Annotated in this window: 207 protein-coding genes, 3 rRNA genes, 2 other RNA genes, 1 riboswitch and 3 other annotated features (2 of these 216 cut by a window edge); of the genes, 188 read left to right on the top strand and 24 right to left on the bottom strand. The window is 30.4% G+C overall.

The window, feature by feature from the left end:
* The 9 genes from DQN46_RS05875 to DQN46_RS05840 form a co-directional block, all read left to right on the top strand.
* On the top strand, positions 1–921 hold the end of the coding sequence (locus DQN46_RS05875) for a UvrD-helicase domain-containing protein (protein WP_111743332.1). Its footprint begins 2,724 nt before the window's first position; the window shows 921 of its 3,645 coding nt (coding positions 2,725–3,645); its start codon lies off the left edge, out of view; the stop codon is at positions 919–921.
* 161 nt (positions 922–1,082) lie between these two features.
* Positions 1,083–1,916 (top strand): 6-phosphogluconolactonase, encoded by an 834-nt coding sequence (locus tag DQN46_RS05870; RefSeq protein ID WP_224207408.1) that lies wholly within the window; start codon positions 1,083–1,085, stop codon positions 1,914–1,916.
* Between the two features lie 5 nt (positions 1,917–1,921).
* Positions 1,922–3,250, top strand: coding sequence for a hypothetical protein (locus DQN46_RS05865; protein ID WP_111743331.1), 1,329 nt, complete (start codon positions 1,922–1,924; stop codon positions 3,248–3,250).
* A gap of 8 nt (positions 3,251–3,258) precedes the next feature.
* Positions 3,259–3,840, top strand: a complete 582-nt coding sequence (locus DQN46_RS05860) for a DMT family transporter (RefSeq protein ID WP_224207407.1) — start codon at positions 3,259–3,261, stop codon at positions 3,838–3,840.
* A gap of 30 nt (positions 3,841–3,870) precedes the next feature.
* Positions 3,871–4,146, top strand: coding sequence for an EamA family transporter (locus DQN46_RS08765; protein WP_224207406.1), 276 nt, complete (start codon positions 3,871–3,873; stop codon positions 4,144–4,146).
* Between the two features lie 75 nt (positions 4,147–4,221).
* Positions 4,222–5,490, top strand: coding sequence for a transcription termination factor Rho (gene rho / locus DQN46_RS05855; protein ID WP_111743330.1), 1,269 nt, complete (start codon positions 4,222–4,224; stop codon positions 5,488–5,490).
* A gap of 109 nt (positions 5,491–5,599) precedes the next feature.
* On the top strand, positions 5,600–6,244 hold the full coding sequence (locus tag DQN46_RS05850) for a VTT domain-containing protein (RefSeq protein ID WP_004632615.1): 645 nt from the start codon (positions 5,600–5,602) through the stop codon (positions 6,242–6,244).
* A gap of 104 nt (positions 6,245–6,348) precedes the next feature.
* Positions 6,349–7,302: a Gfo/Idh/MocA family protein gene (locus DQN46_RS05845; protein WP_111743329.1), complete on the top strand. Its 954-nt coding sequence runs from the start codon at positions 6,349–6,351 to the stop codon at positions 7,300–7,302.
* Complete coding sequence (locus tag DQN46_RS05840) at positions 7,299–7,946, top strand: MmcQ/YjbR family DNA-binding protein (RefSeq protein ID WP_111743328.1); 648 nt, start codon at positions 7,299–7,301, stop codon at positions 7,944–7,946. The genes DQN46_RS05845 and DQN46_RS05840 overlap by 4 nt, the downstream gene beginning before the upstream one ends.
* A gap of 15 nt (positions 7,947–7,961) precedes the next feature.
* Here DQN46_RS05840 and DQN46_RS05835 read toward each other — a convergent pair whose 3' ends face one another.
* From DQN46_RS05835 to DQN46_RS05810, 6 genes are all read right to left on the bottom strand, one after another.
* Positions 7,962–8,330: a hypothetical protein gene (locus DQN46_RS05835; RefSeq protein WP_111743327.1), complete on the bottom strand. Its 369-nt coding sequence runs from the start codon at positions 8,328–8,330 to the stop codon at positions 7,962–7,964.
* 1 nt (position 8,331) lies between these two features.
* Positions 8,332–8,931, bottom strand: coding sequence for a response regulator transcription factor (locus tag DQN46_RS05830; RefSeq protein WP_111743326.1), 600 nt, complete (start codon positions 8,929–8,931; stop codon positions 8,332–8,334).
* Positions 8,932–8,946: 15 nt separating this feature from the next.
* Positions 8,947–10,035, bottom strand: coding sequence for a sensor histidine kinase (locus DQN46_RS05825; protein WP_111743325.1), 1,089 nt, complete (start codon positions 10,033–10,035; stop codon positions 8,947–8,949).
* 81 nt (positions 10,036–10,116) lie between these two features.
* On the bottom strand, positions 10,117–10,857 hold the full coding sequence (locus tag DQN46_RS05820; protein ID WP_111743324.1) for an ABC transporter permease: 741 nt from the start codon (positions 10,855–10,857) through the stop codon (positions 10,117–10,119).
* 13 nt (positions 10,858–10,870) lie between these two features.
* Complete coding sequence (locus DQN46_RS05815; RefSeq protein WP_111743323.1) at positions 10,871–11,758, bottom strand: ABC transporter ATP-binding protein; 888 nt, start codon at positions 11,756–11,758, stop codon at positions 10,871–10,873.
* A gap of 134 nt (positions 11,759–11,892) precedes the next feature.
* Positions 11,893–12,492 (bottom strand): NAD(P)H-binding protein, encoded by a 600-nt coding sequence (locus DQN46_RS05810; RefSeq protein ID WP_111743322.1) that lies wholly within the window; start codon positions 12,490–12,492, stop codon positions 11,893–11,895.
* Between the two features lie 137 nt (positions 12,493–12,629).
* Here DQN46_RS05810 and DQN46_RS05805 point away from each other — a divergent pair, with 137 nt between their 5' ends.
* The 4 genes from DQN46_RS05805 (at position 12,630) to pflA (ending at position 17,570) form a co-directional block, all read left to right on the top strand.
* Positions 12,630–13,472, top strand: coding sequence for a patatin-like phospholipase family protein (locus DQN46_RS05805; protein ID WP_111743321.1), 843 nt, complete (start codon positions 12,630–12,632; stop codon positions 13,470–13,472).
* 14 nt (positions 13,473–13,486) lie between these two features.
* Positions 13,487–13,957, top strand: coding sequence for a peptide-methionine (R)-S-oxide reductase MsrB (msrB, locus tag DQN46_RS05800; RefSeq protein ID WP_111743320.1), 471 nt, complete (start codon positions 13,487–13,489; stop codon positions 13,955–13,957).
* 444 nt (positions 13,958–14,401) lie between these two features.
* Positions 14,402–16,642, top strand: a complete 2,241-nt coding sequence (gene pflB / locus DQN46_RS05795; RefSeq protein WP_111743319.1) for a formate C-acetyltransferase — start codon at positions 14,402–14,404, stop codon at positions 16,640–16,642.
* Positions 16,643–16,778: 136 nt separating this feature from the next.
* The gene (gene pflA, locus DQN46_RS05790) at positions 16,779–17,570 is read left to right on the top strand and encodes a pyruvate formate-lyase-activating protein (RefSeq protein WP_111743318.1); all 792 of its coding nucleotides are present in this window, start codon (positions 16,779–16,781) and stop codon (positions 17,568–17,570) included.
* A gap of 122 nt (positions 17,571–17,692) precedes the next feature.
* Here pflA and DQN46_RS05785 read toward each other — a convergent pair whose 3' ends face one another.
* On the bottom strand, positions 17,693–18,619 hold the full coding sequence (locus DQN46_RS05785; RefSeq protein ID WP_111743317.1) for a foldase protein PrsA: 927 nt from the start codon (positions 18,617–18,619) through the stop codon (positions 17,693–17,695).
* A gap of 62 nt (positions 18,620–18,681) precedes the next feature.
* Positions 18,682–20,205 (bottom strand): cardiolipin synthase, encoded by a 1,524-nt coding sequence (gene cls, locus DQN46_RS05780; protein WP_111743316.1) that lies wholly within the window; start codon positions 20,203–20,205, stop codon positions 18,682–18,684.
* A 231-nt stretch (positions 20,206–20,436) separates the two neighbouring features.
* On the opposite strand from cls, the gene DQN46_RS08565 reads away from it, so the two are divergent.
* The 4 genes from DQN46_RS08565 to DQN46_RS05765 all read left to right on the top strand — a co-directional run bounded on the left by DQN46_RS08565 (position 20,437) and on the right by DQN46_RS05765 (position 23,138).
* Positions 20,437–20,592 (top strand): SE1561 family protein, encoded by a 156-nt coding sequence (locus tag DQN46_RS08565; RefSeq protein ID WP_003144715.1) that lies wholly within the window; start codon positions 20,437–20,439, stop codon positions 20,590–20,592.
* Between the two features lie 63 nt (positions 20,593–20,655).
* The gene (gene rlmD / locus DQN46_RS05775) at positions 20,656–22,014 is read left to right on the top strand and encodes a 23S rRNA (uracil(1939)-C(5))-methyltransferase RlmD (protein WP_111743315.1); all 1,359 of its coding nucleotides are present in this window, start codon (positions 20,656–20,658) and stop codon (positions 22,012–22,014) included.
* 29 nt (positions 22,015–22,043) lie between these two features.
* The gene (locus DQN46_RS05770) at positions 22,044–22,529 is read left to right on the top strand and encodes a methyltransferase family protein (RefSeq protein WP_111743314.1); all 486 of its coding nucleotides are present in this window, start codon (positions 22,044–22,046) and stop codon (positions 22,527–22,529) included.
* 24 nt (positions 22,530–22,553) lie between these two features.
* Positions 22,554–23,138, top strand: a complete 585-nt coding sequence (locus DQN46_RS05765; protein ID WP_197712497.1) for a uracil-DNA glycosylase family protein — start codon at positions 22,554–22,556, stop codon at positions 23,136–23,138.
* Positions 23,139–23,181: 43 nt separating this feature from the next.
* On the opposite strand, the gene DQN46_RS05760 is transcribed toward DQN46_RS05765, so the two are convergent.
* Complete coding sequence (locus DQN46_RS05760; protein WP_111743313.1) at positions 23,182–23,463, bottom strand: amidohydrolase; 282 nt, start codon at positions 23,461–23,463, stop codon at positions 23,182–23,184.
* Position 23,464: 1 nt separating this feature from the next.
* Positions 23,465–24,622: a M20 metallopeptidase family protein gene (locus DQN46_RS05755; protein WP_111743312.1), complete on the bottom strand. Its 1,158-nt coding sequence runs from the start codon at positions 24,620–24,622 to the stop codon at positions 23,465–23,467.
* Positions 24,623–24,871: 249 nt separating this feature from the next.
* On the opposite strand from DQN46_RS05755, the gene pyrR reads away from it, so the two are divergent.
* From pyrR to DQN46_RS05695, 12 genes are all read left to right on the top strand, one after another.
* Positions 24,872–25,396 carry a bifunctional pyr operon transcriptional regulator/uracil phosphoribosyltransferase PyrR gene (gene pyrR / locus DQN46_RS05750; protein WP_004634158.1) on the top strand — a complete coding sequence of 175 codons (525 nt, stop codon included), beginning with the start codon at positions 24,872–24,874 and terminating at the stop codon, positions 25,394–25,396.
* 200 nt (positions 25,397–25,596) lie between these two features.
* A complete protein-coding gene (locus DQN46_RS05745) occupies positions 25,597–26,478 on the top strand; it encodes an aspartate carbamoyltransferase catalytic subunit (protein ID WP_111743311.1) in 882 nt (293 codons plus the stop codon).
* A 14-nt stretch (positions 26,479–26,492) separates the two neighbouring features.
* Positions 26,493–27,773, top strand: a complete 1,281-nt coding sequence (locus DQN46_RS05740; RefSeq protein ID WP_111743310.1) for a dihydroorotase — start codon at positions 26,493–26,495, stop codon at positions 27,771–27,773.
* A gap of 46 nt (positions 27,774–27,819) precedes the next feature.
* Positions 27,820–28,911 carry a glutamine-hydrolyzing carbamoyl-phosphate synthase small subunit gene (gene carA, locus DQN46_RS05735; RefSeq protein WP_111743309.1) on the top strand — a complete coding sequence of 364 codons (1,092 nt, stop codon included), beginning with the start codon at positions 27,820–27,822 and terminating at the stop codon, positions 28,909–28,911.
* A 56-nt stretch (positions 28,912–28,967) separates the two neighbouring features.
* A complete protein-coding gene (gene carB / locus DQN46_RS05730) occupies positions 28,968–32,144 on the top strand; it encodes a carbamoyl-phosphate synthase large subunit (protein WP_111743308.1) in 3,177 nt (1,058 codons plus the stop codon).
* A gap of 10 nt (positions 32,145–32,154) precedes the next feature.
* Entirely contained in the window at positions 32,155–32,511 is a 357-nt protein-coding gene (locus tag DQN46_RS05725) for an Imm51 family immunity protein (protein ID WP_111743307.1), read from the top strand.
* Between the two features lie 109 nt (positions 32,512–32,620).
* The gene (locus DQN46_RS05720; RefSeq protein WP_111743306.1) at positions 32,621–33,385 is read left to right on the top strand and encodes a dihydroorotate dehydrogenase electron transfer subunit; all 765 of its coding nucleotides are present in this window, start codon (positions 32,621–32,623) and stop codon (positions 33,383–33,385) included.
* An 8-nt stretch (positions 33,386–33,393) separates the two neighbouring features.
* Positions 33,394–34,308: a dihydroorotate dehydrogenase gene (locus DQN46_RS05715; protein WP_111743305.1), complete on the top strand. Its 915-nt coding sequence runs from the start codon at positions 33,394–33,396 to the stop codon at positions 34,306–34,308.
* A gap of 18 nt (positions 34,309–34,326) precedes the next feature.
* Positions 34,327–35,031 carry an orotidine-5'-phosphate decarboxylase gene (gene pyrF, locus DQN46_RS05710; RefSeq protein WP_111743304.1) on the top strand — a complete coding sequence of 235 codons (705 nt, stop codon included), beginning with the start codon at positions 34,327–34,329 and terminating at the stop codon, positions 35,029–35,031.
* A gap of 13 nt (positions 35,032–35,044) precedes the next feature.
* Positions 35,045–35,659, top strand: coding sequence for an orotate phosphoribosyltransferase (gene pyrE / locus DQN46_RS05705; protein WP_111743303.1), 615 nt, complete (start codon positions 35,045–35,047; stop codon positions 35,657–35,659).
* Positions 35,660–35,845: 186 nt separating this feature from the next.
* Entirely contained in the window at positions 35,846–36,079 is a 234-nt protein-coding gene (locus DQN46_RS05700; protein ID WP_040461945.1) for a DUF1858 domain-containing protein, read from the top strand.
* Positions 36,079–37,404 carry a DUF438 domain-containing protein gene (locus DQN46_RS05695; protein WP_111743302.1) on the top strand — a complete coding sequence of 442 codons (1,326 nt, stop codon included), beginning with the start codon at positions 36,079–36,081 and terminating at the stop codon, positions 37,402–37,404. Before DQN46_RS05700 ends, DQN46_RS05695 begins: the two co-directional genes overlap by 1 nt.
* Positions 37,405–37,447: 43 nt before the next feature.
* On the opposite strand, the gene DQN46_RS05690 is transcribed toward DQN46_RS05695, so the two are convergent.
* A complete protein-coding gene (locus tag DQN46_RS05690; protein WP_111743301.1) occupies positions 37,448–39,046 on the bottom strand; it encodes a hypothetical protein in 1,599 nt (532 codons plus the stop codon).
* Between the two features lies 1 nt (position 39,047).
* On the bottom strand, positions 39,048–39,791 hold the full coding sequence (locus tag DQN46_RS05685; protein WP_111743300.1) for an ABC transporter ATP-binding protein: 744 nt from the start codon (positions 39,789–39,791) through the stop codon (positions 39,048–39,050).
* A gap of 413 nt (positions 39,792–40,204) precedes the next feature.
* Here DQN46_RS05685 and rpsL point away from each other — a divergent pair, with 413 nt between their 5' ends.
* The 21 genes from rpsL (at position 40,205) to DQN46_RS08760 (ending at position 67,887) form a co-directional block, all read left to right on the top strand.
* Entirely contained in the window at positions 40,205–40,624 is a 420-nt protein-coding gene (gene rpsL / locus DQN46_RS05680) for a 30S ribosomal protein S12 (protein ID WP_003146927.1), read from the top strand.
* 45 nt (positions 40,625–40,669) lie between these two features.
* Positions 40,670–41,140 carry a 30S ribosomal protein S7 gene (gene rpsG, locus DQN46_RS05675; RefSeq protein WP_111743299.1) on the top strand — a complete coding sequence of 157 codons (471 nt, stop codon included), beginning with the start codon at positions 40,670–40,672 and terminating at the stop codon, positions 41,138–41,140.
* A gap of 100 nt (positions 41,141–41,240) precedes the next feature.
* Positions 41,241–43,316, top strand: a complete 2,076-nt coding sequence (gene fusA, locus DQN46_RS05670) for an elongation factor G (protein WP_111743298.1) — start codon at positions 41,241–41,243, stop codon at positions 43,314–43,316.
* A gap of 114 nt (positions 43,317–43,430) precedes the next feature.
* Positions 43,431–44,618 (top strand): elongation factor Tu, encoded by a 1,188-nt coding sequence (gene tuf / locus DQN46_RS05665; RefSeq protein WP_003144664.1) that lies wholly within the window; start codon positions 43,431–43,433, stop codon positions 44,616–44,618.
* Between the two features lie 567 nt (positions 44,619–45,185).
* The gene (locus DQN46_RS05660) at positions 45,186–45,716 is read left to right on the top strand and encodes a hypothetical protein (protein WP_111743297.1); all 531 of its coding nucleotides are present in this window, start codon (positions 45,186–45,188) and stop codon (positions 45,714–45,716) included.
* A gap of 84 nt (positions 45,717–45,800) precedes the next feature.
* A complete protein-coding gene (locus DQN46_RS05655; protein WP_224207405.1) occupies positions 45,801–46,046 on the top strand; it encodes a hypothetical protein in 246 nt (81 codons plus the stop codon).
* Between the two features lie 548 nt (positions 46,047–46,594).
* Complete coding sequence (gene fabZ / locus DQN46_RS05650; RefSeq protein WP_004634179.1) at positions 46,595–47,062, top strand: 3-hydroxyacyl-ACP dehydratase FabZ; 468 nt, start codon at positions 46,595–46,597, stop codon at positions 47,060–47,062.
* A 567-nt stretch (positions 47,063–47,629) separates the two neighbouring features.
* Positions 47,630–49,378 carry an ABC transporter ATP-binding protein gene (locus DQN46_RS05645; protein WP_111743296.1) on the top strand — a complete coding sequence of 583 codons (1,749 nt, stop codon included), beginning with the start codon at positions 47,630–47,632 and terminating at the stop codon, positions 49,376–49,378.
* A complete protein-coding gene (locus DQN46_RS05640) occupies positions 49,368–51,086 on the top strand; it encodes an ABC transporter ATP-binding protein (protein ID WP_111743295.1) in 1,719 nt (572 codons plus the stop codon). The genes DQN46_RS05645 and DQN46_RS05640 overlap by 11 nt, the downstream gene beginning before the upstream one ends.
* Positions 51,087–51,268: 182 nt before the next feature.
* Positions 51,269–51,370: riboswitch (purine riboswitch) on the top strand.
* Positions 51,371–51,503: 133 nt separating this feature from the next.
* Positions 51,504–52,763 carry a nucleobase:cation symporter-2 family protein gene (locus DQN46_RS05635; RefSeq protein ID WP_111743294.1) on the top strand — a complete coding sequence of 420 codons (1,260 nt, stop codon included), beginning with the start codon at positions 51,504–51,506 and terminating at the stop codon, positions 52,761–52,763.
* Between the two features lie 190 nt (positions 52,764–52,953).
* A complete protein-coding gene (locus DQN46_RS05630) occupies positions 52,954–53,481 on the top strand; it encodes a CtsR family transcriptional regulator (protein WP_111743293.1) in 528 nt (175 codons plus the stop codon).
* A 4-nt stretch (positions 53,482–53,485) separates the two neighbouring features.
* Positions 53,486–55,960, top strand: coding sequence for an ATP-dependent Clp protease ATP-binding subunit (locus DQN46_RS05625; protein ID WP_004634189.1), 2,475 nt, complete (start codon positions 53,486–53,488; stop codon positions 55,958–55,960).
* Positions 55,961–55,962: 2 nt separating this feature from the next.
* The gene (gene radA / locus DQN46_RS05620) at positions 55,963–57,348 is read left to right on the top strand and encodes a DNA repair protein RadA (RefSeq protein WP_111743292.1); all 1,386 of its coding nucleotides are present in this window, start codon (positions 55,963–55,965) and stop codon (positions 57,346–57,348) included.
* A gap of 279 nt (positions 57,349–57,627) precedes the next feature.
* Positions 57,628–58,716, top strand: coding sequence for a PIN/TRAM domain-containing protein (locus DQN46_RS05615; RefSeq protein ID WP_111743291.1), 1,089 nt, complete (start codon positions 57,628–57,630; stop codon positions 58,714–58,716).
* A 79-nt stretch (positions 58,717–58,795) separates the two neighbouring features.
* Positions 58,796–59,026: a preprotein translocase subunit SecG gene (secG, locus tag DQN46_RS05610; protein ID WP_004634195.1), complete on the top strand. Its 231-nt coding sequence runs from the start codon at positions 58,796–58,798 to the stop codon at positions 59,024–59,026.
* 80 nt (positions 59,027–59,106) lie between these two features.
* Positions 59,107–61,233 carry a ribonuclease R gene (gene rnr / locus DQN46_RS05605; RefSeq protein WP_111743290.1) on the top strand — a complete coding sequence of 709 codons (2,127 nt, stop codon included), beginning with the start codon at positions 59,107–59,109 and terminating at the stop codon, positions 61,231–61,233.
* A 12-nt stretch (positions 61,234–61,245) separates the two neighbouring features.
* A complete protein-coding gene (gene smpB, locus DQN46_RS05600) occupies positions 61,246–61,710 on the top strand; it encodes an SsrA-binding protein SmpB (protein ID WP_111743289.1) in 465 nt (154 codons plus the stop codon).
* Positions 61,711–62,255: 545 nt separating this feature from the next.
* Positions 62,256–63,911, top strand: a complete 1,656-nt coding sequence (locus DQN46_RS05595; protein ID WP_111743288.1) for an L-lactate permease — start codon at positions 62,256–62,258, stop codon at positions 63,909–63,911.
* Positions 63,912–64,152: 241 nt separating this feature from the next.
* Positions 64,153–65,997: a translational GTPase TypA gene (typA, locus tag DQN46_RS05590; protein WP_004634202.1), complete on the top strand. Its 1,845-nt coding sequence runs from the start codon at positions 64,153–64,155 to the stop codon at positions 65,995–65,997.
* A 254-nt stretch (positions 65,998–66,251) separates the two neighbouring features.
* Entirely contained in the window at positions 66,252–66,593 is a 342-nt protein-coding gene (gene yedF / locus DQN46_RS05585; RefSeq protein ID WP_004634204.1) for a sulfurtransferase-like selenium metabolism protein YedF, read from the top strand.
* Positions 66,594–66,696: 103 nt separating this feature from the next.
* Positions 66,697–67,887, top strand: a complete 1,191-nt coding sequence (locus DQN46_RS08760) for a cobalamin-independent methionine synthase II family protein (RefSeq protein ID WP_263433185.1) — start codon at positions 66,697–66,699, stop codon at positions 67,885–67,887.
* Between the two features lie 22 nt (positions 67,888–67,909).
* On the opposite strand, the gene DQN46_RS05570 is transcribed toward DQN46_RS08760, so the two are convergent.
* Genes DQN46_RS05570 through DQN46_RS05560 form a run of 3 tightly spaced genes read right to left on the bottom strand, consistent with a single transcriptional unit; the run spans position 67,910 to position 68,923 of the window.
* Positions 67,910–68,494 (bottom strand): hypothetical protein, encoded by a 585-nt coding sequence (locus DQN46_RS05570; protein WP_111743285.1) that lies wholly within the window; start codon positions 68,492–68,494, stop codon positions 67,910–67,912.
* A 20-nt stretch (positions 68,495–68,514) separates the two neighbouring features.
* Positions 68,515–68,718: a hypothetical protein gene (locus DQN46_RS05565; protein WP_111743284.1), complete on the bottom strand. Its 204-nt coding sequence runs from the start codon at positions 68,716–68,718 to the stop codon at positions 68,515–68,517.
* Position 68,719: 1 nt separating this feature from the next.
* Entirely contained in the window at positions 68,720–68,923 is a 204-nt protein-coding gene (locus tag DQN46_RS05560) for a hypothetical protein (protein ID WP_004634215.1), read from the bottom strand.
* A 170-nt stretch (positions 68,924–69,093) separates the two neighbouring features.
* On the opposite strand from DQN46_RS05560, the gene DQN46_RS05555 reads away from it, so the two are divergent.
* The 4 genes from DQN46_RS05555 (at position 69,094) to mtrB (ending at position 71,433) form a co-directional block, all read left to right on the top strand.
* Positions 69,094–70,104 (top strand): NAD(P)H-dependent glycerol-3-phosphate dehydrogenase, encoded by a 1,011-nt coding sequence (locus DQN46_RS05555; protein ID WP_004634217.1) that lies wholly within the window; start codon positions 69,094–69,096, stop codon positions 70,102–70,104.
* Positions 70,105–70,291: 187 nt separating this feature from the next.
* On the top strand, positions 70,292–70,564 hold the full coding sequence (locus tag DQN46_RS05550) for an HU family DNA-binding protein (protein ID WP_003144688.1): 273 nt from the start codon (positions 70,292–70,294) through the stop codon (positions 70,562–70,564).
* A 68-nt stretch (positions 70,565–70,632) separates the two neighbouring features.
* The gene (folE, locus tag DQN46_RS05545; protein ID WP_111743283.1) at positions 70,633–71,193 is read left to right on the top strand and encodes a GTP cyclohydrolase I FolE; all 561 of its coding nucleotides are present in this window, start codon (positions 70,633–70,635) and stop codon (positions 71,191–71,193) included.
* Between the two features lie 33 nt (positions 71,194–71,226).
* Complete coding sequence (gene mtrB, locus DQN46_RS05540; protein WP_004634222.1) at positions 71,227–71,433, top strand: trp RNA-binding attenuation protein MtrB; 207 nt, start codon at positions 71,227–71,229, stop codon at positions 71,431–71,433.
* A 42-nt stretch (positions 71,434–71,475) separates the two neighbouring features.
* Here mtrB and DQN46_RS05535 read toward each other — a convergent pair whose 3' ends face one another.
* Positions 71,476–72,840, bottom strand: coding sequence for an NAD(P)/FAD-dependent oxidoreductase (locus tag DQN46_RS05535; RefSeq protein ID WP_197712495.1), 1,365 nt, complete (start codon positions 72,838–72,840; stop codon positions 71,476–71,478).
* 375 nt (positions 72,841–73,215) lie between these two features.
* On the opposite strand from DQN46_RS05535, the gene DQN46_RS05525 reads away from it, so the two are divergent.
* The 3 genes from DQN46_RS05525 (at position 73,216) to trxA (ending at position 75,492) form a co-directional block, all read left to right on the top strand.
* Positions 73,216–73,491, top strand: coding sequence for a GroES family chaperonin (locus DQN46_RS05525; RefSeq protein WP_004634227.1), 276 nt, complete (start codon positions 73,216–73,218; stop codon positions 73,489–73,491).
* Between the two features lie 8 nt (positions 73,492–73,499).
* A complete protein-coding gene (groL, locus tag DQN46_RS05520; RefSeq protein WP_111743281.1) occupies positions 73,500–75,104 on the top strand; it encodes a chaperonin GroEL in 1,605 nt (534 codons plus the stop codon).
* Between the two features lie 82 nt (positions 75,105–75,186).
* On the top strand, positions 75,187–75,492 hold the full coding sequence (trxA, locus tag DQN46_RS05515) for a thioredoxin (protein WP_111743280.1): 306 nt from the start codon (positions 75,187–75,189) through the stop codon (positions 75,490–75,492).
* A 91-nt stretch (positions 75,493–75,583) separates the two neighbouring features.
* On the opposite strand, the gene glnA is transcribed toward trxA, so the two are convergent.
* Positions 75,584–76,921: a type I glutamate--ammonia ligase gene (gene glnA, locus DQN46_RS05510; protein WP_111743279.1), complete on the bottom strand. Its 1,338-nt coding sequence runs from the start codon at positions 76,919–76,921 to the stop codon at positions 75,584–75,586.
* A gap of 32 nt (positions 76,922–76,953) precedes the next feature.
* Positions 76,954–77,337, bottom strand: coding sequence for a MerR family transcriptional regulator (locus tag DQN46_RS05505; RefSeq protein ID WP_004634235.1), 384 nt, complete (start codon positions 77,335–77,337; stop codon positions 76,954–76,956).
* A gap of 297 nt (positions 77,338–77,634) precedes the next feature.
* Here DQN46_RS05505 and DQN46_RS05500 point away from each other — a divergent pair, with 297 nt between their 5' ends.
* The 18 genes from DQN46_RS05500 (at position 77,635) to DQN46_RS05415 (ending at position 95,434) form a co-directional block, all read left to right on the top strand.
* Positions 77,635–77,817, top strand: coding sequence for a hypothetical protein (locus DQN46_RS05500; protein WP_004634236.1), 183 nt, complete (start codon positions 77,635–77,637; stop codon positions 77,815–77,817).
* Positions 77,818–77,835: 18 nt separating this feature from the next.
* Positions 77,836–79,467 (top strand): putative polysaccharide biosynthesis protein, encoded by a 1,632-nt coding sequence (locus DQN46_RS05495; protein ID WP_111743278.1) that lies wholly within the window; start codon positions 77,836–77,838, stop codon positions 79,465–79,467.
* Positions 79,467–80,174, top strand: a complete 708-nt coding sequence (locus DQN46_RS05490; protein ID WP_111743277.1) for a pseudouridine synthase — start codon at positions 79,467–79,469, stop codon at positions 80,172–80,174. The genes DQN46_RS05495 and DQN46_RS05490 overlap by 1 nt, the downstream gene beginning before the upstream one ends.
* A gap of 14 nt (positions 80,175–80,188) precedes the next feature.
* Positions 80,189–81,586, top strand: coding sequence for a dipeptidase PepV (pepV, locus tag DQN46_RS05485; RefSeq protein ID WP_111743276.1), 1,398 nt, complete (start codon positions 80,189–80,191; stop codon positions 81,584–81,586).
* 227 nt (positions 81,587–81,813) lie between these two features.
* The gene (locus DQN46_RS05480) at positions 81,814–82,590 is read left to right on the top strand and encodes a phosphotransferase family protein (protein ID WP_111743275.1); all 777 of its coding nucleotides are present in this window, start codon (positions 81,814–81,816) and stop codon (positions 82,588–82,590) included.
* A gap of 107 nt (positions 82,591–82,697) precedes the next feature.
* Entirely contained in the window at positions 82,698–83,465 is a 768-nt protein-coding gene (locus DQN46_RS05475; protein WP_111743274.1) for a TIGR01457 family HAD-type hydrolase, read from the top strand.
* A gap of 15 nt (positions 83,466–83,480) precedes the next feature.
* Positions 83,481–84,242, top strand: a complete 762-nt coding sequence (gene map / locus DQN46_RS05470; RefSeq protein WP_111743273.1) for a type I methionyl aminopeptidase — start codon at positions 83,481–83,483, stop codon at positions 84,240–84,242.
* A gap of 77 nt (positions 84,243–84,319) precedes the next feature.
* The gene (gene topA, locus DQN46_RS05465; RefSeq protein WP_111743272.1) at positions 84,320–86,371 is read left to right on the top strand and encodes a type I DNA topoisomerase; all 2,052 of its coding nucleotides are present in this window, start codon (positions 84,320–84,322) and stop codon (positions 86,369–86,371) included.
* 219 nt (positions 86,372–86,590) lie between these two features.
* A complete protein-coding gene (gene brnQ, locus DQN46_RS05460; RefSeq protein ID WP_111743271.1) occupies positions 86,591–87,916 on the top strand; it encodes a branched-chain amino acid transport system II carrier protein in 1,326 nt (441 codons plus the stop codon).
* Positions 87,917–88,106: 190 nt separating this feature from the next.
* Positions 88,107–88,949 (top strand): ABC transporter ATP-binding protein, encoded by an 843-nt coding sequence (locus DQN46_RS05455; RefSeq protein ID WP_224207404.1) that lies wholly within the window; start codon positions 88,107–88,109, stop codon positions 88,947–88,949.
* Positions 88,949–89,710, top strand: coding sequence for a hypothetical protein (locus DQN46_RS05450; RefSeq protein WP_004634255.1), 762 nt, complete (start codon positions 88,949–88,951; stop codon positions 89,708–89,710). Before DQN46_RS05455 ends, DQN46_RS05450 begins: the two co-directional genes overlap by 1 nt.
* 13 nt (positions 89,711–89,723) lie before the next feature.
* Positions 89,724–90,488, top strand: a complete 765-nt coding sequence (locus DQN46_RS05445) for a TerC family protein (protein ID WP_004634257.1) — start codon at positions 89,724–89,726, stop codon at positions 90,486–90,488.
* A 113-nt stretch (positions 90,489–90,601) separates the two neighbouring features.
* Positions 90,602–92,272: an Rqc2 family fibronectin-binding protein gene (locus DQN46_RS05440; protein WP_004634258.1), complete on the top strand. Its 1,671-nt coding sequence runs from the start codon at positions 90,602–90,604 to the stop codon at positions 92,270–92,272.
* 135 nt (positions 92,273–92,407) lie between these two features.
* Positions 92,408–93,028, top strand: coding sequence for a guanylate kinase (gmk, locus tag DQN46_RS05435; protein ID WP_004634260.1), 621 nt, complete (start codon positions 92,408–92,410; stop codon positions 93,026–93,028).
* Positions 93,029–93,037: 9 nt separating this feature from the next.
* Positions 93,038–93,235: a DNA-directed RNA polymerase subunit omega gene (gene rpoZ, locus DQN46_RS05430; RefSeq protein ID WP_004634263.1), complete on the top strand. Its 198-nt coding sequence runs from the start codon at positions 93,038–93,040 to the stop codon at positions 93,233–93,235.
* A 45-nt stretch (positions 93,236–93,280) separates the two neighbouring features.
* An RNA gene (gene rnpB / locus DQN46_RS05425) (RNase P RNA component class B) lies at positions 93,281–93,658 on the top strand.
* A 55-nt stretch (positions 93,659–93,713) separates the two neighbouring features.
* On the top strand, positions 93,714–94,841 hold the full coding sequence (locus DQN46_RS05420) for a THUMP domain-containing class I SAM-dependent RNA methyltransferase (RefSeq protein ID WP_111743270.1): 1,128 nt from the start codon (positions 93,714–93,716) through the stop codon (positions 94,839–94,841).
* An 89-nt stretch (positions 94,842–94,930) separates the two neighbouring features.
* Positions 94,931–95,434 (top strand): RrF2 family transcriptional regulator, encoded by a 504-nt coding sequence (locus tag DQN46_RS05415; RefSeq protein ID WP_111743269.1) that lies wholly within the window; start codon positions 94,931–94,933, stop codon positions 95,432–95,434.
* A gap of 41 nt (positions 95,435–95,475) precedes the next feature.
* Here the strand turns inward: DQN46_RS05415 and DQN46_RS05410 are convergent, their stop codons facing one another.
* Positions 95,476–95,922 carry a flavodoxin gene (locus DQN46_RS05410; RefSeq protein WP_111743268.1) on the bottom strand — a complete coding sequence of 149 codons (447 nt, stop codon included), beginning with the start codon at positions 95,920–95,922 and terminating at the stop codon, positions 95,476–95,478.
* A gap of 297 nt (positions 95,923–96,219) precedes the next feature.
* Here DQN46_RS05410 and DQN46_RS05405 point away from each other — a divergent pair, with 297 nt between their 5' ends.
* The 38 genes from DQN46_RS05405 (at position 96,220) to brnQ (DQN46_RS05220) (ending at position 142,622) form a co-directional block, all read left to right on the top strand.
* A complete protein-coding gene (locus tag DQN46_RS05405; RefSeq protein ID WP_004634271.1) occupies positions 96,220–97,617 on the top strand; it encodes a cation:dicarboxylate symporter family transporter in 1,398 nt (465 codons plus the stop codon).
* A gap of 181 nt (positions 97,618–97,798) precedes the next feature.
* Complete coding sequence (gene mnmG / locus DQN46_RS05400; protein WP_111743267.1) at positions 97,799–99,682, top strand: tRNA uridine-5-carboxymethylaminomethyl(34) synthesis enzyme MnmG; 1,884 nt, start codon at positions 97,799–97,801, stop codon at positions 99,680–99,682.
* On the top strand, positions 99,675–100,388 hold the full coding sequence (gene rsmG / locus DQN46_RS05395; protein ID WP_004634277.1) for a 16S rRNA (guanine(527)-N(7))-methyltransferase RsmG: 714 nt from the start codon (positions 99,675–99,677) through the stop codon (positions 100,386–100,388). The genes mnmG and rsmG overlap by 8 nt, the downstream gene beginning before the upstream one ends.
* 163 nt (positions 100,389–100,551) lie before the next feature.
* Positions 100,552–101,598 (top strand): PTS sugar transporter subunit IIC, encoded by a 1,047-nt coding sequence (locus tag DQN46_RS05390; protein ID WP_004634280.1) that lies wholly within the window; start codon positions 100,552–100,554, stop codon positions 101,596–101,598.
* Positions 101,599–101,803: 205 nt separating this feature from the next.
* A complete protein-coding gene (locus DQN46_RS05385) occupies positions 101,804–102,736 on the top strand; it encodes a ketopantoate reductase family protein (RefSeq protein ID WP_004634282.1) in 933 nt (310 codons plus the stop codon).
* A gap of 151 nt (positions 102,737–102,887) precedes the next feature.
* The gene (locus DQN46_RS05380) at positions 102,888–103,247 is read left to right on the top strand and encodes an Asp23/Gls24 family envelope stress response protein (protein WP_004634284.1); all 360 of its coding nucleotides are present in this window, start codon (positions 102,888–102,890) and stop codon (positions 103,245–103,247) included.
* Positions 103,248–103,255: 8 nt separating this feature from the next.
* On the top strand, positions 103,256–104,908 hold the full coding sequence (locus DQN46_RS05375) for a DAK2 domain-containing protein (protein ID WP_224207445.1): 1,653 nt from the start codon (positions 103,256–103,258) through the stop codon (positions 104,906–104,908).
* A 105-nt stretch (positions 104,909–105,013) separates the two neighbouring features.
* Positions 105,014–105,547, top strand: a complete 534-nt coding sequence (locus tag DQN46_RS05370) for a CvpA family protein (protein WP_004634288.1) — start codon at positions 105,014–105,016, stop codon at positions 105,545–105,547.
* A 141-nt stretch (positions 105,548–105,688) separates the two neighbouring features.
* Positions 105,689–108,028, top strand: coding sequence for an endonuclease MutS2 (locus tag DQN46_RS05365; protein ID WP_004634290.1), 2,340 nt, complete (start codon positions 105,689–105,691; stop codon positions 108,026–108,028).
* Between the two features lie 380 nt (positions 108,029–108,408).
* Positions 108,409–109,965: ribosomal RNA gene (locus tag DQN46_RS05360) — 16S ribosomal RNA — on the top strand.
* A 209-nt stretch (positions 109,966–110,174) separates the two neighbouring features.
* Positions 110,175–113,057: ribosomal RNA gene (locus DQN46_RS05355) — 23S ribosomal RNA — on the top strand.
* A gap of 66 nt (positions 113,058–113,123) precedes the next feature.
* A 5S ribosomal RNA gene (rrf, locus tag DQN46_RS05350) occupies positions 113,124–113,238 on the top strand.
* The 16S, 23S and 5S rRNA genes sit together here, the layout of an rRNA operon.
* A 114-nt stretch (positions 113,239–113,352) precedes the next feature.
* Positions 113,353–114,351 carry a hypothetical protein gene (locus tag DQN46_RS05345; protein WP_004631587.1) on the top strand — a complete coding sequence of 333 codons (999 nt, stop codon included), beginning with the start codon at positions 113,353–113,355 and terminating at the stop codon, positions 114,349–114,351.
* On the top strand, positions 114,341–115,708 hold the full coding sequence (locus DQN46_RS05340; protein WP_111743738.1) for a DnaD domain protein: 1,368 nt from the start codon (positions 114,341–114,343) through the stop codon (positions 115,706–115,708). The genes DQN46_RS05345 and DQN46_RS05340 overlap by 11 nt, the downstream gene beginning before the upstream one ends.
* Complete coding sequence (gene dnaI / locus DQN46_RS05335; protein WP_111743265.1) at positions 115,708–116,592, top strand: primosomal protein DnaI; 885 nt, start codon at positions 115,708–115,710, stop codon at positions 116,590–116,592. Before DQN46_RS05340 ends, dnaI begins: the two co-directional genes overlap by 1 nt.
* Positions 116,593–116,821: 229 nt before the next feature.
* Positions 116,822–117,253 (top strand): division/cell wall cluster transcriptional repressor MraZ, encoded by a 432-nt coding sequence (gene mraZ, locus DQN46_RS05330; protein WP_004631592.1) that lies wholly within the window; start codon positions 116,822–116,824, stop codon positions 117,251–117,253.
* Between the two features lie 12 nt (positions 117,254–117,265).
* Entirely contained in the window at positions 117,266–118,204 is a 939-nt protein-coding gene (gene rsmH / locus DQN46_RS05325) for a 16S rRNA (cytosine(1402)-N(4))-methyltransferase RsmH (RefSeq protein ID WP_111743264.1), read from the top strand.
* A gap of 10 nt (positions 118,205–118,214) precedes the next feature.
* Positions 118,215–118,541 (top strand): hypothetical protein, encoded by a 327-nt coding sequence (locus DQN46_RS05320; protein ID WP_004631594.1) that lies wholly within the window; start codon positions 118,215–118,217, stop codon positions 118,539–118,541.
* Between the two features lie 30 nt (positions 118,542–118,571).
* On the top strand, positions 118,572–120,740 hold the full coding sequence (locus DQN46_RS05315; protein WP_224207403.1) for a penicillin-binding transpeptidase domain-containing protein: 2,169 nt from the start codon (positions 118,572–118,574) through the stop codon (positions 120,738–120,740).
* Positions 120,741–120,749: 9 nt separating this feature from the next.
* Entirely contained in the window at positions 120,750–121,733 is a 984-nt protein-coding gene (gene mraY / locus DQN46_RS05310; protein ID WP_111743262.1) for a phospho-N-acetylmuramoyl-pentapeptide-transferase, read from the top strand.
* A gap of 1 nt (position 121,734) precedes the next feature.
* The gene (gene murD / locus DQN46_RS05305; RefSeq protein ID WP_111743261.1) at positions 121,735–123,075 is read left to right on the top strand and encodes a UDP-N-acetylmuramoyl-L-alanine--D-glutamate ligase; all 1,341 of its coding nucleotides are present in this window, start codon (positions 121,735–121,737) and stop codon (positions 123,073–123,075) included.
* Between the two features lie 6 nt (positions 123,076–123,081).
* Positions 123,082–124,035 (top strand): cell division protein FtsQ/DivIB, encoded by a 954-nt coding sequence (locus tag DQN46_RS05300; RefSeq protein WP_111743260.1) that lies wholly within the window; start codon positions 123,082–123,084, stop codon positions 124,033–124,035.
* Between the two features lie 251 nt (positions 124,036–124,286).
* Positions 124,287–125,675: a cell division protein FtsA gene (gene ftsA, locus DQN46_RS05295; RefSeq protein WP_224207402.1), complete on the top strand. Its 1,389-nt coding sequence runs from the start codon at positions 124,287–124,289 to the stop codon at positions 125,673–125,675.
* Positions 125,676–125,694: 19 nt separating this feature from the next.
* Positions 125,695–126,786 (top strand): cell division protein FtsZ, encoded by a 1,092-nt coding sequence (gene ftsZ / locus DQN46_RS05290; protein WP_004631614.1) that lies wholly within the window; start codon positions 125,695–125,697, stop codon positions 126,784–126,786.
* A 153-nt stretch (positions 126,787–126,939) separates the two neighbouring features.
* Positions 126,940–128,382, top strand: coding sequence for an amino acid permease (locus DQN46_RS05285; protein ID WP_111743258.1), 1,443 nt, complete (start codon positions 126,940–126,942; stop codon positions 128,380–128,382).
* A 96-nt stretch (positions 128,383–128,478) separates the two neighbouring features.
* The gene (gene coaE, locus DQN46_RS05280) at positions 128,479–129,105 is read left to right on the top strand and encodes a dephospho-CoA kinase (RefSeq protein ID WP_224207401.1); all 627 of its coding nucleotides are present in this window, start codon (positions 128,479–128,481) and stop codon (positions 129,103–129,105) included.
* A gap of 4 nt (positions 129,106–129,109) precedes the next feature.
* Complete coding sequence (locus DQN46_RS05275) at positions 129,110–129,853, top strand: ABC transporter ATP-binding protein (protein WP_111743256.1); 744 nt, start codon at positions 129,110–129,112, stop codon at positions 129,851–129,853.
* Positions 129,846–131,111, top strand: coding sequence for an ABC transporter permease (locus tag DQN46_RS05270; RefSeq protein WP_004631622.1), 1,266 nt, complete (start codon positions 129,846–129,848; stop codon positions 131,109–131,111). The genes DQN46_RS05275 and DQN46_RS05270 overlap by 8 nt, the downstream gene beginning before the upstream one ends.
* Positions 131,112–131,124: 13 nt before the next feature.
* Entirely contained in the window at positions 131,125–132,525 is a 1,401-nt protein-coding gene (locus tag DQN46_RS05265) for a protoporphyrinogen/coproporphyrinogen oxidase (protein WP_111743255.1), read from the top strand.
* 29 nt (positions 132,526–132,554) lie between these two features.
* A complete protein-coding gene (locus tag DQN46_RS05260; protein ID WP_231941201.1) occupies positions 132,555–133,982 on the top strand; it encodes a leucyl aminopeptidase in 1,428 nt (475 codons plus the stop codon).
* A gap of 190 nt (positions 133,983–134,172) precedes the next feature.
* Positions 134,173–134,853, top strand: a complete 681-nt coding sequence (locus tag DQN46_RS05255; protein ID WP_004631625.1) for an energy-coupling factor transporter transmembrane component T — start codon at positions 134,173–134,175, stop codon at positions 134,851–134,853.
* Positions 134,853–136,253, top strand: coding sequence for an ABC transporter ATP-binding protein (locus DQN46_RS05250; RefSeq protein WP_111743253.1), 1,401 nt, complete (start codon positions 134,853–134,855; stop codon positions 136,251–136,253). The genes DQN46_RS05255 and DQN46_RS05250 overlap by 1 nt, the downstream gene beginning before the upstream one ends.
* A gap of 3 nt (positions 136,254–136,256) precedes the next feature.
* Positions 136,257–136,832, top strand: coding sequence for an MptD family putative ECF transporter S component (locus tag DQN46_RS05245; RefSeq protein ID WP_003145799.1), 576 nt, complete (start codon positions 136,257–136,259; stop codon positions 136,830–136,832).
* A 53-nt stretch (positions 136,833–136,885) separates the two neighbouring features.
* Positions 136,886–137,085, top strand: a binding site (T-box leader).
* 209 nt (positions 137,086–137,294) lie between these two features.
* Positions 137,295–138,119: a transporter substrate-binding domain-containing protein gene (locus tag DQN46_RS05240; RefSeq protein WP_111743252.1), complete on the top strand. Its 825-nt coding sequence runs from the start codon at positions 137,295–137,297 to the stop codon at positions 138,117–138,119.
* Between the two features lie 18 nt (positions 138,120–138,137).
* Positions 138,138–138,779 carry an amino acid ABC transporter permease gene (locus DQN46_RS05235; protein ID WP_004631628.1) on the top strand — a complete coding sequence of 214 codons (642 nt, stop codon included), beginning with the start codon at positions 138,138–138,140 and terminating at the stop codon, positions 138,777–138,779.
* 12 nt (positions 138,780–138,791) lie between these two features.
* Positions 138,792–139,508, top strand: a complete 717-nt coding sequence (locus DQN46_RS05230) for an amino acid ABC transporter ATP-binding protein (RefSeq protein ID WP_004631631.1) — start codon at positions 138,792–138,794, stop codon at positions 139,506–139,508.
* Between the two features lie 255 nt (positions 139,509–139,763).
* Entirely contained in the window at positions 139,764–141,065 is a 1,302-nt protein-coding gene (locus DQN46_RS05225; protein WP_004631632.1) for an NCS2 family permease, read from the top strand.
* Between the two features lie 225 nt (positions 141,066–141,290).
* Positions 141,291–142,622, top strand: coding sequence for a branched-chain amino acid transport system II carrier protein (gene brnQ / locus DQN46_RS05220; protein ID WP_004631635.1), 1,332 nt, complete (start codon positions 141,291–141,293; stop codon positions 142,620–142,622).
* 84 nt (positions 142,623–142,706) lie between these two features.
* On the opposite strand, the gene DQN46_RS05215 is transcribed toward brnQ (DQN46_RS05220), so the two are convergent.
* A complete protein-coding gene (locus tag DQN46_RS05215) occupies positions 142,707–143,882 on the bottom strand; it encodes a class I SAM-dependent methyltransferase (RefSeq protein ID WP_111743251.1) in 1,176 nt (391 codons plus the stop codon).
* A gap of 150 nt (positions 143,883–144,032) precedes the next feature.
* Here DQN46_RS05215 and DQN46_RS05210 point away from each other — a divergent pair, with 150 nt between their 5' ends.
* The 8 genes from DQN46_RS05210 (at position 144,033) to DQN46_RS05175 (ending at position 154,860) form a co-directional block, all read left to right on the top strand.
* Positions 144,033–145,547 (top strand): UDP-N-acetylmuramoyl-L-alanyl-D-glutamate--2,6-diaminopimelate ligase, encoded by a 1,515-nt coding sequence (locus DQN46_RS05210; protein WP_224207400.1) that lies wholly within the window; start codon positions 144,033–144,035, stop codon positions 145,545–145,547.
* Between the two features lie 20 nt (positions 145,548–145,567).
* Positions 145,568–147,133: a peptide chain release factor 3 gene (locus DQN46_RS05205; RefSeq protein WP_111743250.1), complete on the top strand. Its 1,566-nt coding sequence runs from the start codon at positions 145,568–145,570 to the stop codon at positions 147,131–147,133.
* 176 nt (positions 147,134–147,309) lie between these two features.
* Positions 147,310–147,741: a GtrA family protein gene (locus tag DQN46_RS05200; protein ID WP_004631648.1), complete on the top strand. Its 432-nt coding sequence runs from the start codon at positions 147,310–147,312 to the stop codon at positions 147,739–147,741.
* 3 nt (positions 147,742–147,744) lie between these two features.
* Positions 147,745–148,578, top strand: coding sequence for a Cof-type HAD-IIB family hydrolase (locus DQN46_RS05195; protein WP_004631651.1), 834 nt, complete (start codon positions 147,745–147,747; stop codon positions 148,576–148,578).
* Positions 148,579–148,698: 120 nt separating this feature from the next.
* Entirely contained in the window at positions 148,699–150,993 is a 2,295-nt protein-coding gene (gene secD / locus DQN46_RS05190; RefSeq protein WP_111743249.1) for a protein translocase subunit SecD, read from the top strand.
* Between the two features lie 144 nt (positions 150,994–151,137).
* Positions 151,138–152,448 carry an isochorismatase family protein gene (locus DQN46_RS05185; RefSeq protein ID WP_111743248.1) on the top strand — a complete coding sequence of 437 codons (1,311 nt, stop codon included), beginning with the start codon at positions 151,138–151,140 and terminating at the stop codon, positions 152,446–152,448.
* Positions 152,449–152,566: 118 nt separating this feature from the next.
* Positions 152,567–153,727, top strand: a complete 1,161-nt coding sequence (locus DQN46_RS05180; RefSeq protein ID WP_111743247.1) for an ATP-grasp domain-containing protein — start codon at positions 152,567–152,569, stop codon at positions 153,725–153,727.
* Between the two features lie 35 nt (positions 153,728–153,762).
* Positions 153,763–154,860: a hypothetical protein gene (locus DQN46_RS05175; protein ID WP_040461375.1), complete on the top strand. Its 1,098-nt coding sequence runs from the start codon at positions 153,763–153,765 to the stop codon at positions 154,858–154,860.
* 35 nt (positions 154,861–154,895) lie between these two features.
* On the opposite strand, the gene DQN46_RS05170 is transcribed toward DQN46_RS05175, so the two are convergent.
* A complete protein-coding gene (locus DQN46_RS05170) occupies positions 154,896–155,387 on the bottom strand; it encodes a hypothetical protein (RefSeq protein ID WP_111743246.1) in 492 nt (163 codons plus the stop codon).
* 8 nt (positions 155,388–155,395) lie between these two features.
* Complete coding sequence (locus DQN46_RS05165) at positions 155,396–155,755, bottom strand: winged helix-turn-helix transcriptional regulator (protein WP_111743245.1); 360 nt, start codon at positions 155,753–155,755, stop codon at positions 155,396–155,398.
* Between the two features lie 186 nt (positions 155,756–155,941).
* On the opposite strand from DQN46_RS05165, the gene DQN46_RS05160 reads away from it, so the two are divergent.
* The 14 genes from DQN46_RS05160 (at position 155,942) to DQN46_RS05095 (ending at position 169,464) form a co-directional block, all read left to right on the top strand.
* The gene (locus DQN46_RS05160) at positions 155,942–156,532 is read left to right on the top strand and encodes a nitroreductase family protein (RefSeq protein ID WP_111743244.1); all 591 of its coding nucleotides are present in this window, start codon (positions 155,942–155,944) and stop codon (positions 156,530–156,532) included.
* A 180-nt stretch (positions 156,533–156,712) separates the two neighbouring features.
* On the top strand, positions 156,713–157,168 hold the full coding sequence (gene tsaE / locus DQN46_RS05155) for a tRNA (adenosine(37)-N6)-threonylcarbamoyltransferase complex ATPase subunit type 1 TsaE (protein ID WP_004631672.1): 456 nt from the start codon (positions 156,713–156,715) through the stop codon (positions 157,166–157,168).
* The gene (gene tsaB, locus DQN46_RS05150) at positions 157,162–157,830 is read left to right on the top strand and encodes a tRNA (adenosine(37)-N6)-threonylcarbamoyltransferase complex dimerization subunit type 1 TsaB (protein WP_004631673.1); all 669 of its coding nucleotides are present in this window, start codon (positions 157,162–157,164) and stop codon (positions 157,828–157,830) included. Before tsaE ends, tsaB begins: the two co-directional genes overlap by 7 nt.
* A complete protein-coding gene (gene rimI / locus DQN46_RS05145; protein WP_004631675.1) occupies positions 157,814–158,266 on the top strand; it encodes a ribosomal protein S18-alanine N-acetyltransferase in 453 nt (150 codons plus the stop codon). The genes tsaB and rimI overlap by 17 nt, the downstream gene beginning before the upstream one ends.
* The gene (gene tsaD, locus DQN46_RS05140; protein WP_004631676.1) at positions 158,253–159,287 is read left to right on the top strand and encodes a tRNA (adenosine(37)-N6)-threonylcarbamoyltransferase complex transferase subunit TsaD; all 1,035 of its coding nucleotides are present in this window, start codon (positions 158,253–158,255) and stop codon (positions 159,285–159,287) included. Before rimI ends, tsaD begins: the two co-directional genes overlap by 14 nt.
* Positions 159,288–159,385: 98 nt before the next feature.
* On the top strand, positions 159,386–160,456 hold the full coding sequence (locus DQN46_RS05135) for a hypothetical protein (RefSeq protein WP_004631679.1): 1,071 nt from the start codon (positions 159,386–159,388) through the stop codon (positions 160,454–160,456).
* A 156-nt stretch (positions 160,457–160,612) separates the two neighbouring features.
* Positions 160,613–161,737, top strand: coding sequence for a cysteine desulfurase family protein (locus tag DQN46_RS05130; RefSeq protein ID WP_111743243.1), 1,125 nt, complete (start codon positions 160,613–160,615; stop codon positions 161,735–161,737).
* Entirely contained in the window at positions 161,737–162,849 is a 1,113-nt protein-coding gene (gene mnmA / locus DQN46_RS05125; RefSeq protein ID WP_004631682.1) for a tRNA 2-thiouridine(34) synthase MnmA, read from the top strand. Before DQN46_RS05130 ends, mnmA begins: the two co-directional genes overlap by 1 nt.
* Positions 162,850–162,990: 141 nt before the next feature.
* Entirely contained in the window at positions 162,991–163,623 is a 633-nt protein-coding gene (locus DQN46_RS05120; protein ID WP_004631684.1) for a helix-hairpin-helix domain-containing protein, read from the top strand.
* Between the two features lie 2 nt (positions 163,624–163,625).
* The gene (locus DQN46_RS05115) at positions 163,626–164,090 is read left to right on the top strand and encodes a ComE operon protein 2 (RefSeq protein ID WP_004631695.1); all 465 of its coding nucleotides are present in this window, start codon (positions 163,626–163,628) and stop codon (positions 164,088–164,090) included.
* Positions 164,090–166,015 (top strand): ComEC/Rec2 family competence protein, encoded by a 1,926-nt coding sequence (locus DQN46_RS05110; protein WP_111743242.1) that lies wholly within the window; start codon positions 164,090–164,092, stop codon positions 166,013–166,015. The genes DQN46_RS05115 and DQN46_RS05110 overlap by 1 nt, the downstream gene beginning before the upstream one ends.
* Positions 166,015–166,995 carry a DNA polymerase III subunit delta gene (gene holA, locus DQN46_RS05105; protein ID WP_111743241.1) on the top strand — a complete coding sequence of 327 codons (981 nt, stop codon included), beginning with the start codon at positions 166,015–166,017 and terminating at the stop codon, positions 166,993–166,995. The genes DQN46_RS05110 and holA overlap by 1 nt, the downstream gene beginning before the upstream one ends.
* Before the next feature lie 188 nt (positions 166,996–167,183).
* The gene (locus DQN46_RS05100) at positions 167,184–168,269 is read left to right on the top strand and encodes a PLP-dependent transferase (protein ID WP_004631698.1); all 1,086 of its coding nucleotides are present in this window, start codon (positions 167,184–167,186) and stop codon (positions 168,267–168,269) included.
* Between the two features lie 13 nt (positions 168,270–168,282).
* Entirely contained in the window at positions 168,283–169,464 is a 1,182-nt protein-coding gene (locus DQN46_RS05095) for a MalY/PatB family protein (protein WP_004631700.1), read from the top strand.
* A gap of 53 nt (positions 169,465–169,517) precedes the next feature.
* Here the strand turns inward: DQN46_RS05095 and rpsT are convergent, their stop codons facing one another.
* Entirely contained in the window at positions 169,518–169,760 is a 243-nt protein-coding gene (gene rpsT, locus DQN46_RS05090) for a 30S ribosomal protein S20 (protein WP_004631701.1), read from the bottom strand.
* 375 nt (positions 169,761–170,135) lie between these two features.
* On the opposite strand from rpsT, the gene DQN46_RS05085 reads away from it, so the two are divergent.
* From DQN46_RS05085 to ppc, 16 genes are all read left to right on the top strand, one after another.
* On the top strand, positions 170,136–170,666 hold the full coding sequence (locus DQN46_RS05085) for a QueT transporter family protein (RefSeq protein ID WP_111743240.1): 531 nt from the start codon (positions 170,136–170,138) through the stop codon (positions 170,664–170,666).
* 194 nt (positions 170,667–170,860) lie between these two features.
* Entirely contained in the window at positions 170,861–171,127 is a 267-nt protein-coding gene (locus DQN46_RS08755; protein WP_224207399.1) for a MerR family transcriptional regulator, read from the top strand.
* A gap of 13 nt (positions 171,128–171,140) precedes the next feature.
* The gene (locus DQN46_RS08750) at positions 171,141–171,545 is read left to right on the top strand and encodes a TipAS antibiotic-recognition domain-containing protein (RefSeq protein WP_004631705.1); all 405 of its coding nucleotides are present in this window, start codon (positions 171,141–171,143) and stop codon (positions 171,543–171,545) included.
* 76 nt (positions 171,546–171,621) lie between these two features.
* Positions 171,622–171,753 (top strand) — a sequence feature (ribosomal protein L10 leader region).
* Positions 171,754–171,785: 32 nt separating this feature from the next.
* Positions 171,786–172,286, top strand: coding sequence for a 50S ribosomal protein L10 (gene rplJ, locus DQN46_RS05075; RefSeq protein WP_004631707.1), 501 nt, complete (start codon positions 171,786–171,788; stop codon positions 172,284–172,286).
* A 49-nt stretch (positions 172,287–172,335) separates the two neighbouring features.
* Positions 172,336–172,698: a 50S ribosomal protein L7/L12 gene (gene rplL / locus DQN46_RS05070; protein WP_004631709.1), complete on the top strand. Its 363-nt coding sequence runs from the start codon at positions 172,336–172,338 to the stop codon at positions 172,696–172,698.
* Between the two features lie 154 nt (positions 172,699–172,852).
* Complete coding sequence (locus DQN46_RS05065) at positions 172,853–173,449, top strand: class I SAM-dependent methyltransferase (RefSeq protein ID WP_004631711.1); 597 nt, start codon at positions 172,853–172,855, stop codon at positions 173,447–173,449.
* Positions 173,450–173,590: 141 nt separating this feature from the next.
* Entirely contained in the window at positions 173,591–177,418 is a 3,828-nt protein-coding gene (rpoB, locus tag DQN46_RS05060) for a DNA-directed RNA polymerase subunit beta (RefSeq protein WP_224207398.1), read from the top strand.
* Between the two features lie 71 nt (positions 177,419–177,489).
* Positions 177,490–181,146, top strand: coding sequence for a DNA-directed RNA polymerase subunit beta' (rpoC, locus tag DQN46_RS05055; protein ID WP_111743238.1), 3,657 nt, complete (start codon positions 177,490–177,492; stop codon positions 181,144–181,146).
* Positions 181,147–181,237: 91 nt separating this feature from the next.
* Positions 181,238–181,350 (top strand) — a sequence feature (ribosomal protein L20 leader region).
* 29 nt (positions 181,351–181,379) lie between these two features.
* Positions 181,380–181,907 carry a translation initiation factor IF-3 gene (gene infC, locus DQN46_RS05050; RefSeq protein ID WP_004631721.1) on the top strand — a complete coding sequence of 176 codons (528 nt, stop codon included), beginning with the start codon at positions 181,380–181,382 and terminating at the stop codon, positions 181,905–181,907.
* A 26-nt stretch (positions 181,908–181,933) separates the two neighbouring features.
* The gene (gene rpmI / locus DQN46_RS05045) at positions 181,934–182,128 is read left to right on the top strand and encodes a 50S ribosomal protein L35 (protein ID WP_004631723.1); all 195 of its coding nucleotides are present in this window, start codon (positions 181,934–181,936) and stop codon (positions 182,126–182,128) included.
* 63 nt (positions 182,129–182,191) lie between these two features.
* Positions 182,192–182,551: a 50S ribosomal protein L20 gene (rplT, locus tag DQN46_RS05040; RefSeq protein ID WP_003144917.1), complete on the top strand. Its 360-nt coding sequence runs from the start codon at positions 182,192–182,194 to the stop codon at positions 182,549–182,551.
* A gap of 444 nt (positions 182,552–182,995) precedes the next feature.
* Positions 182,996–183,211 (top strand): S4 domain-containing protein YaaA, encoded by a 216-nt coding sequence (gene yaaA, locus DQN46_RS05035; RefSeq protein WP_004631725.1) that lies wholly within the window; start codon positions 182,996–182,998, stop codon positions 183,209–183,211.
* On the top strand, positions 183,201–184,343 hold the full coding sequence (recF, locus tag DQN46_RS05030; protein ID WP_111743237.1) for a DNA replication/repair protein RecF: 1,143 nt from the start codon (positions 183,201–183,203) through the stop codon (positions 184,341–184,343). The genes yaaA and recF overlap by 11 nt, the downstream gene beginning before the upstream one ends.
* Before the next feature lie 39 nt (positions 184,344–184,382).
* Positions 184,383–186,299 (top strand): DNA topoisomerase (ATP-hydrolyzing) subunit B, encoded by a 1,917-nt coding sequence (gene gyrB, locus DQN46_RS05025; protein WP_040461379.1) that lies wholly within the window; start codon positions 184,383–184,385, stop codon positions 186,297–186,299.
* A gap of 16 nt (positions 186,300–186,315) precedes the next feature.
* Positions 186,316–188,763, top strand: a complete 2,448-nt coding sequence (gene gyrA, locus DQN46_RS05020; protein ID WP_111743236.1) for a DNA gyrase subunit A — start codon at positions 186,316–186,318, stop codon at positions 188,761–188,763.
* A gap of 225 nt (positions 188,764–188,988) precedes the next feature.
* Entirely contained in the window at positions 188,989–191,679 is a 2,691-nt protein-coding gene (gene ppc / locus DQN46_RS05015) for a phosphoenolpyruvate carboxylase (protein ID WP_111743235.1), read from the top strand.
* Between the two features lie 44 nt (positions 191,680–191,723).
* Here the strand turns inward: ppc and DQN46_RS05010 are convergent, their stop codons facing one another.
* Entirely contained in the window at positions 191,724–193,574 is a 1,851-nt protein-coding gene (locus tag DQN46_RS05010; RefSeq protein ID WP_004631734.1) for a glycoside hydrolase family 13 protein, read from the bottom strand.
* A 359-nt stretch (positions 193,575–193,933) separates the two neighbouring features.
* Here DQN46_RS05010 and glgB point away from each other — a divergent pair, with 359 nt between their 5' ends.
* The 37 genes from glgB to DQN46_RS04825 all read left to right on the top strand — a co-directional run.
* Positions 193,934–195,775: a 1,4-alpha-glucan branching protein GlgB gene (gene glgB / locus DQN46_RS05005; RefSeq protein WP_170120649.1), complete on the top strand. Its 1,842-nt coding sequence runs from the start codon at positions 193,934–193,936 to the stop codon at positions 195,773–195,775.
* Positions 195,776–195,802: 27 nt separating this feature from the next.
* Complete coding sequence (locus DQN46_RS05000; protein ID WP_004631738.1) at positions 195,803–196,975, top strand: glucose-1-phosphate adenylyltransferase; 1,173 nt, start codon at positions 195,803–195,805, stop codon at positions 196,973–196,975.
* A gap of 1 nt (position 196,976) precedes the next feature.
* On the top strand, positions 196,977–198,092 hold the full coding sequence (gene glgD / locus DQN46_RS04995; protein WP_004631741.1) for a glucose-1-phosphate adenylyltransferase subunit GlgD: 1,116 nt from the start codon (positions 196,977–196,979) through the stop codon (positions 198,090–198,092).
* A 152-nt stretch (positions 198,093–198,244) separates the two neighbouring features.
* Positions 198,245–199,663, top strand: a complete 1,419-nt coding sequence (gene glgA, locus DQN46_RS04990) for a glycogen synthase GlgA (protein WP_111743233.1) — start codon at positions 198,245–198,247, stop codon at positions 199,661–199,663.
* A gap of 52 nt (positions 199,664–199,715) precedes the next feature.
* Positions 199,716–202,109: a glycogen/starch/alpha-glucan phosphorylase gene (locus DQN46_RS04985; RefSeq protein ID WP_111743232.1), complete on the top strand. Its 2,394-nt coding sequence runs from the start codon at positions 199,716–199,718 to the stop codon at positions 202,107–202,109.
* A 248-nt stretch (positions 202,110–202,357) separates the two neighbouring features.
* Complete coding sequence (locus DQN46_RS04980; protein ID WP_224207397.1) at positions 202,358–203,098, top strand: phage tail tip lysozyme; 741 nt, start codon at positions 202,358–202,360, stop codon at positions 203,096–203,098.
* A gap of 160 nt (positions 203,099–203,258) precedes the next feature.
* Complete coding sequence (locus DQN46_RS04975; protein WP_111743231.1) at positions 203,259–204,068, top strand: TlyA family RNA methyltransferase; 810 nt, start codon at positions 203,259–203,261, stop codon at positions 204,066–204,068.
* An 11-nt stretch (positions 204,069–204,079) separates the two neighbouring features.
* On the top strand, positions 204,080–205,780 hold the full coding sequence (gene recN, locus DQN46_RS04970; RefSeq protein WP_111743230.1) for a DNA repair protein RecN: 1,701 nt from the start codon (positions 204,080–204,082) through the stop codon (positions 205,778–205,780).
* Between the two features lie 25 nt (positions 205,781–205,805).
* Positions 205,806–206,687 carry a ribosome small subunit-dependent GTPase A gene (gene rsgA / locus DQN46_RS04965; protein WP_111743229.1) on the top strand — a complete coding sequence of 294 codons (882 nt, stop codon included), beginning with the start codon at positions 205,806–205,808 and terminating at the stop codon, positions 206,685–206,687.
* 2 nt (positions 206,688–206,689) lie between these two features.
* Positions 206,690–207,334: a ribulose-phosphate 3-epimerase gene (rpe, locus tag DQN46_RS04960; protein WP_004631759.1), complete on the top strand. Its 645-nt coding sequence runs from the start codon at positions 206,690–206,692 to the stop codon at positions 207,332–207,334.
* The gene (locus tag DQN46_RS04955; protein WP_111743228.1) at positions 207,334–207,969 is read left to right on the top strand and encodes a thiamine diphosphokinase; all 636 of its coding nucleotides are present in this window, start codon (positions 207,334–207,336) and stop codon (positions 207,967–207,969) included. Before rpe ends, DQN46_RS04955 begins: the two co-directional genes overlap by 1 nt.
* A 16-nt stretch (positions 207,970–207,985) precedes the next feature.
* Entirely contained in the window at positions 207,986–208,831 is an 846-nt protein-coding gene (locus tag DQN46_RS04950; protein WP_111743227.1) for a sulfite exporter TauE/SafE family protein, read from the top strand.
* 1 nt (position 208,832) lies between these two features.
* A complete protein-coding gene (locus tag DQN46_RS04945) occupies positions 208,833–209,186 on the top strand; it encodes a DUF1634 domain-containing protein (protein WP_111743226.1) in 354 nt (117 codons plus the stop codon).
* A 172-nt stretch (positions 209,187–209,358) separates the two neighbouring features.
* A complete protein-coding gene (locus DQN46_RS04940; RefSeq protein WP_111743225.1) occupies positions 209,359–210,741 on the top strand; it encodes a cytochrome ubiquinol oxidase subunit I in 1,383 nt (460 codons plus the stop codon).
* Between the two features lies 1 nt (position 210,742).
* Positions 210,743–211,771: a cytochrome d ubiquinol oxidase subunit II gene (gene cydB, locus DQN46_RS04935; protein WP_004631767.1), complete on the top strand. Its 1,029-nt coding sequence runs from the start codon at positions 210,743–210,745 to the stop codon at positions 211,769–211,771.
* 3 nt (positions 211,772–211,774) lie between these two features.
* Complete coding sequence (cydD, locus tag DQN46_RS04930) at positions 211,775–213,490, top strand: thiol reductant ABC exporter subunit CydD (RefSeq protein WP_111743224.1); 1,716 nt, start codon at positions 211,775–211,777, stop codon at positions 213,488–213,490.
* Positions 213,480–215,219: a thiol reductant ABC exporter subunit CydC gene (cydC, locus tag DQN46_RS04925; RefSeq protein WP_111743223.1), complete on the top strand. Its 1,740-nt coding sequence runs from the start codon at positions 213,480–213,482 to the stop codon at positions 215,217–215,219. Before cydD ends, cydC begins: the two co-directional genes overlap by 11 nt.
* A 212-nt stretch (positions 215,220–215,431) precedes the next feature.
* Positions 215,432–218,257 (top strand): excinuclease ABC subunit UvrA, encoded by a 2,826-nt coding sequence (gene uvrA, locus DQN46_RS04920; protein WP_111743222.1) that lies wholly within the window; start codon positions 215,432–215,434, stop codon positions 218,255–218,257.
* A 186-nt stretch (positions 218,258–218,443) separates the two neighbouring features.
* Positions 218,444–218,626: non-coding RNA, 6S RNA (ssrS, locus tag DQN46_RS04915), on the top strand.
* A gap of 75 nt (positions 218,627–218,701) precedes the next feature.
* Positions 218,702–219,469, top strand: a complete 768-nt coding sequence (locus DQN46_RS04910; protein ID WP_111743221.1) for a tRNA threonylcarbamoyladenosine dehydratase — start codon at positions 218,702–218,704, stop codon at positions 219,467–219,469.
* A 210-nt stretch (positions 219,470–219,679) separates the two neighbouring features.
* Complete coding sequence (locus DQN46_RS04905) at positions 219,680–220,042, top strand: helix-turn-helix domain-containing protein (RefSeq protein WP_040461382.1); 363 nt, start codon at positions 219,680–219,682, stop codon at positions 220,040–220,042.
* A 141-nt stretch (positions 220,043–220,183) separates the two neighbouring features.
* Positions 220,184–221,152 (top strand): competence type IV pilus ATPase ComGA, encoded by a 969-nt coding sequence (comGA, locus tag DQN46_RS04900; protein WP_224207396.1) that lies wholly within the window; start codon positions 220,184–220,186, stop codon positions 221,150–221,152.
* Complete coding sequence (gene comGB / locus DQN46_RS04895) at positions 221,127–222,173, top strand: competence type IV pilus assembly protein ComGB (RefSeq protein WP_111743220.1); 1,047 nt, start codon at positions 221,127–221,129, stop codon at positions 222,171–222,173. Before comGA ends, comGB begins: the two co-directional genes overlap by 26 nt.
* An 11-nt stretch (positions 222,174–222,184) precedes the next feature.
* Positions 222,185–222,517, top strand: a complete 333-nt coding sequence (comGC, locus tag DQN46_RS04890; protein WP_111743219.1) for a competence type IV pilus major pilin ComGC — start codon at positions 222,185–222,187, stop codon at positions 222,515–222,517.
* A complete protein-coding gene (locus DQN46_RS04885) occupies positions 222,492–222,935 on the top strand; it encodes a prepilin-type N-terminal cleavage/methylation domain-containing protein (protein WP_004631789.1) in 444 nt (147 codons plus the stop codon). Before comGC ends, DQN46_RS04885 begins: the two co-directional genes overlap by 26 nt.
* Positions 222,922–223,200, top strand: a complete 279-nt coding sequence (locus DQN46_RS04880; RefSeq protein ID WP_004631792.1) for a hypothetical protein — start codon at positions 222,922–222,924, stop codon at positions 223,198–223,200. The genes DQN46_RS04885 and DQN46_RS04880 overlap by 14 nt, the downstream gene beginning before the upstream one ends.
* Positions 223,169–223,726, top strand: coding sequence for a prepilin-type N-terminal cleavage/methylation domain-containing protein (locus tag DQN46_RS04875; protein WP_111743218.1), 558 nt, complete (start codon positions 223,169–223,171; stop codon positions 223,724–223,726). The genes DQN46_RS04880 and DQN46_RS04875 overlap by 32 nt, the downstream gene beginning before the upstream one ends.
* Positions 223,719–223,922 (top strand): hypothetical protein, encoded by a 204-nt coding sequence (locus DQN46_RS04870; protein WP_224207395.1) that lies wholly within the window; start codon positions 223,719–223,721, stop codon positions 223,920–223,922. Before DQN46_RS04875 ends, DQN46_RS04870 begins: the two co-directional genes overlap by 8 nt.
* A gap of 192 nt (positions 223,923–224,114) precedes the next feature.
* Complete coding sequence (locus DQN46_RS04865) at positions 224,115–224,363, top strand: hypothetical protein (protein WP_004631798.1); 249 nt, start codon at positions 224,115–224,117, stop codon at positions 224,361–224,363.
* Positions 224,364–224,367: 4 nt separating this feature from the next.
* Entirely contained in the window at positions 224,368–225,273 is a 906-nt protein-coding gene (locus DQN46_RS04860; protein ID WP_004631800.1) for a YihY/virulence factor BrkB family protein, read from the top strand.
* 142 nt (positions 225,274–225,415) lie between these two features.
* Positions 225,416–225,904: a peptide-methionine (S)-S-oxide reductase MsrA gene (gene msrA, locus DQN46_RS04855; RefSeq protein WP_111743217.1), complete on the top strand. Its 489-nt coding sequence runs from the start codon at positions 225,416–225,418 to the stop codon at positions 225,902–225,904.
* A gap of 134 nt (positions 225,905–226,038) precedes the next feature.
* Positions 226,039–226,965 (top strand): manganese-dependent inorganic pyrophosphatase, encoded by a 927-nt coding sequence (locus tag DQN46_RS04850; RefSeq protein WP_111743216.1) that lies wholly within the window; start codon positions 226,039–226,041, stop codon positions 226,963–226,965.
* 74 nt (positions 226,966–227,039) lie between these two features.
* Complete coding sequence (locus DQN46_RS04845) at positions 227,040–227,426, top strand: phage holin family protein (RefSeq protein WP_111743215.1); 387 nt, start codon at positions 227,040–227,042, stop codon at positions 227,424–227,426.
* Positions 227,427–227,480: 54 nt separating this feature from the next.
* Positions 227,481–228,425 (top strand): HPr(Ser) kinase/phosphatase, encoded by a 945-nt coding sequence (hprK, locus tag DQN46_RS04840; RefSeq protein WP_004631808.1) that lies wholly within the window; start codon positions 227,481–227,483, stop codon positions 228,423–228,425.
* A gap of 2 nt (positions 228,426–228,427) precedes the next feature.
* Positions 228,428–229,231, top strand: coding sequence for a prolipoprotein diacylglyceryl transferase (gene lgt, locus DQN46_RS04835; RefSeq protein WP_111743214.1), 804 nt, complete (start codon positions 228,428–228,430; stop codon positions 229,229–229,231).
* A gap of 17 nt (positions 229,232–229,248) precedes the next feature.
* Positions 229,249–230,169 carry a thioredoxin-disulfide reductase gene (trxB, locus tag DQN46_RS04830; protein WP_111743213.1) on the top strand — a complete coding sequence of 307 codons (921 nt, stop codon included), beginning with the start codon at positions 229,249–229,251 and terminating at the stop codon, positions 230,167–230,169.
* A gap of 334 nt (positions 230,170–230,503) precedes the next feature.
* Positions 230,504–230,686, top strand: the 5' portion of a protein-coding gene (locus DQN46_RS04825) for a hypothetical protein (protein ID WP_111743212.1). The gene runs 126 nt beyond the window's last position; the window shows 183 of its 309 coding nt (coding positions 1–183); the start codon lies at positions 230,504–230,506; the stop codon falls past the right edge of the window.

The raw sequence follows: 230,686 nt of genomic DNA, 5'->3' as shown, positions 1-230,686 counted from the left end.
GAAGAGGATAATTTTGAAAAAATATTAAATAATGTTTTAAGTAACTATGGAGAATTCCTTTTTGAAAATGAAAGAGAAGCTAACATTACAGAGTATTCTCTCACAGAAGAAAAAGATGAACAAAAGTATGTTGATACAGATTTTGATTTGAGTGATTTTTATAAGAAGTTTAAAATAAAACATCAAGAGTTAGATAATAGTGAAAAGTCTATTGAAGTTCAAAATAAGATTTTCCCAGCTAAGACATCTTATAGTTCATTGAAAAAAATAAATAATAATTATGAAAGCCATGATTCTAAAACAAAAGAAACAAATTATCTAAAATTATCTACTTTAAATAAGACAGCAGCAAATAAAGCTATTTTAAAGGGAAATGTAATTCATAAGCTTTTTGAAAGAATTATTAATGATATTCGTAATAATATCAAAATTGAAGATGTTAATAGTTATTTAGACAGTCTAATAAAAACAGGAAATCTATTAACCGACATTAAGGAAAAAAGAATCTTGACAGAAGATGATTATAGTCTTATAGATAACGATATTGATAATGAGAGAATTTCTAGCTTTATAACTAATGACTTTATGGATAAAATAAAAGTTGCTCAAAATTGTCAAGCAGAAGTAACATTTACGACTATGAAAAAAGCAAGTGAGTTGTATAACGATAGTATGAGTGAATCTGAAGTTATCCTACAAGGGATAGTGGATTTATTAGTTAGAGAAGATGAAAATAATGCCTTTATTGTAGACTATAAAACTGATAATGTTGTAGGAAAAGATGCTGAGAAAATCTTAATAGAACGACATAAAGAACAGTTGAAAATATATAAAGATGCAGTTGAGGATTATTATAATTTAAAAAATGTTAAAACTTATATTTATTCTTATACATTGTCAAAACTAATAGAGGTAGAATAAAGAGTTATATGTTAAACAATAAGTGCCTATTTATATTAAATACAAGGAAATTTAATAGTGGGATATTAATTTTGTAGGTAAATGAATATGCTAACATTGTTACTCTTTACTAAATATGATATAATAGTTGTTAAAATGAAGAGGATTTAATCGGAGGTGAAATGGTGAAATATATAGTATGTAATAGTGAAACAGCGGTTCTAAATAGAATGTATGATGAATTTGAAAAGAATTTAGAGGATGGAGCGGTAATAAGTTTACCAGAGCATATAATCAATACCCAGTTTACTAATAGAATGATTGATGATAATAAAATGGGTAAATATAGTTATAAACATGTTATTATGTTAGGACAAAGGGAATTTGCAGACATAGACATAGAAGAAAGCTTTGGTTTATATCGTTTTGCTCGACTTGAATTACTGAAAAAACTAGATGTAGATATGAAAAATGTATATTATTCAGAGTGTCTAGATAGTGAAAATAGTACAGAAGATTTGGAGAAATATAAAGAAGTATTAGAAGAAAATCCTATAGATGTTGCAATTGTTTTTCTAGGTGCAGATGGTGGGATACTAGATTATCGATATGCAACAGAAGACAATAAAGATATTCACTTGGTAGAATTTTCTGATGAAGAAAGAGACCAACTACGTGCTTCTGGTATGGAAATTAAAGGCAATAAGTTAGTTAGTATAGGATATGAAAATCTTATGGCGGCTAGACATTTATTTGTTGTAGTTTTAGGTGCAGATAAAAGAAAGTATATAGCTGAACTTTTTGAAAATGAAGATACAGAAAATAAAACAATTTTATCTATACTAAATGAGCACAAAAATCTAATTATTTTTACAGATAAAGAAGCAAGTTATAAATCAGAAGAGGAAGTTAATCGTTTAATAAAACATAGACAAAGACAGCAGGAAGCAAAACTTCGTGTAGAAAAAGAACAAGAAGAGGCTGCGAAAAACGAGGAAAAAGCAGAGGATAGGTAGTAGTTATGAATGATTATCAGAGGATTATAAATTATAATTTTAGTGATGTAGTTCTTGATGACAAGTTAGTAGTAAAATTCAAAATAGAAAAGACATTTAGCGAATCACAATTTATTGGTCTGTTTTCTTGTAAAAGAGGAGAAAGGTTCATTATAAGAACACCGGATACGAAGACAGCTATAATTGGTATAGGGTATGAAACAACATGGTTTTTAGATTCTAATGATTTCTTAACAAGTTTTGATAATAATAGTATTCTGTCTGGGTTTGAGGAATTAAAGGCCCAGACAAGTATTTTAGAAATTGACGAACATGATGAGGAATATTTTGGAATATATGGTGGAATTTCTGATGGAAACAATAGAAACAGTCAGGAATGGATAGATTTTAGTGATACCACGTTTGTTGTACCTGGGATATTAGCAGTATTTAAAGAAGAGTATGTTTATATTACGTTGTTCTTTAATATGAGAGAAGAAAAAGATTTTACAAAATTATGGCATGAACGAGTAGAATTTTTAGAAAAACTAGATGAGTATAAAGAACAACCAAATGAACCACATATATCTGTTGTAAGAGATATATATCCTGAAACTTGGCAAGAAAACATAAGAGCCGCTCTTCTTCAGATAGAAAAAGAAGAGTTAAAAAGAATAGTATTGTCACGAAAAAACTTAATTTTATTGGAAAATAATACATCACTAGGGGCAATCACAAAATATTTATTAGGAAAAAATAGATATTTTATCGCATTTGAATCGAAAAAAAGTTTATTTATAACTACAAACCCACTTGTTTCATTAGATTATACAAATATGGAACTAAAAGCACAGTTATATTTTAAACAAGAGAATTTATTTAATAATAATTTCTCAATTTTGTTTGATGAAGAAGAGATAATAAGAGATTATAGAGACAGTTTTACAGAGAATTTTGAGACTCATTTTGATGTTGTTGCTGACAAAGTTCTTATGGGTAAAAGATTAGATGTCTATTCTGTTTTAAAAGCTAAGATTGAAGATAATCAAAAAGCAATTAAAGCGTTAAGTCTATTGTATCCTATTCCACTTATCAAAGGATATCCAGAGGATATTGCAAGAGAGTTTTTTGAAAAGAATAATAGAATAGACTACGGATTCTGGTATTCTCCATTTGGGTATATTACTAACAATATGGATGCAAAATTTTATACTTGTGGAAGTATGATGGTTGCACAGAAAAATATGATTACATTATTTACAAGTATTTTGTTATCGAAGGATGACACATACGATAAAGTTGTAGAAAAATCCAATCAGACAGTAAAATCTAATTTAGAGTTGTTTGATCACTAGGAGGAAGTATGAAGTTGAGTACAATGCAAAAGGGTGCGCTATTAACGATATTAGGAGCCGCTTGTTGGGGGCTTTCTGGCGTATTAGGGGAGTATTTATTAAATATTTCTAAGTTGGACTCTAAGTGGGTTATTTCGACAAGATTATTTTATTCTGGACTGATATTAGTGCTAATTTTACTTTTTAAAAGTAAAGATTCGCTGTTGAAGGTTTTTAGTGATAAAAAAGATATTTTAAGCCTTATGAATTTTTCCTTTCTGGGTTTATTAATATGTCAAGGAACATATTTTTTAGCAATAAAATATACTAATGTAGGAATGGCAACAGTAATTCAATTTACTGGTCCAGTGATGATAATGGTCTACTATTGTTTCGTTAATAAAAGATTACCTATGCCACGCGAGGTTGTCGCAATACTTGCTTCACTTTTTGGGGTTGTTTTAATGGCAACACATTTAGATTTTAGTAAATTAAATATTTTAACACTTGGATTATTTTGGGGAATATTTTCTGCTGTAGGTTTAGCAAGTTATAATATTTCTTCAATACGTTTAACTACTAAATATGGAGTGATGCCTATTATGGCATAGGGACTCTTAATAGCAGGGGTAGTCGTATATGTGGGGACAGGAAGTTTCTATATTCCAGAAAACTTTAGCTTTTTAGATTTTTTATGTATGAGTGGAGTTATTTTAATAGGAACTATAGCTTCGTTTAGTTTGTATCTTGAAGGGGTAAGACTAATAGGAGCAGTAATGGGGAGTATTATCGGATGCTTCGAACCGATAGCAGCAATTGTGTTTTCATTTTTACTACTAGGAACAACATTTGGAGCGTTAGATTTATTAGGTGCAATGGCTATTTTATCGGCAGTAGTTGTACTAACTAGAAGATAATAAAATGTATTTAGGGGTAAACATTAACAGTGTTACCCCTCATATAATGTGTAAGTATAAAAGAAAGGATAAATAATGAGTAATCAAAAATTCGATGAAATGTATAAGGGGAATAATACAAAGGAATTAACAGCACTGGCAAAAGAGTTGGGGGTACCTCGTTATTATACTCTTAATAAAAAAGAGTTAGTTTTGGCTATTTTGGAAAAACAATCAGAAAGTGAAGAACATTACTATGCATCTGGGATATTAGATGACATTCATACCGAAAATGGCTTTGGCTTTTTGAGAACAGTTGACTATAAAAAGGGTGAAACGGATATTTATATTTCAGCATCACAAATCCGTCGTTTTGAACTAAAAAAAGGTGATGAAATTACGGGTAAAGTAAGGAAACCTCGTGATGGAGAACGCTATGCTGGACTTCTTCAAGTTGATTTGGTTAATGGTGTGGATGCAGAAGTAGCAAAAGGTCGTTCTCATTTTCAGGCTTTGACACCAATATATCCAAATCAAAAAATAGTTTTGGAAACTACAAAGGAAAAGTTATCAACGCGTTTTGTTGACTTAGTAGCTCCTATAGGATTTGGACAACGTGGATTAATAGTTGCGCCACCTAAGGTTGGGAAAACAACACTATTGAAAGATATAGCAAACGCAATTAGAAAAAATTATCCAGATAAAAAACTAATAATTTTACTTATTGATGAAAGACCAGAAGAAGTTACTGATATGGAGCGTTCTGTAAAAGGTGCTGATGTTGTAAGTTCAACCTTTGACGAAACTAGTGAAAACCATATAAAAATGGCAGAGCTGGTTATTGAGCATGCCAAACGTCGTGTAGAGTTAGGACAAGACGTTATTATTCTTATGGATAGTATTACTCGTCTTGCTCGTGCTTATAATATAGTAGAGCCAAGTAGTGGTAAAGTTTTGAGTGGAGGAGTAGATCCATCAAGCCTTCATAAACCAAAAGCATTTTTTGGAGCAGCACGTAATGTAGAAGGTGGAGGAAGCCTAACAATAATAGCCACAGCACTAATAAATACTGGATCTCGTATGGATGATTTAATTTTTGAGGAGTTTAAAGGTACTGGTAATATGGAAATAGTACTATCCCCAGAATTAGCTTCTAGAAGAATTTATCCGGCTATTGATTTCCTTAAGAGCTCAACACGTAAAGAAGAATTATTGTTAACAGAAGATGAAGTAAAAATTCTTTGGCAAAGCCGCCGTAAGTTAGAAGATGTCAGTGAACCTACAATAGGTGTGTTAAATCATCTACGAAAATATAATAGTAATGAAGAATATATATCAGAAATGAAAAAATTTATACGAGAATAATAAATGTATTTAATATATAAAATTATTATAGTTTAAATATGGAGAATTATTAGACAGGAATAATTTGCTGTGCTATAATCTAGTGTATATTTAATTCAGGAGGAAAATTTTGGATACGATTAAATTTTTAATTGATTTTGTATTGCATATAGATAAACATCTGGGTGAACTTATGATTCAACATGGTCCATGGTGGATGTATGGGATAATATTTTTAATAATATTTATAGAAACTGGTTTAGTATTTATGCCATTTTTACCAGGAGACTCTCTTCTATTTGCTAGTGGGGCGCTATGGGCTGCAACAGGAAATAATATTTTCTTGTTATTACTATTATGTATAAGCGCCGCAGTAATTGGAGATAATTGTAACTATTTTATTGGAAGAAACTTTTCGGAGTATTTGAAAGGTAAATCTTGGTTTAAAAAGTTTGTGTCTGATGAAAATATTCAGGATGCTGAGAATTTTGTCGCTAGACACGGAGGAAAATCAATATTTTTAGCGAGATTTTTCCCGATTATTCGTACAATTGTTCCATTTATCGTAGGGGCAGGGAAAATGAATTATAATAAATTTAGAATTATCGATTTCTTCGGAGGTTTATGCTGGTGTACTTTATTTATTACAGTAGGATATCTATTTGGTAATATCGAGTTTGTTAAGAAAAATTTCTCATTAGTAGTAATTGCAATAATTTTAATTAGTTTGATTCCATTATTAGTTGGGATTATTAAATCTAAGAAGAAAGCTTAAAATATAGACGATCTACACATTGTGGTAGGTCGTTTTTAGTTGCTTATGATATGGGGAAAAGTTATAATTAGTTTATCGATATTTATATATTATAGGAGAATATAATGAATTTAGGAATTATTGGAGCAGGAATGATAGTAAAAGATTTTTTATCTTTTGCTCACGAATTACCAGAAATAAATTTAGAAGCAATAGTAGCTAGAAATCTAGAAAATTTGAAGAGATTAAGTGATGAATACGAAATAAAGAATATTTATACTAATATTGAAGAATGTTTAGCGAATACTGCTATTGATACAATTTATATTGCAGTCCCAAATAATCTCCACTACAGCGTAGCCAAGAAAAGTTTAGAAGCAGGAAAAAATGTTATTTGTGAAAAACCATTTACTTTAAATTATGAAGAAGCTGAGGAATTATTTAGTTTAGCTGATAGTAAAAATTTAATTTTAATAGAAGCGATAACGAATCAGTATCAAGAAAATTATAAAGAAATAAAAAATAATATTTCTAAAATAGGAAATATTCGTCTAATTGAGTGTAATTATTCACAATTATCTTCACGATATGCTGCTTTCAAGGAAGGTATAATAGCACCTGTTTTCGATAAGAAACAGGGCGGCGGTGTTTTAGGAGACTTAAACATCTATAATATACATTTCGTAGTTGGTATTTTTGGTGGGCCTCAAAGTTTAGCATATTATCCTAATATAGTTCGAGATGTGGATACTTCTGGAGTATTAATATTAGAGTATGAGAATTTTAAGGCTGTATGCATTGCGGCTAAAGATACATTTAATAATAGCTATGTTAATATTCAAGGTGATGAAGGAATAATTAAAGTTGATGGACCTTCTAGTGAAGTGTCAAACTACAGAATTTTGACGGAAGATAGTTTAATTGAAGGAAACAAGAATATTAAGATACACAGAATGTTTTCAGAATTTAAAAAATTTATTGATGTTATTGATAATAAAGATTTTGATTTTTATATAAGGCAAAAAAATCATAGTCTCGCAGTTATGAAAATTCTAGATGAAGCAAGAAAAGTATTATGAAAAGAATAAATATAGAAAAATATAGGTTATCTGATGACATACTCATAAACTTTGGTTTCCAATTTGAAGATAATATACTAGTCTTCAAAAGAAATATCCTAAATGATGCGTTTAGAATGGAAATAAAATTAATAAGTACAGATTTTGAAATAGAGGTTTATGATTTAGATTTTAATGAAGTATATTCATTATTTAGTGTTGATAGTGCTAGTGGAGAAATAGTAACAGCAATTAGAGAAGAAGTAAAAGATGTATTGGAAAAAATTCTTTGTTTAGAAAGTGTCATATATAAAGATGTATTGCATTATGTAAAAGATCAATATAATAGTACTATAGTAAAACCATTTAAAACGAATCCAGATATAAAAGCATTAGTTACCCCAAAAGGTAAGTGGTATGCTCTGTTTTTAGATGTAGAATATAATAAACTGCAAAAAGATAGTCTTGCAGATTCGAAGGTTAAAATTATTAATTTAAAACATATATCTAGTAAAATTTCTGCTATTACAGATAATAGAAATATTTTTCCGGCATATCATATGAATAAAAACCATTGGATAAGTGTTGTTTTAGATAATAATATAGATACAGAATATGTAAAAGAATTAATTGAGATAAGTTATAATTTGGTAAACAATAAATAAAAAATCTAACCTAAGTTATTTTAGGTTAGATTTTTTATATTGTATAACGGCAAGTATAAGTAATATTACTTGTATAACTACAGTAGCATAAACAAATGGGAGAAAAATTCCCCCAAGGAGCCCAGATATAATATAAAATATAAGGGTTACTATCATTAATATTCTAGAATTAGCGTTTTTAAATGAACAAATAATATTTAAAATAACTGCTAATAAAAAAGCAAAAAGATGTGGTAGCATAAAGGCAAGTAACATACCTAAACCAGAATGAGCATCTGTATTATTTAGCGAAAATATAAAAAAATATGATAAAAGTGCCATATAAGCTAGTGATATAATTAGAGAAGTTCTAGAAAGAATCAGTGATGTCTCCCTTTTATTCATATTAAATCCATCCTTTCTCAGTTGCTTTTTTAACAGCCTCAGTTCTATTTTTACAATTCAGTTTAGTTAGAATATTAGAGATATAATTTCTTGTTGTACCTTCTGATAAAAATAATTTTGCTGCTATCTCTTTATTAGATAATCCATGTTTAACTTTTTTTAGTAACAAAGTTTCTTGTTTAGATAGTGGATTATGATTCATAAAGATATTCTCCATAAGTTCTGGTGAATATTCTTTATGCCCGGCTAAAACATTTTCGATTGTGTTCATAAGTTCTTCTATCGAACGGTCTTTTAATACGTATGCATCAACATTACTTTTAATCGCGCGTTCAAAATAACCAATTCTTTTAAATGTAGTAACTATAACAACTTTTGTATCAATATTTTTTTCTCTTATAAATTCTAATGTATCTAAACCAGTGGCTTCTGGCATTTCTATATCCAAGATAGCGACATCGATATTATGTTTTAATATTAAATCCATTGCAGCTTTACCGTTTTCAGCTTGGAAGATTTCATCAACTTTTTCTTCCATCAAAAGGAGCTTAGCCATTGCATCTCTTAGCATACTTTGGTCTTCAGCGATAAGTAATTTCATAAATACGACTCCTTATCAATTTTTTATTATTGTAATTTTTATAGTAGTGGGCTTTTTAGAAGAAATAATGTTTACTTTACCATTAACAGCTTTTAAACGTTCTTTTATTGATTTTAATTCTTCACCATTTATTTTTTCAAAACCACAACCATTATCAGAGAAAAGTAAAGAATATTGTTCTTTATCTTCATTAATAATTATATCACATTCTGTAGCATTACTATGCTTGATAACATTATTAGCCAGTTCTTTTAATATCATAGTAAGAGTCCATTCTTGTATAGTAGTAGGCTTACTAAAGATATTGTTTTTAACATTTATTTGTATATTACTCATTGTCATAATATCTTGAATTATATGCAGTTCTTCATCAATGCTACGCTGTTTTAATTTATTAATTATTGCACGAGTATTATTCATAGATTCTTTACTGATTTTACTGATTTCACTAAGCTCTTGTTTTGCAGCTTCAATATTATTTTTTTCTAAATATTTTTCAGCTAGTTCCGCTTTTAATTTTAACATAACAAAGGTGTGGCCAATGCTATCATGAAGATCTTGGCTGATTCGATTGCGTTCATTTTCGGCAAGTAGAATATTTATGTGTTCATTACGTTTATTACGTTCTTCTTTTAATAGTTCTTTTTCATAGTTTCGTTTTTGTAAGAAATACGAGGCTAAACAAAGAAAATAGAAGAAAAACATAATAACCTTATCTGCTATATTGAAAGATGCTAATGATATATGAATCATTAAGTAGTTTATAGTCCCTAAAAAACTAATAGTTCTATATGTAGTATAATTATCGTGAAAACGCCAGATTAGCAGGCTACTTAAGTAAAAAGAATATAGCATATTCATAGGATGGATAGTAATTGTCATATAAATCACATAAAATACTAGATAACTCCATTGAGCAAAGATTATATATTTATTTTTCGTATATAGAATAACTATATAATCTATTACTGCAATAATTGTAAAATACAAAACATAAAATGGATAAGTTCCAGTTATAGTATATATGAACGGGAAAATAAAAAATACTAGTGATATATAAAATGGGAAGTTTTCTTTTAACATTATTGCTAATATTTTTTTCATGACTAACTCCTTTTGGTAAATTCTATTATAATAATATCATAAAGATAAAGGTGTGTGAATAAATAATCACACACCTTTAGTTTATTTAATTTCGATTTTACGCTTGATAATTAAAGTAAGAATAGTAAAACCAATTCCATATGCTAGTAAAATGCCAAGTGAAGTGAAAGAAAATACTTGTTCTTTTAAATATTTATTAACAAATTCTAATAAGTGATATGTTGGAGTTACTTTAGAAATATTTTGTAGCCATTCAGGGAAAAGATAAGTAGGCCACCATAATCCTCCAAGCATAGCCAGACCTAGATATAAGATATTAGCAAAAAGGCTTAATTTTTCAACTGATTTAATCAGACTTAGTAATACCCCAATTCCTAAAAATGTTATACAACCAACAACCATTAAAACACCAGCCATAATCCATTCACGAGCACTCATATTAACATCTCGTAAGAAATGACCAACAACGAATACTACAACTACAGCTATAATAAAAGTAAAAATAATACGAATAAAACGTGCAATATAGTACTCAGATAATTTTATCGGTGAATTATTTATTAGATGTAGATAGTTATTTGTTTCATCTTCACGAATTGACAATGGTAGTGAAAATAATGCAAAGCTAATGCTACTAAATGCAGTCATAGAAATTAGCATATCTTTTACAACACGTGCTTGTATCTCAGCATTATCAAATTGTTGCATTCCAGAGAATAAAACAAAGAAGATAACAGGAAAACCTAATCCCATAGTAAAATTCGAAAGTGCTCTTTTTGTAAATATAAATTCCATTTTTAATAATGTAGTAAGATTTTTCATGTTTTTTTACCCCTTAGTTTTCTTTCGTTGTAGCAAAAACGCTATCTAGTAGAGTTCTGTTTTGAACCTCTAAATCTTTTAATGTACAACCGGCTGCTTGCAATAATGTCCAAATTTCTTCTGGTTTTTTTGTAAGGAAGTTGAAGCTGTCATGTTTTACTTCCAAATTATAGACATTTTCATTATCTTTTAATACTTCAAGATATTGGAGAGGTAAAGTAAAGAATTTCTCTACTTCTTCAGCGCGCATAGCATGAGGAGTTGTATCACGAATTAACTCGCCTTTATGCAAAACCAATATTCTATCTGCGGTATGTTCTACTTCTTCTATGTAGTGAGAAGAATAAATAATAGTCAATCCATTGTTTTTTAATTTGTTAACTATTTCCCAAAAACGAATACGAGTAGAAGTATCCATACCAGCCGTTGGTTCGTCTAGAAAAATAATTTTTGGTTTCCCTATTAAAGTAAGTGCAAAAGAAAGTAATCTTCTTTGACCACCAGATAATTTTGAAGCTAGTGTATCTTTTTGTTTATCATCAAATCTAAGTATATTGTCAATTTCTTGATCAGTTAAGTGATCTGTATAAAGCTTTTGAACAAAACTTATTAGTTCATTGACTTTCAATCTTTCTGGAACAGCATTTTCTTGTGATAAAACATTAACATAGTTTTTTAATGTTTTATCAGTTGGTTTCAAATCATTAACTTTTATATCTCCTGAAGTTATAAACTTAGCACCAAGAAGACAATTCATAAGAGTAGTTTTACCAGCTCCATTAGGCCCGATAAGAGCTACACACTCGCCTTCTGATATATCAAATGAAACATCTTTTAAAATATATTTATCCTTTATGACTTTACTTATATTTTTTGCAGTAATAATTTTTTTACTTATCATATTAATCACCTCTTTTGTTGTTACTTATATTATATCGAGAAATAAATAATTTATTTAGTAAGCTCTGTCATATAGGAATATGACAAATGTCATAAATAAAAACCGATGACTTTAGATAGTCGCCAGTTTGCGACTTATTTTAAGTCTTCTATATTTAAATAATTAGTATGGGGTTTATTTATTAGAGAAAAAATAATTTTTTCTGAAACCTTTGAGACAGGCAAGGGATAGACATTTTTGAAAAATGAAATATTTAGTGCTGAAAAAATTTTTATTGGTAAAACATTCAAGTAAGATGTCGGTCTACTAGATCCATACATTAGCCCAGGACGGACTATAAGATAATTTAATGATGAAGACTTAACGAATTCTTCAGCTTGCTTTTTACTATTGAAGTAATCTTTAAATCCACCATTTGCAGAGATGTAAACCAGTTTGTTAATATTGAACTTGGAACAAAGTTTAATAGACTTTGTTACGCTTTGAGTGTTTAGTTTTTTGTACATATTTTTGTTCTTTATAGTACCTACTAAATGAATAACGACATCGAACTTTTCTTCTATATTAATTTCTTCTATATTAAAGATATCTGCTTGAATCCAGTTAATATGATTTAATTCTTTGTTTTTTATTTTATGTCTAGCTAAATAACTAATATTTATGTTATTCTTTAGGGCTTCTTTAAGTAAAGATTCACCTAAAAAGCCATTTCCCCCAATAAGAAGAATATTCATATTTCACCTCATATATTAACTATAATTGAGTTTATTTGTGTAAAATAATATCATAAATGAATTTTAAAGTAAATATATTTAAACAAATTATGAAAAATGATATAATAAAGACAATTTATAAAGGAAGGAGAAATTTTATGAAAATAGGTTTAGTTTTAGAAGGTGGCGCGATGCGTGGATTATTTACCGCTGGGGTGCTCGATATCTTTTTAGATAATAATGTAGAAGTAACAGATGTAGTAGGGGTTTCAGCAGGAACATTATTTGGAGTTAATTACGTCTCGAAACAAAGAGGGCGAGCTTTGCGTTATAATTTGAAATATATAAATGATAAACGCTATATGAATGTAAAGAGTTGGTTAAAAACAGGGAATTTAATAAATAAAGATTTTACATATTATAAATTGCCATTTCAACTTGATGTTTTTGATAATAAAACTTTTAAAGAATCACCTATAAACTTTTTTGCAACGGTGACGAATATAGAAACAGGAGAAGCAGAGTTTGTAAAAATAAAAGATGCCTATAAGCAAATGGAAACTTTACGTGCTACTTCTGCGTTACCGTTTATTTCAGAGATAATAGAAGTAGGTGATAAGAAATATTTAGATGGCGGTATTTCTAATAGTATCCCCATTGATTTTTTTGAAAAGCAAGATTTTGACAAGGTAATAGTTATTTTGACACGTCCAATAACATATAGAAAAGAAAAAACAACGGGTATTCAATATAAGCTGTTTTATAAAAAATATCCAAAATTAGTAGAAAAACTAGAGAATAGATACAAAGAATATAATGATACAGTTGATAAAATAGTTGAATTGGAGAAAGAAGGAAAACTGTTTGTAATTAGACCGAGTGAAAATATTACAATCAAGCGTCTAGAAAAGGACATAGAGAAGCTACAAAAAGTTTATGATTTAGGATTGAAAGATGGGAATAATATTATAGAAGATTTAAAACAATATTTAGAGAAGTAGTAAGGATGATAAATATGAATATGGGACATAATAAAATAAACGCAGATAACTATAAAAGAAAAAATGTTGAAGAATTGAAAAAAATATTATCACCAATAGAATATTCTGTAACTATGGAAGACAGAACAGAAAGTCCTTATACAGGAAAATACTGGGATAGTTTTGAAGAGGGAATATATGTAGATATAACTACAGGGGAACCATTATTCTCATCAAAAGATAAGTTTAAATCTAATTGTGGCTGGCCGAGCTTTGCCAAGCCAATAGAAAAAGAGGTAACGCAATACTACAAGGATACCTCTCATCTTATGGAAAGAATTGAGGTAAGAAGTAGAGTGGGTAATTCTCATTTGGGGCATGTTTTTCCAGATGGTCCAGAAGAATTAGGTGGATTAAGATATTGTATAAATAGCGCCGCATTAAAATTTATAAAAAAAGAGGATATGGAAAAAGAAGGATATGGTTATTTATTAAATATTTTTTAAATAATACTATATAAACAGTAAAACAGGAGATAATTGACAATTACTATCAATTATCTCCTGTTTCAAATAGTTTTAGTGCCAAAAATTTAATGTAATATAATAAATGTGTTATATACGATATCATAAAAATAATAACAGTATAATAACAGTTTTATTTATTCATTAAAAAATACTTAAAAATAAAAACACTTAATGTAAGAGTTTTCATTTCACTTGCAAAAGAATTTGCAATAATTCCAACTAATATTTTACTATATATAGGCTAATTTATTTTAAATAAATATAAAGTGTATTAGTACTAACGTTCACAAAATGTACACATTTTAACATAGAATAGTGTTGTAACAGAAATAGGGTTAAGGTACACTAAAAGTGTAACAAATAGTTTAATTAATAAATTTATTTTTCACACTATATTATAAAAATTTAAGGAGTGACATAAATATGACAACAGTTGCAGAAAAAAAAGCATTCGTTGGTGGAAAATGGCAAACAGAAGTGGATTTAGTAGATTTTATCAAATCTAACTACACAGAGTACAGAGGGGATTCTTCGTTCTTAGCTGGACCTACTGAAAACACTAAAGTTTTAGTAGAAAAATTCAATGAGTTAATGCGTCAAGAACGTTTAGCTGGTGGAACATTAGATATGGATACTAGTATTCCTTCAACTATTCTTTCACACGGAGTAGGATACATCGATAAAGATCGTGAAAAAATCGTTGGATTACAAACTGACAAACCATTAAAACGTGCTTTAATGACTTTTGGTGGTATTAACATGGCTGTAAACAGCTGTAAAGCATACGGATATGAAGTAGATGAAGAAGTTATCAAAATCTTCACTGACTACCGTAAAACTCACAACCAAGGTGTATTCGATGCATATACTCCAGAAATGCGTTTAGTAAGAAAATCTGGTGTTATCACTGGACTTCCTGATGCATACGGACGTGGACGTATCATCGGTGACTACCGTCGTGTAGCTTTATACGGGGTAGATCAACTTATCGCTTGGAAAAAAGAAGATTTAGCTAAAATCGGAGCTGACGGAGTTATGACTGAACACGTTATTCGTGATCGTGAAGAAGTTAGCGAACAAATCCGTGCTTTAGGTGAATTAAAAGAAATGGCTAAAATCTACGGATTCGACATTTCAGAACCAGCTACAAACGCTAAAGAAGCTGTACAATGGTTATACTTCGGATACTTAGCAGCTATCAAACAACAAAACGGTGCTGCGATGTCTATCGGTAACATTGCTACATTCTTAGATATTTATATCGAAAGAGATTTACAAGATGGAACAATTACTGAGTCTGAAGCTCAAGAATTAATTGACCACTTAGTATTAAAATTACGTTGCGTTAAATTCGCTCGTACTCCAGACTACAACCAATTATTCTCAGGAGACCCAATCTGGGCTACATTAATCGTTGGTGAAATGTTAGATGCAGAAAGATCATTAGTTACAAAAACTGACTTCCGTTTCATCCACACATTAGACAACATGGGTAACTCTCCAGAGCCAAACTTAACTATCCTTTGGTCTACTAAATTACCTACAGGATTCAAAGACTACTGTTCTGAATCTTCAATCAACCACAGTGCTATCCAATACGAAAGTGATGAATTATTAGCAGACTTCTTAGGAACTTGTGACAAATCTATCGCTTGTTGTGTAAGTGGTATGACTACTGGTAAAGATATGCAATTCTTCGGAGCTCGTGCTAACTTAGCTAAAGCTTTACTATACACAATCAACGGGGGACGCGATGAATTATCAGGTGTTCAAGTTGGACCAAAAACTGAGCCAATCCGCGGCGTATTAAACTACGATGAAGTATGGGCTAAATTCGATGTATTCATGGAATGGTTATGTAAACTATACATCAATACATTAAACGTAATCCACTACATGCATGATAAATACTCTTACGAAAGCTTAGAAATGGCATTACACGACACTAAAGTAAGAAGATTCATGGCAACAGGTATCGCTGGATTCTCAGTAGCAGTAGACAGTTTATCAGCTATTAAATATGCTAAAGTTACACCAATCGAAGATGAAACTGGATTAGCAGTAGATTACAAAATTGAAGGTGAATTCCCAACATTTGGTAACAACGATGACCGTGCAGACGAAATCGCTGTTGAGTTACTAAAAGTGTTTATGACTAAACTTAAAAAACACGAAACTTACCGTGCAGATGAAACTACAACTTCTATCTTAACTATTACTTCAAACGTAGTATACGGTAAGAAAACTGGTAACACTCCAGATGGACGTCGTGCAGGAGAACCATTCTCTCCAGGTGCTAACCCAATGAACGGACGTGACCAAAGCGGAGCACTAGCTTGCTTAAGCTCAGTAGCTAAATTACCATACGAATACAGCCGTGATGGAATCAGCTTAACAGCAGCATTCACACCAAATTCATTAGGTAAAACTAAACAAGATCAAATCAAAAACTTAACAGCAATGATGGATGGATACTTCAAACAAGGTGGATACCACTTAAATACTAACGTATTTAACAAAGAAACTTTACTTAAAGTTATCGAATCTCCAGAAGATTATCCAAACTTCACAATTCGTGTATCAGGATACGCAGTACGTCTAATCAGTTTAACTCCAGAACAACAACGTGACGTATTAAGCCGTACAATGCACCAATTCATGTAATATAATAATTAAACAAAAAAAGGAGGGGGCTCTTAGCCCCCACTTTTTTATTGTAAAATATTGTAAAAGTATTTACACAAAGTTATAGAATACGTTATAATAAGTATATAGAAAACAGTAAAGGAGGGGGCAAATTATGAAACTATCTAATTTAGCACCTGTTGAGGATACAAATGAACTAACTGCAAATGTTCACTCTGTAGAATCATTTGGTAACGTAGATGGACCAGGAATAAGATATGTAGTTTTCTTTCAAGGGTGTATGTTAAGATGCAAATATTGTCACAATCCTGATACTTGGAAGATGCATAATCCTGATGCTAAAGTCGTTACAGTAAGTCAATTAACTAAGGAAATAGTTAAGTATAGAAATTTCTTTGAAGCTAGCGAAGGTGGAGGAGTTACAGTAAGTGGGGGAGAATCTCTTCTACAATTAGATTTTGTTCTTGAATTATTTAGACAATTAAAAGCACTAGATATTAATACTTGTGTTGATACATGTGGTGGTTTCTATGTGAATACTCCTACTATGAACGAAAAGATATTAGAGTTAATCTCATTAACAGATTTATTCTTAATGGATTTAAAACATATCGATGATGAGCAACACATTAAACTTACAAAAAGAACAAATAAAAATATTCTACAATTTGCAAGATTTTTAAGCGATAATGGAGCAAAAATGTGGATAAGACATGTTCTTGTTCCAAAATGGACGGATGATGACTATTATTTACAAAAACTTCGTGAGTTTATTGATACACTTGATGGAGTTGAGAGAGTTGAAGTTTTACCATATCATGATATGGCTAAATTCAAATATAAAGAATTAGGACTTGAATACGAATTAAATGATATCAATCCACCAACAAAAGATAGAATAAAAAATGCTATAAAAATATTAGGTGCACGAGACGATGTTAATTAAAATATAAGCCCAAATGATAGTTTTTCATTTATCATTTGGGCTTGTTTTTTAAAAAAATATTATGCTGTTAAGCTCAGATTATATTCTGAATTTAACAGCATAAGTTATTTGTTTAGCAATTACTATTTAGTTCCTTCTAACATAGATTTTAGATATGCTTCTACATCTTTATTACTTGATTTAACATTGTATTCTTCAAATAATTTTTTAAGTGCTTTACTTACTACAGTAGAATCTTTTTTAACAGCTTCTTCTGCTGCTTTTTCAGCAAGTGTTGCTTTCATTTCATCGAAAGTAGCGTCTTTTTCATCTAATACTTTAATGATGTGGTATCCGAATGAAGTTTTTACAACGTCAGATACTTTATCTTTAGTAAGTGCATATGCAGCTTCTTTAAATTCTTTAACGAATGAATTATCTTCTTTAGAAGACCAACCTAGATCTCCACCATTAGAAGCATTAGCAGTATCATTAGAGTTTTCTTTTGCTAGAGTAGCAAAATCTTCTCCATCTTTAATTTTTTTATGTAGTTCTTCAGCTTTTTTCTTAGCATCTTCATCACTTAATCCATTAGGATTAGAGTCACTTTTAACACTTATAAGAATGTGCGCTAAATGGTATTGGTGCTTATTTTTTTCGTAGTTTTCTTTTAATTTATCTTCGTTAGTTCCAGTATAGTCATTTATTAAAAGAGTTTGAGCAGCTTTAACTTTAAGTCCGTCTTTATATTTATCTAAAGTAAATCCTTGTTGTTTTAAAAGTTGTTCAAATTTTTCTTTGCCACCATATTGTGTTTGAGCTTTTTGAAGTTGCTCTTCAATAGCTTTTTCATCAATTTTTCCTTTATATTTATCTAAAAGAACTTTTTGAATCATCATACTAGTAGCTGTTTTAGAAAGTTGGCTAGCTCCTATGCTTTCTACGATATCCTTTTCTGTTACATCTCCTGCTTTACTAGAGATATATTTTGTACCTCCAGAGCATCCTGCTAATCCTATAACCGATACACTAAGTGCTACAGGTAAAATAGCTTTTTTAAACTTGTTCATTAATTATTATCCTCCTAATTGTAACTATGTATAAATATACCATATTTTTTATTATAAAACAACTAAAGAATAGGCGAAATAAGTCGTGCAAAAGCTTCTTTAATTCTAATTATTAAACTACGTTGCTGATATTTAGAATAAGATACTAAAGTTGACTTTTTGACATCTTCTAAAAATATTTTTCTAAATGCTTTTGTAGTTTTGTAATCATACATAAAGGCATTTAACTCGAAATTCAATTTAAAGCTTCTATAGTCAAAATTTGCACTACCTAAACTTGTAACTTCATCATCAATAATAATCATTTTTGTATGGATAAAACCATTCTCGTATATATATGTTTTCGCCCCTAGAGAAGCAAGTTCTCCAATAAATGAATAAGTAGCCCAATATACAAACATATGGTCAGGTTTATTAGGTACCATTATTCTAACATCAATCCCTGAAAGGATAGCCATCTTTAAAGCATCCATGACACTTTCATCGGGGATAAAGTATGGTGATTGAATATAGATATATTTCTTTGCACGAGAAATCATATGTAAATAACCATACTTTATTTTTTCAAGTTTACTATCAGGTCCACTAGCAACCATCTGAATTGGAAGGTAATTATCAACAGGGATAGCAGCGTGCTCTTCCTCTAGTTTGATTTGTTCAGTTTTTTTAGAAGATTGAGAGTTCCAATCGTCAATAAAACGAAATTCTAAAGAAACAACTGCTTCTCCTTCGATACGAAGATGTGTATCACGCCAATAACCAAATTTTTTATCTAACCCTAGGTATTCATCACCAACATTAAAACCTCCGGTATAAGCAATCTCTCCATCAATAACCACTATTTTTCTATGATTTCTGTAGTTCATACGAAAATTTATAAGTGGTAGCTTAGATTTGAAAAAACTTTTTATTTTTGCATTGTTTTTTGTTAATTTTCCTAGTGAGGAGATACTTAATTTCCTTGAGCCTATGTCATCATACAAGATATATACTTTTACACCTTCTTTAAGTTTTTGTTCAAGTAAATTAAATAATTGTTTTCCGATACCATCTTTTTTAAGAATATAGTATTGAATATAGATATAATCTTTTGCTTTTTTTATATCTTCGAATAATAATTCAAATTTTTCTTTTCCATCTGTAATAATTTTGATTTTATTTTTTTTAGATAAGAAAGCTTTATCTGTTTCGTAATTTAACTCTATTAAATTTCTATACTTATAAATAATTTGTTCTTCCTTTGAAATTTCGTATGGAGTAGATTGTTTTAATAAACTCTCTTGATACGAAATTTTTTCTTCATCAGAAAAAGGGAAGATTTTTTCTCTATAAATAGGTCTTCCTAGCATTAAATAAAGGATAAAACCTAAATAAGGTATTAAGAATAAAACTAAAATCCAAGCCCAAGAAGAACGGGTAGTTTGATATTCTAAAAAAACTATAGAGAATGCTAGTAATGTATTTATAATTAGAAATATTGTTAATAAAATATCAATATCTAAACGAATATCGCTAAATAATGTTGTCATATAATCTAAAATATATGTAAAATTTATATTTAAAATTTTAAAATTGGTATAATTCATAATATAACACTCCTAGTTAAATACTACCTTAAAATACAGAAAAAGTCCAGATAATAATTATACAGATAATATAAAAGATTATATAATTGTTAAAAAATATATATCAAAAAATTATAAAAAGATACATTGAAAATAAGGAGATATTAAAAAACTTTTAGTAATTTTGTATTATGAGTTGAATTTTTGCCGATTTATATTATAATGGAATAGAGAAGAAAAAAGGAGAATATCATGCCTAATAATATTTTAGAAGAATTAAAAACTAAATTTGAAGATTTTGCGAGTGAACTAGAAAATATTGAACCTGAAAAGGTTGATTTAACTCAAATTGACAGATTAATTGCTTTAGTAGAAGAATTAGATAACGAAATTAAAACTATAAAATAAAAATTATAAGCTGAGGTAGGAGTAGTTTACTTCTCTTCAGCTTATCTTTATGAAGAGGTTAAAATGAAAAAGAAAAATAGTGGTAAAAAATTAAATGTTCTTTTAACGATTAAAAAAATTGGTATTAATGGTGAAGGGATAGGTTATTACAAAAAGAAAATTACATTTGTAAAAGGTGCTCTTCCAGATGAGGTAATTGTCTGTGAAATTATTGAAGAAACGCCAAAATACATTATAGGAAAATTAGTCAAAGTAAAAGAGTCGAGTCCATATAGAGTAGCGGTAAAAAAAGAATATGCAGAAAGTGGAGCATATGGGTTAGCTCATGTTAGTTACGAAAAACAACTAGAGTATAAACGTAATATTTTATTAGATGCTTTTGATAAGTATTATAAATTAACAAAACCAGATAAATTGGTTCTAAAAACTTTAGCATCGCCTATAATAGAACATTATCGTAATAAAAATCAGTTTCCTCTTGCTGTTCGTAATGGCCGTGTAATTGCGGGCTTGTATAAAGAAGGAAGTAATGATCTTGTAGAAATAAATGAGGATGTTGCATTACATGAAAATGGTAATAAGATTACTAATCTTGCTAAAAAATGTTTAGGAAAATATAAAGTAGAAATTTCTACAAATAAAAAGACTTATGGCGTAAAATATATTTCAACTCGCACTTCATTTTATAATGGAGATGTTCAGCTAACATTTGTAGCTAATACGGATAAAATTAAAAATTTAGATAAAGTTGTTAATGAGATTAAACGTGAAGCTATAGTTAAGAGTATAGTGCTGAATGTAACGAATGATAACGATCATCTAGTAATGGGTAGTGAAAACATAACTTTATATGGTTCGGATTATATTGTTGAAAAAATTGGTGATACTAAATATGAATTATCAGCTAAATCATTTTTCCAACTTAATCCAGGAGCGACAAAAAAGCTTTATGATAAAGTTGTAGAATTTGCTGATTTGAGAGAAACGAATATAGTTCTTGATGCTTTTTGCGGTGTGGGGACAATTGGCCAATATGTGAGTCGTAAATGTCATGAAGTATATGGTGTAGATATAGTAGAAGATGCTATAAAAGATGCAAATAATAATGTTAAGTTAAATAATTTAACTAATTGTATATATGTAGCAGGTGATGCTAACAAAATTGTACCTCGTTGGAAGAAAAAAGGAATTAATTTTGATGTTGCAATAGTTGATCCACCAAGAACAGGTTTAGGTCATTTAGCAAAGAATTTATTAGATGTAGATGCGAAGAAAATAGTTTATGTTAGTTGTAACCCATCAACATTGGCTAGAGATTTAAAAGTACTTACTAGAAAATACAAAATTAGACGTATTCAACCAATAGATATGTTCCCTGGAACAGCGGCTGTAGAGGCGATAGTGGAGTTAATTAGGAAGTAATATCTAGGCTTAGTGGGAGGGGGAAACCAATGAAAAAGATAAAGATGTCAGTGTTAGGAATAGGTCCAGTTTATGTATTGAGTTGCTTAATTGTAGCAGTTTTATCAATATATCTATCTGAAAAAGGGAGTCTTAATTCAGGAAAAATTAGCAACTTCAGATTAATTTTGATATGTTTAGGTGTACTTTCTATTTTATTAGGTGTGATATTATGGATACAAGCTGTATTTTCACAAAAAATGGTAAAGGCAATAAAAGATAATATTCTTTTGACTAAAGGAGTCTATGCTGTTGTAAGGAATCCGATATATTCTGCATTTTTCTTTGTTTTTACTGGGATGTTATTAATAGAAGCCAATCTTTGGTTACTTATACTTCCAATAGTATTTTGGCTTTATATGACTATTCTTTTAAAACTTACAGAAGAAAAGTGGCTAAAAGAGGCTTTTGGACAAGAGTATATTGAATATTGCGCTAGAGTAAACAGAGTCTTTCCATGGTTTCCTAAAAAATAATGTTGTTATAGAGGGAGAAATATTTTGGATAAAAAGTTTGAACAATTAAAAAAAGATATAATGTCAGATATTGATAATAAGAAATATTCAGATAAGGGAATTGAACCGCTTTTTTCTGCACCTAGACCTGCTAAAATATTGATAATAGGTCAAGCACCAGGACTAAAAGCACAGGAGAGTAAAATATTCTTTAATGATAAAAGTGGTGTAAAATTAAGAGAGTGGATGGGAATTGATAATGAAATATTTTATAATTCCGGGTTAATCGGAGTAGTTCCTATGGATTTTTATTATCCTGGAAAAGGGAAAAGTGGAGATTTGCCACCGAGAAAAAATTTTGCGTCTAGATGGCATGCTAAAGTATTAGAGTTAATGCCGGATGTTGAACTTATTATTTTAGTAGGAAAATATGCTCAAGATTACTACTTAAAAGATGGGAAGGGAAAAAACTTAACAGAAACAGTTAAGAACTATAAAAAATATTTACCAACGTATTTTCCAATAGTTCATCCATCACCACTAAATTTCCGATGGCATAATAATAATCCTTGGTTTCTTGAAGAAGTAGTACCAGAGTTACAAGAAAGAATAGAAAAGATTTTAAATTAAAGAATAGAAGTTACTTAAGAAAAATTAAGTAACTTCTATTTTTTTATAAACAGGTTAAATCGTATGTAGTTTCTTCTCCGTAATAAACTAGAATAGCTTCTATTAAATTTTTTATTTTATTTAAGTTATCAGTTTCTAAAATAATTTCTGCTTTTCCGGAGATAACATTAAAGGAAGTACCGCTGATAACAGAAATTATCTCTATATTTTTATATTTTGTACTTTTTCTAACAAATTCACTGGTAATAATGGTTGTATCAATCGCTTCATCAGGCTCTGCTCCATGGCCACCTTTTCCAAAAATAGAGAGTTTGTATTTTTCCATATTATTGCTCCTCCTTAAGATTTTTAATAACTTTATCAGCATTTAATGCTAAGTTGAGAAATATTGAAGCAGTATGCGTCATAACTTTTTCTTCGAAATCAAATTTTGGGTGATGATGAGGATATTTAGCAAAAGTATTATTACCAGCACCGATTAAAAAGAATGCCCCTGGAATATTTTCTAGATAATATGCAAAATCTTCACCAATCATTAGTGGCTCGATTTCTTTAAGTTTTATTTCTGGAAGGGTAGCAGACGTTGCTGTTATAATTTCTTTAACGGCATTTTTATGATTTATAAGTGGCGGATAACCACCATAGTAGATAAATTCTATAGTTGCGTTTTCATATTCCTTTTCTAATGATAAACAAAGTTTTTTTAGTTTAGATATCACCATTTTATGAAGTTCTTTATTAAAATGACGTATTGTACCAGTAATACTAGCATTATTTTTAGTACTTTCTAATTTTCCAAGGGTAATTACTAGAGTTTCTCGTGGTTTTGCAAAGCGCGAAACTATTTGTTGTGTTTGTGATATAAAATCTGCAGCAATTAAATTTGAATTTTTATTAGAAGTAATTTTTATTTCGAATCTATCAGCAGCTGCACAAAGCTCACTATAGCCATAACCTAAAGTTCCTAGCGGAAGCGGAGTCCAAAGATGAGCACCAAAGATTGCATCAACATTTTCTAAACAACCGGCATCAATCATTGGTTTAGCACCACCAGGAGCTTGTTCTTCACCATATTGGAAAATTGCGACAATATCATAAGGAAGTTTATCGATGTTTTCCATTAAAACTTTGCAAGTAGTAAGTAAAGATACTGTGTGGCCATCATGACCGCAGGCATGCATGGTATTTTGAATTTTAGATTTGTAGTCAACATCTTTTTCATCGTTGATAGGGAGCGCGTCAAAGTCAGCTCTGAAAGCAAGAGTTTTACTTGAGTCTTTTCCTTTGATTCGTGCTACAACACCATTAAGACCAATATTTGTTTTAACATCTTTAATACCTAATTCTCTTAAATAATTTTCAATAAATTTTGCTGTATTCTTTTCATGAAATGATACTTCTGGATTCATATGCATATATCGACGTAATTTTACCATCTCAGGAAAGTAATTTTTAATTTCTTCTTTAATAAGTAGCGAAAGCATAATTTTCTCCGTTCAATTAAGTTATTGTATAAAGTAATTATACCATTGTTTTGTACTTTTATTAAGTCAAAGTTGGTAGGTAAATATTTGACATTTCTACTAATATAATATATACTAATAATAATTTAAATAATGTATCTTTAATGTGATCCAGAGAGGTCAGCAAAGATTAGTTTTATTGGAATGAATATACCTAGTTTAAACATGCTGTCCTGCTCTTATGAGTAGGTTATTTTTTTGAGGTGAAGTATGAAAAAAAGAGTTCTTTTTGATGAAGTAATGATTTCAAGAATGATTACAAGAATTGCTAATGAAATTATTGAGCAAAATAAATTAGAAGAAATAGTTTTAGTAGGAATTCAAACAAGAGGAATTTATATTGCTAAAAGATTAAAACAAAAGATTGGTGAGATTGAAAATATTAATATTCCAGTTGAAAGTTTAGATATTAAGTTTTATCGTGATGATCTTGAAAAGCAAAGTTTTGAGCCTGAAATTACAACACCGAAGTTTAAACTAGATTTGAATAAAAAAGTTGTTATTATTGTTGATGATGTATTATACACTGGAAGAACTGTACGTGCTGCTATTGATGCAATTATGGATGTTAGCCGTCCTAAAGCTATTCGTCTTGCAATATTAGTTGATCGTGGTCATCGTGAACTTCCGATTCGTGCAGATCATATTGGAAAAAATATCCCAACTTCGAAAAAAGAGAATGTTAAAGTTTATCTTAAAGAAGTTGATAAAAGTGAAGAAATATTATTAATTTAAATATAAGTCTTTTTAAGCTAGTCCAGAGAGGCTAACAAGGGATTGAATTTAAAGTATATACTAGAATAGTATAGCTGTATTTAGATATAACTAAGTTTTAGTGTATCTATTACTAGAATTTAAATTTAAGTTGATTATGAAATCATGCCTTGTTGTCTTTGGACGCAAGGTATTTTTTATTAAAAAAATGGAGGAACACTATGAAGAACATAGTAAAAATGTCAGACTTAACAAATGCAGAGGTATACGAACTTATAACTCGTGCTTTAGAACTTAAGAATGGAGCTAAGGTAGAAGCTAGAGAAGACCTTTTTGTAGCGAATTTATTCTTTGAAAATTCAACACGTACAAAACACAGTTTTGAGGTTGCAGAGCATAAACATAGATTTAATGTTATAAACTTTGATGCAGCAACATCATCAGTTAATAAAGGAGAAACACTTTATGATACTTGTAAAACATTGGAGATGTTAGGCTGCAATATGCTGGTTATTCGTCATAGCCAAGATGCATATTACAATGAATTATCAAACCTAAATATACCAATTTTAAGCGGTGGTGATGGAAGTGGAGAACATCCAAGCCAGTGTCTACTTGACCTAATGACAATGTACGAAAAATTTGGAACTTTTGAAAATCTGAATATTATAATTGCTGGTGATATTAGGAATTCTCGTGTCGCAAGAAGTAATTATAATATGTTGACAAGATTAGGAGCTAAAGTTAAATTTGTATGTCCAGATATCTTCAAAGATGAAACTTTAGGAGATGTAGTTGATTTTGATGAGATTATCGATAAAGTAGATGTCTGTATGTTACTGCGCGTTCAACATGAAAGGCATGATTCAAAAATGGGGCTTTCAAAAGAGGAATATCATAATAATTATGGCTTAACAAAAGAACGCTATAATAAATTGAAAGAAAGTGCAATAGTAATGCATCCTGCACCAGTTAATCGTGGAATGGAAATTGATACTGAATTAGTTGAAGCACCTAAATCTGTAATCTTTGAACAGATGAAAAATGGTATGTTTATGCGCCAAGCAATGATTGAAAAAATAATAAAAGATAATAATTTATAAGAAGGAGAAAAGATATGCTACTTTTAAAAAATGGTAAAATTTTAAAAAATGGGGTTCTAGTTAGTAAGGATATTTTGATTGATGATAAAAAAATCGTGAAAATTGATAAAAATATCCAAGAAAATGTTGAGAAAGTTTTAGATTTAGAAGGAAAGTTTGTTTCTCCTGGATTTATTGATGTTCACGTTCATTGGAGAGAACCAGGATTTGAATATAAAGAAAATATTTATCATGCATCTCGTGCGGCAGCTCGTGGTGGATTTACAACAGCTATGCCAATGCCGAACTTAGATCCAGTACCAGATAATTATGAAAATCTAAAAATACAATTGGATATTATTGAACGAGATAGTGTTATACGAGCTATACCATATGGTGCAATTACAAAAGGTGAACTAGGAAAGGATTACGCTGAGTTTGAGGAATTAGTAGACTATGTTTTTGCATTTAGTGATGATGGTCGTGGTGTTCAAGACGCTAATATGATGTACGAATCAATGATGGTTGCTGCGAAGTTAAACAAAGCTATCGTTGCACACTGTGAAGATAATTCACTCATTCGTGGGGGGTGTATGCACTGCGGTCGTCGTAGTCGTGAACTTGATCTTCCGGGTATACCATCAGTTTGTGAAAGTGTTCAAATTGCACGTGATGTGTTACTAGCAGAAGCAGCAGGTTGTCATTATCATGTGTGCCACGTATCAACAAAAGAATCAGTACGTGTTGTAAGAGAAGCAAAAGCAGCAGGAATAAAAGTCACATGTGAAGTTTGTCCTCACCATCTTATAAGTGATGAAATGGATATTCCAGAAGATAATGGAATGTGGAAAATGAATCCACCTTTACGCGCGCGAGAAGATAGAAATGCTTTAATAGCAGGATTATTAGATGGTACAATTGATGTTATTGCTACAGACCATGCACCACACGCAACACATGAAAAAGATTTAACAATGCGTAAAGCAGCTTTTGGTATTGTTGGTAGTGAAACAGCGTTTAGTCAACTTTATACAAAATTTGTAAAAACTGGTGTATTCTCACTAGATTTATTAGTGAAATTAATGACTGAAAAAGTAGCAGATACATTTGGATTACCTTATGGTCGCCTAGAAGAAAATGGATATGCAGATTTAGTAGTAATTGATTTAGAAAAATCATTAAAAATTGATCCAGAAAAATTCTTATCAAAAGGGCGTAATACACCATATGTAGGTGAAGAAATTTACGGAATACCAGTTTTAACACTAAGCGAAGGGAAAGTAGCTTATAAAGATTCAGAAGTATTTGATATATAAGATATAAAATTTAATAATATGAAAAACTAAGAAAGTGAGAAAAGCTATGTACAGTTATGATAGACAGCTAATATTAGAAGATGGAACGGTTTATAAAGGCTATGGTTTTGGTGCGAATAAAACTATGGCAGGAGAGGTAGTATTTAATACAGGAATGACAGGATACCAAGAAACATTATCAGATCCATCATACAACGGTCAAATAGTTACGTTTACGTATCCTTTAATCGGAAATTATGGAATAAATAGAGATGACTTTGAAACAATTAATCCAAGCATTAAAGGTTTAGTTGTTCGTGAAGTTTGTAAAAAGCCATCAAACTTTAGAACAGAATATAGTTTAGATGAGGTTTTAAAGGAATTAGATATACCAGGAATTTCAGGAATCGACACACGTAGTTTAACTAGAAAGATAAGAGAACACGGTACGATTAAAGGGATAATTACAGATCTTTGTATGGATCCAATAGAAGAATTGGAAAAATTAAGAAATACTAATTTACCAACAAATCAAATTGAACAAGTTTCAACACCTAAAGCATTTTTATCATCAGGTAATGGGTATAGAGTTGTATTAGTCGACCTTGGAATGAAATCAGGTATTTTAAGAGAGTTAAACGAACGTAATTGTGATATCGTAGTAGTACCTCATAACGTAACTGCTGCAGAAATTTTCAGATTAAATCCAGATGGAATAATGCTAAGTAATGGACCTGGAGATCCAACAGATGTTCCAGAAACTATTGAAATGCTTAAAGAAGTAATGCCTAAGATTCCAATTTTTGGAATTTGCATGGGACATCAACTTATATCGCTTGCGTCTGGTGCAAAAACTTATAAATTAAAATTTGGGCACCGTGGAGCTAATCATCCGGTTAAAAATTTACTTACAGGTAAAGTTGATATAACATCACAAAACCATGGATATAGTGTTGATATTGACTCATTAAAAGATACAGAATTAGAACTTACACATCTTTCAGTAAATGATAAAACATGTGAAGGTGTTCGTCATAAAAAATATCCAGTATTTTCAGTACAATACCATCCTGAAGCATCACCAGGACCACACGACCCTAACCACTTATTCGATCAATTTATCGATAATATGAGAGAATTCAAAGAAAGTAAAAAATAACACAAAATTTTATAGTAAGAATCTAAAGTATCAATGCTAAATTAAGGAGAATAAAAATGCCAAAACGTAATGATATAAAAACTATTTTAGTAATAGGATCTGGACCGATTACAATCGGTCAAGCAGCAGAGTTTGACTATGCTGGGACACAAGCATGTCTTTCTTTAAGAGAAGAAGGATACGAAGTTATTTTAGTGAACTCTAATCCAGCGACGATAATGACAGATAAAGAAATAGCAGACAAAGTTTATATGGAACCATTAACTTTGGAGTTTGTTAGTAAAATTATAAGAAAAGAGCGTCCTGATGCGCTGCTACCGACATTGGGAGGACAAGTAGGACTTAACCTTGCAGTAGAACTTCACAAAAGTGGTGTATTAGATAGATATGGAGTGGAATTATTAGGAACTAAACTTAGTTCGATAGAACAAGCGGAGGACCGTGAATTATTTAGAAATCTTATGAATGAACTCAATGAACCAGTTCCAGAATCTGCAATTATAACTACTGTAGAGGAAGCATATGATTTTGTCGCTGAGATTGGCTATCCAGTAATTGTTCGTCCAGCGTTTACGATGGGAGGAACTGGAGGAGGAATCTGCTATAACGAAAAAGATTTAGAAGAAATTGTTAGTAGTGGATTACATTATTCGCCAGTAACACAATGTTTATTAGAAAAATCTATAGCTGGGTTTAAAGAAATTGAATATGAAGTAATGCGTGACTCAAATGACACTGCGATTGTAGTATGTAATATGGAAAATATAGATCCAGTTGGTATTCATACAGGGGATTCAGTTGTAGTAGCGCCATCTCAAACATTAACGGACAGAGAGTATCACATGTTGCGTGATGTGTCATTAAAGATTATTCGCGCATTAAAAATTGAAGGTGGATGTAATGTTCAGCTTGCACTTGATCCGGAATCATTCAAATATTATATTATCGAAGTAAATCCAAGGGTATCACGTTCATCAGCGCTAGCTTCAAAAGCCACAGGATATCCAATTGCAAAAATCGCAGCAAAAATTGCAGTTGGTTTAACACTAGATGAAATTATAAACCCAGTTACAAAAAATTCTTATGCATGTTTCGAGCCAACACTTGACTATGTTGTAAGTAAAATCCCACGTTTCCCGTTTGATAAGTTTGAAAATGCTGATAGAAAACTTGGAACTCAGATGAAAGCTACTGGGGAAGTTATGGCGATGGGTAGAACTTATGAAGAAAGTTTATTAAAAGCTATCCGTTCTCTTGAATACGGAGTTCATCATTTAGGATTACCTAATGGTGATGAGTTTACTTTAGAAGAAATTTTGGATAAAGTAAAACAAGCAGGTGATGAGAGATTATTCTTCATTGGAGAAGCGCTACGTCGTGGACAAAGCACAAAAGATATCCATGATATAACTAAAATAGATATGTTTTTCTTAGAAAAAATGCAAAATATTATCGATATCGAACATGATTTGAAAGATAATGTAGGTAATACAGATTTATTAGAATATGCTAAAAAATATGGTTTTTCTGACAAAGTAATTGCTCATCGTTGGAATACTACAGAAGATGAAATCTACATGCTACGTCAAGAAAAAAATATTACGCCAGTGTTCAAAATGGTAGATACCTGTGCAGCAGAATTCGTATCAGAAACACCATACTTCTATTCAAGTTATGAGCAAGAAGAAGAATCTATTGTTAGTGATAAAAAGAAAATTGTTGTTCTTGGGTCTGGGCCAATTCGTATAGGTCAAGGGGTAGAGTTTGACTATGCAACAGTGCATGCTGTAATGGCGATTAAAGATGCAGGTTATGAAGCGATTATCGTTAACAATAACCCGGAGACTGTATCAACAGACTTTACAATTTCTGATAAACTTTACTTTGAACCATTAACAGAAGAAGATGTAATGGCAATAATTAACCATGAAAATCCAATTGGAGTTGTGGTTCAATTCGGTGGACAAACAGCAATTAATCTTGCTGCAAAATTAGAAAAACATGGTGTAAAAATATTAGGAACAGCGTTAGAAGAAATTGATAATGCGGAAGATCGCGATAAGTTCGAAGAATTATTACGCAAGCTTGAAATCCCACAACCATTAGGAAAAACGGCCTTTGATGTAGAAACAGCAGTTAAAAATGCTGAGGAAATCGGCTATCCAGTATTAGTAAGACCTTCTTACGTACTTGGTGGACGTGCTATGGAAATTGTTTATGAAGAATCAGAATTACGTCGTTATATGAAAACAGCAGTTAAATTAAGCCCAGAACATCCTGTATTAACTGACCGTTACTTAGTAGGACGTGAAATTGAAGTTGATGCAATTAGCGATGGCGAAACAGTTATAATTCCAGGTATTATGGAACATATTGAACGAGCAGGGGTTCACTCTGGAGACTCAATAGCAGTTTACCCGCCGCAAACATTAACTCAAAATGAAAAGGATAAGCTTATAGAATATACTATTAAGTTGGCAAAAGGATTGAATATTGTTGGATTATTAAATATCCAGTATGTAATAAGCAAAGGTGAAGTATTTGTTCTTGAAGTAAATCCACGTAGTTCACGTACAGTACCATTCTTAAGTAAAATTACAGGAGTACCGATGGCTAAGCTTGCAGCTGGTGCAATTATAGGCGAAACACTTAAATCTAAAGGATATGAGACAGGGTTATTACCAGAAAGTACAAATGTTTATACGAAAGTTCCAGTATTTAGTTTCCAAAAACTTAAAGATGTTGATACAACACTTGGACCTGAGATGAAATCAACAGGAGAAGTAATGGGAAGTGACTCTACTTTAGAAAAATCTCTATATAAAGGGTTACTTGCAGCAGGTATTAAAATAAGCGATCAAGGAAATATTCTATTTACAATTAGTGATGATGATAAACAAGAAGCACTAAATATAGCTAAACGCTTTTCTGATATTGGCTATAACCTACTTGCTACAGAAGGAACAGCGAAGTTCCTAGCAGAAAATGGATTACGAGTAACTGCTGTTGGAAAAATTAATCAAAGCAAGTACAGCGTTTTAGATGCAATTTACAATGGAGATGTGGATGTAGTAGTTAATACAACATCAAAAGATAAAGATGTAACAAAAGACGGCTTTAAGATTCGCCGTGTAGCAAGTGAACAAGAAATTGTATGTCTAACATCACTTGATACAGCGGATGCTTTACTAAAAGTATTAGAATCAATTTCATTTAGCATCTTACCATTATAGGAGAAAAGTCATGGATTATGTAAAAATCATGAAATATGGGAATATAATTAATCTTACATTTAATATTGAGCAGGATAAACCATTTGATATTGGCGAAAAAATGAATGAGATTTGTGCAGATGCTTATATGAATGGATATAATTGGGAGGCATTTTTCAATTATTACCTTGGAAAAAACTATCCAGAAATATTAGAGGGGATAGATTTTGATCCAGAAGCAGGAATGTTTACAGTGTACTATGATTATACGCCAGAAAACGAAATTAAAGCAGAAAAGTTCAAAGTAATTATAATTGACTTAATTGAAAATGAGGAAAAATTATATAAAGTTATAAAAGAAGAAGCTGCTAATATAGAATGGGATTAACAACTATAAAAATTTAATGAAAAGGGGAGAAAGTTAACTTGATAGATTTGATTCTATAAAATCAATATTTAAAGTTATCTTCTCCTTTTTCATGAGAAGGAGTGTGTAGATGGATACTTATTTAACAACAGTAGTAAGTAACGAAAAAATTGCCGATAAGATATTTAGAATAGAATTACATGGTGATATAGTTTGTGAAATGAATACTCCAGGACAATTCGTTAATATAAAGGTAAATAATGGTTATGAGTTTTTACTAAGAAGACCTATTTCAATTTGTGAAATTAATAAGGATAAGAATACCTTTGTGATGATTTATCGCGCGGATGGTGCAGGGACAATAAAGATTTCTGAGTTGGAGCCTGGAGATTTAGTAGATGTACTGGGACCCTTAGGGAAAGGATACAATATAAGTTCATTAGAAAAAGGTCAAACAGCACTTTTAGTAGGCGGAGGAATTGGCGTGCCTCCCTTATATGAACTTGCAAAGCAGTTCAGAAATGCAGGGATAAATACTATTCATATACTAGGTTTTAATAATAAAAAAGATGTTTTTTATGAAGAAAAATTCGCAGAATTAGGAACAACTTATGTAGCAACTGCTGATGGAAGTTATGGTGAAGCAGGCTTTGTTACTAATGTTATTGAATATAAGAAAATTAAGTATGATAAATACTATAGTTGTGGGCCACTGGCAATGTTAAAAGCACTAACTGAAATGGATAAAGAAAAAATTGGTTATATTTCATTAGAAGAGAGAATGGCCTGTGGTGTTGGTGCGTGCTATGCCTGTGTTTGTGAAAAACAAGATGGAAGTATCTCAAGAGTTTGTTATGATGGGCCAGTCTATGACTCGAAAGAAATAGCATTATAGGAGGAAGTATGAGCGAGAGATTAAGGGTAAAATTACCAGGTTTAGATCTTAAAAATCCAGTAATGCCAGCATCAGGATGTTTTGCTTTCGGATTAGAGTATGCGAATTTTTATGATTTATCCAAATTAGGAGCAATTATGATAAAAGCAGCAACAAAAGAACCACGTTTTGGTAATCCAACACCACGCGTTGCAGAAACATCAAGTGGAATGTTGAATGCAATTGGATTACAAAATCCAGGCGTTCATGAAATAATGGAAACTAAATTAAAAGAATTAGAAAAATACGATGTTCCTATAATAGCTAATGTTGCAGGTAGTGAAATAGATGACTATGTTTATGTTGCTGAACATATTAGTAAGTCGCCAAATGTTTATGCCTTAGAATTAAATATTTCATGTCCTAACGTTAAACATGGTGGTATTCAATTTGGAACTGATCCAGAAATAGCAAAAAATCTTACACAAAAAGTGAAAGCAGTTTCGAGTGTGCCAGTCTACGTTAAGCTTTCTCCAAATGTTACAGATATAGTAGCGATGGCGAAAGCTGTAGAAGAAGGTGGCGCAGATGGAATTACGATGATTAATACTTTAGTTGGAGTTAGGTTAGATAGAAAAACAGGAAAACCTATAATAGCCAATGTAACGGGAGGGTTATCTGGTCCAGCGGTTAAACCCGTAGCAATAAGGATGGTTTACCAAGTAAGTCAAGCTGTCAATATTCCAATTATAGGAATGGGTGGTATTATGGATGAATGGGATGTAATTGATTTTATCTCGGCAGGAGCCAGTGCTGTAGCAGTTGGCACAGCAAACTTTACAGACCCATATGCTTGTCCAAAAATTATCGATAAACTCGAATCAGCACTTGATGAGCTTGGGGTAAATCATATATTAGAGTTACGTGGACGTGCTTATAAATAAATGAAAAGGAGAATTATTATGAACAAAGATGTAATAATAGCATTAGACTTTCCTACACTGGAAGATACTATAAATTTCTTAGAAAAATTTGGAGATGAAAAACTTTTTGTAAAAGTCGGAATGGAACTGTATCTTCAAAATGGTCCAGTAGTATTGGAAAAAATAAAATCTTTAGGACATAAAGTCTTTTTAGATTTAAAATTGCATGATATTCCAAATACAGTTTATGGAGCAACAAAAGGATTAGCACAATTCAAAGTTGATATACTTACTGTTCATGGAGCAGGGGGATATGAGATGCTTGCTGCAGCAAAACGCGGAATGATTGAAGGTGGAAGCGCGGAAACTAATGTTATAGCAATAACACAATTAACATCTACTTCTGAAAAACAAGTAAAAGAAGAGCAGTTAGTAGGTGTAAGTTTAGAAGAGAGTGTAATAAATTATGCAAAACTTGCTAAAAAAGCTGGTCTAGATGGGGTAGTATCTTCTGTATGGGAAGCGAAAGTAATTAAAGAAAATTGTGGAGAAGAATTTTTAAAAGTAACACCAGGTATAAGGCTTGAGACTGATGAAGTGGGTGACCAAAAGCGTGTAGCAACACCGGAACGTGCTGCTTGTGAGGGAAGTACTCACATTGTAGTGGGTCGTTCAATAACAAAAGCTAAAAATCCACTTGAAGTTTACAACTTAATAAAAGAACAATTTACGAAGAAATATTAAAAGGAGAATAAACATGACTTTAGAAAGAACAATAGCTAAACACTTGTTAGATATAGAAGCGGTGGCATTAAGACCAAATGATTATTTTACTTGGACATCAGGAATTAAATCACCAATTTACTGTGATAATAGAATTACAATGTCATATCCAAAAATTCGTCGTGAAATTGCTGCCGGAATGAGCAAAGTTATTAAAGAAAAATTCCCAGAAGTAGAGGTAGTAGCTGGAACTGCAACAGCTGGTATTCCTCATGCAGCATGGGTAAGTGAAGTACTTGATCTTCCAATGATTTATGTGAGAGATTCTGCTAAAAAACATGGTAAAACAAATCAAATAGAAGGTAAATTATTAGAAGGACAAAAAGTTGTTATTATAGAGGACTTGATATCAACAGGGCTTTCTTCATTAAAAGTTGCAAAAGCATTAGAAGAAGCTGGAGCCGAGGTTCTAGGGGTGGTTGCAATTTTCAGTTATGAACTTAAAAAAGCACAAGATGCCTTTGTAACAGATAATGTAGAATATCATACATTAACAAACTACAATTTCTTAATAGAAGAAGCGGTAGCTAGTAATTATATCAAACAAGAAGATGTGGAAAAACTTCTTGAGTGGAGAAATAATTTATAGTTATTTTCTATTAAAATTAGTATATAGAGAAAGTAGTTTTTGTTATTAATTAATCTAGAAAGTGTTGAGGAAGATTAGTAGAAATATACTAATCTTCTTTATTTTTCTATTAATAATTCATGATAGAGATTATCAATGCTTTATGTTATAATTATGATAATAATATGAGCTAGTGAGGTAATGAAAATGGATAATATAATTGATGTAAGTATACCTGTTGCACAGGTAGTAGATAAACACCCAGAGGTATTAGATATCTTGGTTGATTTAGGGTTTAAACCATTAGCAAATCCAATTATGAGGAATACAGTTGGCAGAAAAACTTCATTAAGGATGGGTTCTAAATTAGCAGGAATCAAATTAGAAACTATCATTTCAACATTAGAAATGAATGGTTATGAGGTAGTGGGGTTAGACTAATGGCTGAAAAAAGAATAGAAGTATTAAAAGATATATTGCTTAGGCTTCATAACGGTGAGAGTGCAGAAAACGTTCAAGAGGAATTTGACAAACACTTTACAGGTGTCTCTGCAATAGAGATTAGCCTAATGGAACATGAACTTATGAACTCTGATTCTGGAGTTACCTTTGAAGATGTTATGAAATTGTGTAATGTACATGCTAATTTATTTAAAGGTGCGATAAAAGATGTTGAAGTAACTGATAGTGAACATCCAGGGCATCCGGTTCAAGTGTTTAAACAAGAGAACCTAGCTTTTAGAGCTGCTATTATTCGTATACGTCGTATTTTAGATAATTATAAGAATGTTGAAGATGAGGAAATGCAAGGAGCGGTATTAAAAGGTTTAAATCGCCAACTAAACTTATTAGGAACTTTTGATATACATTATAAACGAAAAGAAGAATTGATGTTTCCTTTAATGGAACGCTATGGTCACACAGCTCCACCAAAAGTTATGTGGGGAGTTGATGATGAAATTCGTGATTTGTTTAAAGAGGTTCTTAATGAGGTTCAGAAGCTTCCAAACGCAGATATATTAGAAATTAAAGAGAAATTTGAAATATTTGTAAAAGAGTTTGAAGAAATGATTTTTAAAGAGGAATCTATTTTACTTATGATTCTTCTTGAAACATTTAGTCAAGATGATTGGCTAACTATAGCTCACGATAGTGCAATTTATGGTTATGCAATAATAACACCAACAGAAGAATGGATTCCGCATCGTGAAGATTTTGAACAAAATGCAGATAATGTAGATGCAGAAGAAACTGTTCAAGATGAACTTACAAAAGTTATAAAAACATCAGAAGGAGAGTTTACTATTTCCTTTAAACCAAATAAAAAAGAGGAAATAATAAATAGAGATAGTCAACAGAAATTTGGAGAAGGTTATTTATCTGTTGAACAAGCAAATTTAATTTTGAATCATTTGCCATTAGAGATTACTTTCGTAAATAAAGATGATATTTTTCAATACTATAATAAACAAATAGGTGAAGAAGAAATGATATTTCCTCGTGTGCCAAGCCAAATTGGACGTAATGTAGAACTTTGTCATCCTCCGAAGTATTTTGAGAAAGTAAAAATAATAATGCAAAATCTTCGAGAAGGAAAAAAAGATAAGTATGAGATGTGGTTTAAATCAGAATCACGAGGGAAATTTGTTCATATAACTTATGCAGCAGTTCGTAATGAAAAAGGTGAATTTGAAGGTGTATTAGAATATGTTCAAGATATAAAACCATATCGAGATATAGATACAGATTTTAATAGAGAATTATAAGAAAAGAGCAACGTTAAAAAATTACTTAACGTTGCTTTTAAATTTAAAATATTTTGTCAAAAACTTGTTTTTTTGCTTTCATACTAGTTAGAGTAATAGCAACTATAATTAATATCGCATAAATTACTCCCAAAATATGAGATACGCTTGGATACTCTAATAACAAGAAAATAGTAGCAGTATTTAATATTATTAATCCGATAAAAGATAAGAATCCAATTATCCCAAGTAATATCTGACTCATTCCTCGAGTACTAAGTTCGAGTATATTATTCCAGTTTAAATAAAGTTTATTAAAATCTCTAGTAAAACTATAAAATGCTATAGCTATACCGGTAATGATATATGAAAAAATAGTAATAATAAATAATTCAATTGATATTCCAGCAAATATAAGCATTATCATGAATATAATAATACCTAAAGAAATTTGAAGGAACGTACTTACAATAAATTTTGTTTTCATATATTTTTTAAAATCCATCGGCAAAGATTTCAAGTGATAGTAATCTTGTTTTTCAAGCGAGATTGCAACACCTGTAAAACTGATAGGACTAGACATCATAAGTAATGCCATTGAAAATCCGAAACAAATTGCAAAAGGATAGAATTCTATTCCAAGTTGGATTCCACCTTCACGTCTTATTTGTATTACAGCTCCGGCAAAAATTATAATAGATAATAAATAACTAGAGAAAATATTAGCAAGAAGTGTACCATGACTAAATAGATTAAAATTACGTTTGATTAGTTTTGCATTTAGAGAGCTGTTTTTAGAACTTCTTTCTTTGTGTTCTTTTTGTTTTGAGTTTAAAGTTGTTTTATGAACACCAGCTATTCTATGAATATCATTTAAATATTTTTTAGCCACTAAAGTATTCACTAAAACAGCTATAACAATAGTAATGATAATCAAGATAAGTAAATTCATATAAGACTCTTTTGTTAGTATATCAAAGAAAAAGTCTCCTCTATATTTTGTTTGCAGTAACATTAAATCATTAGAAACAAGTTCTTTAGATAAGATAACATACCCTGCTCCTAATAGTAATCCGAATATTATAATAATACCATTAATTTTATTTTTATTTTTTTCAAAATTAGGTATGTATGTAATTGTAGATAAAAGTAATGTTAGGCCTCCAGAAATAATAATAATTATGCATAATGAGTAAATAAGAGAAATTATAATCTGTATTAATGAAAATTCTGTATTAATTGCTATAATAAAGTTAATTACAATCACAGGGATAAATAATCCGGATAGTTGGAAAAGTAATACTAAAAACTTCCCAATAAATAATTCTTTCTCGCTAACGGGTAGCGGTAGTAAAGAATGGGTATCTTTGCTTTCATAAAACATATTTAAAAATGTTGTTGATAGTGTTAAAGCAGTCATTATAATTAAAAATAATAGTATGTATTTATAAGAAGGACCTGCTAGAACACTGCTAAACATTGAATTACCGAATAATATATAGAAGACGACTATATTAAGTATATTTAAAAGTAATAGATTATTAAATATTTTCTTTCTAATATCAGCAGTTCCCTTATATTTTTTTCTATATTTTGCTGTTTGCATAGGATTAACATACATCAAGTTAGTAAAAAATAAATTTTTTATGATATTCCAACGCATATTAAACACCACCTAGATTATATCGATTAGAACTTTTGATTAGGTTAAGATAAATTTCTTCGAGCGAGTTTCCTTCCTGTTGTGCTCTTAACTCATCAAGTGTTCCGACAAAAATAAGTTTACCATGGCTAAGAATACCAATTCTATCACATAGATGTTCTGCAACTTCTAAGACATGTGTAGAAAATAATACGCTATGACCTTGCTTTGTATGTTCTTTCATAAGATTCTTTAAATCAAAAGCTGCTTGTGGATCAAGTCCAGTCATTGGCTCATCCATTATCCAAAAGCGAGGGTTAGATAGAAGGGCAGCTATAAGAAAAACTTTTTGACGCATACCATGAGAAAATGAATTTATTTCTTGATGTTCAACGCCTATCATGTTAAATAACTTAGAGTATTCGTATATACGCTCTTCTGTTGTTTTTTCATCAAGTTCATAAAGGTTGGCAATTAGAGACCAATATTCATAAGGTGATAAAGTTAAAAATATGTCAGGACTATCAGGGACATAGCCTATTTGTTTTTTACATTCTAGTCGATTCTCACGTAAGTTCATATTATCAAAAAGAATATCCCCGTTGCTAACTTCAATTATACTAGTTAAAGCCTTTATAGCTGTAGATTTTCCAGCTCCGTTGTGACCTATTAGTCCAAATATTTCTCCATCGTTAATAGTAAGATTAAGATTGTCTAATGCCAATTTAGAGTCGTATTGTTTTGAGACATTTTTGAATTCTATCATAATGTATTTCCTCCTATAAAATTAAGTATTTTAATTATAACAGTTATAGAGGTTAAAAGATAGTATTTATAAGTAAAGTAAAACTGTATTTTTTTTAATAGCTTTACAGAAGACGGGGAAATAAAAAGATAATTACAATTAAGATACACCTGGAAATGTGAGTTTTAAACTTGAAATTCGATACACCTGGAAGTGTGTAAAACTAAAAAGTTGAGATAAAAGCTTTAAAAGATAGTGAAAAAGTTTAAAAAAATGCTTGACAATGAAAAATAAAAGTGTTATTATTTTATACGTGAGTGCAAAAGCACTCTGTGTAAAGTCATTTTATGGCTTATAAAAAATTTGAAGTTATGAACCACCTGGAAGTGTGATTCATAAAATGTAAATATTTAGGAAAGGAGGAAACCAGAAAAATGCCAACTATTAACCAATTAGTTCGTAAACCTCGTAAATCAAAAGTATCGAAATCAGATTCACCAGCTCTTAACAAAGGGTATAACTCTCAAAGAAAGAAAGAAACTAACATTTCTTCACCACAAAAACGTGGGGTGTGTACTCGTGTTGGGACTATGACACCTAAAAAACCTAACTCAGCTTTACGTAAATATGCACGTGTTCGTTTATCAAACCAAATCGAAGTAACAGCATATATCCCAGGTATCGGACACAACCTACAAGAACACAGTGTTGTACTTATTCGTGGAGGACGTGTAAAAGACTTACCAGGGGTACGTTACCACATTATCCGTGGAGCTTTAGATACTGCAGGAGTTAACGACCGTAAACAAGGACGTTCACTATACGGTGCTAAAAAACCAAAAGAGAAAAAATAATTAGATAAAATTTGATAAAGAATATTGTGAAAGGAGGCAAATTCTATGCCACGTAAAGGTCCAGTTGCAAAACGTGATGTTTTGCCAGATCCAATTTATAACTCAAAATTAGTTACAAAATTGATTAACAAATTAATGCTAGATGGGAAACGCGGTACAGCACAAAGAATTTTATATTCTTCGTTTGATTTAATTAAAGAAAAATCAGGACGTGATGCTATGGAAGTTTTCGAAGAAGCATTAAACAACATTATGCCTGTTCTTGAAGTTCGTGCTCGTCGTGTTGGTGGTTCTAACTACCAAGTACCAGTAGAAGTACGCGCTGAAAGAAGAATAACATTAGGTCTACGTTGGTTAGTTAACTATTCTCGTTTAAGAGGAGAAAAAACTATGGAACAACGTTTAGCTAATGAAATTTTAGACGCAGCAAATAACACTGGTTCAGCTGTTAAGAAACGTGAAGATACTCACAAAATGGCTGAAGCTAACAAAGCGTTTGCTCACTATCGTTGGTAATTATAGGGTGAATATCAAGCTATTTTATAGCTTGAGTTTTTCACTATAAAAGACAAATTACTCAAAAACTTTAAAAATTATGAAAGGAGAAAATTGACTCATGACTAGAGCATTTTCTTTAAAAGATACACGTAATATCGGTATCATGGCTCACATCGACGCAGGTAAAACAACTGCAACAGAGCGTATTTTGTTCTACACTGGGAAAATCCATAAAATTGGGGATACTCATGATGGTAATGCTCAAATGGACTGGATGGAACAAGAGCAAGAACGTGGTATCACTATCACATCTGCTGCAACAACTGCTCAATGGAAAAATCACCGTATTAACATCATCGATACGCCAGGACACGTAGACTTCACTGTTGAGGTTGAACGTTCACTTCGTGTACTTGATGGATCAGTTGCTGTACTTGATGCGCAATCAGGTGTTGAACCTCAAACAGAAACAGTTTGGCGTCAAGCAACAACTTATGGAGTTCCTCGTATCGTATTCGTTAACAAAATGGATAAAACAGGAGCAGATTTCCTATATTCTGTAGGAACAATCCATGATAGATTACAAGCTAATGCACACCCAATTCAACTTCCAATCGGAGCTGAAGATTTATTCGAAGGTGTTATTGACCTTGTTGAAATGAAAGCTATCTATAACGAAGGAAGCGTTGGGGAAAATCTTGTAGAAAAAGAAATCCCAGCTGAATACCAAGATCAAGCCGAAGAATACCGTGAAAAATTAATCGAGGCTGTTGCAGAATTCGATGAAGACTTCATGGAAAAATACTTAGGTGGAGAAGAAATTACAGTAGATGAGCTTAAAGCTGCTATTCGTAAAGCTACTTTATCAGTAGAATTCTTCCCAGTAGTATGTGGATCTGCATTCAAATATAAAGGGGTACAACCAATGCTAGATGCTGTAGTAGCTTATCTACCATCTCCATTAGATGTACCAGCAATTAAAGGTACTAACCCAGATACAGATGAAGAAATCGAAAGACACTCTTCTGATGAAGAGCCATTTGCAGCCTTAGCTTTCAAAGTTATGACTGACCCATTCGTAGGGAAACTTACATTCTTCCGTGTGTACTCAGGTATTCTTTCATCTGGATCATACGTTAAAAACTCAACAAAAGGTAAACGTGAACGTGTAGGACGTATCTTACAAATGCACGCTAACACTCGTGAAGAAATCTCTGAAGTATATGCTGGAGATATCGCAGCAGCTGTTGGTCTTAAAGATACTACAACTGGTGATACACTTTGTGATGAGAAAAACGAAGTTATCTTAGAATCAATGGAATTCCCAGAACCAGTTATCCAACTTTCAGTTGAACCAAAATCTAAAGCTGACCAAGATAAAATGTCTACAGCTTTACAAAAATTACAAGAAGAAGACCCGACATTCCGCGCAGGAACTGATGAAGAAACTGGACAAGTTATCATCGCAGGTATGGGTGAGCTTCACTTAGATATTATCGTTGACCGTATGCGTCGTGAATTCAAAGTTGAATGTACTGTAGGTGCTCCAATGGTATCTTACCGTGAAACATTCAAACAAGCTGCACAAGTACAAGGTAAATTCACTCGTCAATCTGGTGGACGTGGACAATACGGGGACGTATGGATTGAGTTTACTCCAAATGAACCAGGTGCAGGATTTGAGTTCGAAAATGCTATCGTTGGGGGGGTTGTTCCTCGTGAATACATCCCAGCTGTAGAAGCAGGGCTTAAAGACTCTATGGCAAACGGAGTATTAGCTGGATACGAATTAATCGACGTTAAAGCTAAATTATTCGATGGATCATACCACGATGTCGACTCATCTGAAATGGCGTTCAAAGTTGCTGCATCATTAGCTCTTAAAGAAGCTGCTAAAAAATGTAACCCAGTAATCTTAGAACCAATCATGAAAGTTGAAGTTGTTATGCCTGAAGAATACTTAGGAGACATCATGGGTGATATCACTTCACGTCGTGGACGTGTTGAAGGTATGGAAGCTCGTGGTAATGCTCAAGTAGTAAGTGCTTCAGTACCATTATCTGAAATGTTCGGATATGCAACTTCTTTACGTTCTTCAACTCAAGGACGTGGTACTTACTCAATGGTATTCGACCACTATGAAGAAGTACCAAAATCAATTTCTGAAGAAATTATCAAAAAAAATAAAGGGTAATAAAAATTACCCTTTATAGTTGCAATTTTTGTTGTAACATTATAAAATATAGTTATCATAGATTGCTATGTGACTAATGTATATTAAATTAAATTTAAGGAGAGATTTTATAAAATGGCAAAAGAAAAATTTGACCGTAGTAAAACACATGCTAACATTGGAACAATTGGTCACGTTGACCACGGTAAAACTACTTTAACAGCAGCTATCGCTACTGTTTTAGCAAAAACATATGGTGGAGAAGCTAAAGACTACGCTTCAATCGATAACGCACCAGAAGAAAGAGAACGTGGTATCACAATCAACACTTCTCACATCGAGTATGAAACTCCAAACCGTCACTACGCACACGTAGACTGCCCAGGACACGCTGACTATGTTAAAAACATGATCACTGGTGCTGCTCAAATGGACGGAGCTATCTTAGTAATCGCTGCTACAGATGGTCCTATGGCTCAAACTCGTGAACACATCCTATTATCTCGTAACGTTGGAGTACCTAAAATTGTTGTATTCTTAAACAAATGTGATATGGTTGATGACGAAGAGTTATTAGAATTAGTAGAAATGGAAGTTCGTGAACTATTATCTGAATACGGATTTGATGGAGATGAACTACCAGTAATCAAAGGTTCAGCTCTTAAAGCTCTTGAAGGAGATGCAGATGCTGAAAAAGCTATCATCGAATTAATGGAAACAGTTGACGAGTACATCCCAACTCCAGAACGTGATAACGCTAAACCATTTATGATGCCAGTTGAGGACGTGTTCTCAATCACAGGTCGTGGTACAGTTGCTACTGGACGTGTTGAACGTGGACAAGTTAAAGTTGGTGACGTAGTAGAAATCGTTGGATTAACTGAAGAACCAGCTTCAACTACTGTAACAGGTGTTGAAATGTTCCGTAAATTATTAGATTACGCTGAAGCAGGAGATAACATCGGTGCATTATTACGTGGTGTTGCTCGTGAAGATATCGAACGTGGACAAGTTTTAGCAGCTCCTAAAACAATCACTCCACATACTCAATTCGTAGCTGATGTGTACGTATTATCTAAAGAAGAAGGTGGACGTCACACTCCATTCTTCACAAACTACCGTCCACAATTCTACTTCCGTACTACTGACGTAACTGGTGTAGTTACTTTACCAGAAGGTACTGAAATGGTAATGCCTGGGGACAACGTATCAATCAACGTAGAACTTATTTCTCCAATCGCTATCGAAGAAGGAACTCGTTTCTCAATTCGTGAAGGTGGACGTACTGTAGGTTCAGGTGTTGTAACTTCAATCGTTAAATAATAATTGAATTGAAACAAAAAAAGCAAGGTGAATTTCACCTTGCTTTTTTTATATATTAAATATAGATTTACATAATGTTCGTATTTAATTAGAGTTATTTTTTAGTTTCAAAATATTATATGTATTAATATTGTGTTTTTACTGTAAAATTATTTTTTTTTGTATTTTCATTAGAGAATACGTACTATTTTTAATAAATCCTTGCAGAAATTCTGTAAGAGGTGTATAATATGTTTAAAGGTAGTATAGGGGAAATAATATGATTTTATATATTATTAGAATAAATCCTAATTACTCTAGGGATATTGGGTAATAGTAAAGAGTCGAAGTTAAGAAATTAGCTTCGATTTTTTAATTAATTATTATAAATGTAGTTTTTAGAATCACGTATAAATATAAGAATAATATTATTTTTTGATATATTATTTATAAAATTGCTATCATATATCATAGGTTATTAATTTCCTATTGTTTTCATAAAGTAAATAGCTTATAATAATATTATTAGTATATAAATACTTATAGGAATTATTTATATTTAAATAACTAAAAATTTAGGAGAACAGTGTGGTTAATTTATATTATGCATTAATAGCAATTAGCGTATTGTTATTATTATTTTGTATAAGGTCTATTGTGAAAATTATAATAAATAAAGCGATTTGTGAATTACCTAGTAGTGAGAAAGAAACTACTTTTACAATAAGTGAATACGGAAAATATTCTATATGGTTAAAGGTAAATTACTCTATTAGGTTAGTTAGTACTATTTTTGGTAAAACAAAAACTAGAGATTTAGGAATATGTGTAATGAATCGATATACTGGAGAAAAATTACTTTTGAATGAAAGTAATCTTCAAACAACAGTATCAGGTCTAAGAAGTCACAGAGAAGAACGATATTCATTTGAGGCTACGGAAGGAGAGTATATTATCTCTTATGGCTGTGATGAAAGAGTACGAGAACCATTAGATATATCTATTCAAGTACGTAAATATAACTCGCCGGTTAAAATGTTTTTTGCGATATTGGGGAGTACACTTAGTTTATTTATAATAGTCATTATGTTTATAATGTTGCTTAGATATTTTGGTTAAAATTTAAGAGCTATAATATATAAGTTAATATTGAAAATATTGATTTTATATTTATCTTAGTATTTTAAGGAGTTAAAGGTAGTAATGAATCAAAAAATTAAAATATATTTTATAGGTGGTTTAGGCAGTAATTATTATTTCGCAAAGGATTTCTTTCAAGAGCTTGAAGTAGAAACTATTTTTCTAAATCCCTATAAAGAAATAATACAAGATAAAAAGGAACTGCAAAATTGGTTTAATGATGAAGTAAGAGATTGTGAAGAGGTTTATCTGATTGGTCATTCACTAGGTGGTGATTTATTCAATAGTAGTCACTATATCTATATATAACTATAATGGCATACCTTACTTCAGATTTTTCTAGGGATAAGGAGTAGAGTATGAAGTTGGTAGAAACCAACTTCTTTTTTATCTTAAGATAAAGTAGTGTTAGTAAGTTATATAAAGAATAATAAAACAAAGAAAAGATATAACAGGGGCATTACCTGTTAGAAGTACTTTATGGATAGTATTTATTATAAAACCTAGTTATTGTACAACTATAATTGATTATTGTTTAATTCTCATAGAAAAATATTTTATATAGGGTTAATAGTTTAAGAAATTATAGCTTAATTTAATAGATAATTTCCTCTCTTGATTTGACAATTGAAGAATAAAATTTTATTATATATAGTAAAGATATTTAAAGTTTTAAGATTTACTCAATAGATATTAAAATAGTTGTTAGAAAAGGAAAGGAGGAAAAGATAAGCAAAAATCCTTGCAGTAAAATAACTTTTCATATCTGAGTTATTACGGAAATGATATTTATGTAATATTATTCATTGAATTTTTCAGATGAAGCTTTATTAATATAAATAGAGAGGTAATTAATAATGATTAATATAGAAACTATAATGAAGTTGTTACCACATAGTTATCCATTTTTGTTAGTGGATAAAGTAGTTAGTTACAAAAAGGGAGTAATTGAGTGCCGTAAAAATATAACAATAAATGAGCCGTACTTTCAAGGTCATTTCCCAAAACAGCCGGTTGTACCTGGTGTTTTAATGATTGAAATGGCAGCTCAATCAGCAGGATTGTTATGTATTTTGGACTATATTGGATTAGAGGAAATAGATAAAATAGTAGATTATGAAGCTATTACTAATAAAGTAGGCTATCTGGCTAGTGTTAAAAATTTTAAGTTTAAAAAATTAGTAATGCCAGGCGATCAATTAAGGATAATTTGCGAATTACAGTCTAATTTAGGTAAACTTTTAGGAATTGATGCTGTGATTCTAGACGAAGAAGGAAAAGAAGTTGCTTCAGGAAAGATGTTAGTGTCTAAAAATGAAGATTAAATTAATTATAAATCAAGTTAAGAGAATAGGAAATTGATAAATTACAAATAAAAAAGAAATATATATCATAACAAATTAAGTTTATGTATATATGCTTCAAATGATGTTTTAAAATTCAGGCGTTTTCTATTTCTATTTGTTTATTGAATTAGATTTTCAACTAACTTAACTAAATAAATATTACTTAAATCGGTCTTTTTAGTGTAATACCCCTAAAAAGACCATTACTATTTTCATTAGAATTGTTGCTAAGATAAATGGAGATTAGTGAGACAAAATTTCATCTTAATCTTTTCTATTTGAAAAAAATTTTTCTTGATTAGATGTAAAAAGTCGAGTTTTTTATATTGTAGGAATATATACGTCCATTTTTTTAGCTATTTCATTTACAGAATAATTAATATCTCTATAATTATTTTTTTGCAAAATTTTAAGAGAGAATTTAACTGATAATAATTATTATTTACAATTGATAACTGAAGTGATAAAATTAAGGTAAGAGATCTATTAGGTTTATTTGTCTATGACTTTATGTTAATAAAAATCTATAAATATAAGGAGAAAATCATGTTAGAAGTTTATAAAAAAATATTGTCTTACGTACCAAAAGAAAAATATTTGGCATATATAGGGATTATCTTGTCAATGGCTTCAGTAGTATTAAAAGTTTTTGCCTACTATTATTTAAGTCGATTTTTAGTTGAGTTAATAATATTTAATAATATTAGTGATGCTAAGTCATATGCTTTAATAATTGTTGGATTATTAGTAGGTGGTATTACTTTATATGGAATTGCAGGATTGGTAACACATGTATTAGGCTTTAGATTGGAAACTAATCTTAGAAAATATGGTATAAGAGGTTTATCAAAGGCGAGTTTTAGTTTTTTTGATACACATCCTTCAGGGAAAACAAGGAAGATTATAGATGACAATGCCTCTCAAACACATATGATAGTAGCACACCTAATTCCAGATAATGCAGGAGCAATACTAATGCCTATTTTACTACTAATACTAGGATTTTTTGTTAGTTTGAAAGTAGGGATAGTTCTTATGTGTCTTTGTGTGGTAGGGGGAATTTCACTTTCAATGATGGCTGGTGAAAAAGAATTTATGAAGATTTATCAAGAATCTCTAGAGACATTAAGTAGTGAAACCGTTGAATATGTTAGAGGTATACAAGTAATTAAGATATTTGGTATAAATGTGGAATCATTTAAGGCTTTGAATACTGCTATTAATAATTATTCAAAATATTCATTGGAGTATGCGATGACATGTAAAAGAGGATTTGTAGGATTTCAATGGTTCTTTTTCAGCTTTATTGCGATACTTATTCCGATAATAGTCCTATTTATAGGTAAAGATGATCCTAAGATGCTAACTGTTGAGTTGATTATGTTGTTATTTTTAAGTGGAACTCTGTTTGTATCATTAATGGCTATTATGTATGTTTCAATGTATGCTTTTATGGGACAGTCTGTAGTTGAAAAGTTAGAAAAATTATTTGAAGAAATGAACAATAATAACTTAAAATTTGGGAATGATAACAAATTTGATAGTTTCAATATAGAATTTGATAACGTAAGCTTTGGATATACAGATAAGAATGTTATCGAAAATTTAAGTTTTAGCTTAGAAGAGAATAAATGCTATGCACTTGTTGGGGCTTCAGGAAGCGGGAAATCTACTGTAGCAAAATTAATCTCAGGGTTTTATAAAATAAATGATGGAGTTATAAAAATAGGGGGTAAAAATATTGAGTCATATACAGAAGATGCCTTAATAAATAATATTGCTTTTGTTTTTCAGAATGTTAAGCTATTTAAAGCTACTATTTATGAGAATGTAAAAATTGGTAAGGAAGATGCAACTTATGAAGAAGTTATGAATGCTTTACAGTTAGCAGGATGTGATAGTATTCTTGAAAAGTTTGATTTGAGAGAACAGACTCTTATAGGTACAGAAGGGGTCTATCTGTCAGGAGGAGAAAAACAAAGAATTGCAATAGCAAGAGCGATATTAAAAGATGCAAAAATAATTATTATGGACGAAGCTAGTGCAGCGGTAGATCCAGATAATGAATATGAGTTGCAACAAGCCTTTTCAAATTTAATAAAAGATAAGACTGTTATTATGATTGCACATAGGTTACCAAGTATAAGAAATGTTGATGAAATATTAGTGATGGAAGATGGAAAGATTATTGAAAGAGGGACAGATAGTCAACTAATGAGTATAGATAGCAGATATAGAAAATTCCAAAACTTATATAGTGTAGCAAATGAATGGAGGGTTAATTATGAAAAATAAAATTAAAGAATGGTTTGCATTAACCAATCAAGGTGCAAGTGATCTTTTGAAGGCAAGTATGCTTTCGTTCTTAGTATTTTTTTGTAATATGTTTCCTGCAATTTTGCTGATGATTCTTATTGATGAATTATTATTAGGGAATGTGAAGAGTGATACTTTGTATATTGGTATTTCAATATTTATATTAGTAATTATGTATATTCTTTTGGCGAAAGAATATGATGCTTTATATAGTTCAACTTATAGAGAAAGTGCAAATCTAAGAACAGATATAGCGACAACACTGAGTAATTTGCCACTTGCATATTTTTCTAAACATGACTTATCAGATATTAGTCAGACAGTTATGAAGGATGTAGAAGCTATAGAACATGCGATGAGTCATGCAATGGCAAAAATAATAGGTTTTGTATTATTCTTTCCTATTATGTCGGCGCTAATGCTAGTAGGTAATATATACTTAGGTCTATCTATAATTATTCCGGTTGTATTAAGTTATTCTTTGATACTTGTATCAAAGAAATTGCAATTAAAAAATCATAAAAAACATTATGACAAATTACGCCAAAACTCGGATAGTTTTCAAGAAGCAATTGAACTACAGCAAGATATTAAGAGTTTTGGCTTAGGAAATAAAATACGAGAAAAATTAAATAAAGATATGGATGAAAGTGAAAAGATGATGTTTAAGACGGAAATCACGCTGTTTATCCCTTTATTCTTATCATGGGTTGTTACGCAAGGAACTTTAGCTGTAGTAGTTATTGTCGGTGCGAATTTATATGCTAATGGCAGTATTAATCTACTATACTTAATAGGTTATATATTTGTTGCTATGAAGATGAAGGATATCGTAGATGGTTTAGGAGCGAATACATCTGAGCTATTTTATTTAGATGCTCGTATTAAGCGCATTAAAGAAATAAAAGAAACAAAAATTCAAGAAGGAAAAGAAGTAGAATTAAATAATTTTGATATTGAACTAAAAAATGTGAAGTTTGGTTATGATAAAAACTATCCAGTTTTAAAAGATGTTAGTTTTATAGCTAAACAAAATGAAGTAACAGCTCTAGTAGGAGTATCTGGTTGTGGTAAAACTAGTATATTAAAATTAATATCAAGATTGTATGATTATGATGATGGGAAGATAGTTATTGATAATCATGATATAAAAGACATAGCAACAAATTCTTTGTATAAATATGTATCTATAGTATTCCAAGATGTAGTATTGTTTAATACATCAATTTTAGAAAATATTAGGATAGGACGAAGTGATGCTACTGATGAAGAAGTTATAGAAGCAGCTAAGATGGCATGCTGTGACTTTATTGATAATTTAGAAAACGGATATAATACAGTTATTGGAGAAAATGGTGCTACATTGTCAGGCGGGGAAAGACAAAGGTTATCTATTGCTAGAGCTTTCTTGAAAAATGCACCAATAATAATTTTGGATGAAATAACTGCAGCATTAGACGTTGAAAATGAGAAAAAAATTCAGGATAGCCTAAATAATCTGATAAAAAATAAAACAGTTATTGTAATTTCTCATAGATTAAAATCAATAGAAAATGCAGATAAAATAATAGTTTTGAATGATGGAATAGTCGAATGTCAAGGTTCTCATAACTACTTGTTAGAACATTCAAAAATTTATAAAAATTTAATTGACAGAGCAAAATTGGTAGAACAATTTACATATTAACTACCAGGATTAATTCAAGTTGTTTTTGTAAGGAGTATAATGAGGTTATAAAATTATGAGTACATAGCAACTTGATAATATAAAAAGTTATATATGATTATTTAATTATACACATTTAAGTAATTAAGAAAAATAATAAAAAATTTTAATTTAACACTTGAATTTATAAATAAAAATTGATATATTAATAGAATAAATATGCACATATAACTGCAAGAATATGGCTTGCGAGTTTCTACCGTTTAACCGTAAATTTAACGACTATGGGCTTTCTTAGTATTTTATTCTAATTTTATTAGTATATTGAAGGATTACGCCTATATTATTTTTATAATATAGGCGAGTTTTTATTTTTATAGAAGAATTCGAAAACTTACTTTTACAGTCTTATGTGCAAAATATAAAGGAGAATTTATTTTGAAAACTTTTATTTTAAGTTTGCAGCACGTTCTTGCCATGTACGCAGGAGCTGTAATTGTTCCGATTATAGTAGCTGCGGGTCTAGGACTTAGTGCTGAACAAACGACGTATTTGGTATCAGTTGATATTTTCATGTGTGGGGTGGCAACATTTCTACAAGTTTACAAAGGGAAATTCGTAGGTATTGGTCTACCAGTTGTTTTAGGTTGTACTTTTACTGCGGTTGCTCCAATGATTGCGATAGGGAATAGTGCAGGTCTAGCAACTATGTATGGTTCTATTTTTATTTCTGGATTAGTGGTGGTTTTAATCGCTCCATTTTTTGCTAAGGTTGCAAAATTATTTCCACCAGTGGTTACAGGAAGTGTAGTTACTATTATCGGTATCACATTAGTACCAGTTGCGATGAATTATATTGCGGGAGGACAAGGTTCACCTGATTTTGGTAATCCAAAAAATATTGTTCTTGCTTGTATTACCCTTGCAATAATTTTAGTAATTTACAAGTTTACAACTGGTTTTATTCAATCTATTGCTATTTTATTAGGTCTTGTTATAGGTACTATTATTGCAAGTTTTATGGGGATGGTTAGCCTTACTGAAGTATCAAATGCTTCTTGGTTCCAACATCCAACACCATTTAAATTTTCTGGGTTCGAATTTCGTGCTAGTGCTATTTTAACTTTTGTTATTGTAGGTATTGTTAGCATGATAGAATCAACAGGTGTATACTATGCACTAGGAAATATTTGTGATAAAAAAATAGGGGAAAAAGATTTACGTAGTGGATATTTTGCAGAAGGGCTTGCTGTTATGATTGGTTCTACTGTTAATGCTTTTCCTTATACTACATATTCACAAAATGTAGGTCTTGTTCAAATTTCTGGGGTTAAGAGTAAGAGAGTAATGTATGTGATGGTTCTTATTCTTTTAGTGTTTGGATCTATTCCGAAAATTGGAGCTCTTGCTACTATTGTGCCGCAACCTGTTTTAGGAGGAGCGATGATAAGTATGTTTGGAATGGTTCTTGCTTACGGAGTTAAAATGTTAGGTAGTACAGATTTTGCAAAACAAGAGAATTTAATGATTATTGCATGTTCTGTTGGACTTGGCTTAGGAGTAACGACGGTACCGACAGCATTTGCTCAACTTCCAAGTTTTATTCGTATGTTTACAGATAGTGGAATTGTTCTTGGAACAATAGTGGCGATTGTTATGAATTTAATATTTAATAGAAGATCAAAAAGGAAAAAATAATTTTTTAGGAGTCATAGGGTAAAACTTATGACTCTTCTTTTATTAAAAATATCAAGCTATATTTGTTTTTTCAAACGAGAGCATATTTCATTTCTTTTGCTATAATTGACTATCTTTTTGTGTACAAAAATATATTTGTGTAGTATAATTTAATTAAAGGTCAATTTTAGTCAATAAAGGAGGTGGCCTTATGAATAATAATAGTAGTAATATGACGGACATTCTTGAAGAATATATAAAAAAACTTTTTAATGAAGCTCCAGAAGATCATATAATAATTAAAAGAAGTAATGTTGCACAAAAATTTGATTGTGTACCATCTCAATTAAACTATGTTATAAAAACTCGTTTCACACCGGAACATGGTTTTATAATAGAAAGTAAAAGAGGTGGAGGTGGCTTTATTAGAATTACCAAAATTACACTTCATACAAATAAAGATTACATAGATTATTTAATTGATACTATGGATGACGAAATAATAGAGTTAGATGAAGCTGTGAGAATAGCTAAAATCTTACTTGATAAAGAATATATAGAAAAATTTGATTATAATCATTTTTTAAACAGTCTAGAAACTATTATTGCGGTTCATAACGAATGCTTAAATTATATAAATAAAGAAGTAGCTGAAAAGTTGCAACATAAAACAAAAACAAATTTAAAAGATTTAACAGTAAAATTTTTAACCAATATAAAATACAATAAGAGAGGATAGAGTTATGTATATAAGATTTAACGAAACGGCTCTTATGGTTTTAACTACTGCCAAAGAAGAAGCTAACGATTTTGGTGTTAAGGCTGTAGGAACTGAACATTTATTGCTTGCGATGCTTAGCATGAATAATACTCTTTCTTGTAGAACATTAAATAAATATGGCATCTACTATGACGATTTTAGAAAGAATGTTGTAGAATTTTATGAGAGTGAGTTAGAAGGAACAGATTTTTATCGCAATGTTCTTATGAAAATTGATTATACAAATGGTGCTGTGAGAACAATAGAAAAAAGTCAACAGTTTGCTGATGATACATCTAGCTTTGTAGTAACGAGTGAGCACTTATTACTATCGTTATTAAATGAACAAACTAGTACAGCGGTAAGATTACTAAAAGAAAAATTAAATGTACATGTAGAGGCGATGATAACAGAACTATTTGAACTGTTAAAACAAAGTCAAGGGTTATTCGCTAAGTTGTTTGATGGTTTCAAAAAATTAGATATGCCCGAAGATAGTTCGGCAAAAACTAAAACGTTAAATTCTCTAGCAAAAGATTTAACTAAAGATGCATTTAATAATAAATTAGATCCAGTATTAGCACGCGATAAAGAGATTACGCGTATGATTGAAATATTAAATAGAAGAACTAAAAATAATCCTGTTCTTATTGGAGAACCAGGTGTAGGGAAAACAGCTATTGTAGAAGGTTTAGCAGAGAGAATAATTTCACAAAATGTTCCTAGTAATTTATTAGGGAAAAGAGTTATGGTTCTTGATATGGGGACTTTGTTAGCTGGAACTAAATACCGTGGAGAGTTTGAGGAAAGATTAAAAAATATTATTTCAGAAATAGAAGATGCTGGTGATATTATTCTATTTATTGATGAAATACATACAATCATAGGAGCAGGTGGAACAGAAGGTAGTGCTGATGCATCAAACATATTAAAACCAGCTCTATCTCGTGGACTGATTCAATGTATAGGTGCAACTACAACAGAAGAGTATAGAAAATACTTTGAAAAAGATGCAGCTTTAGAGCGCCGTTTCCAACCGATTAAAGTAGAAGAACCTAGTACGGAAAATTCTATAGAAATATTAAAAGGATTACGTCATAAATATGAAGAGCATCATAATGTAGAGATTTCAGATGAGGCGATAGATGCTGCTGTGAAACTAAGTACAACATATATAACTGATAGATGTTTACCAGATAAAGCTATTGATTTGATTGATGAGGCATGTTCAAAAGTTAAATTAAGATTTTACAAATCACCAGAAAAACTTAAAGAATATGAAGAAGAACTTAGTCGTTTAAATAAAGAAAAAGATCGAGCGGTAATGAATCAAGAGTTTGAGATTGCAGCACAAAAACGTGATGAAGTTAATCAAATTATAAATAAAATAGAGCAATTTAAAATTTCTTGGCAAGATAGCTTGAGTAAAGAAAAAATAAAAATCACATCAGATCATGTAGCGGAGGTATTAGCAGCATGGACAGGAGTTCCGGTTACTAAGCTTACTGAGACAGAAAGTGAAAGATTATTAAAACTTGAAGAAATTCTTCATGAGCGCGTAATCGGTCAAGATGAGGCAGTAACTAGCCTTGCTAAAGCAGTTAGACGTGCAAGAAGTGGCTTCAAGGCGGAAAACCGTCCAATAGGAAGTTTCATTTTCTTAGGGCCAACTGGTGTAGGGAAAACAGAACTTGCTAAAAGTTTATCAGAAGCATTGTTTAGTTCTGAAGATAATATGATAAGAATTGATATGAGTGAATATATGGAACCTCATTCAATTAGTAGATTAGTTGGAGCTCCTCCAGGATATGTTGGTTATGAAGAAGCAGGCCAATTATCAGAACAAGTCCGTCAGAAACCTTATTCTGTAGTATTATTTGATGAAATAGAAAAAGCACATCCATCAATATTTAATATTTTACTACAAGTATTAGATGATGGTCGTTTAACAGATGCTTCTGGTCGAACAATCGATTTTAAAAACACAATTATCATTATGACTTCAAATGTTGGAGTTAGTGAACTTAAAGATCAGAAATTTGTTGGTTTTGGAGGAAGTGAATCAATTAAAAATGATTATAAAAATGTTCAAAATACAATGATGGAAGCATTGAAAAAACAATATCGTCCGGAATTTTTAAACCGTATTGATGATATTATAGTCTTCAAAACTCTAGAAAAAGAAGAATTAGAAAAAATATCTGAATTATTAATTAAAGGTTTATCGAAACGCTTAGAAGACAGAAATATAACTATCAAACTTACTAAAAAAGCGATGGCGAAAATTGTTGAAGATGGAAGTATTAAAGAATATGGAGCTCGTCCATTAAAACGTAGTATTCAAAAAAATATCGAAGATTTATTGAGTGAAGAGCTATTAAGAAATCCTGAACTAAGTGGGATTATCAATATTGACTATAAAAATGATAAATTTGTGGTTAAAAAGACTAAGAGGTAATTATGGCAAAAGTAAATGTGAAATATGAGTGCAATGCCTGCGGTTATCAAAGTTTAAAATATATGGGGAGATGCCCAAGTTGTAAAAAATGGGCATCAATGGAAGAAGTGGTAGAAACTCCACAAAAAAAGACAAAACATACCGCATTTATTCCAACAAGTAGTGATACAGAACGTTTAGAGGCCGGAAAACTAAAATCAGTGTCTACTCAAGATGTTCCGAGAACTCTAACAGATAGTCAAGAACTAAATAGAGTTCTTGGTGGTGGGGTCGTTGGAGGTTCACTAGTTCTTTTAGGAGGAGATCCAGGGATTGGTAAATCAACGCTATTATTACAAATATCAGCATATTTAGCGAAAGAACATGATGTTCTTTATGTTACTGGGGAAGAATCAGTAAGACAAGTCAAAATCCGAGCAGATAGGTTGAAAAATAATACAGATGAACTTTATGTATATGCACAGACAGATTTAAACTTGATATATGAGGTAGTAAAAAAAGTTAAACCTAAATTCTTAGTAATAGACTCAATACAAACTATATATAATCCAAATTTAGAAAATTCACCAGGAAGTATTACTCAAGTTCGTGAATGTACTCAACAACTTATGAAGATTGCAAAGAGTTTAAATATTGCCATATTCATTGTGGGACATGTAACTAAAGAAGGAACAATAGCGGGGCCTCGTATGCTTGAACATATGGTTGATACAGTTCTATACTTTGAAGGAGAAGGCCAACATAGTTATCGGATGCTTCGAGCGGTGAAAAATCGTTTTGGATCTACTAATGAAATAGGAATTTTTGAAATGAAATCTAGTGGATTAGAAGACTTAGCTAATCCTTCACAGATGTTCCTAGAGGAAAGAAGTAAAAATTTAGCTGGTGCTACTATAATAAGTACAATGGAAGGTAGTAGAGCATTATTGGTAGAAATCCAATCTTTAACAACTCCAACAGCTTTTAATAATCCTCGTCGTGTATCATCAGGTCTAGAATACAATAAGTTGATTTTACTTATGGCTGTTCTTGAGAAAAAAGTAGGATATTTGTTGCAACAACAAGATGTTTATGTAAAGGTATCTGGTGGTGTTAGAATAGATGATCCCGCGGTAGACCTTGGTGTAGTTGTTGCTGTTGCTTCAAGTTTTAAAGATATAGCAGTCGATATGAATGATTGTTTTATTGGAGAAGTAGGCTTAACTGGAGAAGTTCGACGTGTTAGCCGTATTGAACAAAGGATAAGTGAAGCAAAAAAACATGGCTTTAAACGCGCGATTGTTCCGGCTGGGAATATGAAGAATGCTGAATTTCCTCCTGGAATAGAAATTATACCAGTAAAAGATATTAGAGAATGTTTAGATATAGCATTCGGAAGTATATTTTAAAAAGAGATAAGTTGAAATTTTGTTGTAGAATTTCAACTTATTCTTCTATAAATTTCTTATATTAATTTTCAAGGGCTGATTAAAGATATTTTACTTAAAAAATATTTTTAATTTTTTTATAAAAATTATATTAATTTTAAAGAAGTTGTAGTAGAATAGAAATATAGTAAGTTTTTTATTAAGTAGTAAATTATTTAGTATCCTATATTTTTACTAATTATATTATTTAGATGCTTAATTTAAAAGATTTGTTATAAAAATAAAAAAAGGAGTGATTTTATGTTAAAAAAAGTATTAATAGTAGTTTCATTATTTTTAGGAATAACTATAGGAACTTTATCAACAGGAATTCTATTAAATTATAATGTTTTTCCAACAATGAATGAAACGACTTTAAGACTAGTTGTTACAATAGGAACTACTGTAGTTTTCGTTTTAATGTCTTTATTATTTTCAGATAAATTTGTAACAACTATGAAAAGAATAGAAGATCGTTTATCAAAAACTCCTATTCAAAAAATTGTCTTTACTACGATAGGATTAATACTCGGGTTATTAGTAGCTGCATTATTATCTGCAGCTGTTGATGTAATAGCAGGGGCTGGTATAATGGGAAGAATAATTTCTTCAGTTATTTATATTGTTTTTGGCTACCTTGGTTTAATTTTAGGTTATCGTCGAGGTGGAGAATTTATAAGTATTTTTGATGCATTTCGATTTAGTAATAGAAATAAGGATAAAGAAGCTAAACAAAAATCTAAAAAGCTTCAAGAAGTTATGGCAAAGGTAATTGATACTAGTGCACTTATAGATTCGCGTATTCACGATGTTGCTAAAACAGGATTTTTAGAAGGGAAAATAATAGTTCCTGATTTTGTGTTAAAAGAATTGCAACTTATTTCCGATTCAGAAGATCCGCTAAAGCGAGCTAAGGGAAGACTAGGGCTTGACTGTGTAGAGGATCTCCAAAAGATGAAAGAAATAGATTTGGAAATAGATAATCACTATAAATATAGCGAACATAAAGGTGTAGATAATCTATTAATAGATTATGCATTAAAATATAAATGTGCTATAATAACAACAGATTATAATTTAAATAAACTTGCAACATTACAATCGATTAAGGTACTTAATGTTAATGACTTAAGTAATGCGGTAAAGCCTATTCTAACAACAGGTGAACGCTTAAAAGTCCAAGTTCTAAGAGAAGGTAAGGAAAATAACCAAGGTGTTGCTTATACAGAAGATGGAACTATGATAGTCGTAGAGAATGGTAAACGCTATGTAGGAAAAAATATAGAAGTAGAAGTTCAAAGTGTTCTTCAAACTTCATCAGGAAGAATTATCTTCACCAAGATTGTTTAATAAATTTGCTTTTTGTCATAAAATATGTTATGATAAAATGCGATATTATAATAAATGAATTAGATTTTAGGAGGAGAGTATGCACACTTTTTTAATGGCAACAGCAATGATAAGTAGTATACTTATAATTATAGTAGTTTTATTACAAGAAAGTAAGTCTGGTGGTCTATCGGGATTAACTGGTGGAGCAGAAGAATTGTTTGGGAAACAAAAAGTAAGAGGAGCAGAATTAGTTTTACAACGAATTACAATTGTGTTAGCAGTAATATTTGTTATTTCGCTAGTGTGTCTTACTTGGTTAAAATTATAGACTGAAAATGATAAACCTAAAATGTGAACTCATTTTAGGTTTATTTTTATAGTGATAAATTTAGGACAAAGGAGGGTTATATGTCAGAAATTATCTTAAGTTTATTCAAAGAACATAAAGTATTAAGTATTGAAGATTTAAAAGAGAAGTTAAATATAGAATCGGCAAAAGATTTTGTTGAATTAATTAAGCATGTAGAAAAATTAGAACAAAAATCGACTATAGTACAACTACCTAATGAAAAATTTCTTTATGTTAAAGAACAATTAGGTTTAGAGGGAATAATTAGATTGCATCAAAAAGGTTTTGCATTCGTTTATGTAGAAAGTTTAGGAATAGAAGTTTATATCCCTAAAGGCTTTACTCAAAGTGCTATGACTGGTGATAAAGTATTTGTAAAAATTGATAGTGTATATAAGGATGAGCGCAATTTAGAAGGTATAGTCCAAAAGATATTAGAAAGAAATACTAAGTATACTGTTGGAACGTTAACCAATGCTAAATTTTTCTCTTTTGTAAAGAGTGATGATAAAAATATAGAGAAGTATATTAAAATAATTAATTCTAAAAATTTTAATTTAGTTGATGGAACTAAAGTATTAGTTGAGATAACAGATTATTCTAAAGTGAGTTTTGAAGATCATAAAGGAATAATAATAAAAACATTGGGGCATAAGGATGACCCTGGAATGGATATACTATCAGTAATATATAAGCACGGTGTTCCTAATGAATTTCCGAAAGAAGTAGAAGAACAAACAAATGCTATAAGCGATGAAATAACAATGGATGATAGCTATCGTGATTGTACAAAAGAAATGATAGTTACAATAGATGGAGATGATGCAAAAGATTTAGATGATGCTGTTTCTGTTGTGAAAACAAAGAAAGGCTATAGATTAAAAGTTTTTATAGCAGATGTTAGTCGCTATGTAACAGAAGATAGTCCATTAGATAAGGAAGCTGCAAATAGGGGATGTAGTGTATACTTGGCTGATAGAGTTGTGCCTATGTTACCAAGGAAACTATCTAATAATATATGTTCATTAAATCCAGATGTATTGCGATATACTATTTGTTGTGATATTGATTTTTCAGAAAAAGGCTTCCCAGAAAGTTATGATATATATCCAGCTATAATAAAATCAAAAGGACGTTTAACGTATAAGAAAGTTAATGAAGTTTATGAAAATGTTGCTGAGACAGTAGAAGAATATAAACCATATTTGTCTATGTTAAAGACAGCATTAGAGTTGTCGAAAAAAATTCGGACCAATCGTGAAAAAAGAGGTGCGATTGATTTTGATAAGGAAGAGTCAAAAATTATTGTTGATTCAAATGGAGATGCTTTAGATATAGTTCTAAGAGAAAGAGGGATATCGGAAAGACTAATAGAAGACTTTATGCTAAGTGCGAATGAAATAATAGGAGAACATTTTTACTGGATGCAAGTACCATTTATCTATCGTATTCATGAAGAGCCGAAAATAGAAAAACTACGCCAGTTTTTTGATATATCAGCTAGTTTGGGATATAGAACAAAAGGGAAGGTAGATGAAATATCTCCTTATATTTTAGCTAATATGCTTAAAAAATTTAAGGGAGAGGTAGTTGAGCCTATGTTATCAACAATCCTTCTTAGAACGATGAATCAAGCTCGCTATTCAACGTCTAATATTGGACATTTCGCCTTATCTACTAAATACTATACTCATTTCACATCACCAATAAGAAGATATCCAGATTTATTGGTTCATAGGATGATTAGAAAATACTTATTTGAAGGAGATGTAAGTGAAAAAACACTGGAGCATTACGCTTGTAAACTTCCAGAGTTAGCAGAGAGTTCATCTGAATATGAAAAACGTGCTGTTGACTGTGAGCGCGAAGTTGATAAAATGAAAAAGTGTGAGTATATGTTGAAATACCAAGAACAAAGTTTTAGAGGGATGGTTTCAAGTGTAACAAACTTTGGAATCTTTATAACACTGGAGAGTAAAGGGATAGAAGGTTTAGTTCATATTAAGACAATGAATGATGATTATTATACTTACGATCAAAAAAATATGATCTTAATAGGACGTCGAAACAAAAAGATTTATCGTTTGGGAGATGAGGTAATCGTAAAGGTTGCTAATGTTGATTTAGAAAATCAAGAGATTGATTTTAAAATACTAAAACATAAATCATTGATAAAGAAAAAATAGAGGATGAAGTCTATGAATAAAGAGATAAAAGTAATAGCTCAAAATAAGAAAGCTAACCATGATTATTTTATAGAAGACACATATGAGGCTGGATTAGTTTTAACTGGTACAGAAATAAAATCTATACGTCGTGGTAGAATAAATCTAAAAGATTCATATTGCCAATCAAGACGTGGAGAAATGTTTGTTTATAATATGCATATATCACATTTTGAAGAGGGGAACAGATTTAATCATGAGCCACTACGTGTTAGAAAATTACTATTAAAGAAAAAACAAATAGCAGTTTTGACCAATGCACAAAATGAAGTAGGAATTAGTATAATTCCACTAAAGTTGTATATAAAAAATGGTTATGCTAAATTACTAATAGGTGTAGCAAAAGGTAAAAAGAATTATGATAAACGTCATGTCTTGAAACAAAAAGAAGCTACAAAAGAAATAAATAGGGTATTAAAAGACAAACAACGATATTAAAAAACAACTTATTATTTTATAATTTTAGGAAAATACATCTTTGATTCATTAAAAAGATGTATTTTTTTATTATATTGATTATACTTATTTTAAAAAAATATAATACTATTATCTAATATATCAAAAATAAATATAGAATATGAAAATCTGTTATATTGAAAATAATGAATGTATTTCAAAAAATATATATCTTTTTCTTTGCTACAAAAGCATTTGCAAAGAATATTGATAAAACAACTAAAAAAACGCTTTACATTTTTATGAAAGCGTGCTACAATATTAAATGTAAGTTGAAAAAGCATTAAATAAATATCACAAAAAAATATGCTAATATAACATGTGACTGTAAAATACAGTGATTGATATATTACAGTTCCAACATTGTTATATAACTGTACTTTAAATTTAATTAAGTATTTATAATAAGTCTAAATAAAATAAAGTATGATAATATTTTTAAAATAATATTAATATAGAAAGTTTTTTTGATATTAAATAATGTTTTTATATAAACAAAATATATTTATAAAAGGAGAAGTGTATTTATGGAAAAATTCACTCAATTATTACAGCCAGTGGCTGATAATCTTTATATTTCTGCACTTGTTGCATTAATACCTATAGTGTTCTATCTTGTAACGCTAGCAGGTTTTAAAGTAAAAGGTTGGCTAACAGGAATGCTTACACTAATAGTTGCAATTATAGTAGCTTGTGTATTCTTCAAAATGCCATTCCAATTTGCAGCAATGTCAACTCTTCATGGTATGGTTTACGGGATACTTCCAATCTCTTGGATTATCTTAACATCTGTGTTCTTATATAAAATGACAGTTAAAAGTGGTCACTTTGCGATTATTCGTGATAGTATTACATCATTAACTGATGACAGACGTATTCAAGCGTTAATCATTGCCTTCTCATTCGGAGCATTCTTAGAAGGAGCTGCAGGATTTGGGGCACCAGTTGCTATCACAGCAGCACTTTTAGTAGGGTTAGGATTTAAACCGTTATATGCAGCAGGTATCTGTATGGTAGCTAACACTGCACCAGTTGCTTTTGGAGCAGTTGGGGCACCGGTAACAGCTTTAGATGGATTAACTACTTATGCTAATGGAACACCTATTGCAGCAGTTGAAATCGCAGCTATGATTGGACGTCAATTACCGTTGATTTCTATATTCATCCCATTCTACTTAGTGCTTATGATGGCTGGATTCAAAAAAACTATGGAAATCTGGCCTGCACTATTAGTATCAGGTGGATCATTCGCAATTGCACAATTCATAAGTTCTAACTATATGGGAGAACAATTACCAGACATTCTTTCTTCATTAGTTTCATTAATCGCAACAGTAATTTTATTACAATACTGGAAACCAAAAACAACTTGGAGATTTGAAGGTGAAGAAGAAAGTGCTAATAAAGAAAATGCAGCACCTAAACACTCATTAAATGAGATTATGGTAGCATGGTCTCCATTCGTGGTATTAACAATAATTATCTTTGTTTGGACGTTAAAACCAGTTAAAGCATTCTTTAAAACGATTGCTCTTAATCCAAAAGTTCCACTTATCCACAACAATATAGTGAATTCTATTTCTCATAAAGAAATTGCAGCTGTATTTAAATTAGATCTTATCGGTTCTATCGGAACAGGTATTCTTGTTGCAGCATTAATATCTAAGTTTATTATTAAACTTAGCTGGAAAGAAACATTCAAAACTTTTGTTGAAACATTCTCAGAAGTTAAACTTGCATTATTAACAATCTGTTTCGTAGTTGGATTTGCATATATCATGAACGCTTCTGGTATGTCAAATACTCTGGGATACGCTCTAGCAGCTACAGGTGCAGCATTCAAGATCTTATCACCAGCTCTTGGATGGATCGGAGTATTCATCACAGGTTCAGATACATCAGCTAACTTACTATTCGGTAAACTTCAACAAGTTACAGCTAGCCAAGTTGGTATGGATCCATTAGTTGCAGTATCAGCTAACGCATCTGGAGGGGTTGTAGGTAAGATGATTTCTCCACAATCTATCGCAGTTGCAGCTGCAGCGGTTGGATTAGTAGGTAAAGAGTCTGATTTACTTAAATTTACAGTTAAACACAGCTTTATCTTACTAATTGTAGTGTGTATTATAGTTTACCTGCAAGCTAGTGGAATACTTGGATGGATGATTCCTCATCACCCATAAAATAAAATAGTGAATTAATTAAAGAAGATTGAGATTTTCTCAATCTTCTTTTTTTGGTTTTAATCTTTAAATTTAATAAAAGTTTTATAAAAAATATTAGAAATTACTAGTATATTTATTTACAAGAGAAAAAAATAGTGGTATTATTGGTAAGTTAGATTAATTATTTTGATATATAATTATTATAGTGAAAATATATTATATAATTTATTTTATAAGTTAATTACTTAAGGAGAAAAAAATGTCAGTAAAATTAAGAGATGATGTTAGAAATATAGCTATTATTGCTCACGTTGACCATGGTAAAACAACATTAGTTGATGAACTACTGAAACAATCAGGTATTTTTCGTTCTAATGAACATGTAGAAGAAAGAGCAATGGATTCTAATGATATAGAAAGAGAACGTGGTATTACTATTTTAGCAAAAAATACTGCGATTGATTATAAAGGAAAAAGAATTAATATTCTAGACACACCAGGACATGCCGACTTTGGTGGAGAAGTTGAGCGTATTATGAAAATGGTTGATGGTGTTCTTTTAGTAGTAGATGCTTATGAAGGAACTATGCCACAAACTCGTTTTGTACTTAAAAAAGCTCTTGAACAGAATTTAAAACCTATCGTTGTTGTTAACAAAATTGATAAAGATTCTGCAAGACCTGAAGAAGTAGTTGATGAAGTTATTGATTTATTTATCGAATTAGGTGCTAATGATGACCAACTTGAATTCCCTGTTGTCTATGCCTCAGCAATTAACGGAACAGCATCTTTAGAAAGTGATCCAAATCTACAAGATGAGAACATGCAATGCTTATATGATACTATTATTGATTACGTACCGGCACCAGTCGACAATCGTGATGAACCACTTCAATTCCAAGTAGCGTTATTAGATTACAATGACTATGTTGGACGTATTGGTATTGGTCGTGTATTTAGAGGAAGTATGAAAGTTGGAGAATCTGTTTCTCTAATGAAATTAGATGGAACTGTTAAAAATTTCCGTGTAACAAAGATTTTTGGTTATTTTGGGCTTAAACGTGATGAAATTCAAGAAGCCCATGCGGGAGATATTGTTGCTGTAAGTGGTATGGATGATATTAACGTTGGTGAAACGGTTTGTCCTACTGAGCACCAAGAAGCACTTCCTGTACTTCACATTGATGAACCAACTTTACAAATGACGTTCTTAGTAAATAATTCACCATTTGCAGGAAAAGAAGGGAAATTTGTTACGGCAAGAAAATTAGAAGATAGATTAATGCAACAACTAGAAACTGATGTATCTCTTCGAGTTGAATCAAATAGTAGTGATTCTTGGGTTGTAAGTGGACGTGGTGAGCTGCACTTATCTATTTTAATTGAGAATTTACGTCGTGAAGGTTATGAACTTCAAGTATCTAAACCAGAAGTAATTATCCGTAATATTGACGGAGTAGATTGTGAACCAGTTGAACGTGTTCAAGTAGATGTACCAGACGAAAGTGTAGGAGCTGTAATTGAATCTCTAGGACAACGTAAAGGTGACATGGTAGATATGCAAGCTGATGGAAATGGACAAACACGTCTTATCTTTAATGTACCAGCGCGTGGTCTTATCGGATATAGCACAGAATTTATGTCTATGACAAAAGGATATGGAATTATTAATCATACATTTGATTCTTACCAACCTATGCAAAAAGGTAAAGTTGGTGGACGTAGAAATGGCGTATTAGTTGCATTAGAAAATGGTCAAGCGACAGCTTATTCAATTTCTAGTTTAGAGGATCGTGGTACAGTGTTTATTGAACCAGGTACAGAGGTTTACGGAGGTATGATTGTAGGAGAAAATAGTCGTGAAAATGATTTAACGGTAAATATTACGAAAGCAAAAGCTCAAACAAACGTTCGTTCTTCTACAAAAGATCAAACAGTAACTCTTAAAAAAGCACGTATTATGACATTAGAAGAAAGTTTAGAGTACTTGAGTGATGATGAGTATTTAGAAGTAACCCCTGAATCAATAAGATTACGTAAAAAAGAATTAGATAAAGCGGTGCGTGAAAAAGCAGCACGCAAAGCTAAATATGCAGAAGAATAAATTCAATAAAAAAAGAAACTTTATAATATAGAGTTTCTTTTTTTATTGAAAAAATATAATTTTATATTATATATCTATTTACCTATAAATAAGGAAATGTAAGTATAGTATTTTATTATATTTATTATATTCTAAAATATAATAAAATATATTGATTTATAAAGTCCTTGATAAGGTTATAATGCTTATGTTATAATATTTATAGATATTAATCTAAAAATATAATTAAACAATTTATAAAAGGAGGCGTTATTATGGCTTTAAAATATGACGTTGTAATAAAAACAACAGGAATGGGAAGTGGAGAACAAGAATTAATAGATAATTTAATGAAAGGGTTCATTCATGTTCTTTCTCAAAAAGAACATTTACCACAACATATTGTTTTTTATGGTGAGGGAGTAAAATTAACTACTAAAGGATCTGAATCACTAGAAGATTTACTAGAATTAGAAAAACGAGGTGTTAAAATTCTTTCATGTGGAATATGTCTAGATTATTATGATTTAGATGATTACCTTAAAGTAGGTGGAACTACAACAATGTCAGAAGTTATAGATATAATGACTAATAGTGATCTAGTAGTTGAACCATAATAATGTTATAAGGCTAGTTGATATAATGAATGAATCACGAGAGATTAACGGAAAGGTGATAACAATATATTGCTAGCCTTTTATTTTTAATTAGGAGGTATATATGACGAAATTTAAACCTTTTACAACAACTTTAATAGGTAGTCTTCCAAGAACTAAAGAACTACTATTATTAAAAGAAAGTAGTAATAATAGTTCGAAGTATGAAAAAGCGTATAAAGAAAAATTATTGGAAGAAACTCGCAGAGTAGTTGAATTACAAAAAGAATGTGGAATTGATGTAATAGTAAGCGGTGAGTTAAATAGAGATAATTATATGAGTTATGTGGCTGAAGTCGTTGATGGTATAAAATTACTTAATATGGAAGAAGTAATGTCGTTAACTAATAATACTGATAATTTTAGCAAGAGTTTAGAAGAAATGGATGCTGCAGACGATACGATGAATAGCCCTATATGTTTTTCAAAACTTGATACAAAAAAGAGACTTAATGATTTTGAATTTGGTATCTTAAAAGAATTAGTAGATGGTGATATAAAATGCACCTTGCCAAGCCCATATTTATTAACACGTTCAATGTGGTTAAAAGAAGTAACAGGAAAAGTTTATGATGGGCGTCGTGAATTGGGAGAAGATGTTGTAGAACTTTTATGTAATGAAATACGTGAATTGGTAGAAAGTGGAGCTAAAATAATTCAAATTGATGAACCTATTTTATCAGAGGTAGTATTTACTAATGAAAAAGCAGATAACTCTTTTTACTGAGGGGCCTTATCAGAAAAAGTCAAGGTTGACAAAGAGTTAAAATTTGCAAAATCATTGCTGACGCCTGTACTTGCAGAAATTAGAAAGTATGAAGGTGTCACCAGTGCAATGCATGTATGTCGAGGGAATTGGACTACAGATGAGAGTGTTTTATTACATGGTGCATATGATAAATTAGGTAAGTTTTTTGATTCGCTAGATGTAGATATGTTAGCACTAGAATTTTCAACACCGCGAGCAGGAGAAATAGAAAAACTATTCTTTAATAACTTCTTAGATACCAAGATAATTCTAGGGTTTGGTTGTATTAACCCGCGAAGTGAACGAATTGAATCTGTTGAAGAAATAGTTGAAAGGGTAGAGGAAGTTTTACAGTTTCTTCCACCTGAAAAAATTTGGTTAAATCCTGATTGTGGTTTTGCAACATTCGCTAAGCGACCGTTAAATCCGTACCCGATTATCCAAAAAAAATTGAAAAATATGGTTGCAGCAGCGCAAATGTTGAGAGAAAGATACTACAAAAATTAAAGGAGCTAATTAATTAGCTCCTTTAATTTTTAATTTCTAAGTTTCCATCTTTAAGAGAGATATTATCGCCTTCTTTCACTTCATCATACTGTTCTTTAGTAACGGTAACGTGTTTTATTTCGCCATCTTTAGTTTTTATTTCAAGCATATAAACAGGTACCTTACTATCTTTAACATTATCTACCAATTCTTTTTGTTTATCACTAGCATGAATATGATTACGAGAAGCTGTTGAATTAAATAGTGTGTACCATAAAAGCGCATTTGTGATACTGCTTCCTGAGAAAAAACCACTATTTCTGTAATTATTATTTAAATACTCTGTATATTGCTTTTTGTAACCTTTATTATTATAACTATTATAGTTTTTGTTGTAAGTTCCTTTAGAGTTTTTAGAACTTGAGTTAGAAGTAGGTTTATTGCTAGATGTTTGAGAACTTGGTTTTGCATTCGGCTTACTGCTGGTAGGTTTGCTACTTGGTTTTGGGCGCGGAGTAGAGCTTTTTTTAGCATCTACAACATGAGTATTTGTTATCCCAATTGAAGAAAATATAAGTGTAAGAGAAAATAAAATTTTCCCTAATCTTTTTAATTGTTTATTTTTCATAAAATCTAACCTCTTATTAATTATTTATTTTCAGTACTACGCTTAGCAACAACGGTGCCTTCAATACTTTCATTAGAACTTGTTTCACTTTTTACAGTGTTTTCTATATTTGTTTTGTCCTCAATGTTATCTGAATTAGTGTTATTGTTAAAGTAATAATATATACCGATTGCTAGTAGAGAAATAATCAATAGTGTAGTAAAAATTTTAAAAAACCTAACCATATTAGAATCCTCCTAGAGTATAACCTTTCAAGTCTAATGCGCGTTTTAGTCTATCATATTCTGATGCGGGTACTTCTAGTTCTTCATCATTGACTTGGCTAATAGTTGCATAATCATCATCTAAACCTTTCCAAATATCAACAACATTATCAAGATTTAAAAGCCCTCGAGTACCATCAATTAGTGTTATTTCAAACCAATTCATAAAAAATAATCTCCTTTTAAAATTATAATTTTATTATAGCATAGCTTTATACAAAAATGTAGTAGGCAAAATTAAGAGAAGTAAAAAATTTATTTATAGAGGAAAATTAATGTATATTTTATGAAAATTTGATATAATTAAGTAAATAGTAAAAATAGTGAGGATGAAAAATGAAAGTATCTGTAATTGGTTCAGGAAGTTGGGGAACAGCCTTGTCACAGGCAATAGTAGACAATGGGCATGAATTGTTACTGTACGCTAGGACAGAAAAGGCCAGAGATGAAATTAATATTGAGCATACAAACAAAAGATATTTGAAAGATGCTGTATTACCTAATGAAATTGTAGCGACATCTGATTTAAGTGAGGCGGTTACTTTTGCTGATGTAATAGTAATTGCAGTACCTACAAAAGTTATGAGGGAAACTGCCAGGAAAATAAATGAATATTTGGAAAAGCCGAAATATATTATTCATGTTTCTAAAGGATTAGAGATGGAGACAAATAAAAGAATGTCAGAGGTTATAAAAGATGAAATAATATCTGACAATCTGAAAGGTGTGGGTGTTTTGAGTGGGCCTTCTCATGCTGAAGAATTAATTCTTCGAAATCCTACAGTAGTTGCAATTGCCTCTGAAAATGATGAATTGAATAAACTAGCACAAGAAATTTTTCATAATAAATATTTTAGAATATATGTCAATAAGGATATTATTGGAGTTGAAGTAGGTGGTGCGCTAAAAAATATAATAGCATTAGGTTGTGGTATTATAGATGGAATGCAGTATGGTGATAATGCAAAGGCAGCCTTACTTACACGTGGTTTAATAGAAATAACACGACTTGGGAAAAAACTAGGCGCAGATGAAATGACATTTTTAGGTCTTGGAGGAATTGGAGATCTAGTGGTAACTTGTACATCTAAGCACTCAAGAAACTACAATTGTGGATACTTAATTGGGCAAGGGTATACATTAGAACAAGCCATAGAAAAATTAGATATGGTTGCAGAGGGTGTAAGAACTACAAAAGTTTGTTATTTTCTATCGAAAAAATATAATGTTTATATGCCTATTACCGAAAATATTTATAAAGTTCTATATGAGGGATTAAGTATTAAAGATTGTGTTAATAATTTAATGAAAAAAATGGCTGCCGAAGAACTAAATAAATTTGAGTAAAAAGAAGGTTTATCTAAATAAATTAGTAGAAAAAGCTAGATTTTTAAGAAAATTTATTAAAAATATAGAAAAAAATAGGTGTTTTCGCTATTTTTCTTTAATAAATCCTTGATTATTAGTAATTTATATGGTAATATTTAATAAGTGAAGCGGGTAACCGCTACTCAATAATGGAGGTAAAGAATTAATGAATAAATCAGAATTAATTTCAAAAGTAGCTGAAAAATCAGGACTACAAAAAAAACAAGCAACTGCTGCTATCGAAGCATTCGTAGAAACAGTTGAAGAAACTTTAGCTAAAGGTGAAAAAATCCAAATTATTGGATTTGGTAATTTTGAAGTTAGAGAGAGAGCTGCTCGTAAAGGACGTAACCCTCAAACTAACGAAGTTATCGAAATCGCTGCAAGCAAAGTACCTGCATTCAAAGCTGGTAAAGCTCTTAAAGACGCAGTTAAATAATAAAAATTTAATTTTAAGAGGAGTTACTTACGGGTAACTTCTTTTTTTATAAAATTCGGAGGTTAATTTTGAAAAATAAGGAACAATCACAACAACTAATAAAAACATTATTAGAAAATATAGGTGAAGATACTTCAAGAGCTGGATTAATAGATACACCGAAAAGATGTGTAAATATGTATGAAGAGTTACTGTCTAAAACTAATATGGATCCAAAAGAAGAAATTAATACATTTTTTGAATCAGAGAACGATGAACCAATATTAGTCAAAGATATTCAATTTTATTCGTTATGCGAACATCACATGCTACCTTTTTACGGAGTTTGCCATATCGCTTATGTTCCTAATAATAAAAAAATCACTGGTCTTAGTAAATTGGCGCGTCTTGTAGAGAGTGCAAGCCGTAGACTTCAAATTCAAGAAGATATGACACTTATGTTGGTAAATGCAATAGAAGAGCAATTACAACCTAAAGGTGTATATGTAATTATAGAAGCGGAGCATATGTGTATGGCAATGCGTGGTATTAAAAAAATAGGCTCAAAAACAGTAACTAGTAAAAAAACTGGTGTTTTTTTAGAAGATACAGAACTAGTCAAAGATATTCAATATAAAATTAAGTTATAATTTGAAGAATTGTAAAGAGATAAGGAGTATATTATGAAAGAAACTAGCTATATTATTATAAGGGCAGAAGTTGATAATGTGAAGGTAATCACTAAGAAAACAAATAATGAAGAAGCTTTAGAAATATTAAATAAGGGAGAGGTCATTATCCTAAATGTGTTTGATAATATTGTTAATTTCAAAGTTCAAGGTAGAGCAAGAATAGTATCGAATTTAGACCAAGTGATTTCTGGTAATTAAAAAGTTCATTGGAATTTTCCAACGAACTTTTTTAGTGTTTTATTAGAATAGTAATTTATCTGCTCCACCTAATTTATAATCAAGGGCTGCCATTGCAAGTACATTAATGAAGTGCCATGGGCGATCAAATTCTGGTTGGAAGAATATGTCAGCAAGTGCTAATTGTTCTAAAGTCCAGTCTGATGCGATAGCTATAGATAATGCTGCGATAGCGCTAGAAACGTCATGTTTAGACATTAATTGAGCTCCTAAAACTCTGTGTGTATCTTCATCGAAGTAGATTTTCATGTGAACAAGATTATTTTCTTTTCTCATAAAGTCTGGGTAAATCTTCTCCTCTACATATTTAGAAGAGACCTTGCCATCATAAAGGTTAACACCATTTTGTGATAATCCAGTACTCACAAATTTATAATCAAAGAATGATAATGCTGATGTACCATTAACAGCAGGCATTTTAGTTTTGATTCCCATAGCATTTAATGCTGCAATTACTCCTTGACGTCGTGCTAAAGTAGCAAGTGCAATTGGTAATTGACCGCGAGTAGGAGCGTATGGTAGAAGTGTAGAGTCTCCACCAGCATATACATCTTTAGCAGATGTTTCTAGGTATTCATTAGTTATAACAAAGCCGCGTTCAGTTAATTCTAATTCACCATTTAACCATGAAGCGTCAGGGCGAACTCCAACTGACATAATTACTGTGTCTGCTTCATATTCGCCTTTGTCTGTTACAACAGATGTAACTTTTCCGTTTTCACCTTTAAATGAAAGAACTTTTTCCCCACCATGAACTTTAAGGTTGTGTTTTGCACCTTCATTAGTTAGGATATCAGTAAGTTCTTGGTCTAGATATGTATTTAGAATCCTTGGAGCAAAATCAACGATTGTAACATCGATGCCATGTTTTGCATAAGATTCTGCAACTTCAAGGCCGATATAGCCACCACCTACAACTACTGTTTTTTTACTTTTTTGCATGCAATCGTATACTGCTTGAGTATCTTCTGGGCCACGGAATGTATGAATATTCTCTAATTCTATTCCTTCAAATGGTGGTTTAATTGCTGCGCCACCTGGGCTTAAAAGAAGTTTATCATAGTTTTGTTTTTCTTCTTCTCCAGAAGAAGTTTTTACTATTATGTATTTCTCTTTTGCATTCAATCCTATAACATCGCTATTGCAGTGAATATTAATTCCTTGTTCAGCATAAGATTTTTCTGTTGCAAAGTGTAATTCTGATAATGCTTTAGATGTCCCATCTAAATAAGATTGACTACCTCATCCCATAAAAGAAGCGCTAGAGCCTCTCTCATATAAATGAATATCAGCATTTTTGTCATTTTTTAAAATAGTTTGAACTGCTTCATATCCGAAGTGCGATGTTCCAACAACTATATATTTCATTGTTTTTCCTCCTGTATCTATAAATTATAATTAGGTGTATTAATATACATTTTAAATTTTAACATGAAACGCTTTTATATAAAAATAATTTGTTTAAAAAAAATAAAATAAAAATAATTATATAGCTAATTAGTAGAAATTTTTTATAATTTAAAATATAACGATAAAAGTTAAATATAAATGCACTTAAAAAATAAAAATCAATAATTTGACTTTATTTGACTTTTGTTTTATTATGAACAGTAGAAAAATCTTTTTTATTATATATAAAGAATATATATAAAGAAGATTTTATTAATAAATTATTTATTTTGCTTTAAAGTTAATATGATATATAATTATTAATGACATAATTTAAAAAAAGAGGTAATAGAAATGATTAAACCGTTATTTGACAATGTTTTACTAAAAAAAATTGAGGTAGAGAAAGCGACAACTAGTGGAATTGTCTTGGCTTCTAAAGAGGATACATCTAACATTGGAATAGTAGTAGCGTTGGGTGAGAGTTGTTTACTATCTACTGATAATGAAGGAGAACTAAGTGCAGGAAGTAAAGTAGTTTTTTCTGATAAGTATAAAAAAGTAGATTTTGAAGGGCAAGAATATTATTTAGTTAATGAAGAGGAAGTTCTTGCAGTAATAGAAGATTAGGAGGATATATGGTTAAAGAGTTAAAATTTTCAGAAGATGCACGTCAATCAATGAAGCGTGGTGTTGATAAGCTTGCTAATGCTGTTAAAGTAACATTAGGACCTAAGGGGCGTAATGTTGTGTTAGATAGAAAGTTTGGATCACCACTAATCACAAATGATGGAGTATCGATAGCTAAAGAAATAGAATTAGAAGATCCTTATGAAAATATGGGGGCCAAATTAGTAGCCGAAGTTGCAAATAAAACTAATGAAATTGCAGGAGATGGTACTACTACAGCAACAATTTTGGCACAATCAATGATAACGGAAGGTCTTAAAAATGTAACTAGCGGGGCAAATCCTGTCGGGCTGCGTCGCGGAATGGAGCGTGCAGTCAAAGTTGCAGTTGAACGTCTTCGTGAAATTAGCGTAACTGTAGATTCTAAAGGTAAAATAGCTCAAGTAGGTGCTATTTCTGCTGCGGATGAAGAAGTAGGTAAGTTTATTTCTGAAGCAATGGATAAAGTAGGAAATGACGGTGTTATTACTATCGAAGAATCTCAAGGATTAGAAACTATGCTAGAAGTTGTAGAAGGTATGCAGTTTGACCGTGGATATCTTTCGCCATATATGGTAAGCGATACAGAGAAAATGCTAGCGGATTTAGACAATCCATATATTCTTGTTACTGATAAAAAGATTAATGCAGTTCAAGAAATTTTGCCAGTTTTAGAAGAAGTAGTTGCTGCTGCCAAACCACTTCTTATTATAGCGGATGATGTCGAACAAGAAGCTATAGCGACGTTGGTAGTCAACAAATTGCGCGGGACATTCAATGTAGTAGCTGTTAAAGCACCTGGTTTTGGTGAAAGAAGAAAAGCAATTTTAGAAGATATTTCTATATTAACAGGAGCAACATTAATAACAGAAGACTTAGGATTAGATCTTAAGGATGCGAATATTACAATGTTAGGTAATTCATCAAAAGTAAATGTTACAAAAGAACGTACGATTATTGTTGATGGTAAGGGAAATAAAGAAGATATAGAAAGTCGTAAAAGCCAAATAAAATCATTATATGCAGAATCAACTTCAGAGTTTGATCGTGAGAAGTTACAGGAACGCTTAGCAAAATTATCAGGTGGTGTAGCTGTAATAAAAGTTGGTGCAGCGACAGAAACAGAACTAAAAGAGAAAAAACTACGCATAGAAGACGCGCTTAATTCAACTCGTGCTGCGGTCGAAGAAGGAATTGTTGCAGGAGGAGGAACAGCTCTTGTTCAAGTGATTTCTGAAGTGGAAAAATTAGTAGCTACAGGTGATGAACAAACAGGTATTAATATTATAAAAAAAGCACTAGAAGCACCGGTTCGTCAGATTGCAGAAAACGCAGGATTAGAAAGTAGTGTTATTGTTGAAAAACTAAAATCTGAAGAAATAGGTATAGGGTTTAATGCTGCTACAGAAGAATGGGTTGATATGATAAAAGCGGGAATAGTAGACCCAACGAAAGTAACTCGTTCAGCGTTACAAAATGCTGCGAGTGTGTCTAGTTTATTCTTATCAACAGAAGCAGTTGTAGCTGATATTACAGAGGAATTGCCTATGCAACCTCAGATGCCAATGATGTAGTATTCTTGAAAATGCAAAATAGTTGAATAAGTGATAATATTATAATAAGATAGAATTATATAAAGTAAAAGGAGATAAAATAATGAGAGAGATTACAGATAAAGAATTTTTTGAATTATCAAAAACAGACAGCGTTAAGGTTTTTGACTTTTGGGCACCATGGTGTGGTCCTTGTAAAATGCTAGCGCCAGTGTTAGAAGAAGTTTCAAATGAGCTTACTAACATTGAATTCTATAAAATTAATGTAGATGAAAATCAAGAAGCAGCTGGAGAATACGGAGTAATGTCAATTCCTACATTACTTGTAATGAAAAATGGTGAAGTTTTAGAAGAAAAAACAGGTTACCAACCAAAAGAAACATTAGTGCAATTATTATCTAAATATTAATTAATAGTAAAAATCCCTAATTTTAAAATTAGGGATTTTTTGAAAATATAGATTAAAGGAAGTCAGTACATTGACTTCCTTTATCTTATAATTAATAATTTTTTAAATAATGATCAATTTCCCAATCTGTAACTTGTGTTCTAAATGAATCCCATTCTATAGATTTTGCTTCGATAAAATTATAGAAGATGTGTTTACCAAGAGCTTCTTTCATGATTGATGAAGAGTTTAGTTCTTTAAGTGCTGTATATAAAGTAGAAGGGAGTTCATCTATTCCATTTGCAATTCTTTCCTCACGAGTCATGACATAAATATTACTTTTTACTTCATCAGCAGGAACAAGTTTGTTTTCTATACCATCTAGACCGGCAGCTAGAATAGTAGACATTGCTAAGTATGGATTAGCAGCTGGATCAACAGATCTAACCTCTACACGTGTTGATTTTCCACGAGATGCGGGTACTCTAACTAATGGAGATCTATTGGAAGTAGACCAAGCAACATAACAAGGTGCTTCATATCCGGGCACTAGACGTTTATAAGAGTTAACTGTAGGGTTACAAACGGCTGTGAAACTACGTGCATGTTTTAAAATTCCAGCGATAAAATGGGAAGCTGTTTCTGAAAGGCCGTTTTTGCTGTTTTTATCATAAAAACTATTTTCTCCTTTACTAAATAAAGAGACATTACAGTGCATACCAGAACCATTGATACCAAACATAGGTTTAGGCATAAATGTTGCATGTAGACCGTGTTTTCTCGCTATAGTTTTGACAATAAGTTTAAAAGTTTGAATGTTATCACAAGCTGAGATTACATCATCATATTTGAAATCTATTTCGTGTTGACCTGGAGCCACCTCATGATGACTGGCTTCGATATCAAAACCAAGGTTCTCTAATTCTAAAACAATATCACGTCGTACATTTTCCCCAAGATCAACAGGAGCTAAGTCAAAATAACCACCATTATCATTCAATTCTAAACTAGGTTCGCCATTTTCTTTAAGCCTAAATAGGAAAAATTCTGGTTCTGGTCCTAAATTTAATGTATCAAAACCTAATTCATTCATTTTTTTAAGAATTCGTTTTAAATTACCGCGTGGATCACCGGCAAAAGGTTTTCCGTCAACAGTATACACATCACAGATAAAGCGTGCTACTTTTCCATATTCACTATCCCATGAGAATACTAAGAATGTGTTTAAATCTGGGTATAAATACATATCACTTTCTTCAATACGAACAAAGCCTTCTATAGAAGAACCATCAAACATCATTTTATTATCTAAAACTTTTTCAATTTGGCTTACAGGCACCTCTACATTTTTTATTGTACCAGTAATATCTGTAAATTGTAATCTAATGTATTTCACATTTTCTTCTTTAATTCTTTTTAAAATATCTTCTCTAGTAATTTTTGTAGCCATGGTAACTCCTTTTTTTGTAATAAAACCTAACGTCAAAATTTATTTTTTTTGTTGTTATAAAATCTTGATAAGTCGCCTCGACCTATAGATCGTTCTCTAGGAAGACCACTAGGACCAGCAAAAATATCATTATGAATAATTTGTCGTAACTGTGTAGTTTCATTAGAAACTTCTTTTTCATTAATTATTTCATCGATAGCTTTTAAATTAAAGCCTTTTGTTAACAAATCTTTAATTGTTAGTAGTTTATCGATGTCATTTAAAGAAAACAGCCGGGTATTGCCCTCAGTACGATTAGGAGTGAAAAGTTTCTTTTCTTCATAGTAACGAATCTGTCGTGCAGATAACTGTGTAATTTTGGTAACGACACTTATTGAGAAAACAGGAAGATTTTTTTGAAACTCTTTGAACCCCATCTAATCACCTCACTTTAAATTTGTGAAATAAATATTTTTTAATCTACATATGTATAATAGCAAAAAAGTATAACAATATAAAGTATATGTTAGAAAATATAACATATACTTCGAAATATAACATGATTTTACTTGAAAAAGCAAAAGATAGTTAACAAGATTTAATGAAAAGTAATATGGCTATGTAGATGAGTTTCATTTCATTGAAGAATTTTTTAATAATCAGAAAAATGTATTTAAAAATTTTAAAAATCATGATAGAATAGACTATATAACAAATAAGAAAGGATAGACAGTATGGTAATATTTTTATCTGTTATGGTATTCCTTATCTCTTTTGTACTATTATTAGGGACATATATATTATTAGTTGCTAATAATAAAATTAAGAAGAGACGTATGGATAAAGTTTTAAAATTGATAGCAGCCTATAGTCTAGTTACAGCTTTAGTGTACTGTTATCAATATTTATATTTATAATATAAAATATGTTTGGAAGTGAAAATTTTGAAAAAAGATTCCTTGTTTAAAGGAACTGCAATGCTTAGTATTAGTTTAATATTAACAAAAATTTTAGGAGCTATTTATCTTATTCCATTTTATCAAATAATAGGTGGAGAAGAACAAATGGCATTGTACAATTATGGTTATAGTTATTACGCAACAATTTTAGAAATTTCTGCCGCAGGGACGCCTCTAGCAATAGCAAAATTAGTTGCAAAATATAATGCACTTAGAGCATATAGTGTAAGTAGACGCATATACAAAATGGGTTCATGGTTATTAATAATTATGGGAATAGTAGGTTTTTGTGTCTTGTTTTTTGGTTCTGATTATATTTCTGAACAAATTTTAATAAGTAATCAACAAAAATTCACACCAGCAGATGGAGCGTTAGTTTTAAAAAGCTTAAGTTTTGGGGTGCCTATAGTTTTAGTTTCAGCAGGACTTAGAGGATTATTCCAAGGTCATGAGGTAATGTTTCCATCGGCAATAAGCCAATTTATTGAACAAGTTGTTCGTATTGTATTTATGTTAGGGGCAACATATGTTGTTATTAAAATTTTAGGGTATGGTATTGTTGAAGGGAATGTAACTGCAACATTTGCAGCAGCAGTAGGTGCAGTATTCTCCGTTCTTACACTATTTTATTTTTATAAAAAATATAAAAACTCTTTAGACTATAATACAGAAAACGATGAGGTAGAATTAAATATTTCAACAATGAGCCTTGTGAAGGAATTTTTCTCTGTATCTATTCCATTTATCTTTATAGTTGGATTATTTCCTATCTTAAATATTATAGATCAACATAATTTTATTCATGGTATGACAGAAATAGGTAAGGCAGATATAGTAGATGGTAGATTTTCAGCCTTACAGCTTGTTAACAAAATAGTTATGATAGCAGTAGCTATTGCGCCAGCATTTTCTAGCACGTTTTTACCTTCTATAACTAGATTGTATGCAGTGGGAGAGAAAGCTGGAGTTAGTAATCAAATAAATAAAGTGGTGTTGTCTTTAATGATGGTGGTTTTACCAGCATTAGTTGGGATGTATATTTTAGCTGATCCTTTATATTCAGCATTCTATAGTAGGAGCTTGATAAATTCTGAATTATTAAGGTTTTATCTACCACTTGCGATATTATATTCTATCTATAGTTTAACTAGTGTAATAATGCAGGCAATTAATAGACAGTTAATAAATTTGATTACAATAATCTTCGGGTTAGTGATTAAATACGTAACAATAAAGCCATTGGTTATTATGTTTGAAACTAATGGAGTAATTTTATCCTCTGTAATAACTTACTTAGTAATGATAATTATTAATTTAGTTATTATTAATGCAGAAGTAAGATTAAGAATGATTGAGTTTGTTAAAAAATTTATTATCCTGGTGTGCAGTTGTTTTATAATGTTTATAGCGGTAGCAGCGGTTTATGAAGCTATAATATCAAATTTTGTCTTAGAGGCAAAACTATCAAGTATGATTTTAATAGTTATTTGTGCAGTACTAGGTACTATAATCTATTTTTACAGTATTGTTAATATGGGATTTGTGGAATACTTATTTGGTAGAAAAATAACATTAAAAAACCTTAAGAGTCTAAGGAGAAAAATATAGTGAGATTAGATAAATACATAGGGCACACTACTTTACTAAGCAGGGCAGAGTCAAAAAAGATTATAAAAAAAGGGGTTTTAGTCAATGGAAACATTGTTAAGACACCGGATTTTAAAATAGATGAATTCAATGATGAAGTTATAGTAAATGAAGAAAAGCTTATTTATCAAAAGTATATTTATATTATGATGAATAAACCCAAGGGGGTAATATCTGCTACAGAAGATAGTATATCTAGGACTGTAATTGATTTGCTGGAAGAAAAAGATTGTATTTTTGAACCATTTCCGGTAGGAAGATTGGATAAAGATACAGAAGGATTAATGTTACTAACAAATGATGGAAATTTAGGACATCAACTTACATCACCTAAAAAAGATGTTGAAAAACAATATTATGTTGAAGTAAATGGGGTTTTAAAGGTTGAGCATATACCTTATTTAAAAGAAGGAATAATACTTGAAGATGGGTATAAGTGTAAAAGTGCAAAATTAGATATTTTAACTTCAGATGTATCTAAAAGTACGGCATATATTTATGTAACGGAAGGTAAGTTTCATCAAGTTAAAAGAATGATGAAAGCACTAGGTTGCGAAGTAACATATTTAAAAAGATTATCTATAGGGGAGTTAGTTTTAGATGAAACTTTAGAACTAGGTAAGTATAGATATTTAACAGAACAGGAACTGAAAAAATTAAAAAATTAATGGAGGAATATATTATGAATATCAATTTTAAACAAGAAGTTCAAAATCATAAGGAGGATTTGTTAAAAGACCTATTTGAGTTATTAAGTATTCGTTCTATTTTAGGAACAGATATTACTGAAGAAACACCATTTGGCAGCGGTCCAAGAGAAGCTCTTGATAAAATGTTATCGTTTGGTGAGCGTGATGGCTATAAAACTAAATTAGTAGAAAATAAAGCAGGTCATATTGAAGTGGGAGAAGGAGAAGAGTTATTTGGTATCCTAGGTCATGTTGACGTAGTTCCAGTGGTAGAAGCGGATTGGACTAGTCATCCTTTTAAACCAGAAGTCCGTGATGGGAAAATTTATGCACGTGGTTCATTAGATGATAAAGGACCAACAATGGCTGCTTATTATGCTGTTAAACTTCTTGATAAATTAGGAGTGAAATGGAATAAACGTATTCGCCTAATCATAGGTAGTGATGAAGAAACAGGATTTAGATGTGTAAAATCATATTTTGAACATGAAGAACAACCAGCACTAGGATTTACACCTGATGCAATGTTCCCTCTTGTATATGCAGAAAAAGCTCGTGCAACATTTGATCATAAATTAGAATTCAAATCAGAAGAAGGAAATTTTGATTATAAACTAGTTAAATTTAACGGTGGTCAAGTATTAAATATGGTAGTTGCAAGTGCAGAGGCTGTTCTTAAAGGAGAAGCACGTGATATTGAAGAAAAATTTGACAAATTTTTAGCAGCTGAAAAATTAGAAGGAGAAATTAAAGTTTCTGATGTTATTACTTTAGTATTAAAAGGTAAAGCAGCTCATGGATCAACACCACAATTTGGTATTAATGCCGCAACAAAATTAGCAGAATTTTTAAATACATTAAGCTTAGATGTTAATGGTAAAAATTATGTAGAATACATTGCTACACGCCTTGCTAATGACCCATTTGGTAAAGTATTAGGAATTGAGTATTCTGATGATGAAATGGGTGCTTCAACATATAACTATGGAATTCTAAAATATGATGCAGTAGAAAAAATAGGGGTTATTTCAACAGACTGTCGTCATCCTAAAAATTTTGATTTAGTATCTAAACTTGCAACTTTAAAAGAAGATAATATGGTTATAGAAGTGACAAGTACTAAGGAAGCACACTATGTTCCAAAAGATGATGAACTTGTTACAACATTAGTTGATGTCTATAGAAAACATACTGGCGATACTAAAAATGATGCCTTCGTACTTGGAGGAGGAACTTATGCACGTTGCCTTAAAAAAGGTGTAGCATTTGGTCTATTGTTCCCAGGTAAACAAGATACAATGCATCAAGCCAATGAATTTTTAGAAATTGAAGATTTATTATTAGCAACTGCAATTTATGCTGAAGGTATATATCAACTTTGTTGTGAATAAAAATTTTTTATAAAAATATTTATTTGTTATAAGAAACTTTCTTTATTAGACAAGTTAAAAAAACATTCTCAAAGATATTTAATTAAATACTACAGAGTGATAATTAAAATATCTTTGAGAATTTTAATTATGTAACAAAATAGTAACTTGAAAAATAAGTTCAAAGATTGTAAAATAAATAGTGCATTATAGTTTATAAAAGAGAATTTTAAGAAAGGAGTAGGAATATGTCTAAAGAATATTATCAAATGGGTTGGACTTTAGATGAAAATTATGAAGAAGATTATTTTTGTTCACGAGATAATCGTCGTTATTTTATAAAAAAGAATACTACTCCTATGATTGCAACTCTTTCTGCGGAGGGAATAGTGCCTCGTTTACGTTGGACTAAAAGAATAAGCAACGGAGATGTTTTAATTGCTCAAGATTTTGAGCATGGAAGAACGCTTGAGAAGGAAGATATGACTGATAAGCGTATTCCTGAAATTATAAAAAAAGTTCATACGTCTCCAAAGTTAAAAAAGATTATGAAGGCGCAAGGATATAAAGAAGAGACGGCTTCTAATTCACTTAATAATCTAAAAACCATTATTGCAGATGAATTGAGAAAAAATAAAAATGTAGTTGATGCATTAAACTATTTGGAGAATTTCTTACCAGATGAAGATATAGAATATACTCCATGTCACACAGATCTTCATAAGGATAATTGGTTATTGTCTGACAAAGGGAAACTATTTTTGGTTGATTGGGAACATTCAATATTGTGTGATCCTGCAATAGATATTTCTTTTATATTATATCGCTATATACCACAAGAAAAGTGGGGAGAATGGCTGGAAATCTATGGTCAAGAACCAACGATAAAGTATAGAAGTAGATTAAAATGGTATATAACACTACAGTCTGTTATTATGATAGTTTGGTACCACGAAAAGAAACAGTTAACAGAGATGAATGCGTGGTTAATATTTTTAAATAGTATTTTTAACGAATTTATATAAGCATTAAGAAGGAAAAACCTAATTAATGCTTTTATTTTTTTTATAAACGTTGTAAAATAGTATTTAGTTAAATTAAATGGAAGTTGACTAATTTACGGAGAAATAAAATGAATATAAAAAAATATAAATTATATCTTATTGATCTTGATGGAACTATTTATAATGGTGAAAAAAAAATAAAATTTGCTGATCAATTTGTTGATTACCTAAATAAAACTAAAACAGATTACCTTTTTTTAACAAATAATTCAACAAAAGAGCCAAAAGATGTAGTTGATAAATTAAAAAATTTAGGTGTAAATACAACAGAAGAACATGTTTATACGTCAAGTGATGCTACAAAAATGTATCTTTTGAAGAAAGGATATAATAATATCTATATAATCGGCGAAAGAGGATTAAAAGATACTTTAGTAAACTTTGAACAAAAAAATACTGAAGATGTGGATGCTGTTATTGTTGGACTTGATAGAGAATTAACTTATGAAAAACTTACAGTTGCAGCAAGAGCTGTTTTAGCTGGGGCAGAGTTAATAGGAACTAATCCAGATACGCTACTTCCAACTGCAGATGGTTTTATACCTAGTAATGGAGGACAAATAAAATATTTAGAATATGCTACGAGTGTTCAAGCGACAGTAATAGGAAAACCAAGTAAGATAATTATGGAATGCGCAATGGAACTTTTTGATTATAAAAAAGAGGAGATAGTTATGGTCGGTGATAACTATGATACTGATATAATGTCGGGTATAAATAGCGGAATCGATACTATCCATGTTCAAACAGGAGTAACTACTTTAGAAAACTTGAAACTTAAAAAAATACAACCAACATATACAATAGAAGATTTATCAAAATTAATAGAAGATTAAACTGAGGAGATTACAATGATTATAAAAACAGAAGAACAATTAGAAAAAATGAAGGAAATAGGTTTTATTTGCGCAACTATTCGCGATGAAATGAAGAAAAAAGCTGTTCCGGGGGTATCTACTAAAGAATTGGATAATATCGCGAAAGAACTATTTGAAAAATATGGTGCAAAATCAGCACCAATAACAGAATATGATTTTCCAGGATATACATGTATTTCATTAAATTACCAAGCAGCACATGGTATACCTTCTAGCACAAAAATTTTAAAAGATGGTGATTTGTTAAATATAGATGTTTCAGGTTGTAAAGATGGATATTACGCTGATACAGGGATTTCCTTTGTTGTTGGGAAAGTTGATGATGAAATGAAAGAAAAAGTATGTGAAGTTGCTGAAGAAGCATTTTTTGAAGGAATCAAACATGCAAGAGCAGGTAGCAAAATAAATCAAATAGGAAAACATATCCATAAAAAGATTAAAGAGCATAAATTAGAAGTGATAGAGAATTTAACAGGGCATGGGATTGGAACATCACTTCACCAAGCGCCGCAACATGTGTTTAATTACTTTGATCCATGGGATAATTTGATTTTAAAAGAAGGAATGTGTTTAGCTGTGGAGCCATTTGTATCAACAAAAGCAAAAACAGTAACAAATACAGATAAAGATGAGTGGGAATTAGTAGCAAAAGATGGTTCTTATATAGCTCAATATGAACATACTATTGTAATAAGAGAAAATAACGAACCACTTATCTTAACAAAAATTGATTAATCCAATATTGAAAAAAGTTGACAAGATAAAGAAAATGTTTTAAGATACTACTTATTAAAAAATATGGAGAGAAGTAAATGGCAGAGAATTTAGTAATAGTCGAGTCTCCTTCTAAAGCGAAAACTATAGAAAAATATCTAGGGAAAAAATATAGAGTAATATCTTCAAAAGGTCACGTAAGGGACCTTCCTAAAAGTAGAATGGGAGTAGAAGTACTAGATAATGGAAATGTTGATGTAGATTACATTTCAATTCGTGGGAAGGGTGATGTAATAAAAAGTTTAAAAAAAGAAGCGAAAGGGAAAAAAGTCTTTTTAGCATCCGACCCTGATAGAGAAGGAGAGGCAATAGCATGGCATATTGCACATATATTAGATTTAGATAATAAAGAAAATAATAGAATAGTTTTCAACGAGATAACAAAAGATGCAGTAAAGGATGCAATAAAACATCCAAGAAAAATAAATACGGATTTAGTACAATCACAACAAGCAAGACGTGTTCTAGACCGTTTAGTTGGATATAATATTTCACCAGTACTTTGGAAGAAAGTTAAGCCAAAGTTATCGGCAGGACGTGTACAAAATGCAGCGTTAAAATTGATAGTAGATAGAGAGGAAGAAATCCAAAATTTTATACCTCAAGAATATTGGACTATGCCAATAGATTTTATAAAGAATAGAAAGGTTTTAACAGCAAACTTCTATTCGTATAATGGAGAAAAGATAAAGCTTGAGAATGAAAAAGATGTAAGTAAAGTTCGTAAAGCTATAAAAGGCGAGACTTTTAAGGTAACGGATATTTCTAAAGCTAAGAAAAATCGTAATGCGCCTAATGTATATATTACTTCAACAATGCAACAAGATGCCTCACGAAAAATCAATTTTAAAACAAGAAAAACAATGAGTGTTGCTCAAGAATTGTATGAGGGAATAAACTTAAAAAAATTAGGTGGAGTAACAGGGCTTATTACTTATATGAGAACAGACTCAATAAGAGTATCAGATGAAGCGATAAAGATGGCGAGTGACTTTATTGAAAAAAATTATGGTGAAGAATATCTTACTATTTCTACAAAAGTTAGAAAATCTAATAAAAATGTTCAAGATGCGCATGAAGGTATACGACCAACAAATGTTAATTTTACACCAGATAGTATAAAAGAATATTTGTCAAATGATCAGTATAAATTATACAAGTTAATATGGGAGCGATTTGTAGCAAGCCGTATGAGTGCTGCTGTATATGAAACAACTGCAACCACATTTGAAAATAATAAAGTAGTCTATCGTGGTTCGGAGTCAAAATTATTATTTAATGGTTTTTTAGCTGTATTAAAAGAAAAAGAAAAAGTAAAATTATTTCCAGAATTTGAAGTAGGGGAAGATGCAAAAATTAAAGAAATAAAAGAAGAACAACATTTTACTCAACCACCAGCACGTTATTCTGAAGCCAAACTTATAGCGGAACTAGAAGCATTAGGTGTTGGTAGACCTTCAACATATGCTACTATAGTAGAAACACTACAAAAACGTTATTATGCTAAGCTGCAAAATAAAGTGTTTACTCCAACAGAATTAGGTACTTTGGTAAGTAAAATAACTGAAGAATATTTTCCAGATATTATAAATACTAAATTTACGGCTAATTTAGAAAATCAATTAGATGAGATTGCTGATGGAAAAGTTGAATGGGAAAAAGCTATTTTTGATTTTTATTCTAATTTTAAAAAAGATATAAAGAAAGCTGAATTAGAAATGGAGAAGGTAGAGATCAAACAAGAGTTTACTGGAGAAAACTGTCCAGAATGTAACTCTCCATTAGTGTTTAAATTAGGAAAATTTGGGAAATTCATAGCATGTTCTAATTTCCCAGATTGTAGATATACAAATACAATTCAGAAAAAAGTTGGTGTAGCTTGTCCTAAATGTTATAAACATGATGTGCTAGAGAAAAAATCTAAAAAAGGAAAAGTGTTTTATGGTTGTGAAGGGTTCCCGAAATGTGATTTTGTGGCATGGGATAAACCTCTAAATCGTCAATGCCCTAAATGTAATAATATTCTTTTTGAAGGGAAAAAAGGAGTTTATTGTGGGAATTGTGATTATAAAGAGGAAATAAAAAAATAATAAAGATAGAAGTCGATATGTACTATTGACTTCTATTTATATTTGCTGCCTAATAATGTAAAGTAGACTTCTACTTGCAATTGTCAGAAAATTAAGATAAATTATAAGAAAAAAATTAAATTATTTTAAAAAATCTATTGACAAATTTTTACAAATATATTAATCTATATAACATACCATAAATTAAAATGAAATTTAAATTATTTAGGAGGAAATGTAATGTTGAAGTTTTTAAAGAAAAATTCATATATTTCAATCGGACTTATGCTATTCGCACTATTTTTTGGTGCAGGTAATCTAATTTTCCCAGCTTTTTTAGGACAAAATGCGGGAAGTAATCTATCGGTGGCTATGATAGGGTTTATTATTATGGGAGTTGGACTTCCGCTATTAGGAGTATTGGTGATGGGTTACTCAGGTGCCCAAGATTTATTAGATTTATCTAGTAGGGCAGGAAAGGGATTTGGTATAACCTTCACTACATTGCTTTACTTGACAATTGGTCCATTTTTTGCAATTCCAAGAACAGGAACTACAACTTTTGAATTAGGATTATCTAGTTTTATAGCACCTGAAAATACAGTTATTGCACAAGCAATTTTCTTAGCTATTTTCATGGGGATTACGCTATGGTTATCATTAACACCTAATAAACTTGTAGATAGAATTGGAACAATTATAACACCTGTTTTATTAGTATCAATGATTATTTTAATTATTGCTTCATTATTAAATCCAATGGGTAGTGCACAAGCACCTACTGAAGCATATTCAACAAATTCTTTAGCATTTACTAATGGATTAATGGAAGGTTACAATACTATGGATGCACTAGCTTCATTAGTATTTGGTATTATCGTAATTAACTCAGTTAAATTATATGGTGCAAAGACAGAAAAACAAATTTTTTCAAATACAGCTAAAGCAGCAGTTATAGCAGCATTATTACTGGCGCTAGTTTATGTATTTATTTCTAATATTGGAACAACATCAGTATCAGTGCTAGGATTACAAAAAACAGGTGCTGGGGTTTTAACAGGTGCAACTACTTTCTACTTCGGTAATGTAGGTAAAATTTTATTATTCGTAATTGTATTCTTAGCATGTTTAACAACAAGTGTAGGTTTAGTAACTGCATGTGCAACTTACTTTGTAAGATTATATGATAAAATAAGTTATAAAACTTATGTAGTAGGATTATCATTATTTTCATTTGCAGTAGGGAACTATGGTTTATCTGCTATTATTCAAGGAGCTGTTCCAGTACTTGTACTATTATATCCATTAACAATGGTATTAATATTATTAGGTTTTGCAAATAATTTATTTGGTGGTAAAAAAGTTGTTTATGCATCAACAGCATTAGTAACAGGAGCGTATAGTTTATATACAACTATTGCATCAACATTTAAATTATCTGTACCAGCTGTAGATAATTTCTTAGTGAAAGTTCTTCCTATTCAAGGAGATTTTTCTTGGATTAACTTTGCAGTATTAGGATTTATTTTAGGATTAGTATTATCACTTGTGAAAAAAGAAAATTAATTTATTAATTATATAAACAGTAAATTATCATATGATAGTTTGCTGTTTATTTTAAGTAAATCTTTTTTGACAATAATTAAAAGCAATGGTATCATAATAAGATATAATACTACTTGTGTTTAACAAAAATTAAGAATAATAAGTTAGTAGATGTTAGATAGTATTTTATTTTAATAAAGTAGGAGTTACAATGACACTGGAATTTAGAGAGTATAAAAAGAAAATAAAAAAAAATATTTTTTTAGAATTAGATTTTAAAGTTAGCACTGGAGAAATTCTGACTATTATCAGTAATAATACTTTAGAATTAGACAGTTTAAAAGATTCTTTTAAAAGAAGGACTAAATTTAAAGGCGAAATTACCTTTGATAATATTGATATAAATGAAGAAAAATTAATATTTTCTGAAGATTTTGGTTTCTATAATCACTTGTCTTTAGAAAAAAATCTTTTAAGTTTATCAAAAATTTTAGGGCTTACTGTCCCGAAAGATGATATAATAGGTAGATTAGATTTACTAGAATTAGATCCGAATAAGAAATATCAACAATTATTAGAAAATGAGAAAATAAAATTTCATACTCTATTTTCTGTTTTAATTAACCAAAATATTCTAATACTTGATTATTCAAAAGATAATTTAACAAGAGATGATAAAAAAGCTCTAAGAGAATTAATCTTAGAACATTCTAATAATGCTAATATTATAATTTTAGATACAATATTAAATCAGTATAATAACATTGCGGATAATGTTTTGGTTATATCTGATGGAGAAAAATCATATTATGGCTTATTGGATGATTTATTGATAATCAAAAAACTAGCAGCGATAAGCGTATCGCATCAAAAGGATTTAGATAATATTTTACAAGATTATCAATATACAATTTATAATGATAAAGAAATTGTAGTAAGAGAAGAAGTGCTTGAAGACGTTGTCTATCTACTATTGAAAAATAATATAGAGATATCTCAAATAAGAAATCTTGGGGAGCGAATAAAATTATATGAAGGGGAGGGAGTACTATAATGATATTTTCGCTAGAATTTGGAAAAATTTTTAAAAGGAAGTTTAATTACCTTTTTGGTATGATTATTTTACTTATTAGCTTTCTCCTTATATATAAAACAAGTAGCTTAGCAGGATACTATGATTTAGATGAAGTAGATTTTATATTTAAATTTACATTTAAAATATTATTAATACTAATAATATTTCTTATGGGAATAAACTATATCTATTCATATCGTGAAGATTACATATCAAAAGTAAGTATTTTTTTAGAATTAGCTAAGAAAAAAACTTTAAGAGATTTCTCAGCATTAGTAGCTAATTTAATATACTTTGCTACATATTATTTAATTATGCTAGGGGGAATAATTTTAATATTATTTTTTACTAAGAAAAATAAATTTTTAGAAATAAAAAATATTATTTTTTCAAATGTACAAAATTCAATAGCATACTTATCTATGGTTCTATTATTATTGTTGTTAGCTAATCTAATATTTTTATTTGTACTAACATTATTTAATAATACAAATTTGGCTATTTCACTATCATTGTTGTACTTTATAGGTGGAACTGTTATTGCAAAAATGTTAGAAGATAGAATTTCATTTTTATCAGAAAGAATAGAAAACAGCATACTAAATATTTTTGATAAAGAGTTTAATAGCCTAAATCAATTTATTGAATTTAATTTAGTTACTTTTTTACCAATATCATTAAATATAGTAGGATTAATCATAGTTATTTTTATAGTAAAATTAATAAAGAAAGTTATTTAGAAAGAAGAGTTTTATGGATACACAAATACTAATACAATATGTTATAGTTTTATTAAGCTTAATTATTTTAGAAGGCTTGCTTTCAGCAGATAACGCAATTGTACTGGCAGTTATGGTAAGACACTTACCTTATAAAGAGCAGAAGAATGCTTTAATATATGGTTTAATAGGAGCGCTTGTCTTTAGAGTTGTAGCTATTTTTCTAATTACATTACTCGCTCAATATTGGCAAATTCAGGTTTTAGGTGGTTTATATCTACTATACATGGCAGGGAATCACATTAAAGAATTCTTTGATAATAGAAAACAATCAGATGAAACGGAAGAAACAAAAACGCCTAAAAAACAAAGTGGTTTTTGGATGACAGTTTTAAAAGTAGAATTAACAGACATAGCTTTTGCAATTGATTCTATTTTAGCAGCTGTAGCTATTGCAATTACCCTACCTCATATTTCTGAAACAAAAATAGGGGGAATTAATCTTGGACAGTTTTCTGTTATGGTAATTGGAGGGTTTATTGGCGTAATTATTATGAGATATGCAGCTAATGCCTTTATAAAAATATTAGAAAAGAAACCAGGATTGGAGATAGCCGCATTTTTAATAGTGGGTTGGGTTGGTATAAAACTTTTTGTTATAGCTGCAGCCCATCCTAAAGTAGCGCTTATTTCAGAACATTTTCCACATTCGGCATTATGGACGGCAATTTTTTGGGTAGTCCTTTTAGGTCTTTTGGTATGGGGAGTGCTTATTTCTAAAAGATTTGAGAAAAAATAGTATAAAAAGGTCAGAGAAGTACTCTGACCTTTTTGATTATGGAAATATATAGGTATCTATGATATAATTTTAAATTATATTGATACTAGGAAATATTTAAGGAGATGAAATATATGGCATTTGATGGTTTTTTTATAAGAAAATTAGTAGGAGAAATAGAGGAAAACATACTAGGAGCACATATTAATAAAATTAATAATATTTCAACTGATGAATTTATTCTAACTATTAGGAAAAGAAAAAACTTTAAATTGTTATTATCAGCAAGTTCTAGTTCATCTCGTTTTCAGTTGACAAAAAATACTTATGAAAATCCTAATACACCATCTAATTTTTGCACAGTTCTTAGAAAATATTTAATAGGTGGAATTATTCAAAATATTGAGCAGATTAATAATGATCGTATTATAGTGTTTAAAATTAAAAATTTTGATGAGTTAGGGTATGAAAAATATTATTATTTAATAGCTGAACTTATGGGGAAACATTCTAATATTATTTTAACCGATGATAATAAAGTAATAATTGAATCGTTGAAAAACAGTTATAGTATTGATTATAAACGCTCAACAATTGCTAATATGAATTATATACTTCCTCCAACAGAGTCAAAATATAATCCATTTGACTTTGATAGTTATAAAAATTTAGAATTTAACTATAGTGATAAAAGATTTTTAATGAAAAACTTTTACGGAGTATCAGCCTTATTAAATAATTATTTTATTGCTAAACAAATAGAATTTGAGGAAGAGTTCAAAAGTTTTTGTTATAATTTAGAAATTTATTATAGTCCTATATTGCTAGAAAGAAATGGGAAAAAAGATTTTTACTTTTTTGATGTAGATACTGGTGAGAATAATATAAAATTTGCTTCACTATGTGATTTGCTTGACTTTTATTATTTAGATATAGCTAAATCTAATATTAATAAAAGTACAGATAAAAGACTATTTGATTTTATAAAAACAAAGTTGAATCGCTTAAGTAAAAAACTAGAAATTTTGAATAAGGAATTGATTGAGGCTGAAAGTAAAGAAGACTATAAATTGAAAGGGCAATTGCTTATCTCAAATATTTATATGTTTAAAAAGAGTGTTCCAGAAGTTGTGACATTGCCAAATTTTTATAGTGAAGAATTCGAGGATATAAAGATAGAATTAGATCCTAACTTAACTATAGAAAAAAATTCAGACAGATATTTTAATCTTTATAAAAAAAATAAAAGAACAATTGGAAATCTATATAAGCAAATAAAAATTACAGAAGAAGATATAGTTTATTTTGAAACTCTACAATTTCAAGTAGAGAATGCCGATAAGTCTGATTTGATAGAAATAAAAGAAGAGTTAATAAACTCAGGATTATTAAAGGAAAAAGTTTCAAGTTCAAAGAAAAAAAATAAGAATAATTACTTTGTAATTAACTATAATGGAATAGATATTTATGTTGGGAAAAATAATATTCAAAATGATGCAATTACAAACAAACTTGCACGCCGTGATTATCTTTGGTTTCACGCAAAAGATATTCCAGGAAGTCATGTTGTAATTTTTAATAATAACCCAGATGAAAAAACAAAAGAAGTAGCGGCGATGTTGGCTGGATATTTTTCTAAATTTAAAAATGAAGATAGAGTTGCTGTAGATATGACACTTATAAAAAATGTGAAAAAAATATCAGGAGCAAAACCCGGGATGGTTACTTATACTGGGCAAAAAACAATTAAACAAAAAATAGATAAGATGTTTATTAACGAATTAATAAACAATAAATTTGTTTAATACTTAACTCTAAAAGATTTTGTATTTTAGAGGAAGTTACTATGAAAATTTGTAAATACATGCTATAATAGTTTAATTTTTATAAGTTTTGTGGTATGATAGATAGATAATAAATGATGTAGAAGGATACGAGAAATGGAGAAAGGATTATTAATAGTTCTATCAGGACCATCAGGTGTAGGTAAAGGTACTGTAAGGAAAAGAATTTTTGAAAGTAATGATGTAGACTTTGAATATTCTATTTCGATGACTTCAAGAGGAATGAGGCCAGGAGAAAAAGAAGGTGTTGATTATTTTTTCAAAACAAAAGAAGAATTTGAAAAATTAATTGAACAAGGTGAACTTTTAGAATATGCACAATATGTGGATAATTACTATGGGACACCTGTAAGATATGTAAGGGAAACTATGGATAAAGGGAAAGATATCTTTTTAGAAATAGAAGTACAAGGAGCTGGTCAGGTAAAAAGTAAGATACCTGATGCGCTATTTATTTTTTTAGCACCACCAAGCATAGCAGATTTAAAAGATAGGTTAAAAGGCCGTGGAACAGAAAGTGATGATGTAATAGAATCACGTGTAGCTAAAGCTAAAAAAGAAATAAATATGATGCATTTATATGATTACGTAGTGGAAAACGATGAAGTTGATAAGGCTGTCGAAAGAATAAAAGCTATTATTCTAAGTGAGCATTTAAAACGTGAACGTATAGAGATGAGATATCGTCGTGCACTGTTAGAATTAGAAGAAATGTAGGAGAAAAGAATGTTATATCCAAAATTAGATGTATTAAAATCAAAAGTAAATTCAAAATATATGTTAGTATCATTAGCAAGTAAAAGAGCAAGAGAACTATTTGCTAATCCTGATACAGCAAAATTAGAAAAATATACTTCACATAAAGAAGTAGGGAAAGCATTAGAAGAAATAGCAGAAGGCAAAATTTCTGTTTTAGAAAAATAATAGTTTACAAAAATATTATTTTAGTGTAAAGTAATATAAGTATTTTTCTTTGAGTGGTCGCGGTGTATTTCGCTGAGGAAAGTCCATACTCACACAAGCTGAGATGCTTGTAGTGTTCAACGCTAAACGAAAAAATAAGTTTAGGCACCATTAGGTGACGGCAGAAAGTATAACCTAAGTACATGTATATGGTTATACATCTTGAAAGTGCCACAGTGACGAAGTTCTTATAGAAATATAAGAAGTGGAACGAGGTAAACCCCTTGAGTGAGCAATTCAAATTTTGGTAGAAGCACTTATTCCGCAGAATTGAATGTAGGAATAGGAAATATGTATATATTTAGACAGATGATCACAGCTATTTTTACGAGAGTAGACTAGTCTTGTTTGAGTAAGAATAGATACAGAATATGGCTTATGATAAGAAAAATAACTAGTTCTAGGGGCTCTTAGGGGCCTCTTTTTTAAGGAGGAAGAAATGAAATTTAATTTAGTAGCGACAACGCCTATGGGAATTGAAGCGATAGTAGCAAAAGAAGTACAAGATTTAGGATATGAAACAAAGGTAGAAAATGGTAGAGTATATTATTCTGGTGATAAAAGAGCTATAGTACGATCAAACCTTTGGTTAAGATGTGCAGATAGGGTGAAAATTGTTGTTGCCCAATTTCCAGCATACACATTTGAAGAGTTATTTGAAAAAACAAAAGAAATAGACTGGGATAAATATCTTCCAGTTGATGCTAAATTTCCAGTAGATGGACGTAGTCATAAATCAACATTATTTAGTGTATCTGACTGTCAATCAATTGTAAAAAAAGCAATAGTAGAAAAAATGAAAAAAAGCTATGGAATTACAGGTTGGTTAACAGAAACAGGAGAAAGATATAGATTAGAAATTATAATGTTAAATGATATTGCGACAATCTTATTAGATACATCTGGTGATGGACTTCACAAGCGTGGTTATCGAGCTAAACAAGGGACTGCTCCGCTAAAAGAGACCCTTGCGGCAGCAATGGTAAAATTAACCAATTGGAAGGGAGAAACTCCTTTATATGATGTATTTTGTGGATCAGGTACGTTGTTGATAGAAGCAGCAATGTTAGCTCAAAATATGGCACCAGGTATAAATCGTAATTTTGATTTTGAAAAATGGCCATGGATGCCAAAATCTCTGGTAGATGAAGAAAGAAATAAAGCTGAGGAAGCAATAGACTATGAGAAAGAATTAGAGTTATATGGTTCTGATATCGACCCTAAAATGATTCAAACTGCAGAAAATAATGCTGAGGAAATCGGATTAGCAGGTGTGATAAAATTTAAGCAGATGTCAGTTTATGATTTTGTTGTAAAAAGAGAATCTGGATGTGTCATTGCCAATCCACCTTATGGAGAGCGTTTAGGTGAGAAAAAAGAAGTTGAGGCAATGTATAAATATTTAGGAAGTCAATTAAAAAATCAAAAATATTGGTCATTGTATTTACTAACTTCTCATAAAATGTTTGAACATTTATATGGGAAAAAAGCAACTAAGAGAAGAAAATTATTTAATGGATCTATTGAATGTACTTATTATCAGTACTGGGGAGAGAAATTAAGATAATAATTGACAATTATAATAATATATTTTAGAATTAAATTGAGGATAAAAGTTTTACATAATAACATAAAGAAAAGAGAGGTAGAGGGGTTATGCATTTAACAAAAAGTACTGAACAAGCGATTTGTATTATGGTAATGTTGTATCTTCAAGATAGACATGTATTTCTTAATTCAAAAGAAATTAGCCAACGCCTTAATATATCTCCTACATATTTAAAAAAAATCATGAGAAAGTTAGTTCTTCATGATTTAGTAAAAGCCAATACAGGTGTAGGAGGAGGATATAAATATAAAGCTAACAAAAAAGTTACTTTATATGATATTTATGTGGCACTGAATGGTGAAGTAGAAATTTTTGTTTTAAAAACTGACTATGTTTCTAAAATATTTGAAGGTGCATTAGCTGTTGATAAGAGGTATAAAAAATATCTTAATAAAGTTAATTCAATTAATCAATCAATAAAAAAATCATTAGAAGAAATTACAATAGATAATTTAGTGGAAGATATTTTAGATGAAAATTCAAGAATCCGTCTAGATTGGAATAATTGGGAAGAAGAGTTTGAAAGAGTTAATGTCTTCTTTAAAGGATAAAAAAAGAATGGTATTATACCATTCTTTTTTTATCCTTTAATTTATAGTGCAGAAGAAAAGTCTTCTATAAATTTATCGATGTTTTCAAAATCTTCATCAGTATCGGCTTCTATTTCAATTTTTAAGTTTTGAGTAGGGTTAGTAGCACCAGTCTGAGCAATTTGCTCGTTGAATTGATCTACACAAACACAATATTGTTCGTATACAGTATCCCCAGTACCGATAACACCGTAAATTTTGCCACTAAAATCTTTTTCGCTAAGTGCTTCAAAAAATTCTTCCATTTCTTCTGGGAGTTCACCCTCACCATAAGTATAGGTAGCAACGATAAATGCATCAGCATCATCTAAAAAATCAAAATCTACCATATCTTCGATGAATAATTTTTCAATTTCTATACCTTTTTCTGCTTCAAATTTTTCTATTATTAAGTCTGATAACATTTCTGTATTACCAGTTAAGCTAGCATATACTAATTTTATGTTCACCAATATCACTCCGATTCTAATTAAAATTTATTATCAACTAATTAGTATTATAACCTATATAAACAAAATAGTAAATATAAGATAAGAAAGTTTTTTATCTTCAAGCATATAAGTTGAAAAGTTATTTTATTAGTGGTTTAATATTATACATCTTTTATTTATGGAGGTATACTATGGAAAATGAATTTATTCGTTTCCACTCTATCTGTAGTTGTTGTGAGAATTAATTAATAAATTACACAACAAAATTATAGAAAGGTGAATTAGGAAATCTAATTCATTATGAGGTACAATAGAATGGGAAATAAGTTTACATTTTTTGAAAAATTTATTATGATTTCTACAAAGGAGACATTATTATTCTTAGTATTGCTTTTTACGTTATTTTATTTAATGTATTATCTATCTAAAAGACGTGTTAGTTCGGCAAAAAGAACGTTATTAGCAACTGCTATAGGATTAGTACTTGGAATTGTAATTCAAGCATATTCTGGATTTAGTGATGATCCAACGAAAATAAAATATGTTGTAGAAATTACAAAATGGTATTCGCTATTCGGAAATGGATTTATTGATTTAATTAAAATGTTAATTATTCCATTGGTTTTAGTGTCAATTATTAATGTTATTGTTAATATAAATGCTAATACAGATATAAAAAAATTAACACGTTTTACATTAATAATTACTCTAGGGATGGTAGCAATAAGTTCAACAGTTGGTTTTTTAGTAGGAACAGCATTTAAATTAGGAAGCAGTTCTATAATATTAGGTAGCGGTGAAAGTAAAATAAAAGAAGTAAAAGATGTAGTAACTATCTTACGTGAATTAATCCCGTCAAATCCTATTAAGGCTATGGTTGATTTTAATGTTATTGGTATTGTCATTTTCGCTATGTTTATAGGAATAGCTGCAAGGTATATTCAAAATAAAGATAAAGATAAAGTTAAATCTTTTGTTGGATACATAGCAAGTCTTCATGCTATAGTGTCCCGTATTACAGTTATGGTCATAAAGCTATTACCATATGCTGTAATTCCATTATTGGCAAATACAATTGCTCAACGTGGACTAAAATCTATTAAAGATGTATTACTGTTTATTATACTACTTTATTTAGCAGTAATTGTTCAATTTATAATTCAAGGATTATTTTTAGTATTTCATGGATTATCTCCAATTACATACTTTAGGAAAGCAAGTAAAGCATTAATACTAGCGTTTACGTCACGTTCAAGTGCAGGTACATTACCCCTAACTATCAATACTCTTACAAAAGAGTTAGGTGTCAATCAATCGACTGCAAGCTTTGTAGCTTCATTTTCTTCTACAGCAGGAATGCAAGGGTGTGCTGGTATTTATCCAGCAATGCTAATAGTATTTTTAGCAAATGCTAATGGTATAGCTATTGATGCTACATTATTTGTTATGTCAATTATAGTTGTGACTCTTGGTTCAGTAGGAATAGCAGGTGTGCCAGGGACAGCAATTACGGCTGCATCAGTTTCAGTTAATGGAGTTGGATTTGGAGCGTTCTTTAATCAAATTAATCCAATTTTAGCAATAGATCCAATTTTAGATATGGGACGTACTTGTTTAAATGTAAGTGGTGGGATGACGAATTCTATTATGGTTGATAAACATCTTAAATTATTTAATAAAGAAGAATTTGATAAATTTGAAAATAAAAAGTAGAGAAATGCAGAATCGCAGTACAAATTTGTATTGCGATTTTTTATTTATAAATAATCTACAAAGTATATTATTCGTATTTTTTATATGGTTATGATAATATAATAAAGGTAAAAATTAGTAATGTATCAAAATTTTGGTCAAAGCATTATTTTGCAATTACGTTAAAATATATGGAGGTACTATGACTAAATTTTTAAAAGAATATGATGTTATTGTAATTGGGGGAGGTCATGCTGGGATTGAGGCTGCGCACGCAGCGAGCAGAAAAGGTGTAAAAACTCTTATGATTACAATTAATTTGGATACAATTGGCTTTATGCCATGTAATCCAAGTGTGGGGGGGCCTGCCAAAGGAATAGTTGTTCGTGAAGTTGATGCGCTTGGTGGACTTATGGGACGTGTTGCGGATAAAACAAATATTCAAAGTAAGATGTTAAATACAGCAAAAGGTCCAGCTGTTCGTGCATTGAGAATGCAATCTGATAAAGTAGCTTACCAGACTGAAATGAAACGTATTTTAGAGGGAACACCCAACTTAGATATTGAACAAGCGATGGTTCGAGAGTTAATAATAGAAAATAATAAAGTAGTTGGACTGAAAACTATGCTAGGTACAGCTTATAAAGCTAAGGTAATTATTATTACTACAGGTACTTATCTGCGTGGTGAAATAGTTATCGGCGATGTAAAGTATTCATCAGGTCCGAATCATCAAATGCCATCAATTGATTTAGCAAAACAATTAGAAGAATTAGGGTTTGATTTAGTAAGATTCAAAACAGGAACACCTCCGCGTGTTAATGCGGACAGTGTAGATTTTTCACAAACTGCAATTCAACCTGGTGATAATGAGAAGTATGCATTTAGTTATGAAACTACGGAATATGTTGAAGACCAAATTCCATGTTGGTTAACTTATACAAATACAACTACCCACGAGATAATAGATAGAAATCTTGGGCGTTCAGCTATGTACTCAGGAGTAATAAAAGGAACAGGACCAAGATATTGTCCAAGTATAGAAGATAAATACGTGAGATTTAATGATAAAGAGAGACATCAATTATTTTTAGAACCTGAAGGGCGCAATACAAAAGAGATATATATTCAAGGATTGTCAACATCGTTACCTGATGATGTTCAACATGATATGGTAAGAAGTATAGCTGGATTAGAAAATGCAGTAATTATTAGAAATGGATATGCCATAGAATATGATGCAGTAAACCCTATGACATTATGGCCGACTCTAGAAACAAAATTAATAGATGGATTATTCACTGCTGGTCAAATTAATGGAACAAGTGGATATGAAGAGGCGGCTGGTCAAGGAATTATGGCGGGGATTAACGCAGCGTGTAAAATTTTAGGTGAAGAACCTATGATTTTAGGACGTGATGAAGCTTATATTGGTGTCTTGATAGATGACTTAGTAACTAAAGGAACAAATGAACCATATAGATTATTGACATCGCGTGCGGAACATAGATTATTACTACGTCACGATAATGCTGATATGCGTTTAACAGAAAAAGCATATAATTATGGATTAGTAACTGAAGAAAGATATAGAAAATTCAGTGAAAAACGTCAAGCAGTGGCTGATGAAATAGAAAGATTAAAAACATTTAGAATAACACCAACTGCAAATACATTAGAAAAACTAGTGGAATTAAATAGTGCAGAAATAAGAGACGGAATACTTGCAATTGATATGTTAAGACGTCCAGAATTGAGCCATAAAAATGTTATGTATTTAGCAGATGATTCTACAATATTGCCTAAAGATATTGTTGAACAAGTAGAAATAGAAGTTAAATATGAAGGATATATAAAAAAATCTTTACAACAAGTTGAAAAACTTAAAAAAATGAATGCGATGAAAATTCCAAGTGATTTAGATTATGATGAGGTACCGAGTTTGGCAATAGAAGCTCGTGAAAAACTTAAAAAAGTTTTACCGTTAACAATAGGTCAAGCGTCTCGTATTTCTGGAGTTAATCCAGCGGATATTTCTATTCTATTAGTTTTCTTAGAACAAAGAAGAGGGATGAATAATGAATAAGGAACAATTCTATAAAAAAGTTGAGGAAAAAACAAATATAGTTCTTAGTGATATTCAAAAGAAGCAGTATGAGAAGTATTTTGAATTAGTGGTAGAATGGAATCAAAAAATTAATTTAACTGCGATAACTGAAGAAGAGGAATTTTATACTAAACATTTTTATGATTCTATTTCACTCTCGTTTTATAGAGATTACAGTAAAGTAAGTAATATTTGTGATGTAGGAAGCGGAGCAGGATTTCCCTCGATTCCTCTTAAAATATTATATCCACATTTAGAAGTAACAATAGTTGATTCGTTAAATAAGCGTATTAAATTTTTAAATCTACTTCAAGAGGAATTGGGATTGACAAATTGCAACTTTATACATGCACGTGCAGAAGAAGTTGGTCAAGATAAAAATTTTAGAGAGAGTTTTGAGATAGTAACAGCTAGGGCAGTTGCTCGTTTAAATGTTTTAGTTGAACTATGCCTACCATTAGTAAAAAAAGGTGGTTATTTCTTGAGTTTAAAAGCACAAAAAGCTGAAGAAGAAACGAATGAAGCAATAAATGCAATAAAACTATTAGGTGGAAAGTTAGAACAAGATATAGAATTTGACTTAGAAGGAGAAGAACGCCATATACTGGAAATAAGAAAAACAAAAGAAACACCGAACAAATATCCAAGAAAAGCAGGATTACCTAATAAAAAACCATTACTATAAAGAAAGTAGCTTATTGAAATTTCAATAAGCTATTTTTTAATAAAGTTAGCTTTCTGTGAATTAATCTAAAATAAAAAGAAAAATTATAGAAATTTTCAAAAAATTCTTTACTTTTTTTTGATTTTATATTATTATAGTATAATAATATAAAAGGAGGATGTATATGACGAAAAAAACAAAGGATTTTCTTAATATAATTTTGAATGGTACAGCACTAGGTGTAGTAGCTGGTTTAATTCCAAACGCAGTATTGAGTACGTTATTTAAATACTTAGGAACATTATTTGCCCCTAGCTTATTTGCTACATTATCACAAGCAATGTATTTATTACAATTTTCTATTCCTGTATTAGTTGGAGTTATTGTAGGGCAATTTTTAAAATTTAAACCGCTAGAATCATCTGTACTAGGAGCAACAGTTTTAGCGGGAAGTGGTTCATTGACTTATAATGCTGCTAATAAAGCTTGGACAGGTGTACCGATGGGGGATTTATTCAATGTAATGCTAGTAGCTATTATAGGGGCATTACTTATTTTGTTGGTAAAAGATAAATTTGGTGCAGTAACAATTATATTTCTTCCAATAATTGGTGGATTAGTAGCAGCTTTTGGTTTAGTGACATTACCTTATATGAAAGGTCTAACTAAATTATTAGCAACAATTATATTTGAGTTTACTACGTTACAACCAATCTTAATGTGTATGTTGATAACTATGGCTTTTGCATGTCTAATTGTAACACCTGTATCAACAGTAGCAATGGGTATAATTTTATTTACAAATGAAAATTATATAGGTGCTGGAGCAGCAACATTAGGATTAGTTTCCGCAGCAGCCGTATTAGCAATAGGAACATTTAGAGCAAATAGTAGAGGAGCCACGGCAGCGATTATTTTAGGAGCTATTAAATTAATGATGCCAAACTGTGCCAGAAAACCTCAATTATTTTTAACTATTTTAACTACCGCTGCAATAACTGGAATTTCTGGTTATTTCTTAAATATTGTAGGAACGCATGAAAGTGCAGGTTTTGGTATTATCGGATTAATTGGGCCACTAAAGTCGTATGAGATGACTCACGGAGGTTTATTACAAATTGTTTTAGCATTTTTTGTAATTCCTTTTGGAGTGGCATTCTTAGCTGATAGATTCTATTGTAATGTTTTAAAATTATATACAGTAGATGCATACAAACCAGAAAACTTATAAGAAGATTCGACGAAAGTCGCTTCTTCTTTTTTTTAAGGCCGTAACGCGTTGACAAAGTTTTAGGATAATTATAAAATTAGGGTATAAGAAAAATATCACTAGTTTATAAAACATGGAAAGTTATTTAATAATAAATTTTAAAAAAAGATATGAAAGATTAGTGGTAATTTTATATTTAAAAATAAAGATATTAAGGAGAAAATTTATGAGAGTTTTATTTGCAGGTGCAGGAGCACTAGGATCAAGATTTGGATATATGTTATTTAAGAATGGAGAAGACGTAACGTTTGTTGATTCATGGAAGGAACACGTGGAAAACATTACGAAAAATGGCCTAAAGGTTATTATTGATGACAAAGATCTTGGTAATTATTATATTCCAACATACTATCCTGAAGATGTTTCAGGAAAGTATGATGTAATTTTTATAGCAACAAAATCAATGCAATTAAGAAGTATGCTAGAGAAAGTAAAACATCTAATTCATGAAGATACAAAAGTTATTTGTATTCTAAATGGTTTAGGTCATGTTGACACGTTAAAAGATTTTGTAGAAGAAAAGAATATATTAATTGGTGTCACTGTATGGACGAGTGGTTTAGGTGGACCAGGAGTTTTAAAGGCTTATGGTTCGGGAAAAACTGAAATTAAACAAGTAAAAGAAGATAATTTAGACGAAACTCTAAAGCTTATTGAACGTTTAAATCAAGCGGGACTTAATATGAATTATTCAGATAATACATATCAATCGATATGGCACAAAGCAGGGTTGAATTGTGTTTTAAATACTTATTGTACATTGATAGATTGTAATATAAATCAATATGGAAGTTATGAAAAGCACTTAGATTTGACTCGTGCTATTCTGAATGAAGTAACAGCGGTTGGTCACGCTGAAGGTATTGATGTTAAGCAAGAAATAATTGAGAAAAATATAGAAAATTGTTTTGATCCGAAAACTGCAGGATTGCATTATCCATCATTATATCAAGATATGAAAAATGGTAGATTGACAGAAATAGATTACTTAAATGGAGAAATCTCTCGTTTAGGTAAAATTCACAACATTCCTACCCCAGTATGCGATGTTATTACATTGATGATACATTCAAAAGAGTCAGTAAATGGCAATAAATAATTAGAAATAATAGTGAGAGACCTCGATAAAATAAGGGACAACCAAAGGCTCTTGTTTTAGAAATATCAATGTTTTACTTGTATTTTTTTTATAAAAAAGGTATAATAATTCGTATGTTCATTTTGTCTATTTTAAATAGGAGGAAAAAGATATGGCATTAGAAATTAATAATGATCTAGGACATGTTTCTATTAGTGATGATGTGATTGCATCAGTTGCTGGAGGTACAGCGGTAAGTTGTTACGGAATTATAGGAATGGCTAGTAAAAATCAAGTTAAAGATGGAATTACAGAAATATTAGGTAAAGAAAATTATTCTAAAGGAATAAAAGTAAAAAAAGACGAAGGTAAATTAATAATTGATTTATATATTATAGTTATGTATGGAACAAAAATTTCAGAAATTGCTAATAATGTTCAATCTTCAGTAAAATACCAAATTGAAAAAACATTAGGTGTTAAAGTGGATGAGGTTAATATCTTTATTCAAGGCATCAAGGTTAACAAATAGGAGGAAAGATAGTGGAAAAGATAAATGGCCTTGTTTTAGCTAAAATGATAGACTTAGGTGCTAGAAATTTAGCTAAAAATGCAGAAAAAATAAATTCATTAAATGTATTCCCTGTTCCAGATGGAGACACAGGAACAAACATGAACCTATCTATGTCTTCAGGAGCTAAAGAAACAGCAGCTAATACTGTTGAAAATATTGGAGAACTAGGAAAATCATTCTCTAAAGGGTTGTTAATGGGTGCTCGTGGTAATTCAGGAGTTATTCTTTCTCAATTATTTAGAGGGATGTCACAATACATTGTTGACAAGAAAGAAATTGATTCTAAAGAATTTGCTGCCGCAATTCAAAATGGTGTAAACATAGCGTATAAAGCTATAATTAAGCCAGTTGAAGGTACTATTTTAACAGTAGCTCGTGAAGCAGCAGAAGCAGGAGTTAAAAAAGCTGAAAGTACAACATCTGTTATTGAAGTAATGGAAGCTATCTATGCGGAAGCACAAGAATCACTTAAAAGAACACCAGACCTATTACCTATTTTGAAAGAAGTAGGTGTTGTCGACTCAGGAGGACAAGGACTTGTTTGTGTATATCAAGGCTTTGTTGCTGCTCTTAAAGGAGAAGAAATCGACGGTTTAGATGCAGTTGAAACAAATATAGTTGATATGCAATTTGAAGATGATCATGACATGGACTTCATGAGTCCAGAAGATATAGTTTATGGTTTCTGTACAGAATTTACTGTTCGTCTTGATAAAGATAAAAAAGAATTTGATGAAGATCAGTTCCGTAAAGATATGAGTGAGTTTGGAGATTCGTTACTTGTTATTTCAGATAGTGAGTATGTAAAAATTCACGTTCACACTGAGACTCCAGGAGAGGTGTTTAATTATGGACAACAATATGGGGAGCTTATAAAAATTAAATCAGATAATATGCGTGAGCAACATAGAGAAGTTTTAAGAAAACAAGAATCTAAACAAGCAACTACTTCAAAAGAAGTTAAAGAGCAAGCTATGATTTCTATTTCAATGGGAAGTGGATTAAGTAAAGTTTTAACTTCAATGGGCGTTGATTATGTAGTTGAAGGTGGTCAAACTATGAATCCTTCAACAGAAGACATTATGAAAGCTATAAAAGAAGTAAATGCTAAAAATATCTATATTTTCCCTAATAATAAGAATATTCAACTTGCAGCTAAACAAGCAGCAGAGTTAGCAGAAGAAAATGTTTATGTTGTGGAAAGCAAGACAGCTCCTCAAGGATTGGCTGCAGTAATGGTATTTAATCCTAATGTTAGTCCAGAAGAAAACTTTGCAAACATGCAAGAAGTATTAGGGACAGTTAGTACTTTAGAAGTAACTCATGCTGTTCGTGATACGCATATTGAAGGTGTTGAGATTAAAAAAGATGAATTTATGGGGATTCGTGATGGGAAAATTGTAGTTTCTAATTTATCACTTAACACTGTATTAGAAGAATTATTAGAGAAATCTATCGATGAAGACAAAGAAATCGTAACTATTTACCTAGGTGAAGAAAGTACAGATGAATATACGGATTTCTTAGAAAAATTAATCGAAGATAAATATCCTGATGTAGAAGTTGAGCTTGTAGAATCAGGGCAACCAGTATATCCATACATCATAGGATTAGAATAAAAAATTATTTTTTGTTAACAAAGTAGCATTAATCTTATTCAGATTAATGCTACTTTAAAGTTAATCACTTACAATTGTATAATATAATTATGAAAGGAGGATGTTATGGTAGATATATTAATTGTATTACTTCTTTTTGCAGGAGTCTATCTAGGTTATAAACGAGGACTTATAATGCAACTTTTTTATTTAGGAACAATTATAATAGGCTATCTTGTTTCTATGTTGTTCAGTTCCCGTTTAGCTTATTTATTTACAGGATTAATTCCAATACCTGATAATGTGTCAGAAGGATTAAACGGGATTTACCAAAATCTTAATATTCCTACAGCTTATTATAGAGTTATTTCGTTTATTGTGATATTTATTGTGATTCGATTGATAATTCAAGTTTTAGCTTCTATTTTTGGATTAATAAGAAAATTACCTTTAATAAAGACAACGGATAGATTTTTAGGTGCTATTTTAGGTTTTGTAGAAATTTATTTGATAATCTTTCTAATTCTTTATGTTGGAACAATTTTACCAACATCAGAATGGAAAACAACAATTTTTACTAATTCAACACTTCCAGAGTATATTTTAGAAAACACACCAATATTGTCAAAACAGCTAATAAGCTTATTCTTCGATAGATAGAATATTAATAGAGTAATAGTTAAATTATTTAAATTATTACTCTATTTTTCTGTTTAATAAAATTGTTAAAAGAATATATTTAGTGTATAATAGTTTTTGTTGAATATAAGAAAATATTATGTTTGAAGGGGTGAAAATTAATTGGATAAGATAATTCGAAAAAAATTGAATTTAGATTTAGTCTTAAAAGATGTAGAAAAATATTGTTATTCAGAAATATCTTATGAAAAAATAAAAAATCTTGAATATATAAGTGATTTTGATAAGTTACTAGAAGTCCATAGAGAAAATGAAGAAGCATATGAATTGCTAAGAAAATACCCAAATGAATTTCGTTTGAAAATTTACAATTATGAAGCGAGCGTTAAAAAAGCTAAAATAGATAGTATTCTTTCAGAAAAAGATTTATTTTACATTTTAAGGAATATTATCGTTTATGATAGATTTACAAAGCGTTTTGAAGGAATAAAAATTCAAGAAAATAAATCTTATAGAAGTTTAGATAAGTATATAGAAAAATTAGATAACTTTGAAGATTTAGAGAAATACTTAGATAGAATAATTGATGAAGACGGCTATATTAGACCAGATGCATCATTAGAATTGAAAAATATAAAAGCAAATATTGCCAAATTAAAAACTAAAAGTGACCAAGTATTAAAAAATATAATAAGAGCAAATGTGAAAAAATTAACAGAGGCTATTGTTACTAAGCGTAATGATCGTGATGTAATTTTAGTTAAACCAGAACATAAGAATGATTTTGGAGGAATAATCCATGATGAATCTGCTTCTGGAAATACATTTTACGTAGAACCGAAAGAAAATGTAGAAATAAATAATGAAATAGGTGTCTTAAGAAGAAAAGAAAAAGAAGAAATATTAAGAATTTTGAAAGATGCCTCGGAAGTTATAAAAATAAAAGCAAATGAATTGTTAAATTCATTATGGAATTTTTCTCAAGTAGAATTTATTTTTTCAAAAATGAATTTCTGTAGTCAAAAGGGATTTAATAAGCAAAATATTGTTCATAAACAAGAAATTAATTTAAAAAAAGCATATAATCCATTGATAGATAAGGACGTTGTTGTGAAAAATGATATTACTTTAGATAATTTTGGGAACTCACTTATTATTACTGGACCTAATACCGGTGGGAAAACTGTAATATTAAAAACGGTAGGATTATGTGTCTATCTGTCTCACTTAGGATTTTATATTCCCGCTTTAGAGGAGTCTACAGTTGGGTTCTTTGTAAAAGTCTTTGTTGATTTAGGAGATGAACAGTCTATAGAAAATAATTTATCTACATTTTCTTCGCATATGACAAATATCATTAATATATTAGAAGAAACAAATGAGAAAAGTTTAATTCTTTTAGACGAATTGTGCTCAGGAACTGACCCAAGTGAAGGAGCGGTCTTATCGATAGCTCTTCTTGATAAATTTAAAGAACTAAATGCTACAATGTTATGTACAACTCACTATCCAGAGATTAAAAATTATTGTTTTGAATCGGAATATTATAAAAATTCTTCTATGGAATTTGATTTTGAAAAATTAAAACCTACATACAGATTTATAATAGGTTTGCCTGGAAAATCAAATGCGATAAATATTTCGGCAAAGTTAGGGTTAGATAGTTCAATTATAGCTGAAGCAAGTGCATTGCAAGAAGAAAATGAAAAAGAAAATAATTTATTTATCGATAAACTTTCTGAAAGTATAAGAGAATACGATTTTAAATTGGAATATATAAATCGAGTTGTTGATGAAATAAATGAAGTGAAAGCAACTTTAGAAAACAATCTTATAAAATATAATGAATATAAAGATAGTTTATATAATGAGCTAAGTTTAGAGTTGAATAGAGAGATTGATGCTAAAAAAGAAGAAATTTTAGATTTGTATCGTGATTTTAAAGATAGTTCAGCTCTAAAACAACATGAGGTAAATGAAATTCTTCATAATATTGATAATAGAAAAAACAAAATTAATTTAACGAAAAAATTAGAGGATCAACTTAAATTTAATGATACTGAAATTAAAGTTGGGGACGATGTATTGGTTCTTAGTTATAATCAGCGTGCAACTGTCCTAGAAACATCAGGGGATAATCTGCAAATTAAAATGGGGGCTATGAAACTTAGTATTAAGAAAAAAGAAGTTAGAAAAATTGATAGTGAACCAGAAACAACTCAACGATATATTAGTACTAGTAAAGTAAGTAGTAAAAAGGTTGGTATTGATATTAATGTTATCGGTTTAAATACTGAAGAAGCGATAAGAGTTATTGAGGATTATATGGACAAGGTTATCTTACAAGGGTATGATACTTTCACTATAATTCATGGTCTAGGCTCAGGAATACTTAGAAAAAATATCGCTGAGTACTTGAAGAATAATCGTTATGTCAAGAGTTTTAGAAGTGGTGGCCAAAATGAAGGTGGAATGGGAGCTACAGTAGTAGAGATGAAATAATAAAAAGATTGAATTACTATTTTATGATTTTGGTAATTCAATCTTTTGTATTTTTATAGAAGATATTATTAATAAACAATGTTGTTTAAAAGAATAAAAGACAAATGTTAAGAAAAAAGAAGAAACCACCTTGACAAAGGGAAAAGTAGATGATAGAATAGAAAAAGTCTTGAAGAAAGACGAAGTCATTTTAAAATAAGTTAAAAAAAGTTTAAAAAAACTATTGACAAAAAAAAATAAAAATGATAAGATATAAAAGTTGCTAACGCAACAAACTTGAACATTGAAAACTAAACGAATTAAGTCAACGTTAATTCCAAAAAGGACAGTTTTGAAAAGAAACTATAAAACTTTTTAAAGAGCTAATCAAGCTAAACAATTATTTGGAGAGTTTGATCCTGGCTCAGGACGAACGCTGGCGGCGTGCCTAATACATGCAAGTCGAGCGAAGTTTTTCTGGTGCTTGCACTAGAAAAACTTAGCGGCGAACGGGTGAGTAACACGTAAAGAACCTGCCTCATAGACTGGGACAACTATTGGAAACGATAGCTAATACCGGATAACAGTATTTCTCGCATGAGAGATATTTAAAAGTTGGTTATGCTAACACTATGAGATGGCTTTGCGGTGCATTAGCTAGTTGGTGGGGTAAAGGCCCACCAAGGCGACGATGCATAGCCGACCTGAGAGGGTGATCGGCCACACTGGGACTGAGACACGGCCCAGACTCCTACGGGAGGCAGCAGTAGGGAATCTTCCGCAATGGGCGAAAGCCTGACGGAGCAACGCCGCGTGAGTGAAGAAGGATTTCGGTTCGTAAAGCTCTGTTGTTAGGGAAGAATGGATATGTAGTAACTATACATGTAAGAGACGGTACCTAACCAGAAAGCCACGGCTAACTACGTGCCAGCAGCCGCGGTAATACGTAGGTGGCAAGCGTTGTCCGGAATTATTGGGCGTAAAGCGCGCGCAGGTGGTTTAATAAGTCTGATGTGAAAGCCCACGGCTCAACCGTGGAGGGTCATTGGAAACTGTTAAACTTGAGTGCAGGAGAGAAAAGTGGAATTCCTAGTGTAGCGGTGAAATGCGTAGAGATTAGGAGGAACACCAGTGGCGAAGGCGGCTTTTTGGCCTGTAACTGACACTGAGGCGCGAAAGCGTGGGGAGCAAACAGGATTAGATACCCTGGTAGTCCACGCCGTAAACGATGAGTGCTAAGTGTTGGTCTCATAAGAGATCAGTGCTGCAGCTAACGCATTAAGCACTCCGCCTGGGGAGTACGACCGCAAGGTTGAAACTCAAAGGAATTGACGGGGACCCGCACAAGCGGTGGAGCATGTGGTTTAATTCGAAGCAACGCGAAGAACCTTACCAAGTCTTGACATACTGTGAGGACACAAGAGATTGTGTTGTTCTGACCTTTGGTTAGACACAGATACAGGTGGTGCATGGTTGTCGTCAGCTCGTGTCGTGAGATGTTGGGTTAAGTCCCGCAACGAGCGCAACCCTTATATCTAGTTGCCAGCAGTAAGATGGGGACTCTAGATAGACTGCCAGTGATAAACTGGAGGAAGGTGGGGATGACGTCAAATCATCATGCCCCTTATGACTTGGGCTACACACGTGCTACAATGGATAGGAACAAAGAGAAGCGAGCTCGCGAGAGTCAGCCAACCTCATAAAACTATTCTCAGTTCGGATTGTAGTCTGCAACTCGACTACATGAAGCTGGAATCGCTAGTAATCGCGAATCAGAATGTCGCGGTGAATACGTTCCCGGGTCTTGTACACACCGCCCGTCACACCACGAGAGTTTGTAACACCCGAAGACGGTGGCCTAACCTTTAAGGAGGGAGCCGGTCACGGTGGGACAGATGATTGGGGTGAAGTCGTAACAAGGTAGCCGTATCGGAAGGTGCGGCTGGATCACCTCCTTTCTAAGGATAAGGAATACGTTGGCAATTCGTTTAGTTTTGAGTGTTCAAGGAATACTCAAGCACAATGAAAACTGAATATATATATTAGATCAAAGATAATTTTCTATAAGTAAAGAAACAGATTTACAAAACCGAGAAAAAAGTAAGTAAGTTGAAAAACTTATTCACAAGAGTTCAAGGAAGAAGAACGAAGCGTAAAAGCTACACACGATTAAGTAGTAAAGGGCGCACGGAGGATGCCTTGGCACTAGGAGCCGAAGAAGGACGTGACAAACGACGAAACGCTACGGGGAGCTGTAAGTAAGCAAAGATCCGTAGATATCCGAATGGGGGAACCCACCGCTTTTAAAAGGGCGGTACGCGAAAGCGAGGTAACGCAGGGAACTGAAACATCTAAGTACCTGCAGGAAGAGAAAGAAAAATCGATTTCCTAAGTAGCGGCGAGCGAAAGGGAAAGAGCCCAAACCAATGTGCATGCATATTGGGGTTGTAGGACTCTCAACAAAGCGTATGACGAAGTATAGTAGAACAATTTGGAAAGATAGACCATAGAAGGTAAAAGTCCTGTATACGAAATGCTAAGTTGGCGTGAGAGAGCACCTGAGTACGGCGGAACACGAGGAATTCCGTCGGAATCTACCAGGACCATCTGGTAAGGCTAAATACTACCTAGTGACCGATAGTGAACCAGTACCGTGAGGGAAAGGTGAAAAGAACCCCGGGAGGGGAGTGAAAGAGAACCTGAAACCGTGTGCTTACAAGTAGTCAGAGCCCTTTAGGGGGTGATGGCGTGCCTTTTGTAGAATGAACCGGCGAGTTACTTTATCATGCGAGGTTAAGTGGAAGACATGGAGCCGAAGCGAAAGCGAGTCTTAATAGGGCGAAATAGTATGATGGAGTAGACCCGAAACCAAGTGATCTACCCATGGCCAGGTTGAAGTTTAGGTAACACTGAATGGAGGACCGAACCAGGACACGTTGAAAAGTGTTTGGATGAGCTGTGGGTAGCGGAGAAATTCCAATCGAACTTGGAAATAGCTGGTTCTCTCCGAAATAGCTTTAGGGCTAGCCTCGTTGTGAGTTTACTGGAGGTAGAGCACTGTTTGGACTAGGGGCCCATCCCGGGTTACCGAATTCAGACAAACTCCGAATGCCAGATAAATATCAACGGGAGTCAGACTGCGGGTGATAAGGTTCGTAGTCGAAAGGGAAACAGCCCAGACCGCCAGCTAAGGTCCCAAATTGTATGTTAAGTGGAAAAGGATGTGATGATGCACAGACAACCAGGATGTTGGCTTAGAAGCAGCCACCATTTAAAGAGTGCGTAATAGCTCACTGGTCGAGTGACATCGCGCCGAAAATGTACCGGGGCTAAACATACAACCGAAGCTGCGGATATAACTAATGTTATATGGTAGGAGAGCGTTCTAACATCATAGAAGCTGAGCTGGAAGGCGAGGTGGAGAGGTTAGAAGTGAGAATGCCGGTGTGAGTAGCGAAAGATAGGTGAGAATCCTATCCACCGAAAGACTAAGGTTTCCAGAGGAAGGCTCGTCCGCTCTGGGTAAGTCGGGACCTAAGGTGAAGCCGATAGGTGAAGCCGATGGACAACAGGTAGAAATTCCTGTACCACCAAATATCGATTGAGAGAAGTGGGGACAGAGGAGGCTAATTGATCGTCCTGATGGAATAGGACGTCTAAGCACAAAGGTTGAGTAGTAGGCAAATCCGCTGCTCATAAGACTGAAGTGTGATGGGGAGCGAAATTAAAGTAGCGAAGTCAATGAAGCCAAACTCTCAAGAAAAGCCGCTATCGAGATAAGAGGTGCCCGTACCGCAAACCGACACAGGTAGTTGGGAAGAGAATTCTAAGGTGAGCGAGAGAACCATCGTTAAGGAACTCGGCAAAATGACCCCGTAACTTCGGGAGAAGGGGTGCCTACGAGAGTAGGCCGCAGTGAATAGGCCCAAGCGACTGTTTAACAAAAACACAGGTCTCTGCAAAACCGAAAGGTGAAGTATAGGGGCTGACGCCTGCCCGGTGCTGGAAGGTTAAGAGGAGTGCTTAGGAGAAATCCGAAGGTATGAATTGAAGCCCCAGTAAACGGCGGCCGTAACTATAACGGTCCTAAGGTAGCGAAATTCCTTGTCGGGTAAGTTCCGACCCGCACGAAAGGCGTAACGATTTGGGCACTGTCTCAACGATGGACTCGGTGAAATCATAGTACCTGTGAAGATGCAGGTTACCCGCGACAGGACGGAAAGACCCCATGGAGCTTTACTGTAGCTTGATATTGAATTTTGATGCAGTATGTACAGGATAGGTAGGAGCCTAAGAATCATGCACGCCAGTGTATGAGGAGGCGCTGTTGGGATACTACCCTTGCTGTATTGAAATTCTAACCCTCGGCAAAGACCGGGAGACAGTGTCAGGTGGGCAGTTTGACTGGGGCGGTCGCCTCCCAAAGAGTAACGGAGGCGTTCAAAGGTTCCCTCAGAATGGTTGGAAATCATTTGCAGAGTGTAAAGGCACAAGGGAGCTTGACTGTGAGACTTACAAGTCGAGCAGGTGCGAAAGCAGGACTTAGTGATCCGGTGGTTCCGCATGGAAGGGCCATCGCTCAACGGATAAAAGCTACCCTGGGGATAACAGGCTTATCTCCCCCAAGAGTCCACATCGACGGGGAGGTTTGGCACCTCGATGTCGGCTCATCGCATCCTGGGGCTGTAGTCGGTCCCAAGGGTTGGGCTGTTCGCCCATTAAAGCGGTACGCGAGCTGGGTTCAGAACGTCGTGAGACAGTTCGGTCCCTATCCGTCGTGGGCGTAGGAAATTTGAGAGGAGCTGTCCTTAGTACGAGAGGACCGGGATGGACGTATCAATGGTGTACCAGTTGTCACGCCAGTGGCATAGCTGGGTAGCTAAATACGGAAGGGATAAGAGCTGAAAGCATCTAAGCATGAAGCCCCCCTCGAGATGAGATTTCCCACGGATATTAAGACCCCTTGAAGACGACAAGGAGAATAGGTTAGGAGTGTAAGTGTGGTAACACATGTAGCTGACTAAAACTAATAGGTCGAGGACTTAATCAAGTGAAGTTCTGAAAAATTTGTTGACAAGAGAAGAAAAGATGATATAATATATGTATGAAGTTTTCGTCTGGTGGCGATAGCGAAGAGGACACACCTGTACCCATACCGAACACAGAAGTTAAGCTCTTTAGCGTCGAATGTAGTTGGGTTTACGCCCTGCAAGACTAGAACGTTGCCAGGCAACTGAGAGAACCTTCCTTTCGGAAGGTTCTTTTTTAATATAAATAACTTACTTTTATTTTGATTTTATTGCAGAAATGGAGTATTATAATAATATACTTTAGGAGGGTTAGGAATGTTTTATTTGGAAGATGAAAAAACGCTAGTTTTAACTGGTGAAAATAAAAAAGATATATTAAATGCATTAAGAAAAATTAACTATATTTCTAACGATAAAAACATTAAGGTTGCATATATTAAAATTTTAGCAAAAGTTTTAGAATTTAATAAGGCAATAGAAATGTATTATCATTCACAAAATCCATCTTTTAATGAAGTTTTCAAAGAAAGATTAGAGAGTTTAGATAATAGTCGTGAGGAATTTACGAGAGTAAAAGCAGAATTAAAAGGATCTTTTGATGATGAAAATTATGATAAAGATATTGAAGAAGAATTTAATGATATTTTATTAAGAATAGAAGGAAGAACTGCTATTCTATTTGAAGATGAAGAAGAATATAGATTTAACAATTACTTGATTACATTAATTAATGATAAGAAATTGGAAGAATTTATTTGGCTAAATACGTTATATAATATTTATAAAGAAGGTAAGAGTCTAAATTCTATAATAAAAGATTATTGTGAATTAAATGATATAGAGTTTGCTGATTTGTATAAAATTTATTTATTTGTTACAGACTATAACATTAATAAACTATTATTAAAGAATGAGTCAAAAATAATTAATAATGAGTATTTAGAGAACTTTGAATCATTCTTCAACTATATGTATGACTTAATTGATGATCTTAGAACATTTGTAGCTAAAAAAGATAAGAAAAATATTTTAAGTTTTTCTACTAAAATAGATAGTTATACTAATGTAACAACGCCGTCTAAAGAAGAGTTTTTGAGTAGTGTACATAAAGTATTTAATTTCTTGAGAACATTATATGAGAATGACAATGCTAAATTATTGTTAGATAATATTTATCCAATATTAGTAAAATCTTTTTTTGCACCACTGAGAAATGATGATAAAATAAAATATGATTATAATCCTGAATTTATCTTTGCTTTAGAATACACTCAAATTATTATAGAAGTAATGGATGAAAATAATGAAAGATAAAGTATTTCAAAAAGATTTTTACTGCGTATATAATGATTATAATGTTTCTCTAAGAACAACTGAATTAAACTTACTATACTTACCTTTAGTAGGCTCTGATGCAGTCAAGTTATACCAATTTTTGGGAAGCAAAATGATTGGAGATACAAATTTATCAAAGAATTATTTACATTATGATATTTTTGATAATTTAGCATTAGATGTTAATAAATTTATAATTGCTCGTAAAAAATTAGAAGCTATTGGTTTATTACAATCATTTTATATAAATAATTCATCAGGGAAACAGTACGTTTATAAAATAAAAGAAGCATTAAGCTTCTTTGAATTTTTTAACACACCTATTTTGTGTCAATTATTAGAAAATACTATAGGAAATAGTGAATATAATGAAATAAAAACTTATTATTCTTTTGATAAGGTTAGTTTTAACAATTTTGAAGAATTAACCGTTAAATTTTCAGATATTTATAACTTGGAGAATTTAGATAGCTATGAATCTGGTTTTACCAAAACAGACTTAGCTTCTGGTCCGAATTTTGATGAATATTTCTTTGATTTTTCAAAGCTAAATTATTATTTAGCTAATAGTTATTTATCAGAAGTAATTGAGAAGAGTAATATTAAAAATGATATTTTAGGATTAGCTCATCTATATAAAGTAGCACCTTCAGATATGGCAAAAGCAATAGAAAAAGTTGCTGATGTAAATGCTGGGGAGAGTACACTAAATGTAGAGAAGTTAAAAAATTATTTAACTCAGCTTTATGTAAATGTTAGAAAACAAGAAGTTCCAACTTTAGATAAGATGTTAAATAAAAAATTAGTAGAAGAGAAAGAACAACTTACAGAAGAAGATAAATTTATAAGAGAAGTAGACAATATAGATTATATAACCTATTTAAATAAGCAAAAAGGCTTAGTTTTATCTAATGTTGATGCAAGAAATATTACTGAGATTCAGGAAAAATATAACTTCCCAACAGGTGTTTTAAATATTTTGTTAGAGTATTCTATAAATACTAGTAATAGTTCAGGATTACCACATAAAAATTATATAGATAAAATTGCTAGTAATTGGCAAAGTCAACGATTATTAGGAGCAAAAGATGCTATCGAATTTGTTAGAAAATCACGTAATATGAGGACTGTTAGAAAAAATGTTGAAAAAACAGCATCAGTATGGAACTCAAATACTAATAGGAAAGTTTATAAGGCGCCTTTCCCAGAATATTTAAAACAACAGATGGAAAATATTTCTACAATAAAATCATCACAGAATCGTGTTGTTACTCAAGAAGACGAAGATGCGTATAATGAGATGATGAAAGAACTTACAAGGAAGAAGGACACATAATGAAAAAGTTATCTAGTGTTATGTCTATGAATACAGAGAATACTTATGAAAAATTTATATCTGAAAAAGTATTAAAAGATCTAGAAATTATAAAGTTTATTCAAGAAAATAATTTCACGCGTAAACATATAGAAGAGAATTTGGAAAAATTTTATCAATATTATATTTCAAAAGATTCCGACTTAAATATCGAACATAAACCTAAACTGATAATTGATGGAAAAAGAGTTAATATAGTATATTCGGAAACATATGAATATAAAAATAAAAAGCTAAGTCAGCAACTTAATAATAGAATCAAAACAGAATTTATACCTAAAAAAGTACTTACATATACATTTCAAAACTTATCAAAAAGTAAGGAAAAAGGGCGTCTTGCAACTGAAATAATAAAGACATGTAAAAATATTTTAGATGGTCAAGCTAAAAAAGGAGTATATATATATGGCCCAACAGGGATGGGGAAAACTTATTTAATGGGCTGTATTTATAATTACCTAAAAGAACAAGGGAAAGAGCCCACTATCTTATATTATCCGGAATTTATAAGAAAGATAAAAAGTAAAATAAGTTCTAATAATTATGATCAATATATAGATTTAGTTAGAGCGGATGAAATTTTAATCATAGATGATATAGGAGCTGAAAATATTACTGAATTCATTCGTGATGAAGTTTTAGGCCCGATTATAAATTATAGAGAGGCAGAAAATTTACCAACATTTTTCTCATCAAATTTAAGTCTAGATGACTTAGCTGAATTATTAGCTAACTCAAGAAATTCAGTTGATCAAACGAAATCCTTACGAATTATACAACGTATAAAATCTTTAAGCACTGTACACTTTTTGAATGGTGATAATGAGCGTGAATATAATAATTAAATATAGATAAAAAAATGTCGAATAACATATAGTTATTCGACATTTTTTATTTTTAAGAGGGAAAACTATTAAATTTAGAATATAATTATAAAGCCTTATTTAATAAGGTTTTATAATCACAAAAAGATATTTAAAAAAAAATAATAAAAAAAAAAACAATTATTTTTATCAAAATAGTGGAAAAAAGTGGGGAAATGTGGTAAATTATAGAAGTAAGGTGGTGAGGGTAGTGTTTATAGGTCAATACAATAATAAAATGGATGCTAAAGGAAGGCTTAGTATACCAATAAAATTCAGAGATGAATTAGGTGAAAAATTTATTATAACAAGAGGTCTGGACTCTTGTTTATTTGGCTATTCACTACAAGAGTGGCAAAAAGTGGAAAGTAAAATAAAATCACTACCTATTACTAAGAAAAATGCACGTACTTTCCAACGTTTTTTCTTTTCAGGGGCTACGGAAGTAGAGATAGATAAACAAGGAAGAATAAATATTCCTAATGCTTTAATAGAACATGCATTTTTAAATAAAGAGTGTGTAGTAAATGGTTTATCTAATAGAATAGAAATTTGGGATAAAGCTCACTGGGAAGATCTTCTTCTTGAAAGTGAGGCTAGTGTTGAGGAAATAGCAGAAGAATTAGAAGATTTTGACTTTTAGGATGGATGAGAAATGTTTAAACATTACAGTGTATTATTAAACGAAGCTGTTGCTGGATTAAATATAAAAGAAAATGGTGTATACGTAGATTGCACTTTAGGTGGAGCAGGGCATAGTTTAGAAATTTTAAAACAATTAACTGATGGAAAGCTATATGCTTTTGATCAAGACAGCGTTGCGTTAGAAAATGCAAAAGATAAATTAAAAGATTATGCAGATAAGGTTGTCTTTATAAAATCTAATTTTAAAAACTTGAGAGAAAAGTTACTAGAGCACGGTGTTACAGAAGTAGATGGAGTGCTTTATGACTTGGGAGTATCTTCTCCACAATTAGACACACCAGAAAGAGGTTTTAGTTATAATTATGATACAAGACTAGATATGCGTATGGACACAGATGCAAAAATAAGTGCATACGAAATTGTAAATGAATATGATTATAACGAATTGGTTAAAATATTTTATCGTTATGGTGAAGAAAAATTTTCTAAGCAAATAGCAAGAAATGTAGAAAAGAAACGTTTAGAAAAACCAATAGAAACAACTTTTGAATTAGTGGATATAATAAAAGAATCTATACCAGCAGCTAAAAGAAGAACAGGTGGACATCCTGCGAAAAGAGTTTTTCAAGCGATAAGAATAGCTGTAAATAATGAACTATCAGTTTTTGAAGATTCGTTAGAGCAAGCAATAGACATTGTAAAAAAAGATGGAAGAATATCGGTCATTACTTTTCATTCACTAGAAGATAGAATATGTAAACAAATATTTAATTCATATGCAAAAAGAAAAGAAACTCCTAAAAATCTTCCAATATTACCAGAAGAAAGTTTGGCTAAATTAAAAATTATAACAAGAAAACCAATTTATCCAACGGATAAAGAGTTAGAAGAAAATAATAGATCACGTAGTGCAAAATTACGTGTAGCAGAAGTACAAATGAAAGAGTAGGAAAAGGTTAATGGCAACATTAAAAGTATATAGCAATGAATATGGAGTAAGAAAAGTTCAGGAAAAGGTAAAATTTAATTTTTTAGAAAAAGCAGGATATGGTGTTTTTGTAGGAGTTATTTTACTTGCTAACGTAGTTATGTTAAACTATAAAGGAGAACTTTATTCATTAAGAAGCGCTCAGCAAAAAAATGATGTAATAATTTCGGAAAAACAAAAAGATAATAATGAGCAAAAGGTTATTATAAATGATTTGTCTTCGTATGAAAGAGTTAAAAAAATAGCTGAGACTATGGGTATGAAAACTCAAAAAGACAATATAAAGGTAGTGAGATAATTGAAAAAACTTTTTAGGAAACTATTTACTTTGAAGTTTCTGGAAGACAGAAAAAGTTTAGAAAAAAAAGATTATATTTCAAGGGAAAGAACAAAAATAGTATTTCTTCTAATTTTTGTTTTTTTCTTTGTATGGGTAGTTATCATTAATATAGGACAAATGATGCTTATTGGCACTGTTAGAGGTCAAAATCTGTCTGAACTTGCGGATAAGAAATATAAAATAGATACTAGTTTACAACCTAAAAGAGGAAAAATATTTGATAGAAATGGTAATATATTGGCAGACAATATAGAATCATATAAGCTTGTTGCTGTTGTATCTGATAAGGCTACAGAAGATGAAAAAAATCCTCGTCATGTAGTGGATGTAGACAAGACTGCTGACGAGCTATCTAATTTTATTAAATTAGATAAAAGTAAGATAAAAGAGATATTATTAAAACAGGGTGTTTACCAGGTAGAGTTTGGTACAGCTGGAAAAGATATAAGTATAGAAAATAAGAAAAAAATAGAAGCACTAAATTTACCAGGAATACAGTTTATAGCAACAACGAAGAGGTATTATCCAAATGGTAGTATGTTAGGGAACTTTTTAGGCTTTGCTCAAAATTCTCCAGATAGTGATTTAATAACAGGTCGCTTAGGAATAGAAAAAACATTTGATTACTATTTAAGAGGAAAAGAAGGTCATATAACATATGCAAAAGATGCATGGGGGAAAATAGTTTCTAATATTCCAAAAGTTGAAATTAACCCAGTTGATGGTGCAGATATTTACTTAACTATAGATAAAAATATTCAAGGATTTATAGATAATACTTTAAAAGATATCCATGATAAATATGAGCCGGAAAGTGCATTTGCAATAGCTGTAAGTGCTAAAACTGGAGAAATTTTAGGGTTAGGACAAACTCCAGCTTTTAACCCGAATACTCAAGAAAACTTGGAGAAAGCATGGGCGAATATATTCTATAATTCAGCGTATGAGCCTGGATCTACTCTAAAGACGTTCTCAATGTCATTAATGGTAGAAAATAATATTTATAATCCCAATGCATATTACAAATCTGGTTCATATAGAGTAGAAGACGCTACTATTTATGACTGGAATAAAACGGGATGGGGAACTATTACACAACGACACGGTTTCCAACAATCATCAAATACACTTATGCTTACTTTATTGGAAGGGTTAGGTAGAGAAAAATTAAAAACAGGATTAGAGAGTTTTGGATTCGGAAAAAGTACAAATTCTTTATATGGTAATGAGGCTACGGGTGACTTAGTATTTAATAATAAAGTATCAGCCTCAACTACGGTGTTCGGTCAAGGTAGTACGGTTACTGCTATGCAAATGGTTCAGGCAGAAACGGCTATTTTGAATGAAGGCCAAATGCTATTACCGTATTTTTTACAAAGAGTACATGATAAAACATTAAATAAAGATGTTAATATAGGTCAAAGAACTGTTGTTGGAACACCAATTTCAAAAACTACAGCAGAAAAAATGAAAGAAGAACTTTATGGTGTTGTAAATGGGGAATGGGGCACAGGTGGTAAACGTTACTCTATAGAAAATTATAGTGTTTCTGGGAAAACAGGAACAGCCGAAGTCGTTGATCCGAAAACAGGAACATACTACAAGAGCCCATATAAAGTGTTACATTCATTTTTAGGGTATGCACCAAGTGAAAATCCTGAAGTAATTTTATATGTAGGAATGAAACTTCCAAATAAAAAACTTGCTGAAAGTTCTGCTAATGGGGCATCAGAGATATTTAAACCTATAATGCAAAATATATTAAATTACTTGAATGTTAAAAAAACAAGTAGTGATGAAAATCTTCAAAATTATATGATGGATAATTTCCAAGGGAAAAATATTAATGAAGTTATTTCAAAATTATCTACACAAACAAAAAATATAGTAGTTATAGGTTCGGGAGATGAAGTATTGGGACAATTTCCTTCTCAAGGTAATATATTGAAGAAAGATGATAAAGTATTTTTATTGAGTTCAAATGAAAATATGATATTACCTAATTTTTTAGGATGGTCTAAAGCTGATGTTTTAAATTATGCTGAGTTAGCTGGGTTAAATATAGAAACTGAAGGAAATGGTTATGTAAAACAACAATCAGTACCAGCTAGAAGAATTGTGAAAAAAGGGGATAATATAAAAATAAAATTTAGTTAGGAGAACGAAATGGGTAATTCAGGTATAATAATTGCTATATCGTTATTGCTAGTGGCATTTTTGCTAACTGTAGTGATGCTACCGAAATTAATAAAATATTTACATTATCTTAAATTTGGTCAAGAAATAAGACAAGAAGGTCCACAGAGTCATATTCATAAAAAGGGTACTCCGACAATGGGAGGAATTTCATTTATCCTGGCAATTGTTGTGGCTCTTATAATAGCTATGTTTTTAAATAGCGAAAATATAAAATATTATTTATTATTCATTTATACGACAGTGTCATTTGCAATAATTGGTTATATAGATGATATGTTAATAGTTGTAAAAAAGAAAAATGATGGTTTATCACCAAGAAAAAAATTATTATTGCAAATAGTATTTTCATTAATATTTTATATTTTAGTATCATTAGTATATGATAATGTCAACTTTATAGAAATACCAATAATTAATTATCAGCTAAATATTTCTTATTTATATTTGTTATTTGTTATATTTTGGCAGACAGGATTTTCGAATGCAGTTAATTTAACAGATGGGCTAGATGGTCTAGCTACAAGTGTAACGATAATAACAACCAGTACATTTGCGCTGTTGGCGTATAAAGAAAATAATTTTCCAGTGTTAGTATTCTGTTTGGCTATTGTTGGTGCGCTATTAGGATTTTTATTATTTAACAAAAAGCCTGCAAAAATTTTTATGGGAGATACAGGTTCTCTTGCATTAGGTGGAATTTTAGCAGCTATATCAATAATATTACACAAAGAAATAGTATTTTTATTTATTGGTTTAGTGTATATTCTAGAAACATTATCAGTAATCATTCAGGTTGCATACTTTAAAAAAACAGGAAAGAGAATTTTTAAAATGTCACCATTACACCACCATTTTGAATTGACGGGATATGGTGAGGTGAAAACAGTATACATATTCGTGATTATTGCAGTAATATCATCTGCAATAGGATATTTTATTGGGGTACTATAAAATGATTAATTTAAAAAATAAAAGAATATTAGTTTTGGGTTTTGCGCGAAGTGGATATTCAACTGTAAAAATTTTAAAGAAACTAGGGTATGATGTTAAGTTAAACTCTTATGACGATTTGAGTAATGATGAAAAAGCTCAAGAACTTCGTGAATTGGGAATAGAAATAATTGATGGTGGACACCCGCTTGAATTATTAGAGACAGTTGATTTAATAGTTAAAAATCCAGGAATAAAATATCAAATAGAGTTTTTACAGAAAGCTGTGGAAATGGGAATAGATATTATCACAGAAATTGAATTAGCTAATACGCTATTCTCTATTGATATGGTTGCTATAACAGGAACAAATGGAAAAACAACTACAACACAAATGACTTATGATATATTAAAAAAAGCTAATAAAGATGTATTTTTAGCTGGAAATATCGGCTATCCAAGTGTAGAAGTAGCCTATAATCATCCGAAGTCACTAATTGTTACAGAAGTCTCATCATTCCAATTAGAAGGAACTAAATATTTCAAGCCAAGCATAGCAGTGATAACTAATTTAGGAGAAGGACATTTAGATTATCATGGGAATTTAGAAAATTATCAAAATGCTAAGAAAAAAATATATGTAAATCAAACCAAAGATGATTTCTTAATTATAAATATAAAAGAAAAAGAAAAGTATAATTTAGATAAAATTAAGGCTACTATAATTTTCTATGATACAAAAGAAAATATAAGCGCAGCTGTATATATTAAAGAAAATATAGTAATGTTTAGAGAAACTGAGTTATTTGATAGTACAAAACTTAAACTACCAGGTATGCATAATGTTGAAAATGCAATAAATGCAGCTATTATTTCTTATTTAAAAGGCGCAAGTACAGATGCTATTCAACAAGTACTGTATAATTTTAGTGGAGTTAAGCATAGATTGCAATATGTAGGAGAATACAAAGGTGTAAAATATTACAATGACTCTAAAGCAACTAATCCAGTAGCAACAACAACCGCGTTATCAGGATTCGATAAAAATATTATTTTAATATGTGGTGGTAAGGATAGAGGAATTGACTTTAAAGAGTTAATTCCATATCTAAGTAAAATAAAAGTTATGGTTGTAGTAGGAGAAAGTAAAGAATTATTATATAGTTTAGCGATTCAGCATAATGTGAAATGTATTAAAGCCATAAAAGTTGCAGATGCTACTAAGTTAGCTAGCAGTTTAGCAAAAAACGGAGATACAGTGTTACTATCACCAGCTTGTGCATCATGGGATCAGTATAAGTGCTTTGAAGATCGTGGAGACGAATTTATTACTATGTTTGAAAAAATCAGTAGTGAGGACTAACTGTGTATGAATGAAAAAAATAAAAAGCTACTTTCGAAGATTAATAAAGATAAGCGAAAAAGTTCACTAGAAAAAATAAAAAAGAAAAAAAGAAGAGAATTATCTTTAATAGTATTGTTATTTTTAACCGTAATTTTGGGCGTGGGATTCATGTTTAGTAGCTATGTGAAACTTAAAACTATTAATGTTTCTGGTGAAAATCAAATAACTAAAGATGAGATTTTAGCTGCTGGGAATATAAATTCTAATTTAAAAACATGGACTATAAAAAATGATGAAGTAAGAAATAATATTAAAAATAAATATAGTATATTTAAAGAGGTCACTGTAAAGAGTACATTCCCGTCAAAAATTGATATAAAAGTAGAAGAATATAGGTTTATTGCTAAAAATAAAAAGACTGATGGGCAAATAGAGATAATTATGGAAAATGGAAGAACGTATAGTGGTCAAGTTCGTAATAATTATAATTTACCTATATTAGAAAACTTCAAAGAAGATGAAGAAAAATTAAAAGAAGTTTATAAAAATCTATTAGAATTAAAACAAGAAATTCTAATTCAAATATCAGAAATAATTAGCGAAGATGATGGAAATTTAACAATATACATGAATGATGGTCAAAAAATAAAAGTTTCAAGAGCAAATTTCGCACAAAAACTTAATTATTATGATGAAATTTCTAAGTATATTGATGACAAAAAAAATACAACATTAAATTTGATTAATGGTGCATATTTAGAAACGTCTAAAAGTGAAAAACAACGTATCCAAAACATTAAGAACTTATTAGCTAAAAATTCAGTAGATACAAGTAATGATAAAGAAAAAACAACTTCTGAATCTCAAAATAAAGAAGATAATTCTTCAAGTGATAAAAACACAACTCAAAACCGTGCGATAAATTCACAAAATAATAATCAAGCGTCGACTCAAGCAAATAAAAGAAAAAATACTTAGTAAAAATAATAAATTAAAATCTATTCGAAATTTTCAGTCTTGGATAGATTTTTTCTCTAGTTAACAAGTAATTAAAAGATATAATGAAATTATATTACAATTTAAAAATATTTTAATAAAATTTTAATTTTTTTAGCTTTTTTCATATTTTTTTTTTAAATTTTGTGATATAATTTAGTATGTGTAAATAGAATTTGTTGTGTATTTACAATTTTATTATTAAAGAAATATAAGATATTATTAAGGAAGGAGTGTTTGACTTGAGTTCACAATTATATACTTCAATAGACTTAGGATCATCAAGTATAAAAGTGATTATAGCAGATGTAGTATATGAAAAATTGAATATACTAGGTGTAGGAATTGTGAAAACTACATCGATAAAACGAGGAAATATAATTGATGTGGAATCGGCATCTAGGGATATTCAAAAAGCGATTGATATTGCAAAAAGTGAAGCTAATAAAGATATAAGGTCAGTATATGTAGCAGTTCCAAGTATACACACTCATATTAAGAAAAGTGTAGCGGAAATTAAGTTCGATACAAAACATGATATTGATGGTAGAGATATAGAGGAAGTAATAGAAGAAGCTAAGATTTTACCATTACCAAGGGAAAGAGAAGTAGTACAAGTAATTCCAGACTACTATAGGTTAGATGATATTGAGAATATTAGAAAACCAAAAGGAATGACAGTGCATAATACTTTTGAAATTACTGGGAATAGGGTTCTTACTTCTAAAACGCACTTGCATACAATATATAAGTGTATAGAGAATTTAAGACTTGATTGTAATGAAACATTTTGTACTTCTCATGCGTTAGGAGAATTACTTTTAAACGAAGAAGAGAAAGATTATGGTTCTGTTGTTATTGATATAGGAGCAGGACTTACAACAGTAAGTTATTTTGAAGATGGAATTTTACAATTATCGCAATCTATAGAACTTGCTGGTGAAGATATAACTAGAATGATTTCTGATGTCTTAAATGTTCCTATGAAACGTGCAGAGGAAATAAAGTTAACTCAAGGTCATGCTTTTTATGATATGGCTTCACCACAGGTGATTATTGAATTAGATAACTTAGAGCCTAATGAAGAGCCCTATACGCAAAAAGAGTTAGCAGACTACATTGAAGAAATAGTTGAAGAAATAATTTTACGTTCTTTTGATGTTTTAAGAAAAGCAGGTATTAATAGAGTAAAAGGAAATGTTGTTTTAACGGGTGGAACTACTCAAATGCCAGGTGTTTTGGAATTAGCAAAAGATATGCTAAGAAAAATGAATGTAAGAATTGGTTCCCCTAAAATAATAGGAGCTAATTCTCCAGAATTATCAGTGGTAGTAGGAGCGCTAACAAGCAGTTATAAAATGGAATCGTTACTTGGTTATCAAGTAACAGAAGATGTACCTATCATAAAAAACACGAATTCAACTTTTGAAAACATTTCAACTGTAGAGGAGATAGCTATACCTACTCCAACTGCAGAGAGTCTAATTACAGACGATAAAAATATTGAACATGATGAAGAGAATGATTATTACGAAGAAGACGTAAATAATAAAGAAGAAAATGAAAAAGAACAAAACTTCTTTTCTAAACTTAGTAAGATGTATAATTCATTTTTTGAATAATAATAGGAGGAATTAAATAATGTTTGAAGAATTTGATCAATCAGCAGTAATTAAAGTAGTCGGTGTAGGTGGCGGTGGAGGAAATGCCGTTGACCGAATGAAAGAAAGTGGAATAAAAAATGTAGAGTTTATCGCAATCAATACAGATGCTCAAGCTTTAAAACGTTCTAAAGCAGATGTAAGAATTCAAATTGGAGAGAAGCTAACAAAAGGATTGGGTGCAGGTGCTAATCCTGAAGTAGGACGTAAAGCCGCTGAAGAAACAAAAGATAAAATTGAAGCAGCTTTAGAAGGTGCAGATATGGTATTTGTAACTTCTGGTATGGGAGGAGGAACAGGTACTGGAGCAGCTCCAATCGTAGCAAGTATTGCAAAAGAATTAGGAGCATTAACAGTAGGTGTTGTCACTCGTCCGTTCAATTTCGAAGGTAAAAAGCGTCAAGTACAATCTACAGCAGGAATCAATTCACTTAAAGGAGCAGTAGATACTCTTATCGTAATCCCTAATGATAGATTATTAGACATCGTAGATAAATCTACTCCAATGATGCAAGCATTTGTTGAGGCTGATAATGTTTTACGCCAAGGTGTTCAAGGTATATCTGATTTAATTAACGTATCAGGAACAGTTAATCTTGACTTTGCAGATGTAAAAGCTATTATGGCTGACCAAGGTTCTGCATTAATGGGAATTGGTGTAGCAACTGGTGAAAACAGAGCAATTGAAGCTGCTAAAAAAGCAATTTCATCACCATTATTAGAAACTTCTATCGTAGGAGCAAAAGGTGTATTATTAAACATTACTGGTGGCCCATCACTAAGTTTATTTGAAGCACAAGCAGCAGCAAGTATTGTTCAAGAAGCTAGTGACGATGAAGTAAACATGATTTTCGGTACAGTATTTAACGAAGATTTAGAAAAAACAGATGAAATTATTGTTACAGTTATCGCCACTGGATTTGAAGAAGACGGGGTTAGTGTCGAAAGAGATATTTTAGCGCAACGTCCAGCACAACCAGAAGCTAGTTCATTTACAAGTGGGTATGGAAAAAATGAAGTAGAACAAGAAATGTATCCACGTCCAAGAAGAAGAACTAGAAGAGAAATATAATAAATACTAAGGACGATTTCTAATATGGAAATCGTCTTTTTTTGTTTATAGTATTAAAATGAAAATACACATATATTTTCTAGAAACAATTTACAAAAATAGAAAAGTCTAGTATAATCAATTATAAAATACTTTAGAGAAAGGATGTATAGAATGACAAATCAAAAAATGGAAAGAAAATTACAAGCACGCCACATAACAATGATAGCAATTGGTGGATGTATAGGTACTGGTTTGTTTATGGCTAGTGGTGCTGTAGTTAGTAAAGCAGGTTCTTATGGTGCTGTATTTACGTATGGCTTAATCGGAGTTGTTATTTACTTTTTAATGGCTTCTATAGGAGAACTAGCTACATTTTATCCTGTTTCTGGTTCATTTGGTTCGTATGCAACAAGATTTATTGATCCAGGGTTAGGTTTTGGTATAGGTTGGTTATATTGGATATTATGGATCTTGGTATCTAGTGTAGATATTATAACTTTATCGAAAATTTTACACTACTGGGAATTTTTTAGACAATTCTCTACATTTTATATTTGTATGTTTTTTTTAGTGTTATTATATATTTTAAATTTAGTAAGTGTAAAAGTTTTTGGAGAGGTAGAGTACTGGATAACTATAATAAAAGTTTTAACAGTAATTGTATTTCTTATAGTAGGAGCAGCAATTATTTTTGGAATAACTAATAATACTGATGCAGGAATAACAACTTTCATAAAAAATGGAGAAAAAACTTCTACTGCAGGTCTTTTAGGATTGTTTGGAATTTTCTCAACAGCGGCTTTTTCTTTTGGGGGAACTGAGATTGTTGCAGTAACAGCAGGAGAATCACCTAACCCTAAAGAGACTATGCCTAAAGCTGTAAAGCAGGTATTTTGGAGAATTTTAATATTTTATATAGCAACTATGTTTATTATTTCATCTATAGTGTCTGCAGATGATCCTAGACTCTTAGATACTAATAATGTTACAGCGTCCCCTTTTACAATTGTATTTCAAAATATTGGTTTAGGAATAGCTGCTGTTATTATGAATATAGTAATATTAACTTCTGTGCTTTCAGCAGCAAATTCTGGTATGTATGTTTCTAGTAGACAGCTATTTTCATTGAGTTTGAGTAATTATGGACCAAAATCATTTAAAAAATTAAACTCAAACTCTACTCCAACAATTGCGTTATCATTTTCAGTTATATTTATGATACTATGTTTTATTTTTGAAAAATATAATCCCAAAGGATATTATATGCTCCTTTCTATGGTAGGAATTGTAGTAATGATTATTTGGATGGTATCTTTAATTTCACAAATTCGTTTGAGAAAAGCAATAGTAAAACAAGGGAAAAAAGCAGAAGATGTACTACCATATACAGCTAAAACAGGTGTAATTGGCTCTTATATAGCTTTGATTTCTTTTGGAATAATTATAATTTTACAGTTAGTGTCTGATTATTTGACAGGTGGAATTATTCAGATGTCATACAATTTAGTTTGCCCAGTAATATGTTTAATTTTATATATGTCGTTTAAATTGGTGACTAAAAGAAAGTTTGTTAAATTGGAAGAAATGGATATTGATCCATACAGCGAGAAATAGTTAAGAAAGATAACAAGAATAAAATTTCTTGTTATCTTTTTTTAAAAGAAATAATTAGTTTATACACTTCTAATATATAGAAAATAAGAAAACTTTGTGATAAAATTATATTTAAGTGATTTTATGGAGATGATGATTTTGATTATAGGAATTACTGGAAGTATAGCATGTGGAAAAAGTCTAGTATCTAACTATTTGCAAGAAAAGGGTTATACAATTATAGATGCAGATAAAATAGGGCATATGGCACTAGAGAATGATGAAGTAAAAAAACAACTTGTCAATAAATTTGGAAAGTCAATACTAAAAGATAATGAAGTAAATAGAGTAACTTTAGGAAAATTAGTATTCGAAAATAATGAAAATTTAAAAGAGTTAAATAATATAATTCATCCTCAAATTAGAAAAAATATTTCAGAACAAATACAAGTGCATAAAAATGAGAAATTAGTCTTTGTAGATGTCCCTTTGTTGTTTGAAGCAAAATTTGATGATTTAGTAGAAAAAATTATTGTCATATCTTTAGATGAGAAAATTCAACTAGAAAGACTTATGAACAGAAATTCTTTATCAAAAGAAGAGGCATTACAAAGAATAAAAAGTCAAATACCAGTTCGAGAAAAAGAAAAACTGGGGGATTATGTTGTAGATAATAGTTTCACTCAAGAAAATACTTATAACCAAGTAGATAGAATTTTAGAAAAATTAAAACTAGGAGAATAATAAAATGACACAAGTGTTAAAAATAGAAAATCTTAGTGGTGGGTACAACCGTAAAAAGATTATAGAAAATATTAATATAGAGATTCCTAAAGGAAGTATCACTGCTTTAATAGGTTTAAATGGAGCAGGGAAGAGTACAACGATTAAACACATTTTAGGTTTATTACGCCCTATGGACGGAGAGATAAAGGTTAATGGAATTACAATAAGAGAAAATAATGAAAAATATAGAAAAAGTATTAGTTATATTCCAGAATCACCAGTTTTATATGATGAATTAACTTTGGAAGAACACATAAATTTAACAGCTATGGCATATGGCTTAAATATGAAAGAAGCATGGCAAAAAGCTGATGTTCTATTGAAATTGTTTAAATTAAGTGATAAAAAGAAATTTTTCCCAGTTCATTTTTCAAAAGGGATGAAACAGAAAGTTATGATAATTTGTTCTTTCCTTGTAGAACCTAACTTATACATAATAGATGAACCATTTTTAGGGTTAGATCCTATAGCAATTAATGATCTAATTAATTTAATGTGCGAAAAAAGAGATAATGGAGCGAGTATTTTGATGTCTACTCATATTCTAGCTACAGCAGAAAAGTATTGCGATAATTTCATTATAATTCATGAAGGTAAAATATTGGCTAGTGGAAAATTATCATATTTGAGAAAAGAGTTTAATATGGCAGATGCATCTTTAGATGAAATTTATCTAGCGTTGACTACGAGAGGTCAAGATGAGTAATATAAAGAATATTTTTGATGATAGAAGAAGAAGAGAACGTGAAACAAGAGTAACATATAGTAAATATATTTTCAATTCGCACTTAGTTATGTTTCTTATCATAGTGCTAGGAGCAGGGCTAATTAATTATTCACAGTGGCTAGAGAATGCTAGTAAGTTAGAGATGAAGACAGTTTTTATTGCAGCATCAGCGATATTCAGTTATCTTTTAGTATCGTTAAAAGTAAAGACTTTTATAAAAGAAGCGGATGCAATATTTTTACTTCCATTAGAAAAGTATTATGGAAAAGTAGCTATAAAAACAGGAATAATATTAACAAGTATTCATTTATTATTCTTAGTTATATTTTATTTTATAATTAAACCATTATTAAGTCGTATAGGTGGATTTAGTGGGTTAGAAGAGTTTACTGGAATCGTAGGAGCTCAATTCTTTATGCTTATTGTAGGAGTAATGGTGAATGTTTTCTATAGATTAGCAGAAGCTATTTATTTTGAGAAAAAGTTTTTTATGAAGATTTTATTATTCTTGAATATATTTCTTCCAATATTGGTCGTATTTGGTAAATATAATTATCTAGAATATACTACTTTTGTTACTTTAATAATTATATCAATAATTATTGTTAAAAATCATAGTAATGTGAAAAAAACTTTACTACTAAATAATGACATAGGTTATGCATTAAAATGGAATGAAGCAGCAGAATATGATAGACATAGAGAAGAAAATTATCTTAAGTTTGTTAGTATGTTTGTTGATGTACCACTAAATGGAATAAAAGTTGCCAGACGAAAATATTTTGATGTATTACTACCAAAATTAACCGAACAAAACTTCACAGTAGAAAATAGTTTTAAATATTATTACTATCGAGTATTTCTACGTCAAGAAAATACAGTATTTCTTGCACTAAGATTAATGTTAATAGCAGGTATTATAATATATAGCTTCAATAATGTATATGTGAGTTTAGTGGTTATTATATCATATAGTTATTTAACTATTATTCAACTTGTCCCATTGTATAAGCAAATAAGCAATAATATTTGGCATAGTATATTACCAGTTAATGAAGAAATAAAAATTAAAAGTTTTAAAAATTTATTAACAGCAGTTATTTTAATAACAACATTTATATTGACATTATTAAGTATTGTAGTAAGTGGAATAGATTATTTAACAATAGGTATAAATATTTTATCATTTGTACTGGCAAATTTATTGGTGAGGGTATTTATAGCTAAAGTTAAGTAGAAGGGAGGATACTATGAAAAATATTGCAATAATTGGTGGAGATTTGTCAGGGGTAAGCTGTGCTTATTTTCTTGATAAGTTTTCAGGTGCTAATTCTAAAAAGTTCAATATTGATTTAATAGAAAAAGATTTAGAATTTGCAAATGATAAATTTGGGAAATTTCAATATGGTCAGGAAATATATGATAATGGATGGCATAATTCTATAAATGAACAGGGAGTTTTGTTTTATCTAATGGTTGAGTTGGGTTTACACAGATACCTAATACAAAGTGGATTAACTAAAAAAGTATTTTTTACAAAAGAAGGAATAAAATATTTACCTGATAAAATGTTGTATGGTTATCCGTTAGATAAAAAAGAAATACTATTATCTGATATATTTACATTTAAAGAAAAATTATCTGTTTTATATAATATGCACAATACATTAGAAGATGAAAATGTAGAAAAACTTACAGTAGAAGAATTTTTCAAGGCAAATATAAATGAACATATTTATATTAAATTAATAGAACCACTTCTAACTAGCCACTACGGTAGTGATATTTCTACGCAAAACATGGTAAGTTTAATGCCAGAGTTATCATTTTTGACTATTCAAAAAGAAGACATCAATAAAATTTTAGAAGACATGTATAATAGAAGAGTTATTGATAATATAACAGTAGGTAGAGAATATAGATTAAAATTCACTTTAAAATCTTTTATAGAAACATTAGAATCTAATTTTTCAGGAAAAGTGTTTTTAGAATTTAATAGAGATGTTGAAAAAATAGAGAAAAAAGGTGAGAAGTATTTAGTATATTCTAATGGAAGTATTTATCAATACGATTATTTGATATTAACATTAAATCAAAAAAATTTTCTACCTTGGTTTTCTCAAGATGAAACAATAAAAGATTTTTTTGAAGATATGGCCTATGTATCGAATATAGTTTTAACTTTCGTTTATAGACGAGATGAATTGCATATAAATAGAGAAATAGGAGAAATTATTTTTCCAAAAGAGGAGAGCGAGTATTTAACTAAATTGGAATATATAAGTAATAAGTGGATTGATGTGAAAATGAGCGGTATTCAAATAGTTAGAGCTTATATAAATCGCCAAGAAGCAGTAAAAAAACTTCTTAAGAAAACTGATAAAGAGATTCAAAATATTGTTGAAGAGGAGATCCGTACTGTACATGGATTCGTTGGTAAGCCAGAGAGATGTTATGTGAGCAAAGTAGAAGATAATTATAGATTTTGTTGTGAAAAGTATAATGAAAAAATTAATAGTTTATCAACTTATTTAGCAGAAGAATATCCGAATTTATATATAATAGGTAAGTCCAAAAAAGCAACTAATCTTGAAAACACTATTTTAGAGGCAAAAGAGACTGCAAAAGAAATTGTGGAAAAAATTAAATAAATAAGAAATATCTATGATATGAGGTGAATATGATGAAATTTAATTTTAATAAAGCTAATGGAACGAAAGTAACGTTTATTTTTGAAGATATAGACTATACTAATGAATTATTAGCTTATACAAAAGAAAAAAAACTATTTAGTGGGAAATTAAACGAAGTTTATTGTAATTTACCATTTAATGGTGAAAAAGAAATTTTAGTGGGGTTTGGGAAAAAAGAAGACTTATTAGAAGACGATATAAGAAAAGTATTTTTCAAATTAGGGAAAGAACTAATAAGATTTAAGGAACAAGAAGTATTATTACAACTACCAAAACTAGATAATATAAAAACTAGTTCCCTAGTAAAAGCGATAGTGGAAGGATTCTTGCATTCTACATACAAATTTGATAAATATAAAAGTGATAGAAAAGATTATCCAGAGATAACTATCAATTTAATAACTGAAGAAGACTCATCACTATTGGAATCATGTGTAAAAGAGGCACAAGATGTTATTAATGGTATCTTCTTTGCAAGGGATTTAGTAAATGAAAGAGCAGAATATTTGTATCCAGAAAGTTTGGCAAATATAGCAAAAAATGAATTAACTCAACTTGGGGTAGAAGTAGAGGTATATGATGAAAAACAATGTGAAGAATTAGGACTAAAAGGTCTTTTGGCAGTAGGACGAGCATCAACAAGAAAACCTCGTTTTATTGTTATGAAGTATATAAATGATAAAACAAATGATGAAATTATTGGTCTGGTAGGAAAAGGTGTAACATATGATACTGGGGGATATTCAATAAAACAAACAGCTAATAGTATGGATATAATGCACTGTGATATGGGGGGTGCTGGAACTGTACTAGGAACAATGAAGCTAATAGCAACAAGAAAACTTAAAACAAATGTTATTGGAATTATTGGTGCATGTGAAAACATGATTTCAGGAAGTTCATATAAACCAGGTGATATAATTTCTACATTATCAGGAAAAACTGTGGAGGTATTGAACACAGATGCAGAAGGACGTATTACATTAGCTGATTCAGTTTATTACGCTACAGAGAAATTAAAAGTAAGTAAAGTAATAGACTTGGCAACTTTAACAGGGGCATGTTTAGTAGCACTTGGGGAGTTCTATACGGGAGCCGTAACTAATGATCAAAAATTTTATGATGAGTTAGTCAATGCATCGAAAAAGGCTGGAGAAAGAATATGGCAAATGCCAGTAGACGACAGTTTTAGAAAGTTAAATAATTCATCAGTGGCCGACGTAAAAAATACAGGAGGTCGTTTAGGTGGAACAATTACCGCAGGTTTATTTATAGAAAATTTTGTGGCTAATAATACACCATGGATTCACTTAGATATAGCAGGAACAGCGTATCTATCTAAACCAGAAGGGTACTTACCGAAAGGTGCAACAGGAGTTCATGTAAAAACATTGTACAATTTATTAAATAAATAAAATATTAAAAGTTCAAGGGTATAACATATTATATTCTTGAGCTTTTTTATATAATATTGTGAATTTGCTGGTAATTATATTAAGATTTTGTAAAAAATTCGCAAATATAAAAAGAAATATTTCAACAGTAATTGACATTGATAATTATTATTGATAAGATAAATATAAGTAGAAAAGTAAGGAGGATATAATGATAAAGTTAAATCCATTAACGCTGGTAATATTAAACATTTTATTTCCAGTAGTTATCTTTTTAGGGAAAGGTATAATTTATGAAACTATTTGTCTATTGATTGCAATTGTAGTTTTATCTATATACAAACGCTATTTACAAATATTAAAATTTATAATTTGGTATATATCTTTTTCAATACTAGCTTATTTAATATCAATTAGTAATATAATTTGGATTGCAGATCTATTTGGAACATTAGTTTACATTATCCTCAGAATGACACCGGTTATGATGATTGCTTATATTTTAGTAAAAGACATAAAAAGTAATGAATTATTATCTGCATTTGAACAAATTCATTTACCAAAAAAAATTATGTTAAGTATTACAGTAGCTTTAAGATTTTTCCCAACATATAAATTGGAAATTAGAATGATTAGAGAATCATTAAAGATGAGAAATATTAATTTAAAAATTACAGAACCGCTAAAATTTTTAGAGTATTGGCTAGTCCCAGTTCTAATGAGGATGAATCTTATTGCAGAAGAAATGACAGCAACAGCTATGACAAAAGGGGTAGAGTCACCAATGAGAAGGACATCATTTTATAATGTGAAAATGAGAATAATTGATTATATTTTCTTAATTATTGTCTTTATAATTTTTGTATTTCTATTAATAGGGGGCATTAAATAATGTTAGAATTTAGAAATGTGTCTTTTACTTATAAGAATTCAGAAGAGAAGGTGTTAAATAATGTGAGTTTTAAAATTAATGAGGGGGAGTGTATTTTATTAACAGGAGTATCTGGAAGTGGGAAGTCAACTATTGTTCATTTAATGAATGGGCTTATACCAGCTTTATATGAAGGAGAATTAACTGGGAAAATATATTATAATAATACTTCTTTAGAAAGTATAAAAACATATGACATAGCAAAAGATATCGGTTATGTTAGCCAAGATCCAAGAGGACATTTTTTTACTACAAACACAACGAGTGAGCTTGTATTTGCTATGGAAAATTTTGGAATTTCTCTAGATGAAATGAAAAAAAGGTATAATGCAGTTGTTGAATTATTAGAACTGGAAGAAATTGTTGATAAGAATATTTTGTATATTTCTAGTGGGGAGCGTCAAAAAATAGCGATTGGGTGTAGTTTAACATTAATACCGAGAGTAATAATATTAGATGAACCATCATCTAACTTAGATTTTCGCATGACAAAGAAATTAACAATATTAATTGAAAAACTGAAAAATAAAGGTTATACAATAATTATTGCAGAGCATAGAATACATTATATTCAAAAATTAATAGATAAGGTTTTAATTGTAAATAAAGGTATGACTAAGGAAATAACAATTGATGATTTGAAAAACACCACTGATTTTCCTTTAAGAACTCTAGATGTATTTAATTTACAGCTAGAAAATATTAGCTCAAAAAATAAAGACTTACTACTGCAGATTGATAATGTAAGTTATGGAGATATATTATTGCAAATTTCAACATCTATAAATAAAGGTGATGTAATCGGTTTGATTGGAAGAAATGGTGCAGGGAAAACAACATTATTAAGGATGCTTACCAATATAATGAATCCAACTAAAGGAAAAATTTTAGGAAATGTTAAACCGTTTTTAGTGATGCAAGATATGGATTATCAATTTTTTACAGAATCAGTTTTAAGTGAAATACGTTTTGGAAATGAAGGAGTTGAGAATGATAAAATTAATAATCTATTAGAAGAATTGGGATTAAATAAATTTAAAGATAAAATTCCTTTTGAATTGTCAGGAGGGCAAAAACAAAGGTTACTCATTTCTATAGCTGCAATATCTAATGTAAATTTATTGATGTTTGATGAACCAACTAGTGGTCTAGATTATATAAATATGGAAAAGGTTAGTAGTGTGTTAAAAAATCTATCCAAAGAAAATGCTCTAATAATAGCTACACATGATATAGAGTTTTTATATAAAACATGCAATAGAATAATATACTTAGATAATAAGACGATAAAAAAAGATTTTTATTTAGATAATGAAAGTAAATCAGAAGTTCAGAATATTTTTATAAATATGGAGGGATAAAAAATGAAATTAAAAACAAAAGATTATATTTTTTTAGGAATGGCAACAGTATTGTCATTAGTAGTTTACATGATAGCAATGGTTATCTCAAGCTTCTTAGGTGCATTTGGTCATAGCATATCACCTGGGATATGGGGATTATTAGCAGGAATAATCTTTGTATATATATGCTATAATTACAAAAAGTTTGGTATATTTACTGTTTTTATAATTATACATATGATTATATTTTCAATAATGGGAGGAGCGTATTTACCATGGTGGATATCTTCGATTACTGGTGCCTTTTTAGCAGATTTTGTATTAAAAACATTTGGTTATAATAATGTTATTTCTCAATGTGCAGCATTAAGTTTGATAAACATAGGAAGTGCGTGTGGTGCATGGATACCGATAATATTTTTTGCTGATTCATACAGAAGTGATTGGATAGCAAGAGGTCAATCAGCTGAAGCAATGGATACCTCAATAAAATATGGGTCAGGACCATGGTTAATCCTAGGTATAGTATGTATAATAACGTTAAGTTGTATAGGTGTATTGATCGCAAGAAAAATTTTGAAAAAATATCAAAAATAATAATTTTTCGCTTGACAAGTAAATATTAAGGGTGTAAAATAAGTATCAATAAAAATAAAACTTTAGAAAAGAATAGTAATTTTGAAAAAAATTTTTAGCGAGCTAACGATGGTGAGAGGTTGGTAATTAATTTCTTAATGAACGCACTTTTTAGTTAATTATGAAAATAATTGGTTACTCTGCCTTAAGGAGTTCGAGTGGGTATGCTTATACCAAGAAAAGTGGCAACGCGGATTTGTATTTCGTCTTTTTACAGTTCTATTAGGAATTGTAAAAAGACTTTTTTATTTAGCTGTAACTTTATGGTATAGAGATAAAATCTAGGTATAAGAATATCAAAAAGAGTGGCACCGCGAAAATTCGTCTCTTTATAGTTAGATAGCAAATTTAACTATAAAGAGACTTTATTTATTATTACTATAATTATCTAAAGGAAAAAATAAATAAAAAGGAGACAAAAAAATGAAAAAATTATTACTATTAATAACTGCAATGGTTGCAGCAATTACGTTAACAGCTTGTTCAGGGGCAAAAACAACTAAAACAAAGATGGATGAAATTAAAGAAAAAGGTAAAATTGTCCTAGGAGTTTCTCCAGACTATCCACCTTATGAGTTTACAACTACAGAAAATGGGCAAAAGAAAGTGGTTGGAGCAGATATTTATCTAGCTCAAGAAATAGCTAAAAAACTAGGCGTAGAAGTAGAAATTCAAGAAATGGCTTTTGATTCACTAATTGCAGCAGTAAATGCTAATAAAGTTGATATGGTTATTTCTGGAGTAAATCCTACTGAAGAAAGAAAAAAAGCAGTAGATTTTTCTGATATATACTATACAGGTAAAGGTATTTTTGTAGTTAACAAAGATTCTGCTGAGATAAAATCAGTTGCAGATTTAAAAGGGAAAAAAGTTGGAGTTCAAAAAGGATCTACATATGAAACATATGCTAAAGAACAATTAAAAATTGAAGATAAAGATTTACAATCTTTAACAGATGTGCCAAGCTTACTACAAGATTTAAAAAATAAAAAAATTGATGTAGTACTAATTCCAGATGATGTAGCAAAAATTGCAATTAATAAATACAATGACATTAAAATTAGTGCATTTAGTGCAGAAAATGATCCAGAAGCAACAGGTATGGCTATTGTCTTCAAAAAAGCAAAAGATGGTAGCAACAAAACTTTATTAGAGCAAGTTAATGCCGTTATTAAAGAAATTAAAGAGAAAAATCTATTTGAAAAAGAATTAGATAAATATGCAAAACTTGCTGCTGCAAGTGAATAGAAAGAGGTAAAAAATAAAATGTTTGATTTTCTTCCAAAGTATTATACAACTTATATAGACGCAACCGTAACAACATTAAAAGTATCACTTATTGCGTTATTAATAGGATTGTTACTAGGAATAGTAATTTGTTTAGCCAAAATAAGTACAATAAAAGTATTGAATGTACTAGCAACAATTTATGTTGAAGTAATTAGAAATACTCCAATATTAGTGCAAATTATGATTATATACTTTGCTCTTCCAGAAGTAGGAATATCATTTACTCCATTTATGTCAGCAATAATTGCATTATCTATAAATTCAGGAGCTTATGTGAGCGAAATTTTCCGTTCGGGAATATTAGCTATAGATAAAGGTCAGATGGAGGCTGGACGCTCTTTAGGTCTTAGTTACTTCCAAACGATGAAATTTATCATTTTACCACAAGCATTAAAAAATAGTTTACCAGCTTTAGGTAATGAGTTTATATCGCTAGTAAAAGAATCATCAATAGTATACTTTGTCGGGGTAGCGGATATAATGTTTGCAGCCAATACTGTAAAAAATGCAACTTATGAAACATTTGGTCCATATTTAATAGCTGCGGCAATATATTTTATAATTACATCAGTATTATCATTCCTAGTAAAAAGACTAGAAAAAAAATTAGCAAAGTAGGTGAAGACGTTGTTGTTAGAAATAAAAAATTTGCATAAAAAATTCGGTAAATTAGAAGTATTAAATGGTGTGAATATTAGTGTAGAAAAAGGGGAGAAAATCGTAATTCTAGGTTCTAGTGGTAGTGGAAAAAGTACAGCATTACGTTGTGTAAACTTATTAGAAACTCCTACTGGTGGACAAATATTATACAACGGGGAAGACATTACTAAACAAAATATCAATAAGTATAGAAAAAAAGTAGGAATGGTATTCCAAAATTTTAATCTATTTCCAAATATGAGTGTTCTAGAAAATATAACGCTAGCACCAAAAGCTTTTGGAGATGATACTGATGAAAACATAGAGAAGAAAGCAATAGAATTATTGAAGAGAGTAGGGCTTGAAGATAAAAAAGATGTCTATCCAAATAGTCTTTCGGGCGGCCAAAAACAACGTGTTGCGATAGCACGTGCGTTAGCCAACTCACCAGAAGTATTATTATTTGACGAACCTACTAGTGCTTTGGATCCAGAAATGGTAAAAGAAGTATTAGATGTAATTAAAGAGCTGTCAGAAGAAGGATTAACTATGTTAATAGTTACTCATGAAATGAACTTTGCTAAAGAAGTTGCTGATAAAGTAATCTTTATGGATGGTGGAATAGTTTTAGAAGAGGGAACACCGTCAGAGATATTTGACAATCCAAAAGAAGAAAGAACTAAAGAATTCTTTTCAAAAATTTTATAAGTTATTAGTTAATATTTTGCAAGAAATTAAATGTAAAGTTAAAATTTAAAGTTCGTGAAACAACCTTGTTTATAGAAATACAAGGTTGTTTTTTTATGTTTTGCAACTAAAATAACTTTTATTTAGTTGATGAGCAGTAGAATTCCACAAAAAAATGAACGTTAAAATTTAATGTCTTGACATAATAAAGAAAAAGGTATATTATGGTATAGTTGGAAAAGGAAATAAAATATAAATAAGGAGAAAATTCTAATTATGATAGAACGTCTTTTTAAATTAAGGGAAAATAATACAAACGTTAAAACTGAAGTAGTTTCAGGTTTGATCACATTTTTCTCAATGAGTTATATTTTAGTAGTAAATCCAGCTGTATTATCAGCAGCAGGTATTCCATTAGATAGAGTGTTTACAGCAACAATTATTGCAGTTTTAGTTGGTACTTTAATTATGGCATTAGCAGCAAATTATCCAATAGTAGTTGCACCTGGTATGGGAATAAACTCGTATTTTGCAACATTAGCTGCTACATCAGGTTATAACTATAAAACTTTATTAGCAACGTGTTTTTTAGCTGCTGTTATTTTTGTAATATTATCAGCAACAAAATTCCGCGAAATTTTAATCGATTCAATTCCCAATAATTTAAGATATGGAATTTCGGCTGCAATTGGGTTATTTATCGCATTTTTAGGACTTAAAAACTCTGCATTAATCGTGGCAAACCCACATACGATTCTTTCATTAGGTGATTTAAAAAATCCAGTTGCTTATATGACAATTTTAGGTATCTTTATAATCCTTGTTCTATTAGCTTTAGAGGTGAAAGGTGCTATCTTCATAGGTATGGTGGTAGTCGCTATTATTTCATACTTTACAGGAATGTTAAAAGTTGATAAAATTTTTGGTATTCCTCATATGGATTTAAGCTTATTATATAATCCAGTTAGTGAGAGTATTAACGTATTACAATTAGGGTTATATGGAATAGTCTTTACATTTTTAATGGTAACACTATTTGATACTACGGGTACAATGGTCGCAGTAACTACACAAGCAGGTTTAGTAAAAAATGGAAAAATGGAAAAAGTAAAAGAAGCATTATTAGCTGATTCATTTGCATCATTAGCAGGATCATTATTCGGAAGTACACCAACTTCAGCATATATAGAATCTTCTGCAGGAGTTGCAAACGGAGGACGTACAGGACTTACAGCATTGACGACAAGTTTCTTTGTAGTAATCTCAATTTTTTTATTCCCATTAGCAAGTAGCTTAGCTTCAGTACCAGCAATTACATCTCCTGCATTAATTATTATTGGATCATTTATGATGGAAAGTATTGCAAAAATAGATTGGGCTGATATCACGGAAGCTTTCCCAGCATTTGTTACAATTGTGGGTATTCCACTTACAGGCTCAATCAATGATGGTATCGCATTTGGATTTATATTTTATGTTATTTTAAAAGTATCGAAAAGACAATGGAAAAATATTCATCCATTAATGTATATTTTCGCAATATTATTTGTTATCCAGTTATTGTGGTTGCATATATAATCGTTTTAAAACTCACTTTTTTAGGTGAGTTTTATTTTTTGAAAAAGAACAGACTAATACTTTAATTTTATTAAGGATTACAATTTTTAATTTAAATATTTCTTTTGGAGAATTAAGGGGAAAATAAAGATTTAATACTATTTAAATAAAAAAATATTGATATTGTAACCGAAATATAGTAATATAGTAAGCATAATTATTTTATATGAGAGGAAAATATTTTATATGAAAAAAGGTTTACTAACCGGATTGTTATTATTTGGTATATTTTTTGGCGCAGGTAATTTAATTTTTCCACCAGCGCTAGGAGTAAATTCTGGTGAAAATTTTTGGCCAGCAATTTTAGGATTTGTTGTTTCAGGAGTTGGAATTGCAATTGTAACACTAATCGTCGGGACTCTAAATCCAAAAGGATATGGAGCAGAATTAGACGAAAAGATTTCGCCACTATATTCAACTACATATTTAGTATTGTTGTATTTATCTATTGGTCCATTATTCGCAATTCCGAGAACTGCAGCGACATCATTTGATATTGGAGTAGCACCATTAGTAAAAGGAAGTAGTTTACCATGGTTATTAATTTTCACAGTTATTTATTTTGCTTGTGCATTTATTCTTGCGATTAATCCTAGTAAAATATTGGACCGTGTAGGGAAAATTTTAACTCCAATTTTCGCATTACTAATTGTAATTTTAGTTATATTAGGAGTTTCTAAGTTTGATGCAACTAATCCAGCTGCAAAAACTTATGCAACAAGTTCAGTAGCGTTTGGTACTGGATTTATTGAAGGATATAATACACTTGATGCATTAGCATCTGTTGCGTTTTGTATTATTGCAATGAGTGCATTAAAACAGCTTGGCTTTAAAGATAAAAAAGAATTTTTAGCAAGCACATGGGTGGCTGGGATTGTAACTGCAATCGGATTCAGTATTCTATATATAGGTCTTGGACTTTTAGGGAATAAATTTGCAGTACCAGCAGAAGTTTTAGCTGATCCAAAAGTTAATAAAGGAGCATATGTTCTTACAGAATCAGCACGTGGAGTATTTGGTAACTTTGGTGGAATCTTCTTAGGAGTTATGGTTATCCTTACATGTTTTACAACTACAGTAGGATTAATCGTAGCAACATCAGAGTTTTTCAATAAAAAATTCCCACAATTTTCTTATAAAGCATATGCTATTGTTTTCACATTAGTTGGATTTGCTATAGCAAATATTGGACTTCAAGATGTAATTAAATTCTCAGTTCCAATGTTACTATTCTTATACCCAATCACAGTAGCATTAGTTATTATTGTTATAGTTAACAAGTATGTAGCATTATCGAAATTAGGTATGCAACTTGCTATGGGAGTAGTTACTCTAATTTCTATATTGTCAGTAATTGGAAGCACATTTAAAGTAGCAGCGATAGCTGAATTAATAGCTAAATTACCGTTAGCAGCCCAAAGTTTAGAATGGTTAATACCAGCATTAGTATTTATTGCTCTAGCAGCAGTATTACCTAATAGACAAAAAGGAAAAGTTTACGATTTTAGTGAATTGTAAAATAAAATCACCTGTTGATAGATTATATCACAGGTGATTTTTTATATGCCAAAATAGTTAATTTCGTATTACAAAATTTCAGGATTATTCTTTTGAATTAATTAATTTTTTTACTTCATCTAGTAAGAACATTTTAATATTCAAAGATTCTACAAATCTCTCTAGAGAGACTAGTTTTTCAAAATTAATTTTATCTGTTGTTTTGTAAGCTCTAATAAGTTGATTTTTTGGTGTGTTTTCTTCTGAAATAAATTCAACGATATCTGATTTATAACCAAATACTTCTAACACCTCACTACGAATAGAATCAGTAAGAAGGGTAGAAAATTTTTCTTTTATAATACCATGCTTTAGCATAAATGGAATAAAGGTCGAATCTAGTTGACTGTTTACTTCCTTTTGACAGCACGGAACGGCAAAAAATACTTTTGTATTCCAACCTAGGGATTTTAGTAAGGCGATATCTGTAGCCGTATTACATGCATGAAGACTGATAACCATATCTATTTTATTTTTGTTTTCATAGTCGATGACATCTCCATAAATAAACTCTAGGTTATTAAAATTAAGTTTTTTGGCGATGTTATTACAATTTTCAATGACCTCCTTTTTCAAATCAATACCAATAATTTTGACATTTAATTTAAGAATTTCTGTTAGATAATAATACGCAGAAAAAGTCAAGTAACTCTTGCCACTACCAAAGTCCAAAATTGTAATTTGGTTTTTAGTATCAAGCTGAGTTGTCGCATGCTTAATAAATTCTAAATATTTGTTAATTTGTCTGAATTTGTTATAGCGTGCCTTTAAGATTTTTCCTTCTTTATTTTGAATACCTAATTCAATTAGAAAATCATACTTTTGTTTTTCATCTAGGAAGTATTCTTTACTAGTATTATGCTCAAAAGATATATTTTTTTTCTCTGTTTTCTTTTTATTTATACTAACTTTAAACTTTTTAGAAATCTTTATATTGATGATTTCGTCACTAGTAATAACACTAATATCTTTTGCAAGAGAAAATAATTCTTCGAGCATAATTTTTATTTTATCTACATTTGCTGTAATGATGTTTTCATGTTTTATTATACGCTTATAACGATATTCAAATTGTATATTAATATTGTTTTTAATATTAACAGGTTTTGCAATAACTTTGTCAAGTTCTGATTCTTTATTACGAATATTAGAAAAGGTTATTTTGGAAAGATTATTATTTTTTATATGAGATAATAATTCCGAGATTATTTCGTGATTCATAGTTTCTCCTTGAGAATGTATTAAATATTATTTATATTCCATATTACAATACTTTGTTTTAATTGGCAAATTAAAAAAATAATTAAATCAAACTCTGTTATTCTGTTGAGTATTACATTTATGCGTGGTATAATTTAGTAGTTAGAAAATATGAAAAAGGTAGATAGTATGAATATATTAGATATTATTGAAAATATAAAAATAAAAACCATTTATGGATCATTACCAACTAAAGTAAATAATATTTCTCAAGATTCACGAAAAATTACAAAAGGTGATGTCTTTGTTGCAATTAAGGGCTATACAGTAGACGGCCATAATTATATAGAAAAGGTAATTGCACAAGGAGCTGCCTTAGTAATAGCAAGTCGTTACGAAGATTATAACGTTCAAGATTGTGCCGTTGTTGTTGTAAAAGAGCATGAAATCGAAAAAATTGCAAGTATGCTTGCAAAAAAAATAAATTCAGGGAACAAGGTTCATACTGTTGCAGTAACAGGAACGAATGGGAAAACGAGTATTTCAACATTAGTACACAATATGTTACGTGAATTAGGAGAAAGTAGTTCTTATATTGGAACAAATGGTTTTGGGAAAAACGATGATGAGCCAATTTATTTAGGGAATACAACTCCTGATGTAGTAACTTTACATAACAAAATTGGTGAATTACATCGTGAAGATATTAAAAATTTAGCATTTGAAGCATCATCACACGCGATGGTATTAGGTAGAATTTACAATGTTGATATAGATGTTGCGATTTTTACTAATCTTACATATGAACACATGGATTTCCATGGTGATATGCAAACTTATGCTTATGATAAGAGCTTATTGTTTTCAACATTAGGAAATAATTTTTCTGAAGCTAAGTATGGGGTATTAAATAAAGATGATGAGTATTATAGTATTATGTCAAAATGCTTATACCATCAAGAAATAAATTATTCAGTGCTGGATGAAGCAGCAGATTTTTATGCGTATAATATAAAACAATATAGTGAAAATGGAAGATATAAAACGACATTTACCTTAAAATCACCAGAAGGTGAATACGAGTGTCAGACAAATTATATTGGAGATTTTATGGTAAGTAATGTCCTAGCTGCTCTTATAACGGTGTGGTTAAAAGGATATTCAGTAGAAAAATTGGTAAATATTTTACCGAACTTAGGAGCTTTATACGGACGTATGGAGATTTTAGGAGAAGATTTACCGATTGATATCATAAGTGATTTTGCGCATACTCCAGATGGTTATAAAAAATTATTGGAAGCAACTCGTGAAATTAGAAAAAACAAACGTACCTTATTGCTGACAGGAATGGGCGGGGGACGTGATATTTCTAAAGGACCGTTAATTGGTGAAATTATCTCAGAAGCTGATTATGTAGTAATAACGACAGATAGTCCACGTGATGAAGATGTAGAGGTTCTTATGGGAACAATTGAAAAAGGTATGACACATAAAAACTACGAAAAAGTATGGTTTAGAACGGATGCAGTAAAAAGAATTATTCAGTTGGCTGAACCAGGGGATGTTGTAATACTTGCCTCAAAAGGTCGCGAAGATTATGAAATTCTTCGAGGTGGCAAGAAGGTTTGGCATTCTGACCCAGTAGTTGCGATAGAAGAAGCTAAAAAGAAATTTAATGTGAAGTAGAAATTTGAAAGGAAAAAGACGTGATAGAAAAGATTAGAGAACAAGTAGAAAAAAGAAGAACGTTTGCGATTATCTCTCACCCTGACGCAGGGAAAACAACTTTAACAGAGAAACTATTACTTTTTGGAGGAGCTATAAGAGAGGCGGGTACTGTAAAGGGTAAAAAGACAGGTAAATATGCAAAAAGTGACTGGATGGATATAGAAAAACAAAGGGGGATTTCGGTTACCTCTTCTGTAATGCAATTTGATTATGATAATAAAATCATAAACATACTAGATACACCGGGACACGAGGATTTTTCTGAAGATACATATCGTACACTTATGGCGGTAGATAGCGCGGTGATGGTTATTGATGGAGCTAAAGGGATTGAGGCACAAACACTAAAACTATTCAAAGTTTGTCGTATGCGTGGTATTCCAATCTTTACATTTATTAATAAACTTGACCGTGAGATAAAAGATCCACTAGAGCTGTTAGAAGAAATTGAAGAAAAGCTAGAAATTGAAACATATCCTATGAATTTACCAGTTGGTATGGGGCAAAACTTCTTTGGGATTATGGATAGAAAAAATCATTATATTGAACCATTTAAAGAAGATAGCGACTTTGTTGAATTAGATGGTGAATATAATATTGTGGATGATAACCCAATCGCACAAGATGCAATGTATCAAAAGTGCGTAGAAGATATGATTTTAGTTACAGAAGCGGGTGTTGATTATGATTATGAAAAACAACTTCGCGGAGAACAGACACCAGTATTCTTCGGTTCAGCATTGTCTTCATTTGGTGTAGAAAGTTTCTTAAATTATTATGTAGATAATGCACCAACTCCAAAAGGTCGTCGTGGCATACATGAGGAAGATATTAAACCAACTGATGCTGAATTTTCAGGATTTATCTTCAAAATTCAAGCTAATATGGATCCAAAACATCGTGATAGAATAGCGTTCTTGCGCGTGTGTTCAGGAGAATTTAATCGTGGAATGGACGTAACTCTTGCACGTACAGGGAAAAAATTAAAAATATCTCGTTCAACAAACTTTATGGCGGACGACAAAGCTACAGTAGATGTTGCTTATGCTGGAGATATTATTGGATTATATGATAGTGGAAATTATCAAATAGGAGATACACTTTATCAAAATAAAAAAGTTGAGTTTGAAGCATTACCATCATTCACACCAGAAATTTTCGTAAAAGTTTCTGCGAAAAATGTTCTTAAACAAAAACACTTCCACAAAGGAGTGGAACAACTTGTTCAAGAAGGTGCAATTCAATATTATAAAACCTTACATACAAATCAAATAATTTTAGGAGCAGTAGGTCAGTTGCAATTTGAAGTATTTGAACATCGTATGAAAAATGAATATAATACAGAAGTTATAATGGAGAGAATAGGGCAAAAGACAACTCGTTGGATAGAAAACGAAGATTCAATTAATGAAAATATGTCGAGTTCGCGTAGTATTTTAGTAAAAGATTTATACGATAATTATGTATTCCTATTCGAAAATGATTTCGCCATGAACTGGTTTAATGACAAATATCCAGAAGTGAAATTATTTAGCAAGTTGTAAAATATCAACTAATAGTAAAAAAGTTAATATACCTTATAAGGAATGACTAAATAAACAGGTTTTAAGAAACTATGATTGCTAGTCATTCCTTGATTTTTATGTATAAAAATTTGAAAAAAAGTTATTCTAGGTATATAATAAAGTGTTAGCAAAATTTTAAATTTAAAGAGGATAGTATGAAAAATTTAATAAAAAAAATGCTGGAACTCTACAAAGAACCAAAATATAAAAGTGTTGTTAATTACATTTTCTTTGGAGTTTGTACAACATTAGTAAACTTTGTGACATATGCAATTTTGTATTATTATGGTATGGAAGTAATGCCAGCCAATTTAATATCGATAACACTGTCAATTTTATTCGCGTATTTTGTCAATGCAAAATATGTCTTCAACTCAAAAGCTGTAGGATTTAAAAAGGTTTTTTATGAACTTTCAAAATTTTTCACAGCCAGATTAACGACTTTAGTAATTGAAGTGTTTGGAGTTGAATTATTTATTTATGTAGGAATGAATGCCTATTTGGCTAAATTTATTATTCAATTTGTAGTACTTGTTGCTAATTATGTGATTAGTAAATTTTTAGTTTTTACAAAGGAGAAGAAATAATTTATGAAGTGGTTTATTACTGATATGGATGGAACTTTTTTAAATGACAAAAAAGAAGTTGCCCCTAACGCTCAAGATGTAGTAGTAAAATTGCAAGATAAAGGAAGTAAGTTTATCATAGCGACTGGAAGACCTGATATTGCAGTTAAACACTATTATTATAATTTGGGGATGAATGATGTAGTTATCTCCAACAATGGTAGCTTAATCAGAAACTTAAAAACAGGAGAGATAGTCTATCAAAAAAGTTTTACTATAGATGAAGTTGAAACGATATACAATATGTTTAAAGAGTTAAATGATGATGTTATAGAATTTCACGTTTATACATTAAACTATATTTATTGTAACAAGTTGTCGTTTAGTATGGCGCGTATGAAACGTTTAGAAGAAAATATGCCTGATGAATTAAAAACACCAATGTATATTCATGATGATATTATAGGAGAAATAAAAAAGAATAAAGAAGATTGTCAAAAAATAATGATGATTGCAAAGGATCATGAGAAAGTTGAAAAATTCTATAAAAAAGTTAGTAAAGTATTAGATGTAGATGGAACTTTCTCAGCAACAGATTTTTTCGATATAATGCCAAAGGGTTGTAACAAAGGAACTGCAATAGAAAAGTTGGCACAGCATTATAATTATCCAATAGATAAATGTGTAGTGTTTGGTGATAATTTCAATGATAAAGAAATGTTTGATGTAGCTGGATGGAGTGTTTGTCCAGATAATGCAAGTACGGCTATTCAAAATATGTGTGATGAAGTCATTGGTAATAATAATGATTTTTCTGTAATAAAGTATGTGGAAGATTACTATAAAAAAATAAAATAAGTACTTGCGAAGTTTGATAAAATTTGATAAATTAGTATATAGCGTATTAATTTATACTAAAAGTAAAAAACAAAAATTATTTATTGTCGAGTACAATGAAAAAAACAAAGGAGAACTTTCATGAGAGGAAGAAGAAATGAGAAGAAAAAGTCTAGTAGAATACTTGCCTTTCTGTCTTTAGTAGTTATTATTTTAACCTCAATTGGTTTAACTACAAAAACTAATGCACAAAAAGTAAATCTAGGACTAGATCTTCAAGGAGGATTTGAGGTACTATATCAAGTAGAGCCTCTAAGAGACGGTCAAACTATAGATGAAGCGGCAGTTAAAGCAACAGCCGATACAATCAGTAGACGTATTAATATATTAGGTGTAAGCGAACCAGTTATTACAGTAGAATCTGGTAATAGAATTAGGGTAGAACTTGCAGGAGTTAAGGATCAAGAATCAGCGAGAAAAGTTTTATCTACACAAGCTAATTTAACAATTCGTGATGTAGATGATAAGATACTTTTAGATGGTTCTGATCTTCAAGAAAATGGAGCTTCTCAAGGTTTTGATCAAAATAATAAACCAGATGTCAATTTAAAATTAAAAGATGGTGAAAAATTCGGAAATATTACTTCTGAAATTAGTAAACGTGGTGCAGGTAAAAACTTAATGGTAATTTGGATGGACTTTAACGAAGGTGATTCGTTTAAAGCAGAATCTGCTAAAAGTAATCCTAAGTACATTTCAGCACCACAAGTAAGTCAAACTATTAACTCAAAAGATGTTCAAATCACAGGAAACTTTACAGTAAAAGAAGCTAAAGAAATGGCAGCATTACTTAACTCTGGTGCTTTACCAGTTAAACTTACTGAGATTTATTCAAACTCAGTTGGAGCTCAATTTGGAGCAGATGCATTAAGTCAAACAGTATTAGCAGGAGCTATCGCACTTGGTATTATTTGTTTATTTATGCTAATAGTTTACCGTGTACCTGGATTTGTAGCTAGTGTAATGATGGTAGCCTATGTTTATATTACAGTTGTGTTCTTTAACATGATTTCAGGTGTTCTTACGTTACCAGGTATTGCAGCCTTAATTCTTGGGGTGGGTATGGCAGTTGATGCTAATATTATTATGTACGAGAGAATTAAAGAAGAAGTTCGTGCAGGATATCCACTTAAGAAAGCATATCTGGATGGAGCGCGTCAATCACTTTGGACTATTTTTGACTCTCAATTTACTACAGTAATAGCAGCTATAGTACTGTTTATCTTTGGTACAAGTAGTGTTAAAGGTTTTGCAACAATGTTATTACTATCAATTCTAGTCAGCTTTATAACTTCTGTATTTGGTACAAGATTATTATTAAGTTTATTAGTAAATTCTAATATCTTTAATAATAGACCAGAATATTTTGGAGTTAATAAAAAATCAATTCATGAATCTAAATTTGGAATTAATTCATTAAAATTAAATACAAAATTTGAATGGTTAAGTTTTACAAAAAACATGAAAAAATTCTTCGCATTTAGTATAGCAATTATGATTGCAGGGACAATCTCTTTAGGAATGTTTAAACTTAACTTAGGAATTGATTTTTCTAGTGGTACACGTATTGACGTAGCATCAAATACTGAACTTACAACTGAACAAGTAAAACAAGACTTATCATCGCTTGGAGTGAAAGACGAAAAAATTGTTTTAACACCAGATAAAAAACAAGTAACTGTTCATTCTAAAGATAGTTTTGCACAAGATAAAGCTATTGAAATAAAAGAGTACTTCTCTAAAAAATACAATAAAGATGCTAATCTAAGCGTTGTATCACCAGTAATAGGTAAAGAACTTGCAAAAAATGCATTGTTTGCATTGATGTATGCTTCAATCGGTATTATTCTTTATGTTGCATTCCGATTCGAATGGAGAATGGGACTTACAAGTGTAATAGCTCTTTTACACGATGTAGCGGTAATTATATTTATAACAAGTATTTTACGTTTAGAAGTCGATATTACGTTTATTGCTGCAGTTCTTACAATTGTCGGGTATTCTATTAATGATACAATCGTTACATTTGATAGGATTAGAGAACATATGCGTCATGAAAAAGTATTGACATCAAAAGAGCAAATTTACAAACTTGTTGATGTATCATTACGTCAAACATTGACTCGTTCTATTAATACTGTATTAACTGTTATTATTACAGTTGTCGTTATGTTATTAGTAGGAAGTAGCTCAATTTATACATTTAATGTAGCATTACTTATTGGTCTTATATTTGGTCTTTACTCATCTCTATTCATCGCCGCACAACTATGGGCAGTGTTGAAAGTTAGAGAGTTAAATAAAAAAGGAAAAATAGAAGTATCAGTTCGTAAATCTCCAAAAGAGAGAAAAGAAAATGATAAAGTATTAGTTTAATAAGAAAATCTGAAGGTAGAATTTTTTCTATCTTCAGATTTTATTTTGTTTAAAGTAAGTATTAGTTAAATATGTTAGAGTAGATAAGAAAAATTAAATATGATATAATTTAAAAGTAATTTTAATAAGGAGAATAGTTTATAAATGGAAATGTTGTTTAAACTATTGACTGAACATGTATATTTGATATTGTTTATATCAATGATTTTAGAATTTGCAGCTTTGCCGCTTCCAGGTGAAACAATGATGCTTCTTGCTGGTATTATGGCTTATGGAGGACATGCAAGTTATTTAGGAATGATATTAGCAAGTGCATTAGGGACAATAATAGGAATGCAGCTATCTTACGAAGTGGGACGTCGATTAGGAGTTAAAGCTATAGAAAAATATGGTTCATATATAGGGCTTACGCCTTACAGAATGACAAAAGCGTCTGAATTCTTTAATAAATATGGTAACATAGTAATCATAATTGCATATTATCTACCTGGAGTTCGTCATATATTAGGATATTTTTCTGGGATAACAAAAGTGGATGCAAAAAGATTCCATATCTATTCTACCTTTGGAGGAATTGCTTGGGTAGGAACATTTACTACTTTAGGTTACGTTTTAGGGCCTAGTGCCAAACCTGTATTCCATTTAATGCACAAATATGGAACATTAGCAATGTTATTTGGATTAGTTGGATTATTTATATATTTAATTTACAAAAAATTAGGAACTAGAGAATTTTCAGCATTCATTAAAAAGAGAGTATTAATTTTTATTCTGCCTATTATTTTTTCGATAGCAGTAATAATTTATAAATGTTCAACTGCACCAATGTTTCATCCGAAATTTATTACTGAAGTTTTATTTTACCTAGCAGTAATATTATTAGTAATTTCATTTTTATGTTATTTAAGAATTACATTGAAAAATAATACTACAAAAAAATTGTTAGTAGTAGTAGATTATCAAAAAGATTTTGTTGATGGCTCACTAACAGTCGAGCGTGCAAGGGAATTAGAAAAAGTTATTGTAGATAAAATAGAAAAATATAGACAAGATAACCAAGATATAATGTTTACAAAAGATACGCATTATACTAACTATTTAACTACAAGAGAAGGTCGATATATCCCAATAGAACATTGTATAATTGATACAGAAGGACATGGGTTATATGGTGAAGTAGCAAAATATGAAAAATATGCTAAGAAAGTTTTCAATAAAACATCTTTTGGTAGCATTGATTTAGCAAAATATATAAGTCGTAGTGATTATGAGGAAGTTGAGTTTTGCGGTGTTGTATCGAATATTTGCGTATTAAGTAATATCATTATGACTCAAACATATAATGAAAAAGTAGAAATTAAAGTAGATCTAAATGCAACTAAAGGTATGGATGATGAAATTGATAGTACACTTAAAAAATATTTAGAACAACTTACAGTAAGAGTAAAAGAATAAAAAAAGGCTTTGGATTATTCCAAAGCCTTTTAATATACGTTTTTCAGGAAATGTATAGAAAAAATTTAACTTTTATGATAGAATAATAACAAAATTAGAAGGGTAGGGTGAAAAAATTATGAATTATTTATTAGTATCTCCGAACTTTCCAATAAGTCAAGAGTTCTTTGCGAAAGAATTAAAAGAAAAAGGTATTAATGTATTAGGAGTGGGATCAGAAAGTTATGATGCATTAAGTCAAACATTAAAGGATAACTTGGTAGAATACTTTAGAGTTAATGACTTAGAAGATTATGAAGAAGTCTTTCGAGCAGTTGCATTTTTAACATACAAACATGGGAAAATAAATAGAATAGAATCTAACAATGAATATTGGCTTGAACTAGATGCTAGGTTACGCGAAGATTTTAATGTTTATGGAGTTAAACCTAAACAGTTAGAATTTACGAAATATAAATCAAAAATGAAGACTATGTTTAAAGAAGCAGGGGCGAGAGTAGCCAAGGGTTATGCTGCTAACAATAAAGAAGAATTAAATGGTATTCTGAAAAAATTGGAATTACCACTTATTGCTAAGCCAGATAATGGTGTAGGTTCTGCCAATACATACAAATTATTAACTCAAAGAGATGTAGAAGAGTTTATTAATGAATGGAATGAAAAGGTAAGTTATTTTTTTGAAGAATTTGTGGAAAATGGCGTTCTTTGTACATATGATGGGTTAATCAATCAACATGGAGATATTGTATTTGAGACAAGTTTTATTTATACACAACCTACACTTGACTTGGTCAATAATGGATTGGATTATGCAAATATTATTGAACCAAATATTGATCCAAAGTTAAAAGAATTAGGTCAACGGATAGTTTATAAATTTGGTATGAGAGAAAGATTTTTCCATATAGAGTTCTTTAGACTTCCGGATGGTGAGTATATCGCTCTTGAATATAATAATCGTATTGCTGGTGGAACATGTGTAGATTTATATAATTATTCTTATAATATTTCTTTATATAATATTTATGCTGATATAGTGTTGGATAATAGAGTACCTGAAATTTCAACAAATAAATATACTATAGCGTTATCTAGACGAAATAAGTATAACTATATGTATTCTTTAGATGAAATACGAACTAAATATCTACATAAGTTACGTATGATTTTTTATGTCCCAGAAGTTTTCTCAACAGCAATGGGTGACATTATAATAATTATATCAGTTGATAATAAAAATCAAATTAATGAAGTCATGGACTATGTTCAAAAAATATAAAATAAACTGTGATAGTCTATAAGAAAGGGGTAAAGGTGAATAAAAAGTTCAAAATCTTGTTATATATTGTTATTATTGGATTAGGATATGGTGTAGGAAATTTAATCGGATACTATGCAGGGGAACAACTTTCATCACAAGAAGCACCAAATATTTATTTAATAATTGTAACATTATTATTTGGCATTATTTTACAAATTATAATTCATGAAGCAGGTCACTTATTTTTTGGCTTACTAAGTGGTTATAAATTTATAAGTTTTAAGGCGTTTAATTTTGCGATAGTCAAAGATGAAGAAAATAGAATAAAATTCAAAATAATTCAGGGAACAAAGGGAACAGCGGGACAATGTTTAATGGAGCCACCAAAGCTTGAAAATGGGACATTTCCCTATAAACTATATTTAGCTGGTGGAGTGCTATTTAATATAATATTTTCGTTATTAGGATGGATTATAGCACCTAGTGTATATATGTTGATATTTACTTTAATCGGATTAGTTTTTGCAATTACTAATGCAATTCCTATAGGATTTAATGATGGAATGAGTTTTAAACTTTGCTTGAGAAGTGAAATAAATAGATATGCAATTCATTTGAGTTTAGTTAGTGCAGCTTATGCAATACTTGGAAAATCTTATGTGGTAGAACATCCAGAAGTATTAGAAAAAATAAAAAACTTAAGAGTAAAGGAAGCGACGCATATAACAGATTACTTAAAGTTTTTAGAAATAGAATATAATCAAGATAAATTCGAATTAAAAAAAGTTTATGATGGCTTACTAAAACTTTATTTAGAAAATCCAGATTTAATATTGCCATATAAAATAGAGGTAATGAGAAGTTTAGTGATGTTTGCGAGTTTATTTGAGCCTGAATCAGAAATTATAGAAAAACTGATGAAGGATAAATACGTTAGTGCGCGTCTTAAAGCGAAAGAACCTCAAAATAAAACTATTTTGGCAGTATATGAATGGCGTGTTAAAAATAACCCTCAAAAGGCATTAGCTTATTTAGAAGATGCTAGGAAGATTTTACATAGAAGTCCTCATTTATATGCAAAAATTATAGATGAAAAGTATATTAACTATATCGAGAGTTTAATAACATCTGAAATAGAACAAAAAATATAAAATAAGAACCAAGATTGAGTTAGTCAAACTTGGTTCTATTTTATTTTGTTAGAAATTAAGGCGCTGAAATCTAAGTCATCATATTTCGAATCACTTATATCTGTTAATGAATCAAAGTCTGTATCAGGAAATAGTGGATCAAAATCATCAATATTTAAATTTTTTTCGTTGGATGAGGTAGGTTTGTTAGAAATAAGCGCTGAAATATCTAGATTGTTATATTTATCCTCATGATTGTGTTTTTTATCTTCAAAATTATATTGTATATCTATCTCTTCTATGTTATTCTCTTCATTTTGATTATAAAATAAAACACCATACTCATCTAAAAGTTCTTCTTTTGAGTAATTTTTAAGTGGGTCTTCGATAGGAGATATAGTATTTTCATATATTTTCTTTACAGTATCCTCACTTGTCTCAATATTATTTTGTTTTGGTTGCCATGAGTTTATCAATCGATCAACAATATCTAGCTGGTTATCGTTAAGCAACATTAATTTATTTTTTATTTTTTCTACTTTATTCATAAACACACCTACATGATATTGTGAACAGGATGTTTTTCATTTTCTTTTAAATAATTGATGTAATCTGCACCCCAGTTTTCAAGTTCATTAAGAACACCTTTAAATTTTTTACCGATATCAGTAAGACTATATTCTACCTTCGGAGGGATTTGAGCATAAACTTTTCTATTTATAAGTCCATCTTGTTCTAGTTGCTTTAACTGTTTTGTTAGAGTAGTTTGTGTAATATTTCCTAATTCACGTTGAAGTTCATTAAATCTTTTTTCGCCATTATCCAAAATGTGTAGTATTAAAATTGTCCATTTTCCTGTTAATAGCTTTTGTGTCGTAAAAAAAGGACATGCTCCAAATAATTCTTTATCTTTCATATTTTAACTCCTAAAATTTTTATATTAATTTATAGTTGATACAATACATTACTATCAAAAAAGATACTAACTATTGTAAAAAATCGTACTTGTTTATTATAATATACATTATTATAATTAGATATATAAATTATAAAACAAAAAGAAATATTTAGCAAGAGGCTAAATAATCTGGAGGAATAAAAAATGACAGAGGCGAAAAATTTATATCAGAACAGACGTAGTGTATATGCATTAGGAAAAAATTTACCGATTTCTGAACAAGAGGTAATAGAAATAATTGATAACGCAGTGAAATATTCACCAAGTGCATTCAATTCAAACACTGCTCACGCAGTAGTTTTATTAGGTGATAATCATCAAAAACTTTGGGATATTACTTATGCTGAATTAGCAAAGCTGTTACCAACTGATGAAGCTAAAGCTACAACGAAAGGGAAAATTGATAATTTTGCGGCAGCATATGGAACAATTTTATTCTTTGAAGACCATAATGTTGTAAAAGGCCTACAAGAACAATTTCCATCATATGCTGATAACTTCCCAATATGGTCTGAACAATCAACAGGTATTGCATCATTTGCAGTATGGAATGCGTTAGCAGAAGCTGGAGTAGGAGCAAATATACAGCACTACAATCCACTAATTGATGAAAAAGTAGCAAAAGAGTGGAATATTCCTTCTAACCTAGTTTTACGAGCACAAATGCCATTTGGCGAAATAGTTGAAGAAGCAGCACCTATAGAAAGAAAAGCTCGTGTAAGAGTAGTAAAATAATATAAAATATAACTTCCCTTAAAGTCAAAATACTACTTTGGGAAGTTTCTTTATGTTACTTAAATGAATATTTTAGATAGTGGTTTTATGCTTAGTATATTGGAATAAGTCTTTAAATGTGTTATTATAATAGATGTTATTAATAAATAAATTTTTGAAAGGTCTAAAATTTTAAATCCCATGTTAAATATAGTAATTAAAAATTTAGAAGACACTAAAAAATTAGCAAAATTAGTTGCTGATTCAATTGAAAATAATAAGTTGCTTTTAATGTTAAATGGTGATTTGGCGGCAGGGAAAACGACTTTTACAAAATATTTGGCTGAATATTTAGGAGTAAAAGCTGTTGTAAATTCTCCGACATTTAACATTATGAAAGAATATAAGTTTCCGGCTGGTCGCTTGTATCATATTGACGCATATCGTTTAGAAGACAGTGATGAAGATTTAGGTTTTGACGACATTTTTTATGAAGACAATGTATGTGTAATAGAATGGGGAGAATTTATAGAAGAATTTCTACCACTAGAAAAATTAGTTTTCAATATTCGACTTAATGGTGAAGAACGTAATGTAAAGATAATCGCAACTGAGAAATATAGAAAAATAGAGGAAAGGATTGGTGAAAATTGGTAAGTATAGTAGTAGAAGCATCAAATGGTTTTTGTTCGATTGCATGTCTAGAGAATAATAAGGTACTGTCACAACGAAATATGGAATGCAGCAACAATTTATCAACGATAATTTTACAAGAAATTGATAATTGTTTAAATGATGCAGGAAAAAGCAAAAAAGATTTAACAGAAATAATTGCAAGTAATGGTCCAGGCTCATATACTGCCATTCGTGTTGTTGCAGCTATATGTAAGACATTAGCTTATACTTTAAAATTGCCACTGAAAGTTGTTTCAAGTTTAAAACTTCAAGCACTTTTGGAGTTTGAAAGTAATAAATTAATCGTACCACTTATTGATGCACGTCGTAATAATGTTTTTGCAGCAGTATATAAAGTTGAAAATAAAAAATTAATAGAAGTTTTGCAAGAAGATTATTATTCTTTAGAAGAATTAAATAACTTTTTAAAAAACAAGGATGAACAATTTGTTTATGTGGGACGTGATATAAAAAAACTAAAAGAAAAACTATTGTTGGCAGAAAATAACAAGAATGAAGTAAGTGCAGCAAATGTTGTCAAAATTTATGATAGTTTAGAAATTGTTGATAGTTATAATATGAAACCACAATATTTAAGGAAAACAGAAGCAGAGAGGGAACTAGAAAATGATAAAAATAAATAAAGTAGATGTTAATGATTTGGAAGTACTTTCAAAAATTGATATTGATAATTTTGAAGATGCATGGACAAAGGAAATGTTTAAAAGTGAATTAGAACATCCAAACGCAGAATATTATGGATTATTTAACGATGAAGAAATGATAGGTTTTTGTGGTGGATGGTTAGTGTCGGACGAATATCAAATTAATAAAATTGTCATTGACAAACCTCATCAAAATAAAAAACTTGGTCAGATATTTTTCACTTATATAATGCAGGTGCTAAAATTAAAAGGTGTGAAAAAAGCCTTAGTAGAAGTGCGTGTGAGTAATATGCCGGCAATAACTATTTATGAAAAATCAGGATTTGCTACAATTGATATTAGAAAAAATTATTACAAAAATAATGGTGAAAATGCCTATGTAATGGTAAGGGATTTTAGTAATGAACGATTTTAAAGAAAAGATAAATATATTGGCGATAGAAACGAGCTGTGATGAAACGTCGGTTGCTGTTGTTAAAAATGGTAAAGAAGTATTATCGAATATTGTAAGTAGCCAAATTGAAACTCATAAACAATTTGGTGGAGTTGTCCCCGAAATTGCTAGCCGTCAGCATATAGAAGTAGTAATTCAAATTGTTGAAGAAGCACTTGAAGAAGCTAAGACTTCACTTTCTGATATAGATGCATTGTGCGTAACGCAAGGTCCGGGGTTAATAGGGTCGTTGTTAGTAGGTGTAAATGTTGCTAAGGCATTAAGTTATGCTCTTGATAAACCATTAATTGCAGCACATCATATTGCAGGGCATATTTATGCTAGTAATATAGATAATGATATAGTTTATCCATCGTTGGCTCTAGTAGTCAGTGGTGGACATACTGAACTTGTTTATTTAAAAGACGAACTTAATTTCGAAATTATTGGTTCTACTCATGATGATGCGGTAGGTGAAGCATATGATAAGGTGGCAAGGCAATTAAATCTAGAATATCCTGGTGGACCTAAAGTTGACAAACTTGCAAAACTAGGTGAGGATAAATACAAATTTCCACGTGCTATGATTGATAGTAATGATTATAATTTTAGTTTTTCAGGAATGAAGTCTGCGGTTATCAACTTTGTACACAATGCTAATCAACGTGGTGAAGAAATAGTACCAGAAGATTTGGCATGTAGTTTCCAAATGGCAGTAGTGGAAGTTTTAATTACAAAAACTAAAAAGGCCATAATTAATTTAGGAGTCAAGCAGTTGATACTAGCTGGAGGTGTGGCAGGTAATAGTGAGCTTCGTAAGCAAGTACTAGAACTTGAACAAGAATTAGGAATAGAAGTGTTAATTCCAAAAATGAGTTATTGCAGTGATAATGCGGCGATGATGGGAGCGGTAGGATATTATTACTATAAAAATAATATTTTTTCAAATCCATTAACGTTAAATGCGAAGTCAACATTAGACTTGGAAGAAATTAATAAATAGTTTATTTTCTATGTGATGTAGATTGTAAGTTTAAATATATTAGTTGATAAGAAATTATTTATAGATATTGAATAATTAAGGATATAGAGAGGTAGTAAGTGAATTATAGTATTAATGATAAAACAGCTGTAGCAAAAGAAAATCACAAGGAAGCAATGTTATTAGTAAAAGAATTAAACAGTAACATAAATGATTTAAAAAAATGGAAAGAACTTTCTAAAATAGTTACTAAAGAGCCTAACATGAATGATGATTTTTGGGTGGAATTATGTGAGCTTGATTTTACAAAAATTCAATTTTTTCCGATAAGATCATTATTAGCTGGGATATTAAAAAATAAAAGAGATGTTTCAAATATTTCAAGAATATATGATTACATAGTTTTAGAAAATAAGACATATTTTGATAACTATGAGCAAAGAATAAGAAGGAATACTCCAGCAACCTTAATAATTTATTTTGGTGGATTTTTGGGGGTGGGATTTTTTGCTATAGCTAATTTCATTTTATTATTTTTTACTCCATTAAATTATCGAGAAGTACTTTTTAATTTGATTGCAGGATGTTTTATAAGTGCTCTTGTAGCTGAAATATCAGATAGGCAGTATCTCTTTGAGTGGAAAATACCTTATTTTGAAAATGGTAAATTTCTAGCATATGTGTGGGTGTATATACCGATAATAGTTTTATATTTGTACATGAATATTACGTTATTGTATACACAAGGATTTGACTATAGTATTGAAAATCAATTTAAATTTACTATTGGGATTTATATTGTAATTTTAATTATAATTAACACTTTGTTTAAATTGAAAAATTCCATAGAGTTTATTTATAAGTTATATTTTGTAATATTTAAATTAATAAGTTTTCTAAGTTTGATATATATTATTACAATGTATTTTGTAGGAGAAATATATATTTCTGTTTTGTTTATCATAGTAACGATTATAATCGGTGTTTGTCTTAGTGTAATGAAAAAGTCTTTTGTTGATAGAATTGTAAGACTACTGTTTTACCCAATGACATTTTTCTATTTGACATATCTTAGATTAATTTTTGATAATTATAATATAGTAGGATTGTTTAATGAATTATTGTATGCTGCAGGAGTTTTAGCAGGATTAATAATATTAATGACCAAGACTAGAATAAAAACTAAATAGATACAGAATAATCCCTTTCTATAATAAGAAGAAAGGGATTAATATTTTTAATTGTATAGTAATAAAAACATCTTTAGTAGATATAAAGCGATATTGATTTTATTCGGCTATTATTTATGTTAAAATATAATATGATTAATATTAGGAGGCGATGTTATGGCGAATATATATTTAGATTATGCGGCAACATCAAGAAAACATTTTGATATTATTGAGAAAAATTTGGATATATTGAAAGAGATTTATGCTAATCCAAGCAGTGGTCATACTTTAGGAAAAAAGAATGAAAAGCTTTTTAGAGAAGCACGTGAAAAAATTGCCAAATCAATCTGTGCAAAACCTGAAGAAATTATATTTACTTCTGGTGGAACAGAAAGTAATAATACAGTTTTCAACCATGTACTAAATCGTTTTGCTGGTGGAGAAATTATTATTTCGTCTATAGAACATCCATCAGTTAAATCAAGTGCTAAACATTTAGAAAAATATGGATTTATTGTTCATGAATTAAGTGTAGATAAAACAGGAATAATTGATTTAGAGGAATTAAGACAGAAAATAAATGATAAGACAGTTTTGGTTTCTATTATGCTTGCTAATAATGAAACAGGGATGATAAATCCGCTTAAAGAAATTTCAGAAATAATTAAAGGTAAGAATATTTTATTACATAGTGATATTGTTCAAGCATTTGGAAAGGTAGAGATAGATGTTTCTGACTTAAATTTAGATTTTGCATCAGTTTCCGCACATAAAATTGGCGCTCTTAACAATTTTGGTTTTTTATATGCAAAAAATGGTGAGGTAGAATCGTTTATTTTGGGTGGAGGACAAGAACATGGAATTCGTTCAGGAACAAGTGATTTACTTGGAACATTAGTTCTTGCTGATTGTGTAGATGAAACATTAAAATCAATCTCAAAACTTCGTGAATTGAAAAATTATTTTCTTGATAAACTAGAGGAAAACCAAGTAGAGTTTGAAATTAATGGCTTAAAGGATAATTCACTTCCTAATATAATGAATATATATTTTAAGAAGATTGAATCACAACGACTTATTACGTATTTAGATTCATTGAATATTTATATATCTGGAGGTTCTGCTTGTAGTTCTGGGAATATAAAAGGTAGTCGAATTATTACAGAGATGTATGATATAGAGCGAGCTAGTCATTCAGTTAGAATAAGTATTGGCTTTGATATTACAAAGGAAGATTTAAATTTTGTTATTGATAAAATTGTAAGATTAGAAAATAGATTGAAAGAAAGGGATAATTAATGAGTAATGGTAAAAAAGTAGTAGTTGGTATGAGCGGAGGAGTAGACTCATCAGTAACAGCATATCTTTTAAAACAACAAGGGTATGATGTTATAGGTGTTTTTATGAAAAACTGGGAAGAAAAAGATGATCGTGGAGGTTGTGTTGCTGAAAAAGACTATGAAGATGTGATTAAGGTTTGTGAGCAACTAGATATTCCATATTATTCAATAAATTTTGAAAAAGAATATTGGAATAAAGTCTTCACATACTTTTTAGATGAATATAAAAAAGGTCGTACGCCAAACCCAGATATTATGTGTAACAAAGAAATTAAGTTTAAAGTTTTCTTAGAGTATGCGGAAGATTTAGGGGCTGACTATGTGGCAACTGGTCACTATGCTCGTGTAAAAGATGAAGATAATCAAAGATTACTTTTACGTGGTGTGGACAACAACAAAGATCAAACATACTTCTTATCACAATTAAAACAACATCAAATTAAAAATATTTTATTTCCTGTAGGAGAACTTGAGAAAAAGGATGTAAGAAGAATAGCGGAAGAAGCAGGTCTTGCGACTGCGAAGAAAAAAGATTCAACGGGAATATGTTTTATTGGTGAGAAAAATTTCAGAGAATTTTTATCTCAATATTTACCAGCAAAAAGTGGAAAAATGGTAGACCTTGATGGTAATATTCGTGGCGAGCATGTAGGACTTATGCACTACACTATAGGACAACGTCATGGGCTAGGAATTGGTGGAACAAAAGATACAGATGGTGAAGCATGGTTTGCTTGTGGTAAGGATTTAGAAAAAAATATTCTATATGTTTGTCAAGGATTCCACAATGAGAAATTATATTCTGATAGTCTTTTAGCAAGCTCGCTTTCATTTACAACTAAAGACCCACAACCTAATAAATTTACTTGTACAGCAAAATTCAGATATCGTCAACCGGATACTGAAGTAGATGTAGAAATATTAGAGGATGATAAAGTAAAAGTTGTTTATAAAAACCCAGTTCGTGCGGTAACCCCAGGACAAGCCGTTGTCTTTTATGACGGAGATGTTTGTTTAGGCGGAGCCATAATTGATGAAGTTTATAAAGACGGGGAAAAATTGCAAGTATAAATAATAAAAAAGATAATTACGAAAAAATCGTAGTTATCTTTTTTGTTATGGTATTAGTCTAAGAAATAAATTTTATTCTCTTAAATCTAGTACCACTTTTATTGTTTTGGTGTTATAATATAAGAGACTGGGGGAATAATTGTGAAATTTAATAAAGAAGAAATAATTTTGTTTTTAAAACAAAATTTTAAAATTATAGCAGCTGCATTTTTATGTAGTGTGTTATTTGTAGCGGCAGGGTTTTATTATTTCAGTAGTTCATCATCGGGTAATAATGATAATATAAACTTTAATGTTCAAAAATCCTCAGAAGATAATCAAAATGGGGAGCAAAAAGAGGATGAAAACAAAATTTTTGTTGATGTAAAAGGTGCTGTAAAAAATCCAGGTGTTTATGAGACTACAAAAGAAAAGAGAGTCAAGGATATAATTGAAGAGGCTGGAGGATTATTAGAAGATGCTGATACATCTAATATAAATCTTAGCCAAAAGTTACGAGATCAGATGGTCATTTACATTTTGAAAAAGGGAGAGAAGCCAAAGCAAATTGGGGAAGCTTCTAGTGTAGGTAACTCAAATGATGCGATTATAAATATAAATACAGCAAGTAAAGAACAACTTATGAAAATATCTGGAATAGGAAAAACTAAAGCTGAGGCTATACTTGCCTATCGAGAAAAAAATGGGGAATTCAAAAGGAAAGAAGATATAACAAAAGTACGAGGTATAGGGAAAGCTACTTTTGATAAAATTAAAGATAAAATAGAGGTATAATTATGCAAAGAATTAGTTGGGATGAATATTTTATGGCACAAAGCCACTTATTATCATTAAGATCTACATGTAGTAGATTATCGGTAGGAGCGACTATCGTTAAAGATAAAAGGATAGTATCTGGAGGATACAATGGATCAATAAAAGGAGATGAGCATTGTATCGATGTTGGTTGTAAAGTTGTTGAGGGACATTGTGTGAGAACAATACACGCTGAAATTAATGCGATACTTCAATGTTCAAGATTTGGAGTAGGGACAGAAGGTGCTACAATATATGTAACACATTTTCCTTGTTTGAACTGTACAAAATCAATAATTCAAGCTGGGATAAAAGAAATTTGCTATGCAAATGATTATAGAAATAATGAATATGCTCGAGAGTTATTAGAAAAATCTGGGATTATAGTAAGAAAAGTAGACTATGATGTCAATTCTGTAGTAGAAAGGCTTTTGGATAATAAGTAATGTATTACTTACAATTAGCAATACTAGCATTAGGGGCGGTATTATTAAATTATAATTTTTTAATATCTATGCTATGTATAATTATTTTTCTACTAATAACTTGGAAAAATAAAAACCTTAATGCTAGGAAAACTATTATTTGTATAATAGTTTTCTTGGCATTTTTTATTCGGGGAGCATATGAACAGAAAACAAATACCACACATATATCTGATGAAAAAAATATAGATATAATCTTAACAATAGATGATAGAATTCAAGTGAATGGCAATTATTTAAAAGGTATTGCGAAATTAAATAAGGAAAAAGTTCTATTCACTTATATTCTTAAAGATGAAAAAGAAAAAACATTTTTTAAAGAATACTTTCAGGGTGGAATGCTAAAAGTAAACGCTGATATAGAAGATATTGGTGAAAAGAAAAATTTTTATTCCTTTGATTATAAAAAATATAATGAAAATAAGGGTATTTTTAAAAACGTAAAAGTCAATGATATTAAGAATTTTGAAGAAAATAAAGGAATTATTTCGAAAATAAAAATATGGAGAATTAGTCTAGGGAATAAAATTCATAAAGAGATTAGTTTTGATAAAAGTGGCTATATAGAAGCACTTATTTTTGGGGATAAAGCATATTTAGAAAAAGATGAGATTATTAACTATAAAAATTTAGGAACGAGTCATTTACTAGCAATTTCTGGCTTGCATCTAGGGGTATTGATTTCGCTGATTTATTTCATTTTGTTAAGGTTACGATTTAGTGTAGAAATAATAGAGAAAATAGTATTTTTAGTTATCCCATTTTATATGTTAATAAGTGGTTTTAGTCCATCTGTTTTACGTGCAGGGGGCATGATTATGCTTTATATTATTTTCCGAAAGAAGGATATGACAAAACTGGAGGCATTACTGACAACGTTTATCTTAATGTTGTTTATTAATCCATTATTAATATTTGATATAGGATTTGAGTTATCATTTTTAATAACGTTTTGTTTGCTTATGTCGGATGATTTTTTAAGTGGATCAAAAAATATCTTTACTTCAGGCTTTAAAATTAGTCTAGTTTCATCTTTAGCTAGTTTGCCAATTTTAGTCATGAATTTTTATACTTTTTCTTATATTTCAATAATAAGTAATATATTCTTAGTTCCAATATTTAGTTTAGTAATTTTTCCGTTAGTTCTTATAAGTTATGTTGTGTTTTTATTTAGTTCAACAATATTTAATGTAATTTTCAAACCAATCTTGAATATTTCCTTTAGTTTTTTTGATAAAATCCAGGATTTATTTTTAAATTTTTCACCAGTGGTAATAGGTAGACATAATAATTATGTTGGAGTTATAATTTTTATTTTTATCTTGGGTATATTAATTTATCTTAATAAAAATAAATTTTTACTAGCAACTTTAGGAGTACTATTACTATTCTTTACGCTTTTAGGTTTTAGCTATATAGGAGAAGATAAAATAGAAGAGGTGAAAATTGGTAAAGGTGAAATTTATTATGTAAGAGGGGGAAGGCATAATTTATTAGTTAATACCTCTAATAATATACAAAATTTTTATAATGATTTTCGAAAAAAAGACGTAGAATATGATATAATAAACGAATATAATAAAATGTTGAATTATGAAGGGAAGAGAAAAATTGATTATCTTGTTTTAACGAGTTTTAAAAGAGATAAGGTAGGGTATGCAAGCGAACTTGTGGGAAAAGATATGGTTAACGAAGTAATAGTCCTAGATAAAAATAAACACAAGCTCAAAGAAATAATCGAACTTGTAAAATTTAAAGGTATAAAGGTTATTGAAATAAAAGAAAATACAGGTTTTGATTTAGGAACAATAAAATTTTATTACGGTGAACGACAGTTTAGTGTAAAAGGAAAAGATAGAGAATTTAAAATAGAGGTAGATGATTGATGAAAAATGTTTATGTGATTTACGGTGAAAATTTTGAAGCGGTAAATGACTATGAAAAAGAAATTACTAGAAATTATGTAAAAGAAGTAGATGAATTTAATCGTGTAAAAATAAATATGAATGACCATACACTAGAAACATTAGTTTATGAGTGTAGAAGTAGTGGTTTATTCGGTAATGAGAAAGTAGTAGTAGCTGAAAACTGTAATTTCTTACTGGCAAAACCGAAAAAACTTAAAGTTGAACATAACGTAGATGTTTTGACCAAATATTTAGAGAATATAAATGATGAAGTTATTTTAATTCTAAAAAATTCTGAAAAAATTGATAGTCGAAAAAAAATAGTTAAACAATTAAAAGAAATTGGTGAAGTAAAAGAGTTTTCTAATTTTAAAGAACATCAACTTATTGATTACATAGTAAAACAAGTGGGAGAATTGGGATTAGAAATATCAAAAGCTGATGCTCAATTTTTAGTAGACTACACGCAGTTGGATTTAGCTAATATAAAAAAAGAATTAGAAAAACTTGTTCTTTATTGTGGGGAAATAGGCCGAATTTCTAAAAAAGATATAGAGTTGTTATGCACGCGAAGTTTAGATTATGATGTCTTTAGTTTAACAAATGAACTTTTTGGGAAAAATTACAAAAAATTACGTGAAGTATATAATTCGCTAGTTTTGAAGAGAGAAGAACCGATATTTTTACTTTCATTAATTAGCGAGCAACTTAGACTCTATTATAAGGTAAAAGTATTTCTAAACGAGCATTATTCTCAAAAAGAAATCGCAAAAGAATTGGGGATTCATCCATACAGAGTTCAGTTAGCGGCACAAATGGTTTCTCATTATGATTTAGAAAAAATTATGAGAAGTATGATTATTGCTGCAGACTATGATAAGTTACTAAAGTCATCTTACATGGATAAATATTTGATTTTAGATCTTTTTATAAATAAGTTAATAGATGGATTGGAATAGAAAAGCTCAAGTTATAAAGAAACATAACTTAAGAAACAGAATTTAGATTTAATTTTGCAATTAAATCTGAATTCTATTTTTCTTAAAAATTTCTAAAAAGATTTCAAAAATTCTGAAAAATCTATTTATTATATTTTTATAAAATGTTATAATTAAGAAAAATTATAAGGAAAAGGAATGTTTAATTTATGAAGAAAATAGAAACTAAATTAGCTCAGTTGGGTAATAGAAAAGATAATGTAACGGGAGCGATCGTTACTCCAATTTATTTATCTACAGCTTATGCACATCCTGGATTAGGAGAAAGTACAGGTTATGATTATACAAGAACAAAAAATCCTACCCGTACTATTTTAGAGGAGGGGCTTTGCGAACTTGAAGAAGGATGTTGCGCTGTTGCTACAAGTTCTGGAATGAGCGCTATTCAATTAGTTTTTGAACTTTTTGATTTGAGTAGTGAATTTCTAGTATCACGAGATTTATATGGTGGTAGCTTTAGATATTTTGATGAATTGGAGCGTAAAGGTGCCCAAAAATTTATTTATTTCACTGATGAAGAGGATTTGAAAAATAAAATAACTGATAAAACAGAGGCGATTTATGTAGAAACACCAACTAATCCTTTAATGCAGGAAGTGAATATAGAACAAGTAGCAAAAATCGCAAAGCAGAAAGGGGCGCTGTTAATAGTTGATAATACACTGTTAACACCATTAAGACAAAAACCTTTAATTTTGGGTGCGGATATTGTTATTCATTCAGCTACAAAATACTTAACTGGGCATAATGATATATTAGCTGGAGCTGTAATTACAAATAACGAAAAAATTGGCGAAAGATTATTATGGCTTTCAAATACAACAGGTGCGGTGTTGTCTTCATTTGATAGTTGGTTGTTTATTAGAAGTTTAAAGACTTTACCATTACGCTTTAGTAAACAAGAAAACAATGCAATCAAATTAGCTGAGGAATTAGAAAAACATCCAAATGTTAAAGAAGTATTATATCCTAAAAGAGGAGCTATGCTAAGTTTCAGACTAAATGATGAGACAAAAATTGATAAGTTTTTACGTTCTCTTAAAGTAGCGACATTCGCTGAAAGTTTGGGAGGAGTTGAGACTTTTGTTACATATCCAACAACACAAACTCATTTTGATATACCAGAAGAGTTACGTTTATCATATGGTTTAACACCAGACTTGTTAAGAGTTTCTGTAGGAATAGAAGATATTGATGATTTGTTAGAAGATTTTTTAAGAGCTTTAGAGGTTTAGGGGGAGTTGAATAATGAGTATAGTAGAAGAATTTGTAAAAAACTATTATGTAGAAAGAAGAAATACTAATAGTCTAAAATGGGATGCATTAGAAGAGAGGTTTGGAGATGAAAATCTGCTAGCTTTATGGGTTGCAGATATGGAATTTAAAACGCCAGAATGCATTAGAGAAGATTTAAATAAAAGGATTGAACATGGAGTCTTTGGCTATACGAAACTCCCAGAAAGTTACTATGATGCTTATAAAAAATGGCATAAAAATAGGTATGATTATGAAGTGAATAAGGATTGGATTAGATTTGCACCAGGTATTGTACAAGCAATATTATGGGTGATTCATGCTTATACTAAAGAAAATGAAGCTATTATAATAATGCCCCCAGTTTATTATCCTTTTGCTAATTCTATACGAAATAGTAAGCGAAAATTGGTTGAATCGCCGTTAGTAGAAAAAGATGGTACTTTTAAAATTGATTTTGAAAAATTTGAAAATGAAATTGCTAATAACGATGTGAAATTATACATTCATTGCTCACCGCATAATCCAGTAGGGAGGGTTTGGACACTAGAAGAACAAAAACGAGTATTTGAAATCTGTGAGAAGCATAATGTTCTTGTGCTATCTGATGAAATTCATCAAGATTTCACCTATGATAAAAATAAACAAATTTCTGCACTTTCATTGGAAAATGGAAAGTATAATAGTAGATTAATAGTTGCTAATTCTGGTTCTAAAACTTTTAATTTAGCCTCATTAGTACATGCGACACTTTTAATCCCAGATAGTAAAATTCGTGAACAATTTGATAAATATAGTAAAAAAAACTTAGGAGCGGAGCCGAGTTTATTAGGACAAATAGCACTTGAAGCGGGATATAGAGAGGGGGATAATTGGTTAAATGGATTAAAAGAAACAGTTATTTTCAATTATAATTTATTACATGATACATTAGCACAGAAGGTTCCTGAAATTATAGTATATCCGTTAGAAGGAACATATTTAGCATTTGTTAATATTGAGAAAGTTTTAAATGGAAAAACAACAAAGCAATTTATACAAGATGAGTGTGGATTAGCAATAGATTTTGGTCACTGGTTTGGGGAAGGCTATAACAATTATATTAGAATTAATCTTGCTACAAGTCCAGATAATATGAAAGAGGCTGTTTCAAGGATTGTTGAAAACTGTAAATAAGTATGATGAAACATTAATAAAAAAACTACTCAGTTTACTGAGTAGTTTTTTTATTATTTAGCTAGGTTTGATTTGTATCTAGCAGCTGCATTTTTGTGAATTAAATTAGTTTTAGCAGCTTTATCGATTTTTTTGTAAGCAAGGTTTACTAACTCTGCAGCGTTAGCAGCACCTTCAGATTTAGCTAATTTAGCTTTTTTAATAGCTGTACGCATTTCAGACTTTTTAGCTGTGTTAGCTGCGTTAGTTTTAGCATCTTTTCTTACACTCAATACTGATGATTTAATGTTTGGCATTCGATTCACCTCCTGATTACTAGTGATATTACTAAGAAATATTAATTAATATTCTTAATTACAATGAATTAAGTGTTGTTAAATACAACTACCTCATTTTAACATAATGAAAATGTAAATGCAAGGTGTTTTTTTAATTTTTTATATTGGATTAGCAAAATTCACTAAAAATTAATATTTTTATTGACATTAGATTTAAGAATATGATAGTATATAAGACGTTGATATTTAATTTTACATGAGTAAGGTTATTTGTCTTCTGACTTTATTATAAATAAAAGATGTTTGAGAGATCCATCTATAAAAAAAACTGCGAACGCTGATTTCTCATATCAGTGTTTTTTTGTTCTCTTAAACAAGATAAGGAGATATATAATGAGAAATAATACAGTTAAAGTTTTAACTATTCAAGCATTATTAGCTGCAATCTACGTTGTATTAACAGTTGCTATTGCTCCATTTTCATACGGAGCAATTCAATTTCGCATAAGTGAGTCTTTATCACAATTAGTAGTATTTAGCAAAAAGTATTGGTTCCCAATTGCTCTTGGGGTAGCGATTGCTAATATTTTCAGCCCCTTAGGAATTGTTGATGTGTTTTTTGGAACACTAGGAACAGGTCTTGCACTTGCAATTAGTATTTTTGTTTTTAAATTTATAAAAAACAGAATAGTAAGGCACGTCATTAACATTATTTTATATTTAATTATTTGCATGCCAATAATTGCATATGAGATAACAATATTTAGTGGTGAAAATTCTGCAAGAGTTCCATTCGATTTTGGAGCATTTACTACGATTTATGGCTCATTGCTATTATCGCAAGTGATTGTTATGGTTATTGGTATTGTAATTACAGAAGCGCTAAATAAAGCAGTGGATTTAAAGAAAGTTTTTGAAGCCTAATTAAATTGTCTTCAATATAATATTATAGAAGAAATCAATCCTAAATTTTAAGGATTGGTTTTTCTTTTTTCTCTTGACTATAACGTATTGTAATAGTTTATAATGATATTATCACAAGTAGATAAATACAAAATTGGGAGAGGAAAATGAAAATTAATGAAGTTGCCTAAGTAAGTGGGGTTAGTTCTAGGACTTTGCATTATTATGATGAAATTGGTTTGCTAAAACCAGCAAAACTAGAAAATGGGTATAGAGTCTATACAGCAAATGATTTAGATAAGTTGCAACAAATACTATTTTATAAATTTTTAGGTTTTAAATTAAGTAAGATTGCTGAAATTTTAAATAATAAAAGTAATCATCTCGAAATTTTAGAAGAACAACGTCAATTAATATTAAAGGAAAAAAGTCGTTACGAGCAAATATTAAATACAATAGAAGAATACAATAAAAAGTCATAAAGGAGAAGGAAATATGTTAATTGAAGAAAAATTCTCTGGTTTTAAACTAGAGGATGTAAAAAAATATGAGCAATCTGTAAAAGAAAAATATGGAGAAGAAGTAATAGAAGAAGCTAAAGAACGTCAAAAAGGAAAAGAAGATATTGTTAATGAAAAATTTAATAGTGTTTTCCGAGAACTTGCTGAATGTAAAAAATTAGGATTAGAGCATTTTGATGAAAAAGTCCAGAATCAAGTTGATAGATTGTATGATTATTTTCGAAAATATGGATTTGATTGCACAATAGAGGTATTTTCTTATATCGGGAAAGGCTATTCGGCTGATCTTGAATTTAAAAATAATATTGATAAATTTGGTGAGGGGGTCGCTGAGTATATAAGTGAAGCAATAGAGTATTATGTTAATAGACATAAATAATGTTATTATTTAAAACAATACCAATAAAAAATAAAAAAAACTATTGACAAAAAAAGAAATATATACTAAAATATATAAGTCAGTTGAAAATGTACCGTAGACAGTAGGGGGAGAAATCCTTAATTAGCCTACCGAGGACAAAATTCGAAAAGAAGCTTATGTGCCTTTTTGTATGTTCTCGCATGCAAAAAGGTTTTTTATTGGTACTGAAATTGATAAATCTACTTAGGAGGAAGTTCAATGTCTAAAGCTATTGAGAGAAAACAAGAGTTAGTAAATCAAATCGCAGAAGAAATTAAAGCAAGTTCTTCAGTTGTTATTGCTGACTACCGTGGTTTAAACGTTGCGGAAGTAACAGAATTACGTAACAACATGCGTAACGAAGGTTTAACTTTTAAAGTTTATAAAAACTCATTAGTTCGTCGTGCGATGGAGCAAGCAGGAATTGAAGGATTAGAAGAAGTTCTAACTGGACCAAATGCTTTTGCTTTTTCAACAGACGATGCTGTAGCTCCTGCTAGAGTTTTAAACGATTTCGCTAAAGAACACGAAAACTTAGAACTAAAAGCTGGTGTTATAGAAGGAAAAGTTGCAGATCAAGCTGAAATTAAAGCTATCGCTACATTACCAAGTCGCGAAGGATTACTTTCAATGTTACTATCTGTATTAACAGCGCCAATGCGCAACACTGCTTTAGCTGTTAAAGCTGTAGCAGACCAAAAAGCTGAACAAGAAGCTTAATAAATAAAAATCATAAAGAAATATAATTTAAAATCGGAGGAAATTTATAATGACTAAAGAACAAATTTTAGACGCTATCAAAGAAATGTCAGTTTTAGAATTAAACGACTTAGTAAAAGCAATTGAAGAAGAATTCGGAGTAACTGCTGCTGCACCTGTAGCTGTAGTTGGTGGAGCTGCTGCTGGAGCTGCTGAAGAAAAAACTGAATTTGACGTAGTATTAGCATCTGCTGGTGAGTCAAAAATCAAAGTAATCAAAGTTGTTCGTGAAATCACTGGAGACGGACTAAAAGAAGCTAAAGAAAAAGTAGACGGAGCGCCTGCAACAATTAAAGAAGGTGTTTCTAAAGAAGAAGCTGAAGAAATCAAAGCTAAATTAGAAGAAGTTGGAGCTTCTGTAGAAGTTAAATAATTTCTAATCTAAGTAGATAAAAAGATAGATGTAAATAAACACTAATATTCTATTTGAGAATATTTGATACGATGATAATAACAAAAAATAGTATATCTCAAGTGTCTAACTGGGGATATACTATTTTTCTTCTATTATAAGAGGTGTCTTTATTATGGAACATTATTATACAAATAATCCGACAACAAAAAGTTGTGAACAAATTATAAGCTCTAAAATATTCGGAGAAAATTTTAAATTTTATACTGATAATGGAGTTTTTTCGAAAGATGGAGTTGATTTTGGGACTAAGGTGTTATTAGAAAATTTTAGTAGTCAAAAAGAAGTTGCTAATGTAGCAGATATAGGCTGTGGATATGGAGTTATATCAATAGTCTTAGCTAAGCAAAATCCAGGTTATAGTTTTACTATGGTTGACGTTAATAACAGAAGTCTTGTATTAACTAAAAAAAATATTGAACTTAATAGAATTGAAAATAAAGTAGAAATAATTGAAAGTAGTTCTTTTGATAATGTAAAAGGTGACTTTGATATAGTATTAACAAATCCACCTATAAGAGCAGGGAAAAAAATTGTCCATCAAATAATGATAGATAGTTTTAATCATCTTAGTGAGTCAGGAGAACTATGGGTTGTTATTCAGAAAAAACAGGGGATGGCAAGTTGTAAAAAACTTCTTGAAGAAACTTTTTCTTCTGTGGAAGTTATCACAAAAAACAAAGGATACTATATTTTGAAAGCCTCAAAATAATTGACAACTTGCTATAACTATGATAAAATGATAAATTGCAAGTAATTCTATTTTCTAGTAAATGGAATTACAAAAATTATATAAGTAATTAAGAGAAAATAGTATATTTTCTTTTTAGTTTTATAAGAGAAAAGCTGAGAGGTGACACAGTTGCAAAAAGTTAAATTTGGTAAGCACAGACAAAGACGTAGCTATGCTAGAATATCAGAGGTAATTGATTTACCGGACTTAATTGAGATTCAGACATTATCTTATGAAAAATTTTTAGAAACTGGTATAAAAGAAGTTTTTAGAGATGTTTCACCAATTGAAGGTAATAATGATAAATTAAGCTTAGAATTCATTGATTATAAATTAGGAACTCCTAAATACAGTGTTGATGAATCTAAGGAACGTGATGCTACATATTCAGCACCTTTAAGAGTGCGAGTACGTTTGATTAATAAAGAACGTGACGAAATTAAAGAACAAGAAGTATTTATGGGTGAGTTACCATTGATGACAGAAACTGGAACGTTTATTATCAATGGAGCAGAGCGTGTAATTGTATCTCAATTAGTGCGTTCACCTTCTGTTTACTTTACAGAAGACGATAAATTAAAAATTAAAAATATTCCTAATGCTTATAAAACAACTGTTATTCCTAACAGGGGTGCTTGGTTAGAGTTTGAGAAAGATATAAAAGGTCTAGCATACGCTCGTATAGATAGAACTAGAAAAATACCTTTGACAACGCTTATTAGAGCACTAGGTTTTGAATCTGATGAAGCAATAGTTAAATTGTTTGGTGAGGATACAGAACTTCTAAATACTTTGGAAAAAGATGAAAACTTAGACACAGGAACAGCATTAAAAGTTATTTACGATAAACTACGTCCAGGAGAGCCTGCAAACGTAGAGACAGCGAAAGCTACATTACACGGTCGTTTCTTTGACCCAAGAAGATACGATTTAGCTAAAGTAGGGCGCTATAAATTAAATAATAAACTTCATGTTGGAGAAAGATTAGAAAACCAAATTCTAGTAGAACCAATCGTTGATACAGAAACAGGTGAAATTTTAGTAGAAAAAGGAACTAAATTAACTCGTGAAATTATTGATGGTATCTATGAGGAACTGGGAACTACTGCTAACGTTGTAGAGTTTGATATGAATGAATCATTAGATGGGACTGATAGTTTGAAATTACAACTTTTCAAAGTTGTAAATCAAGTTAAAGTTGGTAATGAGTTTAACATAGATGAACTTACTAATGATCAAATCCTTCATGTTATCGGTAATGGTGCACCAAACAAAGATATATTAACATTAACAATCGCAGATATCGTTGCAAGTATCAACTACTATTTATTATTAATAAGAAATAGAAGAAACAGTGATGGTTTCGAGTATGAATTAATTGGTCGCGTTGATGATATTGACCACCTTGGTAATCGTCGTCTTCGTTGTATTGGAGAATTATTACAAAATCAAATTCGTGTTGGTATTTCTCGTATGGAGCGTGTTGTACGTGAGCGTATGAGTATTCAAGATACTAATGAAATTACACCTCAACAATTGATTAATGTTCGCCCAGTAACGGCAATTATTAAAGAATTCTTTGGAAGTTCTCAACTTTCACAATTCATGGACCAAACTAACCCATTAAGTGAGCTTACTCACAAACGCCGTTTATCAGCGCTTGGGCCTGGTGGTTTAACGAGAGAACGTGCAGGAATGGAAGTGCGTGACGTTCACTATTCACACTATGGTCGTATGTGTCCAATTGAAACGCCAGAGGGTCCTAATATCGGATTGATTAACTCACTGTCATCATTTGCCCGTATTAATGAATTTGGATTTATAATGACTCCATATAGAAAAGTAGAAGTTGATAAAGATGGGCGTCCATATGTAACAGAAAATGTTCAGTATTTAACAGCTGATCAAGAAGATAAATACGTAGTAGCACAATCAAATTCAAATATAGATAAGAATGGATATTTCTTAGACGATGAAGTAGTTTGTCGTTTTAGAGGAGACAACACAGTTAAACCAAAAGAAATGATGAATTATATGGATGTTTCTCCAAAACAAGTAGTATCAGCTGCAACAGCATGTATACCCTTCTTAGAAAATGACGACTCTAACCGTGCGCTAATGGGAGCGAACATGCAACGTCAAGCAGTGCCTTTAATGTTAACAGAGGCACCATTTGTTGGAACAGGAATGGAGCATCTTGCAGCACGAGACTCGGGAGCTGCAGTAATTGCTAAGTATCCTGGTATTGTAGAGTATGTAGACGGAGCTAAAATTAAAGTTCGTCGAATTGAAACTTTAGATGGAAAAGAAATACAAGGTGATTTAGATACTTATGTAGTTCATAAATTTGTTCGTTCTAACCATAGTACATCATACAATCAAAAACCAATTGTAAAAGTTGGTGATAGAGTAGAACCTAAAGATATTCTTGCTGATGGTCCTTCTATGGATAAAGGTGAATTAGCCTTAGGTAAAAACTTAGTTGTAGCATTCGTAAACTGGGATGGATATAACTATGAGGATGCTGTTATTATGAGTGAACGTCTTGTAAAAGATGATGTTTATACTTCTATTCACGTGGAAGAATATGAAACAGATGCGCGAGATACAAAATTAGGACCAGAAGAAATTACAAGAGAAATTCCTAATGTAGGGGAAAACGCATTAAGAAATCTTGATGCACGTGGTATTATTCGTATTGGTGCTGAAGTTAAAGACGGAGATATCTTAGTTGGGAAAGTAACTCCAAAAGGATTAACTGAACAGACTCCAGAAGAAAAATTATTATATGCCATTTTTGGTGCGAAGTCTAAAGAAGTACGTGATACTTCATTACGTGTACCACACGGAGCAGACGGAGTAGTAGCAGATGTTAAAATTTTCAAACGTGAAGACGGAGCAGAATTAGCTAACGGCGTAAATGAACTTGTTCGAGTATTTATCGTTCAAAAACGTAAGATTCGTGTTGGGGATAAAATGGCCGGTCGTCATGGTAACAAAGGGGTTATCTCTAATATCTTACCTGAAGAAGACATGCCATATTTACCAGATGGAACACCTGTAGATGTTATGTTAAACCCACTAGGGGTACCATCTCGTATGAATATTGGACAAGTATTAGAGCTTCACTTAGGAATGGCTGCTAAACAGTTGGGTATTCATGTTGCTACTCCAGTATTTGACGGGGCTAATGATGATGATGTTTGGGCAACTATCGCAGAAGCAGGAATGGCTAAAGATGCCAAGACTGTTCTTTATGATGGACGTACAGGTGAACCATTTGACAGCCGTGTATCTGTTGGTGTAATGTACATGATTAAACTTGCACACATGGTTGATGATAAACTTCACGCACGTTCAATTGGACCATACTCATTAGTTACTCAACAACCATTAGGTGGTAAAGCACAATTTGGTGGACAAAGATTTGGTGAGATGGAGGTATGGGCATTAGAAGCTTATGGGGCTGCTTATACTCTTCAAGAAATTTTAACATACAAATCAGATGATACTAACGGTCGAGTGAAAACATATGAAGCTATCGTTAAAGGTGAAAATATTCCAAGACCTGGAGTGCCTGAATCATTCCGTGTTCTTATGAAAGAACTACAAGCTTTAGGTATGGACTTTAGAGTAATGGATAAAGATGATAACGAAGTGGATATGGGTGATATTGATTTAGGAGATACTATAGAATATCATGGTTCTCATGAGAATAAAGAAAACGATAAGGAAAATGATGTGCAAGAAGAATCAAAAGCTGAAAGCGATGAGACTTCAGGTTATGAAAATTTAGCTAACTTATTATTATCAGATATAGATGAGTATGATGATGTAGAAGAAGATAGTGAGCCAAGCGAAGAATCTTCAGGTTATGCGGCTTTAGCTGATATATTACTATCAGATATAGATGAATATGCCGATGTAGAAGATACTGATGAAGAATAATATGAATTTTACAATTAATCACAAAGAACTATTCAAGGCTATTATACAAAAAAATAAAGGAGGTATGCTCCTTGATAGACGTAAATAATTTTGCATATATGAAAATTAGTTTAGCTTCTCCTGAAAAGATTAGAAGTTGGTCTTATGGAGAGGTTAAAAAACCAGAAACTATAAACTATAGAACTTTAAAACCAGAAAATGATGGGCTATTCTGTGAAAGAATATTTGGTCCTACAAAAGACTGGGAATGTGCTTGTGGAAAGTATAAGAGAGTAAGATATAAAAATATAAAATGTGATAAATGTGGTGTAGATGTTACTTTGGCAAAAGTACGTCGTGAAAGAATGGGGCACTTAGAGTTAGCTGCCCCAGTCAGCCATATTTGGTATTTTAAAGGTATTCCAAGTAGAATGGGACTATTATTAGACCTTAGTCCAAGACAACTTGAAGAAGTTATCTATTTTGCTTCTTATATCGTAATTGATCCAGGCGAAACTGACTTTATGAAGAAACAAATTGTTTCTGAACGTGAAGTTCGTGAAGCGCGTAGCACTTTTGGAGCTAACTCATTCGTAGCAAAAATGGGAGCGGAAGCAATCCATGACCTGTTAACTGAGTTAGATATCGAAAAAGAACTAAAAGACTTAAAAAATGAACTTAAAGAATTAAGTGAAAGTAATTATAAATCAGGACAAAAAGTTGTTAAAATTATTAAACGTGTGGAAGTATTTGAAGCATTCAAAAATTCTGGGAATAAACCGGAATGGATGATCATGACAGTACTACCAGTTATTCCACCAGAACTTAGACCAATGGTTCAATTAGATGGTGGTAGATTTGCAACAAGTGATCTTAATGATTTATACAGACGTGTAATTAACCGTAATAATCGTTTGAAAAAACTTATTGAGCTTAAAGCTCCGGGATTAATTGTACAAAATGAAAAACGCATGTTACAAGAAGCAGTTGATGCTTTAATTGATAACGGACGTCGTGGTCGTCCAGTAACAGGGCCAGGTAATAGAACACTTAAATCATTATCTAATATGTTAAAAGGTAAACATGGGCGTTTCCGTCAAAACTTATTAGGTAAACGTGTTGACTACTCTGGGCGTTCTGTAATAGTAGTTGGTCCAAACTTAAAAATGTACCAATGTGGATTACCAAAAGAAATGGCGCTTGAATTATTTAAACCATTTGTAATGCGTGAATTAGTTAAACGCGAATTAGCAAACAACATTAAAAATGCAAAAAATCAAATCGAAAAAATGGAAGATCATGTTTGGGATATTCTAGAAGATATTATAAAAGAGCACCCAGTACTACTTAACCGTGCTCCGACTCTTCACAGACTTGGTATCCAAGCGTTTGAACCAATTTTAGTTGAAGGACGTGCAATTCGTCTTCACCCTCTTGTTACAACAGCATTCAACGCTGACTTTGATGGTGACCAAATGGCCGTACACGTACCTTTATCAAAAGAAGCACAAGCAGAAGCGCGTATGTTAATGTTAGCAGCTCAAAACATTCTTAACCCTAAAGATGGGAAACCAGTTGTTACACCGTCTCAGGATATGGTACTTGGTAACTATTACCTAACACTAGAAAGACCAGGTGCAGTTGGGGAAGGTATGATTTTTAAAGATGCGGATGAAGCAAGAATGGCATATCAAAATGGATATATCCACTTGCATACACGTGTAGGTATTATGGCTAAGTCATTTGAAAATCCTACATTCACAGAAGAACAAAATAAAAAATTACTTATTACAACTATTGGTAAAGTAATTTTCAACGATATTCTTCCTGAAGGATTCCCATATTTAAATGAACCTACTAAAGAAAACTTAGAAACTGCAACACCAGATAAATACTTTGTAGCTCCATCTGAACTAACAGAAAGTGGCTTAAAAGGGTATATTGAAGAAAAAGAACCTGTAACACCATTCAAAAAAGGTTTCTTATCAAAAATTATCTCTGAAATATTTAATAGATTCCACATTACTGAAACATCAATGATGTTAGACAGAATGAAAGATTTAGGATTTAAATATTCTTCAAGAGCTGGTATTACAGTAGGGGTTAGTGACGTATTCGTCCTGCCTAACAAATATGAAATATTAGCTGAATCACAAGAAAATGTTGATAAGATTACTAATCTGTTTAGACGTGGATTATTAACAGAAGAGGAGCGATATCAAAACGTTATTGCACAATGGGCAAAAGCAAAAGATATCATTCAAGATCAACTTATGGACTCTCTTCCAGCTACAAACCCAATTTATATGATGAGTGATTCTGGAGCACGTGGTAATGCATCAAACTTTACACAGCTTGCCGGAATGCGTGGATTGATGGCTTCACCATCAGGGCGTATTATGGAAATGCCAGTTCGTTCATCATTTAAAGAAGGATTAACAGTATTAGAATACTTTATTTCTTCACACGGAGCACGTAAAGGTCTTGCAGATACAGCTCTTAAAACAGCCGATTCAGGGTACTTAACTCGTCGTCTAGTTGATGTTGCACAAGATGTTATCGTTCGTGAAAATGACTGTGGAACTTCTCGTGGTTTACGTGTAACAGCACTGAAAAATGGTACAGATGAAATCGAGAGCTTACAAGAACGTCTTGAAGGTAGATACAGTAAAGAAACTGTTGTTCATCCAGAAACAGGTAAAGTACTTGTTGAAGATGGAGAATTAATTACATTAGATACTGCAAAAGCAATCGAGGCAGCAGGTGTTGAAAGTGTTGTCATCCGTTCAGCATTCACATGTAATAGCCGTCACGGTGTTTGTGAAAAATGTTATGGTAAAAACTTAGCAACAGGTGAAAAAGTTGAAGTTGGAGAAGCAGTAGGTACTATTGCAGCTCAATCAATTGGAGAACCTGGTACACAGCTTACAATGCGTACATTCCATACAGGAGGGGTTGCTGGTGCCGATATTACCCAAGGGTTACCTCGTATTCAAGAGTTATTTGAAGCACGTAATCCAAAAGGTAAGGCACTAATCTCAGAAGTTGATGGAACAGTTACTAAAGTAGAAGTAGATACTAACCATGTTCGTAGAATCTATGTTCTAAGTGAAATTGGTGAAGAAAGAGAATACCAAGACTATGGTGCAAGCCGTATGTTAGTAAAACAAGATGATAAGGTTAAACGTGGACAAGCATTAACGGAAGGTTCTATTGAACCAAAAGAATTATTAGCTATTGCAGGGCTAGAAGCTGTACAAAGTTATTTATTAACTGAGGTACAAAAAGTTTACCGTATGCAAGGGGTAGAAATCAGTGACAAGCACGTAGAGGTTATGGTTCGTCAAATGTTAAGAAAAGTACGCGTAATCAATGCGGGAGATACTGATTTACTTCCAGGTTCACTAGTAGATATTCACAAATTTACTGATGAGAACAAACGAATCCTTGAAAAACGTGGGAATATGGCTACAGCTAAACCAGTTATTCTAGGTATTACAAAAGCATCTCTTGAAACAGAAAGCTTCTTATCAGCGGCGTCATTCCAAGAAACAACACGTGTTCTTACAGATGCAGCAGTCAAAGGAAAAGTTGATAAACTTATGGGGCTTAAAGAGAATGTTATTATAGGTAAACTGATTCCAGCAGGAACAGGTATGACTAGATATAATAATATTGATATAGAATCAGAAGAAGATTTAAATAAGCCAATTGAAGAAGAATTACATGAAGAATTAGATGCAATTTAGCAAAAAAATGTAGAGTCAATAGAAATATATCAAAAAATGATATATTTCTATTGACAAAACTAGAAAATAAATGTAAAATGAATAATGTTGAATACAAAAGTAGAAGCACCCGTTTCTCACCTGCCAATTTTGATTGTTCAGGTCTATGTAGATGAAATGTAGAATTTTATGCTGGGTGTTTTGCACCCAGTTTTTTTAGTACTTTTAGTATTTAATGAATTTATAAATAGGAGGTGCTGATCATTAGTAAAGATACTGCACAAGTAAATGAAGGTATTAAAGCGAAAGAGTTTCTTTTAATTAGTCAAAATGGAGAACAATTAGGAGTTAAAACAAAAGCAGAAGCAATGCAGATAGCAGAGCGTCTGAGTTTGGATGTAGTCTTAGTAGCTCCAAATGCTAAAACACCTGTTGCGAAAATTATGAATTATGGTAAATTCAAATTTGAACAACAAAAGAAAGAAAAAGAAGCACGTAAGAAACAAAAAATCGTGACAACAAAAGAGATAAGATTATCTCCAACGATTGAAAAACATGATTTTGAAACTAAGTTGAAAAATGCACGTAAATTCTTAGCAAAAGAAGACAAAGTTAAAGTTTCTATTCGTTTTAAAGGGAGAGCAATCACCCATAAAGAAATTGGACAGAAAGTTTTAGAGAACTTTTCTAACGAAGCTAGCGATATAGCTACTGTCGAACAAAAGCCTAAAATGGAAGGTCGCAGTATGTTCTTAGTTCTAGCACCAAAAAAAGAGAAATAAAGGTTTAATATAGGAGGAATTTGATAATGCCAAAAATGAAATCTCACCGTGGTTTAGCAAAACGTGTGAAAAAAACAGCTAACGGTAAATTAAAACGTAGCCGTGCTTATACTTCTCACTGGTTTTCAAGAAAAACTACTAAACAAAAACGTCACTTACGTAAAGCTTCATTAGTATCTCGTGGTGATTACAAACGTATTAGAACTTTATTAGTTAAATAATATTAAAGAAGATTAATTATAGCGTAAATACTTATTTAAGTTATACATAAGGAGGAATTTGATATGCCACGTGTTAAAGGTGGAACTGTGACTCGTCGTCGCCGTAAAAAAGTTTTAAAACTAGCTAAAGGATATTTTGGTTCAAAACATACATTATTCAAAGTTGCTAAGCAACAAGTTATGAAATCTGGTATGTATGCGTTTAGAGACCGTCGTCAAACTAAACGTAATTTCAGAAGATTATGGATCGTTCGTATTAATGCAGCTGCAAGATTAAATGGATTATCTTACAGTCGTCTAATGAACGGACTTAAAGTTGCTGGTATCGATATTAACAGAAAAATGTTATCAGAAATCGCTATCCACGATGCAGCAGCATTCACAAGTATTTGTGAACAAGCTAAAGCAGCTTTAGCTAAATAATTAATTTAAAGCTAACTACATAATTGTGTAGTTGGCTTTTTTTATAGTTTATTTTAATATAGGTAGAAGAAGACTAATATAAATATAAAATTTAGTGTTAAACGCTAATATATTTGTGTGTTAAGAGTGAATAACTTACAATATATGACAAAAATTTCAAGAACAAATATATAATATAAAATCCCCTTAAAAAATACTACTCTTTAATAACTAAATATTTAAATAAATTATTAAAATGTAATTAAAAATATAATATATTTATTTAAAAAATTCATAGTAATAATAGATTGACAAAACATGCTCTTTTCTCAATAGACAATATATCTAAAGTATTATTTCTATTGTCAGTTTCTTGAAAAAAAAGCTGTTTTCTGATATAATTATAAGGTATAAAATATATTTATATACATAAAGTTTCATTTCAAATCAATTTGGAGGTGTAAAATGAAAAAAGTTTTTATTAATAGTGAATATATTACACTGTCTCAATTTTTAAAACTAGAGGGTTTTATTGCTTCAGGAGGCGAAGCTAAATATTTCTTAAAAGAAGTAGAAGTAGAGTTAAATAATGCATTCGAAGACAGACGAGGTAAGAAGCTATATACTGATGATGTTATTAAAATAGATGGACAAGAGTTTATTATAGTTAATGAAAATTAGAGAGTTAAAACTATTATATTTTCGTAACTACACATCTTTAAATATAGCAACACATCCATCCCTTAATATTTTTTTTGGTGATAATGCTAATGGAAAGACTAATATAGTTGAATCTATTTTTTGTTTGTCTTTGGGAAAAAGTTATCGAACAAAAAGTGATACCGAGTGTATTATGTTTGGAGAAGATGCAACAGCAATGTCATGTGTTTTAAATAAGAATAATAAAAATCTCGATATTATGCTAGGGATAAGCAATAAAGGAAAAAGTGCAAAAATTGCTGGCGTAAAAAAAAATAAGCTAACGGAGTTTGTAGGAGAATTAAATGTAGTCTTATTTTCTCCAGAAGATTTACAAATAGTAAAAGGATCTCCATCGCTAAGAAGAGAGTTTATTAATAGAGAATTTTATCAGTTTTCTCGCATATATCATAAATATCATTTAATGTATCAACACCTTCTAAAACAGAGGAATTCTTATTTAAAAGACATGAAAAAGAATCCTAAAGATGAAATAAGTCTTACGTATTTAGAAACACTTACCAGTCAGTTAGTAAAAATAGCAATGTATATTACTCGAGAACGAGTTTCGTTTGTAAAAGATATAGCTAAGCTTGCTTATGAGAATATGCTGAATATTTCTAACGGTAATGAAATTTTGGAAATTAAGTATAAGAGTTCGATTTTGGATGTTCTTGGAGTCTCTAGTGTTTCAGATGCTAAATTTAGTGAAGAAAATATTGTCGAGTTAATGATGAAAAAATCTTTCGATGATATAATGCGTGGTAATACTAAAATCGGACCGCATCAAGATGACTTAGAGTTCTTTATAAATAATCTTGAAGCAAGAACATATGCGTCTCAAGGCCAACAACGTAGCATAGTGTTGTCACTTAAGCTTTCAGAAATACATTATTTAAAACAAAAAACAGGAGATTATCCTATACTTTTATTAGATGATGTATTAAGTGAGTTAGACAAAAATAGACAGTTAAAATTATTAGATGCAATTGATGAAAATGTACAAACATTTATAACAACACCATCCATAACAGATATAAAGGAAGATTTATTAGAAAAAGCAAAAGTATTTAAAATAGACAATGGTAATATTAGTGTATTTTTGCCAAAATAGTTATTAAAACAATAGATGATAAAAATGAAAGGAAAAATCATGGTAGAAAAAAAACAAATTCAAGAATATAATGCCGATCAGATACAGGTTCTTGAGGGATTAGAAGCTGTTCGTGTAAGACCAGGTATGTATATTGGTTCGACATCAAGCAGAGGGCTACACCATTTAGTGTGGGAAATCGTAGATAACTCTATCGATGAAGCTTTAGCAGGATACTGTAATACAATTACAGTTGCTATTGAAAAAGATAATTGGATAAGAGTAGAAGATAATGGTCGTGGTATCCCAATTGATATTCAAGAACAAACAGGAAAACCTGCACTTGAGGTAATTCTTACAGTACTACATGCCGGTGGTAAATTTGGTGGAGGAGGATATAAAGTATCTGGTGGACTTCACGGAGTTGGTGCCAGCGTTGTTAATGCTTTGTCTACTAATTTAGAAGCATATGTACATCGTGACGGTAAAATTCATTCAATGAAATTTGAACGAGGAGAAGTTGTTCAAGGAATTACAGTTATCGGTGAAACTGATAAAACGGGGACAACGGTCCGATTTAAAGCAGATCCAGAGATATTCCAAGAAACAACAGTATATGAATACGATATTTTAAGATCACGTATTAGAGAGCTTGCTTTCTTAAATAAAGGTATAACTATTGTTCTGAAAGACGAAAGAGAAAACCAAGAGAAAGAAGAAGATTTTTGTTATGAAGGTGGATTATTAGAATATGTAGAGATGTTAAATGAAAATAAAGATGCTTTACACGAAGCAATTTATGTTCATGGTGAGATGGAAGGTAAGGAAGTAGAAATCTCAATGCAGTATAATACAGGATATTCTAGTAATATTTTGAGTTATGCGAATAACATCAATACACACGAAGGTGGAACACACGAAAGTGGATTTAAAACAGCTTTAACACGTATTATAAATGCGTATGGCAAAAAGAATAAGCTAATTAAAGAAAAAGAAACACTTACTGGTGATGATGTTCGTGAAGGTTTAGTTGCAATTATTTCTATTAAACATCCGAATCCACAGTTCGAAGGACAAACAAAGACTAAATTGGGTAACTCAGAAATGAGTACAATTACCAATAAGCTATTTTCTGAAGAATTAGATAGATTCCTATTGGAAAATCCAAAAGTTGCAAAAATTATTGTAGAAAAAGGATTACAGGCTTCTCGTGCGAGAATTGCTGCTAAAAAGGCACGTGAATCTACTCGTCGTAAAAATGCTTTAGAATTCACAAACTTACCAGGTAAGCTTGCAGATTGTTCTAGTAAAGATGCGGCTGAATGTGAATTATTCCTAGTCGAAGGGGATTCTGCGGGAGGAAGTGCGAAACTTGGACGTGATAGTAAGTTCCAAGCCATATTACCATTAAAAGGTAAAATTCTTAACGTAGAAAAAGTTAGAATTGATAAAGTTTTATCAAGTGATGAAATTAGATCTCTTATAACGGCAGTAGGTATGGGAATCGGTGAAACATTAAATATGGATAAATTACGTTATCACAAAATCGTAATAATGACCGATGCCGATGTTGACGGTAGCCATATTCGTACATTATTATTGACATTCTTCTTTAGATATATGAGAGAATTAATAGATGCGGGATATGTATATATTGCAAGACCACCACTATACGGTCTGAAAGTAGGTAAAAAAGAATACTATTGTCATACAGAAGAAGAACTAAAACAACATATTGAAGAATTTGCTGGAGATAAAAAATACGCAGTTCAACGATATAAAGGTCTTGGAGAAATGAATGCTGAAGAACTTTGGGATACAACAATGGATCCAAAACATCGTTTAATGTATCAAGTAAGTATAGGAGATGCGCAACGTGCAGATGCTGCTTTTGATACTCTAATGGGTGAAAAAGTTGAACCAAGACGTAAGTTTATTGAAGAAAATGCCTTAAATGTTATAAACTTAGACATTTAGTAAGAAAGGATAAAACATGGAAGATAATAAAAATAATATTACCTTGAGAAATATAACAACTGAAATTGAAAATTCATTTTTAGATTATTCAATGAGTGTTATTGTTTCACGTGCCTTGCCAGATGTAAGAGATGGGCTAAAACCAGTTCATAGAAGAATATTATATGCATTTAATGAACTAGGATTAACTCATGACAAGCCGTATAGAAAAAGTGCTGCTGTTGTAGGGGAAGTTATGGCGAAATATCACCCTCATGGTGACTCGGCAACATATGGAACAATAGTTCGTCTTGCTCAAGATTTTAACAGTAGATATCCAATGGTAGATGGACAAGGGAACTTTGGATCTATCGATGGTGATGGAGCAGCGGCAATGCGTTATACAGAAGCTAGAATGAGTAAAATAGCTTCAGAAATGCTGAGAGACATCAACAAAGATACTGTTGATATGCAAGAAAACTACGATGGGACTAAACAAGAACCAAAAGTATTACCTGCTCGCATACCTAATTTACTAGTAAACGGTAGTAGTGGTATTGCTGTAGGTATGGCTACTAATATTCCACCACATAATCTTGGAGAAGTCATTGATGGAGTAGTAGCTCTTGCAGATAACTCTGAAATTACTATTGCAGAACTTATGACTAAAATTAAAGGACCAGATTTTCCAACTGGAGCACACCTGTTAGGGCGTAGTGGTATAGTTAAAGCTTATACTACAGGTCGTGGTTCGATTATTATGCGCGGTAAAACAGAAATCGAGCAAATAAAAAATGGTAAGGAACGTATTGTAATAACAGAAATTCCTTATCAAGTTAATAAAGCAAAATTAGTAGAAAAAATTGCAGAACTAGCTCGAGATAAAAAAATTGAAGGTGTAACAGATTTAAGAGACGAGAGTAACCTTAAAGGAATGCGTATCGTGATCGAACTTCGTCGAGATGTAAACAGCAATGTTATTTTAAATAATCTATATAAATTAACACCACTTCAAAGTTCTTTTGGTGTTAACATGATTGCCCTTGTTAATGGGGTTCCAAAATTACTTAACTTAAAAGAAGCGTTATATCATTATCTAGAGCATCAAAAAGAAGTAGTTGTTCGTAGAACTAGATTCGATTTAAATAAAGCAAAAGCTCGTGCTCACATTTTAGAAGGATTAAGAATTGCGTTAGATAACATAGATAGAATTATTAGCTTAATTCGTGGTTCACAAACTACAGAAGAAGCTAAAACAGGCTTAATGGAACAATTTTCATTAACAGATGTTCAAGCACAAGCGATTTTAGATATGCGTCTTCAAAGACTTACTGGTTTAGAACGCGATAAGATTGAAGAAGAATATAAAAAACTTATGGAACTTATTGCTGATTTAGAAGATATACTTGCTAAGCCAGAGCGCGTAATTGAGATAGTAAAAGAAGAACTATTAGAAATTAAAGATAAATATGGTGATAAACGTCGAAGTGTTATAATTGAAGGACAAATTGATCAAATCGATAATGAAGATTTAATCGAAAAAGAGCAAATAATTATAACTTTATCACATAATCAATATATTAAACGTCTAGCAGCAAGTACTTATAAGAGTCAAGGTCGTGGTGGACGAGGTGTTAATGGTATGACTACTAATGATGAGGATAACATAGCTTATATGCTAAGTTGTTCAACTCATGATCATATTTTATTCTTCACCGATAAAGGAAAAGTATATACTCTTAAAGGTTATGAAATTAATCAAATGAGTCGTCAGTCTAAAGGTATACCGATTATTAATCTACTTGAAATAGAAAAAGAAGAAAAAGTAAATTCTATTATTGCTATTTCTGATCTTCAAGAAGAGGACACAAGCCTAATTTTCTCAACTAAGTTTGGTATTATTAAAAAATCTAAATTAGGAGATTATGCAAGTATCTTGAAAAAAGGTAAAATAGCACTTAAATTGGATGATGGTGATTCATTAATTGATGTTCAAAGAATTACTGATGATCAAGACATTATGATTGTAACTGCAAATGGTCAAGCAATTAGAATTAATGCTAAAAAAGTACGTCAAATGGGACGTGTTAGCCGTGGTGTTAAAGGTATAACACTTTCTCCAGATGATTATGTAGTAGGTATGGAAGTAGTAGATGAATCTAAGAAAATTTTAACTGTAACAGAAAATGGTATTGGTAAAATTTCTAAATCTACAGAGTTTAATGTAATTAACCGTGGTGGTAAAGGTGTTAAAGTAGCGAAAGTTACTAAGAAAACTGGTAAAATAGTTGCGGTTAAATCAATAACTGGAAACGAAGACTTGATGATTATGACAGATCAAGGAATAATTATTAGAATAGATATTTCTACTATTAGTACCTTAGGAAGAACTGCTACAGGAGTTAAAGTAATTAACTTAGTTGATGATCAAAAAGTAGCAACGGTGACATTAGCAGAAAAAGAAGAAAATTATGAAGATGATTAAGAAGTACCCGAAAAGCATTTTAGCTTTTCGGGTATTTTTCTAAAATAAGAACATTAGTAAAAAAAATTTATAAAAAGTTAGTAATTTAATAAAAAAAACATAGAAAAATCTTCCAAAGCAATTGTTTTATATAGAAAAAAGTTTTATAATGGAATATGTGGCTATTGTTGATAATAAAATTACAATGGTAATCTTATTATCAAAATTAAAGTAAGGAGTAGTTTAATGCAAAGTAAGAGACTAGAAAGTAATGTAAATGAACATATTGTACATGAAGAAATAGAAATATTAACACAGATTTTGTTGAAAGCAACAGAGAAGATGACTTCAAAAGAGACTTTTAATAAAATTATCGAATTAAAACGATTAGCTGATAGTAAAGAATATGATCAATTAAACAAAATTATAAAGAGTTTAAATCAAGAAGAGATGGAAATAGTAGCTAACTTTTTCTCAACGTTACCATTATTAATCAATATTTCAGAAGATGTTGATTTAGCTTATGAGGTAAACTACAAAAATAATTCTGGAGAAACTTATGTAGGAAAATTATCTGATTCAATGTCTAAATTAAAAGATGCTAATATTTTGGAAAATATTAATGTAGTACCTGTTTTAACAGCGCATCCTACCCAAGTTCAAAGAAAAACAATTCTAGATTTAACAGAAAAACTACATAACTTATTAAGAAAACATCGTGATGTTAAAAATGGACTAATTAATAAAAATAAATGGTATAATGATTTACAAAAACACATTGAAATTTTGTTACAAAGTGATATAATTCGTGAAAAAAAATTAAAAGTAGTTAACGAAATTACGAATGTATTAGAGTATTATAATTTATCGTTTATAAAAGCTATCTCTAAACTTATGACTGAATATAAAAACTTGTTAAAAGAACATAATATACCATTGGAAAATGAAGCTCCTATAACTATGGGGATGTGGATAGGTGGAGATAGAGATGGAAATCCCTACGTAACAGCAGAAACACTAAAACTGTCTGCTATGAAGCAATGTGATTTAATCACAAATTATTATTTGAATAAGTTAGATAATTTGTATCGTACATTTTCTATGTCATCGCAATTGATAGGAGAAAGTGAAGCTCTTCGTGAGCTTGCCAATAAGTCTTTAGATTTATCAGAATATAGAGAAAAAGAATTTTATAGAAAAGCTATATTTTATGTAAGATGTAAATTAGAAAATACTCGTGAATATTTATTAAATGATACAATGCATGGTGATATTTACTTAAGTGCTGAGGATTTCGAAAAAGATTTAAAAATTATGGAAAAATCTCTTTTAGAGAACAAAGGGGAAATTTTAATAACTGGAGAATTTGAAGAATTATTGAATGTAGTTAAAATCTTTGGATTTTATCTGGCAAGCATTGATATGCGTCAAGATTCTAGTGTTCATGAGGCATGTGTAGCGGAACTTCTAAAATGTGCTAATATTGAACAAAATTATAATTCATTATCAGAAGAAGAAAAATGCAAATTACTATTGAGACAGTTAAATGAAGATCCACGACCCCTTAGTATAGGGGACGATAGCAGGCAATCTGAAGAATTGAAAAAAGAACTTGAAATTTTTCGTACAGCAAAATATTTAAAAGATAAACTAGGAAACAATGTAATACGTCAAAATATTATATCTCATACTACAAGTATTTCAGATTTGTTAGAACTTGCAATAATGTTGAAAGAAGTAGGGTTAGTAGGAAAAGATTTTGCAAGGTTACAGTTAGTACCATTATTTGAAACTATAGAAGATTTAGAAAATTCTTATGAAATCATGGATAATTATTTAAATCTTGATATTGTGAAAAAATGGGTTAGTGATAATAAAAATTATCAAGAAATTATGTTAGGATATTCTGATAGTAATAAAGATGGTGGATATTTATCATCTGGATGGTCGCTATATAAGGCCCAACAAGAATTATCATCGCTTGGAGAAAAGTATGGTATAAAAATCACATTCTTCCATGGTCGTGGAGGTACAGTAGGTCGTGGAGGCGGACCAAGTTATGATGCAATTATTTCTCAACCACTAGGTAGTGTTCAAGATAGAATACGTCTTACAGAACAAGGAGAGATTATTGCAGCTAAATACGGTAATAGTGATGCAGCATATTACAACTTAGAAGCGCTGTTTTCTGCGGTGATTCAAAGAATGAATGCTGATAAAGTTAACACAGATATTAGAGATATTCCAGAAATTCAAGTTATAATGGATGAAATTGTGGCGGATAGTTATGAAGCATACCGTAAACTTGTATTTGAAAATCCGAATTTCTATAACTATTTTTTTGAAGCAACGCCAATTAAAGAAATTTCAAGCCTAAATATAGGTTCTCGCCCAGCTTCACGTAAAAAAATTACAGATATTGGGGGATTAAGAGCCATTCCTTGGGTATTTTCATGGTCACAAAGTAGAATAATGCTGCCAGGGTGGTATGGAGTAGGGACTGCATTTTCAAACTTTATTAATAAAGATAAAGAAAATATTGATAAACTCCGCAGTATGTATAAAAATTGGCCGTTCTTTACATCGCTACTATCAAATGTAGATATGGTTATGTCAAAATCAGATATGGGAATAGCAAAAGAATATGCAAATCTTTGTAAGGATCAAAAAACAAAACAGGTATATGATGAAATTTTAAAAGAATGGCAACTAACAAAAGAGGTAGTTTTAAAAATTTCGGAACATAAAGAATTTTTAGAAGATAATACATATTTAACTAAAAGTTTAGATAATAGGTTACAATACTTCAATACATTAAACTATTTACAAATAGAATTAATAAAACGTGCTAGAGAAGGTAAGCTTCCAGAATCACAGGTTAACACTATTCATATTACTATTAATGGAATAGCAACAGGGCTAAGAAACTCGGGATAATAAAAAAACTTTCGCAGTTAGAATTACAAACTGCGAAAGTTTTTTTATTTAATTTTAACAGCTATATAACTACTTGGTGGAATTACTACACCATATGGAGTGACGTATATTTTATTATTTCCAAATATTTTTTCTCCATTATATTCTGGTATAAAATGTGCTTTGTTATCTAGATTAATAATACAAAGAATATCATTCCTACGGTATGCGATACATTTGTCAGCAATATAACTCATTTCGAATCCAGTTATGAAGTTTTCTTTATTATCATGTCTAAAATTAGACAGCTCTATATAGTGATTTAGTAGATCAGAATCTTTTTTATCGTGAGCAAAACCTAAACGATTGTATGGATCTCTAAAGCCATACATACCAATTTCATCTCCATAGTAAATACATGGGACACCAGGTAATGTAAATTGAATAAAACTTGCAAATTTTAATAGTTCTCGAGCTTTAGTATATTGTTCATCTGATAATTTGTATGTTGGACGTTCATTTACTGGAATACTTTCTGGATTATCAAATGCAAGTAAAGTAAGCACACGTTCAGTATCATGACTATCTAATAGGTTCATAATGCAATCAAGAGCGGGTTGTGGATAGTTTTCTACCAGTTTTAATATTTCAACTGAGAATTTCTTGGCATCATTGTACTTAACAAAATTAATAATTGCATCTTTCCAAGGATAATTCATAACACTATCAAGTTGTTTTCCTAAGAAATAGCGTCGACGTGTATTATAAGAAATTTTATTCGTTGCATCTTCCCAAACTTCTCCGATAATTAAGGCGTCTTTATCATAATATTTTGCTGTTTCGCGAATACGATCAAGGAATTCATCAGGAAACTCGTCAGCCACGTCAAGTCGCCAACCAGAGATACCTAACTTTTGCCAAAAATTGACAACGCCAGTATCTTTATTATTAATAAAGTCACTATATTCTTTATTTTCTTTTACTACAGTTGGTAAATTATCAAATCCCCACCAAGAATGATATTCATTAGGGAAATTAATAAAGTTAAACCAAGAATAATAAGGGGATTCTTTTGAATTAAAAGATCCTATGCTATCATAGTGGTTATATCTGTTAAAGTAAATACTATCAGAGCCTGTGTGACTGAAGACACCATCTAAAATTATTTTAATATTGTCTTGTTTAAAGTTGTTACAAAATTCTTCAAATTGATCATTTGTTCCAAAATACGGATCCACTTTAAAATAATCTGAAGTAGAATAACGGTGATTTTCAGGGCTTTCAACTATTGGATTTAGATAAATACTTTCTATATTTAATTTTTTGAAATAATCTTTTTCTTCTTCAATACCTAGCAAATTACCCATTAGGAAATCTTTAGCACCATAGTCTTTATGTGTTATTGATGAATGGGGGATTGCATCCCATGATTTATGTCTGATTCGAATATCTTCATTTTTTGCAGCAGGTGCAACATATTTTTCGCTACGTTTAAACCTATCAGGAAAAATTTGGTACATTATAGAACCTTTATACCAATCAGGAGTGGTAAAGTTTTCATCATAGACTGTCAATTGCCAATCAGGTAATTCGCTATTTTCACGTACTAATTTAGCATCTAAATTATCATTTTTCAAATAAGCGGTGAAACTATCAAATACAACTTCAAAATGATAAAAATATAATCCTATATCAAAACCACCGAAGTCAACAAAATATTTTGAATAATTAGATGAGTTTTTCTCAAGAAAAGTTAAGCTTTTAGAAAATGAAATTCCTGTAAATTCATTTTTTATTACTATTCTAAAATCATTAAAGTAAAAATCATCTCTAATTAACACTTCAAATTTTAAACTTTGTTTATTTATAATTGCTCCATGAGGAAACTTGTTATAAATGGGGTTAAAAATAATCATAATTTTATTTTCTCCATTAATGTAATATTTTTTGCATTAAATTTATATGTGAATTTTTCAACAATATAATTGTAATATAAAATAATATTATTGTAAATTAATTGAATGCGAAAATATAAAAAAACTTTTATATATTCTTTATTTTGTAAGTATAAAAAGCAATCATCATTTTGTAAGAAAACATTTACAGAAATTGGGGTATGTGTTATAATATAAGTATAAAAAAGCAAAAGAAATCCAATAATAAAGTAATTAAATTTATTTATTATTTTATTTATTTATTATTTTAATGTTTCTTTTTTTTACAACAAAAGAAAACGTTTACTTTAATTGGAAAAGGGGGTTATATAGTGAATAGTATGGCGGAATACTTATTTCATGAAGGAACTAACTACCATAGTCATAAATTTTTAGGATCATTTTTAGAAGATGGAGTTTGTACCTTTAGAGTTTGGGCACCAAAAGCCAAAAAAGTTTTTGTGACAGGTGAGTTTTGTTCGTGGGATCCACATGTTTATGAAATGCAACCTTTTAATGATAAAGGAATTTATGAGATCACAGTACCTGATGTGAAACAATTTGATTCATATAAGTATATTATTGTAACAGAAAGCGGTCAGGAACTATGGAAAGCAGATCCTTATGCGGTACATGCAGAAACTAGACCTCAAACTGCATCTAAGGTTTATAGGCTTCCAAAATATGAATGGGAAGATGATAAGTGGATGGCTAAGCGAAAAGTTCCTTACCATGAACCTATGAATATTTATGAAGTACATTTGGGATCTTGGAAACATAAAGAAAACGGCGATGAATTTAGTTATCGCGAGTTGGCAGATGAACTAGTTAACTATGTAAAAGAAATGAACTATACTCACATTGAATTACTTCCAGTAACTGAGTATCCATATGATAAATCTTGGGGTTATCAAGTAACAGGATATTTTTCACCTACATCAAGATATGGAACTCCAGAAGATTTTATGTATTTTGTTGATAAGTGTCATAAAAATAATATTGGTGTTATTCTTGATTGGGTGCCAGGACATTTTACAAAAGATGCACATGGATTATATGAATTTGATGGAACACCTTGCTATGAATATTCAGATACAAGAAAAATGGAACACGAAGGGTGGGGAACTAGAGTTTTTGACTATGGACGTAATGAAGTTAAATCATTTTTAACTTCTAGCGCAATATCTTGGATTGAAGATTATCATATTGATGGATTAAGAGTTGATGCGGTTAGTTCAATGATATTTTTAAACTATTGTCGTGATGAAGAAAAATCGGCAAGGAATATCTATGGAGGTTTTGAAAATTTAGAAGCGATAGATTTTCTAAAAAATCTAAATCTATATGTTAAAGAAAATTATTCTGGAGTTAGTATGATTGCAGAAGAATCTACAAGTTATCCTAAAGTAACGGCTGCTGTTGAGCACGGTGGACTTGGATTTGATTTCAAGTGGAACATGGGATGGATGAACGATAGTCTTGATTATTTAGAAGTAGACCCATTTTTTAGAAAAGGATCACATGACAAATTCACATTCTCAATGTGCTATGCCTTTTCAGAAAATTATATTTTACCAATATCTCATGATGAAGTAGTACATGGGAAAAAGTCACTTTTAGATAAAGCACCGGTAGCATATGAAGATAAATTTTCTAATTTTAAAGCATTTTTAGGTTATATGTTTGCACATCCTGGGAAAAAATTAACATTTATGGGTGTTGACATAGCACAATTTATAGAATGGGATGAAGAAAGACAACTTGATTGGTTCTTGTTACTATACCCAAAACATAGTTTTAGCCAACGTTATGTGAAAGAATTAAATAAATATTATAAATCTACACCTGCATTATGGCAAAATGATTGTGATTGGAACGGTTTTAGATGGCATATAGTTGATGATAATACAAATAATGTCTTTGCTTTTTCAAGAATTGATAATAGCGGAAAAGAAGTATTAGTAGTAAGTAATTTTTCAGGCCAAATATTAAAAGGTTATGAAATAGGTGTGGATACTTGGGGAAGCTACAAAATATCATTAAATTCAGATGCTAAAAAATATGATGGTACAGCATTACAAAATAGAAATTTAAAAACACTAAATAAAAAGAAAAACAATTTCCAATATACTTTGAGTATAAATATACCACCTTATGCAACAATGTATATAGAAAAGAAATAATAAGTTTAGAAGACGGGGGACAAATTTATGGCGCGTAAAAAAGAAGTAGTAGCAATGCTATTAGCAGGAGGTCAAGGAACGAGACTTCAAGTTTTAACACAAGATATGGCAAAACCAGCTGTACCGTTTGGTGGAAAATATAGAATTATAGATTTTCCACTTTCAAACTGTGCAAACTCTGGAATCTCTACGGTAGGTGTATTAACGCAGTTTATGCCATTAGAGCTTAATTCATATATGGGAAATGGACAACCTTGGGACTTAGATAGAATGGATGGGGGATTATCAATTTTACCACCTTACACAGCAGGGAAAACAGGAGAATGGTATAAAGGAACTGCTAATGCAATTTATCAAAATATAAAATATATTGAACAATATGATCCAGAGTACGTTCTTATTTTATCAGGTGATCACATTTATAAAATGAACTATAAAGAAATGTTGGATTTCCACAAACAAAAAGGTGCAGATCTAACTATTGCTCATATTAATGTACCAATTGAAGAAGCAAGTCGCTTTGGTATTCTTAATACAAACGAGGATTTAAGAGTAACTGAATTTTTAGAAAAACCAGAACATCCAATTTCAACTAAAGCGTCAATGGGAATTTATATTTTCAGTTGGCAGCAATTAAAAGACTATTTAGTACGAGATGAAGAAAATCCAGATAGTGAAAAAGACTTTGGTAAAAATATTATTCCTATGATGTTAAATGAAGGTAAAAATATTTATGCATATCCGTTTTATGGCTATTGGAAAGACGTAGGTACGATTGAAAGTTTATGGGAAGCTAACATGGACTTAATTAAAAATAAAGAGAACTTTAATATTGATGATAAACTATGGAGAATATACTATCGTCATGCTGGGGTAATGCCACAATACTTAAGTGCGAGTGCTAATGTTAAAAATTCTATGATTTCTGATGGAACGTCTGTTTCAGGATTAGTTTCAGAATCAATAATTTCTTCAGGGGTTACTATAGAAGAGGGAGCAGAAGTAGTAGGAAGTATTATAATGCAAAATGCTAAAATAGAGCGTGGTGCAAAAGTCTTTAATTCAATTATTGCAGAAGGTTCAGTAATCAAAGAAAATATTGAGGTAGGACACAGAGAAATTGTTTTAGGAAAAGAACAAATCACGGTAGTTGGAAAAGATGAAGTAGTTTCAGAAAATAGGAAAGTAGAGGGAAAATAATATGGTAAATGCTTTTTGTGTATTATTCGCAGACAATTATAGAAATGATGACTTGCAAGGATTGGTAAGAAATAGAACATTATCATCATTATCAATTGCCTCAAGATATAGAATGATAGATTTTATGTTATCATCATTAGTAAAAGCTGAAGTTTCTAATATAGCAGTTGTAACTAATCACCACTACAAGTCGCTAATGGATCATTTAAGTTGGGGGAAAGACTGGGATCTGAACAGAAAAAATAGTGGTTTGAAATTTATTACACCTATGTCGAATCACTTATCAAATAGAGTTGCTCATAACAAAATAGAAGCGCTTGGTGATGCAATATCTTATTCAGATGGTTTATTAGAAGAATATTGTATTTTAGCAGATGCAAATATTGTTGGAAATATTGATTTTAAAGAAATGGTAAAATACCATAAAAACACAAATGCTGATGTTACTTTAGCTTATACATATAGAAAGCCGCAACAACGTGAATCACAAATTATATTTGATGAAAAACATAGAGTGTATGACAGTTTATATCACTATAATGGATATGATGAAGTTTGTCCAACACAAGTTAAAATTTATATTATGTCAAAATCTATGTTTAAAGATATTGTTCAAAAAGGAACAACATTAGGTTGGGAAGATATATTATTAGATTATGTAGCTAAAAATTTCCATAAATTAAATGTTTATGCATACGAAATTAAGAGTTATAATAGAACTATAAATAGTGTTCAAGAATATTATGACTTTAATAAAGATTTACTAAATCCAGATAAGTTAAGAGAGTTATTTTTATCTGGAACAGATATACTGACAAGAGTTCAAGATAGTGTACCAACAATGTATGGAGATGGAGCAATTGTTAAAAATTCTATCTTAGGTGATGGATGCGAAATTAATGGAATTGTTGAAGATAGTATTTTATTCCGTGATGTAGTTGTAGAAGAAGGTGCTGTAATTAAAAATTCTATAATAATGCCTAATTGCGTTGTGAAAAAATCAGCTTATTTAGATTATGTAATTTCAGATAAAGCTGCAACGATAGGAGAAAAAATTGAATTAAAAGGGACAGAAAATTGTCAAGTAATTGTAGAGAAAAATAAAGTTGTAAAATAACTAAATATTAGGGTTAGGATAATTTATGAAAAATTAAAATCTCGATTTTCTATTGGAAAAGGAGTATAATAAGCAAAGAATCATAAATTAATACTAACCCTTTTATCTGGAAATAAATTTATGATAAAACAACGAATAAGGAGATGACAAAAATGAAAATATTATTCGTAGCAGCAGAAGCAGCACCTTTCGTTAAAGTTGGTGGATTAGGTGATGTTATTGGCTCACTTCCTAAAGCATTGCAAGATGAAGATATAGAGGCAAGAGTGATATTGCCATTATATTCTTCTATTGATAGAGAGAAATATAACTTAGAATATAGACAACATATTTTTATTAATTTAGGTTGGAGAACAGTTTATTGTGGTATATTTGAAACTGAAATAGATGGAGTAAAATATTACTTTATAGATAATGAACAATATTTTAATAGAGATAGTGTTTATGGTCAAAGTGATGATGGGGAGAGATTTGCATTCTTCTCAAAAGCCGCTTTAGAGATATTACCACATATTGAATATAAACCAGATGTACTTAATGCTAATGATTGGCATACTGCTTTATCTATAATTTATTTAGATGATTTAAAATCTCGTGGAGAGAATTTTTATAGTGATATTAAGAGTGTGATTTCTATTCACAATATAGAATTCCAAGGTAAGTTTAATCCATACGATATGGGTTATTTGTTCGGTTTAGATAATAAATACTTTGATGCACTTATTTATAATGGAGATTTGAATTTATTAAAAGGTGCAATTCAGTTAGCTGATAGAATTAGTACTGTAAGTGAAACGTATGCCCATGAAATTTTGGATCCATATTTCTCATACGGATTAGACAGTATTTTAAAAATTGAGCAAGGGAAACTCCATGGAATTGTGAATGGATTAGATATAGATAAATTCAACTCGAAGACAGATAAACAAATTTATCAAAATTTCGACTTGAAAACTTTGAAAAATAAGGTTCAAAATAAACTTAAATTCCAAGAAGAAATGTCACTTGAAGTTAATGAAAATATTCCGATGATTGGGATGGTAACCCGTCTTACTCATCAAAAAGGTATAGATTTGGTACTTCATGTCGCAGATCAAATTTTAAAATCGGGAGCACAACTTATTATATTAGGAACAGGTGATAGACATTATGAAGATGCACTTCGTTCGCTAGAACATCGTCGTCATGACAAGGTACGAAGTTTAATAATGTTTTCATCAGAAATGTCATCAAAAGTGTATAGTTCATGTGATATGTTCTTAATGCCATCGAAAACAGAACCTTGTGGCTTATCACAACTAATATCTATGCGTTATGCGACAGTACCAATTGTCCATCGAGTAGGTGGGCTGCGTGATACAGTAGAACCATTTGATGGGAAAAACGGGACAGGATTTACATTTGAAAGTTTTGACGCATATGATATGCTAGACGCTGTTTATCGTGCAACATATTGTTACTATCAGGAACGTCATAATTGGAATAAAATTATGAAAAATGCTATTAACCAAGATGTTAGTTGGAAAAAATCAGCATTAAAATATATCGAGATGTACAATGAGATTGTGTAGTTAGAATGGACATATAATATGTGTAATAAATAAAAAGACTCAGGAGAGAATAATGAAGAACAAAAGATTCAAAGAAAAAATAGAGAAGTATTTAAAAAGGCAATTTGGACTAACAATTGATTCAGCAAGTAAACGTCAAGTATATGAAGCTCTCATGAGCACGATAAGAGAAGATTTATCAGAAAAGAAATTTGCTTATGAACAAGAACTTAAAAAAACTAGACAAAAACGTGCTTATTATATGTCAATGGAGTTTTTAGTAGGTAGAACGTTAAGAAACAATTTATTTAACTTAGATTTAGAAAAAGATGTAAGAGAATATTTTGCTGATAATGGTATTTCATTAGATGAAATTTACGATATTGAACCAGATCCAGGATTAGGGAATGGTGGACTTGGGCGTCTTGCCTCATGTTACTTAGATGCTTTAACAAGTAGTGATTATCCAGTTACAGGGTTCTCTATTTTATATGAATATGGAATTTTCAAGCAGGTAATTAATAATGGTTGGCAACAAGAATTTCCAGATTATTGGTTAGATCTTGGAAAATACGGTCTAGTTTACCGTAATGATGAAGAAGTTGAAGTTAGATTTTACGGCCGAGTTGAGGAAAAATTAACAGAAGATGGTTTTAAAGTTGAACATAAAGATTATACTTCAATCCAAGCCGAACCATATGACCTATTAATTTCTGGATATAAAACTGGAACTGTAAACACACTTCGTCTTTGGGAAGCAAAAGCAAAAACTGGCTTTAATATGAAGTTGTTTGAACGTGGAGAGTATTCAAAATCTTCTGAAGCAGAAGCTATTGCATCGTCAATCTCAAAATTATTATATCCAGCCGATAGTACGAATGAAGGTAAAGAACTGCGTATTAAACAACAATATTTCTTCATTAGCGCATCAATTCAACAATTACTAAAAAATCATTACAATGAATTTGGTACATTAGAAAATCTATTTGAACATGTTGCATTACATATAAATGATACTCATCCAGCTATGGGAGTACCTGAGCTTATGAGACTATTATTAGATGAGTATGGATATTCTTGGGATAAAGCATGGGATATTACAACAAAAACATTTGCGTATACAAACCATACAATAATGGCAGAAGCATTAGAAAAATGGTCAGTTGAATTATTTAAACCTTTATTACCACGTATTTACTCAATTATAGAAGAAATTAATAAACGTTTCTGTCAATGGGTAATTGATCAAGGTAAAGATTATACTTTAGCAGAAACAGCTATTATTTATGACAATCAAATTAGAATGGCAAATCTTTCTATAGTAGGAAGTCATAATGTAAATGGAGTATCAAAACTTCACAGTGATATATTAGTTGATTCTACATTCAGAGCATTCCATGAACTTTATCCAACTAAGTTTGGGAATGTAACTAATGGTATTGCGCATAGAAGATGGTTAGGACAGGCTAATCCTGAACTAGCAGAATATTTAGAAGATTTGATTGGGGATGATTTCGTTAAAGATTTATCAAAAATTGATAAATTAAATAAATATGCTAAAGACAAAAAAGTTGTTGAAAAATTACAAGAAATCAAAAAAGTTAAGAAAGAGCAACTTGCTAAATATATCCAAGAAACAACTGGTATTACAGTAAATCCAGATTCTATTTTCGATGTACAGGTTAAACGTCTGCATGAGTATAAACGTCAATTGTTAAATGCGTTACACATTGTTTATTTATATCGTGAAATTAAATACAATGGATTGCGTCCAGTACCAAGAACATTTATCTTTGCGGCAAAAGCTTCATCAGGTTATCAAATGGCGAAAAACATTATTAAATTCATTCATTCAATCTCTCAATTAATTGAATCAGATGAATTAGTTCGAGATTATATTAAGGTTGTATTTTTACCAGATTATAAAGTAACACTTGCTGAAAAGATTATACCAGCAGCAGATATTAGTGAACAAATTTCACAAGCTGGTAAAGAGGCAAGTGGAACAGGTAATATGAAACTTATGCTAAATGGAGCTCTAACCCTTGGTACTTTAGATGGTGCTAACGTAGAAATTCATGAAGCGGTAGGAGATGATAATATTTTCATCTTCGGATTGGAAACTCCTGAAGTTGATGAACTTAATAGACATGGTTATAAACCATGGGAATACTACAATAGCTCTGCTAGAATAAAAGATACATTAGATTTTATCAGAACAATGACAGTTGGTGGAATGAACTTTAGCTTTATTGTGGACTACTTATTAACACAAGATAGCTACATGTGTTTAGCTGATTTTGAAAGTTACGTAGCGGCTCAAGAGCTTGTTGCAAAAACTTATCAAGACAAAGAAAAATGGGGGCAAATGAGCCTTATTAACACAGCAAATGCCGGAATATTCTCAGCTGACCGTTCTGTAGAAGAATATGCTAAAGATATTTGGAATATCAAAAAAGTAAAATAATAAAAATTACAATTTGGGATGGTAATCTATAAGCTTAGAGATTACTAAATATATTTAATTAGATACTCTAGGAAGTTTTCATTTTGTAACTTTCGAAATCTAATGGAACCATGGGGTGGCTCAAAAAATTTATTCTAGATGAATTAATAATTTTTTGAGCTACTCCGTTAGTTTTATAGTTGATATAAAGTTAATATTATAAAATAGAAAATAAAATTCTAATAGGGGTGAGGATTATTACGAAAAAATTGTCTAGAAGTTATGCGAAAAAGAAAAATTCAAATAAAACCCAAAGTAAAGAAAAAAATAAGACACAGAAAACTAGAACGATAAATAAAACAAAAAATTTTAAATCAAAAGATAAAAAAAGGAGTCACTCAAAAAATCTAAGAGTAACTAAAAGAGTTAGGAATATTGCTACTACAACAAGAAATATAAAACAAAAGATATTGCCTACAGTAGTTGGGGTGTTTTTAGTTATACTGGTTGGAGTAGTCATAGTTGAATATTATGATAATACAAAGATTATTATACAGCGTCAATTAGTAGGTAGTACCAATGTAGAGCGTGCTTGGAACTTTTATCAAGAAGAAGGATTTAGTGAAGAAGCAACTGCAGGTATATTAGGGAATTTTATGAGAGAAAGTAAAATGAATCCTACTGTAGAAGAGATAGGTAATAAAATAGGATATGGTATAGCGCAATGGAGCTTTACAAGAAGAACAGACTTAGAAAAATGGACAAAAGAAAATAATTTTTTAGTTTCGAGTTTGGAAGGTCAATTAAATTTTAGTATATATGAAATGCAAAAAATGAAATTTGGAAAGTATTCATATGCGCAGTTTAAAAAATTAAAAGATGTCAGAGAAGCTACTGAAGTATTCGAAAAACATTTTGAAAGAGCAGGGGTTGTCGCACTAGATGAACGAATAAAATATGCTCAAGAAACGTATAATCAGTATTCAAAAACAAAAGATAGAAGCAGTTAATTTATGTATAAAACTACAAAGATTAATTTTTTCTATCTTATTTTTTATGAAAACATCTTAACTCATAGATAAAAAATCATTAATATGATAAAATTAAGTAGATAAAGAGATTGAGCTAAGAAATATAAGCTTGATAGTTAGATAATTTAAAGAGGTAATTATGGCAAAAGAAAGAGCGGATGTCCTTTGTGTTAGTCAAGGATTATTTGAGTCAAGAGAAAAAGCTAAACGTGCTATTATGGCAGGTATAGTTTATAATGAAAATATAAGGATAGATAAGGCTGGAGAAAAAGTAGATTCTACTGCCGAGCTTAGAATAAAAGGGAAACAAATGCCTTATGTTAGCCGTGGAGGCTTGAAATTAGAAAAAGCAATTAATGAACTAGGTTTTTCAGTAAAAGATAAAGTAATGATAGATATAGGTTCTTCAACAGGGGGATTTACTGATTGTGCTTTACAAAATGGTGCTAAATTTGTTTATGCTTTAGATGTTGGAACTAATCAATTAGTTTGGAAATTACGTAATGATGAGCGTGTAAAAGTGATGGAACAGACTAACTTTAGACATTCTGTCAAAGAAGATTTTGATGTGTATGAGATTGATATAGCATCGATAGATGTTTCATTTATTTCATTATCACTGATTTTACCAAATCTCTCAGAGATTATAAAAGATGGAGGAGAGGTTTGTGCTTTAGTAAAACCTCAGTTTGAAGCTGGGAGAGACAAAGTAGGGAAAGGCGGTATAGTTCGCGATAAAAAAGTCCAACTTGAAGTTGTAGAAAAAGTGTTACTACTGGCTAATAGTGTTGGCTTTAGTATGACAAATCTATCATATTCTCCAATAACAGGTGGAGAGGGAAATATCGAATTTTTAATGTTATTAAAATATAACGCTACAAAAGAAATAGAAAACAAAGTTATTAATATTGAACATATAGTAAATAATGCTCATAATCATTTTAAATAGGAGGACAATAGGTGTTAATACAGTTAAATATAAAACAGTTTGGAATAATAGAAAGTGCTACTATCGAACTTAAAAATGGTTTGACTGTTTTGAGTGGTGAGACTGGAGCAGGTAAATCAATGATATTAGCAGCTATATCACAACTTTCAGGACAAAGAACATCTACTTCTTATATAAGATATGGGGAAGAAAAAGCAAGTGTTGAGGGAGTTTTTGATTTTCCGAAAAACAAAGAGGTCATTAATATATTTAAAGATCTTGATTTAGATTTAGAAGATGAAGTAATAATAATTCGACGTGATATTTACAGTAGTGGGAAAAGCGTTTGTCGTATAAATGGAACAATAGTTAATTTATCAACATTAAAAAAAGTAGCTGTCTATTTATTGGATATGCATGAACAACACGATAATCAAATTCTTTTAGTAGAAAAAAATCATCTTAATTTAATTGATTCTTTTAACAAGGAAGAAATAAAGAAAGTTCGAACGGAGTATAAAGAAAAATATAAAGAATATAAAGTAGTCACAGAGAAAATAGAAAATTTAAAACAACAGGAGAGTGATATACTTCAAAAAGTTGATTTTCTAAAATTTCAATATCAAGAACTTGCACAGATGAAGTTGAAAAAAGATGAAGATATTTCTCTAGAAAAAGATATAGATTATCTAGAAAATTTTGAAAAGGTCAATACATTAGCTTATAGCATAACTGATGGAATTGATGGAGAATATGGAATTTTATCAAAACTTGCAGAGATAAAATCAAATTTAGGTGAATTAAGTAGATATAATAGTAATTTTGAAGAAAAATACGAGGAAATAACAAATCTTTATTATGTTTTAGATGACTTAAAATATGAAGTGTCTAGCTACACAGATGATATTGAATATGATGAAGAAAAATTAGATCGTTTAATATTTAGAATGGATAAAATAAAAAACCTTGAGAAGAAATACTCACGTTCATTAAACGACTTAATAATCTTTAGAGAAGAAATTAAAGAAGAATTAGAAGAGTTAGAAAATTATGAAGAAAACTATGATAAATATATAGTAGAGCAAAAGAATATATTGGCTGAGTTAAAATCTCTAGGGGATAAATTAACAACTATACGTAAAAAAACTGCTCAAAAACTAGAGAGTCTTATTCAAGAAGAATTGAAGTTCCTGTACATGGATAAAAGCACAATAAAAGTAGACTTTAAAGATAAAGAATACGCAAGTGATGGAAAAGATGATGTAAGAATCTTAATTAGTGCTAACCTTGGGGAACCATTAAAATCATTATCGAAAGTGGCTTCTGGTGGAGAATTATCTAGAGTTATGTTAGCTTTAAAAATTATATTCTCACGTAGTATTGAAGCAACATCAATTATTTTTGATGAAATAGATACAGGAGTAAGTGGTCGTGTATCACAACGAATGGCAGAGAAAATGTATCAATTAGGTGTTGGTTCACAAGTATTATGTATATCACATTTACCACAAACAACTGCTCTTGCTGATACTAATCTGTTAATTAGTAAAGAAGTAATAGATAAACGAACACTAACATCAATTAAAGAATTAGATAGGCAACAAAAAATAGAAGAAGTTGCACGTATGATATCAGGTGATAAGATGACAAGATTATCAGAAGAGCATGCTATAGAAATGTTAAAATTAGCAGAAAAGACAAAAGAAGAAATTAAAACAAAAAAATTTCAATAACTATAAAAAGGTCAAAAGGAGGACTATGATAAAAGAAGGAAAAATTTTAAAAGCACTTAGTGGTTTTTATTATGTACAATGCCAAGATGAGTTGATAACATGCCGAGCACGTGGTAATTTTAGAAACGACAATATTACTCCACTTGTAGGAGATGATGTTAAAATTCAGATGAGTGATAATAATACAGGATATGTAGTAGAAATACTTGAAAGAAAAAATGAGTTATTAAGACCTAAAGTATCTAATATAGATTACAGTATTATTATTGTTTCAGTTAAAGAACCGGATTTTTCTAGTAAGCTTTTAAATAAGTTGATATGCTTAAATGAAAATAGTCACGTTGATATTATAATAATTTTCACAAAGTTAGACTTATTATCAAAAGAAGAGTTAGACAATATAAAAACTATAATGGATTATTATAAAAAAATAGGATATATAGTTTTAAGCAATACTAAAGAAGATATAGCTAAATTAAAAAAATTAATTTCAAGAAAATATGTTGCAATTTCTGGTCAATCTGGAGCTGGGAAAAGTACACTCATAAACACATTAACAACAAACTTGGATATAGAAACTGGAGAAATATCTAAACATCTAGGGCGTGGGCGCCATACGACAAGACATATAGAGTTTTACCAAGTAGACGATTTTTATATAGCAGATACACCAGGATTTTCGTCATTAGATATAACTTTTATAGAAAAAGAAGATATTCAATATTTATTTACAGAATTTAATAATTATGATTGTAAGTTCAAACCTTGCAATCATATTGAGGAAGTAAAATGTGGTGTAAAAGAGGCGGTAGCCACAGGCGACGTGTTGGAAAGTCGTTATGAAGACTATAAATTATTATTTAAAGAAAAAGAAACACAGAAGAAGAAATATATAAAGGAGAAATAATTATGAAAAAAATATTACCTTCAATTTTATCAGCAGATTTTGCTAATTTGGAACGTGATGTAAGAGAATTAGAGCAGATTGGAATTGATATGTTTCACATAGATGTCATGGATGGGAATTTTGTTCCTAACATTTCTTTTGGATTTCCAATTATCGAAGCTATTCGCTCAAAAACAGATAAAATTTTTGATTGTCATCTAATGATAGCACGACCAGAAGAGTATGTAGAAAGATTCTGTAACGCAGGTTGTGATATGGTATCATTTCATATAGAAGCAACTAATCATGCTGATAGGGTAATTCAAATTATCAAAAATTCAGGGAAGAAAGCGGGGATGGTTTTAAATCCACAAACTCCAATTGAGAGTGTAAAATACCTACTACCAAAATTAGATTATGTACTGATTATGACTGTTAATCCTGGATTTGGAGGACAAAAATTTATTCCGGAAATGTTAGAAAAAATAGAAGAATTAGCGAAAATTAGAGAAGAAAAGGGATATAGTTTTCTAATTCAAGTAGATGGTGGAGTTAATGTAGAAACATCAAAACTTTGTCGTGATAAAGGAGCAGATTTATTAGTTTGTGGTTCTTTCTTATTTGGTGCAGAAGACAAAGAAAAAACATTAGGTGAGTTGTTAAGATAATGAATGAACAAAGAGAAGTAAATATTATGTTGGGGGGAGAATTCCCAACTGAAGTACCAACAATAGGGGTATGGTGCGGAGTAGATAAAGGAGCTTTATATTTAGCCGATAAAGGAATAAGACCTCTATTAAGTTGTGGAGATTTTGATTCAATTTCTGAATCTGACAGAAAGAAAATAGAAAGTATATCAGAAAATTTTAAAATAAAAGAAAGTCAAGACTTAACAGATGCAGATTATGCATTAGAAGAATTGGTAAGACTTTATCCAAGTATAGAAAAAATAAATATATATGGAGCTACTGGGAAAAGGTTAGATCATTTTTTTGGCAATATTTTTCTTTTAAATAATGAGAAATATGAAAGAATTGAGCTGAGTATAATAGATGACAATAATATTATTACAATTGCTAAAAGTGAAAAAAATGTATTTCCCCCAAAAAAAGGTTATAAATATTTTTCAATTATTCCAATTTTTCAAGATACAAAAATGACTATAAAAAACTCTAAGTATGAGGCGGAGAATTTACTTTTGACACTAGATAGGCCTAATGCTACAAGTAATGAATTTTGTGGAGAAAATGATATAAAGTTAGAAGTTAATAAAAATGTATTAGTTATATATTCAAAAGATTAGAAAGAAGAATTTAATTATGATAGAAGTAATTCAGTTTATAGTAATAGCCATTTGTGCAGGATTTCTAGGTTCTCTAGTCGGTTTAGGCGGAGGGCTTATAGTAACTCCAGCATTGACTATACTTTTTGGAATAGATATAAAATATGCTATAGGAGCAAGTATAGTAGCGGTAATTGCGACTAGTAGTGGTTCTGCTATTGCTTTTGTAAAAGACCATGTTAGCAATATGAGAGTAGGTATGTTATTAGAAATATTTACAACAGCAGGTGGTGTGATAGGAGCATTAATGGCTGGAATATTCTCATCTAAATTATTGTATATATTTTTCTCATTAATACTCTTAAACGCGTTTTATGGAATGTTAAAGAAAACGGGTTTGATTACAAAGAAAAGAGTTGAAGAAAAAGTTGAGAATGATAAATATGCAGAAAAGTATAAGTTAAATTCAAGTTATTATGACAAAGCAACTGGAAAAACTTTAGCTTATAATGTAACAAATGTACCCCAAGGGTCACTTGTAATGTTTGGGGCAGGTTTTGCTAGTGGGTTGTTAGGAATAGGAAGCGGAGCGTTCAAAGTAGTTGCGTTGGATAATTATATGAAGTTACCTATAAAAGTAAGTACTGCAACAAGTAATTTTATGATGGGGGTAACAGCAACTGCCAGTGCATTAATATATTTTTTCAATGGGACAATAAATCCCGCTATAGCAGCTCCTATTGCATTAGGTACACTTATTGGATCGAGAACAGGTGCTAAAGTAATGCAAAGATTGGATGCAAAATATATTAGATATATATTCTTACCGATACTTTTATTTACTATAATAAATATGTTTTTAAAAGGTATGGGGGTGCTGTAAAATGAAAGAGAAAAAAGATATAAATGTCGTTATTTCAAATATTTTAAGATGTGGAGTTTATATTAGCTCAGCACTAATCTTAATAGGGATATTTTTAGGATTAGTAAAAGGAGTAGAAAGTTCTCTTATATTAGAGCGTTATAGTTTTAATCAGATGTTTAATGGATTAGTAGAGTTTGATTATTATGCATATTTAATATTTGGAATTTTTATATTGATATTAACACCTATTTTTAGAATCTTGGGATTGCTTTTTGTTTATCTCCAAGAAAAAGATTATAATTTTGTAAGAATTTGTTTAATAGTATTAGTCATATTGATAATAAGTCTAACTTTGGGAGTTAAACATAACTAGAAATAGAAGAAATTTTCACAAATGTGAACAAAATGTGAAGAAAAAATGTTAAAATATAGTAAAACTGCTATAGTTTAACATTTTTCTTTTGCCATAAACATAACTATAGTATACAATAATTAATGTAATATTTACTTTAAATATAATTTAAAATCATAAAGGAGGTATATCTATGTTGGATCCATTATTACTTGCAAGGATACAATTCGCTGCAACAACAATATTCCATTTCTTCTTTGTTCCAATAACAATAGGAATGGTATTCTTAATTGCGATATTTGAAAGTATTTATGTTAAAACTGGAGATGAACATTACAAACGAATTACTAAATTCTTTGGACATCTATTCTTAATTAACTTTGCGGTTGGAGTTGTTACAGGTATCTTGCAGGAGTTCCAATTTGGTATGAACTGGTCAGAATATTCTTCATTCGTAGGGGATGTTTTTGGACCATCACTAGCGATAGAGGCATTACTTGCATTCTATCTTGAATCTACGTTTATCGGTATTTGGATTTTCTCTTGGGAGAAAATTAATAAAAAATTACATGCAATGTGTATTTGGTTAGTAGGTATCGGTACAGTTATGTCAGCATTTTGGATTTTATCAGCAAACTCATTCATGCAACATCCAGTAGGAGTTAAGTATGTTGAAAATAATGTTATTGGTAAAAAAGCAGAAATGATTGACTTCTTGGCAATTGTAAAGAATCCATATTTATGGAATCAATTCCCTCACGTATTAACTATGGCATTAACAGTAGGATCATTTACTATTGCAGGTATTGCAGCTTGGAAAATGTTACGTAAACATGAAGTTGCAATATTTAGAAAAGCATTTAAAGTGTCAATTATTGGTGCGCTAATTGGATCTACTGGTTTACTGTGGACAGGACATTCACAAATGCAGTATTTAGTAAGAGAGTATCCGATGAAGGTTGCTGCAGCTGAGGCGTTGTATGAAGACACAGGCAATTCGGCACCATTTTCTGTATTAGCAAAAATTGATCAAAAACAACAAAAAGCAGAGCATTATATTGAAGTTCCTAGCATGTTAAGTTTCTTAGCATATGATAAGTTTGAAGGTAGTTTGAAGGGAATGAAAACACTCCAAAAAGAAATGGATGAGAAGTATTATCCAGTATTTGGGAAGCACATTGATTATACCCCACATGTCCCAACAATTTATTATTCATTCAGGGTTATGTCTGGTTCAGCATTTATTTTATTCTTTGCAGCATTGCTTGGAACAATTTTCTCATTTAAGCGAATTGAAACTAAAAAACGTTGGTTCCTAAAACTTATGCCATGGATGCTATTAGTGGCAGAGGTTGCTACTGCATGTGGTTGGGTAATGGCAGAGATGGGACGTCAACCGTTTTTAATCTTTGGAGTTATGACTACTGATGCTGGAGTTTCACCTAACTCAGCAAGTTCAGTATTATTCTCACTATTAGTATTTTGTGCTCTATATACAATTTTAGGTATTGTACAGTTTATCGCATTTAGATATATGATGAATAAAAAAGAAACAACTGTGAAGGAGGTAGCATAGTATGGATTGGTCAGTAGCTTTACCAAATATATGGTTCTTACTTATTACAGTCTTATTCACAGGATTCTTCGTATTAGAAGGATATGACTTCGGTGTTGGAGTTCTTGCTCAAGTATTAGGTAAGACTGATGAAGATAAACGAGTTTACTTCAATACAATTGGTCCTTTCTGGGATGCTAACGAAGTTTGGTTATTAACAGGTGGTGGAGCAATGTTCGCAGCGTTTCCTATCTGGTATGGTAAATTATTCAGTGGATACTACATTGCTTTCGTTTTAATGCTAGTAGCATTAATTCTACGAGGCGTATCATTTGAATTTAGAGGTAAATTGGGTAATAATAGAACTTGGATTAAATCATTCGATATAGCAATGTTTGTTGGTAGTTTATTACCTCCAGTATTATGGGGAGTAGCTGTAGCAAACTTTATGACGGGGGTTAACCTTGACGAAAAGAAAAATCTAGTTGATGGTTTCTTAGGACTATTATCTCCATTTACAATTCTTGGAGGAGTGATGATGTTACTTCTAATGCTAGTTCATGGAGCGCAATTCTTAGCACTAAAAACAACAGGTGAATTAAGAAACGCTGCTCGTGCAACATCTGCATTATTATTCCCATTTGCGGCAGTAGTAACATTAGTTTTTGCAATTTGGGCATTATTTAAAACAGATATATTCACTACGAACTATTATGTAGGACTAGTTCTTGCGTTAATAGCAGTAGCACTATTTGTATTATCATTTGTCTTGAATTTCAAAGGTCGCGACCTAGGTGCTTTCTTGAGTACTTCAGGGACTCTAGCATTTTTAACTCTAAGTGTCTTTGCAGGTATGTTCCCACGTGCTATTATAAACAGTAATGATCTTAGCCAATCACTATTTATATATGATGCTGCGAGCGGAATTTACACACTAAGACTTATGACAATAGTTGCATTATTCTTATTGCCATTTGTGTTAGGTTACCAAGTTTGGTCTTATTCTATCTTTAGAAAACGACTATCAAAAGAAGATGAATTGGAGTACTAGTTAATGAAAAAGAAGGAAGAAAAAATAAAACTTCCTGTTAAAAAAAGTTTAACATTAACTTTATTACTATTATCAATATTTGAAGCAGCTTGTATTATTATACAGGCTGCTTTTTTGGGTAAAGCAATAGTTGGCTTATTCTATAAAAATTTTGATAATGTAGCAAGGGATAGTGTTCTTTTTTTAATAGGATATACATTAAGAGTTGTGTTTTTACATTTACAACAATATTTTACAGAAAAAGATGCATTGAAATTTGAAAAAGATTTACGTAAAAGACTGTTAACGAGTTATTTTAATCTAGGGCCAGATTTTACAACTCGTGAAGGTTCTGGGAAGTTAGTAACCCTGTCAATTGATGGAATTGGGAAGGTTAAACAGTATTTTGAACTTAATGTTTCAAAGAAAATCCGTGGTGGAGTAATTCCAACGTTAGTAGTAATTTTTATTTTTTATACTGACTATGTATCAGCATTAGTTATAATTTCTGTTATTCCAGTAATAGTTGCCTTTATGATTTTATTAGGGATAAACGCACGAGATATGGCAAATAGACAATATAAAAAATATCGTGCATTATCAAATAACTTTATTGATACAGTGCGTGGTATAGAAACGCTTAAGTTTTTAGGAATAAGTAAAAATTACTTGCCAATTATGGAAAAGAAAAATTCTGAATACCGAAAAAGTACTATGAAGACTTTAACTTTTGCCTTTCTAAATAGTTTTGCGTTAGATTTTTTAACTACAATAGCAATAGCTCTTTTAGCTGTAAGATTGGGGATATTGTTACTTGATGGAGAAACAAGTCTATTACCATCATTAACTGTTCTATTAATTTCACCAGAGTTTTTCTTGCCGATGAAACAAGCTGCAACAGATTATCATGCAACTTTGGATGGGCAGATAGCTTACGAAGATATAGAGCATATGATTAAAAAAAATAATAATATAACTAATGAGGAAAAGGTTATAACTAATGTAGATAGTATTTTCCTTAAAGAAATTTCACTTATAAAAGATGATAAAGAAATTTTAAAAGATATCAATCTAGATATACAAAAAGGAAGTAAAATAGCCTTAGTTGGCCCAAGTGGAAGTGGAAAAACTTCGTTAATTTCAATATTATCAGGTTTTAATAAGCAGAGTTCAGGAGAAATATTTATTAACAATGAAGTTGTTTCATTAAATTCAAATTCATGGACTTCTAAAATTTCATATATTTCACAGTTTCCTTATATATTCCCGGATACTATAAAGAATAATATCTTATTTTATGAGAAGGATATAGTTAGTGAAGAAAAATTGAAGGAAGTATGTAGACTTGTTGGATTAGATACATTCATAGAGGATTTACCAAATGGATATGATACCCTTATTGGTGAGGCAGGTAATGAACTTAGTGGAGGACAGGCACAACGAATTGCAATAGCACGCGCTTTGATAAGTAATAGAGAAATTATTATATTAGATGAGCCTACAAGTCACTTGGATATTGAAACGGAATTTGAAATTAAAGAAAAGTTATTACAGTTATTTGAAAATCGTACAGTAATTATTGCTACACATAGACTACATTGGCTGAATAATATGGATTATATCGTTAATTTAGAAAAAGGTATGATAGTAGATTTTGAAAGAATAGTAGATTTTAAACAAAGTTTACGATATGCTAGTTTAAAGAATAATTTAGTAGGGGGTGGCTACAATGAGAAATAATTCTATTGTTAGAACAGAAATCAAAAAAAATAAAAGTATGATGGCCCTCGTAGTTATTCTAGGTATACTGTCAACAGTTAGTGGGGCGGCACTTATGTATGTGTCAGGTTTTTTAATAAGTAAGTCATCATTGAGAATAGGGAATATTCTTATGCTACAAGTCCCAACCGTATTAACAAGAACATTTTCTTTATCACAATCTACATTTGCTTATCTACAACGTTTAACAAGTCATAATTTGGTCTTAGGGATTATAGAGAAAATGCGTAGTCGAGTTTATAAAATTTTAGAACCGCATGCATTGAAATTGAAAAAAGAATATAAGTCTGGAGACTTACTTGGATTAATAGCTGAAGATATTGAACATTTACAAAATATTTATTTGAAAACAATTTTTCCTAGTATAGTGTCATTAGTTCTTTATGTTATATTTGTAACATTAATGTTTGGATATGATATGAGTTATGCCATTCTAGCAACTCTGTTCGGATTATTTATAATTTTTATAGTACCTTTTGCATCACTTACATTTACACGTCGAAATTTTCAAGTAATGAAAGAAGCAAAGTATGATCTTTATAAAAATTTCACAAGTGCAATTTTCGGAATTAGCGATTGGATTTCATCAAATAGAGTGAATGACTTTATGAATGAATATCAAGAAAAAGAAACTAGACTATTAAAAAAAGAAACAAAGATTAAAATTTTTGTGCATTTTAGAGAAAACCTAGTAAACTTTATAGCAGGATTGACAGTTTTTTATATGATTTATAGTTGTTGGAATATGACCCTAAATGATTCTATAGAAAATGTATATATAGCATCGTTTTGTATGATGGCATTATCGGTTATGAGTGTTTCTGTTATGACAAGTGAATCTGTAGCCCATATCCCAGGATATGAAGTTTCGATTAGGCGTGTTAAAGACTTCTATGCTAATGAACAAGATGATGTAGATATTGATAAAGTGCTACAAAATAAAGAAGGAAATGTTATTGATATAGAAAATGTTACATTTGCTTATGAAAATGGGAAGAATGTTCTTGACAATATTTCGTTATCAATAAAAAAAGGAGAAAAAGTTGCAATATTAGGTCGTAGTGGTGTAGGGAAATCTACACTTGTTAAGCTATTGACGGGAACTTATACTGATTATACAGGAAGTATATCAGTTTTAGGAAAAGTTCCAACAGAAAAAATGTTAGGAACGAAAATTTCATTATTGAATCAAAAACCTTATCTTTTTGATATGACTATTCGTGAAAATTTAAAGTTGGCATTGCTAGATAAAAAAGAAGAAGTAACAGATGATGAGATTAACAGCAAGATTGAAGAAAGTTTAGAAAAATCTCAGCTTACTAGATTAATTTCTGAACTTCCAGAAGGAATAAATACTAATGTTTTTGAGACAGGTAGTCGTTTTTCAGGAGGAGAACGTCAGAGAATTGCTTTTGCAAGAACTCTTATTCAAAATAATGAACTTCTACTTCTTGACGAGCCAACAGTTGGTCTTGATCCAAAAACAGAACATGAATTACTAAAAACAATTTTTGAGATTAACAGAGATAAAACAATAGTTTGGATAACGCACCATTTAAATTCTATAAAATACATGGATAGAATAATTTTTATTAAAGATGGAAAAGTAGAAATGAATGGAACTCACGAAGAATTATATCAAACAAATGAAAAATATCGTAAATTATATGATATGGATAATGTAGAATAATAGAAAGCAGCAGGATAAGAGACTTATCTCGAAATCTTGCTGTTTTTAATAATATAGAATAATAAAATGGGATTAAAATATATAAAGAAAAAACAATTTAATATTATTTTAAATATTGTTTATGATATAATAATAGAGTTAGAAAATTTGTTTTAAAGTAAAAGTTATTAAATATAAAATAATAATTTCACAAAGTTTATATGAGGTGAAAAATGCAAAAAAAGAATAAAATCGTTATACAAGGAGCAAGGGAAAATAATTTAAAAAATATAGATTTAGAAATACCTAGGGATCAATTTGTTGTAATTACAGGACTAAGTGGAAGTGGAAAGAGTTCGCTTGCTTTTGATACTATTTATGCTGAAGGACAACGTCGCTATGTAGAAAGTCTTAGCGCTTATGCTCGCCAATTTTTAGGAAATATAGAAAAGCCAGATGTTGATTTGATAGAGGGGTTATCTCCGGCTATTTCAATAAATCAAAAAACAACATCAAAAAATCCTCGTTCAACAGTAGCAACGGTAACAGAAATTTACGATTATTTAAGACTTCTCTATGCACGAATTGGTGAAATTTACTGTCCAAATCATCATGTGAAGATTGAAAGTAGTTCGATAAGCCAGATTGTCGATTCAATAATGGAAACGCCTGTGAGAAGTCGAATTCAGATTGTTGCGCCGATGATCAAAGAAAAAAAAGGTACCCATAAAAAATTAATAGAAAAATTAGCTAAAGAAGGGTATATTCGTTTTAAAATAGATGGTGAAAATTACGAAGTAGATGAAATTCCTGAATTAGATAAAAATAAAAAACATTCAATAAGTGTTATTATAGACAGAATTGTCATAAAAGAAGGAGTAGAAGGTCGTCTAGCAGATTCTTTAGAAACATCATTACATCTTTCTAATAATGATCTAGTAGAAATTGATGATGTTGGTAAGGGAGTGACTCACCTATATTCAACTAAATATAGTTGCAAATACTGTGATTTTACTTTAGGTGATTTAGAACCAAGGATATTTTCATTTAACAATCCCCAAGGTGCATGTCCAGCTTGTGATGGGCTAGGAATGCATGAAACAGTAGATGTTAATAAGGTTATTCTAAAAGATATGTCAATAAATGATGGGGCAATAGTAGTTTATAATACAGCAACATCAACGTATTATCCAAGTTTAGTAAAATGTGCATGTAAACATTTTGGAATTCCAATGGATATTCCATTTAAAAAATTGACACAGGAACAACAAAATATAGTCTTGTATGGAAATGATGTTGAAGAAATTGAGCATACTTATATAAATGATGAAGGTGTAAAACGATCACGAATAATCTATTTTGAAGGTGTATGTAATAATATATTGCGTCGCTATCAAAGCGGAATGACAAAAGCAACTCGTGAAGCAATGGCGAAATATATAAAAGAAGATGAATGTCAAAGCTGCCATGGGCAAAGGTTAAAACCAGAGATATTATCAGTATATGTTGCTGGGAAAAATATTGCGGAAATTTGTGAAATGTCAATAAGAGATAGCTATGACTTCTTTGAAAATATAAAACTTAGCGAAAAAGATTATACAATAGCAAGATTAGTCTTAAAAGAGATTAAATCAAGATTGCAATTTTTAAATGATGTTGGTTTAGACTATTTGACTTTAAATCGTGCCTCAGGAACATTATCTGGAGGGGAAGCACAAAGGATAAGGTTAGCAACCCAAATAGGTTCAAAACTTATGGGTGTTACGTACATTTTAGATGAACCTTCAATAGGTCTTCATCAGCGTGATAATGAAAAATTAATTAATACAATGTTATCAATGCGTGATTTGGGAAATACGGTTCTAGTAGTAGAGCATGATGAAGATACTATGCTTGCTTGTGATTATATTGTAGATATAGGACCTAAAGCTGGAGAAAATGGGGGACAAGTAGTCGCGGTTGGGACACCAAAAGAAATTATGGAAAATAAAAATTCCATAACTGGAGCATACTTGTCTGGTCGAAAAAAAATAGAAGTTCCCAAAGAGCGTCGTTCTGGGAATGGAGAGTTTATTACAATTAACAAAGCTAAAAAGAATAATTTAAAAGATATATCAGTAAAACTACCATTAGGTAAATTTGTTGGAGTAACTGGCGTTTCAGGTAGTGGGAAAAGTACCTTAATAAATGAAATTTTATTTAATTCTGTGAAAAATATATTAAATAAAGAAGAAATAGATACGGAGTATGTAAAATCGGTTAAAGGTGTAGAAGATAATATTGATAAAATTATAGATATAGACCAAAGCCCTATTGGGAGAACACCACGAAGTAATCCAGCTACTTATACAGGTGTGTTTGATGATATACGAGATTTATATGCAAATACCAATGAAGCAAAACTAAGAGGATATAAAAAAGGTCGTTTTAGCTTTAATGTAAAAGGCGGGCGTTGTGAGGCGTGCACAGGAGACGGTATCTTAAAAATAGAAATGCACTTCTTACCGGATGTCTATGTACCATGTGAGGTATGTAATGGCAAAAGATATAATAGAGAAACTCTTGAAGTCAAATACAAAGGTAAGAGCATAAGTGATGTTTTAGATATGACTATTAAGGAAGCTTATGAGTTTTTTGAAAATATACCAAAGATAAAAAATAAGCTAGAAACAATGGTTAATGTAGGATTGGATTATATTCGATTAGGTCAAAGTGCAACAACTCTTTCAGGAGGAGAAGCACAGAGAGTGAAACTTGCGAGTGAGCTTTATAAAAAATCAACTGGAAAAACTTTATATATTTTAGATGAACCAACAACAGGATTACATATTGATGATATAAGCCGTCTAATTAAGATTATTAACAAGCTTGTAGATGGAGGGAATACTGTTGTAGTTATCGAACATAATCTAGATGTTATTAAGTGCTGTGATCATTTAATTGATTTAGGACCAGAAGGTGGGGTAGGCGGAGGAACTATTCTTGATGAATGTACTCCGGAAAAATTAATTGAAAATCCGCAAAGTTACACTGGAAAATTCTTGAAAAAGTTATTGTAAAAAAGTATAAATTGCAATAGAATTTAATTTTACGAATATATTTATTATAAAGATATTTCAAAAAAATTAATATTATAAGCGATCTATTGTTTATTTAATAAAGTCAGAATAAAAGCGTGACGTGATATTTGTTTATACAATTTTCTCTATTGTCTAAATATGAAAGATGTGGTAAAATATAGGTATAGAATACTAAAACATTTGTAAGACTTACCATACATTCGGGCCTAACACTTTTTAAAAGGGAACAAGAATTTTTTATTAGTATAAAACGCTTCTTAGAGAAGACTTTAGAAGGTAAGACTATTGTACCCACCTGATTATATCAGGACCAATTTTAGTAAGTAACTACGGTGTTTTGGTTTTAGACTGGTATTAATTACCAGTCTTTTTTAATATAATTATAACTGAAAATCATAAAATAAAAATTTAAAGGAATATAAAATGTTACATCAATTTTCAAGAAATGAATTAATAATCGGAACAGATGGATTAGATATATTAAAAAAGTCAAGAGTAGGAATATTAGGAATAGGTGGGGTTGGCTCATTTGCTGCTGAAGCTTTAGCGCGCTCTGGAATTGGAGCATTAGTACTTATGGATAAAGATGATATAGATATAACTAATATTAATCGTCAAATTCATGCAACAACGTTGACTGTGGGATGTAGTAAAGTTGAAGAAATGAAAAAAAGAATTTTAGCTATTAATCCGAACTGTGAAGTTACAGCTATTCAGGATTTTTATACAGAAGGAACATATAAAACATTCTATGAAAAAAAATTAGATTTTGTAATAGATGCATGTGATACAGTAACATATAAAATTCATCTGATGAAACATTGTCTAAGAAATGATATTAAGTTTATTAGTGTTATGGGAACAGCTAACAAAATGGATCCGACGAGGTTTCAAATAACAGATATAAGAAAAACTACAGTGTGTCCTTTAGCTAAAGTAATTAGAATAAAATTAAAAAAAGATAACATAAAAGGAAAGGTCCCTGTAGTGTACTCGACCGAGAGCCCAACTATAGCAAACAAAGAATATCTAGAAAAAATAGGTAATCAAAAATCAGATATAAGAAAATCTAAAATTCCCCCAGCATCTAATGCATTTTGTCCATCTACTGCAGGATTAATTGCTGCGAATTATGTTTACACTAATCTATTAAAAAATATAAAAATATTAACTATAGAAAAATCTAATTAAAATGTTAAAACAACGCTTTCACAAGTGTTGTTTTTCTATATTTTTCAGTTAACATATCGTCTGTTTCGGTAATTTTACTGTAAACCTTACACAGAAATTGAAAATTAATTATTTTCATAATCATAAGAAAAGTTTTGGAAATTTATAATTTAATTTGCTTTTTTATAGGAAAGAAGGTATAATATAAGTAGATGAGAAAGGAGGATTACTTTGAAGAATAAAGGAACATTACTGGCGCAAAATTTAAAGAAACTTCGAAAAATAAATAATTACTCTATGTCTACTGTAGCAGATAAATTAGATTTATCATCACATGGCGTTTATGCTAACTGGGAATATGGGAGAAATGAGCCCAATGTAGCAACACTAGTATCTATTGCAAAGCTGTACAATGTATCGATTGATGAGCTTGTAGGTTACAAAATAGAAAAAGTGAATGACGAAGAGTTAGCAAAAACTCACTTTGAAGTAATTGATATGATAAAAGCGTTAGATAGTGAGGATTGTAAATTAGTAGAAGAGGTTCTGAAAAGATTTAGGGGATATTCTTTTTCTAGACACTTGAATCTATAATAAAACTCAAATTACTTAGGCTATATGAGTTATCTGTGGTTGCGTTAAATTAATAGTTTTGATATAGACTAGGTACAAGATACTTAGTCTATATTTTTTTATCTATAAAATGGGGTGATGGTTATTGATGTAAAAAGTTTGATGACTAAAATTATAGATGATGCAATTAAAAGCAAAGCTAGTGATATACACATATATCCACACATATCAGGTAATTCCTTTATAAAGCTCAGAATCAATGGTAATCTGAGTAAATATGAAAGTTATACAAATAGGGAGTTAGATGCAGTTAACTCATTACTAAAATACAACGCTGGGATAGATATTTCTCGTAATAAAGAACCACAAAGCGGACGCTTTGTTTATTCGCTATCTGAGAAAAATTATTATTTAAGAGTATCTACTTTACCTTTGAGTGAATTATCAGAGGGTTGTGTAGTTAGGATTTTTATTGATGAGTTAGAGGATGTTGATTATAGTATTTTTGAAGAAGATAGGGAGCATATTAATTCATTAAGTAAAAAGATGTATGGATTAATATTGTTTTCAGGTCCCACAGGAAGTGGAAAATCAACATCAATGTATAAATTAGCGAGTTCACTTGCTAATATGGATAAACAAGTTATAACAGTTGAGGATCCTGTAGAGAAAAATATTGAAAATTTAATTCAAATGCAAGTAAATGAAAAAGCAGGGATTAACTATGATAATGCACTAAAATCTATTTTGAGATGTGATCCAGATGCAATGGTAATTGGAGAAATTCGAGATTTTAAAACAGCAAGTCAAGTTATTACTTCTTCATTTTCGGGGCATTTGGTTTTAAGTACAATTCATGCAGAGGATTCTGTGGGTGTTATAAATCGTTTGAAAGATTTGAATTTATCACTTGAAGATATAAAACAAACGGTCCTTTGCATCATTTCTCAAAGGTTGGTTAATTTATCAGCTGGAGGAAGAGGATTAATAACTGAAATATTAAATAAAGAAGATATTCATAACTATATAGATAATAAAAAAATAACCAACAAATCCTTAGATGAAAAATTTTTGTTAGCTTATGAGGAAGGATTCATAACACAAGATGAAAAAGAAAAATGGGGATATTAAAAAAATTTTTGATAAAGAAAATAAGGTTTATTTTATAAAACGGTTATACGAACTTATCGAACACGGTTATATGTTAGAAGATTCTTTGGAATTTCTTTTAATTCAGTATGATGTACCTGCTGTTGAGATAGAAAAGATAAAAAGCAAACTCTCTAATGGAGAAAAGTTATCTGATATTTTAGGGTATATTGGTTATTCAAAATTAATAGTTACAAAAATAAAATTTGCGGAACAGTACGGTCGCATAGAAGACATGTTACTGGAAGTTGAAACATATCTGCAAATAAAAAAAATACAAAAAGAAAAGATAATAAAAACTTTACGCTATCCACTATTTTTAACTATGACATTAATATGCCTAATAATGGTTTTTAATGCACTAGTAATTCCACAGTTTGAAAACATCTATTCTTCATCTAATATTAAGATGGACTTTCAGACTATTATTCTTATAAAATTGTTGTATTATATTCCAAAAATTATATCTATTATTTTTGTTATCTTTATACTTAGTTCAATATATATGTTTTATATAGCTAAGTATAAGCCTATACTATTTTTAAACACTTTACTAATTATTCCTAAAGTTAAAAATTATGCAAAACTATACTTTTCGTATAGATTTGCTATGGAACTAAGCCTATTTTTAATGAGTGGATTTTCTCTAAAAACGGCGTTAGAAGTCATGATTGAAGAAAAGTATGATTATTATCTGACATGCTTCTCAGAAGAAATTTTAACAAAGTTAGATTCAGGGATAACATTCGAAGATGCTATAGGAGAAGTTAAATTTTTTGATAAATCAATGAAAAAATTTATTATTCATGGGAAAAATAATGGATTAATAGACAAGGAATTGAAGTTGTTTAGTGAGTTGATGTTAGATACATTTTTAACATCATTAGACAGAAGTTTAAGAAAGATTCAACCGATATTATTCGGTGTGCTAGCATTAGTGATAGTTGGATTATATATGGTTATACTTTTACCAATTTTCAACATGGCTAGCTCGTTAAAATAAAGGAGTTTATTGTGGAAAAAATTTTAAAAAAATTAAAAAAGAAAGACGGTTTTACCCTTATAGAAATGCTTATTGTACTATTTATAATTGCAATTTTGTTAATATTAATAATACCTAATATTACTAAAAATATTGACACTGCAAAAGATAAAAGTTCGGAAGCATATGAAAAAACAGTTCAATCACAAGTAACAGCATACGAAATAAATGAAAAAGATAGTAATGTTACTTTTGAGAAATTGGTAGAAAAACATTATTTAGATGGACCTGTAGAAAAAGCTAGTACCGCACCTAATGGTAAAAAAATTGTAATATCAAATGGAAAAGCGACATTACAAAAATAGTGCTGGTTATTCATTAGTTGAAATGTTAGCAGTATTGTTAATAGTCAGTATTATCATTATTATTTTATCAAAAACATCTGTAGCTAATTATAATAAATATAAAGAAAGATTAGCGTTAAATGAATTAGTATCAGATTTATATCAGTTACAAACACGAAGTTTAAATGAAGAGAATATCTATATAGATTTATTTTCAAGTGATGGAGAATATGTCATGCACTATAGTAATCAAAATTACTGGAAAAAGATTTCAAATGATGGAAAAGTACTTTTAAACAGGCCGAATGTCAGATTTAAATATAGAGAAGGGAATTTAATATCTAGGGCAAATACAGTCGATGTAAAGTTTCCTGAAAGTTTATATAGACTTATTATTCACTTAGATACTGGATATATAACCATTGATGAAATTGAATAAATCAGGGTTTACATTTGTAGAACTTATAGGGGCACTGTTTATTTGTTCATTGCTTTTCGTATTTCTAATTCCTAATATGGTTAGGCAATACGCTAATTTAAGCAAGCTTGAAAAAGAACTGGAAATGAAAGAGGTTCTTTATGAAGAAATAAGTATTAATAAACATAGTAACTTCACTAATAGGCGTGGACAATATTACATAGAAGTTAAAGATAAGAAGGCGAAAATAGTTGATGAAGATACAGGGGAAGAAGTTAGTTACTAAGAAAAATAGTAAAGGATTTACTTTGTTGGAGCTAACAATTTCGTTATTTCTACTCCTTATTTTATCGTTATTGTTGACATTAATACTTCAAACTACAATAAAAACATCAAGGAATTTTTTAGATTTTACTAATTATGAATATGCATTAGCGCATAAGAAAATATTAGAAATTTACAATGATAGTAGTAAAGTCGAAAGAGAAAGTAATTTTGTAATGATGACTAATAAGGACAAAAAAGAAGAGGTTAAATTAGTTTTTCAAGGAGATAGAGTGTATATAGCAAAGCAAAAGAGTAAGGATTTTTATGCTGGATATATTTTACTGTTGAAAAAATTAAAATCATATTCTATTGAACAAGATGAAGACATGATTCATATAACACTAAGGGATAGAGAAGATAAAGAAAGGAATCTTTATTTAAAACTTAAAACTGAAGAAAAAAGTAAAAAAGAATCTGAAGAAAAAGATACAGATAAAAATAATGATAAACAATCAACTAATACACGGGAAAGTAAAAATGATTAATAAAAAAACTACCATGCTAAAAGATAAACAGGGTAATGCTATTATAGTATCACTACTTGTAACTATGCTTGTAGTTGTGGTAATGTTTAGTGTTGTAGGTATTTATATGAATAAAATGTACAGCATTAAAAATCTTAATAACTATTATGACAAAAAAATAATAGAGCAATTGAATAAAGGAAAATCATCTGAATAATGTTTTATAAACTAGAACTATATTTCTATGTAAATAGTTATTTATAGTTCTAGTTTTTTATACAAGATTATTAAATAAAGAATCTTGTTGATATTAATCACTTTTAAAATTAATGTATTGCTTTGTCTTAGCAAATAGTTTAAAATGATACTATATGATTTAAAATTGAATTGATTCCAAAGGAGAAAAATAATGAATAAAAAAGTATTATTTCTACTAACAGCTGGGGCTGGAGTAGTTGCAGTAAAATCATTATTAAAAACTGAAAAACTAAATAATGAAGATCGTGAAAAAGTTGAGGAATATAAAAAATTTCTAGAAGAAAAAGGATATACAGTTAGTAAAAATACTTATCTACCTAATAATTTAGATTTATTATCTGTTTCAGCATTACCAATGTATTATAAAGCAGCTAAAACAATAGCTAAATTTATTTTCTAGAGCCATGTTTATTCCAGAAAAAAATTACTCATTTTACGAAGAGAATCCTAAAGGTAAATTAACAATAAAAAAATTTGTAAAAGAGATGTACTATCGCATAATGTATGATGAAATATCTCTTTTATCTGCAAATTTAAGTTATTATTTTATTTTATCTGTGTTTCCAATGCTGATAGTTGCGTTGGCATTAACACCATATTTTAAAATAGATCAACAATTTTTGCTAGCTAAGATACAAACTTTTGCCCCTGGTGCATTGGGGGATTATCTTTTTAATATGATAAGCGAAGTTTTAAATAGTAAAAATAATAATACAATTATTACTATTGGGGTAGTATTTACTTTATGGTCTGCATCTAATGGTATATATGGGATAATTATAGCATTTAACAATGCATTTAGAGTACGTGATGGACGTATTTGGATAGTAACAAAAATTATAAGTATAATTTTTACAGTTTTATTCTTAATAGGTATGTTTCTAGTTTTAGCATTAGTTGTTTTTGGCAAACAACTTACATATTTGTTATTTCACAAATTTAACTTGGATGAAGGTTTTTATACAATGTGGTCGTACTTAAGTTATAGTTTTCCAATCTTGTTTACTTTCATTGTCTTTGTATTTTTATATATACTAGGACCAAACTTAAAATTAAAATCTATTAGTATATTACCTGGAGCGGTATTTTCAACAATTTCTTGGACATTAGTCAGTAGATTATTTGGATACTATATTGATCATTTTTCTAGTTATATAAAAACATATGGTACTATTGGAGCGTTGATGGCGTTTATTATTTGGTTATATATTACAGGATATATACTAATAATAGGAGCAGAAATTAATGCGATTTTTCATAATTATAAGATAGAACACCGTATTTTTGAAGAAACACATACAAAGGAATAGTTTAATATTATTAGAGCTTTGAGTTTAAGATAATTAACTCGAAGCTTATTTTATATATTATTAAGCTAGAATAATGTAAAAAGTGTATATTTTATAGTATAATAATAAATACTTAATTTCATTCGTGGAGAGGAGAATAGTGATGATTAAAGAAGTTTATCTAGCGGGTGGATGTTTCTGGGGAGTAGAGGGATATTTTTCTCAACTAAACGGAGTAATCGAAACCAAAGTAGGATATAGTAATGGAACTACTACAGAAACTAATTATCAAAAAATAAAATCAACAGATCATGCAGAGGTAATATACTTAAAATACGATAATGAGATATTATCACTAAATGATGTTCTACGTCATTATTTTAGAATTATTGATCCAGTTAGTGTGAATAAACAAGGTGGAGATATTGGACGTCAATATAGAACAGGGATTTATTATGTTGATGAAGAAACTTATAGAGAAGTAAGTGACTTTATAACAATATTACAAAAAGAGTTTTCGAAAAAGATTGCAGTAGAGGTAGAAAAAGTTAGTAATTATGTTGATGCAGAAGAATATCATCAAAAATATTTAGAAAAAAATCCAACAGGATATTGTCATGTGGATTTATCATTAGCTAAAAAGAGTTTATAATAATATTAAACTAGCTATTATATTTTTGTAGATTAAAAATTAAAGAAATTTTAAACAATAATTAATAAATATTTTGAAAAAATAGCTAAAAAAAGGTAGAATATAAGTAAGTATAAATTAAGGAGTTTTAAAAAATGACTAATATTTTAATTTTTGGACACAAAAATCCTGATACAGATAGTATCTGTTCAGCAATTGTTTATAATAACTTAAAAAGATTACAAGGTATGGATACTGAAGCGGTAAGACTTGGCGAATTAAATGATGAAACTAAGTATGCATTAGAATATTTCAATGTAAGCACACCACGTCTTGTAGAGGAATTAAAAGAAGGACAACATGTTATTTTAGTTGACCATAATGAATTTCAACAATCTGCTAATGGAATAGAAAAAGCTGTTATTCGTGAGGTAATTGATCATCACCGTATCGCAAACTTTGAAACAGCGGGACCTCTATACTACCGTGCAGAACCACTAGGATGTACAGCAACAATCCTTAAAAAAATCTATGAAGAACAAAGTGTCCATATTGACAAGCAAATGGCAGGACTAATGTTATCAGCACTTATTTCTGATTCATTATTACTAAAATCACCAACATGTACATTACGAGATAAAGTAGCAGCAGAAGAACTAGCTAAAATAGCAGGTGTGAACTTAGAAGAATATGGTCTAGCTATGCTTAAAGCAGGAGCATCTACTAAAGACAAAAAAGCAGAAGAGTTAATCACACTAGATGCTAAAGAATTTATTCTAGGCGATGATAAACTTATTGTTGCTCAAATTAATACAGTTGATGAAAAAGAAGTAGCAGATCGTAAAGAAGAATTAGCAAATGCTATTAACTCAGAAATTTCTAAAAAATCTTTATCAGCATTTGTATTTGTAATTACTAATATCTTAACTTCAAATTCTGAGGTATTAGTATTAGGAGCAAAACAAGACAATGTTGCTGCAGCATTCGGGAAAACTCTTGCTAATGACTTTATGACATTAGAAGGTGTTGTTTCTCGTAAAAAACAAGTAGTTCCTCAAATCACAGAAGAATTCACAAAATAGTTTCGTTTATATTTAAAGAAGGAAAGTGGGGATAGAATTCTCACTTTCTCTTGTTATTAAAGAAAGGAGATTTTATGCAGAAAAGTAAATCAATATTATGGACGGCAGTAAAGAGTATTGTTGTCAACACGTTGATTGTTCTTGCTTTTTCAGGATTATTTAGATCAAGCTTATTAATAGATAAACCTAGTTATGGATTTTATGGAGCAACACTAATAACATTGATGTATATGTTTATTAGACCATTACTAATGTTTATAAGTATTGTGCCAATAATTATGACTTTTGGTATATTTATTGTTGTAATAAATGCAGGTATAATATTGTTAGTATCATATCTGTTGGCACCACATTTTATTGTTTCATCTTTCGGATCGGCATTCTTTTTAGCAATTTTTATATCTATCTTTAATGCATTATTAAATACAGGAGATAGAAAAATTATAATAAAAAGATTTTAGAAGAAAGATGTACAAATATTATTTGTATAATACAAACATAAAGGAAATGAATTAATGAAAAAACTAACAACAAGAGATATTGTAGAAAGATTAAAACTAGAAGTAATAAGTGGAGAAGCTGGTTTAGATCGTGAGATAACGACTGAGGAGTTATCACGACCTGCTTTGCAACTTGCGGGCTATTTTTCACATTATTCTCCACAGAGAATTCAAATATTAGGAACAAGTGAATTATCATTTTTTAAATTAATAGCAGATGCTGAAAAAAAATCTCGAACACGTATGTTATGTACGAGAATAACGCCTTGTATCATTATTTCAACAAATCATGATGTTCCAGAAGAACTAATTGCAGCATCAAATGAATATGATACACCAGTTTTAAGGAGTACTCAAGAAACTACAAAACTTATGGGGAATATTACAAATTATATTCAAAAAGAATTTGCTCCAACAACTTCTGTTCATGGAGTTTTTATTGAAGTTTATGGAATAGGTGTATTGATTACGGGGGAAAGCGGTATTGGTAAAAGTGAGGTAGCGCTAGAACTTATTAATCGTGGGCATAGATTAGTAGCTGATGATAGAGTTGATATTAAAGAAATAGAGCGTGGATTATTAATTGGTAGTTGCGAGTCTACGCTTATTAAACACTTATTGGAAATTCGAGGACTAGGTATTATAAATGTAATGACATTATTTGGAACAGGAGCAGTAAGAAGTGATAAACGCTTGCAACTTAATGTACATTTAGAAACATGGAATGATAATAAGCAATATGATAGGATTGGATTAGGAAACGAATATAAGGAAATACTAAACTCAAAAATAGAGAAAAAAACTATTCCTGTTCGACCAGGGCGAAATGTTGCAATTATTATTGAAACTGCAGCTATGAATTATCGCTTAAATCAAATGGGTATTAATACTGCAGAAGATTTTACTGATCGGTTAGCGGAAGAAATAAAAAAGAATAATATGAAAAGTGAGGAAGAATAAGGATGACTTTAGGATATTTAGATCCAATTGCCTTTTATTTATTTTCAAAACCAATTTATTGGTATGGAATAATAATTGCAATGACAGTGCTAGTTGCATATATGATGGCAGACCATGAAGCAACAAAGCGAGGCTTAAAAAAAGAGACGATGCTAGATTTATTACTTATAGCATTGCCAATAGCATTTATATTTGCACGTGCGTATTATGTAGTGTTTAGATGGGATTATTATAGTACTCGAAAAGATGAAATAATTGCAATTTGGGATGGTGGAATAGCGATATACGGCGGATTATTGGGAGGATTTTTAGTATTATACTTCTTTGCAAGACGCCGTGGAATAAAAATTATTAAAATGTTAGATATTATAGCTCCTAGTCTTTTAGTTGGACAAATGCTGGGGCGCTGGGGGAATTTCTTTAACCATGAGGCATATGGAGAAGTAGTTAGTCGAGAATTCTTGGAAAAAAGGTTTATACCAGATTTTATTATAGAAAATATGTACATAGACGGAGCCTACCGTCAACCAACGTTTTTATATGAAAGCCTTTGGTGTTTTATTGCTTTAGTTATTTTATTATTAATCCGTAATAAGTTGGCTCAAAGTGAAGTGTTTGCAATGTATATAGTTCTTTATGGTGTAGAGCGCTTTATAGTAGAAGGTATGAGAACAGACTCATTGTATATCGGTTCATTAAGAGTATCTCAAGTTCTTTCACTAGTATTTGTTATAGGAAGTCTGATATACTTAATAATGCTTAATACAAAATATAAAGATAAAAAAGTTTTGTATATAGAATCATAAAAAAGAGGGTGAAATATATGTCAGAAAAAATTTACGATTTAATTATTGTTGGAGCAGGACCTGCAGGGATGACTGCTTCTATTTATGCATCACGTGCTAATATGTCAGTATTAATGTTGGAGAGAAAATACCCAGGTGGTCAAATGCTTTCAACGGAAGAAATAGAAAACTATACGGGATATGAGATGGTAACTGGACCAGAACTATCAGAGAAAATGTTTGAACATTCTAAAAAGTTTGGAACAGAATTTGCTTTTGGAAATATTACAAAAGTAGAAGTTAGAGATGATTTAAAATATTTAACAGCTGGTGAGAATGAATATGTAGCGAAGTCAGTAATTATTGCGACAGGTTCAGAGCATAAGTTGTTAAATATCCCTGGAGAAGAACAATTCTCAGGAAAAGGTGTAAGTTACTGTGCTGTTTGTGATGGAGCGTTCTTTAGAAATAAAGAGGTAATAGTAATTGGTGGAGGAGACTCTGCTATTGAAGAAGCACTATACTTATCAAACTTAGTAAGTAAAGTAACTGTTATTCACCGTCGTGATGAACTACGAGCTCAAAAGATTTTACAAGATAGGGCATTTGCTAAAGAAAATATTCACTTTATTTGGGATAGTATTCCATTAGAAATTAAAGGTGAAAGAAGAGTTTCTTCTGTAGAAATCCGTAATGTAAAAACAGGAGAAGAAAGTTCTGTTTCAGCAGATGGTATTTTCATCTATGTAGGTATGTTACCACAAACAGAAGATTTTAAAACACTAGGAATTACAAATGAAGCAGGATATATCCCAACTAACGAAAAATTAGAGACAAAAGTAGCTGGTATTTTTGCAGCAGGTGATGTTCGTGAAAAAGAAATTCGCCAAGTAATAACTGCAGCTTCTGATGGAGCTATCGCTGCACAAAGTGCATACAGTTATGTAGAAAGATTATAGAAAAGTATAAATAATTATTGAACTAGTCATCATAGAAGTGATGACTAGTTTTTTAATAAATATTAATATGTATATAGTAAACTATTTATAAATATTAATTATAAAGTAGATATAAGAAATCTCTTTCAGAAATCTAATAAAGTTTTAAAAATAATAAAGTTAATCTAAAAATATCGATAAAATTATTTATTAAAAATTTTTACAAATATGTATTTAGTGTATTTTATATAGATAATGTGAAAAAATGCTTGACTTTTAAGGTTAAGATGCTATAATATTTATATACGATAGTATTCGTATAAAAAATAAAAAATATACAAAGGAGATAATGACAATGAAAAAAGCATTATTATCATTAGTAGCTGCAGGTCTAGTAGGTGCAGTTGTAGCTCCAGCTGCTTTAGCAGAAGGTGAATTAGGTGCAAACCGTAACACTAACGAATCTGGATATTGGGTTGAAAACAACGATATGCCAGCAACTCCTGGAGAAATCAAAGCAGAAAACGATAAAGATCTT

The sequence above is a fragment of the Gemella morbillorum genome (assembly GCF_900476045.1).
In the GTDB taxonomy this organism is placed as follows: domain Bacteria; phylum Bacillota; class Bacilli; order Staphylococcales; family Gemellaceae; genus Gemella; species Gemella morbillorum.
Note: the sequence above shows the minus strand (reverse complement) of the source record. Positions and strands in the feature narration are given on the sequence as shown.

Excerpts from the sequence above, each read along its gene's own strand:
- carA (WP_111743309.1), top strand. The coding sequence starts at position 27,820 with ATGTACAGTTATGATAGACAGCTAATATTAGAAGATGGAACGGTTTAT.
- DQN46_RS04945 (WP_111743226.1), top strand. The coding sequence starts at position 208,833 with ATGAAAGAGAAAAAAGATATAAATGTCGTTATTTCAAATATTTTAAGA.
- DQN46_RS05685 (WP_111743300.1), bottom strand. The coding sequence starts at position 39,791 with ATGATAGAATTCAAAAATGTCTCAAAACAATACGACTCTAAATTGGCA.
- DQN46_RS05720 (WP_111743306.1), top strand. The coding sequence starts at position 32,621 with ATGGATACTTATTTAACAACAGTAGTAAGTAACGAAAAAATTGCCGAT.
- DQN46_RS05210 (WP_224207400.1), top strand. The coding sequence starts at position 144,033 with ATGAAAAAGGTAGATAGTATGAATATATTAGATATTATTGAAAATATA.
- DQN46_RS05095 (WP_004631700.1), top strand. The coding sequence starts at position 168,283 with ATGAGTATAGTAGAAGAATTTGTAAAAAACTATTATGTAGAAAGAAGA.
- uvrA (WP_111743222.1), top strand. The coding sequence starts at position 215,432 with ATGCAAAAAAAGAATAAAATCGTTATACAAGGAGCAAGGGAAAATAAT.
- DQN46_RS05255 (WP_004631625.1), top strand. The coding sequence starts at position 134,173 with ATGATAAAGTTAAATCCATTAACGCTGGTAATATTAAACATTTTATTT.
- DQN46_RS05760 (WP_111743313.1), bottom strand. The coding sequence starts at position 23,463 with ATGGAAAAATACAAACTCTCTATTTTTGGAAAAGGTGGCCATGGAGCA.
- DQN46_RS04910 (WP_111743221.1), top strand. The coding sequence starts at position 218,702 with ATGTTACATCAATTTTCAAGAAATGAATTAATAATCGGAACAGATGGA.
- recF (WP_111743237.1), top strand. The coding sequence starts at position 183,201 with ATGAAAATTAGAGAGTTAAAACTATTATATTTTCGTAACTACACATCT.
- DQN46_RS05245 (WP_003145799.1), top strand. The coding sequence starts at position 136,257 with ATGAAATTAAAAACAAAAGATTATATTTTTTTAGGAATGGCAACAGTA.
- DQN46_RS05380 (WP_004634284.1), top strand. The coding sequence starts at position 102,888 with ATGGCATTAGAAATTAATAATGATCTAGGACATGTTTCTATTAGTGAT.
- DQN46_RS05340 (WP_111743738.1), top strand. The coding sequence starts at position 114,341 with ATGAAAGATAAAGTATTTCAAAAAGATTTTTACTGCGTATATAATGAT.
- DQN46_RS05285 (WP_111743258.1), top strand. The coding sequence starts at position 126,940 with ATGACAAATCAAAAAATGGAAAGAAAATTACAAGCACGCCACATAACA.
- DQN46_RS05165 (WP_111743245.1), bottom strand. The coding sequence starts at position 155,755 with ATGAAAGATAAAGAATTATTTGGAGCATGTCCTTTTTTTACGACACAA.
- DQN46_RS05715 (WP_111743305.1), top strand. The coding sequence starts at position 33,394 with ATGAGCGAGAGATTAAGGGTAAAATTACCAGGTTTAGATCTTAAAAAT.
- glgA (WP_111743233.1), top strand. The coding sequence starts at position 198,245 with ATGAAAATATTATTCGTAGCAGCAGAAGCAGCACCTTTCGTTAAAGTT.
- DQN46_RS05170 (WP_111743246.1), bottom strand. The coding sequence starts at position 155,387 with ATGAATAAAGTAGAAAAAATAAAAAATAAATTAATGTTGCTTAACGAT.
- DQN46_RS05300 (WP_111743260.1), top strand. The coding sequence starts at position 123,082 with ATGAATGAAAAAAATAAAAAGCTACTTTCGAAGATTAATAAAGATAAG.
- dnaI (WP_111743265.1), top strand. The coding sequence starts at position 115,708 with ATGAAAAAGTTATCTAGTGTTATGTCTATGAATACAGAGAATACTTAT.
- rimI (WP_004631675.1), top strand. The coding sequence starts at position 157,814 with ATGATAAAAATAAATAAAGTAGATGTTAATGATTTGGAAGTACTTTCA.
- DQN46_RS05565 (WP_111743284.1), bottom strand. The coding sequence starts at position 68,718 with ATGGTTAGGTTTTTTAAAATTTTTACTACACTATTGATTATTTCTCTA.
- DQN46_RS05640 (WP_111743295.1), top strand. The coding sequence starts at position 49,368 with ATGAAAAATAAAATTAAAGAATGGTTTGCATTAACCAATCAAGGTGCA.
- cydB (WP_004631767.1), top strand. The coding sequence starts at position 210,743 with ATGGATTGGTCAGTAGCTTTACCAAATATATGGTTCTTACTTATTACA.
- DQN46_RS04880 (WP_004631792.1), top strand. The coding sequence starts at position 222,922 with ATGAAATTGAATAAATCAGGGTTTACATTTGTAGAACTTATAGGGGCA.
- DQN46_RS05785 (WP_111743317.1), bottom strand. The coding sequence starts at position 18,619 with ATGAACAAGTTTAAAAAAGCTATTTTACCTGTAGCACTTAGTGTATCG.
- DQN46_RS05390 (WP_004634280.1), top strand. The coding sequence starts at position 100,552 with ATGACGAAAAAAACAAAGGATTTTCTTAATATAATTTTGAATGGTACA.
- smpB (WP_111743289.1), top strand. The coding sequence starts at position 61,246 with ATGAATAAAGAGATAAAAGTAATAGCTCAAAATAAGAAAGCTAACCAT.
- typA (WP_004634202.1), top strand. The coding sequence starts at position 64,153 with ATGTCAGTAAAATTAAGAGATGATGTTAGAAATATAGCTATTATTGCT.
- mnmG (WP_111743267.1), top strand. The coding sequence starts at position 97,799 with ATGACTAAATTTTTAAAAGAATATGATGTTATTGTAATTGGGGGAGGT.
- DQN46_RS05385 (WP_004634282.1), top strand. The coding sequence starts at position 101,804 with ATGAGAGTTTTATTTGCAGGTGCAGGAGCACTAGGATCAAGATTTGGA.
- DQN46_RS05870 (WP_224207408.1), top strand. The coding sequence starts at position 1,083 with ATGGTGAAATATATAGTATGTAATAGTGAAACAGCGGTTCTAAATAGA.
- glgD (WP_004631741.1), top strand. The coding sequence starts at position 196,977 with ATGGTAAATGCTTTTTGTGTATTATTCGCAGACAATTATAGAAATGAT.
- DQN46_RS04870 (WP_224207395.1), top strand. The coding sequence starts at position 223,719 with ATGATTAATAAAAAAACTACCATGCTAAAAGATAAACAGGGTAATGCT.
- mtrB (WP_004634222.1), top strand. The coding sequence starts at position 71,227 with ATGAAAGAAACTAGCTATATTATTATAAGGGCAGAAGTTGATAATGTG.
- DQN46_RS05810 (WP_111743322.1), bottom strand. The coding sequence starts at position 12,492 with ATGAATATTCTTCTTATTGGGGGAAATGGCTTTTTAGGTGAATCTTTA.
- rnr (WP_111743290.1), top strand. The coding sequence starts at position 59,107 with ATGTCAGAAATTATCTTAAGTTTATTCAAAGAACATAAAGTATTAAGT.
- DQN46_RS05770 (WP_111743314.1), top strand. The coding sequence starts at position 22,044 with ATGAAAAAGATAAAGATGTCAGTGTTAGGAATAGGTCCAGTTTATGTA.
- DQN46_RS05130 (WP_111743243.1), top strand. The coding sequence starts at position 160,613 with ATGGCGAATATATATTTAGATTATGCGGCAACATCAAGAAAACATTTT.
- DQN46_RS05695 (WP_111743302.1), top strand. The coding sequence starts at position 36,079 with ATGGCTGAAAAAAGAATAGAAGTATTAAAAGATATATTGCTTAGGCTT.
- DQN46_RS04955 (WP_111743228.1), top strand. The coding sequence starts at position 207,334 with ATGAATGAACAAAGAGAAGTAAATATTATGTTGGGGGGAGAATTCCCA.
- DQN46_RS05550 (WP_003144688.1), top strand. The coding sequence starts at position 70,292 with ATGAATAAATCAGAATTAATTTCAAAAGTAGCTGAAAAATCAGGACTA.
- rsgA (WP_111743229.1), top strand. The coding sequence starts at position 205,806 with ATGATAAAAGAAGGAAAAATTTTAAAAGCACTTAGTGGTTTTTATTAT.
- DQN46_RS05655 (WP_224207405.1), top strand. The coding sequence starts at position 45,801 with ATGAATCAAAAAATTAAAATATATTTTATAGGTGGTTTAGGCAGTAAT.
- rpoZ (WP_004634263.1), top strand. The coding sequence starts at position 93,038 with ATGTTATATCCAAAATTAGATGTATTAAAATCAAAAGTAAATTCAAAA.
- mraY (WP_111743262.1), top strand. The coding sequence starts at position 120,750 with ATGGGTAATTCAGGTATAATAATTGCTATATCGTTATTGCTAGTGGCA.
- hprK (WP_004631808.1), top strand. The coding sequence starts at position 227,481 with ATGAAAAAACTAACAACAAGAGATATTGTAGAAAGATTAAAACTAGAA.
- DQN46_RS04860 (WP_004631800.1), top strand. The coding sequence starts at position 224,368 with ATGTTTATTCCAGAAAAAAATTACTCATTTTACGAAGAGAATCCTAAA.
- DQN46_RS05450 (WP_004634255.1), top strand. The coding sequence starts at position 88,949 with ATGATATTTTCGCTAGAATTTGGAAAAATTTTTAAAAGGAAGTTTAAT.
- DQN46_RS05475 (WP_111743274.1), top strand. The coding sequence starts at position 82,698 with ATGAATATAAAAAAATATAAATTATATCTTATTGATCTTGATGGAACT.
- DQN46_RS05745 (WP_111743311.1), top strand. The coding sequence starts at position 25,597 with ATGAAGAACATAGTAAAAATGTCAGACTTAACAAATGCAGAGGTATAC.
- rpsT (WP_004631701.1), bottom strand. The coding sequence starts at position 169,760 with ATGCCAAACATTAAATCATCAGTATTGAGTGTAAGAAAAGATGCTAAA.
- cls (WP_111743316.1), bottom strand. The coding sequence starts at position 20,205 with ATGAATTATACCAATTTTAAAATTTTAAATATAAATTTTACATATATT.
- DQN46_RS05740 (WP_111743310.1), top strand. The coding sequence starts at position 26,493 with ATGCTACTTTTAAAAAATGGTAAAATTTTAAAAAATGGGGTTCTAGTT.
- DQN46_RS05830 (WP_111743326.1), bottom strand. The coding sequence starts at position 8,931 with ATGAAATTACTTATCGCTGAAGACCAAAGTATGCTAAGAGATGCAATG.
- DQN46_RS05200 (WP_004631648.1), top strand. The coding sequence starts at position 147,310 with ATGAAAAATTTAATAAAAAAAATGCTGGAACTCTACAAAGAACCAAAA.
- pflA (WP_111743318.1), top strand. The coding sequence starts at position 16,779 with ATGAAACTATCTAATTTAGCACCTGTTGAGGATACAAATGAACTAACT.
- DQN46_RS05115 (WP_004631695.1), top strand. The coding sequence starts at position 163,626 with ATGCAAAGAATTAGTTGGGATGAATATTTTATGGCACAAAGCCACTTA.
- cydD (WP_111743224.1), top strand. The coding sequence starts at position 211,775 with ATGAAAAAGAAGGAAGAAAAAATAAAACTTCCTGTTAAAAAAAGTTTA.
- ppc (WP_111743235.1), top strand. The coding sequence starts at position 188,989 with ATGCAAAGTAAGAGACTAGAAAGTAATGTAAATGAACATATTGTACAT.
- DQN46_RS08565 (WP_003144715.1), top strand. The coding sequence starts at position 20,437 with ATGCCTAATAATATTTTAGAAGAATTAAAAACTAAATTTGAAGATTTT.
- DQN46_RS04940 (WP_111743225.1), top strand. The coding sequence starts at position 209,359 with ATGTTGGATCCATTATTACTTGCAAGGATACAATTCGCTGCAACAACA.
- DQN46_RS05595 (WP_111743288.1), top strand. The coding sequence starts at position 62,256 with ATGGAAAAATTCACTCAATTATTACAGCCAGTGGCTGATAATCTTTAT.
- DQN46_RS05480 (WP_111743275.1), top strand. The coding sequence starts at position 81,814 with ATGTCTAAAGAATATTATCAAATGGGTTGGACTTTAGATGAAAATTAT.
- rsmG (WP_004634277.1), top strand. The coding sequence starts at position 99,675 with ATGAATAAGGAACAATTCTATAAAAAAGTTGAGGAAAAAACAAATATA.
- comGB (WP_111743220.1), top strand. The coding sequence starts at position 221,127 with ATGAAAAAGAAAAATGGGGATATTAAAAAAATTTTTGATAAAGAAAAT.
- rho (WP_111743330.1), top strand. The coding sequence starts at position 4,222 with ATGAGTAATCAAAAATTCGATGAAATGTATAAGGGGAATAATACAAAG.
- msrB (WP_111743320.1), top strand. The coding sequence starts at position 13,487 with ATGAATATGGGACATAATAAAATAAACGCAGATAACTATAAAAGAAAA.
- DQN46_RS05265 (WP_111743255.1), top strand. The coding sequence starts at position 131,125 with ATGAAAAATATTGCAATAATTGGTGGAGATTTGTCAGGGGTAAGCTGT.
- DQN46_RS04950 (WP_111743227.1), top strand. The coding sequence starts at position 207,986 with ATGATAGAAGTAATTCAGTTTATAGTAATAGCCATTTGTGCAGGATTT.
- carB (WP_111743308.1), top strand. The coding sequence starts at position 28,968 with ATGCCAAAACGTAATGATATAAAAACTATTTTAGTAATAGGATCTGGA.
- yedF (WP_004634204.1), top strand. The coding sequence starts at position 66,252 with ATGGCTTTAAAATATGACGTTGTAATAAAAACAACAGGAATGGGAAGT.
- DQN46_RS05270 (WP_004631622.1), top strand. The coding sequence starts at position 129,846 with ATGAGTAATATAAAGAATATTTTTGATGATAGAAGAAGAAGAGAACGT.
- DQN46_RS05555 (WP_004634217.1), top strand. The coding sequence starts at position 69,094 with ATGAAAGTATCTGTAATTGGTTCAGGAAGTTGGGGAACAGCCTTGTCA.
- pyrR (WP_004634158.1), top strand. The coding sequence starts at position 24,872 with ATGAAAAAAAGAGTTCTTTTTGATGAAGTAATGATTTCAAGAATGATT.
- rplJ (WP_004631707.1), top strand. The coding sequence starts at position 171,786 with ATGTCTAAAGCTATTGAGAGAAAACAAGAGTTAGTAAATCAAATCGCA.
- DQN46_RS05110 (WP_111743242.1), top strand. The coding sequence starts at position 164,090 with ATGTATTACTTACAATTAGCAATACTAGCATTAGGGGCGGTATTATTA.
- DQN46_RS05845 (WP_111743329.1), top strand. The coding sequence starts at position 6,349 with ATGAATTTAGGAATTATTGGAGCAGGAATGATAGTAAAAGATTTTTTA.
- DQN46_RS04850 (WP_111743216.1), top strand. The coding sequence starts at position 226,039 with ATGACTAATATTTTAATTTTTGGACACAAAAATCCTGATACAGATAGT.
- trxA (WP_111743280.1), top strand. The coding sequence starts at position 75,187 with ATGAGAGAGATTACAGATAAAGAATTTTTTGAATTATCAAAAACAGAC.
- DQN46_RS05225 (WP_004631632.1), top strand. The coding sequence starts at position 139,764 with ATGATAGAACGTCTTTTTAAATTAAGGGAAAATAATACAAACGTTAAA.
- DQN46_RS04845 (WP_111743215.1), top strand. The coding sequence starts at position 227,040 with ATGCAGAAAAGTAAATCAATATTATGGACGGCAGTAAAGAGTATTGTT.
- DQN46_RS08750 (WP_004631705.1), top strand. The coding sequence starts at position 171,141 with ATGTTAATTGAAGAAAAATTCTCTGGTTTTAAACTAGAGGATGTAAAA.
- DQN46_RS05250 (WP_111743253.1), top strand. The coding sequence starts at position 134,853 with ATGTTAGAATTTAGAAATGTGTCTTTTACTTATAAGAATTCAGAAGAG.
- DQN46_RS05455 (WP_224207404.1), top strand. The coding sequence starts at position 88,107 with ATGACACTGGAATTTAGAGAGTATAAAAAGAAAATAAAAAAAAATATT.
- rplL (WP_004631709.1), top strand. The coding sequence starts at position 172,336 with ATGACTAAAGAACAAATTTTAGACGCTATCAAAGAAATGTCAGTTTTA.
- rpe (WP_004631759.1), top strand. The coding sequence starts at position 206,690 with ATGAAAAAAATATTACCTTCAATTTTATCAGCAGATTTTGCTAATTTG.
- DQN46_RS05505 (WP_004634235.1), bottom strand. The coding sequence starts at position 77,337 with ATGGGGTTCAAAGAGTTTCAAAAAAATCTTCCTGTTTTCTCAATAAGT.
- DQN46_RS05445 (WP_004634257.1), top strand. The coding sequence starts at position 89,724 with ATGGATACACAAATACTAATACAATATGTTATAGTTTTATTAAGCTTA.
- DQN46_RS05240 (WP_111743252.1), top strand. The coding sequence starts at position 137,295 with ATGAAAAAATTATTACTATTAATAACTGCAATGGTTGCAGCAATTACG.
- DQN46_RS05180 (WP_111743247.1), top strand. The coding sequence starts at position 152,567 with ATGAATTATTTATTAGTATCTCCGAACTTTCCAATAAGTCAAGAGTTC.
- yaaA (WP_004631725.1), top strand. The coding sequence starts at position 182,996 with ATGAAAAAAGTTTTTATTAATAGTGAATATATTACACTGTCTCAATTT.
- DQN46_RS05755 (WP_111743312.1), bottom strand. The coding sequence starts at position 24,622 with ATGCTTTCGCTACTTATTAAAGAAGAAATTAAAAATTACTTTCCTGAG.
- DQN46_RS05500 (WP_004634236.1), top strand. The coding sequence starts at position 77,635 with ATGGTAATATTTTTATCTGTTATGGTATTCCTTATCTCTTTTGTACTA.
- rlmD (WP_111743315.1), top strand. The coding sequence starts at position 20,656 with ATGAAAAAGAAAAATAGTGGTAAAAAATTAAATGTTCTTTTAACGATT.
- DQN46_RS05160 (WP_111743244.1), top strand. The coding sequence starts at position 155,942 with ATGACAGAGGCGAAAAATTTATATCAGAACAGACGTAGTGTATATGCA.
- DQN46_RS05320 (WP_004631594.1), top strand. The coding sequence starts at position 118,215 with ATGGCAACATTAAAAGTATATAGCAATGAATATGGAGTAAGAAAAGTT.
- DQN46_RS05420 (WP_111743270.1), top strand. The coding sequence starts at position 93,714 with ATGAAATTTAATTTAGTAGCGACAACGCCTATGGGAATTGAAGCGATA.
- secG (WP_004634195.1), top strand. The coding sequence starts at position 58,796 with ATGCACACTTTTTTAATGGCAACAGCAATGATAAGTAGTATACTTATA.
- brnQ (WP_004631635.1), top strand. The coding sequence starts at position 141,291 with ATGAAAAAAGGTTTACTAACCGGATTGTTATTATTTGGTATATTTTTT.
- DQN46_RS05645 (WP_111743296.1), top strand. The coding sequence starts at position 47,630 with ATGTTAGAAGTTTATAAAAAAATATTGTCTTACGTACCAAAAGAAAAA.
- radA (WP_111743292.1), top strand. The coding sequence starts at position 55,963 with ATGGCAAAAGTAAATGTGAAATATGAGTGCAATGCCTGCGGTTATCAA.
- DQN46_RS05345 (WP_004631587.1), top strand. The coding sequence starts at position 113,353 with ATGTTTTATTTGGAAGATGAAAAAACGCTAGTTTTAACTGGTGAAAAT.
- DQN46_RS05805 (WP_111743321.1), top strand. The coding sequence starts at position 12,630 with ATGAAAATAGGTTTAGTTTTAGAAGGTGGCGCGATGCGTGGATTATTT.
- DQN46_RS04975 (WP_111743231.1), top strand. The coding sequence starts at position 203,259 with ATGGCAAAAGAAAGAGCGGATGTCCTTTGTGTTAGTCAAGGATTATTT.
- lgt (WP_111743214.1), top strand. The coding sequence starts at position 228,428 with ATGACTTTAGGATATTTAGATCCAATTGCCTTTTATTTATTTTCAAAA.
- DQN46_RS05185 (WP_111743248.1), top strand. The coding sequence starts at position 151,138 with ATGGAAATGTTGTTTAAACTATTGACTGAACATGTATATTTGATATTG.
- rsmH (WP_111743264.1), top strand. The coding sequence starts at position 117,266 with ATGTTTAAACATTACAGTGTATTATTAAACGAAGCTGTTGCTGGATTA.
- brnQ (WP_111743271.1), top strand. The coding sequence starts at position 86,591 with ATGTTGAAGTTTTTAAAGAAAAATTCATATATTTCAATCGGACTTATG.
- gyrA (WP_111743236.1), top strand. The coding sequence starts at position 186,316 with ATGGAAGATAATAAAAATAATATTACCTTGAGAAATATAACAACTGAA.
- DQN46_RS05570 (WP_111743285.1), bottom strand. The coding sequence starts at position 68,494 with ATGAAAAATAAACAATTAAAAAGATTAGGGAAAATTTTATTTTCTCTT.
- DQN46_RS05725 (WP_111743307.1), top strand. The coding sequence starts at position 32,155 with ATGGATTATGTAAAAATCATGAAATATGGGAATATAATTAATCTTACA.
- DQN46_RS05235 (WP_004631628.1), top strand. The coding sequence starts at position 138,138 with ATGTTTGATTTTCTTCCAAAGTATTATACAACTTATATAGACGCAACC.
- DQN46_RS04985 (WP_111743232.1), top strand. The coding sequence starts at position 199,716 with ATGAAGAACAAAAGATTCAAAGAAAAAATAGAGAAGTATTTAAAAAGG.
- DQN46_RS05560 (WP_004634215.1), bottom strand. The coding sequence starts at position 68,923 with ATGAATTGGTTTGAAATAACACTAATTGATGGTACTCGAGGGCTTTTA.
- secD (WP_111743249.1), top strand. The coding sequence starts at position 148,699 with ATGAGAGGAAGAAGAAATGAGAAGAAAAAGTCTAGTAGAATACTTGCC.
- gyrB (WP_040461379.1), top strand. The coding sequence starts at position 184,383 with ATGGTAGAAAAAAAACAAATTCAAGAATATAATGCCGATCAGATACAG.
- gmk (WP_004634260.1), top strand. The coding sequence starts at position 92,408 with ATGGAGAAAGGATTATTAATAGTTCTATCAGGACCATCAGGTGTAGGT.
- mnmA (WP_004631682.1), top strand. The coding sequence starts at position 161,737 with ATGAGTAATGGTAAAAAAGTAGTAGTTGGTATGAGCGGAGGAGTAGAC.
- topA (WP_111743272.1), top strand. The coding sequence starts at position 84,320 with ATGGCAGAGAATTTAGTAATAGTCGAGTCTCCTTCTAAAGCGAAAACT.
- glgB (WP_170120649.1), top strand. The coding sequence starts at position 193,934 with ATGGCGGAATACTTATTTCATGAAGGAACTAACTACCATAGTCATAAA.
- DQN46_RS05275 (WP_111743256.1), top strand. The coding sequence starts at position 129,110 with ATGACACAAGTGTTAAAAATAGAAAATCTTAGTGGTGGGTACAACCGT.
- tuf (WP_003144664.1), top strand. The coding sequence starts at position 43,431 with ATGGCAAAAGAAAAATTTGACCGTAGTAAAACACATGCTAACATTGGA.
- msrA (WP_111743217.1), top strand. The coding sequence starts at position 225,416 with ATGATTAAAGAAGTTTATCTAGCGGGTGGATGTTTCTGGGGAGTAGAG.
- rpmI (WP_004631723.1), top strand. The coding sequence starts at position 181,934 with ATGCCAAAAATGAAATCTCACCGTGGTTTAGCAAAACGTGTGAAAAAA.
- cydC (WP_111743223.1), top strand. The coding sequence starts at position 213,480 with ATGAGAAATAATTCTATTGTTAGAACAGAAATCAAAAAAAATAAAAGT.
- DQN46_RS05825 (WP_111743325.1), bottom strand. The coding sequence starts at position 10,035 with ATGAAAAAAATATTAGCAATAATGTTAAAAGAAAACTTCCCATTTTAT.
- DQN46_RS05010 (WP_004631734.1), bottom strand. The coding sequence starts at position 193,574 with ATGATTATTTTTAACCCCATTTATAACAAGTTTCCTCATGGAGCAATT.
- DQN46_RS05820 (WP_111743324.1), bottom strand. The coding sequence starts at position 10,857 with ATGAAAAATCTTACTACATTATTAAAAATGGAATTTATATTTACAAAA.
- tsaE (WP_004631672.1), top strand. The coding sequence starts at position 156,713 with ATGTTAAATATAGTAATTAAAAATTTAGAAGACACTAAAAAATTAGCA.
- DQN46_RS05100 (WP_004631698.1), top strand. The coding sequence starts at position 167,184 with ATGAAGAAAATAGAAACTAAATTAGCTCAGTTGGGTAATAGAAAAGAT.
- DQN46_RS04885 (WP_004631789.1), top strand. The coding sequence starts at position 222,492 with ATGGAAAAGCGACATTACAAAAATAGTGCTGGTTATTCATTAGTTGAA.
- pyrE (WP_111743303.1), top strand. The coding sequence starts at position 35,045 with ATGACTTTAGAAAGAACAATAGCTAAACACTTGTTAGATATAGAAGCG.
- murD (WP_111743261.1), top strand. The coding sequence starts at position 121,735 with ATGATTAATTTAAAAAATAAAAGAATATTAGTTTTGGGTTTTGCGCGA.
- DQN46_RS05260 (WP_231941201.1), top strand. The coding sequence starts at position 132,555 with ATGATGAAATTTAATTTTAATAAAGCTAATGGAACGAAAGTAACGTTT.
- rpsL (WP_003146927.1), top strand. The coding sequence starts at position 40,205 with ATGCCAACTATTAACCAATTAGTTCGTAAACCTCGTAAATCAAAAGTA.
- groL (WP_111743281.1), top strand. The coding sequence starts at position 73,500 with ATGGTTAAAGAGTTAAAATTTTCAGAAGATGCACGTCAATCAATGAAG.
- tsaD (WP_004631676.1), top strand. The coding sequence starts at position 158,253 with ATGAACGATTTTAAAGAAAAGATAAATATATTGGCGATAGAAACGAGC.
- ftsZ (WP_004631614.1), top strand. The coding sequence starts at position 125,695 with ATGTTTGAAGAATTTGATCAATCAGCAGTAATTAAAGTAGTCGGTGTA.
- DQN46_RS05525 (WP_004634227.1), top strand. The coding sequence starts at position 73,216 with ATGATTAAACCGTTATTTGACAATGTTTTACTAAAAAAAATTGAGGTA.
- DQN46_RS05000 (WP_004631738.1), top strand. The coding sequence starts at position 195,803 with ATGGCGCGTAAAAAAGAAGTAGTAGCAATGCTATTAGCAGGAGGTCAA.
- holA (WP_111743241.1), top strand. The coding sequence starts at position 166,015 with ATGAAAAATGTTTATGTGATTTACGGTGAAAATTTTGAAGCGGTAAAT.
- DQN46_RS05215 (WP_111743251.1), bottom strand. The coding sequence starts at position 143,882 with ATGAATCACGAAATAATCTCGGAATTATTATCTCATATAAAAAATAAT.
- DQN46_RS05405 (WP_004634271.1), top strand. The coding sequence starts at position 96,220 with ATGGGAAATAAGTTTACATTTTTTGAAAAATTTATTATGATTTCTACA.
- pepV (WP_111743276.1), top strand. The coding sequence starts at position 80,189 with ATGAATATCAATTTTAAACAAGAAGTTCAAAATCATAAGGAGGATTTG.
- rpsG (WP_111743299.1), top strand. The coding sequence starts at position 40,670 with ATGCCACGTAAAGGTCCAGTTGCAAAACGTGATGTTTTGCCAGATCCA.
- DQN46_RS05415 (WP_111743269.1), top strand. The coding sequence starts at position 94,931 with ATGCATTTAACAAAAAGTACTGAACAAGCGATTTGTATTATGGTAATG.
- DQN46_RS04875 (WP_111743218.1), top strand. The coding sequence starts at position 223,169 with ATGAAGATACAGGGGAAGAAGTTAGTTACTAAGAAAAATAGTAAAGGA.
- DQN46_RS04865 (WP_004631798.1), top strand. The coding sequence starts at position 224,115 with ATGAATAAAAAAGTATTATTTCTACTAACAGCTGGGGCTGGAGTAGTT.
- glnA (WP_111743279.1), bottom strand. The coding sequence starts at position 76,921 with ATGGCTACAAAAATTACTAGAGAAGATATTTTAAAAAGAATTAAAGAA.
- DQN46_RS05815 (WP_111743323.1), bottom strand. The coding sequence starts at position 11,758 with ATGATAAGTAAAAAAATTATTACTGCAAAAAATATAAGTAAAGTCATA.
- fusA (WP_111743298.1), top strand. The coding sequence starts at position 41,241 with ATGACTAGAGCATTTTCTTTAAAAGATACACGTAATATCGGTATCATG.
- DQN46_RS05615 (WP_111743291.1), top strand. The coding sequence starts at position 57,628 with ATGTTAAAAAAAGTATTAATAGTAGTTTCATTATTTTTAGGAATAACT.
- DQN46_RS05370 (WP_004634288.1), top strand. The coding sequence starts at position 105,014 with ATGGTAGATATATTAATTGTATTACTTCTTTTTGCAGGAGTCTATCTA.
- trxB (WP_111743213.1), top strand. The coding sequence starts at position 229,249 with ATGTCAGAAAAAATTTACGATTTAATTATTGTTGGAGCAGGACCTGCA.
- DQN46_RS05065 (WP_004631711.1), top strand. The coding sequence starts at position 172,853 with ATGGAACATTATTATACAAATAATCCGACAACAAAAAGTTGTGAACAA.
- rplT (WP_003144917.1), top strand. The coding sequence starts at position 182,192 with ATGCCACGTGTTAAAGGTGGAACTGTGACTCGTCGTCGCCGTAAAAAA.
- DQN46_RS05835 (WP_111743327.1), bottom strand. The coding sequence starts at position 8,330 with ATGAATAAAAGGGAGACATCACTGATTCTTTCTAGAACTTCTCTAATT.
- DQN46_RS05625 (WP_004634189.1), top strand. The coding sequence starts at position 53,486 with ATGTATATAAGATTTAACGAAACGGCTCTTATGGTTTTAACTACTGCC.
- DQN46_RS05440 (WP_004634258.1), top strand. The coding sequence starts at position 90,602 with ATGGCATTTGATGGTTTTTTTATAAGAAAATTAGTAGGAGAAATAGAG.
- pflB (WP_111743319.1), top strand. The coding sequence starts at position 14,402 with ATGACAACAGTTGCAGAAAAAAAAGCATTCGTTGGTGGAAAATGGCAA.
- DQN46_RS05085 (WP_111743240.1), top strand. The coding sequence starts at position 170,136 with ATGAGAAATAATACAGTTAAAGTTTTAACTATTCAAGCATTATTAGCT.
- pyrF (WP_111743304.1), top strand. The coding sequence starts at position 34,327 with ATGAACAAAGATGTAATAATAGCATTAGACTTTCCTACACTGGAAGAT.
- DQN46_RS05690 (WP_111743301.1), bottom strand. The coding sequence starts at position 39,046 with ATGCGTTGGAATATCATAAAAAATTTATTTTTTACTAACTTGATGTAT.
- DQN46_RS05700 (WP_040461945.1), top strand. The coding sequence starts at position 35,846 with ATGGATAATATAATTGATGTAAGTATACCTGTTGCACAGGTAGTAGAT.
- DQN46_RS05630 (WP_111743293.1), top strand. The coding sequence starts at position 52,954 with ATGAATAATAATAGTAGTAATATGACGGACATTCTTGAAGAATATATA.
- map (WP_111743273.1), top strand. The coding sequence starts at position 83,481 with ATGATTATAAAAACAGAAGAACAATTAGAAAAAATGAAGGAAATAGGT.
- DQN46_RS05840 (WP_111743328.1), top strand. The coding sequence starts at position 7,299 with ATGAAAAGAATAAATATAGAAAAATATAGGTTATCTGATGACATACTC.
- fabZ (WP_004634179.1), top strand. The coding sequence starts at position 46,595 with ATGATTAATATAGAAACTATAATGAAGTTGTTACCACATAGTTATCCA.
- DQN46_RS05865 (WP_111743331.1), top strand. The coding sequence starts at position 1,922 with ATGAATGATTATCAGAGGATTATAAATTATAATTTTAGTGATGTAGTT.
- comGA (WP_224207396.1), top strand. The coding sequence starts at position 220,184 with ATGACTAAAATTATAGATGATGCAATTAAAAGCAAAGCTAGTGATATA.
- DQN46_RS05860 (WP_224207407.1), top strand. The coding sequence starts at position 3,259 with ATGAAGTTGAGTACAATGCAAAAGGGTGCGCTATTAACGATATTAGGA.
- DQN46_RS05195 (WP_004631651.1), top strand. The coding sequence starts at position 147,745 with ATGAAGTGGTTTATTACTGATATGGATGGAACTTTTTTAAATGACAAA.